Source organism: Dokdonella aquatica (assembly GCF_051987395.1).
Taxonomy (GTDB): Bacteria; Pseudomonadota; Gammaproteobacteria; order Xanthomonadales; family Rhodanobacteraceae; genus Dokdonella.
The window spans coordinates 2,284,271-2,509,996 of sequence record NZ_CP197094.1; the positions used below are offsets into that span (position 1 = coordinate 2,284,271).

Annotated in this window: 206 protein-coding genes, 5 tRNA genes and 1 other RNA gene (2 of these 212 only partly in view); 139 read left to right on the plus strand and 73 right to left on the minus strand. The window is 69.3% G+C overall.

Annotation, left to right across the window (positions count from 1 at the left end):
* Both mtgA and ACQQ2N_RS10035 read right to left on the minus strand, forming a co-directional pair.
* Positions 1-678, minus strand: the 5' portion of a protein-coding gene (gene mtgA, locus ACQQ2N_RS10030) for a monofunctional biosynthetic peptidoglycan transglycosylase (protein ID WP_440225575.1). It extends 36 nt beyond the left edge of the window; only the first 678 of its 714 coding nucleotides appear in the window; its start codon is at positions 676-678; its stop codon lies off the left edge, out of view.
* 99 nt (positions 679-777) lie between these two features.
* The gene (locus ACQQ2N_RS10035; protein ID WP_440225576.1) at positions 778-4,332 is read right to left on the minus strand and encodes a S8 family serine peptidase; all 3,555 of its coding nucleotides are present in this window, start codon (positions 4,330-4,332) and stop codon (positions 778-780) included.
* Positions 4,333-4,574: 242 nt separating this feature from the next.
* Here ACQQ2N_RS10035 and hslO point away from each other — a divergent pair, with 242 nt between their 5' ends.
* The 4 genes from hslO (at position 4,575) to ACQQ2N_RS10055 (ending at position 11,738) form a co-directional block, all read left to right on the plus strand.
* Complete coding sequence (gene hslO / locus ACQQ2N_RS10040) at positions 4,575-5,456, plus strand: Hsp33 family molecular chaperone HslO (protein ID WP_440225577.1); 882 nt, start codon at positions 4,575-4,577, stop codon at positions 5,454-5,456.
* A gap of 168 nt (positions 5,457-5,624) precedes the next feature.
* Positions 5,625-6,632 carry a hypothetical protein gene (locus ACQQ2N_RS10045; RefSeq protein ID WP_440225578.1) on the plus strand — a complete coding sequence of 336 codons (1,008 nt, stop codon included), beginning with the start codon at positions 5,625-5,627 and terminating at the stop codon, positions 6,630-6,632.
* Positions 6,633-7,017: 385 nt separating this feature from the next.
* Positions 7,018-9,795, plus strand: coding sequence for a TonB-dependent receptor domain-containing protein (locus tag ACQQ2N_RS10050; RefSeq protein ID WP_440225579.1), 2,778 nt, complete (start codon positions 7,018-7,020; stop codon positions 9,793-9,795).
* Between the two features lie 128 nt (positions 9,796-9,923).
* On the plus strand, positions 9,924-11,738 hold the full coding sequence (locus ACQQ2N_RS10055) for a tetratricopeptide repeat-containing sulfotransferase family protein (RefSeq protein ID WP_440225580.1): 1,815 nt from the start codon (positions 9,924-9,926) through the stop codon (positions 11,736-11,738).
* Between the two features lie 107 nt (positions 11,739-11,845).
* On the opposite strand, the gene ACQQ2N_RS10060 is transcribed toward ACQQ2N_RS10055, so the two are convergent.
* Positions 11,846-12,475, minus strand: coding sequence for a sulfotransferase family 2 domain-containing protein (locus ACQQ2N_RS10060; protein ID WP_440225581.1), 630 nt, complete (start codon positions 12,473-12,475; stop codon positions 11,846-11,848).
* Between the two features lie 29 nt (positions 12,476-12,504).
* Between ACQQ2N_RS10060 and ACQQ2N_RS10065 the strand changes: the two genes are divergently transcribed.
* Positions 12,505-13,593: an aspartyl/asparaginyl beta-hydroxylase domain-containing protein gene (locus ACQQ2N_RS10065; protein ID WP_440225582.1), complete on the plus strand. Its 1,089-nt coding sequence runs from the start codon at positions 12,505-12,507 to the stop codon at positions 13,591-13,593.
* Positions 13,594-13,611: 18 nt separating this feature from the next.
* Here ACQQ2N_RS10065 and ACQQ2N_RS10070 read toward each other — a convergent pair whose 3' ends face one another.
* Positions 13,612-14,715, minus strand: a complete 1,104-nt coding sequence (locus ACQQ2N_RS10070; protein ID WP_440225583.1) for a PilT/PilU family type 4a pilus ATPase — start codon at positions 14,713-14,715, stop codon at positions 13,612-13,614.
* 113 nt (positions 14,716-14,828) lie between these two features.
* Between ACQQ2N_RS10070 and ACQQ2N_RS10075 the strand changes: the two genes are divergently transcribed.
* The 7 genes from ACQQ2N_RS10075 to ACQQ2N_RS10105 all read left to right on the plus strand — a co-directional run bounded on the left by ACQQ2N_RS10075 (position 14,829) and on the right by ACQQ2N_RS10105 (position 23,394).
* Positions 14,829-15,203: a DUF4398 domain-containing protein gene (locus ACQQ2N_RS10075; RefSeq protein ID WP_440225584.1), complete on the plus strand. Its 375-nt coding sequence runs from the start codon at positions 14,829-14,831 to the stop codon at positions 15,201-15,203.
* Positions 15,200-16,165 carry an OmpA family protein gene (locus tag ACQQ2N_RS10080; RefSeq protein WP_440225585.1) on the plus strand — a complete coding sequence of 322 codons (966 nt, stop codon included), beginning with the start codon at positions 15,200-15,202 and terminating at the stop codon, positions 16,163-16,165. The genes ACQQ2N_RS10075 and ACQQ2N_RS10080 overlap by 4 nt, the downstream gene beginning before the upstream one ends.
* Positions 16,166-16,526: 361 nt before the next feature.
* A complete protein-coding gene (locus tag ACQQ2N_RS10085) occupies positions 16,527-16,757 on the plus strand; it encodes a YdcH family protein (protein WP_440225586.1) in 231 nt (76 codons plus the stop codon).
* Between the two features lie 103 nt (positions 16,758-16,860).
* Entirely contained in the window at positions 16,861-18,231 is a 1,371-nt protein-coding gene (locus ACQQ2N_RS10090) for a pyridoxal-phosphate dependent enzyme (protein WP_440225587.1), read from the plus strand.
* Complete coding sequence (locus ACQQ2N_RS10095; RefSeq protein WP_440225588.1) at positions 18,228-20,159, plus strand: FkbM family methyltransferase; 1,932 nt, start codon at positions 18,228-18,230, stop codon at positions 20,157-20,159. The genes ACQQ2N_RS10090 and ACQQ2N_RS10095 overlap by 4 nt, the downstream gene beginning before the upstream one ends.
* A gap of 416 nt (positions 20,160-20,575) precedes the next feature.
* Complete coding sequence (locus tag ACQQ2N_RS10100; RefSeq protein ID WP_440225589.1) at positions 20,576-22,186, plus strand: FG-GAP repeat domain-containing protein; 1,611 nt, start codon at positions 20,576-20,578, stop codon at positions 22,184-22,186.
* A gap of 41 nt (positions 22,187-22,227) precedes the next feature.
* Positions 22,228-23,394 (plus strand): trans-sulfuration enzyme family protein, encoded by a 1,167-nt coding sequence (locus ACQQ2N_RS10105; protein WP_440225590.1) that lies wholly within the window; start codon positions 22,228-22,230, stop codon positions 23,392-23,394.
* 13 nt (positions 23,395-23,407) lie between these two features.
* Here the strand turns inward: ACQQ2N_RS10105 and ACQQ2N_RS10110 are convergent, their stop codons facing one another.
* Complete coding sequence (locus ACQQ2N_RS10110) at positions 23,408-25,510, minus strand: hypothetical protein (protein WP_440225591.1); 2,103 nt, start codon at positions 25,508-25,510, stop codon at positions 23,408-23,410.
* 117 nt (positions 25,511-25,627) lie between these two features.
* Between ACQQ2N_RS10110 and ACQQ2N_RS10115 the strand changes: the two genes are divergently transcribed.
* From ACQQ2N_RS10115 to ACQQ2N_RS10125, 3 genes are read left to right on the plus strand one after another with little or no spacing between them, the layout of a single operon-like run.
* Complete coding sequence (locus ACQQ2N_RS10115; protein ID WP_440225592.1) at positions 25,628-26,764, plus strand: DegT/DnrJ/EryC1/StrS family aminotransferase; 1,137 nt, start codon at positions 25,628-25,630, stop codon at positions 26,762-26,764.
* Positions 26,739-27,704, plus strand: coding sequence for a glycosyltransferase family 2 protein (locus tag ACQQ2N_RS10120; protein WP_440225738.1), 966 nt, complete (start codon positions 26,739-26,741; stop codon positions 27,702-27,704). Before ACQQ2N_RS10115 ends, ACQQ2N_RS10120 begins: the two co-directional genes overlap by 26 nt.
* Positions 27,701-28,639 (plus strand): WxcM-like domain-containing protein, encoded by a 939-nt coding sequence (locus ACQQ2N_RS10125; protein WP_440225593.1) that lies wholly within the window; start codon positions 27,701-27,703, stop codon positions 28,637-28,639. Before ACQQ2N_RS10120 ends, ACQQ2N_RS10125 begins: the two co-directional genes overlap by 4 nt.
* A gap of 36 nt (positions 28,640-28,675) precedes the next feature.
* On the opposite strand, the gene ACQQ2N_RS10130 is transcribed toward ACQQ2N_RS10125, so the two are convergent.
* Positions 28,676-29,080 carry a GtrA family protein gene (locus tag ACQQ2N_RS10130; protein WP_440225594.1) on the minus strand — a complete coding sequence of 135 codons (405 nt, stop codon included), beginning with the start codon at positions 29,078-29,080 and terminating at the stop codon, positions 28,676-28,678.
* A gap of 170 nt (positions 29,081-29,250) precedes the next feature.
* Positions 29,251-29,571, minus strand: coding sequence for an H-NS histone family protein (locus ACQQ2N_RS10135; protein ID WP_440225595.1), 321 nt, complete (start codon positions 29,569-29,571; stop codon positions 29,251-29,253).
* 308 nt (positions 29,572-29,879) lie between these two features.
* Between ACQQ2N_RS10135 and ACQQ2N_RS10140 the strand changes: the two genes are divergently transcribed.
* Positions 29,880-30,725 (plus strand): hypothetical protein, encoded by an 846-nt coding sequence (locus ACQQ2N_RS10140; RefSeq protein ID WP_440225596.1) that lies wholly within the window; start codon positions 29,880-29,882, stop codon positions 30,723-30,725.
* A 36-nt stretch (positions 30,726-30,761) separates the two neighbouring features.
* On the opposite strand, the gene ACQQ2N_RS10145 is transcribed toward ACQQ2N_RS10140, so the two are convergent.
* Both ACQQ2N_RS10145 and ACQQ2N_RS10150 read right to left on the minus strand, forming a co-directional pair.
* Positions 30,762-32,459 carry a proline--tRNA ligase gene (locus ACQQ2N_RS10145; protein WP_440225597.1) on the minus strand — a complete coding sequence of 566 codons (1,698 nt, stop codon included), beginning with the start codon at positions 32,457-32,459 and terminating at the stop codon, positions 30,762-30,764.
* 65 nt (positions 32,460-32,524) lie between these two features.
* A complete protein-coding gene (locus tag ACQQ2N_RS10150; RefSeq protein ID WP_440225598.1) occupies positions 32,525-32,929 on the minus strand; it encodes a DUF4124 domain-containing protein in 405 nt (134 codons plus the stop codon).
* Between the two features lie 167 nt (positions 32,930-33,096).
* Between ACQQ2N_RS10150 and pssA the strand changes: the two genes are divergently transcribed.
* From pssA to rimI, 9 genes are all read left to right on the plus strand, one after another.
* The gene (pssA, locus tag ACQQ2N_RS10155) at positions 33,097-33,882 is read left to right on the plus strand and encodes a CDP-diacylglycerol--serine O-phosphatidyltransferase (RefSeq protein WP_440225599.1); all 786 of its coding nucleotides are present in this window, start codon (positions 33,097-33,099) and stop codon (positions 33,880-33,882) included.
* On the plus strand, positions 33,879-35,579 hold the full coding sequence (locus ACQQ2N_RS10160; RefSeq protein ID WP_440225600.1) for an ATP-binding SpoIIE family protein phosphatase: 1,701 nt from the start codon (positions 33,879-33,881) through the stop codon (positions 35,577-35,579). The genes pssA and ACQQ2N_RS10160 overlap by 4 nt, the downstream gene beginning before the upstream one ends.
* Positions 35,576-35,929, plus strand: coding sequence for an STAS domain-containing protein (locus ACQQ2N_RS10165; protein WP_440225601.1), 354 nt, complete (start codon positions 35,576-35,578; stop codon positions 35,927-35,929). Before ACQQ2N_RS10160 ends, ACQQ2N_RS10165 begins: the two co-directional genes overlap by 4 nt.
* Positions 35,917-36,714: an MlaE family ABC transporter permease gene (locus ACQQ2N_RS10170; RefSeq protein ID WP_440225602.1), complete on the plus strand. Its 798-nt coding sequence runs from the start codon at positions 35,917-35,919 to the stop codon at positions 36,712-36,714. Before ACQQ2N_RS10165 ends, ACQQ2N_RS10170 begins: the two co-directional genes overlap by 13 nt.
* Complete coding sequence (locus ACQQ2N_RS10175) at positions 36,711-37,520, plus strand: ABC transporter ATP-binding protein (RefSeq protein WP_440225603.1); 810 nt, start codon at positions 36,711-36,713, stop codon at positions 37,518-37,520. The genes ACQQ2N_RS10170 and ACQQ2N_RS10175 overlap by 4 nt, the downstream gene beginning before the upstream one ends.
* Before the next feature lie 73 nt (positions 37,521-37,593).
* Positions 37,594-38,517: an MlaD family protein gene (locus ACQQ2N_RS10180; RefSeq protein WP_440225604.1), complete on the plus strand. Its 924-nt coding sequence runs from the start codon at positions 37,594-37,596 to the stop codon at positions 38,515-38,517.
* Positions 38,517-39,158 carry an ABC-type transport auxiliary lipoprotein family protein gene (locus tag ACQQ2N_RS10185; RefSeq protein WP_440225605.1) on the plus strand — a complete coding sequence of 214 codons (642 nt, stop codon included), beginning with the start codon at positions 38,517-38,519 and terminating at the stop codon, positions 39,156-39,158. Before ACQQ2N_RS10180 ends, ACQQ2N_RS10185 begins: the two co-directional genes overlap by 1 nt.
* Positions 39,148-39,651 (plus strand): hypothetical protein, encoded by a 504-nt coding sequence (locus ACQQ2N_RS10190; protein ID WP_440225606.1) that lies wholly within the window; start codon positions 39,148-39,150, stop codon positions 39,649-39,651. Before ACQQ2N_RS10185 ends, ACQQ2N_RS10190 begins: the two co-directional genes overlap by 11 nt.
* Positions 39,652-39,665: 14 nt before the next feature.
* On the plus strand, positions 39,666-40,142 hold the full coding sequence (gene rimI / locus ACQQ2N_RS10195; RefSeq protein WP_440225607.1) for a ribosomal protein S18-alanine N-acetyltransferase: 477 nt from the start codon (positions 39,666-39,668) through the stop codon (positions 40,140-40,142).
* Positions 40,143-40,175: 33 nt separating this feature from the next.
* Here rimI and ACQQ2N_RS10200 read toward each other — a convergent pair whose 3' ends face one another.
* On the minus strand, positions 40,176-43,022 hold the full coding sequence (locus tag ACQQ2N_RS10200) for a valine--tRNA ligase (protein ID WP_440225608.1): 2,847 nt from the start codon (positions 43,020-43,022) through the stop codon (positions 40,176-40,178).
* 157 nt (positions 43,023-43,179) lie between these two features.
* Here ACQQ2N_RS10200 and upp point away from each other — a divergent pair, with 157 nt between their 5' ends.
* Positions 43,180-43,812, plus strand: coding sequence for a uracil phosphoribosyltransferase (upp, locus tag ACQQ2N_RS10205; protein ID WP_440225609.1), 633 nt, complete (start codon positions 43,180-43,182; stop codon positions 43,810-43,812).
* A 16-nt stretch (positions 43,813-43,828) separates the two neighbouring features.
* Here upp and ACQQ2N_RS10210 read toward each other — a convergent pair whose 3' ends face one another.
* From ACQQ2N_RS10210 to ACQQ2N_RS10220, 3 genes are read right to left on the minus strand one after another with little or no spacing between them, the layout of a single operon-like run.
* Positions 43,829-44,251 (minus strand): DNA polymerase III subunit chi, encoded by a 423-nt coding sequence (locus ACQQ2N_RS10210; protein ID WP_440225610.1) that lies wholly within the window; start codon positions 44,249-44,251, stop codon positions 43,829-43,831.
* Between the two features lie 4 nt (positions 44,252-44,255).
* The gene (locus ACQQ2N_RS10215; RefSeq protein ID WP_440225611.1) at positions 44,256-44,735 is read right to left on the minus strand and encodes a hypothetical protein; all 480 of its coding nucleotides are present in this window, start codon (positions 44,733-44,735) and stop codon (positions 44,256-44,258) included.
* Positions 44,732-46,213 (minus strand): leucyl aminopeptidase, encoded by a 1,482-nt coding sequence (locus tag ACQQ2N_RS10220; protein WP_440225612.1) that lies wholly within the window; start codon positions 46,211-46,213, stop codon positions 44,732-44,734. Before ACQQ2N_RS10220 ends, ACQQ2N_RS10215 begins: the two co-directional genes overlap by 4 nt.
* Before the next feature lie 128 nt (positions 46,214-46,341).
* Here ACQQ2N_RS10220 and lptF point away from each other — a divergent pair, with 128 nt between their 5' ends.
* Entirely contained in the window at positions 46,342-47,463 is a 1,122-nt protein-coding gene (gene lptF / locus ACQQ2N_RS10225; RefSeq protein ID WP_440225613.1) for an LPS export ABC transporter permease LptF, read from the plus strand.
* On the plus strand, positions 47,460-48,560 hold the full coding sequence (gene lptG / locus ACQQ2N_RS10230) for an LPS export ABC transporter permease LptG (protein WP_440225614.1): 1,101 nt from the start codon (positions 47,460-47,462) through the stop codon (positions 48,558-48,560). Before lptF ends, lptG begins: the two co-directional genes overlap by 4 nt.
* A gap of 7 nt (positions 48,561-48,567) precedes the next feature.
* Here lptG and ACQQ2N_RS10235 read toward each other — a convergent pair whose 3' ends face one another.
* Both ACQQ2N_RS10235 and ACQQ2N_RS10240 read right to left on the minus strand, forming a co-directional pair.
* Positions 48,568-52,020, minus strand: a complete 3,453-nt coding sequence (locus tag ACQQ2N_RS10235; protein ID WP_440225615.1) for a S8 family serine peptidase — start codon at positions 52,018-52,020, stop codon at positions 48,568-48,570.
* A gap of 93 nt (positions 52,021-52,113) precedes the next feature.
* Positions 52,114-52,551, minus strand: coding sequence for an RDD family protein (locus tag ACQQ2N_RS10240; protein ID WP_440225616.1), 438 nt, complete (start codon positions 52,549-52,551; stop codon positions 52,114-52,116).
* A gap of 63 nt (positions 52,552-52,614) precedes the next feature.
* Between ACQQ2N_RS10240 and xerD the strand changes: the two genes are divergently transcribed.
* The 27 genes from xerD to ACQQ2N_RS10375 all read left to right on the plus strand — a co-directional run bounded on the left by xerD (position 52,615) and on the right by ACQQ2N_RS10375 (position 82,979).
* Complete coding sequence (gene xerD, locus ACQQ2N_RS10245) at positions 52,615-53,556, plus strand: site-specific tyrosine recombinase XerD (protein ID WP_440225617.1); 942 nt, start codon at positions 52,615-52,617, stop codon at positions 53,554-53,556.
* Between the two features lie 121 nt (positions 53,557-53,677).
* The gene (locus tag ACQQ2N_RS10250; protein ID WP_440225618.1) at positions 53,678-54,421 is read left to right on the plus strand and encodes a DsbC family protein; all 744 of its coding nucleotides are present in this window, start codon (positions 53,678-53,680) and stop codon (positions 54,419-54,421) included.
* A 56-nt stretch (positions 54,422-54,477) separates the two neighbouring features.
* Positions 54,478-55,167 (plus strand): DsbC family protein, encoded by a 690-nt coding sequence (locus ACQQ2N_RS10255; RefSeq protein ID WP_440225619.1) that lies wholly within the window; start codon positions 54,478-54,480, stop codon positions 55,165-55,167.
* Between the two features lie 31 nt (positions 55,168-55,198).
* Positions 55,199-55,951 (plus strand): DsbC family protein, encoded by a 753-nt coding sequence (locus tag ACQQ2N_RS10260; protein ID WP_440225620.1) that lies wholly within the window; start codon positions 55,199-55,201, stop codon positions 55,949-55,951.
* Positions 55,952-56,058: 107 nt separating this feature from the next.
* Positions 56,059-59,925 carry a phosphoribosylformylglycinamidine synthase gene (gene purL / locus ACQQ2N_RS10265; protein WP_440225621.1) on the plus strand — a complete coding sequence of 1,289 codons (3,867 nt, stop codon included), beginning with the start codon at positions 56,059-56,061 and terminating at the stop codon, positions 59,923-59,925.
* Positions 59,925-60,566, plus strand: a complete 642-nt coding sequence (locus ACQQ2N_RS10270) for an exosortase H-associated membrane protein (protein WP_440225622.1) — start codon at positions 59,925-59,927, stop codon at positions 60,564-60,566. Before purL ends, ACQQ2N_RS10270 begins: the two co-directional genes overlap by 1 nt.
* A 3-nt stretch (positions 60,567-60,569) precedes the next feature.
* Entirely contained in the window at positions 60,570-62,312 is a 1,743-nt protein-coding gene (gspE, locus tag ACQQ2N_RS10275) for a type II secretion system ATPase GspE (protein ID WP_440225623.1), read from the plus strand.
* Between the two features lie 37 nt (positions 62,313-62,349).
* Complete coding sequence (locus ACQQ2N_RS10280) at positions 62,350-63,567, plus strand: type II secretion system F family protein (protein ID WP_440225624.1); 1,218 nt, start codon at positions 62,350-62,352, stop codon at positions 63,565-63,567.
* An 11-nt stretch (positions 63,568-63,578) separates the two neighbouring features.
* A complete protein-coding gene (locus tag ACQQ2N_RS10285) occupies positions 63,579-64,001 on the plus strand; it encodes a type II secretion system protein GspG (RefSeq protein ID WP_440225625.1) in 423 nt (140 codons plus the stop codon).
* A 68-nt stretch (positions 64,002-64,069) separates the two neighbouring features.
* Positions 64,070-64,495, plus strand: a complete 426-nt coding sequence (locus ACQQ2N_RS10290) for a type II secretion system protein (protein ID WP_440225626.1) — start codon at positions 64,070-64,072, stop codon at positions 64,493-64,495.
* Entirely contained in the window at positions 64,492-65,007 is a 516-nt protein-coding gene (locus tag ACQQ2N_RS10295) for a pilus assembly FimT family protein (protein WP_440225627.1), read from the plus strand. Before ACQQ2N_RS10290 ends, ACQQ2N_RS10295 begins: the two co-directional genes overlap by 4 nt.
* Positions 65,004-65,645, plus strand: a complete 642-nt coding sequence (locus tag ACQQ2N_RS10300; RefSeq protein WP_440225628.1) for a type IV pilus modification PilV family protein — start codon at positions 65,004-65,006, stop codon at positions 65,643-65,645. Before ACQQ2N_RS10295 ends, ACQQ2N_RS10300 begins: the two co-directional genes overlap by 4 nt.
* Positions 65,642-66,376, plus strand: coding sequence for a prepilin-type N-terminal cleavage/methylation domain-containing protein (locus ACQQ2N_RS10305; protein ID WP_440225629.1), 735 nt, complete (start codon positions 65,642-65,644; stop codon positions 66,374-66,376). Before ACQQ2N_RS10300 ends, ACQQ2N_RS10305 begins: the two co-directional genes overlap by 4 nt.
* A 68-nt stretch (positions 66,377-66,444) precedes the next feature.
* A complete protein-coding gene (locus ACQQ2N_RS10310; protein WP_440225630.1) occupies positions 66,445-67,287 on the plus strand; it encodes a general secretion pathway protein GspK in 843 nt (280 codons plus the stop codon).
* 6 nt (positions 67,288-67,293) lie between these two features.
* Entirely contained in the window at positions 67,294-68,598 is a 1,305-nt protein-coding gene (locus ACQQ2N_RS10315) for a PilN domain-containing protein (RefSeq protein WP_440225631.1), read from the plus strand.
* Positions 68,585-69,193, plus strand: a complete 609-nt coding sequence (gspM, locus tag ACQQ2N_RS10320; RefSeq protein WP_440225632.1) for a type II secretion system protein GspM — start codon at positions 68,585-68,587, stop codon at positions 69,191-69,193. Before ACQQ2N_RS10315 ends, gspM begins: the two co-directional genes overlap by 14 nt.
* Positions 69,193-69,936: a hypothetical protein gene (locus ACQQ2N_RS10325; protein WP_440225633.1), complete on the plus strand. Its 744-nt coding sequence runs from the start codon at positions 69,193-69,195 to the stop codon at positions 69,934-69,936. Before gspM ends, ACQQ2N_RS10325 begins: the two co-directional genes overlap by 1 nt.
* A 13-nt stretch (positions 69,937-69,949) precedes the next feature.
* On the plus strand, positions 69,950-72,280 hold the full coding sequence (gspD, locus tag ACQQ2N_RS10330; RefSeq protein ID WP_440225634.1) for a type II secretion system secretin GspD: 2,331 nt from the start codon (positions 69,950-69,952) through the stop codon (positions 72,278-72,280).
* Between the two features lie 93 nt (positions 72,281-72,373).
* Positions 72,374-72,853: a hypothetical protein gene (locus ACQQ2N_RS10335; protein ID WP_440225635.1), complete on the plus strand. Its 480-nt coding sequence runs from the start codon at positions 72,374-72,376 to the stop codon at positions 72,851-72,853.
* Positions 72,854-73,120: 267 nt separating this feature from the next.
* On the plus strand, positions 73,121-74,752 hold the full coding sequence (locus tag ACQQ2N_RS10340) for a hypothetical protein (protein WP_440225636.1): 1,632 nt from the start codon (positions 73,121-73,123) through the stop codon (positions 74,750-74,752).
* 161 nt (positions 74,753-74,913) lie between these two features.
* The gene (locus ACQQ2N_RS10345) at positions 74,914-76,146 is read left to right on the plus strand and encodes a hypothetical protein (RefSeq protein ID WP_440225637.1); all 1,233 of its coding nucleotides are present in this window, start codon (positions 74,914-74,916) and stop codon (positions 76,144-76,146) included.
* A 146-nt stretch (positions 76,147-76,292) separates the two neighbouring features.
* A complete protein-coding gene (locus ACQQ2N_RS10350; protein WP_440225638.1) occupies positions 76,293-77,282 on the plus strand; it encodes a peptidylprolyl isomerase in 990 nt (329 codons plus the stop codon).
* A 77-nt stretch (positions 77,283-77,359) separates the two neighbouring features.
* A complete protein-coding gene (locus ACQQ2N_RS10355) occupies positions 77,360-78,130 on the plus strand; it encodes an ABC transporter permease (protein WP_440225639.1) in 771 nt (256 codons plus the stop codon).
* Positions 78,127-79,314, plus strand: coding sequence for an ABC transporter ATP-binding protein (locus ACQQ2N_RS10360; RefSeq protein WP_440225640.1), 1,188 nt, complete (start codon positions 78,127-78,129; stop codon positions 79,312-79,314). Before ACQQ2N_RS10355 ends, ACQQ2N_RS10360 begins: the two co-directional genes overlap by 4 nt.
* A complete protein-coding gene (locus tag ACQQ2N_RS10365; RefSeq protein ID WP_440225641.1) occupies positions 79,311-80,201 on the plus strand; it encodes a methyltransferase domain-containing protein in 891 nt (296 codons plus the stop codon). The genes ACQQ2N_RS10360 and ACQQ2N_RS10365 overlap by 4 nt, the downstream gene beginning before the upstream one ends.
* 19 nt (positions 80,202-80,220) lie before the next feature.
* Entirely contained in the window at positions 80,221-82,083 is a 1,863-nt protein-coding gene (locus tag ACQQ2N_RS10370; protein ID WP_440225642.1) for a hypothetical protein, read from the plus strand.
* An 8-nt stretch (positions 82,084-82,091) separates the two neighbouring features.
* Positions 82,092-82,979 carry a glycosyltransferase family 2 protein gene (locus ACQQ2N_RS10375; RefSeq protein WP_440225643.1) on the plus strand — a complete coding sequence of 296 codons (888 nt, stop codon included), beginning with the start codon at positions 82,092-82,094 and terminating at the stop codon, positions 82,977-82,979.
* A 217-nt stretch (positions 82,980-83,196) separates the two neighbouring features.
* On the opposite strand, the gene ACQQ2N_RS10380 is transcribed toward ACQQ2N_RS10375, so the two are convergent.
* From ACQQ2N_RS10380 to ACQQ2N_RS10395, 4 genes are all read right to left on the minus strand, one after another.
* On the minus strand, positions 83,197-83,535 hold the full coding sequence (locus tag ACQQ2N_RS10380) for a DMT family protein (protein WP_440225644.1): 339 nt from the start codon (positions 83,533-83,535) through the stop codon (positions 83,197-83,199).
* Between the two features lie 685 nt (positions 83,536-84,220).
* Positions 84,221-84,547 carry a PilZ domain-containing protein gene (locus tag ACQQ2N_RS10385; RefSeq protein WP_440225645.1) on the minus strand — a complete coding sequence of 109 codons (327 nt, stop codon included), beginning with the start codon at positions 84,545-84,547 and terminating at the stop codon, positions 84,221-84,223.
* 67 nt (positions 84,548-84,614) lie between these two features.
* A complete protein-coding gene (locus ACQQ2N_RS10390; protein ID WP_440225646.1) occupies positions 84,615-87,095 on the minus strand; it encodes an ABC transporter permease in 2,481 nt (826 codons plus the stop codon).
* Positions 87,092-87,781, minus strand: coding sequence for an ABC transporter ATP-binding protein (locus ACQQ2N_RS10395; RefSeq protein ID WP_440225647.1), 690 nt, complete (start codon positions 87,779-87,781; stop codon positions 87,092-87,094). The genes ACQQ2N_RS10390 and ACQQ2N_RS10395 overlap by 4 nt, the downstream gene beginning before the upstream one ends.
* On the opposite strand from ACQQ2N_RS10395, the gene ACQQ2N_RS10400 reads away from it, so the two are divergent.
* The 6 genes from ACQQ2N_RS10400 to ACQQ2N_RS10425 all read left to right on the plus strand — a co-directional run bounded on the left by ACQQ2N_RS10400 (position 87,780) and on the right by ACQQ2N_RS10425 (position 92,094).
* Entirely contained in the window at positions 87,780-88,406 is a 627-nt protein-coding gene (locus ACQQ2N_RS10400) for an arylesterase (protein ID WP_440225648.1), read from the plus strand. The two genes, ACQQ2N_RS10395 and ACQQ2N_RS10400, sit on opposite strands and share 2 nt — an antisense overlap.
* 50 nt (positions 88,407-88,456) lie before the next feature.
* Positions 88,457-89,410, plus strand: coding sequence for an isoaspartyl peptidase/L-asparaginase family protein (locus ACQQ2N_RS10405; protein WP_440225649.1), 954 nt, complete (start codon positions 88,457-88,459; stop codon positions 89,408-89,410).
* 488 nt (positions 89,411-89,898) lie between these two features.
* A complete protein-coding gene (locus ACQQ2N_RS10410; RefSeq protein WP_440225650.1) occupies positions 89,899-90,378 on the plus strand; it encodes a hypothetical protein in 480 nt (159 codons plus the stop codon).
* Positions 90,379-90,411: 33 nt separating this feature from the next.
* The gene (locus ACQQ2N_RS10415; protein ID WP_440225651.1) at positions 90,412-91,263 is read left to right on the plus strand and encodes a hypothetical protein; all 852 of its coding nucleotides are present in this window, start codon (positions 90,412-90,414) and stop codon (positions 91,261-91,263) included.
* A gap of 45 nt (positions 91,264-91,308) precedes the next feature.
* On the plus strand, positions 91,309-91,695 hold the full coding sequence (locus ACQQ2N_RS10420) for a hypothetical protein (RefSeq protein ID WP_440225652.1): 387 nt from the start codon (positions 91,309-91,311) through the stop codon (positions 91,693-91,695).
* A gap of 81 nt (positions 91,696-91,776) precedes the next feature.
* Positions 91,777-92,094: a hypothetical protein gene (locus ACQQ2N_RS10425; protein WP_440225653.1), complete on the plus strand. Its 318-nt coding sequence runs from the start codon at positions 91,777-91,779 to the stop codon at positions 92,092-92,094.
* Between the two features lie 14 nt (positions 92,095-92,108).
* On the opposite strand, the gene ACQQ2N_RS10430 is transcribed toward ACQQ2N_RS10425, so the two are convergent.
* From ACQQ2N_RS10430 to ACQQ2N_RS10505, 16 genes are all read right to left on the minus strand, one after another.
* Positions 92,109-92,891: an MBL fold metallo-hydrolase gene (locus ACQQ2N_RS10430; RefSeq protein ID WP_440225654.1), complete on the minus strand. Its 783-nt coding sequence runs from the start codon at positions 92,889-92,891 to the stop codon at positions 92,109-92,111.
* A gap of 70 nt (positions 92,892-92,961) precedes the next feature.
* Positions 92,962-93,534: a response regulator transcription factor gene (locus tag ACQQ2N_RS10435; protein WP_440225655.1), complete on the minus strand. Its 573-nt coding sequence runs from the start codon at positions 93,532-93,534 to the stop codon at positions 92,962-92,964.
* Positions 93,524-94,828 (minus strand): ATP-binding protein, encoded by a 1,305-nt coding sequence (locus ACQQ2N_RS10440; protein WP_440225656.1) that lies wholly within the window; start codon positions 94,826-94,828, stop codon positions 93,524-93,526. The genes ACQQ2N_RS10435 and ACQQ2N_RS10440 overlap by 11 nt, the downstream gene beginning before the upstream one ends.
* Positions 94,825-95,811, minus strand: coding sequence for an alpha/beta fold hydrolase (locus ACQQ2N_RS10445; RefSeq protein ID WP_440225657.1), 987 nt, complete (start codon positions 95,809-95,811; stop codon positions 94,825-94,827). The genes ACQQ2N_RS10440 and ACQQ2N_RS10445 overlap by 4 nt, the downstream gene beginning before the upstream one ends.
* A 265-nt stretch (positions 95,812-96,076) precedes the next feature.
* The gene (locus ACQQ2N_RS10450) at positions 96,077-96,250 is read right to left on the minus strand and encodes a DUF1328 domain-containing protein (RefSeq protein WP_440225658.1); all 174 of its coding nucleotides are present in this window, start codon (positions 96,248-96,250) and stop codon (positions 96,077-96,079) included.
* Positions 96,251-96,338: 88 nt separating this feature from the next.
* Complete coding sequence (locus ACQQ2N_RS10455; RefSeq protein ID WP_440225659.1) at positions 96,339-96,794, minus strand: PA2169 family four-helix-bundle protein; 456 nt, start codon at positions 96,792-96,794, stop codon at positions 96,339-96,341.
* 181 nt (positions 96,795-96,975) lie between these two features.
* Positions 96,976-98,343, minus strand: a complete 1,368-nt coding sequence (locus tag ACQQ2N_RS10460; RefSeq protein ID WP_440225660.1) for an ATP-binding protein — start codon at positions 98,341-98,343, stop codon at positions 96,976-96,978.
* Position 98,344: 1 nt separating this feature from the next.
* Positions 98,345-99,043: a response regulator transcription factor gene (locus tag ACQQ2N_RS10465; protein ID WP_440225661.1), complete on the minus strand. Its 699-nt coding sequence runs from the start codon at positions 99,041-99,043 to the stop codon at positions 98,345-98,347.
* A gap of 80 nt (positions 99,044-99,123) precedes the next feature.
* Positions 99,124-99,762, minus strand: a complete 639-nt coding sequence (locus ACQQ2N_RS10470; protein WP_440225662.1) for a phosphatase PAP2 family protein — start codon at positions 99,760-99,762, stop codon at positions 99,124-99,126.
* Between the two features lie 50 nt (positions 99,763-99,812).
* On the minus strand, positions 99,813-100,586 hold the full coding sequence (locus tag ACQQ2N_RS10475) for a methyltransferase domain-containing protein (protein ID WP_440225663.1): 774 nt from the start codon (positions 100,584-100,586) through the stop codon (positions 99,813-99,815).
* A gap of 181 nt (positions 100,587-100,767) precedes the next feature.
* On the minus strand, positions 100,768-102,300 hold the full coding sequence (gene amaB / locus ACQQ2N_RS10480; protein ID WP_440225664.1) for an L-piperidine-6-carboxylate dehydrogenase: 1,533 nt from the start codon (positions 102,298-102,300) through the stop codon (positions 100,768-100,770).
* Between the two features lie 106 nt (positions 102,301-102,406).
* Positions 102,407-102,483: transfer RNA gene (locus ACQQ2N_RS10485), tRNA-Arg, on the minus strand.
* A 58-nt stretch (positions 102,484-102,541) separates the two neighbouring features.
* The gene (locus ACQQ2N_RS10490; RefSeq protein ID WP_440225665.1) at positions 102,542-103,528 is read right to left on the minus strand and encodes a DUF3187 family protein; all 987 of its coding nucleotides are present in this window, start codon (positions 103,526-103,528) and stop codon (positions 102,542-102,544) included.
* A 390-nt stretch (positions 103,529-103,918) separates the two neighbouring features.
* On the minus strand, positions 103,919-105,526 hold the full coding sequence (locus ACQQ2N_RS10495) for a carboxyl transferase domain-containing protein (protein ID WP_440225739.1): 1,608 nt from the start codon (positions 105,524-105,526) through the stop codon (positions 103,919-103,921).
* A 167-nt stretch (positions 105,527-105,693) separates the two neighbouring features.
* Positions 105,694-106,176 carry a hypothetical protein gene (locus ACQQ2N_RS10500; protein WP_440225666.1) on the minus strand — a complete coding sequence of 161 codons (483 nt, stop codon included), beginning with the start codon at positions 106,174-106,176 and terminating at the stop codon, positions 105,694-105,696.
* Positions 106,177-106,572: 396 nt separating this feature from the next.
* The gene (locus tag ACQQ2N_RS10505) at positions 106,573-107,745 is read right to left on the minus strand and encodes a thiolase family protein (RefSeq protein ID WP_440225667.1); all 1,173 of its coding nucleotides are present in this window, start codon (positions 107,743-107,745) and stop codon (positions 106,573-106,575) included.
* A gap of 170 nt (positions 107,746-107,915) precedes the next feature.
* On the opposite strand from ACQQ2N_RS10505, the gene ACQQ2N_RS10510 reads away from it, so the two are divergent.
* The 3 genes from ACQQ2N_RS10510 to ACQQ2N_RS10520 all read left to right on the plus strand — a co-directional run bounded on the left by ACQQ2N_RS10510 (position 107,916) and on the right by ACQQ2N_RS10520 (position 111,413).
* Entirely contained in the window at positions 107,916-109,124 is a 1,209-nt protein-coding gene (locus tag ACQQ2N_RS10510; RefSeq protein ID WP_440225668.1) for a choice-of-anchor Q domain-containing protein, read from the plus strand.
* A 27-nt stretch (positions 109,125-109,151) separates the two neighbouring features.
* Complete coding sequence (locus ACQQ2N_RS10515) at positions 109,152-110,405, plus strand: winged helix-turn-helix domain-containing protein (RefSeq protein ID WP_440225669.1); 1,254 nt, start codon at positions 109,152-109,154, stop codon at positions 110,403-110,405.
* Positions 110,406-110,483: 78 nt separating this feature from the next.
* Positions 110,484-111,413, plus strand: coding sequence for an MBL fold metallo-hydrolase (locus ACQQ2N_RS10520; RefSeq protein ID WP_440225670.1), 930 nt, complete (start codon positions 110,484-110,486; stop codon positions 111,411-111,413).
* A 37-nt stretch (positions 111,414-111,450) separates the two neighbouring features.
* Here ACQQ2N_RS10520 and ACQQ2N_RS10525 read toward each other — a convergent pair whose 3' ends face one another.
* From ACQQ2N_RS10525 to ykgO, 3 genes are all read right to left on the minus strand, one after another.
* Positions 111,451-112,488, minus strand: coding sequence for an agmatine deiminase family protein (locus ACQQ2N_RS10525; RefSeq protein ID WP_440225671.1), 1,038 nt, complete (start codon positions 112,486-112,488; stop codon positions 111,451-111,453).
* A 20-nt stretch (positions 112,489-112,508) separates the two neighbouring features.
* A complete protein-coding gene (locus ACQQ2N_RS10530) occupies positions 112,509-112,805 on the minus strand; it encodes a hypothetical protein (protein WP_440225672.1) in 297 nt (98 codons plus the stop codon).
* A 159-nt stretch (positions 112,806-112,964) separates the two neighbouring features.
* Positions 112,965-113,090 carry a type B 50S ribosomal protein L36 gene (ykgO, locus tag ACQQ2N_RS10535; RefSeq protein WP_092410730.1) on the minus strand — a complete coding sequence of 42 codons (126 nt, stop codon included), beginning with the start codon at positions 113,088-113,090 and terminating at the stop codon, positions 112,965-112,967.
* Between the two features lie 176 nt (positions 113,091-113,266).
* On the opposite strand from ykgO, the gene ACQQ2N_RS10540 reads away from it, so the two are divergent.
* The 11 genes from ACQQ2N_RS10540 to ACQQ2N_RS10590 all read left to right on the plus strand — a co-directional run bounded on the left by ACQQ2N_RS10540 (position 113,267) and on the right by ACQQ2N_RS10590 (position 128,537).
* Complete coding sequence (locus ACQQ2N_RS10540; protein ID WP_440225673.1) at positions 113,267-114,835, plus strand: protein adenylyltransferase SelO; 1,569 nt, start codon at positions 113,267-113,269, stop codon at positions 114,833-114,835.
* Positions 114,836-115,310: 475 nt separating this feature from the next.
* On the plus strand, positions 115,311-115,889 hold the full coding sequence (locus ACQQ2N_RS10545; protein ID WP_440225674.1) for a hypothetical protein: 579 nt from the start codon (positions 115,311-115,313) through the stop codon (positions 115,887-115,889).
* Positions 115,890-115,969: 80 nt separating this feature from the next.
* Positions 115,970-117,604, plus strand: coding sequence for a TldD/PmbA family protein (locus tag ACQQ2N_RS10550; protein ID WP_440225675.1), 1,635 nt, complete (start codon positions 115,970-115,972; stop codon positions 117,602-117,604).
* A gap of 156 nt (positions 117,605-117,760) precedes the next feature.
* Positions 117,761-119,395, plus strand: coding sequence for a TldD/PmbA family protein (locus ACQQ2N_RS10555; RefSeq protein ID WP_440225676.1), 1,635 nt, complete (start codon positions 117,761-117,763; stop codon positions 119,393-119,395).
* A gap of 16 nt (positions 119,396-119,411) precedes the next feature.
* Positions 119,412-120,746, plus strand: a complete 1,335-nt coding sequence (locus tag ACQQ2N_RS10560) for a TldD/PmbA family protein (RefSeq protein ID WP_440225677.1) — start codon at positions 119,412-119,414, stop codon at positions 120,744-120,746.
* A gap of 46 nt (positions 120,747-120,792) precedes the next feature.
* Positions 120,793-121,494, plus strand: coding sequence for a DUF4159 domain-containing protein (locus ACQQ2N_RS10565; RefSeq protein WP_440225678.1), 702 nt, complete (start codon positions 120,793-120,795; stop codon positions 121,492-121,494).
* An 88-nt stretch (positions 121,495-121,582) separates the two neighbouring features.
* Positions 121,583-122,578 carry an AAA family ATPase gene (locus ACQQ2N_RS10570; RefSeq protein ID WP_440225679.1) on the plus strand — a complete coding sequence of 332 codons (996 nt, stop codon included), beginning with the start codon at positions 121,583-121,585 and terminating at the stop codon, positions 122,576-122,578.
* A gap of 10 nt (positions 122,579-122,588) precedes the next feature.
* Positions 122,589-123,476, plus strand: a complete 888-nt coding sequence (locus ACQQ2N_RS10575) for a DUF58 domain-containing protein (protein WP_440225680.1) — start codon at positions 122,589-122,591, stop codon at positions 123,474-123,476.
* Complete coding sequence (locus tag ACQQ2N_RS10580; protein ID WP_440225681.1) at positions 123,473-124,630, plus strand: BatA domain-containing protein; 1,158 nt, start codon at positions 123,473-123,475, stop codon at positions 124,628-124,630. The genes ACQQ2N_RS10575 and ACQQ2N_RS10580 overlap by 4 nt, the downstream gene beginning before the upstream one ends.
* Positions 124,627-126,822 (plus strand): DUF4175 family protein, encoded by a 2,196-nt coding sequence (locus ACQQ2N_RS10585; RefSeq protein ID WP_440225682.1) that lies wholly within the window; start codon positions 124,627-124,629, stop codon positions 126,820-126,822. The genes ACQQ2N_RS10580 and ACQQ2N_RS10585 overlap by 4 nt, the downstream gene beginning before the upstream one ends.
* Positions 126,819-128,537 carry a hypothetical protein gene (locus ACQQ2N_RS10590; protein ID WP_440225683.1) on the plus strand — a complete coding sequence of 573 codons (1,719 nt, stop codon included), beginning with the start codon at positions 126,819-126,821 and terminating at the stop codon, positions 128,535-128,537. Before ACQQ2N_RS10585 ends, ACQQ2N_RS10590 begins: the two co-directional genes overlap by 4 nt.
* A 4-nt stretch (positions 128,538-128,541) precedes the next feature.
* Here ACQQ2N_RS10590 and ACQQ2N_RS10595 read toward each other — a convergent pair whose 3' ends face one another.
* The gene (locus ACQQ2N_RS10595; RefSeq protein ID WP_440225685.1) at positions 128,542-129,465 is read right to left on the minus strand and encodes a DMT family transporter; all 924 of its coding nucleotides are present in this window, start codon (positions 129,463-129,465) and stop codon (positions 128,542-128,544) included.
* Between the two features lie 103 nt (positions 129,466-129,568).
* On the opposite strand from ACQQ2N_RS10595, the gene kdsB reads away from it, so the two are divergent.
* The 7 genes from kdsB to ACQQ2N_RS10630 all read left to right on the plus strand — a co-directional run bounded on the left by kdsB (position 129,569) and on the right by ACQQ2N_RS10630 (position 135,132).
* Complete coding sequence (gene kdsB, locus ACQQ2N_RS10600) at positions 129,569-130,345, plus strand: 3-deoxy-manno-octulosonate cytidylyltransferase (RefSeq protein ID WP_440225686.1); 777 nt, start codon at positions 129,569-129,571, stop codon at positions 130,343-130,345.
* A complete protein-coding gene (locus ACQQ2N_RS10605) occupies positions 130,342-130,800 on the plus strand; it encodes a low molecular weight protein-tyrosine-phosphatase (RefSeq protein WP_440225687.1) in 459 nt (152 codons plus the stop codon). Before kdsB ends, ACQQ2N_RS10605 begins: the two co-directional genes overlap by 4 nt.
* Before the next feature lie 58 nt (positions 130,801-130,858).
* Positions 130,859-132,286 (plus strand): thioredoxin-like domain-containing protein, encoded by a 1,428-nt coding sequence (locus ACQQ2N_RS10610; protein ID WP_440225688.1) that lies wholly within the window; start codon positions 130,859-130,861, stop codon positions 132,284-132,286.
* 40 nt (positions 132,287-132,326) lie between these two features.
* Positions 132,327-134,144 carry an excinuclease ABC subunit UvrC gene (uvrC, locus tag ACQQ2N_RS10615; RefSeq protein ID WP_440221558.1) on the plus strand — a complete coding sequence of 606 codons (1,818 nt, stop codon included), beginning with the start codon at positions 132,327-132,329 and terminating at the stop codon, positions 134,142-134,144.
* Between the two features lie 9 nt (positions 134,145-134,153).
* On the plus strand, positions 134,154-134,744 hold the full coding sequence (gene pgsA / locus ACQQ2N_RS10620) for a CDP-diacylglycerol--glycerol-3-phosphate 3-phosphatidyltransferase (RefSeq protein ID WP_440221559.1): 591 nt from the start codon (positions 134,154-134,156) through the stop codon (positions 134,742-134,744).
* Positions 134,745-134,844: 100 nt separating this feature from the next.
* A tRNA-Gly gene (locus ACQQ2N_RS10625) sits at positions 134,845-134,920 on the plus strand.
* A gap of 138 nt (positions 134,921-135,058) precedes the next feature.
* Positions 135,059-135,132, plus strand: a tRNA-Cys gene (locus ACQQ2N_RS10630).
* Between the two features lie 89 nt (positions 135,133-135,221).
* Here the strand turns inward: ACQQ2N_RS10630 and ACQQ2N_RS10635 are convergent.
* Positions 135,222-135,797 (minus strand): hypothetical protein, encoded by a 576-nt coding sequence (locus tag ACQQ2N_RS10635; RefSeq protein ID WP_440221560.1) that lies wholly within the window; start codon positions 135,795-135,797, stop codon positions 135,222-135,224.
* Between the two features lie 394 nt (positions 135,798-136,191).
* Between ACQQ2N_RS10635 and ACQQ2N_RS10640 the strand changes: the two genes are divergently transcribed.
* On the plus strand, positions 136,192-137,268 hold the full coding sequence (locus ACQQ2N_RS10640) for an ROK family protein (protein ID WP_440221561.1): 1,077 nt from the start codon (positions 136,192-136,194) through the stop codon (positions 137,266-137,268).
* Between the two features lie 10 nt (positions 137,269-137,278).
* Here ACQQ2N_RS10640 and ACQQ2N_RS10645 read toward each other — a convergent pair whose 3' ends face one another.
* Together ACQQ2N_RS10645 and ACQQ2N_RS10650 are read right to left on the minus strand one after the other, a co-directional pair.
* A complete protein-coding gene (locus ACQQ2N_RS10645; protein WP_440221562.1) occupies positions 137,279-137,773 on the minus strand; it encodes a low affinity iron permease family protein in 495 nt (164 codons plus the stop codon).
* Positions 137,774-137,928: 155 nt separating this feature from the next.
* A complete protein-coding gene (locus ACQQ2N_RS10650) occupies positions 137,929-138,996 on the minus strand; it encodes a DUF748 domain-containing protein (protein ID WP_440221563.1) in 1,068 nt (355 codons plus the stop codon).
* A gap of 144 nt (positions 138,997-139,140) precedes the next feature.
* On the opposite strand from ACQQ2N_RS10650, the gene ACQQ2N_RS10655 reads away from it, so the two are divergent.
* The 6 genes from ACQQ2N_RS10655 to ACQQ2N_RS10680 all read left to right on the plus strand — a co-directional run bounded on the left by ACQQ2N_RS10655 (position 139,141) and on the right by ACQQ2N_RS10680 (position 144,486).
* A complete protein-coding gene (locus ACQQ2N_RS10655) occupies positions 139,141-139,788 on the plus strand; it encodes a GIY-YIG nuclease family protein (protein ID WP_440221564.1) in 648 nt (215 codons plus the stop codon).
* Between the two features lie 90 nt (positions 139,789-139,878).
* Positions 139,879-140,514 (plus strand): biliverdin-producing heme oxygenase, encoded by a 636-nt coding sequence (locus ACQQ2N_RS10660; protein WP_440221565.1) that lies wholly within the window; start codon positions 139,879-139,881, stop codon positions 140,512-140,514.
* 6 nt (positions 140,515-140,520) lie between these two features.
* Positions 140,521-142,392, plus strand: coding sequence for a GAF domain-containing protein (locus ACQQ2N_RS10665; protein ID WP_440221566.1), 1,872 nt, complete (start codon positions 140,521-140,523; stop codon positions 142,390-142,392).
* A gap of 115 nt (positions 142,393-142,507) precedes the next feature.
* On the plus strand, positions 142,508-142,942 hold the full coding sequence (locus tag ACQQ2N_RS10670) for a hypothetical protein (RefSeq protein ID WP_440221567.1): 435 nt from the start codon (positions 142,508-142,510) through the stop codon (positions 142,940-142,942).
* 76 nt (positions 142,943-143,018) lie between these two features.
* A tRNA-Leu gene (locus tag ACQQ2N_RS10675) sits at positions 143,019-143,105 on the plus strand.
* 67 nt (positions 143,106-143,172) lie between these two features.
* A complete protein-coding gene (locus tag ACQQ2N_RS10680) occupies positions 143,173-144,486 on the plus strand; it encodes a hemolysin family protein (protein ID WP_440221568.1) in 1,314 nt (437 codons plus the stop codon).
* On the opposite strand, the gene ACQQ2N_RS10685 is transcribed toward ACQQ2N_RS10680, so the two are convergent.
* Complete coding sequence (locus tag ACQQ2N_RS10685) at positions 144,477-144,863, minus strand: hypothetical protein (RefSeq protein ID WP_440221569.1); 387 nt, start codon at positions 144,861-144,863, stop codon at positions 144,477-144,479. The two genes, ACQQ2N_RS10680 and ACQQ2N_RS10685, sit on opposite strands and share 10 nt — an antisense overlap.
* 113 nt (positions 144,864-144,976) lie before the next feature.
* Between ACQQ2N_RS10685 and tcdA the strand changes: the two genes are divergently transcribed.
* Positions 144,977-145,768: a tRNA cyclic N6-threonylcarbamoyladenosine(37) synthase TcdA gene (gene tcdA, locus ACQQ2N_RS10690; RefSeq protein ID WP_440221570.1), complete on the plus strand. Its 792-nt coding sequence runs from the start codon at positions 144,977-144,979 to the stop codon at positions 145,766-145,768.
* A 5-nt stretch (positions 145,769-145,773) separates the two neighbouring features.
* On the opposite strand, the gene ACQQ2N_RS10695 is transcribed toward tcdA, so the two are convergent.
* Together ACQQ2N_RS10695 and ACQQ2N_RS10700 are read right to left on the minus strand one after the other, a co-directional pair.
* Complete coding sequence (locus tag ACQQ2N_RS10695) at positions 145,774-146,598, minus strand: TatD family hydrolase (protein ID WP_440221571.1); 825 nt, start codon at positions 146,596-146,598, stop codon at positions 145,774-145,776.
* A 52-nt stretch (positions 146,599-146,650) separates the two neighbouring features.
* Positions 146,651-147,847 (minus strand): magnesium transporter, encoded by a 1,197-nt coding sequence (locus ACQQ2N_RS10700; RefSeq protein WP_440221572.1) that lies wholly within the window; start codon positions 147,845-147,847, stop codon positions 146,651-146,653.
* Between the two features lie 192 nt (positions 147,848-148,039).
* On the opposite strand from ACQQ2N_RS10700, the gene ACQQ2N_RS10705 reads away from it, so the two are divergent.
* A complete protein-coding gene (locus tag ACQQ2N_RS10705; RefSeq protein WP_440221573.1) occupies positions 148,040-148,525 on the plus strand; it encodes a glycine zipper 2TM domain-containing protein in 486 nt (161 codons plus the stop codon).
* A gap of 26 nt (positions 148,526-148,551) precedes the next feature.
* Entirely contained in the window at positions 148,552-148,992 is a 441-nt protein-coding gene (locus ACQQ2N_RS10710; protein WP_440221574.1) for a glycine zipper 2TM domain-containing protein, read from the plus strand.
* Positions 148,993-149,096: 104 nt separating this feature from the next.
* Here the strand turns inward: ACQQ2N_RS10710 and ACQQ2N_RS10715 are convergent, their stop codons facing one another.
* The 4 genes from ACQQ2N_RS10715 to ygfZ all read right to left on the minus strand — a co-directional run bounded on the left by ACQQ2N_RS10715 (position 149,097) and on the right by ygfZ (position 152,497).
* Positions 149,097-149,261 carry a hypothetical protein gene (locus ACQQ2N_RS10715; protein ID WP_440221575.1) on the minus strand — a complete coding sequence of 55 codons (165 nt, stop codon included), beginning with the start codon at positions 149,259-149,261 and terminating at the stop codon, positions 149,097-149,099.
* Between the two features lie 269 nt (positions 149,262-149,530).
* On the minus strand, positions 149,531-149,941 hold the full coding sequence (locus ACQQ2N_RS10720; RefSeq protein ID WP_440221576.1) for a cell wall hydrolase: 411 nt from the start codon (positions 149,939-149,941) through the stop codon (positions 149,531-149,533).
* 801 nt (positions 149,942-150,742) lie between these two features.
* The gene (locus ACQQ2N_RS10725; protein ID WP_440221577.1) at positions 150,743-151,582 is read right to left on the minus strand and encodes a phosphate/phosphite/phosphonate ABC transporter substrate-binding protein; all 840 of its coding nucleotides are present in this window, start codon (positions 151,580-151,582) and stop codon (positions 150,743-150,745) included.
* Between the two features lie 39 nt (positions 151,583-151,621).
* Complete coding sequence (ygfZ, locus tag ACQQ2N_RS10730) at positions 151,622-152,497, minus strand: CAF17-like 4Fe-4S cluster assembly/insertion protein YgfZ (protein ID WP_440221578.1); 876 nt, start codon at positions 152,495-152,497, stop codon at positions 151,622-151,624.
* Positions 152,498-152,598: 101 nt separating this feature from the next.
* Between ygfZ and ACQQ2N_RS10735 the strand changes: the two genes are divergently transcribed.
* From ACQQ2N_RS10735 to ACQQ2N_RS10770, 8 genes are all read left to right on the plus strand, one after another.
* Complete coding sequence (locus ACQQ2N_RS10735; protein ID WP_440221579.1) at positions 152,599-152,772, plus strand: DUF1674 domain-containing protein; 174 nt, start codon at positions 152,599-152,601, stop codon at positions 152,770-152,772.
* Between the two features lie 68 nt (positions 152,773-152,840).
* Positions 152,841-153,236: a succinate dehydrogenase, cytochrome b556 subunit gene (gene sdhC / locus ACQQ2N_RS10740; RefSeq protein ID WP_440221580.1), complete on the plus strand. Its 396-nt coding sequence runs from the start codon at positions 152,841-152,843 to the stop codon at positions 153,234-153,236.
* On the plus strand, positions 153,233-153,625 hold the full coding sequence (gene sdhD / locus ACQQ2N_RS10745; protein WP_440221581.1) for a succinate dehydrogenase, hydrophobic membrane anchor protein: 393 nt from the start codon (positions 153,233-153,235) through the stop codon (positions 153,623-153,625). The genes sdhC and sdhD overlap by 4 nt, the downstream gene beginning before the upstream one ends.
* Positions 153,626-153,628: 3 nt before the next feature.
* A complete protein-coding gene (gene sdhA, locus ACQQ2N_RS10750) occupies positions 153,629-155,422 on the plus strand; it encodes a succinate dehydrogenase flavoprotein subunit (protein ID WP_440221582.1) in 1,794 nt (597 codons plus the stop codon).
* Positions 155,423-155,482: 60 nt separating this feature from the next.
* Entirely contained in the window at positions 155,483-156,271 is a 789-nt protein-coding gene (locus tag ACQQ2N_RS10755; RefSeq protein WP_440221583.1) for a succinate dehydrogenase iron-sulfur subunit, read from the plus strand.
* A gap of 49 nt (positions 156,272-156,320) precedes the next feature.
* The gene (locus ACQQ2N_RS10760) at positions 156,321-156,740 is read left to right on the plus strand and encodes an MAPEG family protein (RefSeq protein WP_440221584.1); all 420 of its coding nucleotides are present in this window, start codon (positions 156,321-156,323) and stop codon (positions 156,738-156,740) included.
* Complete coding sequence (locus tag ACQQ2N_RS10765; RefSeq protein WP_440221585.1) at positions 156,737-156,982, plus strand: succinate dehydrogenase assembly factor 2; 246 nt, start codon at positions 156,737-156,739, stop codon at positions 156,980-156,982. The genes ACQQ2N_RS10760 and ACQQ2N_RS10765 overlap by 4 nt, the downstream gene beginning before the upstream one ends.
* On the plus strand, positions 156,954-157,364 hold the full coding sequence (locus ACQQ2N_RS10770) for a hypothetical protein (protein ID WP_440221586.1): 411 nt from the start codon (positions 156,954-156,956) through the stop codon (positions 157,362-157,364). The genes ACQQ2N_RS10765 and ACQQ2N_RS10770 overlap by 29 nt, the downstream gene beginning before the upstream one ends.
* A 37-nt stretch (positions 157,365-157,401) precedes the next feature.
* Here the strand turns inward: ACQQ2N_RS10770 and ACQQ2N_RS10775 are convergent, their stop codons facing one another.
* From ACQQ2N_RS10775 to ACQQ2N_RS10790, 4 genes are all read right to left on the minus strand, one after another.
* Positions 157,402-157,947 carry a DUF924 family protein gene (locus ACQQ2N_RS10775; protein ID WP_440221587.1) on the minus strand — a complete coding sequence of 182 codons (546 nt, stop codon included), beginning with the start codon at positions 157,945-157,947 and terminating at the stop codon, positions 157,402-157,404.
* 3 nt (positions 157,948-157,950) lie between these two features.
* Positions 157,951-159,783: a monovalent cation:proton antiporter-2 (CPA2) family protein gene (locus tag ACQQ2N_RS10780; RefSeq protein ID WP_440221588.1), complete on the minus strand. Its 1,833-nt coding sequence runs from the start codon at positions 159,781-159,783 to the stop codon at positions 157,951-157,953.
* A gap of 30 nt (positions 159,784-159,813) precedes the next feature.
* Positions 159,814-160,179, minus strand: coding sequence for a DoxX family membrane protein (locus tag ACQQ2N_RS10785; protein WP_440221589.1), 366 nt, complete (start codon positions 160,177-160,179; stop codon positions 159,814-159,816).
* A 200-nt stretch (positions 160,180-160,379) separates the two neighbouring features.
* Positions 160,380-162,818, minus strand: a complete 2,439-nt coding sequence (locus ACQQ2N_RS10790) for a delta-60 repeat domain-containing protein (protein ID WP_440221590.1) — start codon at positions 162,816-162,818, stop codon at positions 160,380-160,382.
* A 178-nt stretch (positions 162,819-162,996) separates the two neighbouring features.
* On the opposite strand from ACQQ2N_RS10790, the gene ACQQ2N_RS10795 reads away from it, so the two are divergent.
* The 17 genes from ACQQ2N_RS10795 (at position 162,997) to ilvN (ending at position 184,101) form a co-directional block, all read left to right on the plus strand.
* Positions 162,997-163,575, plus strand: a complete 579-nt coding sequence (locus ACQQ2N_RS10795) for an ECF-type sigma factor (protein WP_440221591.1) — start codon at positions 162,997-162,999, stop codon at positions 163,573-163,575.
* Between the two features lie 74 nt (positions 163,576-163,649).
* Positions 163,650-166,094, plus strand: a complete 2,445-nt coding sequence (locus ACQQ2N_RS10800; protein ID WP_440221592.1) for a protein kinase domain-containing protein — start codon at positions 163,650-163,652, stop codon at positions 166,092-166,094.
* 117 nt (positions 166,095-166,211) lie between these two features.
* Positions 166,212-167,453: a lipoprotein-releasing ABC transporter permease subunit gene (locus ACQQ2N_RS10805; RefSeq protein WP_440221593.1), complete on the plus strand. Its 1,242-nt coding sequence runs from the start codon at positions 166,212-166,214 to the stop codon at positions 167,451-167,453.
* A gap of 5 nt (positions 167,454-167,458) precedes the next feature.
* Complete coding sequence (lolD, locus tag ACQQ2N_RS10810; protein WP_440221594.1) at positions 167,459-168,172, plus strand: lipoprotein-releasing ABC transporter ATP-binding protein LolD; 714 nt, start codon at positions 167,459-167,461, stop codon at positions 168,170-168,172.
* Positions 168,173-168,192: 20 nt separating this feature from the next.
* Positions 168,193-170,550: a DNA internalization-related competence protein ComEC/Rec2 gene (locus ACQQ2N_RS10815; protein ID WP_440221595.1), complete on the plus strand. Its 2,358-nt coding sequence runs from the start codon at positions 168,193-168,195 to the stop codon at positions 170,548-170,550.
* A gap of 103 nt (positions 170,551-170,653) precedes the next feature.
* Positions 170,654-171,295, plus strand: coding sequence for a MotA/TolQ/ExbB proton channel family protein (locus tag ACQQ2N_RS10820; protein ID WP_440221596.1), 642 nt, complete (start codon positions 170,654-170,656; stop codon positions 171,293-171,295).
* A 9-nt stretch (positions 171,296-171,304) separates the two neighbouring features.
* Positions 171,305-171,736, plus strand: a complete 432-nt coding sequence (locus tag ACQQ2N_RS10825) for an ExbD/TolR family protein (RefSeq protein WP_440221597.1) — start codon at positions 171,305-171,307, stop codon at positions 171,734-171,736.
* A 28-nt stretch (positions 171,737-171,764) separates the two neighbouring features.
* Positions 171,765-173,540, plus strand: a complete 1,776-nt coding sequence (gene msbA / locus ACQQ2N_RS10830) for a lipid A export permease/ATP-binding protein MsbA (RefSeq protein ID WP_440221598.1) — start codon at positions 171,765-171,767, stop codon at positions 173,538-173,540.
* Positions 173,537-174,520 (plus strand): tetraacyldisaccharide 4'-kinase, encoded by a 984-nt coding sequence (gene lpxK, locus ACQQ2N_RS10835; RefSeq protein ID WP_440221599.1) that lies wholly within the window; start codon positions 173,537-173,539, stop codon positions 174,518-174,520. Before msbA ends, lpxK begins: the two co-directional genes overlap by 4 nt.
* Before the next feature lie 448 nt (positions 174,521-174,968).
* On the plus strand, positions 174,969-176,561 hold the full coding sequence (locus ACQQ2N_RS10840; protein WP_440221600.1) for a 2-isopropylmalate synthase: 1,593 nt from the start codon (positions 174,969-174,971) through the stop codon (positions 176,559-176,561).
* Between the two features lie 10 nt (positions 176,562-176,571).
* A complete protein-coding gene (locus tag ACQQ2N_RS10845; protein WP_440221602.1) occupies positions 176,572-177,531 on the plus strand; it encodes a branched-chain amino acid transaminase in 960 nt (319 codons plus the stop codon).
* Entirely contained in the window at positions 177,528-178,937 is a 1,410-nt protein-coding gene (leuC, locus tag ACQQ2N_RS10850) for a 3-isopropylmalate dehydratase large subunit (RefSeq protein WP_440221603.1), read from the plus strand. The genes ACQQ2N_RS10845 and leuC overlap by 4 nt, the downstream gene beginning before the upstream one ends.
* Positions 178,934-179,539 (plus strand): 3-isopropylmalate dehydratase small subunit, encoded by a 606-nt coding sequence (gene leuD / locus ACQQ2N_RS10855; protein ID WP_440221604.1) that lies wholly within the window; start codon positions 178,934-178,936, stop codon positions 179,537-179,539. Before leuC ends, leuD begins: the two co-directional genes overlap by 4 nt.
* The gene (gene leuB, locus ACQQ2N_RS10860) at positions 179,536-180,603 is read left to right on the plus strand and encodes a 3-isopropylmalate dehydrogenase (RefSeq protein ID WP_440221605.1); all 1,068 of its coding nucleotides are present in this window, start codon (positions 179,536-179,538) and stop codon (positions 180,601-180,603) included. The genes leuD and leuB overlap by 4 nt, the downstream gene beginning before the upstream one ends.
* Before the next feature lie 111 nt (positions 180,604-180,714).
* Positions 180,715-181,692, plus strand: coding sequence for a ketol-acid reductoisomerase (gene ilvC, locus ACQQ2N_RS10865; RefSeq protein WP_440221606.1), 978 nt, complete (start codon positions 180,715-180,717; stop codon positions 181,690-181,692).
* A 103-nt stretch (positions 181,693-181,795) separates the two neighbouring features.
* The gene (ilvB, locus tag ACQQ2N_RS10870) at positions 181,796-183,601 is read left to right on the plus strand and encodes a biosynthetic-type acetolactate synthase large subunit (RefSeq protein WP_440225740.1); all 1,806 of its coding nucleotides are present in this window, start codon (positions 181,796-181,798) and stop codon (positions 183,599-183,601) included.
* Positions 183,601-184,101, plus strand: a complete 501-nt coding sequence (gene ilvN / locus ACQQ2N_RS10875) for an acetolactate synthase small subunit (protein WP_440221607.1) — start codon at positions 183,601-183,603, stop codon at positions 184,099-184,101. The genes ilvB and ilvN overlap by 1 nt, the downstream gene beginning before the upstream one ends.
* A 517-nt stretch (positions 184,102-184,618) precedes the next feature.
* Here ilvN and ACQQ2N_RS10880 read toward each other — a convergent pair.
* Positions 184,619-185,365 (minus strand): PDZ domain-containing protein, encoded by a 747-nt coding sequence (locus tag ACQQ2N_RS10880; RefSeq protein WP_440221608.1) that lies wholly within the window; start codon positions 185,363-185,365, stop codon positions 184,619-184,621.
* A gap of 123 nt (positions 185,366-185,488) precedes the next feature.
* A tRNA-Arg gene (locus ACQQ2N_RS10885) sits at positions 185,489-185,565 on the minus strand.
* A 154-nt stretch (positions 185,566-185,719) separates the two neighbouring features.
* Between ACQQ2N_RS10885 and ACQQ2N_RS10890 the strand changes: the two genes are divergently transcribed.
* Positions 185,720-186,529 carry an alpha/beta hydrolase gene (locus ACQQ2N_RS10890; RefSeq protein WP_440221609.1) on the plus strand — a complete coding sequence of 270 codons (810 nt, stop codon included), beginning with the start codon at positions 185,720-185,722 and terminating at the stop codon, positions 186,527-186,529.
* A 17-nt stretch (positions 186,530-186,546) separates the two neighbouring features.
* Here the strand turns inward: ACQQ2N_RS10890 and fur are convergent, their stop codons facing one another.
* Positions 186,547-186,957, minus strand: coding sequence for a ferric iron uptake transcriptional regulator (fur, locus tag ACQQ2N_RS10895; protein ID WP_440221610.1), 411 nt, complete (start codon positions 186,955-186,957; stop codon positions 186,547-186,549).
* 94 nt (positions 186,958-187,051) lie between these two features.
* On the opposite strand from fur, the gene ACQQ2N_RS10900 reads away from it, so the two are divergent.
* Positions 187,052-187,477 carry an outer membrane protein assembly factor BamE gene (locus tag ACQQ2N_RS10900; RefSeq protein ID WP_440221611.1) on the plus strand — a complete coding sequence of 142 codons (426 nt, stop codon included), beginning with the start codon at positions 187,052-187,054 and terminating at the stop codon, positions 187,475-187,477.
* A gap of 2 nt (positions 187,478-187,479) precedes the next feature.
* Here ACQQ2N_RS10900 and ACQQ2N_RS10905 read toward each other — a convergent pair whose 3' ends face one another.
* Both ACQQ2N_RS10905 and ACQQ2N_RS10910 read right to left on the minus strand, forming a co-directional pair.
* A complete protein-coding gene (locus ACQQ2N_RS10905) occupies positions 187,480-187,764 on the minus strand; it encodes an RnfH family protein (RefSeq protein ID WP_440221612.1) in 285 nt (94 codons plus the stop codon).
* Positions 187,757-188,188, minus strand: a complete 432-nt coding sequence (locus tag ACQQ2N_RS10910) for a type II toxin-antitoxin system RatA family toxin (protein ID WP_440221613.1) — start codon at positions 188,186-188,188, stop codon at positions 187,757-187,759. The genes ACQQ2N_RS10905 and ACQQ2N_RS10910 overlap by 8 nt, the downstream gene beginning before the upstream one ends.
* Before the next feature lie 96 nt (positions 188,189-188,284).
* Between ACQQ2N_RS10910 and smpB the strand changes: the two genes are divergently transcribed.
* From smpB to ACQQ2N_RS10980, 14 genes are all read left to right on the plus strand, one after another.
* Positions 188,285-188,776 carry an SsrA-binding protein SmpB gene (gene smpB, locus ACQQ2N_RS10915; protein WP_440225741.1) on the plus strand — a complete coding sequence of 164 codons (492 nt, stop codon included), beginning with the start codon at positions 188,285-188,287 and terminating at the stop codon, positions 188,774-188,776.
* Positions 188,777-188,878: 102 nt separating this feature from the next.
* Positions 188,879-189,233, plus strand: a transfer-messenger RNA (tmRNA) gene (ssrA, locus tag ACQQ2N_RS10920).
* A 440-nt stretch (positions 189,234-189,673) separates the two neighbouring features.
* Positions 189,674-190,147, plus strand: a complete 474-nt coding sequence (locus tag ACQQ2N_RS10925; protein ID WP_440221614.1) for a DUF2127 domain-containing protein — start codon at positions 189,674-189,676, stop codon at positions 190,145-190,147.
* Entirely contained in the window at positions 190,144-191,313 is a 1,170-nt protein-coding gene (locus tag ACQQ2N_RS10930) for a DUF4124 domain-containing protein (RefSeq protein WP_440221615.1), read from the plus strand. Before ACQQ2N_RS10925 ends, ACQQ2N_RS10930 begins: the two co-directional genes overlap by 4 nt.
* Before the next feature lie 146 nt (positions 191,314-191,459).
* Positions 191,460-191,924 (plus strand): 30S ribosomal protein S6, encoded by a 465-nt coding sequence (gene rpsF, locus ACQQ2N_RS10935; protein ID WP_440225742.1) that lies wholly within the window; start codon positions 191,460-191,462, stop codon positions 191,922-191,924.
* Between the two features lie 27 nt (positions 191,925-191,951).
* Complete coding sequence (gene rpsR / locus ACQQ2N_RS10940; RefSeq protein ID WP_440221616.1) at positions 191,952-192,176, plus strand: 30S ribosomal protein S18; 225 nt, start codon at positions 191,952-191,954, stop codon at positions 192,174-192,176.
* Between the two features lie 133 nt (positions 192,177-192,309).
* Positions 192,310-192,762: a 50S ribosomal protein L9 gene (gene rplI, locus ACQQ2N_RS10945; RefSeq protein ID WP_440221617.1), complete on the plus strand. Its 453-nt coding sequence runs from the start codon at positions 192,310-192,312 to the stop codon at positions 192,760-192,762.
* A gap of 181 nt (positions 192,763-192,943) precedes the next feature.
* Positions 192,944-194,335, plus strand: a complete 1,392-nt coding sequence (locus ACQQ2N_RS10950) for a replicative DNA helicase (protein ID WP_440221618.1) — start codon at positions 192,944-192,946, stop codon at positions 194,333-194,335.
* A complete protein-coding gene (gene alr / locus ACQQ2N_RS10955) occupies positions 194,332-195,414 on the plus strand; it encodes an alanine racemase (protein WP_440221619.1) in 1,083 nt (360 codons plus the stop codon). The genes ACQQ2N_RS10950 and alr overlap by 4 nt, the downstream gene beginning before the upstream one ends.
* A 141-nt stretch (positions 195,415-195,555) precedes the next feature.
* Positions 195,556-196,938 (plus strand): DNA repair protein RadA, encoded by a 1,383-nt coding sequence (radA, locus tag ACQQ2N_RS10960; protein WP_440221620.1) that lies wholly within the window; start codon positions 195,556-195,558, stop codon positions 196,936-196,938.
* Positions 196,939-196,960: 22 nt separating this feature from the next.
* A complete protein-coding gene (locus ACQQ2N_RS10965) occupies positions 196,961-198,130 on the plus strand; it encodes an AAA family ATPase (protein ID WP_440221621.1) in 1,170 nt (389 codons plus the stop codon).
* A gap of 520 nt (positions 198,131-198,650) precedes the next feature.
* Entirely contained in the window at positions 198,651-199,076 is a 426-nt protein-coding gene (locus tag ACQQ2N_RS10970; protein ID WP_440221622.1) for a hypothetical protein, read from the plus strand.
* Between the two features lie 199 nt (positions 199,077-199,275).
* A complete protein-coding gene (locus tag ACQQ2N_RS10975; RefSeq protein WP_440221623.1) occupies positions 199,276-199,593 on the plus strand; it encodes a metalloregulator ArsR/SmtB family transcription factor in 318 nt (105 codons plus the stop codon).
* Positions 199,594-199,612: 19 nt separating this feature from the next.
* Positions 199,613-200,002, plus strand: a complete 390-nt coding sequence (locus ACQQ2N_RS10980; protein ID WP_440221624.1) for a VOC family protein — start codon at positions 199,613-199,615, stop codon at positions 200,000-200,002.
* Between the two features lie 55 nt (positions 200,003-200,057).
* On the opposite strand, the gene ACQQ2N_RS10985 is transcribed toward ACQQ2N_RS10980, so the two are convergent.
* Positions 200,058-200,558 carry a YaiI/YqxD family protein gene (locus ACQQ2N_RS10985; RefSeq protein ID WP_440221625.1) on the minus strand — a complete coding sequence of 167 codons (501 nt, stop codon included), beginning with the start codon at positions 200,556-200,558 and terminating at the stop codon, positions 200,058-200,060.
* Between the two features lie 55 nt (positions 200,559-200,613).
* Complete coding sequence (locus ACQQ2N_RS10990) at positions 200,614-201,549, minus strand: DMT family transporter (protein WP_440221626.1); 936 nt, start codon at positions 201,547-201,549, stop codon at positions 200,614-200,616.
* A 145-nt stretch (positions 201,550-201,694) separates the two neighbouring features.
* Here ACQQ2N_RS10990 and ACQQ2N_RS10995 point away from each other — a divergent pair, with 145 nt between their 5' ends.
* From ACQQ2N_RS10995 to ACQQ2N_RS11010, 4 genes are all read left to right on the plus strand, one after another.
* On the plus strand, positions 201,695-202,219 hold the full coding sequence (locus ACQQ2N_RS10995; RefSeq protein WP_440221628.1) for a hypothetical protein: 525 nt from the start codon (positions 201,695-201,697) through the stop codon (positions 202,217-202,219).
* Positions 202,219-204,387, plus strand: coding sequence for a bifunctional 23S rRNA (guanine(2069)-N(7))-methyltransferase RlmK/23S rRNA (guanine(2445)-N(2))-methyltransferase RlmL (gene rlmKL, locus ACQQ2N_RS11000; RefSeq protein ID WP_440221629.1), 2,169 nt, complete (start codon positions 202,219-202,221; stop codon positions 204,385-204,387). Before ACQQ2N_RS10995 ends, rlmKL begins: the two co-directional genes overlap by 1 nt.
* 68 nt (positions 204,388-204,455) lie before the next feature.
* Entirely contained in the window at positions 204,456-204,944 is a 489-nt protein-coding gene (locus tag ACQQ2N_RS11005; RefSeq protein WP_440221630.1) for a hypothetical protein, read from the plus strand.
* A gap of 203 nt (positions 204,945-205,147) precedes the next feature.
* A complete protein-coding gene (locus ACQQ2N_RS11010) occupies positions 205,148-205,807 on the plus strand; it encodes a class I SAM-dependent methyltransferase (RefSeq protein ID WP_440221631.1) in 660 nt (219 codons plus the stop codon).
* Positions 205,808-205,824: 17 nt separating this feature from the next.
* On the opposite strand, the gene ACQQ2N_RS11015 is transcribed toward ACQQ2N_RS11010, so the two are convergent.
* The 13 genes from ACQQ2N_RS11015 to adh form a co-directional block, all read right to left on the minus strand.
* Entirely contained in the window at positions 205,825-208,089 is a 2,265-nt protein-coding gene (locus tag ACQQ2N_RS11015; protein ID WP_440221632.1) for a hypothetical protein, read from the minus strand.
* 99 nt (positions 208,090-208,188) lie between these two features.
* A complete protein-coding gene (locus ACQQ2N_RS11020; RefSeq protein WP_440225743.1) occupies positions 208,189-208,926 on the minus strand; it encodes a queuosine precursor transporter in 738 nt (245 codons plus the stop codon).
* 44 nt (positions 208,927-208,970) lie between these two features.
* Positions 208,971-209,669: a YceH family protein gene (locus ACQQ2N_RS11025; protein ID WP_440221633.1), complete on the minus strand. Its 699-nt coding sequence runs from the start codon at positions 209,667-209,669 to the stop codon at positions 208,971-208,973.
* A complete protein-coding gene (locus ACQQ2N_RS11030) occupies positions 209,666-211,699 on the minus strand; it encodes a prolyl oligopeptidase family serine peptidase (RefSeq protein WP_440221634.1) in 2,034 nt (677 codons plus the stop codon). The genes ACQQ2N_RS11025 and ACQQ2N_RS11030 overlap by 4 nt, the downstream gene beginning before the upstream one ends.
* Positions 211,700-211,793: 94 nt before the next feature.
* Positions 211,794-212,189, minus strand: coding sequence for a DUF779 domain-containing protein (locus ACQQ2N_RS11035; protein WP_440221635.1), 396 nt, complete (start codon positions 212,187-212,189; stop codon positions 211,794-211,796).
* A 51-nt stretch (positions 212,190-212,240) separates the two neighbouring features.
* The gene (locus ACQQ2N_RS11040) at positions 212,241-213,437 is read right to left on the minus strand and encodes a porin (RefSeq protein ID WP_440221636.1); all 1,197 of its coding nucleotides are present in this window, start codon (positions 213,435-213,437) and stop codon (positions 212,241-212,243) included.
* Positions 213,438-213,691: 254 nt separating this feature from the next.
* Positions 213,692-214,135, minus strand: coding sequence for an azurin (gene azu, locus ACQQ2N_RS11045; RefSeq protein WP_440221637.1), 444 nt, complete (start codon positions 214,133-214,135; stop codon positions 213,692-213,694).
* Positions 214,136-214,170: 35 nt separating this feature from the next.
* The gene (locus ACQQ2N_RS11050; protein WP_440221638.1) at positions 214,171-214,740 is read right to left on the minus strand and encodes a pentapeptide repeat-containing protein; all 570 of its coding nucleotides are present in this window, start codon (positions 214,738-214,740) and stop codon (positions 214,171-214,173) included.
* A 68-nt stretch (positions 214,741-214,808) separates the two neighbouring features.
* Positions 214,809-216,665: a methanol/ethanol family PQQ-dependent dehydrogenase gene (locus tag ACQQ2N_RS11055; RefSeq protein ID WP_440221639.1), complete on the minus strand. Its 1,857-nt coding sequence runs from the start codon at positions 216,663-216,665 to the stop codon at positions 214,809-214,811.
* 71 nt (positions 216,666-216,736) lie between these two features.
* Positions 216,737-217,207, minus strand: a complete 471-nt coding sequence (gene pedF, locus ACQQ2N_RS11060; RefSeq protein WP_440221640.1) for a cytochrome c-550 PedF — start codon at positions 217,205-217,207, stop codon at positions 216,737-216,739.
* A 527-nt stretch (positions 217,208-217,734) separates the two neighbouring features.
* Positions 217,735-218,976: a c-type cytochrome gene (locus ACQQ2N_RS11065; RefSeq protein WP_440221641.1), complete on the minus strand. Its 1,242-nt coding sequence runs from the start codon at positions 218,974-218,976 to the stop codon at positions 217,735-217,737.
* Positions 218,977-218,989: 13 nt separating this feature from the next.
* On the minus strand, positions 218,990-220,708 hold the full coding sequence (locus ACQQ2N_RS11070; RefSeq protein ID WP_440221642.1) for a methanol/ethanol family PQQ-dependent dehydrogenase: 1,719 nt from the start codon (positions 220,706-220,708) through the stop codon (positions 218,990-218,992).
* Between the two features lie 172 nt (positions 220,709-220,880).
* Positions 220,881-222,401 (minus strand): aldehyde dehydrogenase, encoded by a 1,521-nt coding sequence (adh, locus tag ACQQ2N_RS11075; protein ID WP_440221643.1) that lies wholly within the window; start codon positions 222,399-222,401, stop codon positions 220,881-220,883.
* Positions 222,402-222,653: 252 nt separating this feature from the next.
* Between adh and ACQQ2N_RS11080 the strand changes: the two genes are divergently transcribed.
* Entirely contained in the window at positions 222,654-224,555 is a 1,902-nt protein-coding gene (locus tag ACQQ2N_RS11080; RefSeq protein ID WP_440221644.1) for a sigma-54-dependent Fis family transcriptional regulator, read from the plus strand.
* A gap of 124 nt (positions 224,556-224,679) precedes the next feature.
* Positions 224,680-225,726: the 5' portion of an NAD(P) transhydrogenase subunit alpha gene (locus tag ACQQ2N_RS11085; RefSeq protein WP_440221645.1), read on the plus strand. 84 nt of this gene lie beyond the right edge of the window; only the first 1,047 of its 1,131 coding nucleotides appear in the window; the start codon lies at positions 224,680-224,682; its stop codon lies beyond the right edge, outside the window.

The window sequence follows — 225,726 nt, forward strand, 5'->3', positions numbered from 1 at the left end:
CACCTGGCGCTGGATCCATGCGGCGCGACGCTGCACGTACGCCGACGGGCGGTCGGCGTGCAGGCGGCGCGGGCTCGGCAGCACGGCGGCGAGCAGCGCGGACTGATGCGCGTCGAGGCGATCGGGTGTGGTGCGGAAGTAGCGCGCACTCGCGGCGCCGACGCCGTACACGCCGTCGCCGAATTCGGCGATGTTGAGGTAGACCTCGACGATGCGGCGCTTCGGCCAGATCGTCTCGATGAGCACCGTGAAGTACGCCTCGAGGCCCTTGCGCACGAAGCTGCGCCCGTTCCACAGGAACAGGTTCTTGGCGACCTGCTGGCTGATCGTGCTGGCGCCGCGGAGGCGGCCGCCGTCCTCGGATTCGGCCAGCGCGGTGCGGATCGCCTCGACGTCGAAGCCGTTGTGGCTAGGGAAGCGCTGGTCCTCGCCCGCGACGACCGAGACCGGCAGGTGCGCGGCGATGCGCTCGAGCGGGACCCAGCGGTAATCGAGGCGGAAATCCTTCTCGCCCGACGTCGTCGCCTCGAGCGCGCGCGCCATCATCACCGCCGAGGTCGGCGGCGGCACGACGCGCAGCGCGGCGACCAGCAGCACGCTGAAGACGACCCAGGCGAGGGCGGCGAACAGCGTCCAGCGGGCGAGGCGGCGGAGCAGGCGAGGGCGTTTGCGCGTCATTCCTTCCCTTCGGGCCGTCGGTCGTGCAGACCCCGGAAACGAAACCGGCGCGGGGGATAACCCCGCGCCGGATCGAAGCCGAGTATCGGCGGGTGACGCTTACTGGCACATGTACTGCGAGGGATCGAAGCCGTCGCGGAACAGGATCGCACTGTTGCTGATGCGGATCTCGTCCAGGAACATGCCCGGATAGTTGAGGCCCGGATCCGACGACAGGCGCCAGCGCACCTTCACGGTCTGGCCCGCGTAGCTCGCGAGGTTGATCGTGAACGGCTTGAACACCGCGACGCCGGTGTCGTTGTTCGCGAACGCGTTCGACGTGGTCGTGGTGACGCCGCTGTAGATGCCCTTGCCGTTGGCGAAGCCGCAGGCGTTGATGACGCCCGTGGTGCCGGTGTTGAACACGGTCGGATAGCCGCCGTCGGGCGGCAGGTCGGTCCACGTCGTGCCGCCGTTCGTCGAGATCTCGGTGACCACGCCGTCCCACTGGAACTCGAGGTTGTACTTCGAGTTGAAGCTCAGGACGCCGTTCGCCGGGATTGTCAGCGCGGGCGTCTCGATGCTCGCGCAGGCCATGTCCGGGTGGTTCGAGAGCTGGCCGCCCGTGTGGTAGCTCAGCGTGCCCTGCGAAGCCGACAGGTTGCTGATGCCCCACGGCTGTTCGGGACGCATGTACGACGCGCCGTCGGCGTTGTCGACGAACGGATCGGGGTTCGGGCCAAGCGCGCTGGTCGGCGTGGCGCCGGCGGAGAGCGACAGCGGCGAATCGTTGCCGAGGTTGTCGGTGGCCTGGAAGCGGTAGTAGTACGTGGTGCCGCCCTGGACCGTCGTGTCGACGTAGCTCGTACCGGTGACGCCGCTCTGGATCAGCGTCGACGTCGCCATGAACGGATCGGTCGAGCGGTAGATCTTGTACGTCGTCGACGTCGCGGACGGGCACGTGTTCGTGCCGGCCTGCCACGACAGGTTCACCGAGCAGCTGTTGTTCGCGGCATTGAGCTGCAGCGAGTTGCGCACGATGTTCGGCTGCAGGGTGCAATCGTCTGCCGAGACGACGTCCACGCAGGTCGAGACCGCGCCTTCGACGTCGCCGGACACGCCGCGGACCTTGTAGGCATACGACCTGCCGCCCTGGCTGCGCGTGTCGACGACCGGCGAGGCGTTGCCGCTGGCGACGAGGCGGAAGTCGCCCGACGCCGCGGCTGCGCACGTGCCGTCCGCACGGTAGAGCTGGAAGCCCTGCGGCGCGGCGGCCGAGGTGAAGCCGACGGCGATGCCCGAGGTGTTGTTGCTCGTGACCGCGACGGCGGTCGGTGCAGCAAACGGCGCCGGATCCGGCAGGCCGAAGCCGCCGGAGGCGACGAGTGCGTAACCCTGCACGTTCGTCTCTGCACGGCCGTTGCCCGGGATCGCAGTGCCCTTCACGCGCAGCGTGTAGCTGCCCGCCGCAGGCGCCGTCAGGCGGACCTGCTCGACCGAGTCGCGGACGTCGGCGTTGCCACCCGTCGTCGAGATGCCGCCCGTGAACACGTTGCCCTTGTAGGTGCCGCCGGGGCCGACGACCTCGAGATCGAGGTTGTTGATCAGCGTCATCGCGACGCCCTCGGAGGCTTCCGGATCGAACCACGCCAGCGTCACGCGCAGTTCGGTACCCGCGGCGACGTTGGCGATCGTGTACTCGTGGGTGTCGCCGGTCTTCAGGCCGGTGGCCTGGGTGCGTTCGAACACGCGCAGGCGGCGCGAGTCGTCACCGCCCGTCATGGTGTTCTTGAACCACAGGTTGCCGTCGATCCATGCACGGCCCCAACCGCTGTTGGCGTTCGGCCAACCGGTGCCGCCGAGCGGGTTCGTGCCGTTGAGCAGGGTCGCCTTCATGACCATGCCGCTCGGGTTGTAGGCATCCGCCGCGGTCTTCTCGCCGCGCGGATAGAAGCCGTCGGCGAAGAACTGGCGCATCAGCGCGGCGTTGCCGCTGAGCACCGGTGCCGCCATCGACGTGCCCGAGTTCGATGCCGGCGTCGTGTAGACCGGCGTGGCGCTGAACGTGGTCGCGTTGCGTGCGCTCTGGATGCTCGTGCCCGGCGTCGCGATGTCCGGCTTGATGCGGCCGTCGGCCGCGGGACCGCGGTTCGAGTAGCCCGCCACCGAGGTGCTGCCGGCGCGGCCGAGCGCTGCGACGGAGAGCACGTTCTTGGCATTGCTGGGCGAGCCGGTCTGCACCGGGCCGGCATCGTCGTTGCCCGCGGACACGACCACGAGGAGGTTCTCGTCGCGCCATGTCACGCTGTCGGCTTCGGCGTCGTTGCCGTTGTAGTTGCCCGCGGTCGAGCCACCCCAGCTGTTGTTGTGGATGCGCGCGCCGCCGGCGTAGGCCTGCGACAGCGTGCCGGCGAAGTCGGTGATGTACACCGCCGTCGCGGCGGTGCCGCCGATGTCCTGCATGAGCAGCTGCGCGTTCGGCGCCATGCCGTCGGCCTGCTCGTGGTTGGCGGCCGTCGGCGTCGACGCGACGTAGGTGCTCGCGCCGAACGTGCCGTGCAGGTCGCCGAGGACCGTGCCGGTGGTGTGCGTGCCGTGACCCGAGGTGTAGTCGTAGTCGACCGGACCGGTGCCGCCCTGGCTCGGCTGCAGCCAGTAGCCGACGATCTTGCGGTTCGGGAACAGCGTGCCGGCATTCGGCAGCACGGGCGGCGGATTCTGCGACAGCGTGATCTCGGTCAGCGGGCCCGTGCCCTTGTCGAGCGTGGTGAAGTTCGCGACCCACGGCGAGGTGCCGGAATCGGCCACGGCGACGATCTGGCCGGTGCCGAAGAGGCCATGGTCGAACAGCGGCGCGGGGCCGCAGACCACGCCGTTGCCGGCACACGTGGTGTTGAGCGAGTTGCCCTGGATCGCGCCGATCGCCGCCGAGTTGTGCGTGTGGGTCGGAATCCACGGCTCGATGAACGACACGCCGTCGATGAGGCTGGCGACATAGAGAAGATGATCGAGGCGGTCACGCGTCACGCCGGCATGCACGTACGGTGCAGCTTCGGCGCGCTGGCTGCGCCCGGTGATGCGCACGTCCGGCACGAGCTTGCGCAGCGCGGCTTCGATGGCCTCCGAGGATTCGCCGCGGAAACCGCGGATGTCGACGATGTCGAGGACGAGGGTCGCGTCGGTCGCGTCCTCGGGCTGCTGCTGGAGCAGCGTGCCGCGCGCGTCGGTCCACAGGCGCGGATCGACCTTGAGTGCCGCGGCGTACGGCTCGGCGGCGCGTGCACCGGAGGCCTGGCGCAGCGCGTCGAGCGACTTGCCGTTGAGGCGCACGTAGAACGCATTGTTCGGGACGTAGCCCACGATCTCCGCACCCTGCGCGAGCAGTGCCTTGCGGCCTGCCTCGACCTGGTCGGGCGTGAACTGCACGATCGCGTAGCCGGCGCTGAGCGACTCGGCGCCACCGGTCACGCCGGCGTCGAGGCGCTGGACGGCCGGGTCGTAGGCGCCGGCGCGCAGCAGGACGAGGTTCGGGTTGGCCGCGGAGACGGCGATCGCCGCAGCATCCTGGCGATGGGCGGACAGGGCGGCGCGCGTGTCGACCGAGGCCGCGTCGGCCTGGGTCAACGCAAGCGCTAGGCCTGCTGCGAGCGCGGTTCGGCGCAGTGACGATGTCATTTGAGTTGGTACTCCCCAGAGGATGATCGAGCGTGGCGGCGATCCCTGCTGCGTTCTTTCCTTGCGTCGTCGAACAGACGGTCGGGACCCTGTCGTGAGGGTCGGGCGGCGCGCGATCCTAACGCCGTTCCTTCGCCGATATCGAGTGACCTTCGGCGCGTCCGGGCAGCGTGCATCGCGTCTTGGCAAATGCCCGGCGTGGCCGCATCTGCCCGGATCGCTTCCTGCCCGCGAGAATCCTCATGCCCGTCGACGTCATGCATCGCTTCCAGCTCGGTGATACGGGCATTCATGGAGTTTTTGTGCAGATGGAATCCAGCTGGGCGGCGATGCGCGCGCACGTCGACTATCCGGAGCCCGTGGCGGGCCTGCTCGGCACCACGGTGGCGGCGGCCGCGCTGTTCACGGGGCTCGTCAAGTTCGAAGGCAAGCTGTCGATCCAGCTGCGCGGAACGGGGGATCTGCGCCTCCTGTTCGCCGAAGCCACGCATGCGGGCACCGTACGCGGGATCGCGCGCTGGGAAGGTGGGCCGCCGCGCTCCCTCGCCGATGCGGGTGACGACGCGCAACTGGCCATCACGATCGAGAACGCGCAGCGCCAGACCCGCCAGCAAGGCCTCGTCGCGGTCGACGGCGAGCATCTGGCTGCCGCGCTCGAACAGTATTTCGAGCGCTCCGAGCAACTGCCCACGCGCATCGTGCTGGCTGCGGGAGGCGGCCGTTGCGCCGGACTCCTGCTGCAGCGTGCGCCTGCCGAGGGTGGTCACGCGGCCAGCGGCGACGCCGACGCATGGAATCGGGCGGGACACCTGCTTTCGACGCTGCGCGACGAGGAACTGCTCGGGCTGTCCGTCGAGACGGTGCTCACGCGCCTGTTCCACGAGGAAGGGGTGCGTCTCCAGGCCGGCCGTGCGCTCGAGTTCGCATGCTCGTGCTCCGCGGAGCGCGTCGCCGGCGTCCTTCGTTCGCTCGGCGAGGAGGAGAGTCGGGCCGCCGCGGGGCCGGAAGGCGTCGTCGAGGTGACCTGCGAGTTCTGCGGGCATGCCTACCGTTTCGATGCCGTCGACGTGGCCGCGATGTTCGCCGGCGACGGCGTCATGTCGGGATCCGGAACCCGCCAATGAAGCCTGAACGAGGCGCGGCCTGTGCGCGCCGTCGCTGTTAGTGAAATGTAAAAGCGCGTATCATCGGCCTCGCGTGCCGCTGCGGGCACAGGGCCGACCGGATCCGGTCGCCGGGAACCCGCGACGCCCGACTGCAGTCATCTGTCCATCCACCCGTTCCGGATCCTCATGTTCGCTCGCGCCGCCACCACGCTGCTCGTCGCGCTGACCCCGCTCCTTGCGGTGGCCGGTCCCGTCGTGCCTACCGTGGGCGAGGCGTCGCCGCATCTCGTCGAGGAGCTGCTCACGGTGCGTGCGTCCGATGCCGCGGGCGTACCGACCCAGGTGGTGCCGTTGTGGGCAAGCCAGGATGGCCGTCTGCTCGCGATCGTCGCGCAGACACACGCGTCCGGTGCTCCCGCGCTGCCGCCGTCTCCGGCGTTCGGCGGCGCTTCCGACCTGCGTGTCATCGACGCGACCGACCTGTTCACGGCCGGTCTGCGCTGGCGCGTCGGGCAGTCGGCGCATGCCGATGTCGTCATCGGCATGCAGGATGTCTCGCCGCGCTTCGGCTCGGCGACGTTCCGCGACGGTGCGGCGTCGACGCTGTTCACCGGAACCCTCGGCTTCGGCATGGCTCTTCCGACCGCGGCCGACGTGGATCTCTCGTTCGGCCTTTCCTGGCTCGGCCGCAGTGGTGGCGAGCAGGTCGCGCCGGTCGTGCTGCCCTCGTTCGAGGGGCACGGCAATCCTGTCGCGCTGCTGTCCTATCCGGGTGCGACCCCGTTCCAGATCGTCGGTGGCAACACGCTCAATGCACGCACGAGCTGGCACCTCGCCGACGGACCGGTGCTCGACCTCACCGCCGGCGTGGGCCGCCTCGAGGTTGCGCCGTGGTACGGCCTCCCCGGGGGCGGACTCGATGCCAGCCAGGCTTCGCTCGGTTTCGGCATCCGCAGCGGCAACGTGCGTGGCAGCATCGTCGGGCATGTCGTGAGCCTCGAGGACCCCGCCCTGCTGGGCGCGCGTCGCTGGGGCGGGCTCGATCTCGGCGTCTCGTGGCGCACGTCGTGGCGCGGCGAGCTCAGCGTCGGTGCGCAGAACCTGTGGTCGTCCCCGGTCGACCTTGCCCCGCGCGAGGCCACCGACTCCGCCCAGGCGCGCATGCCCTACGTGCAGTACCGCCAAGACCTCTGATCCTGCGCGTCGCGGGCGTCGAGCCCGCGTGCCTTCCCTGACTCGCCCCGCGCTTTCCACGGCGTTGCACGCATTCGGTGCAATGGTGCAAGCGCCTGTTTCCCATCGAATTTCCGTCATCCCGCGACGCCTTGTTAAGGCCTCGGAGCGGGATTCCCATAGCGTGAGAATCTTGTTAGTATCGGGTGCACTTTCGACGGCATCTTGCGTCGATACGGCTATTTCCGTGGGAACGGAGTCCCGAATTTTCCCAGTGCGACATTCATCCCGTCCCGAAGTGTGACACCACTCTAAAACGTTGGAGAGCGTAATGAGGCTAACGAACAACGAGCTTCTCAAAGCCGTGCGTTTCGCGTTGTATGCGGGCGCCACCGCAGCTGTCGGTTTGAGTTCCCTCCCGGTCTTCGCTCAGGGCAGCGAAGCGGGCAGCGACAAGCTCGAAACCATCGTCGTCACCGGTTCGCGCATCCGTCGCGTCGACATCGAAAGCGCCAGCCCGGTGTTCTCGATCGACAAGGCCGACATCGAGAAGAGCGGCAAGCTCACCATCGGTGACCTGATCCAGGAATCCCCGTCGATCGCCGGCGCCGCGACCAACCCGTCCGTCAACAACGGCGGCGGCAACGGTGCGTCGACCGTCTCGATCCGTGGCCTCGGCTCGCAGCGCACGCTGCTGCTCGTGAACGGTCGCCGTCTGGCCTACGCCGACGTCAACTCGATTCCGATCAGCCTCGTCGAGCGCATCGACATCCTCAAGGATGGCGCCTCGGCGATCTACGGCTCCGACGCCGTCGCGGGCGTGGTCAACTTCGTCCTGCGCAAGGACTTCCAGGGTATCGAGGCGACTGCCGACTACGGCATCTCGGACGCTGACGACGGCGAGCGCAAGGGCTTCTCGCTGACCCTCGGCCACTCGAGCGACCGCGGCAACCTCATCGTCGGCGCGAACTACAACAAGACCGAGGCGGTCTGGGCGGGCGACCGCAAGTTCTCGTCGCCGGCGCTGTACAACTACTTCGGCACGATCTACACGGGCGGCTCGAGCTACATCCCGACCGGCCGCTTCACGATTCCGCGCACCACCGCCGCGGGTCTCGGCATCAACTGCGCGGGCACCGGCGCGAGCGTGAACGTCATGCGCATCCCGGGTGCCTCCGGCACGTCCGCGGGTGACTTCCGCTGCTACACGGGCAACGACACGTACGACTACTCGCCGTACAACCTCGAGCTCACCCCGCAGGAGCGCGGTGGCCTGTTCGTGACCGGCAACTACCGCATCACGGACAACGTCGAGGCCTACGTCGAAGGCTTCACGAACAAGACCCGCTCGCGCTTCATCATCGCGCCGCTGCCGCTGATCTTCGGCCAGGCCAACGTGATCCTGAGCGCGGACAGCGTCTACAACCCGTTCGGCGTCAACGTCAGCTCGGGCGGCATCCGCATGACCGCCGCGGGCAACCGCGAAGGCGCGTACGAGACCACGGCCGACCAGTTCAGCGGCGGCTTCCGTGGCTCGTTCGGCGACACCTGGCAGTGGGACGCGGGCATCACCTGGGGCCGCACCTCGCAGGACACGAGCAGCAGCGGCTACTACTACGGCGCCGCGCTCGCGCAGGCCGTGGGTCCGTCGTTCATCGACGCTGACGGCGTCGCGCGTTGCGGCACGCCGACCGCGGTGATCTCGGGTTGCACGCCGATCAACTTCTTCGCGCTCGACCCGTCGACGCCGGAAGGCCAGAGCGCGCTCGATGCGCTCAACCAGATCGCCGTCCTCGTCAAGTCGCACTCCTACGCGCTCAACCGCGGCGCGCAGTTCAACCTCACGGGTGAACTGTTCCAGCTGCCGGCCGGCGCGGTCAGCCTCGCCGTCGGTGGCGAGTACCGCAAGGACTACGAGTACTTCGCGCCGGACTTCGTCTCGACGATCACCGACCCGGTGCTCGGCGAGTGCCTCACCTTCACCGACGCCTGCCGTTCGCCGTCGAAGGGCGAGCTCGACGTGCGCGAGTTCTACGCCGAGTTGCTGGTTCCGGTCCTTGCCGACGTCCCGTTCGCGAAGTCGCTGAACCTCACGATCGGCTCGCGTTACTCGGACTACTCCGCGTTCGGTGACACGATCAACTCGAAGATCGGCGTCGAGTGGCGTCCGTTCGACGACCTCATGCTGCGCGGCACGGTCGCCGAGGTGTTCCGTTCGCCGACGATCGGCGACCTCTACGGCGGCATCACGCCGAGCGCCGACACCTACACCGACCCGTGCTCGGGCGCCGGCCTCAACCTCAACAACCCGGCTTGCGCCGGCCTGACGCCGGGCTTCGAGCAGACGACGCAGCAGACGAGCGCGGTCTACGGCTCGAACCCGCTGGTCCAGCCGGAGAAGGGCAAGTCGTTCACGTGGGGTGTGGTGTACGACCCGAGCTGGCTGCCGGGCCTGTCGACCTCGATCGACGTCTGGAAGATCTACCTGACGGACACGATCGGCGTCATCGGCACGCAGACGATCATCGACCAGTGCTACCAGTACGGCCGCTTCTGCGACCTGTTCACGCGTGACGCTGCGGGCGACATCGACTACGTCAACAACAGCCTGCAGAACATCGGCCGCACGGACGTGTCGGGCGTCGACTTCAGCATCAAGTACCGCCTGCCGGAGACCTCGTTCGGCAACTTCCGCGTCGGCCTCGACGCGACGTACTTCAAGCAGTACGACGAGCAGATCATCGCGGGCGACATCACGACGGAATCGCATTACGCCGGTTCGTACTTCGGTTCGTCGGCCGGTGGTCCGGGCAACCTGACCCGCTGGCGCGGTCTCGGCAGCCTGAGCTGGAGCCTCGGTGCGTTCGACGCCAGCTGGCGTGCGCGTTACATCGGTGCGTCGCGCTTCGGCTTCACGGCGACCGCGGGTGACGGCTACACGGTCATCGATCCGTCGAACAACCCGGCGAACAACTCGTTCCGCATGGGCGCGTCGACGTTCCACAACGTGCAGTTCGGCTACAACGCGGAAGCGATCAACACGCGCTTCGAAGTCGGCGTGGACAACGTCGGCAACAAGCAGCCGCCGCAGCTGTGGCAGTTCGGTTTCAACGGCAACACCGACGAGCGTACCTACGACGTCGTGGGCCGTTACTACTGGGCTCGCGTGGGCGTGAAGTTCTGATCCAACGCTCCATCTGAAGGTCCAGGGCCGCGTGGCGAAAGCCACGCGGCCCTTTTTGTTGGGGCTGCCGTTGCCCGTGCGCGCGCCAGCGTCGATACTGACGGGCTTTCCCGCACGGAATTCCCGCGATGCTCCAGACCGCCTACCAGGCCCTCGAGGGCGGCGATGCCGCACGCGCCGAATCGATCGCGCGCAGCGTGCTCGAGCGCGAGCCGCATGCCGAAGGGGCGCTGCTCGTGCTGGCCTTCGCACTCGATGCGCAGCAGCGCACGATCGAGGCCTTGCCGTACTTCGAGCAGCTCACGCGCGAGCACCCGCAGGCCTCGGCGCACTGGAACAACCTCGGCAACGTGCAGCGCTCGCTCGGCAACCAGGCCGGTGCGGAGGAGGCCTTCGGCAAGGCGCTGTCGATCGATCCGCAGGAGGCGAGCGCGCTGTTCAACCTCGGCCTGCTGCGCCTCGACAAGGGCGAGCCCCACGCAGCCCGCGATGTCCTGTTCGGTGCGCTGCGAGCGGTGCCCGACGATGCCATGGTGCGCGCGACGGCCGCGAACGCGACGTTCCTGTGCGGCAACGGCGACGAAGCCGACCGCCTGCTCGCGGACTGGCCGGCATGGGCCGGTCGCGATCCGCTCGCACTGGCCGAGGTCGGCTGGCTGTACGCACGCCTCGGCCAGGCCGTGGATGCGGAACGTGCGCTCGACGCCTCGGCCAATGCAGCCCCCCACCATCCCAAGATCCTCGTCCGCCGCGCCGCATTCCTCGAGCGTTCCAACCGCGTCGACGAGGCACGCAGGCTGCTCGGCCAGGTGCAGCCGCAGGCGGCCGCACTCGAGGGCCTGACCGAAGAGGTCGCGATCGTGCGTGCCGAGATCGCGGCACGCGGCGAGGATCGCGAGGCCGCTCGCCAGCAGTACGAGGCGATCGTCGCCGATCCGGGCGCCGCGCGGCGCCATCCCGAACTGCTCACGGCGATCGCTCGCCTGCACGACAAGGCCGGTGACACCGCGCAGGCCATGGCATGGCTCGACCGTGCGCACGCCGTGCAGGTCGAGGAGGTTCGCCGTTATTCGCCCGAGTGGTTCGAGGACGGTGCGGATCCGCTCGGCATCACGCGCGAGCGCATCGCCCGCGACGACGTCGCGGGCTGGCTGCCGATCGGCGCCCCCACGGCCGAGGAGTCGCCGATCTTCGTGGTCGGGTTCCCGCGTTCGGGTACGACCATGCTCGAGACCATGCTCGACGCGCATCCCGCACTGGCGGGCATGGACGAGCGCACGTTCCTGCAGGATGTCGTGGACCAGGTGCGCGCCGCCGGACTGGATTACCCGCGCGAGGTCGGCCGCATCGACGACGCGCTCGCGCAACGCCTGCGAGCGACGTACTGGAACCTCGTGCGCACGCGCGCGAAGGTCGATCCGTCGCGCCGGCTGGTCGACAAGAACCCGCTCAACATCCTGAGGCTGCCGCTGATCCGTCGCCTGTTCCCGAACGCGAAGATCATCCTCGCACTGCGCCACCCCTGCGACGTCGTGCTGAGCAACTACATGCAGACGTTCCGCACACCGGCCTATGTCGCGCTGACGGCGAGCATCGCATCGACTGCGCGGGGCTACGCGGACACGTTCGACTTCTGGATCGACCAGGCGGCTGCGCTGGCGCCGGACGTGCTCGAGCTGCGCTACGAGGACGTGGTCGACGACATCGACACGCAGTCCAGGCACATCGCGGTGTTCCTCGGCCTGGAGTGGCACGAGGGCATGGTCAACTTCCACGAGCGTGCGAAGGCGCGCGGCTACATCGCGACGCCGAGCTATCACCAGGTTGTCGAGCCGATCAACCGCAAGGGCATCGCGCGCTGGGAGCGCTACCGCGAGCACCTTGCGCCGGCGCTGCCGCATCTGCAGCCCTTCATCGAGCGATGGGGCTACACGACGGATTGAGCCGCTCGCGCGGAGCAGGTCGCGGCAGGTGCGATCCGGGCCGGGCACGTCGCGCGCTTGCGCGGTGCGCCCACGGAACTCGTCGGCGCTGGCTGCAACGCGTGCGGCTAGTCGCCGAAGGTGTAACCGAACAGCTCGAGGTCGCGCGCGTACATGCGCGCGACGTGGTCCTTCAGCTCGTCGTCGTAATACGACGCGTACGGGCCGCGCTTCGATGCATTGACCTGTTCGAGTCGTTCCGCGGGTATGCCCACGCGCGCGCAGATCGCATCGTAGTCGTCCTGCATGCGCTCGACGCGGCCTACCATGTCCATCGCGAGGCTGCCGTCGGCATCGCACAGCATCTCGTGCTGCGGGCGGAACAGGATGTGCTGCAGTGGCGGGCGGTCGCGGATGATGTAGCGCATGAATGCCTGCGGATTCGCCTCGAACTGGCCCGTCTGCCGGCTCATGAACGCGCAGTACGAGATGAATCGGTCGTACGGATTGCGCACGAATGCGAACTTGAAGAATGCGTCGAACAGCGACTCGCCGAGCACCGGCTTGACCTGGGTGACGCCGAGGTGGCCGTGGCCCAGTGCGCGCAGCGCCTCGTACGGGAATTCCTTGCGCACGAACAGGCCGACCTGCTCCATGTCCTCGTCGCCGAGGTGGGGGCGCAGCGCCTGGCGGACCGAGTGCGTACCGGTCTTGGGTACCGCGAAGAACATGAAGCGGTGCTTGTGCGAGATGATCACGTGCGTGACGGAGGCATGCGGAAAGGTGCATGGTGCCGCATTCGGTGCGATGCGGTAAGCGCCGCTTCGCCGCGGCGGGCATGCCGACGCCGGTTGCTACAATGGCGCCTTCCGCTTCCGCCGGCATCGCCATGAAACTGCAGGTTCCCTTCATCCAGCTGCCGCTCGCGTTCGATGCGGGCGTGCTCGCCGACGAGATCGCGCGTCTCGGCGAATCGGCCTGGCGGCCGCACCCGCAGGGTTTCCCCGGCAATTCCGCGATCCCGCTCGTCGCGCGTGACGGCAATCCGCTCAGCGATGCCGTGCAGGGACCGATGCGGCCGACGCCGCAGCTCGAGGCCTGCCCGTACCTCACGCAGGTCATGCACGCGATCGGTGGCGTATGGGGTCGTAGCCGCCTCATGCGGCTGTCGGGCAACGCCGAGGTCACGCCGCACGTCGACATCGATTACTACTGGCGCGAGCACATGCGCGTGCACGTCCCGATCGTCACCCAGCCCGAGGTGCGCTTCCATTGCGGCGATGCCGCCGTGCACATGGCGGCCGGGGAGTGCTGGATCTTCGACACCTGGCGCATGCACAAGGTCATCAACGCGGCCGATCGCGCGCGCATCCATCTCGTCGCCGACACGGTCGGCGGCCCCGCGTTCTGGGATCACCTCGGCCGTGGCCGGACGCCGGGTAGTGCGACCCGGCCGTGGAGCGCGAAGCCCGTGGCGCCGGAGCCCGGGCGCACGCACGGCCTCATGTTCGAGTCCACCAACGTGCCGACCGTGATGACGCCGTGGGAGGTCAAGGAGCACCTCACGTTCGTGCTCGACGATGCGTTGCCGCACGCGGCGCTGGGGCCGATCGGCCAGGTCGTCGGCACCTTCCATCGTCACTGGCGTGCGCTGTGGGCGATCTTCGGCGAGTCCGCCGAGGGCTGGGCCGAGTACCGCGGTGCCGGTGCGGCTTTCCTGGCCGAGATCGAGCGGCTGGGGCAGGGCGTCAGGCTGCGCAACGGCGAGGCGCTCGCGTATGCGATGCGACGCCTCGTGGTGGACGTGTCGGTGAACGACGACAGTACGCTTCAGCAGGCCGACGAGCGCTCGGCGCCGGCACGCGCCGCGATGTGACGGCGCGGCGTGCCGAGGTCAGAAGTGCGCGTTCTCGAAGCCTTCGTCCATCGGTGACTCGCCGCCTTCCGCGAGGCGGATCTTGAGCGCGAGGCCGTCGCGCGAGTCGGCCTTGGCGAGGGCTTCCTCGAGTTCGATCTTGCCGTCCTTGTAGAGCGTGTAGAGCGCCTGGTCGAAGGTCTGCATGCCTTCCTGCAGGCTGCGGTCCATCGCTTCCTTCATCTCGTGGATCTGGCCGCGGCGGATCATGTCGCGGATCAGCGGCGTGTTGAGCAGCACCTCGACCGCCGGCAGGCGGCGCCCGTCCTTGCCCATCACGAGGCGCTGCGAGATGACCGCGCGCAGGTTCAGCGCGAGGTTCATGAGGATGTTGCGGTGCGCGCTCTCGGGGAAGAAGTTGAGGATGCGCTCGAGCGTCTGGTCGGCGTTGTTCGAATGCAGCGTCGCGAGGCAGAGATGGCCGGTCTCGGAGAACGAGATCGCCGCCTCCATCGTCTCGGCATCGCGGATCTCGCCGATGAGGATCACGTCCGGCGCCTCGCGCATCGCGTTCTTGAGCGCCTCGTGGTAGCTGCGCGTGTCGAGGCCGACCTCGCGCTGGTTCACGACCGACTTCTTGTGGCGATACAGGTATTCGATCGGATCCTCGACGGTGAGGATGTGGCCCGAGGTGTTGATGTTGCGGTGGTCGATCATCGCGGCCAGCGTGGTCGACTTGCCCGAGCCCGTCGCGCCGACCACGAGGATGAGCCCGCGCGGCTCCATGATCAGTTCCTTGAACAGCGCGGGCAGGCGCAGCTGTTCGATCGTCGGGATCTCGCTCTTGATCGCGCGGATCACCATGCCGACTTCGCCGCGCTGCTTGAACACGTTGATGCGGAAGCGGCCCGCATCCTTGACCGCGATCGCCATGTTGAGCTCGAGGTCGCGCTCGAACTGCGGCACCTGGCCCTCGTCCATGAGCGAATAGGCGATCTTCTTGACCATGCCGCCGGGAAGGCCGGTGTTGCCGAGCGGATAGAGCTTGCCCTCGACCTTGATGTTCACGGGTGCGCCGGTCGTCAGGAACATGTCCGACGCGCCCTTCTCGGTCATCAGCTTCAGGAAGTAGCCGATATCCATCCGTCATCCCCTTGGTGGCGCGGCCCATGGCGCGCCGATCGTTGCCAATGCGGACCGTGCTTCCCACAATAGGGCGTTGCCTGATCCAGAGCGCGTTTATGACACCAAGCCTCGTGAAAATCCATGCCGTGGTCCTCGTTTCGACGCTGCTGCTCGCGGCCTGCGGACCCACGAAGCCACCGCCGGACGTGCTCGGCGAGGCCACGCGCAAGCTCGCCGAGGCGCGCGCCGGCGAATCGGCGACCTATGCGCCACTGGAAGTGCGCTTCGCCGAAGAGCGCCTCGATGCCGCCTCGTCGGCGATGGCGGGCCGCGACTACGACGTCGCCGCGCGTCTCGCCGCCGAATCGTCCGTCAACAGCGAGCTCGCGATCGTCAAGTCGCGGCTCGGCAAGGCGCGCGAGGATGTCGACACGCTGCGCCAGGACAACGCGCGCCTGCTCGAGGGCCTGCCGGAATCGGCCCGCCCCGCTGGAGGCACGCCATGACCGCGTTCCGCATCCTGGGTCTCGCACTCGCCTGCTTCGCCGTGGTGTCGGCGACCTTGGCCCATGCACGCGACGTCGACCACGAGCGTCTTGCGCGCAGCCTTTCGCAGCTCGAATCCGATCCCAAGCTCGGCGGCTTCGCGCTCGGCGAGGTCACGCGTGCACGCGCCGCGCTGCAGGCGCTCGAGGAGAACAGCAAGCGCAAGCTGAGAGACCACCTGCTCTACGTCGCCGAGCGCCGCGTCGACATCGCATGGGCGGCCGCGCAGGTCGCCGACGTGCAGCGCCAGACCGGCGACCTGCGTCGCGAGCACGACCGCCTGCAGCTCGCGGTCGCGCGGCACGAGGCCGACGTCGCGCGCCGCGAGCTCGAACGCCAGCGCATGCACGACCAGATCCGTGCCGAGGAGACCGAGCGCCTCGCCGAGGCCGCGCGCCTCGCCAGCGAACAGGAAGCCGCCGCTGCGCTCGAGGAGGCCGACCAGGCACGCCGCCTCGCCGCCGCGCAGGCCGAGGAAGCCGCGCTCGCGCGACGCGAGGCCCAGCTCGCGGGCGCGACCGCCGATGCGTTGCGGGCACGCCTGAATCCGCCGCAGGCCACGCGCGGCGATCGCGGCATGCAGATGTCGCTCGATGCGAACGCGTTCGCGACGGGCGGCGCCACGCTCAAGGCCGAGGCGCGGGAATCCATCGCGGTCGTGGTCGCGTTCGTCGATCGTGATCCGTCCGCGCGCATCCTCGTCGAAGGACACACCGACTCGACCGGCAGCACGAGCGCGAACCAGGCGCTTTCGCAGCGTCGTGCCGACGCGGTGCGTGCGGCGCTCGAGAACGCCGGTGTCGACGCGGCCCGCATCACCACGATCGGCGTGGGTTCGGAGCGCCCGGTGGCGTCCAACGACACTGCAGACGGTCGCTCGCGCAACCGCAGGGTCGATATCATTCTCGAGCAGAAACAATGATTTAACTCGGTATTCACGACTGCTCGCCGAGGTTGCGCAAGGCAACCTGAAGGAGTAGCTTCGATGTCCCATGCAGGTCGGCAATGTCGCCGGCCTGGCATGGGATCACGCCGAGCCCATGAGTCCTGTGCACGAGACCGAGGATGCCGCCGCCTCAGCAGCGCTGAGCGGACCGGTGCGGTCGGTGCCTGGCAGTGGCGCCTTCACCCGATCCACGGCCTTCCGGGCCGTGCCGGACTCCAGGCCCCGGCGGCGCATGTCGCGCCACGTCGTTCCACCCCCCGCAGTCCAGCCCGGCGCAGCGTCCCTGCGGCGCTGCGCCGGGCCGTCTGCGCATCCTGCACCGAGAGGAGGTCAGTCGATGTTCGAGCAGCACGAGATCGAAGATGTCGAGTCGTTGATGAGCCGCAACACCGAGTTCCGCCAGCTGGTCCACAAGCACAAGGAGCTCGACAACAAGGTTCGCGACGCGGAACTCGGCGTCCTGCCGATGGACGAGGTCACGCTGCACAACCTCAAGAAACAGAAGCTCTGGGCCAAGGACAAGCTCACCGTGATGTGGGAAAGCCTGCGCGACGGCAAGCCCCACTGATCCGCCGCCGACCGAGCGCCGCTGCCGCCGATCCCGCGCAGCGGCGCCCCGGTCGGGCTGCTCGGGTATCATCGCGGGCCACCCAGGACCCGACGGAGCCCGCATGGCGGTTCACCAGAGCATCCTCGAGCTGATCGGCCAGACGCCCATGGTCAGGGCGCAGCGCCTCGACACCGGGCCCTGCGAGCTCTACCTCAAGCTCGAGTGCGCCAATCCGGGCGGATCGATCAAGGACCGCATCGGCCTCAGCATGATCGAGGCCGCCGAGCGCGCCGGCCGCATCAAGCCCGGCGACACGCTCGTCGAAGGCACCGCCGGCAACACCGGCATCGGCCTCGCCCTCGTCGCGCAGCAGAAGGGCTACCGCCTCATCCTCGTCGTGCCCGACAAGATGAGCCGCGAGAAGATCTTCAACCTCAAGGCCATGGGCGCCGAGGTCGTGCTGACGCGCTCCGATGTGGCCAAGGGCCATCCCGACTATTACCAGGACCTCGCCGAGCGCCTCGCGCGCGAGACACCCGGCGCGTACTTCATCAACCAGTTCGGCAACCCCGACAATCCGCTCGCGCACACGCTGACGACAGGCCCGGAGATCCTCGAACAGATGGACGGCCGCGTCGACGCGATCGTGTTCGGATGCGGCTCGTCGGGCACGATGACCGGCCTGTCGCGCTATTTCGCCGAGAACTCGCCCGATACCGCGTTCGTGCTCGCCGACCCGGTCGGCTCGATCCTCGCGGAGTACATCAACGACGGCGTGCTGTCGGACAAGTCCGCGAGCTGGATGGTCGAAGGCATCGGCGAGGACTTCCTGCCGTCGATCAGCGATTTCTCGCGCGTGAAGAAGGCCTACGCGATCCCTGACAAGGAGAGCTTCCTGACCGCGCGCGAGCTGCTGTCGAAGGAAGGCATCCTCGGCGGTTCGTCGACCGGCACGCTGCTCGCCGCGGCTCTGCGCTACTGCCGCGAACAGACCGAGCCGAAGCGTGTCGTCACACTGGTCTGCGACACGGGCAACAAGTACCTGTCGAAGATGTACAACGACTACTGGATGCTCGACAACGGCTTCCTCGAGCGCGAGCACCACGGCGACCTGCGCGATCTCATCCTGCGCCCGTACTCGCGCCGCGACACCGTCGTCGTGTCGCCGAAGGACCTGCTCGTCACCGCATACAACCGCATGAAGCTCTACGACGTGTCGCAGCTGCCCGTGCTCGAGGGCGATGCGATCGTCGGCATCCTCGACGAGTCCGACGTGCTCATGCACGTCTACGGCGACGAAACGAAGTTCCGCGACACCGTTTCGACCGCGATGGTCAGCCGCCTCGAGAAGCTCGACGTGAAATCGCCGATCGAGGCGCTGCTGCCCGTGTTCGACGCGGGCCACGTCGCGATCGTGACGGACGGCGACGCGTTCCTCGGGCTCATCACGCGCATCGATCTGCTCAATTACCTGCGCAGGCGCGTGGCATGAAGGCATCGCCCCAGGTGGCATCGGCCCCGCTGCTGTCGTCGCAGGCGTGCACGTCCGGCCAGCTCAAGTCGCCGTCGTTCCAGCGCTGGATGGGCGAGATCCACCATGCGCCGATGATCATGCATCGCAAACTGTGGGAGTGGGCCTATATCGCCCAGGCGCTCGAGGAGCGCGGCATGCTGCAACCCGGCAAGAGGGGTTTGGGTTTCGCGGTGGGGCGCGAGCCGCTGGTCGCGCTTTTCGCGTCCAAGGGCTGCGACATCGTCGCGAGCGACCTCGATCCGATCGCCGCGCACGAGGCCGGATGGACCTCGAGCAACGAGCACGCGCACGACGTCAGCGTGCTCAACACGAAAGGGTTGTGCCCGCCCGACGCGTTCGCCGAGCGCGTGTCGTTCCGCGTCGTGGACATGACGGAGATCGCGGACGATCTCGAGGGCTTCGATTTCCTCTGGTCTTCGTGCGCGATCGAGCACGTCGGCAGCCTCGACGCCACGGCCGATGTCGTGTCGCGCATGATGCACTGCCTCAAGCCAGGCGGTGTCGCCGTGCACACGACCGAATACAACATCGGTTCGAACGACGCCACCACGTCACGCGGCCCGACGGTGATCCCGCGTCGTCGTGACCTCGAGGCGCTCCTCGAACGCCTCGAGGCCGAAGGTCATCGCGTCGCACCCCTCGATTTCGACATCGGCAGCGAAGCCGACGACAAGGTCATCCTGCACCCGCCGTACGAGGGATACCCCTGCCTCAAGATATGGCTCGGCGACCATGCCACGACGTCTTTCGGCATCGTCGCCGTCGCAGGCGAAGCGAAGGACCGGGCGTCGACTCCACCGCCCGTCCGCAAGCCGCCGCCGCGCGCGGCCGATCACGCGTGGTTGCGCGGCCTGCGCAACTGGTTCGAGCCGAAGGCATCGGTGCCTGTCGCATCGACGTCGTCGAACGGCGCGTCCGATCCCGAGCGCGACATCGCCCTCGTCTATCGGCTTCTGCTCGGACGAAAGCCCGATGCGGCGGGCCTCGCACACTTCGGCGGTCTGATGCGCAGCGGCGCCGATGCCGAGGCGATCGCCGCGGCGATCATCCAGTCCGACGAATTCAAGAACCGGCACGGCCGGTCGGGCCCCGCAGCCGCATCGCGTGTCCCTGTCGAGATGGGCGGCTACACGCTGGTCGTACCGTCGGGCGACCGCGACATCGGCAGCGCGATCGCAAGGGGCGGCGCCTACGAGCCCCACGTCGATGCCGTGGTACGCGACCAGCTGCGCAAGGGCGACACGTTCCTCGACATCGGCGCGAACATGGGTTACTTCACGATGCTGGCCGCGCATCTGGTCGGGCCGGGTGGCCGCGTCATCGCGGTCGAGCCGCTCGACAAGAACCTGCAGTGTCTCTATGCGGGGCTCGAGGCGAACGCGTTCGAGCATGTCGTCGTTCTTCCCGTGGGGGCCTCGGATCGTGCGCACCTCATCCCGATCATCACCGACGAAGGCACGTCCAACGCGCTCGTGCAGGCCGTGCCGTCTAAGCGACGCCCCTCCCTGTATGCCTACGCACATCCGCTCGACGCGCTGCTGGGAGACGTCGATCGCGTCGATCTTGTGAAGATCGACATCGAGGGACACGAGGTCTTCGCGTTGCGCGGCGCCGAGGCGCTCCTGGCGCGCTGCCGGCCACGCATCCTCACGGAGTTCCATCCCCTCGCGATGCGCGAGAATTCCGGCATCGACGCGCGCGACTACCTCGGCATGATCTTCGCGTATGCCGCTCGCGTGTCGATCGTGACGGTCGACGGGCGCGGCCTCGTGCCTTGCGCGGATGCAGATCGGGTCATGGCAGCGTGGTCGGAGTACGACGCGCGCTTCTCGAACGGCAAGGGAACCTTCCATCTCGATCTCTTCGTCGAGCCTCGTCAATCGTGAGGGTGACATCCGGTTCTGGCAGAACCTGCCGTTCAAACGCAGCTCATCGCACGGCACCGCTCGGTTGCACCAGCGGGGAAGCCAATGTCCGGGGCCGTCTATCTGGTCATGGAAGAGATGCTGCTGAAAGTCCGCTTGCACGATTCCAGACGTCTTCCAGATGACTCGAAGGCTGTTGTTGCAAGTCGTAATCTTGGAATTCGTGTTTCGCGATCGGCGTGCAGGCGCAAAGCATCATTTGGTTAGAGATCAGCCGATCATGCTTCGCTGGACCCTGGAATGAATGGGGTGTGATTTGCCTTCCCCTTCTCTCCGGGATGAACCGCGCGGCAAGACTCTGAACCAGCGTCGGTGATCATGGAAGGAGAGGTTCTCCGGGTGTAGGGTCACCTTCTCATCATGAGACGAGAACGGACATGAATCGACGTGGCCTGATGATGAAGATGTGGATCGCGGTCATGCTGCTGGCTTCGGTGCCTTTGGGGGTGTCGGCAGCGGTGACGCTTCCGTGCCCGACACGCAACCATCCCGGAGTTCCCAACGACCCGCCATGTCAGGCCGGCTTCCCGTCTGCGTTGACAGAACTGGGCAACGATCGGGTCATGTACTCGAGTCCGACGATCGTGGATCTGGACGGCGACGGTCAGCCCGAGATCGTTTTCGGGACCGAGCGCGGAAAGGTCGTGGCCGTCCGGCGCAACGGTGCGCTCATGTGGTCACACTCGACGGGTACAGTTCCCGTGCACAGCAAGGCGGCTGTGGCGGACATCGATGGGGACGGGCAGCTTGAGGTGATCGTTGGCGCAGGTTCCGGTGCCGGCTATGGCGGCGGGATCTATGTCCTGAGTGCGGCAGGACAGAGGAAGTGCTCGTTCACGAATCTCAATCCGGCCAATCCACAGGGCATGTACAGCTCGCCGGCGGTAGGAAGGCTCGATCCTTCCACGCCTGACAAGATGCAGATCGTGGTGGCGAGTTTCGACTTCCGACTGCGCGCGCTGAGACACGACTGCAGTGTCTGGTGGGAGATGGGAGTGTACGAGTACGTCGTGGATACGATCTGGTCGTCACCCTCCATCGTCGATCTCGACAGGAACGGGACGCTGGACATCGTGATCGGGGCCGACAGCAACCTTCATGCCTTTCCAAGCATCACCCTTCCCAATGGCGGCATGCTCCGTGCAATTCACGGCAACGGCTCGGGTGACCTGCCGGGATTCCCGTTGTTGTTCGACGATGTCATCTATTCTTCGCCGGCGATTGGTGATCTCCTGGGCAATGGGCGGCCGGCGATAAGCGTCGGTAGCGGCCGCTGTTGGGATATGCCGAGTTGCGCGGTAGTGCAGCCTGTCACGAAGCAGTTCCTCGCTTACACCGCGACCGGGCAGGCCTTGCCTAACTGGCCTCGACCGACACCTGGAGAAGCTTCACGCACGGCGTCTCCGGCCCTCGCGAAGTTCTCGGGCGTCAATGGGCTTGTTTCCATCATCAATACCATGCGCAACGATGACGTGAACGGCGTAGTGCACGCATTCCGCCCCGATGGTTCGGAGATGCCGGGATGGCCCGTCCAGCCGAACATTCCTGCGGATTGTGCCGGCAACTCGCTTCACTACGGTACGGTGGCTTCCCCGGTGGTGGCGAACCTCCTCGGTGACACCGACCCGGAGATCGTCCTTCCTTCAGCGAACGAGTTCATCATCTGGAACAGGAATGGCCAGCAACTCACGGCACCCACCGGATGCCCAATCCCCGCGGGTAGCCTAAACCTTTCGACCAACAGCGATGGCTTCTACAACTCCGCCGCCATAGCTGATCTTGACGGCAACGGCCGCCTCGAGGTGATCGGCGCGGGCGCCAACAGCAACGTACCGGGGCATTCCGGCACGTTCATCACGGTGTACGCCTGGACATTCCCGAACAGCATCGCCAACCCGCGCTACATGGACTGGCCGATGTTCCGTCGCGATGCCGTCAACAGCGGCGTGCATCGGCCGGAAGTGATCTTCTCCCACGGGTTCGAATAATCTCGCGTCCGGACCCGAATCTACTACTGCAAAGGCAACGCATGAAGACTGCAGCAAGACGCCCGCACGCGCTGGGTACCCGCGCCATTCACGCCGGCCAATCTCCTGATCCTTCCACCGGTGCCATCATGGTGCCGATCTACGCGACCTCGACCTATGTCCAGGAAAGCCCGGGCGTGCACAAGGGCTACGAGTACTCGCGCTCGCAGAACCCTACGCGCATGGCCTACGAGCGCTGCGTGGCCGACCTCGAAGGTGGCCGCCAGGGCTATGCGTTCGCCTCGGGCCTGGCCGCGGCCGCGACCGTGCTCGACCTGCTCGACTCGGGCAGCCACGTCATCGCGATGGACGATCTCTACGGCGGCAGCTATCGCCTGTTCGAGCGCGTGCGCCGCCGTTCGGCCGGCCTCGATTTCACCTTCATCGACCTCAACGACGAGAAGGCGCTCAAGGCCGCGCTCAAGCCCAACACGCGCATGATCTGGGCCGAGACGCCGACCAACCCGATGCTCAAGCTCGTCGATCTCGCGAAGATCGGCGCGTTCGCGCGCAAGCACGGCCTCACCCTCGTCGTCGACAACACGTTCTGCTCGCCGATGCTGCAGCGGCCGCTCGAGCATGGCGCGCACCTCGTGCTGCACTCGGCGACCAAGTACCTCAATGGCCATTCCGACATCGTCGGCGGCATCGTCGTCGCGGGAGAAGATGCCGCGCTCGCCGAGCAGATGGCGTTCCTGCAGAACTCGGTCGGTGCAGTCGCCGGTCCGTTCGATTCGTTCCTCGCGATGCGCGGACTCAAGACGCTGCACCTGCGCATGCGTGCACACTGCGAGGGTGCGCTCGAGATCGCGCGCTGGCTCGAGAAGCATCCCGCGATCGAGCGCGTGATCTATCCGGGGCTCAAGTCGCATCCGCAGCACGCGCTCGCTAAGCGCCAGATGGACGGTTTCGGCGGCATCATCTCGGTCGAGGTCAAGGGTGGCCTGCGCAAGGCGCGCCGCATGCTCGAGCGCTGCGAACTGTTCGCGCTCGCCGAATCGCTCGGCGGCGTCGAGAGCCTCATCGAGCATCCCGCGATCATGACGCACGCTTCCGTGCCGCAGGCCAACCGCAAGCGGCTCGGGATCAGCGACGGCCTGATCCGACTTTCGGTGGGCGTCGAGGACGTTCGGGATCTCCTCAAGGAGCTCGACGAATCGCTGCGTTGACTGGATCGCCCTCTCACTGCGCTGCGGGTATCGCTTGCAAATCGAGATCCCGTATGCGCACAGAGGTCTTCGAGCTTCCAGGCGCTGTGGGCTGAAGCAGCATCTCGGTGATGCCCGGAGGCAGATCGATAGTGGTATGGACGATCTGGTCCTGGCCGGCTGTTAGGATGATGTGCTCCAGTACGGCGTCTCCAGCACTCGCCGCGAGCATGGTCGCAGTGTCGGAGTTCACGACGTAACTGAGCTTGGCCGAGGTGTGCCGTCGGGACGGATTGAGGAGCAGGAATCGCATGGGGGCCTTTCCCGTCGATGTCGCAGACTTGCTCCCGGTCGTGTCCGCCACCCAGGACGACCATCCGCTACCCCTCAAGGCTAGCAATGCCACCTTGGTGCCTGCGATGTTGACGGCTGACAGTCCGTATAGGGCGCAGCTTGCATCGGGGCATTCTAGGATCGGGGCACCAAGAAGTGTCACGAGCGTCGATTCCATGGACGCGCCATGATCTTCGTAGGCCTTGCGCTCGATCATCACGGCATCGAAGCCCGACGCCTTGATGGCCGTAAGGCGCTCATCCAGTGGCATGGACTCGATGTTCTGAAGCCATAGGTCCGATTCCGTCAGCTTCATCGCCCCATAGCTCCAAGCGATGCCCGCCGTGTGCAGATACCAGCGTGACAGCCCATACGCACCTTCCTGGAATGCAGGCGGATGCTCCGGGAACTTCACGTAGGGCATTTGATAGACGCGTGAGCCGGGCGGCAGCACTTCCATGATGCGCTTCCCCATGTCGGCGTCTCGCTCGAACGCCGGTTGGTTCACAGCTGCAAAGGTCGGCCGCCAATAGGGGAGTTGGTCCCAGAGGCCGAAGATGCCCAATCCGACGGTGGTGCAAGCGGTGAGGGTGCGAATCCTCGATGGTGTGCGCAGGTTACGGAACAGATGTTGCACACCGAGCAGGAGTGCGGAAAGCGATACGAATGCGATGACGATACTGATGCGGTTCAGGCCGCGAATCTGTGCTGTGACGAACCACGCGAACAATGTGCCCACTCCGCCTATCGTGGCGAAAAGGAAGGCGACCAGATTGAGCCTGCCGAGGTCCGCGAGCTCTTGAGGCCTGCGGAGCTTGGGGATGAGCAGCGCGATCAGTGAAACGAGCAAGCCGAGAGATGCCAGAAGTCCAATTGCGGCCGTGGCATTCTCGTTGACAAGCGGGGATTGCTGACTGTACTCCGTGGTGACGTTTCTAACTCCGCCGTTCCGGTGTGCGGGTGACGGCAACACGAGTTGCGCAAGTTTGAGGCCATAGATCTCGGATTCCGCAGGCAGGCGAGTGGAGATGTTCGTGTCGTCGGCTCGACTGGATGCGTAGTTCCAGTGTGGAAGGAGTGAGATTCCGACGCCGGCGCAGACCACGGCGGTCATCGCGATGCCCAGAGCCAATGGTCGCAGGGTGGAGCGCTCGATCGTTGAGATCGCCGCTGCAGTGATGATCAGCATGCATCCGAAGAATGCGTAGTAGACGCCTCCGCCCGATGCCAGCAACAGAAGGATGATCGCTGCCGCGACGCGTGGCGCAGTCAGTGTGATGGATGACGACCGCGCCAACGCTGCTGCGAAGGCGACGAAGACGGGCACCGCGAAGTACGAGGCGAGAAAAATGTGCGATGCGCGCAGGAAGTGATAAGGCTGCAGAGAAAAGAGCAGTGCTCCGCACGCAGACAACATCCGTCCGAGTCCCATGCTGCGCATCGCGCAGTACGCCGTCACGGATACCGTGAAGAACGACAGGAGATAGAACATCGTCAGAACGGTGCCGTAGTCGCTCGAAAACCGACCCAGCACCCAGATCAGGGCGAAGTGGCTGGTTTCGACCATGGGATAGGGACCCCATGACAAACCGAACGGTGCACCTGCGTCCGGATTGTCGAAATACCAGCCATTCTCGATGATGCTCTTGAAGATCATCCCGGCGGACAGCGCATCGCCGGTGTATGCCATGGGGATGCCGAGCCGGACGTCCGCATACCCTTGGACAAGCGCCGCCACAAGTACGCACAGCGCGGATACCGATAGCGCGACGCATGCGTCGATGGACAGATCCTTGAGGTTCATCTACGGCTGGCTCCCTTCAACGGCCGATGCTCCCCGATGCCGCTCGGCAAGAGGCCTTGCTATCATTCAGTGCTGTGCGAATCCCCACCGACAGGTCCGAACTCATCGAGGATATCGATGAGCCACCCCTTCAAACCATGGCTGGCGCTTGCGATGCAGACGATCCCACTCAATGACCTCCGCAGGCACAACGCTGGATGTAACGAGGAGTTCATCACGGTGGCTTCGCGCGTGCTCGACAGCGGATGGTACGTGCTCGGCGAGAACGTCGCATCCTTCGAGCGCGAGTTCGCGGCATTCTGCGGCGTCGCTCACGCGGCAGGTGTCGGCAACGGCACCGATGCGCTCGAGCTGGCCTTGCGGGCGCTTGGCGTGCGCGCGGGCGATCACGTCGTGACGGTCGCGAACGCAGGCATGTACACCGCTAGTGCGGTTCGATCCGTCGGTGCCCGGCCTGTTTTCGTGGACATCGACGCGGAATCCCTGTGCGTCGACGTCGACGGGCTCGAAGGCGTGATCGCTGCCGGGCCGGCCGCCATCGTCGTCACGCACCTGTACGGTCGCCTCGCCGAAATCGAGCGCGTTGTCGAGCTGGCGTCGAGCCACGGGATACCGGTGGTCGAGGACTGCGCGCAGGCCCATGGCGCGTCGCGTGGGGGGCGCAAGGCAGGAAGTTTCGGTGACATCGGTTGTTTCAGCTTCTATCCGACCAAGAACCTCGGCGCGCTGGGCGATGGCGGGGCCGTGGTCACGTCCCGTGACGACCTGGCGGACCGGCTGCGGCAACTGCGCCAGTACGGATGGACATCGAAGTATGTCGCGCAGACTCCCGGTGGGAGGAACAGTCGCCTCGACGAACTCCAGGCTGCATTCCTGCGCGTGAAACTGCGTCATCTCGACCAGTGGAATGCAGCGAGGCGCGCGATCGCCAACCGTTACGCAGACGGCATCACGAACGCCCGCGTGTCCGTGCCGGCCCGCATGGAAGCCGATTCGGTAGCGCATCTCTACGTTGTCCGCACCGATGATCGCGATGGCTTGAGGGAGCACCTCAGGCAGGCGGGTGTTTCCAGCGACGTGCATTATCCCGTGCCGGACCATCGCCAGCCCTGCATGCGCGACGACTTCGCGTCGGTGAACCTGCCGAATACCGAGCATGCCTGCGACCACATCCTCACGTTGCCGTGCTTTCCCGAGATGACCAGCGAGGAGGTGCAGAGTGTCGTCGATGCCTGCAACAGCTGGCAGCCCTGATTTCTCGCTGATCATTCCGGTCTACAAGAACGAAGGATCGATCGTTCCCCTGCTCGATGCGCTCGAGCACGTGGCGGGCCGGCTGGATGGACGGTTCGAGGTGGTATTCGTCGTGGATGGCAGCCCCGATCGAAGCTACCCGATGTTGCGCGACGAACTCGCCACGCGGGCATTCGAGTCGCAGCTGTTGCTGCTTTCGAGGAACTTCGGTTCGTTCGCGGCCATTCGTGAAGGCCTCATCCATGCGAAGGGGCGCTTCTACGCCGTCATGGCCGCGGACCTGCAGGAACCCCCCGAGCTCGCGATCGAGTTCTTCGAGGCGCTGGCGACAGGCAAGGCGGACGTCGTGCTCGGTACGCGGGAAGCGCGCGTCGATCCACTGCTCACCCGGCTGGCGTCCGCAGCATTCTGGGGTTTCTACCGACGCGTCGTGCATCCGGATCTCCCCAAGGGGGGCGTCGATGTCTTCGGATGCAACAAGGCCTTCAGGGACAGGCTGATCGCGCTCGACGAGTCGAACAGTTCCCTCGTCGGACAGATCATGTGGCTCGGATTCCGGCGTCTCGAGATCCCCTACGCCCGGCGCGAGCGCCAGCACGGTCGCAGTGCCTGGACGTTCTCGCGCAAGCTGAAATACCTCACGGACAGCATCTATTCCTTCAGCGACCTGCCGATCCGGCTGCTGTTCGGAATCGGTGCGTTCGGCGTCGTCGCCTCGATCGCGCTGGGACTCGTCATCGCGGTTGCGCGATTGTCGGGATGGGTGGAGGTCCCGGGGTACGCTGCGACCTCGTTGATCGTGCTCTTCTTCGCCGCATTGAACCTGCTCGGGTTCGGTATCGTCGGCGCCTACGTGTGGCGCGGCTACGAGAACACCAAGCGTCGTCCCCAGGCCATCGTCCTCGATGCGCATCGATTCGAAGGGAGTCGGGATCCATGAGTGTCTACGTCCATCCGCAGGGCATCTGCGAGAGTACGTCCGTCGGCGACGGAACGAAGGTCTGGGCGTTCGCCCACGTGTTGCCGTCTGCGCGTCTCGGCAACGACTGCAACGTCTGCGACCACGTCTTCATCGAGAATGATGTCGTGATCGGTGATCGCGTGACGATCAAGTGCGGCGTCCAGGTCTGGGACGGCATCACGCTCGAGGACGACGTCTTCGTAGGGCCGAACGTCACGTTCGCGAACGATCCGTTTCCGCGCAGCAAGCGGTATCCGGAAACCTTCTCGAGGACCCGCGTCTGCGAGGGAGCCTCGATCGGCGCGAATGCGACGATCCTGCCGGGTGTCACGATCGGCAGGAGGGCCATGATCGGTGCAGGCGCCGTGGTCGTGCGATCGGTACCCGCCAATGCGATCGTGGTCGGCAATCCTGCCCGCATCACGGGCTACGCGGATCACACCCGCGAGGACCGGATGCCGAGCATTCCCGCGACACGCCTTGCCACGCCCGAGGCGGGGGTCGTCGACACTGCCGTACGTGGCGTGACGCTTCACCGGCTGCCCCTCGTGCGCGACATGCGCGGCGACCTCAGTGTCGGCGAGTTCGAGCGTTCGGTTCCATTCCGCGCGCTGCGCTATTTCATCGTCTTCAACGTGCCGAGCCGCGAGGTCCGCGGCGAGCATGCGCACCGGCGCTGCCACCAGTTCCTCGTCTGCGTGAAAGGGTCTGTCTCGGTCGTGGCGGACGATGGCCGGAAGCGTTGCGAGATCCTGCTCGACAGTCCCGAGCACGGCATCCATCTGCCTCCCCTCACGTGGGGCATCCAGTACAAGTACAGTGACGATGCCGTGCTGATGGTCTTCGCGTCCGAGTACTACGACGCCGAGGAATACATCCGTGACTACGACGAGTTCCTCCGCCTCGTCGGCTGAGTTCGACGCAGCCGACGTGAGTGAGGCGTGCGCCGTCTAGTCGGCGCGTCGCCCGTTCTTCCGCACGAGGACAAGGCGCGTCATGAGAAACGTCAACGGGATGGTCGCCGCGATCACGATCAAGGGTGCGACCTTCTCGTCGATGCCATGCTCGACGAGCACGCGCAGGAGGACGGTTCCCAGCAGGATCTGCACGACGTAGACCAGCGGGAACGCCAGTGCCGCCTTGCGGTCCAGCGGCTGGCGGAACACGAGAAGCGCATTCACGAGATAGCTCGTGACGATGCCGACCAGATAGGCGATCACGTACGCCACTTCGTAGCGCACGGCCATGAGCAACAGCAGGTACACCAGATAGGTGAATCCTGTATTGAGGGCGCCGCCCACAAGGAAGCGCAGGCCCTCGCCGATGATTTGCCTTCGAAACACGGTAGGGATCATCTGTTTATCGCGTTGCCGCAAGGCCTGTGATGGTGGCACGTCGGTGACGGGATGCGAGCACCCGGAGAGGTGTCACGAGGGCTTCGGACGGCGATGCGCGGATCGACAAATGCGACGTACCGGAAATCATTCCGGCACGCCGCCTTCCCCCCGATAATCCCGACGACGGATCAGCCGATCAGGAAATCCTTTTCCTTCTTGCCGGCCGCGAGCGCATCGGCGAACCAGCGCGGGCGCTTGCCGCGACCCGACCAGGTCTGGCTCTTGTCGGCGGGATTGCGGTACTTCGGCTTGACCTTCGCGCGAGCCTTGGCACGGCCCCCCGTTCCGAGCACGTCCTCGACGGTGAAACCTTCCGCCTTGATGAGGGCATGCACCTTCTCGCGCACTTTGACGATCTTTTCGGCGGCCAGGTCGTTCTGGCGCTGCTGGGCGCGGGAAATCAACTCGCCGAGCTGGTTGTGATTGAGATTCTTGATGTCGATGGCCATGCAATGGGTTCCTGTAACGGTGGTCCGATCGGATGTTATTCGGACCCGGATAGCATGACATTGGCGTTGTTTGAAATAAACCCCATTCAAGATCCGTGTTTTATCGGGTTCCGCAGCCCGTATATTCCGGGTATTCGGAATACCTGCCTAATGCGTGGCCCGGCCCACGCCTGCGCCATGGCTTGCCCGTCCTGCCGGTGCCCACTATCGTGTGCGAAGGGGGCCGGGATCCCGACCGGCTGGTGTCATCGGAACCGACGCGCCGGCGTGAGCGCGCGCCGGCACCTTGGGTGGTGGAGGCTTTCACGATGGGTCTGCTCGACGATCTCGAGGGCGAGGCGCAGAAGCGCCGCGCGGACGAGGATGATTCCGCGGCGCGCAAGGCGGCACGCGAAGCCGCTTATCGCACCACGCTCGAGCCGGCGCTCGAGAGCTTCCATGGTTACCTCGGCGAACTCGTCGCCAAGCTCAAGGAGCTGCAGCCGCGTATCGCGATGCGCTACGCCGTGCCCGGTTACGGCGACGTGGTCGGCTATGTCGAACACGAGTACGAGCTGCGCATGGAGCGTCAGGCTTCGGCGCGGAGCGTGTTCCTGACGATGCCGTGCGCGATCGCGAGCCAGGAATGCCCGGCGGTGCAGGTCGAGGGCGCGACGCGCGTCCGCGCCCTGGCCGCGCTGTTCCAGCGCCATCGTCTCGGCGCAATGCTCGCTCCCGCGAAGGATGCCTCGGGCGAGGTCGTGTCGGGCACGTTCAAGGCGCGTGGCAGGATCACGCTCGCGGCGCGTTTCCATGCCGATGCGTCGACCGGGCAGTTCCGCCTCGACTTCAACAACTTCGACGACTTGTCGATGGCCACGAAGCTCGTGCCGCCCGACCAGGTCAACGAGGCGCTGTACGACGAGATCGGGCGCTATCTCATGCGTGAGCCGACCGAACTCATGCGCGAGGCGCTGCCCGACGACTATCGCGCCCAACTGCGCGAGCGCGTGCAACGGCAGGAGATCCGGCGACGCTGGGAAGCGCAGATCGGCGATCGCCAGCAGGCCGAGGTCGCGATGCTCAAGCGCGAGTACGGCATCACGGCGCGCTTCGCGCGACTCGGCGGGGCGATGGACAAGCTGCGCGGCCTCGTGGGCCGCAAGAACCCCTGAAACGGCCCGCCGCGTCGTGCGCGGCGGGCACCTGCATCACGCGAACAACGCGAGCAGCTCGTCGCGCGACAGCGTGCGGTTCTCGCTCTCGCCACGGCGTCGGTACTCGTACGTGCCGGCCGCGAGCCCGCGATCGCCGATGACGATGCGGTGCGGGATGCCGATCAGCTCGGCGTCGGCGAACATCGGGCCCGGGCGCAGGCCGCGGTCGTCGAGCGCGACCTCCACGCCGAGCGTGGCGAGTTCGTCGTACAGCGCCTCGGCGGCGGCACGCACGGGCTCGCTCTGCGCGAGGTTGATCGGGCAGATCACGACGCGCCACGGCGCCATCGCCTCGGGCCACACGATGCCGGCTTCGTCGTGGTTCTGCTCGATCGCCGCGGCGACGATGCGGCTCACGCCGATGCCGTAGCAGCCCATCGACATGACGCGCGCCTTGCCTTGGTCGTCGAGCACGGTCGCGCCGAGTGCCTCGGCGTACTTGGTGCCGAGCTGGAACACGTGGCCGACCTCGATGCCGCGCGCGAGTGCGATCGTGCCTTCTCCGTCCGGCGAGGGATCGCCCTCGACGACCTTGCGCAGGTCGGCGATGCGCGTGACGCGCGCATCGCGCTCCCAGTTGGCGCCGCGCAGGTGCTTGCCGTCGGCGTTCGCGCCGCAGACGAAGTCGGCGAGCACGGCGGCCGAGCGATCGACGATGACCGGGATCGAGTCGGGCAGGCCGACCGGACCGATGAAGCCGGGCTTGCAGCCGAGTGCGCGCACGATCTCGGCTTCGTCGGCGAGCACCGACTCGCCGGGCATCTCGTCCAGGCGCGCGGCCTTGATCTCGTTGACCTCGTGGTCGCCGCGCACGCACAGCGCGACGAGACCGTCGCGCCCGCGCACGAGCAGGGTCTTGATGCACTGCGTGGCATCGACGGCGAGGAAGGCCGTGAGGTCGTCGATCGTCTTTTGGGTCGGTGTGTCGACCGTTTCGAGCGTTGCTGCGGGAGCAGGGCGCGTGACGGCGGGCGCGACGGCCTCGGCTTTTTCGACGTTGGCCGCGAATGCGGAGCCGGTCGAGAAGGCGATCGCGTCCTCGCCCGAGTCGGCGATGACATGGAACTCGTGCGAGGCGCTGCCGCCGATCGCGCCGGTGTCGGCGTCGACCGCGCGGAACGTCAGGCCCAGGCGCGTGAAGATGCGCGAGTAGGCGTCGTACATGTTGCGGTACTCGCTGGCCAGGCACTCCTGCGTCGCGTGGAACGAGTACGCGTCCTTCATGAGGAACTCGCGCGCGCGCATCACGCCGAAGCGCGGGCGGATCTCGTCGCGGAACTTGGTCTGGATCTGGTAGAAGTTGACCGGCAGCTGCTTGTACGACTTGAGCTCGTTGCGCGCGAAATCGGTGACGACTTCCTCGTGCGTCGGGCCGTAGCAGTACAGCGCGTCCTTGCGGTCGCGGATCTTGAGCAGCTGGCCGCCGAACTTCGCCCAGCGGCCGGTCTCCTCCCACAGCTCCTGCGGCTGGATCGACGGCATCAGCAGTTCGATCGCGCCGGCGCGGTTCATCTCCTCGCGCACGATCGTCTCGACGCGGCGCAGGACGCGCAGGCCGAGCGGCGACCACGTGTAGATGCCCGAGGCGAGCTTGCGGATCATGCCCGCACGCAACATGAGCTTGTGGCTCACGATCTCCGCGTCGGCGGGGATTTCCTTGACGGTGGACAGGTGGAAGCGGGACAGGCGCATGGCGGGCGTCGCGATCGGGCGGAACCCGCCATTCTACAGCACCGCCTCGCCATGGGCGGCGCAGGTCACTCGCCGCAGAAGAGCTGGATCTGCTGCTGCGAGCGTGCGAGCCGTTCGCCGTGGGCGGCCTTCGCCTCGGTCGTCGCATCTTCCGCCGGCGCGCGCTGCTGGGTCGCCGTGAGCGTGCTGCGTGCGGTTTCGCAATTGCGCTTGATCTCGTCTTCGGAGTATCCCGCCGCAGCCGCCATCTTCGGGCCGGCCTTGGTCGACGGATCGGGTTGGGCTTCGGGCGTCGGGCTCGTGACACCGGTCCGCACGTTGAGCTTCTTCGCGTCGACGTTGGCCGGCGGCGGCGAATCGGAATAGTGCTTGACGCCGTTGGCGTCGGTCCACGAATACACCTGGGCTGCCATGGCGGCACCCGACCAGACGCCCGCGAGCAGGAGGAGGGAGATGAGACCGGCCTTCATGATGCACTCCGTGGCGCGCCGCGCCGTCGAGATGGGGCCCCTGACCGGGCCACTGGATAGCATTAGTGTACGCGCCTGACAAGACGCCCCCTGAATGCGGCGGCGGCGCGCACGGCGTCCGGGGATCCATCGGGTAAACTCGCCCCATTCCCGCACTGGCCCACGGCATGGACGAACGCCCCACGAACGCGCGCAAACCGCACCGCGGCATCTATCTGCTGCCGAACCTGTTCACGACGGGGGCGATGTTCGCGGGTTTCTACGCGATCATCGCGGCGATCGGCGGGCGCTATACCGAGGCGGCGATCGCCGTGTTCGTGGCCGGCCTGCTCGACGGCCTCGACGGACGCGTCGCGCGCATGACCGGCACGCAGAGCGAGTTCGGCGTGCAGTACGACTCCCTGTCGGATCTCGTCAGCTTCGGCCTCGCTCCGGCGCTGGTCATGTACACGTGGTCGCTGTCGTCGCTGACTGCCTACGGCTCGATGTGGGGCAAGGTCGGCTGGGCCGCCGCGTTCCTGTACGCGGCCTGCGCGGCGCTGCGCCTCGCACGCTTCAACACCCAGGTCGGCGTCGCCGACAAGCGCTACTTCCAGGGTCTGGCCAGTCCCGCCGCGGCGGGACTGTGCATGTCGTTCGTGTGGACGATCGAGAAGTTCGACATGAGCGGCCTCGACGTGCAGTTCGTCACGCCGGTCGTCGCCGTCGTCGCGGGCCTGCTCATGGTCAGCAACGTGCGCTACTTCAGTTTCAAGGCGTGGCCGATGTCGGACCGCGTGCCGTTCTTCTGGATCCCGGTCGCCCTGCTCGTGTTCGTCGCGCTCGCGATCGATCCGCCGCGCGTGCTGTTCGGCGTCATCGGCCTGTACGTGTTGTCGGGGCCGATCATGACGCTGTGGGGGCGTCGTCGCACGCGCGAGCAGCGTGCACAACGCGAGCGCGGCGACGCGTGAACGCCGTGCCGGCCGTGCGTGATGCAGGGGCCGGTGCCAGCGAAGCGCTCGCGCTCGCGTTCCTCGCCGACCTCTCGCAGGCGCTCGCGGTGTCGCTCGACCTGCGCTTGACGCTGACCGAGGCGATCACGCGCATCGCATCGTTCATGCAGGCCGAATCCGCCTCGCTGTTCCTGCTCGACCCGCACGAGCCCGTACTCGAATGCCGGGTCTGCGTCGGACCGGTCGATCTCAAGGGCGTGCGCATCGCGGTCGGGCAGGGCGCGGTCGGCCGCGCGGTCGCCGAGAACGCGAGCATCGTCGTCGACGAGGCCTCGGGCGACCCGCGCTTCGACGCGACCATCGACGCCGCGTCGGGTTTCGACACGCGCAGCGTGCTGTGCGCGCCGCTGTCGACGGCGCGCGGCCCGATCGGTGCGCTCGAGGTCGTCAACAAGCGTGGTGGCGGCAGGTTCTCCGAGCACGAGGCCGGGATCCTGCGCCTGATCGCGGCACCGACGGCCCTGGCGATCAACAACGCGCGCATGGCGCAGGAACTGGTCGAGCAGACGCGCATGCGGCGCGAATTCGACCTCGCACGGCGGCTGCAGAAGTCGCTGCTGCCGCAGCGTCGTCGCGACGGATTCCCGGTGCGTGGCGTCAACCTGCCGGCGAACGAGATCTCGGGCGACTTCTACGACTTCTTCGACCTTCCCGGGCGTCGCGTCGGCTTCGTCATCGGCGACGTGTCGGGCAAGGGCCTCGATGCGGCGCTGCTCATGGTGCGTGCCGCGGCGCTGCTTCGCTGGGTCGGCAAGGATGATCTCGCGCCCGGCCAGTGGCTCGCACGCGTCAACGACGAACTCTGCGAGACGCGTTCGCAGGGGCGCTTCGTCTGCGCGCTGGTCGGCGACTGCGATCGCGACGGCGGGAATGCACGCATCGCCGGTGCGGGCTTTCCGCCTGCACTCCTGCACCGCGACGGCCGATTCGAGGAATTCCACTCCGGAGGCCCGCCGCTCGGCATCCTGCCGGGACAGGTCTACGACGAGCACGTCGTCGAGATCGGTGACGGCGCGCTGTACTGCTTCTCCGACGGCGTCACCGATGTGCGCGACGCGCAGCGCCGCACGATCGGCGCACAAGGCGTGCGCGACCTCGTCGCGATGCATGCGGGCGCCTCACCCGAGCCGCGCCTGCGCGCGCTGCTCGCGGCGCTCAAGCACCTGCGCCTCGTCGACGACACCACCGTGCTGCTGATCGAGCGGCCGCGCGCGCGCGGGCCCGAGATCCTGCTCGAGCGTCGCTTCGCGGCGGATCCCTGCGAGCTGCGCGAGATGCGCTCCGTACTGCGCAGTACGCTCGACGACGCGGGCGTCGACACCGCATTGCGCGATAAACTCGTGCTCGCCGTCGACGAGGCGTGCTGCAACGTGATCCGCCACGCCTACGGGCCGCAGCGCACGGGCGACATCGCGTTGCGCGTGGCCAGCGAAGGGAACGTGCTCGAGTTCCGCCTGCTCGACTCGGCACCGCCGGTCGAACCGGGTTGCGTGTGCCCGAAGCCGCTCGGCGAGGTGCGCGCGGGCGGACTCGGCGTGGCGCTGATCGATTCGGTGATGGACGATTGGCGGATCGCCGCGCTGCCCGAGGGCAGCGGCAACTGCCTGACGATGCGCAAGCGCGTGGCAAGGAACGAGACAGGGGACGACGAGTGAACGGGATCGAGCAGGAAACCACCGACGGACGTGTGCTGATCCACCTGCGTGGCGAGGTCGACCTGTCGTGGTCGCAGCAGGTGCGCAAGGCGGTGCTCGACGCACTCGCCGCGAGTCCGCGCGTCGGTGTCGTGCTGCGCGAGGTCGGTTACATCGACTCGTCGGGCATCGCCGCGCTCGTGGAAGGTTTCCAGAACGCGCGCTCGACCGGGCGTGCGTTCGCGCTCGTCGCGATCAGCGACGCGGTGCGTGCCGTGCTCGAGCTCGCGCGACTGGACCGCGTGTTCCCCATCGTCGCCGACGCCGACGCGATTCCCGAACCCGCCGGCGGCGCGGCTTGGAAGCCCTGAGCGCGCCGCTCGCGCGGCTCGGCCGGGCCACGTTCGCCGTCCTCGGCGGACTCGGCTACGCGGCGCTGCTGCTCGTCGAGTCGCTGTACTACACCTTCGTCGGCTGGCGCCATGGCCAGCCCGTGCGCTGGCGCGCCGTGTTCGAACAGATGCGCCAGGTCGGCGTGGATGCGTTGCCGATCGTCTGCCTGCTCGCGTTCACGGTCGGGCTCATGCTCGGCATCCAGTTCATCGCCGCGCTCGGTGAGTTCGGCGCGCAGTCGCAGGTCGTGCTCGCCGTGGCCAAGTCGGTCACGCGCGAGTTCGGTGCGCTGATCACCGCGATCCTCGTGGCCGGGCGTTCGGGTTCGGCGCTGGCCGCGCGCATCGGTTCGATGACGGTCTCGCAGGAGGTCGATGCGCTCGCCGTGATCGGCATCGAGCCGGTGCGCTATCTGGTCGCGCCCGCGCTCATCGCGATGCTCGTGATGCTGCCTGCGCTCACGATCTTCGCCGATGCGGTCGCGATCTTCGGCGCCGCGCTGTACAGCGCGCCCGCGCTCGACGTGACGCCGACAGCCTACGTGCTGCAGACACTCGCGCTGCTCGAGCCCGGCGATGTCGGCCAGGGTCTCGCCAAGAGCGTCGTGTTCGCGCTGCTGATCACGCTGATCGGCGTGAGCACGGGCTTCTCGGTCACCGGTGGTGCCGAGGGCGTCGGTCGTGCGACGACGCGCGCGGTGGTGCTGTCGATCTGCTGGATCATCTTCGCCGACATGATCTTCAGCTTCTTCCTCAACCGATGACCGACGCCGCCCCGCCACCGCTGATCGAGGTCGAGAAGCTCGAGGCCTGGTACGGTCGCCGGCGCATCCTCAACGGCGTCGACTTCCGCGTCGGTGCGGGCGAGATCCGCGTCATCATGGGCGGCTCGGGCTCGGGCAAGAGCACGTTGCTGCGCCACATGCTCGGCCTCAACCGGCCCGTGTCGGGCAGCGTGCGCCTGTTCGGCACCGACATCGCGCATGCCACGGCGCGCGAGAAGCTCGAGCTGCGCAAGCGCATCGGCGTGTCGTTCCAGGGCGGCGCGCTGCTGACCTCGATGACGGTCGGCGACAACGTCGCGCTGCCGCTGCGCGAGCACACGCGCCTGGATGAACAGACCATCCGCATCATGAGCCGCCTCAAGCTCGAGGTGGTCAACCTCGGCGGCTTCCAGGACCTCATGCCGAGCCAGCTCTCGGGCGGCATGGTCAAGCGTGCCGCGCTCGCGCGCGCGATCGTCATGGACCCGCGCCTGCTGTTCTTCGACGAGCCTTCGGCCGGCCTCGATCCGGTCGTGTCGGCCGAGCTCGACGAGCTCATCCTGCGCCTGCGCGACGCGCTGCGCATGACAATCGTCGTGGTCACCCACGAGCTCGAGAGCGCGTTCAAGATCGCCGACACGATCACCGTGCTCGATCAGGGCGACGTGCTCATGACCGGCACCACGGCGCAGGTGCGCGCAGCCGACAACGAGCGCATCCAGGACCTGCTCAACCGACGTCCGCGCGAGGTGCATGTCGATGCCGATGCCTACCTGCGCCGCCTGACCGGCGAGGAGGCCGCATGAGCCGCATCGCGCGACGACGCGCACGACGCGGCCGGCCGGCTAGAATGGCCGCGTTCCTGCGGACCTTGCCCACGTGAAACGCGATACCGTCAATTACACCCTCGTCGGCGCCGTCGTCGCGCTCGCGCTCGTGCTGCTGCTGGTCGGGCTCGCGCTGATCACCGGGCGCAGCGGCGCGACGGCCGAGTACACGGTGCGCTACCGCAACGTGACCGGGCTGCGCTACGGCGCGCCGGTGTTCTACGAGGGCTACCGCATCGGCCAGGTCGGTGGCCTCGAGCCCGAGCGCGGACCGGAGGGCACGCGCTACCGGGTGACCTTGTCGGTCGACCGCGACTGGACGATTCCCGCGGACAGCGTCGCGCGCCTGCAGTCCAGCGGCCTGCTCGCCGACATGTCGATCGGCATCCGCGAGGGCCGCAGCGCCGACGTGCTCGCCGCCGGCGCCGAGATCGCCGGGGCCGAGAACGCCGACGTGTTCATGGCCGTCGGCGAACTCGCGGGCCAGGTCTCCGAGCTCACGCGCGACAAGCTCACGCCACTCGTCGCGCTGCTCTCGCAGCGCGTGGATTCGATTACGGGCGCGCTCGACGAGAGCACGCCGCAGATCCTCGAACAGGCCAATACGCTGCTCGGCCGCCTCAACGACGCCTCCGGCGCGCTAGACGACCTGCTCAAGCCGCAGAACCGTGCCGCGGTCGCGGGCATCCTCGGCAACGTGCAAGGCCTCAGCGTCGAACTGCGCGAGACGCGCCGCATGCTCGACGAGACCGTCGGCGAGCTGTCGGGCATGGTCAAGGACAACCGAGCCGACGTGCGCAATGCGGTCACCGACCTCGCCACCGTCATGGGCAGCCTGTCCAGCCGCATGGAAGTGATCACGCACCATCTCGAATCGGCCACGCGCAACCTCGACGAGTTCAGCCGCGAGATCCGCCGCAACCCGGGCCAGCTGCTGCGTTCGCCGCAGGGCGACAAGCTCGAGGAGGAACCGTGATGCGCGATGTCGCTCGCATGATGCGTGCCGTGTCCATCGCGGGCCTCGCCCTCGTGCTCGCGGCCTGCGGCGCGACGCCGACCGTGCCCGACCACACCTTCTACCGCATGCCGCGCCCGCAGGAGCTGCCGGTCGCGCAGGCACAGGTGTTCGAGCTGCCGGTCGTGGTCGGCCTGTTCGCGGCCGACGGCCTCTACGCCGACCGTGCACTGGTCTACGCGCTCGATGCCGAAGCCAACGAGTTGCGCCAGTACCACTACCAGCTGTGGACCGATCCGCCCACGCGCGTGCTGCAGCGCCGCCTGCAAGGCATGCTGCGACGCTCGGCGATCGCACCGCTGGTCGTCGACGAGCTCGCCGCGAGCCAGCAGGCGTTCCGCGTCAACGGCGTGATCCTGCGCTTCGAGCGTGTGCCGACCACCGACGGCGGCAGTCTCGCCGCGGTCGTGATCAAGCTGCGCATCGACCGTCCCGACGGCACGCCGTTGGTCGACGAGTTCTACCGCGCCGAAGTGCCGGCCGAAGGGCGTCGTCTCGGCGACACGGTCAACGCGCTCGGCCTCGCGGTCGACCGCATCTTCGCCGAGTTCCACGCCGACCTCGTCGAGGAGCAGCGCAAGGAGGCCGCGCATGTTCGATGACTACGGCCTGCGCCTGCTCGCCGAGATCGGCGTCGATGCCTACGTGCCGCGCGGTTCTGCTGTGCGGGAGTCCGCTGCTGCGTCGCCTGCGCAGGCTTCAGGGGGGCAACGTGCCGGGCCTGCCGCAGCGGTAGCGGAAGCCGCACCGCCCGCCGTCCCCGCGACGCGCGTCGTCGTCGTCTTCGGCTCGGCACCTTCGCCGCGCCTGTCGGCCGACCTGCTGCGCACGCTGCGCGCAGCGCGCCTCGATGCCGCGATCGCCGAGGCCGGCGACCTCGCCGCGCTCGATGCCGCGCGTGCGTGGATCGTGTTCGGCGAGTCGGTCGCACGCGGACTCGGCGCACAACTGCCCGCGCAGCGCCTGCGTGCAGTCGAATGGGTCGTCGCCGCCGAGCCGGCCGACGTCGCGCGCAGTGCCGCGGCCAAGCGCGCGCTGTGGGGCGAGATCAAGCGCCTGACCCGCGTCTTGGGCGCAGGCGCCGTGCGCAGCTGAGCGGGGCAGCGACGATGGCCGCGCAACCCGACACGGTGCCGCTCGCGACGTTCCGCGCGATGCGCGCGGAGGACCTCGACGAGGTCTCGCGCGTCGAACTGCTCGCGTATCCGTTCCCGTGGACCTGGGGCATCTTCCGCGACTGCATGAATGCCGGCTACGAGTGCTGGGTGCTCGTGCGTGCGCAGGCGATCGTCGGCTACGGCGTGCTGTCCGTCGCGGCAGGCGAGGCGCACATCCTCAACCTGTGCATCGCGCCGGGTGCGCAAGGTGGTGGCCTGGGGCGTCGCCTGCTCGCACGCCTCGTCGACCTCGCGCGCTGGCATCGCGCCGAGCGCGTGTTCCTCGAGGTGCGCCCATCCAACGACAAGGCGATCGCGCTGTACGACAGCGCCGGCTTCAACGAGATCGGCCGTCGCCCGAATTACTATCCCGCCAAGCGCGGCCGTGAGGACGCGCTGGTCATGGCGATGGAGCTGCTCGGAAACTGAGGCGGCCAAGCGGGCCGCGTCGTGCCGTGGTCTTCAGCCCGCCGACTGCAGGCGGGCGAGCTGCTCACGCAGCGCGGTAAGCGTCGTCGTGAAGTCGGCCAGGCGCGTGCGCATCTCGTCGACGACCGCGGCCGGTGCGTTGGCGACGAAGGTCTCGCTCGCGAGCTTGCCGTTGCATTTGCCGATCTCGCCCTCGACCCGCTTGATCTCCTTCTCGAGGCGAGCCTTCTCGGCGCCGAGGTCGATGAGGCCGGCGAGCGGGATCAGCACGCGCAGCTCGCCGACGATCGCGGCGGCCGAGGCAGGTTCGTCGTCGCCGGCTTCGAGCCAGCGCTGCGATTCGGTACGTGCGAGGAACGCGACCTGGGCGGCGAAGCGTGCGGTGCGCTCGCGGTCGGCCGGGCCGCCCTTCGCGTAGAGCAGCGGGATCGGCTTGCCTGGCGCGATGTTCATCTCGCTGCGGATGCGGCGCACGCCCGACAGCACCGAACGGAACCATTCGATGTCGGCGATCGCGGCGGCGTCGAGGCCTTCGCCGACATCTGCCGCGACCGGATAGCGCTGCGTCGAGATCGTCTCGCCGGCGATGCCGAGCTTCGGCGCGACCGCGTGCCAGATCTCCTCGGTGATGAACGGCGTGACCGGGTGCAGCGCGCGCAGGATCGCCTCGAGCACGCGCAGCAGGGTCGCGCGCGTCGACGCCGCCGCGGACGCGTCCTCGCCGTTGAGCGCGGGCTTGGCGAGTTCGAGGAACCAGTCGCAGTAGTCGTTCCAGACGAACTCGTACAGCGCCTGCGCGACGAGGTCGAAGCGGTAGGCCGCGAACTGCGCGTGCACCTCGTCGAGCGTCACGGCGAGGCGCGACAGGATCCAGTGCTCGGCCGGCGTGACGGGTGAGGAGCCGGGCGACGCGACCGGCGCGTCGTCGGTGTTCATGAGCACGAAGCGCGCGGCGTTCCAGAGCTTGTTGCAGAAGTTCTTGTAGCCCTCGGCGCGCTTGAGGTCGAAGTTGATCGTGCGGCCGTAGGTCGCGAGCGCCGCGAACGTGAAGCGCACGGCGTCGGCGCCGACCGCGGTGATGCCGTCCGGGTAGTCCTTGCGGATGCGCTTCTCGACCTTCTCGCGCACCTGCGGGATCAGCAGCGAGCCGGTCGACTTGGCCACGAGCGACTCGAGGTCGATGCCGTCGATCAGGTCGAGCGGATCGATCGTGTTGCCCTTGGACTTGGACATCTTCTGGCCTTCGGCGTCGCGCACGATGGCATTGATGTAGACGTCGCGGAACGGCACCTTGCCGGTGAAGTACTGGGTCGCCATGACCATGCGCGCGACCCAGAAGAAGATGATGTCGAAGCCGGTCACGAGCACCGCGCTCGGCACGAACACCTGGTCCTCGGACCAGTCGGCGACGAGATGCCCGTTCTCGAGCGTCGGGCCCGCCGACGGCCAGCCCATCGTCGAGAACGGCCACAGCGCCGACGAGAACCACGTGTCGAGCACGTCGGGATCCTGCACGAGCGCACCGACCGGCGCGACGTCGGCGTTCGCGACCGCGTCGGCCTCGTCCTCGCCGACGAAGATGTTGCCGGCCTCGTCGAACCAGGCCGGGATCTGGTGGCCCCACCAGAGTTGGCGGCTCACGCACCAGTCCTGGATGTTCTCGAGCCACTGGTTGTAGGTGGTCGACCAGTTGTCCGGCACGAAGCGGATGTCGCCGTCGCGCACCGCGGCGAGCGCGGGTTCGGTGATCGCCTTGCGGCCGCCCGGGCCGGGCTTGCCGTCGATGCGCGTATCGCGCGTGAGGTCGAGGAACCACTGGTCGGTCAGCATCGGCTCGATGACCGCGTCGGTGCGCTGGCTCACCGGCACCTGCAGCTTGTGCTTCTTGGTCTCGACGAGCAGGCCGGCGGCCTCGAGGTCGGCGAGGATCTGCTTGCGCGCGGCGAAACGGTCGAGGCCGCGATAGGCCTCGGGGGCGTCGTCGGTGATCTTCGCGTCGAGCGTGAGGATCACGATCGGCGTCAGGCCGTGGCGCGCACCGACCTGCCAGTCGTTGAAATCGTGCGCGGGCGTGATCTTGACGCAGCCGGTGCCGAACTCGCGGTCGACGTAGTCGTCGGCGATGACCGGGATCTCGCGGCCCGTCAGCGGCAGCACGAGCGTCTTGCCGATCAGGTGCGCGTAGCGCTCGTCCTCGGGGTTCACCGCGACCGCGACGTCGCCGAGCATCGTCTCCGGGCGCGTCGTCGCGACGACGAGGCCGTCACCGCCGTCGGTGGTGGGGTAGCGGATCGACCACAGCGAGCCGTCCTTCTCCTGGTTGTCGACTTCGAGGTCCGACACCGCGGTCTGCAGCACCGGATCCCAGTTGACGAGGCGGCGGCCGCGGTAGAGCAGGCCGTCGCGGTACCACTGCACGAACACGCGGCGCACCGCGGCCGACAGGCCCTCGTCCATCGTGAAGCGCTCGCGCGACCAGTCCACCGACGCGCCGAGGCGGCGCATCTGGTTCGTGATCGTCGAGCCGGATTGTTCCTTCCACTCCCAGACGCGGCCGATGAACGCCTCGCGGCCGAGGTCGTGGCGCGACTGGCCCTGCGCGGCGAGCTGGTTCTCGACGATCTTCTGCGTCGCGATGCCGGCGTGGTCGGTGCCGCCCTGCCACAGCGTGCGGAAGCCGCGCATGCGGTGGTAGCGCGTCAGCGCGTCCATGATCGTCTGCTGGAACGCATGGCCCATGTGCAGCGTGCCGGTGACGTTCGGCGGCGGCAGCAGGATGCAGTACGGCGTGCCGTCGCCGGCCGGCTCGAACGTGCCGGCGGCCTCCCAGCGTGCGTACCACTTCGGTTCGATCTGGCCGGGTTCGAAGCTCTTGTCCATGGGCGTGGGGCGCTGCCCGCGCGTGGCGGACACGGTTCTCGAAAAGGGGGCGGCATTGTAGCGTCGCCGCGGTCCGCCCCGCATGCGCGCCGGTGTCGCGTGCGCGGGCAGGACCCGTCGCGCTATCGTGCGGCGTCCTTATCCTTCAGGAGCCCGCATGAGCGCGCAGGTCCACGTCGTCACGCATCCCCTCGTGCAGCACAAGCTCACGCTGCTGCGCCGCAAGGGCACCAGCACGAGCGAGTTCCGTGCGCTGCTCGGCGAGCTGTCGACGCTGATGGCCTACGAGGTCACGCGCGACCTGCCGACCCACGAGGTCGCGATCCAGACGCCGGTAGGCCCGGCCACGGGGCGCCTCGTCGACGGCAAGAAGACCGTGTTCGTGGTGATCCTGCGCGCCGGCATCGGCATCCTCGACGGCATGCTCGCGGTGGTGCCGAGCGCGCGCGTCGGCCACATCGGCCTGCAGCGCGATCCCGAGACGCTGGTCGCCAACGAGTACTACTTCCGCATGCCGCGCGGCATGCGCGAGCGCGACGCGATCGTCGTCGATCCGATGCTCGCGACCGGGCATTCGGCGGTGGCTGCGCTCGACCGTCTCAAGAAGACCGCTCCGCGTTCGATCCGCTTCGTCAGCCTCGTGAGCTGCCCGGAAGGCATCGCCCACCTGCACGCGCACCATCCCGACGTGACGGTCTACACCGCGGCGATCGACGAGGGCCTCAACGACCACGGCTACATCGTGCCGGGCCTCGGCGACGCGGGCGATCGCTACTTCGGCACCAAGTGACGCGCCGCGGCGCGACTCACATGTCGTGCTTGGCGATCTCGTAGCCGCGCCTCTTGTACTCGGTCCAGCGGCGGCGTGATTCCTCGCGTTCGGCCGGATCGGCGGCGACCACCTCGAGCACGCGCTCGTGGCGGCCGAGTGCGCAGTAGTCGCGCAGGTTGATCGCGAGCGGGCGTTCCTCGGCCTCGACATCGGGCGGCACGATGAGCACGGCGGTGACCGCGTCGTCCTCGTCGCCGGCGATCTGGTGAGGGATGAACGCATCCTCGTCGAAATCCCACAGGCGTGCATCGATCGCCTCGGCCTCGTCGAGCGAACGCGCGAGGATCACGGTCGGCTGCTCGGCCGCGAACGCGCGTTTCGCGAGTTCGCAGACCAGCAGCAGCGGATCCTCGGCGAAGCGCGGCTTGGCGATGAGGTAGAAGTCCGCGCGCGGCATCGGCTCAGATTCCCGGGCCGGTGGGCGCAGGCGTGCCGCTGAACGCCATCATGAGGCCGCCACCGACTGCCGAGGCGACCCCGATCGCGACGACGAGGCCCAGGAAGCCGAGGATCGGCGCCTGGCGCGCGCCGGGCTGGCGCGTCTTGTAGAGGTAGTACGGCACGAACACGATCGCGAGCAGGATGATGCCGACGTTGAGCCAGATCGGCCGGCGGATCTCGAGCTGCGCGCTGTCCAGGTGCAGCCAGCGGAAGCCGAGCAGCATCAGCGTGACGTTGGCGATCAGCTGCGTGACCGTGATCGAGGGCTGCTGCGCGAGGTCGGGATTCAGCGCCACATTGAGGATGCTGAACACCAGCGACGCGCCGAGCATCGCCGCGATCGTCGAGGCCTTCTGTCGCTCGATGGCCTCGACCGCAGGGCGCGGCGACGGTGGCGGCGGAGGCGGTGCGGGCGGCAACTGGGGCGTGTCGTCGTTCATGCGCTGCGGTCGATCAGGTACTGCACGAGCAACGGCACCGGGCGGCCCGTCGCGAGGCCCTTGCGGCCCTCGTCCCAGGCGGTGCCGGCGACGTCGAGGTGGGCCCAGCGGTAGCCGTTCGTGAAGCGCGCGAGGAAGCAGCCCGCGGTGATCGCGCCGGCGTACTTGCCGCCGATGTTGGCGACGTCGGCGAAGCCCGAGTCGAGCTGGCCCTGGTAGTCATCCCACAGCGGCAGGCGCCAGGCGCGGTCGTGCGTGGCGTTGCCGGCGGCGAGCAGCTGGTCGGCGAGTTCGTCGTCCTTGGTCATGAGGCCGCTCGCGTGCTTGCCGAGCGCGACCACGCAGGCGCCGGTCAGCGTGGCCGCATCGATGATCACCTGCGGCTCGAACTTCTGCACGTAGGTCAGCGCGTCGCAGAGGATCAGGCGGCCCTCGGCGTCGGTATTGAGCACCTCGATCGTGAGGCCCGACATGCTCGTGAGCACGTCGCTAGGGCGGTAGCTGTTGCCGTCGGGCATGTTCTCGACCGCGGCGACCACGCACACGAGATTGATCGGCAGCCTGAGCTCGACCGCGGCGACGAATGCGCCGAGCACGCCGGCGGCGCCGCACATGTCGAACTTCATCTCCTCCATGCCGGCCGACGGCTTGATCGAGATGCCGCCGGTGTCGAACGTGATGCCCTTGCCGACCAGCGCGTACGGCTTGACGCCGTTGCCGGCGCCGTTCCACTGCAGCACGGCGAGCTTGGGCGGGTTGGCCGAGCCCTGGGCGACGCCGAGCAGCGAGCCCATGCCGAGCGCCTGCATGTCGTCGCGCTCGAGTACCTCGCAGCTCACGCCGTCGTGCGCGTCGGCGAAGGTCTTCGCCTGCGCGGCGATCCACGCCGGGTTGCAGATGTTGGGCGGCAGGTTGCCGAGCTCGCGCGCGAAGCGCACGCCGCCGGCGATCGCATCGGCCTCGACGAGGGCACGGTCCTGTCCGTCGCCCGCGAACGCGATCGACTCCAGGTGCACGGCGCGCGCATTGTCCTTGGGTTTGAACGTGGCCGTGTAGCGGTAGGCCTGCAGGTCGGCGGCGAGCGCGGCGGTGCGCAGCTTCCACGCCGCGTCGCGGCCCGGCACGTCGACTTCGGTCAGCCACGAGGTCGCCGAGGCGACCGGCAAGCCCTTGAGCGCACGCGCCGACTCGTTCGCGGCGCGGTGGAACGCCGCGGCATCGAACTTCTTCGAATCGCCGAGGCCGACCACGAGCACGCGTGCCGCGGTGACGCCGGACAGGTTGAACAGCAGCGTCGTGCTGCCGGCCTTGCCGGTGATGTCGCCGCTTGCGACGAGGCGCTTGATGCCGCCGCCGGTGGCCTCGTCCAGGCGCGCGGCGGCACTCGTCAGCACGCGGTCCTCGTAGAGGCCGACGATGATGCACGGCGAGTCGACGGTCTCGGGGGCGGCCTGGGCGAGGCTGAACTTCAGGGTCATGGACGGTTCCGCAAACGAAGGGAGAATGTCGCGCCGTCGCCGCGTGGCCGTGCCGAGCCGTTAGACTGGGCGGCCGCGCGCGCTGCATCCGCGGCGCGAAACCCGTGATTCTAAGGCATAGTCAACCGGTGCTGCGCATCCTCGACCGCTACCTGCTGCGCGAACTGCTGCTGAGCTTCCTGGCCGTGGGCGTGGTGCTGCTGATGATCAGCATCGGCGAGACCGTCGCCGACGTGCTGGGCCGCGTAGCGCGCGGCAAGCTGCCGGCCGACGTGCTGTTCTCGATGATCGGCCTGCGCGCCGTCGACAGCCTCAATGTGCTGCTGCCGCTGGCCGTGTTCCTCGGCGTGCTGCTCGCCTACGGGCGCCTCTACCGCGACAGCGAGATGGCCGTGCTGAGCGCGTCCGGGCTCGACGTGACCGGCCTGTTGCGGCCGCTGGCGCTGCTCGCGGTGCCGATCGTCATCCTGCTCGGCTGCGTGTCGTTCTGGCTCGCGCCGTCGGCGGTGCGCCTGTCGCAGAGCCTCGTCGAGGAGGCCAACCGTTCGCTGCTGATCGCGGGCCTCGAGGCAGGGCGCTTCGTGTCGCTGCCCGGTCAGGAGGGCGTGATCTACGTCGGCGACATGTCGCCCGACGGCACGCGTTTCGGCCGCATCTTCGTCGAGAACGAACGCCTCGCCGCGGACGGCACGACGCAGATCGACATCGTCACTGCCGAGACCGGCGAGCTCTACCGCGACACCGCGGGCGAGGACCGTTACCTCGTGCTGCGCGACGGCTTCCGCGTCGAGGGGCGCCCGGGCCAGGACGATTTCCGGCTGCTGCGCTTCGCGCGCAACGACCTGCGCCTGCCCGACAACGACGCCGAGGACAACGCGACCTACGGTGCCAAGCGCTCCGCACCGACGCCGGTGCTGTGGGCCAGCGACGATCCCGTGCAGCGTGCCGAACTGCACTGGCGCCTCGCGCCGCCGCTGTCGGCGCTGATCCTCGCGTTGCTGGCGCTGCCGCTGTCACGTTCGAACCCGCGCCAGCCGCGCTACGCGAGCATGATCGTCGCGGTGCTCGGCTACATCGTCTACGCGAATTTCCTCGCCCTCGGCCGCTCCTGGATGATCCAGGGCAAGCTGTCGTTCGCGTTCGGCCTGTGGTGGGTGTACCTGCCCACGCTCGCGATCGCGATCGTGCTGATCCGCCGCGGCCAGACGCTGCGGCGTCCGCGTGCGCGCCTGCGCCGGAGTGCCGCATGAGGCTGCCGCGTTTCCTTCGCGTCGATCGCCTCGTCGCGATGTCGGTGCTCGGCGCGGTCGGGCTGACGTGGTTCGTGCTCGTCGGCTTCGATGCGTTCACGATCTTCGTCGGCCAGCTCAACGACGTCGGCAAGGGCAGCTACACGCTGGCCAAGGCCGCGAGCTACACGTTGCTGACGATGCCGCGCCGGCTCTACGAGATGTTCAGCTATGCGGCGCTGATCGGCGGCCTGCTCGGCCTCGGTGGCCTCGCCGGCACCGGCGAGCTCACCGCACTGCGCGCGGCCGGCATGTCGAAGCTGCGCATCTGTGCCTCGGTGGTGCTGACGCTCGTGGTCCTGACCGCGGGCGTGGTCGTGCTCGGCGAGACGCTCGCGCCCTACGGGGACCAGAAAGCCAAGGAGGTCGCGCTGTCGGCGACCTCGAGCGACGTCACGCTCGCCAAGGGCGGCAGCGTGTGGGCGCGCGACGGCGGCACCGTCATCAACGCCGGCAACGGCCGCACCTACCCGACCGACGACGGCGTCGCGGTCGACCTCAACCGCGTGCGCGTGTTCGAGTTCGATCCGGCAGGGCGACTGACCGTGCTGTCGGTGGCCGAGCGTGCGACCCACACGCGCGGACAGTGGACGCTGTTCGGCGTGCGCCGCACCGTGTTCGGCGAGGATTCCGCGACGAGCACGAAGATGGCCGAGGAGGCCTGGACCTCGACGCTCGATCCCGACCTGCTCGCGCTGAGCATCGTCAAGCTCGACTATCTCGGTTTGCGTGATCTCGCACGCAACATCGCCTACTTCGAGCGCAACGGGCAGGACTCGCGTGCGTTCCGCGAAGCCTACTGGGGGCGCCTGTTCTACCCGCTCAACGTGCTCGTGCTCGCGTTCTGCGCGCTGCCGTTCGCGTTCGGCGCGCTGCGCAGCGGCGGTCTCGCCAAGCGCCTGTTCCTCGGCGTGATCCTCGCGATCGGCTTCTACTTCCTGCAGCGCGCGGTCGTGAACCTCGGCTCGGTGTACGGCTTCTCGCCCGTGGTCGCGAACCTGATCCCGCCCGTGCTGCTCGTCGCGCTCGCGACGGCGTACTTCCGCCGCAACGCCTGACGCCGCCTCAGGGCGCGGCGTCGAAGCCGTCCGCGAACAGGCGATCGGGCGCCTGCGAGCAGCGGTAGCCGTCGCGCAGTTCGACCGCATCGACCCACTGGCCCGAACCCGCGGGGCTCAGGCTTTCGTCGGTGCCGACGCGCCAGCGGAACTGCACGACGTGGCCTGCGAGTGACGCCGGCAACGCGACGCGCACGTGGCGCCAGCCGCCGCTCGAGCCGGTCCATGCGCTGCGGCCGGCGAGCGGATTCGACCAGTCCGGAGAGACCGTGCCCGCATAGCCCCCTTCGAGGAAGGTCGCGCCGCCGGCAAGTACGTCGACGAACGTGCCGCCGTCGACGCGCATCTCGAGCACGGCGCCGTCGAAGCCGTTCTCGAGCGAGAAGCGTTGCCGGAACGTGAGGATCGCCTCGTTCGTGGTGATCGGGAATGTCGGCGAAGCCAGGCGCGCATCGGCGACGGTCGCCGGCGCGACGACGCCGGCGGACTGCGCACCGTCGGCGGCGACGTCGGCCACCGTACGCCACGGGGTGCCGCCCGTTGCGGTGTCGGCGAGCCAGCCCGCCGGCAGCGCCGGCGCCGGCGCTGCCTCGAAACCTTCGTCGAGGACGACCTCGAGGACGCCCGTGCGCAGGACGCGGCTGACCGTGCCGAGCGGCGAACCCGACGACGAGAGCTCCCACGTGGCCGTGATCTCCGCACCGCAGGCGATCGCCGGATCCACGACGAAGGCGTGGTTGCGCATCGCAGCGGCGGCTCCGGGCTGCAGCGTTCCATAGGCCTGCGAAGCAGAGGCCGGGTGTACGCCGCCGCCGGCGCGCAGCGTCGCCGTCGTCGCGGCGGCCGCAAGCGAGCCGATGTTGTCGAGGCCGAGCGCATAGACGACGCGCTCGCCGGGATCGGGCGCCCCGTTGGGCGGCAACGCGGTTTCGGCGACGAGGTCGAGTCCCGCCTCGCGGACGTAGGGCATGTCGGTGGCCGTGGCGTTGTGCACCACGAGTGCGAAATCCTGGTCGATGACGTCGCCGTTGCCGGGTACGCCGTCGGCGACGAGTCCCGCGCCGAGCACGCGCACGGCCATGCGCGTGCCCGCGGCGATCCCTGCGGGCAGGAACACGCTCTCGACGTTGTTGGCGCGATCGGGATCGCCGCCGGTCGACGACACGGCACCGCTGAACACGTTGCCGAAGTAGGTGCGTCCGTCGATGTCGACGACGAGATCGAGGTCGTTGAGCTGCGGAGCGCCGCTGGTCGGCCCCGGTGCGTCGGTCCAGGCGAGGGTGACGCGCACGGGTTCGCCGTCACGTGCGACCGTGGCCGTGAACGCACGCGTGCCGCCCGAGCCGACGAGGCGGTCGGTGGACTCCTGGTCGCGCAGCAGCCGCGGCGTCGAGTCCAGTGCCTTGCCGAGATCGAGCAGGCCCATGCCCTGCCGGTTCGACCAAAGCGAATCGTTCGCACCGGTCCCGGTCAGGTGGCGCGCGCTGTTCATGAGCATCGCCTTGGTCATCGCCGGGCTCGGCGCGGCGCGTCCCTGGTTGAGGAAATGCTGGCGCAGCAGGGCCGCACCTCCGGCCACGGCAGGTGTCGAATGGCTGGTGCCGCTCGAGGCGGTGTACCACTGCTGTTGCAGCGGCCAGTAGAGGCTCGGCGAAGGCCCGCCGCAGACCACGGCGCCAGTGAAGTCCGGTGCCGCGACGCCCGTGGTCCACGGCGACGGCGGCGGAGCGTCCTGCCATACCCCGCCGCTGATGTGCGTGCCTGGCGCGACGAGGTCGGGCTTGTGGCGCCCGCCGATCGCGGGTCCGCGGCTCGAGAAGCCGATGATGTCCTCGGCATGGTTGGCGCCGGCGTCGGTGATCGCGCAGCCGTCGAAACCGCCGAAGGCCTGCACGCCCTCGGACGCGCCCACGGTGAGCACGTTCTTGGCCACGCCGGGCTCGCGCACCGTTTCCGCAGCCGGGCCTGCGTTGCCGGCCGAGAACAGGATGACGAGCTCCTGCAGGCCCGGCAGGTCGTCGGCGGCGTCGCGCACGAGCGCATCGTAGGCCTGCGCGCGCGGCGTGTAGGCGCCGCTGAACGTGTTGCCCCACGAGTTCGTGCTGATGCGCGCGCCGTCGTCCCACGCGGCGCGTTCGAGCGCGGCGACGTCGGGCTCGGTGTAGTCGGGGTCGAAGACCGTCGAAGCACCGAGGCGTACGAAAGGCGCGACGCCCAGGCCGTAGCGGAAGCCTTGTGCATCGGCGTGCGGTGCCGCGTCGAAAGGTGTGCCGCCGGGCACGTAGCCGCCGACGATGTGCGCGTTGAGCGTGCCGTGCCCGTCGACACCGCGACCACCCGACGGTCCCGGCGTGCCGACCACGCGCGAGAACGCGACCCTGCTCGCGAGCGATGCATTGCCGGACGTGTAGAGGGCGAAATGGTTCGGCGCGACGGTGCCGTTGTCGAGGCCGCTGTCGACGACGTTGACGACGAAGCCGCTCGCGTCGAACTGCGCCTGCGCGAAGCCGCGCGCGGCGAGCCAGCCGAGATGGTCGCCGGCGACGGGCATGCCGGCGGACACGAAACCGGTCACGATCCGGTTCTGGCGCTCGTCGTGCGGGCGCGTCGGGCCATCGGGATTGATGGAGACCACGTCGCCGCGGTCGGCCAGCGCGGCGATCGTGCCCGCGCCGGCATCGAGCTGCACGTTCACGTAGCCGGCGCGGCGTCCGACGCGCGGTACGTCGCGGGCACGGCCGCGCAGCCGCTCGAGCGTCGCGGCATTCGCAGCGGCGTCCTCGACGAGCTGCACGACGAGCGGGCCGCCGGCGTCGGCGGCAAGCGACGGATGCACGCGCTGGGCGGCGAGGTAGGGCATCACGGCGCGCACGTGGGCGGCACCCCGCAGCGCCTGCAGGCGTGCGCGCGCTGGCGCGTCGGCCTGCACGAGCCAGGCGTCGCGCTGCAGCGGCGTGACGATGCGGGCGCCCGTCGAGACGAGTTCGGCGTGCCAGGCCGCTCGCATCGGTGCCGCGAACTGCACGAGGTGCAGGCTGCGGCCCGCGGTGACGATCGCCGGAGCCTGCGCGAGGCGCGCGGCATCGGCACTCGAGGTGTCGACGATGCCGGCGTTGAGCATCAGGAGGCGTTGCGCGTCCTCCAGGCGTGCGCCGCGGGCGAGAAGGACGTCGAAGTCGGCGGCATCGACATCGGCGATGCTGAAGGCCTCGTAATCGTGGCGTGCGAGCACGGCGATGTCGTCGAGGATCGCGCGGCGTGCCGCGTCGACGCGCACGACATGGTGCGGCCCGTCGCTGCGGTAGCCGCGCGTGTCCAGCGTGTCGGGGGTCGCGCCCGCGCCGGGCAAGGGTTTCGCGGGCGTGGTGTCCGCGGGTCCGGTCGGGGGCGCGGCCGAAGCGGTGGCGAACACGGCACCGAGCGCGGCGGACAAGGCGATCGGCAGCGGCAGTCGTGGCATGCGGACGCACCTCGCGGGGAATCCGCGAAGCCTAGGCCGCACCGGCCCGCCACGCCAGCCGCGTGCGCCGACGGCGTGACCGGATCGCGCGTTTCAGCGCGGCGGCATGTGCACGAGCGAGGTCGCCGATGCGATGTCGTGCCATGCGCGGCGCTCGCGGTCGACGAGGCACCATGCGAAACCGAGGCCGGCCGCGAGCGTCGAGGCGATCGCGACGCCGAACCGTGCGAGCGCGCGCAGGAACGATGGCGGGCGCCCGTCGCCGCCGACCACGCGCACGCGCCACGCACGCATGCCGATCGTCTGGCCGCCGCGCGACCACGAGATGGCGAAATACAGCGCTGTTGCGGCGAGCAGTGCAGCCTGCAGCACCGCGTGGTAGAGCGGCGGCTGGTGGGCGACGTCGACGTCGCCGTGGAACGCGGCCAGCACGAGCGCGGCGACGAGCATCCACACCGCGACGAGCACGAGAAGGTCGTAGGACGCGGCGGCGAGGCGGCGCCACAGAGAGGCGGGTGGGGTGGCGGACATGATCGTGCGCGATGGCGAATCGCGATAGCCTCGCGGTTCACCCGAGCCGACGCAACCGTTGCGATGCCCCGATCCTCCCCGCGAGCCGCAGCCGACCCCGCCGACCTCGCGCTCGTGGAGCGCTTCCTCGAACGCGCCTGGTCCGAACTCGGACTCGCCGACAACACGCTCGCGAGCTACCGTCGCGACCTCGTCGCGTTCGCCGCGTGGCTGGCGGGGCAGGGCATGCGCCTGGACGCCTGCGATCGCGCCGCCGTGTTCCGCTACCTCTCCGAGCGGACCGCCGCCGGTGGCGTGAAGGGCAAGGGCTACCACGCCCGCTCGAACGCGCGCCTGCTGTCGAGCCTGCGCCAGTTCTACCGCGTGCTGCAGCAGGACGGTCGCATAGCCGAGGATCCGACCCTGCTGGTCGACGCGCCGAAGCTGCCGCGCGGCCTGCCCAAGGCGCTCGCGGAGGGCGAGGTCGAAGCGCTGCTGCGGGCGCCGCCGGAGACACCGCTGGGCCTGCGCGACCGCAGCATGCTCGAGCTCATGTACGCGACCGGCCTGCGCGTCAGCGAGCTCGTCGACCTGCGTGCCGAGCAGGTCAACCTGCGCCAGGGCGTGCTGCGCGTGACCGGCAAGGGTGGCAAGGAGCGCCTCGTGCCGATCGGCGGCGAGGCGCAGCGCTGGCTCGAGCGCTACGTGGCCGAGGCGCGGCCTGCGCTGCTCAAGGGCGGGCGCGCCGATGCCCTGTTCGTCACCGCGCGCCGGGCTGCGATGACGCGGCAGATGTTCTGGACGCTGGTCAAGAAGCATGCGCTCGTGGCCGGCGTCGCCTCGGCACGCATCTCGCCGCACGTGCTGCGCCACTCGTTCGCGACGCACCTGCTCAACCACGGCGCCGACCTGAGGGCGCTGCAGATGCTGCTCGGGCACAGTTCGCTGTCGACGACGCAGATCTACACGCTGGTCGCCAAGGAGGGGCTCAAGCGCCTGCATGCCCTGCATCACCCGCGCGGCTGAACGCCGCGCGGCGCCGCTGCGTGCCCGTCCACCGGCAGGCGTGCGAGAATGGGGACCCCGCACGGAACCAAGTCCGTGTGCCGTGGTCCATCCCGGATCCCGCCCCCCGTCATCCCGCCGCATGCTCCGATTCGCGTCGTTCCTCCTGATCCTGGTCGCCGTCCTTGCCTCGCCGGTGCATGCCGCCGAGGGCGATGCGGCGCGCCGCGCCATCCAGAAGACCGCGCCGATGCTGCCGATCAAGGGTTTCGGCACATCGGCGCTGCCGGGATTCTACGAAGGCATCATCGGCGGCAAGGTCGTCTACGCGACGCCCGACGGCGCCTATGTCGTACGTGGCGCGCAGGTCGAGCGGAGTGCCGATGGCGAGGACCTCACGGATGCGAGCATGGCCGCACGTCGCCTCGAGGTGCTTGCCGGCGTCGGTGCCGACCAGCGCATGAGCTACGCGCCACGTGATCCGAAGTACCGCATCACCGTGTTCACCGATCCGGATTGCCCGTACTGCCGGCGCCTGCACGGGGCGATGGCCGAGTACAACGCGCTCGGCATCGCGATCGACTACGTGTTCTTCCCGCTCAGCATCCATCCCGACGCCGACAAGAAATCCGCATCGATCTGGTGCGCGCCCGACCGGAATGCCGCGTACGACCGCGCGATGGCCGGGCAGTCGGTGGACCGCTTGACGTGTCCGAACCCGGTGTCGGCGACGATGGCCGCAGGCGTGGAGATCGGTGTCAATTCGACGCCGACCGCGATCACGCCCGCAGGTCGGGTCGTCAACTCGACCGTGTTGCTGTCGCCGCGACGCCTGCTGGCCGAACTGCAGCGGGCCGATGCCGCGGAATCCTCCCCGTCGCGCTGAATGGAGCCGTCGCCATGCGTCCCCTCGTGATCCTTGCCTTGTTGTCCGCGAGTTCCATGGCCACCGCCGGAACGCCGGCCGAAACCGTGAATGCGGCGATGGCCCGGCTCGCCCCGCAGGTCAAGGTGGACGTCGCGCAGGAGTCGGCGATCCCGGGCTTCTACGAGGCCATGGTCGGCAACCAGCTCGTCTACGTGAGCAAGGATGGCCGCTTCGTGCTCGACGGCAGCGTGACCGACGTCGAGGCAGGCCTCGACCTTACCGAGGTCGCGCACGCGAAGCAGCGTCGCGCCACGCTCGTGGAGATCGGCGCGGACAAGCGCATCGTGTTCGCGCCCGACAAGCCGAAGTACACCGTCACGGTGTTCACCGACGTCGATTGCCCGTTCTGCCGCCGCTTCCACGACCGGATCGCCGAGTACAACGCGCTCGGCATCGCGGTCGAGTACGTGTTCATGCCACTCGACATCCATCCCGGTGCCGACGTGAAGTCCGAGGCCGTGTGGTGTGCGAGCGATCGCAAGGCCGCGTTCACGGCGGCGATGTCGGGTGCCGACACGGGCAAGGCCACCTGTGCCAATCCGGTCGCCGAAACGACGCGGCTCGCGCGTCGCATGGGCATCAATGGCACGCCGACCACGCTCACCTCCGACGGCACGCGCATCGCGCCCGGTGTGGCGATGTCCCCGCAGCAACTGCTTGCCGAACTGGCCCGGCTGGAAAAGAATCCCGTTTCCGCGCACTGATCCCGCGCCCCGCCCCTCCAAGGATTTTCCGATGAAACGTCTCGTCCTCCTGACCGCACTCGCCGCGCTCGCGGTCGTTCCGATGGCGCACGCCGCCGACAAGGGCGAGGCCGTGGTGCGCGCCGCCGTGCAGAAGCTCGTACCCAACGTCAAGGTCGACACGGTCGAGAAATCGCCGATTGCGGGCTATTACCAGGTCATCGTCGGCAGCCAGCTCGTCTACGTCAGCGAGGACGGCCGCTACGTCATGCAGGGCAACCTGTACGACGCCGAGGCCAAGCTCGACCTCACCGCGGCGCGCCTGTCGCGCGAGCACGTCGCCAAGCTCGACGCCTATCCGGCGTCGCAGCGCATCACGTTCGCTCCGCAGGGCAAGCCGAAGTACAAGATCACGGTGTTCACCGACATCGACTGCGGCTATTGCCGCAAGATGCACGAGCACATCGCCGAGTACAACGCGCGCGGCATCCAGGTCGATTACCTGTTCTTCCCGCGCAGCGGCCCGAACACGCCGTCGTTCGACAAGGCCGTGTCGGTGTGGTGCGCCGCCGACCGCAGGAAGGCCCTGACCGACGCCAAGGCCGGCCAGACGCCGAGCCCGCTCAAGTGCGACAACCCGATCGCGCAGGAGTACCAGCTCGGCATCTCGGTCGGTGTCGACGGCACGCCGGCCGTGTACGCGCCCGACGGCAGCAAGATCGGCGGCTACCTGACGCCGGACCAGCTCGAGGCCCAGCTGCAGCGCCTCGCTTCGTCGGGCACGCCGGCCAAGCCGGGCGCCTGACGCCCCGCCTGCGCCGGGAGGCCTGCTCCCGGCGTTTCGCGGCGCCGCCGCGTTATCGCATCGGCGCTGCATCGGCTATCATGCGCGGCCTTTTCCGACCGCTCGCCATGATCGTCCTCGACGGCCAGCCGGCCCTTTCCGCGTTCCGCATCGACCGCCTCAACGCCGTGCTCGCGCGGCTCGCGCCCGGATGCGCGCTGCGCGCCGCGCGCCACGTCCATCTCGTCGCGCCCGAGGGCGGTGCCACGCCCGACCCGGTGCGACTGCAGCGCATCCTCGAAGCCGAGCCCGGCGAGGCCCGCGCAGCGACGTTCTGGATCGTGCCGCGCCTCGGCACGATCTCGCCGTGGTCGAGCAAGGCCACCGACATCCTGCGTGGTTGCGGCTTTGCGATCGAGCGCGTCGAACGCGGCGTCGCCGTCGAACTCGACGGCGTGCCGGCGCCCGGCTCGGCGGCGTGGACCGCGGTCGCGGCAGCCCTTCACGACCCGATGACGCAATCGGTCATCGCCGCGCGCGAGGCGCTCGACGGCGTGTTCGCGACCGGTGCGGCCGGGCCGCTCGTGCACATCGGGCTCGGTGACGATGCGCAGGCCGCGCTCGCCGCCGCCAACGGCCGCCTCGGTCTCGCGCTCGCCGACGACGAGATCGCCTACCTCGCCGATGCTTATGCGCAACTCGGCCGCGATCCCACCGATGCCGAGCTCATGATGTTCGCGCAGGCGAACTCCGAGCACTGCCGCCACAAGGTCTTCAACGCCGACTTCACGATCGACGGCGAACCGCAGCCGCGTTCGCTGTTCGCGATGATCCGCAACACGCACGCGGTGTCGCCCGCGCACACGCTGTCGGCGTACAAGGACAACGCCGCCGTCATCGAGGGCAGTGTCGCGCAGCGCTTCTTCGCCGATCCGGCGACCGGCGTGTTCGCCGCGCACGAGGAAGCCGTTCCGTACGCGATCAAGGTCGAGACGCACAACCATCCGACCGCGATTTCGCCGTTCCCGGGTGCCGCGACCGGTGCCGGCGGCGAGATCCGCGACGAGGGCGCGACGGGCCGCGGCGGCAAGCCGAAGGCCGGCCTGTGCGGCTTCACGACCTCCCATCTGCGCATCGAGGGCCTGCCGCAGCCGTGGGAGCCCGAGCGCCCGCGCCCGCCGCGCTTCGCGACGCCGTTCGAGATCATGCGTGACGGCCCGATCGGTGCTGCCGCGTTCAACAACGAATTCGGTCGACCCTGCCTCGGCGGTTACTTCCGCACGTTCGAGCAGGCCACCGACGAGAAGGGCCTGCGCCGCGGCTACGACAAGCCGATCATGATTGCAGGCGGGCTCGCCAACCTGCGCCGCGACCACGTCCAGAAGCGTGATCTCGCGCCGGGCGACGCCGTCATCGTGCTCGGCGGCCCGGCCATGCTGATCGGCCTCGGCGGTGGTGCCGCGTCGTCGGTGGCGGCCGGCTCGAGCTCGGCCGAGCTCGACTTCGCCTCGGTGCAGCGCGACAACGCCGAGATGCAGAGGCGCTGCCAGGAAGTGATCGACGCGTGCTGGTCGCTCGGCGACGCCAACCCGTTCGTGTCCGTGCACGACGTCGGCGCCGGCGGCCTGTCCAACGCGATCCCCGAACTGCTCAACGATTCCAGCGTCGGCGGCGTGCTCGATCTCGCGCGCATCCCGAGCGATGACCCGCAGCTCTCGCCGATGCAGCTGTGGTGCAACGAGTCGCAGGAGCGCTACGTGCTCGGTGTGCGCGACGCTGACCTCGCGCGCTTCGAGGCGATCTGCGCGCGCGAGCGCTGCCCGTTCGCGGTCGTCGGCCGGGCCACGGCCGAGCGCAGGCTCGTGCTTTCCGATGCGCGTGATCCTGCGGCGCCCGCGGTGATCGATCTTCCACTCGAGGTGCTGTTCGGCAAGCCGCCGCGCATGCATCGCGACACGCACCGTGTTCCCGCACATCTTTCCGTGATCGCCGATACCGAAGGTGTCGAGCTCGATGAGGCGCTGTTCCGCGTCCTGCGCTTCCCGGCGGTCGGCAGCAAGTCGTTCCTCGTCACGATCGGCGACCGCAGCGTCGGTGGCCTGTGCTCGCGCGACCCGATGGTCGGTCCATGGCAGGTGCCGGTAGCCGATTGCGCGGTCACGCTCGCCGACTTCGCCGGTCATGCCGGCGAGGCGATGGCGATGGGCGAGCGCACGCCGCTCGCGCTGCTCGATGCGGCGGCATCGGCACGCATGGCGGTCGGCGAAGCGCTGACCAACCTCGCCGCGGCACCTGCCGTGCTCGGCGAGGTGCGCCTGTCGGCGAACTGGATGGCCGCGGTCGACCACCCCGGCGAGGACGCCGCGCTGTACGACGCCGTGCGCGCCGTCGGCATGGAGCTGTGCCCGGCGCTCGGCGTGTCGATCCCGGTCGGCAAGGATTCGATGTCGATGCAGGTGCGCTGGACCGACGACGCCGGCGCGAGCCAGCGCGTCGTCGCACCGGTATCGCTGATCGCCACCGCGTTCGTGCGCTGCGAGGACGTGCGCCATGCGTTGACCCCGCAGCTGCTGCTCGACCAAGGCGACACCGAGCTCTGGCTGATCGACCTCGGTGCCGGGCGCAACCGACTCGGTGGCTCGGCGCTGACCCAGGTGTTCCTGCGTGCCGGCGACCTGCCGCCCGACCTCGACGATCCCGCGCGCCTGCGCGGCCTGTTCGAGGCGATCCAGGAAGCGAACGCGGCCGGCCTGCTGCTGGCCTACCACGACCGCGCCGACGGTGGCGCGATCGTCACGCTGATCGAGATGGCGCTGGCCGGCCGTTGCGGCCTCGACATCGACCTCGCGGGCTGGGCCGACCACGCGCTGCGCGCGCTGTTCGCCGAGGAACTCGGCGCGGTCGTGCAGGTGCGCACGCGCGATCGCGAGGCCTTCCTCGCGATCGCGGAGCGCCACGGTCTCGCCGGCATGACCCATCGCGTCGGCGCTCCCGCGGCCAAGCCGCGCATCAAGCTGCATCACGGCAGCGAGCACGTTGCACGCTGGGACTGGGCCGAGCTCATGGAGGCGTGGTCGCAGACCAGCCACGCGATGCAGCGCCTGCGCGACAACCCCGCAAGCGCCGACGCCGAATATGGCTGGCGCTGCGACGCGACCGATCCCGGCATCACGCCGAAGCTCACGTTCGATCCCACGGACGATGTCGCTGCGCCGTTCATCGCGCGCGGCGCGCGCCCACGCATCGCGATCCTGCGCGAGCAGGGCGTCAACGGCCAGATCGAGATGGCGGCGGCGTTCACGCGTTCGGGCTTCGACGCCGTCGACGTGCACATGAGCGACCTCGCCAGCGGCCGCCTTCGCCTGGCCGACTTCAAGGGCCTCGCCGCCTGCGGAGGCTTCAGCTATGGCGACGTGCTCGGCGCAGGGCGTGGCTGGGCCGCGTCGATCCTCTTCAACGGGATGCTGCGCGACCAGTTCGCGGCCTTCTTCGCCGATACCGGCACGTTCTCGCTCGGTGTCTGCAACGGCTGCCAGATGATGGCGCAGCTGCACGAGATCATCCCGGGTGCCGCGCACTGGCCGGTGTTCCGGCGCAATGCCTCCGAGCAGTACGAGGCGCGCCTCGTCACGCTCGAGGTCGTCGAGTCGCCGTCGCTGCTGTTCGCCGGCATGCAGGGCTCGCGCATCCCGGTCGTCGTCGCGCACGGTGAAGGCCGTCCGGTGTTCGAGGGTTCGGCCGACGCACGCGAGGCCGACACCTGCCTGCGCTACGTCGACAACCACGGCCGGCCCACGGAGCGCTTCCCGCTCAATCCGAACGGTTCGCCGGGTGGCGCGACGGGCTTCACGACCACCGACGGCCGCGCCACGATCCTCATGCCGCATCCCGAGCGCGTGCACCGCACCGCGCAGCTGAGCTGGCATCCGCGCGAGTGGGGCGAGGCCTCGCCGTGGTTGCGCATGTTCCGAAACGCGCGGTCCTGGCTAGGCTGATGCGCCTGTCGCCGATCCGCGAGTTCGGGCTCAAGGCGGTGCTGTGGCTGCCGATGGCCTTCTTCCTGTGGTTCGTGCTGTCCTCTCCGCTGGTGTGGCCGGTCATCCAGCTCGCCAAGCTCGCGCTGCTGTCGATCTGGCCCAACCTGTACGCCGAGGTGATCCAGAACGGTCACACGATGGACGTGGTCACGCGCGTGCTCGTGAACCAGGCCGGGCCCGACGGGCGCAGCGGCGTCGGCGAACTCGTGCTGACGCAGAATCCGCTCATCTACGGCTATTCGCTGCCGCTGTTCAGCGGACTCGCGATGGCCACGCCGATCGGTGGCTGGCGGCGTACGCTGCATTTCGCGATCGCGCTGTCCGTGATCTGGCTGACGCAGGCGTTCGGCGTGGTCTGCGAAAGCCTGAAGGTGCTCGGTTTCGACAGCGGCGCGGCCGGCGCCAATGCCGTCACGGCCGCCGGCCTGCAGCCCGACGCGATCGCGCTGGCCTACCAGTTCGGTTACCTGATCCTGCCCGCCGTGGTGCCGATCGCGCTGTGGCTGGGCCTCAACCGCGACTTCATCGAGGCCTTGGTGCATCCTTCCGAGGAACCCGAAGGCGGTTCGGCGGGTCACAAGCTGGACGTGCAGGAGTAGACGATGTCGGCGGTCGCGGAACTGAACCAACTGGAAGGTGCCCTTCTCGCGGACGGCGGGCCGACGCTCGACGAGCGCATCTGCCAGTTCCTCGTCGCAGGCGGACGCCTCAAGGAGACCGACCTCGCGCGTGGCCGCCGCCTCCACGAGGAAGATCCCTCCGGACGCCTGATCGCCTTGCTGACTCGCCTGGGACTGGTGTCCGAGCGCGACATGGCCGAGGCGGTCTCGGAGATCATGAAGCTGCCGCTGGTCGGTGCGAAGGAGTTTCCGGAGGCGCCGCCGCCGAGCATCCAGATCGCGACGCGCTTCCTCAAGCAGCACCACATCGTGCCGATCGCCGAGGGCGAGGGCACCATGCGGCTGCTGATCGCCGATCCGGCCGATCCCTATCCCATCGAGGCCGTCGAGCTCGCGACCGGTCGCAAGGTCGAGCTCGCGGTCGGCCTGCGCCCCGAGATCGACGACCTCATCGAGCGCTTCTACGGCCAGGGCCGCTCGGCGATGGGCACGATCGTCGAGAACCTCAGCGAGGACGCGCGCAGCGAGGACGACATCGAGCACCTGCGCGACCTCGCGTCCGAGGCGCCGGTCATCCGCCTCGTCAACCTCGTGATCCAGCGCGCCGTCGAAGGCCGCGCGTCGGACATCCACATCGAACCGTTCGAGAGCCGCCTCAAGGTGCGCTACCGCATCGACGGCGTGCTGCACGAGGTCGAGTCGCCGCCCGCGGCCTCGACCGCCGCCGTGATCTCGCGCATCAAGATCATGGCCAAGCTCAACATCGCCGAGCGCCGCCTGCCGCAGGACGGCCGCATCATGATCCGCGTGCAGGGCAAGGAACTCGACCTGCGCGTGTCGACCGTGCCGACCTCGCACGGCGAGTCGGTGGTCATGCGTATCCTCGACCGCGAGGCGGTCGTGTTCGATTTCAAGACGCTCGGCTTCACCGACGAGTTCCTGCCCAAGTTCAACAAGGTGCTCGAGCTGCCGCACGGCATCATGCTCGTCACCGGCCCGACCGGCTCGGGCAAGACGACCACGCTCTACACTGCGCTCTCGAAGCTCAACACGCCCGACGTCAAGATCATCACGGTCGAGGATCCGGTCGAGTACCAGATCGAGGGCATCAACCAGATCCAGGCCAAGCCATCGATCGGCCTGGACTTCTCGCACGCGCTGCGTTCGATCGTCCGCCAGGATCCGGACATCATCATGATCGGCGAGATGCGCGACCTGGAGACCGCGAAGATCGCGATCCAGTCCGCACTGACGGGCCATCTCGTGTTGTCGACGCTGCACACGAACAACGCCGCGGGCGGCATCACGCGCCTGCTCGACATGGGCGTGGAGGACTACCTGCTCACGTCTACGGTCAATGGCATCCTCGCCCAGCGCCTGCTGCGCCGGCTCGACCTCGCCGCCGCGGAGCCTTACGAAGCGCTGCCCGAGGTGGTCAGGGAGTTCGGCCTCGAGAAGCTCACGAGCGAGCGCCCGATCCGCCTCTACAAGCCCGTGCCGACGCCGCATTACCCGAGCGGCTACTACGGTCGCACGACGATCATGGAGTTCCTCGTCATGAGCGACGCGATCCGCCGACTCGTCATGCAGCACGCGGGGATGGGCGAGATCGAGGCGCAGGCGCGCGCCGACGGCATGCGCACGATGTACGAGGACGGCCTCGTCAAGGCGCTCGCCGGCCAGACCACGATCGAGGAAATCCTGCGCGTCACGCAGGAGGGCTGATCGTGCCGATGCTTCTTCCGACGAGTGGCCGCGCGCGATGACGCTGTTCTACTACAAGGCCGTCACGCCTGCGGGCGAGGTGCTCGAGGGGCGCATGGACGTCGCCTCGCACGACGACGTCGTCAGCAAGCTGCAGGACGCCGGCAACATCCCGCTCGAGGTGCGTGACGCCGACAGCGCCGACAACGGCGGCCTGCTCGGCATGCTGCGTCGTCGCGCCACGCTCAACGACGCGCAGATCGTGCAGTTCACGCAGCAGCTCGCGACGCTGCTCGGCGCCGGCCAGCCGCTCGACCGCGCGTTGCAGATCCTGCTCGACCTGCCCGAGAGCGAGAAGGCGCGCAGCCTGCTCGAGCGCGTGCGCGACGTCGTGCGCGGCGGTGCGACGCTGTCGGACGCGCTCGAGGCCGAGCGCGACACGTTCTCCAAGCTCTACATCAACATGGTGCGCGCGGGCGAGGCCGGTGGCTCGCTGGAAGACACGCTGCGCCGCCTCGCCGACTACCTCGAGCGCTCGCGCCAGCTCAAGTCGAGCGTCGTCAACGCGCTGATCTACCCGGCGTTCCTGATCGGCATGGTCGTGGTGTCGCTGTTCGTGCTGCTCGTCGTCGTCGTGCCGCAGTTCGAGCAGATGTTCGCCGACATGGACGTCGAGCTGCCGCTGATCACGCGCATCGTCGTCGGCATCGGTTCGACGCTGCAGAATTTCTGGTGGCTCATGCTGATCCTCGTGGTCGGCGGCGTCGCCTGGGGGCGGCGCAAGCTCGCCGATCCGGTCAGCCGGCTCGCGTTCGACGAGCGCCTGCTCAAGTGGCGCATCGTCGGCGACCTCATGCGCAAGATCGAGACCGCGCGCCTGTCGCGCACGCTCGGCACGCTGCTCAAGAACGGCGTGCCGCTGCTCGGCGGCCTCACGATCGCGCGCAACGTCATGGGCAACGCGGCGCTCGCCGAATCGGTCGGCAAGGCCAGCGAGGAGGTCAAGACCGGCAGCGGCCTCGGCTTCGCGCTGACGCAGTCCAAGCGCTTTCCCAAGCTCGCGCTGCAGATGATCAGCGTCGGCGAGGAGTCGGGCGAACTCGACAACATGCTGCTCAAGGTCGCCGACACCTTCGACATCGAGGTACGCAACACCCTCGAGCGCCTGCTCGCCGCGCTCGTGCCGGCGACGACCGTGCTCATGACCGTGGTGGTCGCCATCATCATGATGGCGATCATCCTGCCGATCCTGCAATTGACGAGTTCGATCCAGTGAGGAACCCCACGATGAACACACGTTTTCCGCGTTCCTACCGCGCGCTGCCGCGCAGCGGCGGCTTCACCCTGATGGAGATGATCGCGGTCATCGTCCTGCTCGGCATCGTCATCGCGATCGTCGGCGGCGGCACGATGGACACGTTCGGCGGCGGCAAGTACAAGGCCGGCACGATCGCGGTCAAGAAGCTCGCCAACGCGGTCGAGCAGTACCAGATGAGCGTGGGTTCGTACCCGGGTTCGCTGCAGGATCTGCTCAAGCGCGACGGCCTCGGCCCGTACGCGAAGGAAGCCGATCTCAAGGATCCGTTCGGCAACCCGTTCGTCTACAAGAAGCCCGGCGATGCCGGTCGCGACTTCGACATCGTCTTCCTCGGCAAGGACGGCAAGCCCGGCGGCGACGGCACGAACAAGGACTACGGCAGCTGGGAGTGATGCGGCACTTTCGGCGCGCGCGCGAGGTCTGACGGTGCTCCCCGTCACCCCTCGAAAAGGATCCGCACATGCGCGCGCGTTCCCGTCGTCGTGGTTCCCTGCGTCCGTTCCGTTCCCGCGGCTTCACGCTCATGGAAATGATCGCGGTGATCGTGCTGCTCGGCATCGTCATCGCCATCGTCGGGGGCAACGTGATGGGCTCGTTCGACAAGAGCAAGTACCAGGCCGGCACGATCGCCGCCAAGAAGCTCGGCGACCAGGTCGCGCAGTATGCGATGTCGGCGGGTCGCGCGCCGGCGACGCTGCAGGATCTCCTCAAGCGTGACGGACTCGGTCCGTTCGCGCGCGAAGCGGATCTCAAGGATCCTTACGGACACGCATTCGGGTATCGCTCGCCCGGCCAGGACGGGCGTGACTTCGAGGTCGTGTTCCTCGGCAAGGACGGCAAGCCCGGCGGTGACGGCATGAACCAGGATCACGGACATTGGCAATGAGCACGGTTGACGTGTCTTCGATCGCGCCGCGGTATCCGCGGCGTGCCGTGGCCTCGCCCGCGTTCGCGCGTGTGCGAGGCTTCACGCTGATCGAGACCGTCGCGGTCATCGTGCTCGTCGGCATCGTCGCGACGGTCGCGGCGGTGTCGTTCTCGAGCAGCCTTTCGAGCGCGAAGATCCAGGCCGCGAGCCGCGACCTCGTCGCGGCGCTGCGCTACACGCGTGGCCAGGCGATCGTGAAGCGCGAGCAGAAGGTCCTCGTCCTCGACCTCGAGAAGCGCTCCTACCAGGCGCCGGGCAAGGGCAGCGTCGAGTTGCCGAAGAACATGGTGCTGCGCCTGACCACCGCGCAGCAGGAAATCGTCGGCGACAACGCCGGCGGCATACGCTTCTTTCCCGACGGCAGTTCGACGGGCGGCAACATCGCCGTCGTGATGGGCGAGCGCGAATGGAAGATCAACGTCGGCTGGCTCACCGGCGAGATCACGCTCGACAAGCCGGAGGCGCGGTGACAACGCCTGCCGCCGCCGCTTCGCGTCGCCAGCGCCGCGCGCCGAGCACGCGCGCGCGCGGCTTCACGCTGATCGAGATGATCGCCGCGTTCGTGATCTTCGCGATCGCAGTCGGCTCGCTCATGCAGATCCTGTCGATGTCGATGAACAACGCGCGCCGCTCCGTCGACGAGACGCGCGCCGCGCTGTGGGCGCAGTCGCTGCTCGACGTCGTCGGCATCGGCGAACGCATCGAGGCGGGTTCGTCGAGCGGCGAGTTCGACGATCGCTATCGCTGGCAGCTCGAGATCGAGCCGGTCGATCCGGAGGCGTTCGTGGCGAGCGGCAACGAGGCGATGCTGCAGGCCGCGCATGGCGGCGTCGCAGGCGTCGGCAACAGCAGCGGCGGTGCCTCGCCGATCATGGACATCGCGCAGATGGAGCTTTACCACGTGACCCTCGTCGTGACGTGGGGCGACCCGCGGGCGCGTGGCCACCAGGCCACGTTCACGACGATGCGCGCGGTCATGCCCGATCCTTCCCAGGGCATGACGCTCGGCGGAGGCTCGCGCGGCGGCGCCGGCATGCCGGCGCCTTCGCGTGGCGCCGCGCGCGCGCCGGCGTCCGCAACGACGCGCAGCGGGGGGCGATCGCCGTGACCGCGCCGTTGCGAACCCGGGGTTTCACCCTCATCGAGGTCATGCTCGCGATCCTGTTGCTCGCGGTGCTGCTCGCGGCCGCGTATGGCGGCATCCGCTCGGCGGTCAAGGGCATGGAGGTGGGCGAGGAGCTCATCGACCGCACCAACCGCCTGCGCGTCGCGCAGGAGTTCCTGCGCCACCAGATCAGCCGCGTCCTGCCGTTGCCGTTCGGGCAGGAGCAGGGCACCGGGGCCAATTTCCTGTTCCAGGGCGAGGGCGACCTCATGCGCTTCGTCGCGCCTATGCCGGGCTATCTCTCGCACGGCGGCGCCTATGTGCAGACGCTCGAGCTCACGCGCGACCGTGGCGGCATGAAGCTCATGTTCGGCCATTCGATGCTCAACGGCTTCGACCTGCGCAAGAAGCGCACCGACGATCCGGAGCCGGTCATCCTCATCGACCAGATCGAGAGCGGCCGCTTCGAGTACCGCAAGCTCGACGAGGAAGGCAAGCTCGACAAGTGGTCCGACGACTGGGAGGACCCGAGCATCACGCCGGTGATGGTGCGCATCGTGCTGAAGATGCGTCCCGAGGCGAAGGTGGGCTGGCCCGAGATGCAGGTCCCGCTGCTGCTCGACGCCGGTGCCGCACGCGCCTCGCAACTCGGTCCGAGCTTCAACGACATCCTGCCGCAGGATGCCGCCGATCCCGCGGCGATACGGCGCCTGCAGGGGACGCAGACGAAATGAGGCCCGCTGCATCCATGCGCCGTGCCCGCGGCGTCGCGTTCGTGCTCGTGATGTGGGTCATCGCGATGATGTCGGTGCTGCTCGGCAGCTTCGCGCTGATCGCGCACACCGAAGGCATGCAGTCGCGCCACCTGTTCGACACGACTACCGCGCGTTACGCCGCCGAGGCGGGGCTCAACCTTGCGGTGTTCGGCCTCAGCAAGACCTCGCCCGAAGAGAAATGGATGGCTGATGGCAGGCCGTACACGTTCACGTTCGACGACGCGCAGATCGAGATCTCGATCACCGACGACTCCGGCAAGATCGACATCAACACGGCGGATCCGCTCACGCTGCGCAACCTGCTCATGGGTGCCGGGGTCGAGGAGGACAAGGCCGAGGAACTCGCCGACGCGATCCAGGACTGGCGCGATCCGGACGACCTCCGCTCGACGTTCGGCGCCGAGCTCGACGACTACAAGGCGATCGATCTTCCGTATGGGCCGAGGAACGCTCCGTTCGAGACGTTGTCCGAACTCCAGCAAGTCCTCGGGATGACCTACGACATCTACATGAAGATCGAACCCGCCATCACGATGTACTCGGGTCGAGGCACGCCGAGCGCCGCCTTCGCGCCCCTCGAGGCGCTCATGGCGATGCCCGGCATGACCGAGGAGTACGCACAGCAGCTCATCGCGCAGCGCCAGCAGCTGGCCCCCGGCGAGCTGAACATGGGAGCGTCGGGGCTCGTCCTGCCCGACGGGACACCCCTCATGGCGGACGGCGGGGGGCTGACGTATAGTGTCAAGTCCCGTGCCAAGCTCCCGAATGGGGCGAGCGCCATGCTGGATGCGACGATCCGCATGGGTGGGATGAACTCGGCGGGGCGGCCCTTCGTGGTCCTTCGCTGGCGTGATGGCGAAAATTCCTAGCCTGCCGTGAACGAAGCCCTGGACAGACAACTGGCGCGTCTGCGGACGCGCCTTGCCAAGACCCCCCTGCCGCGCTTCTTCGCGTGGTGGGGCGGCGAGCTGCTGGCCTGCCTTCCCGAGCACTGGCGCAAGCGACTCGCCGGGCGCTCCGAGGCGCTGCTGCTCGAGGTCCGCGAACGCGAGCTCGTCGTGTGGCGCGAGCGTGCCGGCGGTACGGTCGAGTTCGGTCGCATCTCGCTCGACGACGTGCCGGAAGCCCAGCTCGACGCCTTCCGCCGCCTGCGCGCACGCATCGAGAACCCGAACGCGCGCACGGTGCTCGTGATCCCCGGGGCCCGTGCGCTGACGCGTGCGATGACCCTGCCTGCCGCCGCCGAGGACAACCTGCGCCAGGTGCTCGCGTTCGAGATGGATCGGCAGACACCGTTCAAGGCCGACCAGGTCTATTTCGACAGCCGCGTTGCGTCGCGCGATGCCGGCGCGCGCAACATGCGCCTCGAGCTCGTCGTGATGCCGCGCACGAGCCTCGACCCGGAGCTCGCCGCGTTCGCGAACGGCACCGCCGAGCTCGATGCGGTCGACATCTGGAGGGGCGCCCCGGGCGAAGGCCGCCACCACATCAACCTGCTGCCGTCCGAGCGTCGCGCACGCCGCCGCGACATGCGCCTGCCGCTCAACCTGGGCCTCGCGGCCGCCGCGCTGGCGCTGCTCGTGTTCAACATGTCCGAGTCGCTCGCCAACCGCGCCGCCGCCGTCGAGGCGATGAGCGCCGCGGTCGACCAGGCGCGCGCCGCGGCCACCGAGGTCACCGAGCTGCGCAAGACGCTGCAGGATTCGATCGGCGGCGCGAACTTCCTCAGCGACAAGAAGCGCAAGGGGCCGGTCGTGATCGGGCTGCTCAACGATCTGACCCACCGTCTCAAGGACGACACCTACCTCGAGCGCCTGCAGATCGAGAACAACCAGATCCAGATCCAGGGCCAGAGCAAGGAAGCGGCGAATCTCATCAGCGTGCTGGCGTCGTCGCCGTACCTCGGCAGCCCGCGTTTCGAGGGGCAGATCCAGCCGGATCCGCGCACCTCGAAGGATCGTTTCACGATCAGCGCCGATCCGCGCCCGGTCGACATCGGTCACGCCGCCGACACGCCTGCCGCACCGGGTGGCGCCGCCGTCGAGGGTGGCAAGGACGCGGCCGATGCCGCGAAGAAGGATGCGGGCGCGGCGAGCGCCACGGACGACTCCGCGAAGAAGGCCGCCGATCCCGCCGTCGACGCGCGTGCGCAGAAGGAGGCCGCCGATGGCGCTCGCTAAGGCTCCGCGCGACGGGCGACCGCTCGCCGTCATGCTGCTCGCGATCGTGCTGCTGCTCGTGTACGTGCTCGGCGTGCATTGGTGGTTCGTCGCGCCGCACATCGGCTACTTCAATGAAATGGCGGAACTGCGTGAACAGCAGCAGCGCTTCGCGCGCATCGCCGCGGAGCGGCCGCTGATCGAGCAGAAGCTCGCCGAGGTGCGCACCTACGAGCAGGGCAACCAGGCGTTCCTCGCCGATGCCGATGCGAATGCCGCGTCGGCCGGCCTGATCCAGCGCGTCAAGCAGGCCCAGACCGACCACACCGATGCCAAGCGCTGTTCGATCGTCAGCACGCAGTCCTACAGCGGCGGCGAGGAGGAGCTCTACAAGCGCATCACGGTGCAGGTGCGCCTGCGCTGCGACCTCGAGTCGCTCGCCGACATCCTCTACGACCTCGAGAACGGCAAGCCTTACCTGTTCGTCGACCAGATGATGATCTACAAGCAGCAGACCTACGTGCCGCCCGGCGGCAAGGCCGTGGTCGCGCCGCTCGACGTCCGCTTCAACGTGTCCGGCTACCTGCGCGTGCCCGGCAAGGCGGCGGGGGCCTGATGGACGTCCAGCTCGCACGCATGACCACGCTGGGCCTGGCCGGACTATGCGGCCTGCTCGTGCTCGCCGCGCTCGTCCAGCTCGCCGGTTACGGACGCGGCTACGGCTGGCTGCCGCCGGACGAGTCCTCGCCCGAGGCGCTCGCCGGCACGATCGACCGCCAGCCCTTCAGCCTGCCCGCCGCGACGCGCTTCAGCGAGGTCAGCGAACGCCCGCTGTTCAACGACGACCGCAAGCCGACGCCGGTCGCCGATACGGAGGTGGTTGCCGAAGGTCCACCGCCCGTACCGCTCAACGTCACGCTGACCGGCGTGATCGTCGTGCGCAAGACCGACACCCAGCCCGAGCTGCGGGTCGCGATGGTCCGCGATAACGCGCGGAACGAAACGATGAGTCTCAAGGTCGGTATGCCGCTCGATGGCGACCAGTCCGGTTGGACACTGACGCGGCTCGAGCCGCGCGTGGCCGTGTTCACGAACGCTGCGGACGAGACGGCCGAAGTGGAGTTGCAGACCGCGGCGACGCCGCCCGGCAAGCCCATGACGCCGCCGCGTGCACCGCCGTCCGTGCCCGGCACGCCGCCGCCGGCGCCTCCGGGCGCGGTGGCGCCGGACGCCAAGCAGGGCGCAGCCGATACCGATCTCGCCAAGCGCATCGAGGAACGTCGTCGCCAGATGCGCGAGGAAGCCGAGCGCATGCGGGCAGAACGCAGAGGAAACAGTTCCAGTGACCAGAAACAGTGATGGAATGACGCCAGTGCCTTCGAGAGCGCTCCTCGTTTCGCTCGCCACCTGCCTGACCGTGCTCGCGGGATGCTCGAGCGCGCCCACGCGTCCGTCCGAGGACCAGGCCCTGCATGCCGCGCCGCTGACCGCCGACAACTTCGGTGCGAAGACCGCCGTGAGGCCGGACGAACCCTCGAAGCTCGAGGGCATCCGCCTCGACAACGACGAGGACCGGAACATCACGCCGCCGAAGCCCCAGGTCGAGGTCGGCACGGGCAAGTTCTTCGACGAAGCCGCCGCGCGCAAGGCACCGCCCGCCCCGGGTCCGGAAGGACAGGTCGACTTCAACTTCGAGAACAACCCGATCCAGGCCGTCGTCAAGGCGATCCTCGGCGACCTGCTGCAGCAGAACTACACGATCGCGCCGAACGTCGGCGGCAACGTGTCGTTCTCGACCTCCCGGCCGATCCGCGCCGACCAGGCGATGTCGGTGCTCGAGATGCTGCTGTCGTGGACCGGCAACACGCTCGTCTATCGCGACGGCCGCTACACGGTGCTGCAGATCAAGGATGCGCTGCCCGGCAACCTGACGCCGCGCGTCGCGCCGCCCAAGCTCGCACGCGGCTACGAGGTGCGCGTGTTCCCGCTGCGTTACGTGTCGCCGAGCGAGATGGCCAAGCTGCTCAAGCCGTACGCGAAGGCCGACGCGATCATCAACGCCGACACCTCGCGCAGCATGATGGTGCTCGCGGGCACCGCCGCCGAGCTCGAGAACTACCAGCAGACGATCGACATCTTCGACGTCGACTGGCTCAAGGGCATGTCGGTCGGCGTCTTCACGCTGCAGTACACCGAAGTCGGTACGCTGCTTCCCGAACTCGAGAAGGTGTTCGGCGCGACGGGCGAGTCGCCGCTCGCGGGCATGTTCCGCTTCATCCCGATCGAGCGCTCCAACGCGATCATCGCGCTGACGCCGCAGCCGGAATACCTGCGCCAGGCCGAGGAATGGCTGCGTCGCCTCGACCGCGCGGGCGACGAGGCCACGACCCAGCTGTACGTCTACGACGTCAAGAACATCAAGTCGCTCGACCTCGCCGACTATCTCAACGAGATCTTCGTCGGTGGCTCGCGCAGCGGTGGTTCGCGTCGTTCGAGCACCTCGGGCTCGGTGGCGCCGGGCCTGTCGTCGGCGACGATCGGCGGCGGCGGCAGCGGCCGCACGCCGGGTTCGCGCTTCTCGAGCCGCCGCAACGGCGCGGCGTCGATCAACGCGGCTGCCCCGGGGGGCGCGGCGGGTTCGACGCCCACGGCGCCGGCAGCGGGCGGTTCGTCCGGAGGTGCCGAGACCGACATCCGCATCACCGCCGTCGAGGAGAGCAACCAGCTCCTCGTGATGGCCACGCCGGCCGAATGGGAGGCGATGCAGGGCGCGATCCGCCGCCTCGACATCGCCCCGCTGCAGGTCCACATCGAGACCAAGATCCTCGAGGTCGGCCTCACGGGCGACCTGCAGTTCGGCGTGCAATGGTGGTTCGCGGGCGCGCGTGGCAAGGAAGATCCCTACGCGGCGATCGACTACGACGTGCTCAACCGCTCGGACCGCCAGCGCAGCGGCCTCGGCCGTACCGGCCCGGGTGAAAGCGGCACGATGTTCTGGTCGTACGTCAACAGCAAGTTCCAGGTCGCGTTGAGCGCGCTCGAGCAGTCGGGCCAGGCCAAGGTGCTGTCGGCGCCGTCGCTGGTGGTGACCAACAACCAGGAAGCGCAGATCAACGTCGGTACGCAGATCCCGATCCAGACGCAATCGCTTCTCGGCTATTCGATCCCCACGACGGGCTCCTCGACGACGGGATCGACGACATCGGCCTACAACTCGGGGTACGGCACGACGCAGTACATCGACACGGGCGTGATCCTGCAGGTCAAGCCGCGCGTCAATCCGGGTGGCCTCGTCTACCTCGAGGTGTCGCAGGAAGTCAGCAAGCCTGGCGCAACGACCGGCACCAACGTCAACCCGCCGATCAACAAGCGCACGATCGACACGCAGATCGCCGTGCAGAGCGGCGAGACCGTGCTGCTCGGCGGCCTGATCTCCGAGGACGACCGCACGGCCGAGAACGGCGTGCCGCTGCTCAACAAGGTGCCGGTGTTGCGCCGCCTGTTCGGTTCGACGTCCAAGCAGAGCGAGCGTACCGAGCTCATCGTGCTGATCACGCCCGAGGTGATGACGAACACCGAGGAGGCGCGCGAGGTCACCGAGCAGTACCGTCGCCAGTTCCAGAGCCTCGCGCCGATGCGCCAGCAGATGCGCGGCGGCCTCGAGCGCTCGCCGCCTCCTCCGGCCGAGCCGCCTCAGGACTGACCGGGTGCCGGGAACCTTCCGGCACGCGCGGCGTCTGACGACGCCCCGTGCGCGGCGTTCCCGCTGCCCCATCCATTCGATCCAGGAGTTGCCATGACGCTTCCGATGTTCCGCACCACGCTGCTTATCGCCGCCGCGCTCCTGCTCGGTGCCTGTGCCACGGGAGGCGGCACGCGCGCGTCCGGCAAGGCTGCGGCCCCCGAAGTCCGCGCCGTCGAGCGCTGGAACCTGCTGATCGCCAAGCAGGCCGAGAAGGCCTACGACTACCTGACGCCGGGCAAGCGCGCGACCGACCCGCGCGACGACTACGCGCAGCGCATGAACAACCGGCCCGTTCGCTGGGACAAGGTCACGGTGACCGGCAAGGAGTGCGAGACGGCGGATTCCTGCGTGGTCAACCTGCAGCTCGACATCACCGTGCCGATCGGCGGCAGCATGATTCCGTCGCTGAGCTTCGTGAGCGAGAGCTGGATCCGCGATGCCGACGGCGCCTGGTACTTCCTCGGTGCGGCCCAGCCCAAGGAGACCGGAAAAGACTGGGAGGCGACGGACGACGCGTCGCAGGAGCCCTGATCTGCTAGAGTCGGGGGAAGCAAGTGGGGTCAGGGGTGCTCCGAAGAGGCCGGGAAACCGGCGGATCCGGTGTCTCCGCGACCCGCCCCGGGGAGGGGTGCGGAGGGATTGCACCTGTCCAGACCTTGCCGTACGATTGCGGCGCTGTTGCCTAACCTTGCCCTATACAAGGCGCAATAACGCTGCGGAGTGGGGTTAGCCGTAAAGCAAAACCGTAAGCAAAGCCCTGTGGTCAAAATTAGGAGTGTTGCAATGAAAAGAAACAGCTTGACGACTGCCGTCGTCGCTGGTATCGCCGGCACGGTTGGCATCGCTAACCTCGCCACCGCCGTGACGCTGAATCCGGACGGCCTCGGCCAGGTCCTGATCTACCCGTACTACACGGTCAACGTCGCCAAGAACCAGATCGCCGATCCGTCGAACCTGACCACGGCGTTCTCGGTCGTCAACACGACGAACCAGGGCAAGGCCGTCAAGGTCCGCTTCCTGGAAGGCCGCAACAGCCGCGAAGTCCGCGACTTCAACCTGTACCTGTCGCCGTACGACGTGTGGACCGCCACGGTCTTCAAGCTCGCCGACCAGCAGCAGGCCAACCTGACCACGACGGACACGTCGTGCACGGTGCCGCGCATTCTCGGTGCGGCTGATGGCGAGTCGAACGGTGCGATCGGCGTCCTGCCGAACGGCCAGGCGTACGTGAAGTTCTCGAGCGCGCTGTACTCGGCCGACGCGAACTACGGTGCCTCGGGCAGCGCGGGTCGTTCGCTCGCGAACACGCGTGAAGGCCATTTCGAAATCATCGAAATGGGCGTGGTCGGCAACAACCCCGGCCAGTCGGGCGCTCCGGCGCAGAACTCGGTCGCGGCGATCACGCACGTCTCGGCGACGGGCGTTCCGCTGAACTGCCAGAAGGTCCGCAACGCGTGGGCTTCGTACCCGAACGCCGGCTACTGGACCGTCGACAACACCGTCGACCTCGGTCCGGCCACGGGTGGCCTGTTCGGTTCGGCCTCGATCGTCGACGGCGCGAACGGCGTCCTCCTGCCGTACTCGGCCGACGCGGTTGACGGCTTCTACGCCGCCGGCGGCTTCAGCCACACGAACCCGGGCAACACCAGCCCGTCGATCGGCGACGTCGGCTTCCCGTCGGCGACGGCTACGGCGTTCGTGTTCCGCAACGGCCAGGTCGTCACCGCGACCTACGGCACGGCGGCCGGCACGCAGCGCATCGACGCGTTCAGCGCGCTGTTCACGCACGACGCGATCTTCAACGAGTACGTTCTGGGCGGCGGCGCTGCGGCGACGACCGACTGGGCCGTGACGTTCCCGACCAAGGGCTTCTACGTCGACCGTCCGTACCGCCTCGGTGCGACCGGCGTGGCCCGCGCGCCGTTCGTCGAGATCTACAACCAGGGTTCGCGCGTCGAAGTGACGCTGACCCCGTTCGATCGTGAAGAGCAGGGTCCGGGCGCCTGTACGGGTTCGGATTCGCAGAACCCGGCGTGCGACCTCTGCTTCTCGCCTTGCGAGAACCCGGAAGAGCTGGTCCCGGTCCTCCGTTACGAGACGCAGGTCATCTCGTTCCAGTCGACCGCCGACTACGTCGCGGACCGCACCTCGCCGGTCCTCGGTTCGGCTCTCGCCGAGAACGTCGACGTCCGCGCCGACGGCCTCAACGCCGGCTGGATGCGCATCGGCCTGAACCCGGCCACGCAGGTCCACGCTCTGCCGACCTCGGCGGAAGGCGTGACGTTCTTCGGTCTGCCGATCACGGGCTTCGCCGCGACGAACTACGTCAACGCGAACGCTGCTCCGGGCAAGCTGTCGAACTACTCGGGTCTGTGGAAGCACAAGGGTTCGCGTAGCTGCTCCGGCGGCACGACGGGCGCTTGCTCCTGATCGACTCGCGCTAGTGTGATGTTTCAGGGAAAGCCCCGCTTCGGCGGGGCTTTCTTTTTGGGCGTTCGGGGGCTAAGGTACCGACAGTTTTCGGCACCCTCAGGAAGCCCGCGTTCATGAAACTCCCCATTTCAGGAAGAATCCTGCTTTCGGCAGTCTTGATGCTGCCCGTCGTCGCCTTGGCGCAGACGTTTCCCGTGCGCATCGAGCGCGCAGGCAACAACGGTGTCTGCGAAGGCATGACGGCCAATCGCATGTCGGTGGATCCGGCCAGTGGCCGCGTGACGCTTCAGGGCGTCACGGGCATGACCTGCCTGCCCGATGGTGCGGCGGGCCTGAGCACGATCAGCGTGAATGTCCCCACGGGTCCGCATGCGAGCGGCATCACGGGCGTGACCGCGACCGTGCAGGGCATCCCGTCCGGTGCGAACTGCACGCTGCGCGGTGTCGTCAACACGACCGGTTCCGGCATCGTGTCCGGTGCGGGCTGGGCCGATGGCACCACGCTGTGCACGAATTGCGGTACCAGCGCCAATCGCGTCCTCGCGTTCGACAACACGAGCACGACGGCGCAGTGGAAGTTCAAGCTGCAGGTGCAGTGCTCGCTCTCGAGCGGCGGCTATGCGATCCAGTCGCCCGTGATCCAGAGTGCCGAAGTCACCGTGCAGCCCGCAACGGTTGCCGTCGGTGACTGCCCGTATGGCGATCAGGTCCCGACCGACGGACATGATGGCCTGACCATGGCCAAGCGCCAACTCCAGGTCACGACGACCGGACAGCACGCCTACAACGGGGCTGGTCTCAAGGATGGTACGGCCTACATCAACCTGTTTGGCGCTTACGGCGGCGGTGGCGTCATTGGCGGTCGTCTCATTCCGAGCCCTGGTCCGGTTTCGGAGGGCTACGGCCATCCGGGTATTCATGGCAGCCTGTTCGGCTACCGCATCAACCAGGGCGAGTTCCTCGCCCTCAAGTTCCGTGCCCCCCGTGCCGGTGAACCGGCATTCAAGGGACTGCGCAACCAGATCAAGCCGTACAGCACGTCCAGTGTGCCGGGTACCTTGGTGTCGATGGCGGTCGCACCATGCCCGGGCCAGTTCCGGTCGACGCAGATTTCGCCGATTCCGCCGGGATGCATCGTCAATGCCGGACAGGAAGGCGCGTCGCTCGCGACGGTCGTCACGGTCGCGAACGCGCCGTACAACGGTGACCAGTGCCCGATCGAGGCCGGCAAGAGCTACTACCTCAACATCATCGCGGTGAATGCCTCGACGCCCGGCTCGCTCAATCCTGCGAACGCGCAGTCCAACTGGTTGTGCACGACACCGACGGCGGCGTGGTGCAATGCCGACATCCAGCGTACGGTCCTCACGCTCGACCCGGACTACAACTGACGTCAACGCTCCATCAACCGCCGGGCACGTCCGTGCCCGGCGGTTTTCGTTTGTGGCGCCGGAACTCCCGTGCATCCACGAAGTCATACAGTGCCCTTCAAGTGGCGCGCAGCTCGCGCGCCGTTCCCCGTTTCGAGGACTCGATGATGCCTTTCCCGCTGCTTCCCGCGCGTGCGCTCGCCGGCGTGATCGCCATGACGTGCTGTGCCGTGTCGTCCGTTTCGTTCGCCGAGGACAAGCTTCCGCCGGAAACGGTCGTGGCCTCGCGCGGAGACGCGACGGTCACGCTGGCCGATATCGACGCTTCGATGCTGCGCATTCCGCCGCATCAGCGCGCCGACACGATGAACAGCCCGAAGCGCATCGAGGACCTGATCACGCAGATCCTGCTGACCCGCCAGCTTGCCAACGCCGGCATTGCCAAGGGGCTCGACAAGGATCCCGTCGTCAAGCATGCGATGGACATGTCGGCCGAGAACGTGATCGGCGCGCAGACGATCATGGACTTCCGCGAGAAGCTCGATGTGGGCGACGTCGAGAAGCTCGCGCGCGAACGTTACGCGGCGGATCCGTCGGCGTTCGACACGCCTGTTCACGTGACGGTGACCCACATCCTCATCGACACGAAGGCGCGCCCCGACGACGAGGCCAAGGCCCTCGCCACGAGGATCCACGAGCGCGCTGCGACCGAGGACTTCGAGGCGCTCGTCATGGAGTTCTCGGATGATCCGTCCAAGGCTGCCAACAAGGGCAGGATCATCGACGCGAACTCGAACCGCATGGACCGCTACTTCGCCCAGGCCGCCGACCTGCTGCGCAAGCCCGGCGAACTCGCCCCGGTCACGAAGTCGCAGTTCGGCTACCACGTCATCAAGCTGGAAAGCCGTGAGGAGGCTCGCCGTAGGACCTATGACGAGGTCCGCCTCACGCTGGTCGACAACCTGCGCACGGGCCTGAGCGAGCAGAAGGTCAAGGAATACGTCGACCAGCTGCGCAGCGAGACGCTCGATGCGAATCCGGACGCCGTGGCTTCGCTGCGCACGCGCTACATGCCGGCGCCGTTGCTGCCGGACCCCGCCGCTGCCGCGAAGGCGGACGCAAAAGCCGCGAAGAAGGCGCCCGCGAAGGCCAACTGAGGCCTCGCGGTGCGCGCATCGTCGTGAGGCACCGGACGGCGTTACACTAGCCGGCTGACGATGCAACCAGGACGGGCATGAAGGCCGCAAGGCTTGCTGCGCACTTCATCAGGCGCGAACTGCGCGAGCGCTACCGGGGCAGCTTCACGGGCTTCGGATGGGCGCTCGTGCAGCCATTGCTGCAGCTCGCGATCTACGCGTTCGTGTTCGTGCAGATCTTCAAGGCGCGCGTTCCCGGCGCGGATGCGCCCAGCTACGTGCCGTTCCTCGTCGTGGCGATGTGGCCGTGGATCGCGTTCTCCGAGGCGATCCTGCGTTCGACGACGGCCATCCAGGACAACGCCGCGCTGATCGGCAAGGTCGCGCTGCCGCGCGAGCTGCTCGTGCTCGCACCGAGCAGTGCGAGCTTCCTGCTGCACCTCGGTGGCTACATCGCGATCCTCGTAGTGCTCGCGGTCGCGGGGCAGGGCGTGAACCTCGCCATGCTGCCACTCGCGCTTCTCGCCTACGTGCCGCTGTTCGCGCTCGCCTTCGGCATCGCGTTGCTCTGCGCGGGCATCCAGGTATTCGTGCGCGACCTCGTGCAGGCACTCGCGCAGGTGCTCACGCTGCTGATGTTCGCCTCGCCGATCTTCTACGACCGCGCGACGTTGCCCGAGGCGTACCGCCACTGGCTCGACTTCAATCCGTTCACGGTCTACATCGAGACCTTGCGTGCATTGCTGCTCGGCCACGGCGACATCGATCCCGCGCGCATCCTGATCGGGTTGCTCGTCGCCGCGATCGTGCTCGCGACCGGCCTGTTCGTGTTCCGCCGGCTCGATCCGCACTTCGAGGACTTCCTGTGAGCGATGTGCTCGTCCGCGCGCGTGGCCTGGGCAAGGCCTACCCGAAGGCCTTCCGGCATGCCGACCGCCTGCGTGCGCTCGGCCGCCTGCTGGTTGGTCGGCGTGACGTCGACGTCCAGCACGTGGTCCGCGGCGTGGATCTGGAGATCGTGCGCGGCCAGTCCGTCGGCATCATCGGCGAGAACGGCGCGGGCAAGTCGACGCTGCTCAAGCTCATCACCGGGGTGCTGACGCCGACCACGGGATCCGTCGCGGTCGACGGCACGGTCGGCGCGCTGCTCGAGCTCGGCGCGGGGTTCCATCCCGAGTACAGCGGGCGCGACAACATCGCGATGGCCGGTGCGCTGCACGGTCTGGATGCCGACGCGATGCGCGAACGCATGCCGGGCATCGTCGCGTTCGCGGACATCGGCAGCTACATCGACGAACCGGTCAAGCACTACTCGTCGGGCATGGTCGTGCGCCTCGGCTTCGCGGTCATCGCGTCGATGCGCCCGGACCTGCTCATCACCGACGAGGTGCTCGCGGTCGGCGACGAGTCGTTCCAGAAGAAGTGCGTGCGCTGGATGGAGACATACCTCGAAGGCGGCGGCACGCTGCTGCTCGTGTCGCACAGCATGTACCACGTGCAGAAACTCTGCCGTCGCGCGCTGTGGCTCAAGCACGGCGAGGTGGCGGCCCACGGCGACGTCTACGACGTCACCCAGGCCTATCTCGCCTGGCACGAGCGCAAGTCGGGCGACGCCCCGGTCGCGCGTGTGGCCGCAGCAGGGCAGGAGTTCTCGATCGCCTCGATGGCGGTCGACGGCGATGACGGCCAGACTCCGGTCGTCGTGTCGACCGGCGCACGCGTGGACGTGCGCATGCGCCTGCGTTCACGCGACGGCCGGGTGCCGATCGCGATGCTCGGTCTCGCCCGCGCCGACGGCACCGCCGTCTACGGCGTGAGCACCGACATGGACGGCGTCGTGCCGTGTCGCGATGGCGACGGTTTCGTCGCCTGCATCACGCTCGACGACCTCGCCTTGCTGCCGGGCAGCTACACGTTGCGCGCGCACGTGATGGACACCGAGGGCCTGCGACTGTTCGACACCGAGGAGCGCACGCTGACGGTGCGTGGCGAATCGCGCGAGTTCGGCCTCGTGCGCCTGGCGCACCGCTGGCATTCCGTGGAGGACGCATGACCGATCCATCCCCCGCGCTGGCCTTCACCGGCGAGCGCTTCACGCCCGAGTGCGTGCGCGAGATCTGGCACGAGCACTGGCACCGCTACGCGTTCGCGCTGCCGTTCGCGCGCGGACGCCGCGTGCTCGATGCCGCCTGCGGCGAGGGCTACGGCTCGAACCTGCTCGCGACGGTCGCCGCCGACGTGACCGGCGTCGACATCGCCGACGAGGCCGTTGCCCATGCTCGCACGCGCTACGGTGCACGCACGAACCTGCGCTACGTGCAAGGTGACGCGTCCGCGCTCGGCTTCGACGATGCCGGCTTCGACCTCGTCGTCTCGTTCGAGACGCTCGAGCACCTCCACGAGCAGGAGGCGCTGGTGGCAGGCTTCGCGCGCGTGCTCGCGCCGGGCGGGCTGCTGCTGATCTCCTCGCCGGACCGCGCGACGTACAGCGACGTCGCCGGCTTCCGCAACGAGTACCACGTGCGCGAGCTGTACCGCGACGAATTCACGGCACTGCTGGGGCGTCATTTCCCGTACGTGCGCCTCTACGCGCAGAAGCTGCTGTTCCAGTCCGTCATGTGGTCGCTCGACGCGCCTGCGGGCCGTGGCGTGGCGGCCACGGCGTCGCAGGACGGCGCCGAGGTGACCGAGGGGCTGGGTCACGCTCCCCTCTACTACGTGGCGGTGTGCTCGCGCGATCCGCTGCCCGAGGACCTGCCCGGCATGTCGCTTTTCGGCGACCGCGAGGAATCCGTCTACGCGCATTACAATGGCGAGGTACGGCGCAACATGCAGGCCGGCGCCCGCATCCTCGAGCTCGAGGCCGAGGTCGAACGCTTGCGCAACGCGTCCCCCGCCCCCACGCCAGCGCCGTGGTGGCGGCGCCTGCTCGGCGCCTGATGACGACACGATCGAGTCCATGAACAGTACGCCCGATTTCCAGATCAACTACGGCAACCTTCAGTTCGCCGCGCCGGCCGCGCGTCCCACCCAGGATGCGCCCCTCTACGCGGCCGTCGATGCCGTGGTCGCGCCGCTGTCGAGCGAGGAGTTCGCGTTCATCGCGAAGGACTCCGGCGAGCGCCACGTGCTCTCGCACCACGTGTTGCAGTCGATGGACCAGTGCCGCGAGTTCCGCACCCTCGACGAGCACGTCGCGCGCGTCGTATCCGTCGTGCCGGGCCTCAACCAGCCCGACCGCATCCGCAAGGGCCTCGAAGGCCTCGCGCGCAGCGGCCTGCTGATCTCCGACAGCCAGTTCCTCGAAGGCCTTGCGCGTGCGCCGGATGCCGAGCCTCGCGCACTGCATGCGATCTACCTCCGCGCCTGCGACCGCCCGCAGCAGCTCGGCGCGCTGCTTGCCTCGCTCGCCGAGTACGAGCGTCGCTTCCGCGTCGCGCGCCATGTGGTCCTGCTCGACGATTCGCTCGATGCGGCCAACCGCGACCGCAACCGCGACCTGCTGCGCGAGTTCGCGCGCGCCGTCGGCAATCCGGTCAGCTACGTCGGTCCCGCCGAGCGCACGCGCATCCGCGAGCGCCTCGCCAAGGCGGTTCCGGAAGCGAAGTCGACGCTCGAGTGGCTCATCGACCGCGGCCCGCGCACCCGTCGCGGTGGTGGTGGCCGGTCGTGGAACCTCGCGCTGCTGCTCTCCGCGGGACGCCAGTTCGCCTTGCTCGACGAGGATTTCCGCTTCCCGCTGCGTCGCCACGGCGATGCGCAGGACGGCATCGATCCGAACGCCACGCTCGCGGCCTCGGCACGCTTCTTCCGGCGCATGGACGACGCGCTCGCGGCGGGCGAGGAAGACGCGAGCGATCCGTTCGAGCTGCACCTGGAAGCCTGTGGCGAACGCTTCGGCGCGGTCTCCGCACGCCCCGAGTACGGCATCGATCGCGCCAGCCTGCATGGCCTCAACCTCGGCCGACTCGAGCATCTGCGCGGTGATGCGCGCGTGCTCTACACGCTCAACGGCACCTGCGGCAGCTCGGGCACCGAGAGCGCGCTGTGGCTCTACCAGCTCGACGCCGACAGCCGTGCCGAGTTCTGGGCCGACCGCGACGCCTACCTGCGCAACATCGAGGCGCAGAGCCTCTGGTTCGGATGGATGCGCGCCAAGCCCGCGAGCGTCGCGACGTTCACGCCGTTCGCGTTCGACAACCGCGAACTGCTGCCGTGCACGAACCCCGACGGTCGCGGCGAGGATGGTCTCGCCAGCGTGGCCACGCAGTTCTGCCGCCCCGGTTCGCTCGCGCTGCACCTGCCGACCGCGATCGGGCATGTGCAGGAGGCTGCGCGCCGCCGCTCGGACGTCACGATGGCTGCACACACGCCGCGCTTCAACCACTTCCTGCGCGACTACGTTTCGAACCAGACCGGTACCGCCAAGGCCGGTGATCCCGCGCGTCGCCTGGAGCTGCTCGCCGGCATCGTCGGTGACCTCGCCGCCGCCGACGACGCGACGATGATCTCGACGCTCGACGAGTACCTGAGCTTCGTGCGTGCCGACGTCGTCGAACGCCTGCAGCACCAGTTCGAACTGCTCGGTGACGCGCCCGTCTATTGGCAAGCCGACGTGCGCACGATCGTGCAGGCCAACGGCAACGCGTTGCTCAAGCGTTCGCCGCCGCGCCTGGGCGACTGGGCCGAGGACATCGACACGGCCGGCTGCGCGCGCGCAGCGGCCGACGAACTCGGCGACATGGCCGCCGCGTGGCGCCATTGGCCGGCGTTGTGGGCAGCCGCGCGTGAACAGGGCGATCGCCTGACCTCGGGACTCTGAGGCTCCGCATGGCCTCGCCGCATGCGCAAGGCCTGACCAGCGTCGTCATCGTGACCGCCGACAGCGGGCCGCTCGCGTCGGCCTGCGTGGCGCGCGTTCTCGACTCGACGGTGCCCGTCGAGGTGCTCGTCGTCGACAACGCGTCACGCGATGGCGAGCCTGCCCGCATCGCGGCCGCGCACGCGGGCGACGCGCGCGTGCGCGTCGTCGAGAACGGCGCGAACCTCGGTTTCGGCACGGCCTGCAACCGCGGAGCTGCACTCGCACGCGGCGATGCGCTCGTGTTCCTCAATCCGGATGGCCTCGTCGAGCCCGACAGCCTCGCAGGTTTCCGGGCGGCGGCAGCGCACGATCCCGGCATCGGCCTTGCCGGCGCACACGTGCGCGATGCGGCAGGGCGTCCCGAACGTGCGATCCGGCGCCGCGATCCGACCCTGCGGCGCGCGCTCGCGACGCTGTTCGATCGTGAGGGTGACGACGGTGTCGAGATGCCGCCGTTCGCGGGCGGCGATGCACCGGAGCCGGTCGATGCGGTCTCCGGTGCCTGTCTGTTCGTTACGCGTGAAGCCTGGGAGCGCGTCGGCGGTTTCGACGAGGGCTACTTCCTGCACTGCGAGGATCTCGACCTCTGCCGCCGCGTGCGCGACGCAGGGCGCGCCGTCGTGTTCGTGCCCGGCGTGCGTGTGCGGCACGAGCAGGGCAGCTCGAGTCGCAGCCGCCCCGTGTTCGTCGCGCGCCACAAGCATCACGGCATGTGGCGCTGGTTCCGCCGCTTCGATCCGGCTGCACGCAACGTGGTCGTACGCGTCGTGGTCTGGTGCGGCCTGTGGGCGCATTTCGCGCTCGTCGCGCCGCGCCTGTTCCTGCGGGGGATTCGGGCGCGCCGCAGCCGCTGAGTCGCGGGGTCGACGCCTCACGCCGTCGAGGATTCCGTTCCGGAAGGCCGGTCTTTCCGCACAGGCGCATCGGCATGCACGGCCGTCTCCGGCGTATGGATGCGACGGTGCGCGCAATCACGCCATGCCATCCGTGCGTCGGATGGTCTCCGGCGCTTCCGCGAATCGACCGGCGTAAGGACACTGCGTCCGCGCATGGATGCGACGCCTGCGCTACTCACTCGCGGAAGATGAAGAACGCCGCCGCGATCATGAGCCCGAAGCCGACGAGATGGTTCCACTTGAGCGGCGCACCGAGCCATGTCACCGAGAACACCACGAACACCGCGAGCGTGATGATCTCCTGCATCGTCTTGAGCTGCGCGGCGTTGTACACCGTGTAGCCGATGCGGTTGGCCGGCACCTGCAGGCAGTACTCGAAGAACGCGATGCCCCAGCTCACCATGATCACGAGCAGCAGCGGCTTGTTCGTGTACTTGAGGTGCCCGTACCACGCGAACGTCATGAACACGTTCGAACCCACGAGCAGCAGGATCGGGGCGAGGTAGTTCCACATGCGAAGACGCTCCGGCGTCCCGGGGCGGGACGGCTGGCGCGCACGATAGCGCGTGGCGGCCCATGCGGGATGGCGGCGACGGTCCGGTCGGAGGGTGGATGTCGAGGTGGTCGACAGGCCCGGAACCAGGCGATCCCCCTTGCCGTCATTCCGGCGGCTTCCAACAGCCGAATGGAGGGGCAAGACGGAGTCCGATCAAGCGCAGTGGAGGGCCGCTCCATTCGCACCGGAGCCTCCCTTCATCGTCATTCCGGCGGAAGCCGGAGGCGCTTCACAACAGCGCGCAGCGCTGGTCATTCATTCAAGCGTTGCAGCGGGATGTATGCCTTGGCGCTGGATGTGAGGCTTGAGGGGATCCCGGCTTCCGCCAGGATGACGGAAACTCGAGAACATGGCGTCGTGCATCCATAGCGGCGAACGGCCCCCAGCCGACACGCCCTTACCGCCGTCATTCCGGCGGCTCTCAACAGCCGAATGGCTGGTCAAGCCGAATCCATTCAAGCATTGCAGTGGGGCGCAGACCTAGACGCTGAAGGTGACGCTTGAGGGGATGACCATGAAACTGGGCGTGTCGGGACCGTAGGGCGAAACTCGCGAAGCGGATTCCACCATCGGAGTGGCATCGCGCTCAACGGCAGGAGCGCCTGCGGCCGTCCGTCCTACGCGAAGGCGGTGAACCAGCCCCTCACGGATCATCCTTGTCGAGGAACCGCGACTCGTACAGCACCGAGTCGATCGAGGCTTCCTGTCCGGGAAGGAAAGAGAAGCCGAGGTCGTCCTCGCCGTCGCGCACGCAGGTCGCGTCGAGCGCGACGACGGTTTCCTGGTCGAACACGAACCAGATGCGGCAGGCGTCGTCGCCGGCATCGCGCCAGTGGCGCGGGCGGCCGAGCCGCGCGCCGCCTTGCGAAAGGTCGCGCACCTCGCTGAGCCAGCCGTCGCCGCCGCGCGTGATCAGCGCGGCGGAGAAGATCGGCAATCGCGGATGGCGGCGCTTTTCGCTGGTGCTCATCGCAGCCACCTTAGCCGTGCGCCGCGAGGCCGCGCAACCCGGGCGGCCCCGCGGCGTGACGCGGCTCTCAGGTGCCGCGACGCAGCACGAGCATCGGCGGCGTGCGGGCGATGCGGCGCGTACCGGCCAAGCCTGCAAGCATGACGACGATCGCCGACAGGATCGCGACGATCGCGAGCGGTCCGACCGGCGGCAGGTAATCCGGCAGGCGGAACACCGTACGTGCGAGCGCGATGCCGGTGCCGGCCGCGCCGAGCGCCGCGACCAGGCCCGCGAGCAGGCCCAGCGCCGCGAACTCGCCGAGCACCGCGGTCGTGAGCTGGCGGCGGTTCGCGCCGAGCGTGCGCAGCAGCGCGATCTCGAAACGACGCTCGTCGGCGGTCGCGGCGAGCGCGGCGAGCAGCACGAGCAGGCCCGCGGCGAGGCTGAAGCCGAGCACCCAGGTCGCCGCCGACGACACGCGCTCGATGATGTCGCGCACGCGGTCGAGGATCGACTGGATGTCGATCAGCGACAGGTTGGTCATCTCGCGCGACAACGCCGACAACGACGTGCCGGCCGGCACGTGGAAGCTCGCGATGAGGCTGTGCGGAAGCTCCTTCGCATGCTGCGGGTCCAGCATCATGAAGAAGTTGACGCGGAACGAATCCCAGTCGATCTCGCGCACGCTGGCCACGGTGGCCGTGATCTCGGCATCGCCGAAGCGCAGCGTCATCGTGTCGCCGAGCTTGAGCGCGAACATCTCGGCCCAGCTCTTGTCGACCGACAGCTGCGGCGTCGCGTTCTCGGCGCCGTGCCACTGGCCGAGGATCACGCGGTTCGATTCGGGCAGCGCCTCGCTCCACGATACGCGCACCTCGCCCTCGATCCAGTTGCCGGCGCGTTGCTCGTCGGCGTAGTCCGAGGCGCGCGGCGTCTGCCCGTTGATCGCGACGAGCTTGCCGGCCGCGAGCGGCAGCATGCTCACGCGCGTCGCGTGCAGGTCGGTGAGGCGCTTCTCGAAATCGTCGCGTTGCTCGGGCTGCACGTTGAGCACGAAATAGTTCGGCGTGTCGTCAGGCAGGTCGGCGCGCCAGCGGTCGAGCAGCGACGGGCCGATCACGGCGAGCAGGTCGAGCGCGGTCAGGCTCAGCGCGAGCGCGCCGACCTGCACGAGCGTCAGCGCACGGCGGCGCACGAGGTTGGCGAGGCCGAAGCGCAGCGCACCGCGCAGTGTCTTTCCACCCGCACGCAGTACACGCAACAGCAGCAGCGTCATGAGCAGCGTCGCGAGCGCGACACCGATCAGGCCGCCGCCGAGCACGCCGGCCAGGCGCGCCGAACCGCTTTCGACGAGGATCAGCACCGCGCCGACCACGAACGGCAGCAGGTACAGCACGTCGAAACGGCGCGTGCGGCCTTCCATTTCCTGGCGGAACACGCGCATCGGTTCGACGTCGCGCAGGCGCAGCAGCGGCGGCAGCGCGAAGCCGAACAGCACGGCGAGGCCGATCGCGAATGCCGAAGCCGCGGGGCCCCACGGCATCGACGGCGCCTCGCCCGGCAGCATGTCGCGTGCGAACGCGAACGCGGCTTCCTGCATGCCGAGGCCGAGTGCCATGCCGACGAGGCAGGCCGGTACCGCGAGCAGGGCAAGTTCGAGCACGAGCGCAAGCACGATCTCGCGACGGCTCGCGCCGAGGCAGCGCAGCAAGGCCACGTCCTCGGTCTTGCGGCGCGCGAAGCGCTGTGCGGCCAGTGCGACCGCGATGCCCGACAGCAGCGCCGCGAGCAGCGCGGCGAGGCGCAGGAAGCTCTCGCCGCGTTCGAACGAGGTGCGCAGGTTCTGCTGCGCATCCTCGACCGTGCTCACGCGTGCGGCCGGCGGAAGATTCGCGCGCGCCCATTCGGCATAGCGGTTCACCTGTGCCTCGCTGCCGGCGACGAGCACGCGATGGCTCGCGCGGCTGCCGATGCCGAGCAGGCCGCTGGCCTGCGCGTCGTCGAGGTTCATGAGCACGGTCGGCGCGAACTGGAACACCGCGCCGCCGGGTGCGCTGACGATCTCGCCCGCGATCGCGAGGTCGCGTCCGCCGATCTGCAGCGCCTCGCCGACCTTGCGGCCGAGCGCGACGAGCACGGCGCGATCCGCGAACACCTGGCCCGGTGGCGGCGCCTGCGCGGTGAACTCGCGGCCTTGCGCATCGAGCGCGGCGAAGCGGCCGCGCAGCGGGAACGACGCGTCGACCGCGCGCACCTCGCTGAACTGGCTCGCCTCGCCCGCGAACACGACGCTCGAGAACTCGACGATGCGGCTGCTGCGCAGGCCGATGTCGGCGGCCTGCGTCGTGAAGGTGTCGGGCAGGGCGCTGCGCCGCGCGCTGACGCCGAGGTCGCCGCCGAGCAGCTCCGAGGCCGAGGCGAGGATCGCGCGCTCGACGCGGTTGGCCAGCGTGCCGACCGCGGCCAGCGCGGCGACCGCGAGCACGAGCGCGGCGGCCAGCGTCGCGAGTTCGCCGTGGCGGAACTCGCGGCGCAGGCTGCGCGCCGCGAACACGAGCGGCTTCATGCGTCGCCCTCGACGACGCGGCCGTCGCGCAGGCGGATCGTGCGCGCGCAGCGGGCGGCGAGGGTGAGGTCGTGCGTGACCAGCACGAGCGTGGTCGAACGCTCGCGGTTGAGCGCGAACAGCAGGTCGGTGATCGCCGCGCCGGTGCGCTGGTCGAGGTTGCCGGTCGGCTCGTCGGCGAACAGCACCTCGGGCTCGTGCACGAACGCGCGCGCGAGCGCGACACGCTGCTGCTCGCCGCCCGAGAGCTGGTGCGGGTAGTGGTGCAGGCGCTTGTGCAGGCCGACGTCGGCGAGCACGGCCGCGGCGCGCTCGCGCGCATCGTCGCGGCCCTCGAGTTCGAGCGGCAGCATCACGTTCTCCTCGGCGTTGAGCGCCGGGAGCAGGTGGAAGGACTGGAACACGAAGCCGACCAGGCGGCGGCGCAGGCGCGCACGCGCTTCCTCGTCGAGCGTGTCCAGACGCTGGCCCGCCAGCGAGACGCTGCCGCCGCTCGGGCGGTCGAGGCCGGCGAGCAGGCCGAGCAGGGTGGTCTTGCCGGAGCCCGAGGCGCCGACGATCGCGACGCTCGCGCCGCGTTCGACCGTCAGGCCGACGTCCTCGAGGATGACGAGCCTGCCGTCGGGGCCGTCGACGGCTTTGCTAAGCTTGTCGGCCGAGAGGACGATCCTGGAATCGATGGTCATGCTGCGCGCGTTCCTTCTGGCTGTACTGGTGTTCACGGGGATGGCGATGGCGACGCCGCGCGCCGAGGCGGCGGGCGGCAAGGTGCTCGTGCTCGGCGACTCGCTGTCGGCCGCCTACGGCATCCGTGCCGAGGAAGGCTGGGTGAGCCTGCTGCGCAAGCGCCTGGCCGAACAGGATCCCGCACGCGAGGTCGTCAACGCGTCGATCAGCGGCGAGACCACGGCCGGCGGACTCGCGCGCCTGCCGAAGCTGCTCGCGGACCACGCGCCGGCGATCGTGCTCGTCGAGCTCGGTGCCAACGATGCGCTGCGCGGCCTGCCGGTGAGCGCGCCGCGCGAGAACCTCGTGAAGATCCTGACCCTCGTCCGCGACGCCGGCGCGCAGGCGCTGCTGCTCGGCATCGAGATTCCGGTCAACTACGGACCGCAGTACCGCGACGGCCTTCGGGTCATGTATCGCGACTTGGCGACCGAATTCAAGCTGCCGTTCGTCCCGTTCCTGCTCGAAGGCGTCGCCCTCGACGACAGCCTCATGCAGGCCGACGGCCTGCACCCTACCGCCGCGGCGCAGCCGAAAGTGCTCGACCACGTGTGGCCGACCCTCGAGCCGCTGCTGAAACGCTGAGCGCGCGCCTCCTCCCTGCGACATTCCGTCACCCGACCCGCGAGCCCGCGATGACCGCTTCCCGCACCCCGGCGATGCCGCCGATCCTGCTCGTCCACGGTGGCGCGGGCGTCATCCGCGCGACGCTCACGCCCGAGATCGAGGCTGCCGTCGAACACGATCTCGCCCGTGCGCTCGAGGCCGGCCACGCGGTGCTGCGCGACGGCGGCAGCGCGCTCGACGGTGTCGCCGCGGCTGTCGTCGTGCTCGAGGATTCGCCGCACTTCAACGCCGGCCATGGTGCCGTATTCACGCACGAGGGCATCAACGAACTCGATGCCTCGATCATGGACGGCAGCGCGCGCCACGCCGGTGCGGTCGCCGGCGTGCGCCGCATCCGCAATCCGATCCTGCTCGCACGCGCCGTCATGGAGCAGTCGCCGCACGTGATGCTGTTCGGCGAAGGTGCGGAGCGTTTCGCCGAGTCGATCGGCACGCCGTTCGTCGATCCGGCGTGGTTCCACACCGACACGCGCTGGCTGCAGCTGCAGGACGCGATCGCGAAGGAGAGCGCCGGCCGCCAGGCCGAACTCGGCCGCGCGATCCACTACGGCACGGTAGGCGCGGTCGCGCTCGACACGCAGGGCCGCCTCGCCGCCGCAACCTCGACCGGCGGCATGACCAACAAGCGCTGGGGCCGCGTCGGCGATTCGCCGATCATCGGCGCCGGCACCTGGGCCGACGACCGCGTCGCCGTCTCGGCCACCGGCTGGGGCGAATACTTCATCCGCGCCGGCGTTGCCCGCGACATCGCCGCGCGCATGGCCTACGGCGGCGCCACGCTCGCCGAAGCCGCGCACGCCGTCATCGACGACGTGATCCCGGCGCTCGGCGGCGACGGCGGCGTCATCGCGGTCGACCGCGCCGGCAACATCGCGCTGCCGTACAACACCGACGGCATGTACCGCGGATGGATCGACCGCAACGGCCGCGCGCATACGGCGATCCTCGCCGCGAAGGGCTAGACCTCCCGAGGTCGGCGCGGCCCAATCGCTTTCCCTTCTCCTTCCGGGAGAAGAGCCTGCCCCGTACCCCGATACGGGGTGGCCCGAAGGGCCGGATGAGGGTGCGGCGGGATGCGAGGCTGAACCCTTCGTCATGCATCCGACGCGACCGTCCTTCCGCACGTGCAGACGTGACGAGCCCGGGGTCAGGTTCATTTGCCTCGGGACACCGCGAAAGAATGCGATGTCGTTCGATGGCAAATGAACCTGACCCCAGCTTCTGGCTCTCGGTGTCGAATGCAATGATGCGGGGCGTCTCGGTCGGCGCGGCCCGATCGCTTTCCCTTCCCCCTCCGGGGGAAGGTGGCCCGAAGGGCCGGATGAGCGTGCGGCAGAGTGTGACGCCACCCCCTTCGTCACGCATCCGCGCGCGCATACGAGACGAGCCCGGGGTCAGGTTCATTTGCCTTGGGACGATGCACGTCTTCGGAGAATACGTTCGCCGGCAAATGAACCTGACCGCAGTCCTGGGGATGACCCGACGCACCGTCATCACGTCGCGTCGCGCGAGCATGTCGGGGAGCATTCTGCGTGGCTGCAACTGGGGCGCGCAGCCGTGCCGTGCACGCCCGATCACCGGGCTGCTCGATGTGCTCCTCGGCGCTGACGTCCGTTCGAAGTGGCAAGTCGACACGCGCGCGCGACGTGGCGCTATCGGCATCGACACTCTCGACTTCATGGTTCGGCATTCGATCGAGGCCATCGATCACGCAGGACACGCCTCGCCGGTCGGCACTCCATCCGTGGAGGACTTCACGACTCTGCACCGGCGCGGGCCGGTCTCGGGGAGTCGAGATGAAGGCTGTGCAGTTCTTCCCCGTGACGTCCGAGTCTGTAGGAAAACGTCGATTGCGGAGGTGATGGATGGGCGGGAAGATGGACTTGTCAGGATATTCCGCTGCACGTCGCTTTCCCTGGCGTGCGAATGACCGAAGTCATTGCGATCCTTTCGAGGAACATCGATGTCGAGTGCGGTGTGCTTTATCCGGCGATGCCCTTTCACGGCCCTGCTGCTCGGACTGGCGCCGGGATTTCTTTCCGGCTGGCTCGGAATGCACTATGACTCGGAAGGCTTCTGGTCGATCCTGCTCTACCTGTCCTTGATCCTTGTGTTTCCCGTGCGGATTGCTCACGAGGCTCTGTTCTCAAGCGACGTCACGCGTTCGCTCTATGTATCCCGATGGAGCCTTCTCATTCCAGGTTTTGCCATCGCGCTGGCCCTGGATGGTGTGGTTTCCCTGCTGCGGGCGACATGGGGCAAGCGGAAGCGCCCGTCATCGCGCCGCGATGCGGCTTGTTCGAGCAAGACGTCATTGAGAGCGTTGGCGATGTCATGCCTGCTTGTCGCGCACGCCACGCCAGTTCTGGCTTCGGGCTTCGATTACGCGGCATATCGGGAGGCGTCCCTCGCTGCGGTCGGTTCTCGCCTCGATGTTCCGGCCGGCACGACGTGGTGGCTTGATGCAGCCCACTACAGGTTTCATACCGTCGTCGACTTCACGGGACAAGTCCGTGTCGTTCGGGATGAACACCGATTCCTGGTCGAGCGCTGGGCGAAGGCCATGGGACACGGTGATGCCGTCGCCGCGATGTTCACGTCGAAGGAGATCGAGGTGCGGCAGGACGACAAGACGTACTGGGTTCCCGTCCAGAAGCAACTCATCGCAGCGTTTCGTGCAGAGGTTCCTGCGGGCAGCGAGGTCCGCCTCTACCTGATCCTCATCGGTGCCCACGACGGAGCTCCCGTTTTCGGCGTAAACGAGTTCGCCGTTGCGAGGCCATCACATGAGCCACGCGTTCGGAGGGAGGAATAGCGATCCGAACTCTACCCGCCTGCAGTGCAATCGATCCTCCGCAGCGTGGATAATGGCCTGATCCCAGAGGCGATTGGAGCTTTGATGGCCGTGCGTCGCGTGTTGCATGTCTTGCTTGCTTTCGTGCCGGCCGCTGTAGGCGCTTCCACGCAGCCACCGGAGGGTGAAACGCCTCAGGCATGCGTCGTCTTCAGCGATGCGTTCTACAAGTTCGCCCAGATTCGCGATGGCGGATACTCGAGAGATCAGACGCTCGAACTCGTTCGGAAGAGCCGTGACGTGACGTCAGTGCCGGTCGTGCAGGACCTGATGGTGCAGGCGGCGGAATTCGTCTACAGGCATCCCGCGACGAGTCCGGAACAGCTTCGCTCGAGGGTGCAGCAGGAGTGTTCGCTGGATCGGAACGGCAAGGTTGTCTTCAACGGGTTCTGATCGCCCCGTCATGCCCCGAGTGTCGCTGGACGAAGCGATTTCCATCGCGGCCACTTCTGCCCTGCCATGGATATCCCTCGCATGAGCCACTCCCACTCCTTTCTTTCCTGGCCGTTCGATCTGGCGATCAATACGGCCGTCTTCACGACGCGGCAGGCGATGGAAGGGCTGGAGCCCGTTCGCGAGGTCTATCACGATCGCGATGGGGACTGGCAGTTTCTCTGCGGCACCAGCATGGCGACCGAGGATCTCAAGGTGGTTTGCCTCGGTTGCGTGATCGAGGCCGATCCCACGATAGGCGAACTCTCGGAGATGCCGCCGGGGTGGTGTGCGACGCGGCATGGACCTGGCGGCGAGTGGATCCAGGAGCCGTACGCGGACGATGAAGACGAAGACTGACGCGAGGTCGTCGCTCACATCCTCCCCATCCACCCCAGCTCCCGCTCGTCCTCCGCCAGCAGATCCACCCCGCACACGAGCGACTCCACCCAGTCGATGAACCTGCGGATGTTGGCCGCGCCTGCGATCGGCGGGCCGTGCTGGGGGACGATCATGGCGAGGTCGAGCTGGCGGGCGCGGCGGGCCCACCAGCGGCAGGCGCGGTTGGAGGCCATGTAGCGGCGGTGGAAGCCGATCATGGTCTGCTGGTGCACGTCGAAGTCGTCGATCGGCTCGTACGGCACCTCGGCCATCGACGCACCGAGGTCGCCCGAGAACAGGATGCGGCTGATCGGATCGTAGAACTGGAAATTGCCGACGCTGTGCAGGAAATGGCCCGGCACGGCGCGCAGGTAGGAGCGGCCGATCGGGATGTCGCCGCCTTCGTCGGGCAGCAGCACGTAGCGGTCGGCGCCGGTGTCCTTCTGGTAGTGCGGCACGCTGTGCGGGATGAAGCGGCCCCACAGCTTGGAGCACACGATGCGCGCCTTCGTGTACATGAGCCAGCGGTCGACCGAGCCGATGATGTCGGGATCCTGGTGCGAGGCGATGATCCAGGTGAGGTCGCGCGGCTGCACGTACGGTGACATCGCGAGGCTCAGCGGCGTGTAGAGCAGCGCGCCGCCCGGATCGATCAGCGCGGATTCGGCGCCGTCGATGACGAGGAACTGGTTGGCGTGGACGCCGTCATCGCCGCGCACGAGGTCGTGGAAGGCGATGCAGGCGTGATCGCCCTTGCGGAACAGCTCGGTGGGCATGCGCGGTGCAGGCTGCGTGGAAACGGAGCCTGCATTCTGCGGACGCGCGCGAAACGCGCGTTGACGTCGATCAACCGGGCGGGACGTCGCGTCGTGCTTCGCGCACGGGGCGCTTGGCGAGCTTGCGCTGCAGCGTGCGGCGGTGCAGGCCGAGGCGGCGCGCGGCTTCGGAGATGTTGCCGTCGCACTCGGCGAGCACGCGCTGGATGTGTTCCCACTCCAGGCGCTTGAGCGGCGGCGGTGCATCGGGCACGACCGCGGCGTTGACGTGGCTGGCCGATTCGCCGAGCAGCGCCGCGACCACCTGGTCGGCGTCGACCGGCTTGGCGAGGTAGTCGTGCGCGCCGCGCTTGATCGCCTCGACCGCGGTGGCGATCGACGCGTAGCCCGTCAGCAGCAGGATGCGCAGGTCCGGGCGCACCGCGAGCAGGCGCGGGATCAGCGCGAGGCCGCTTTCGCTGCCGAGCTTGAGATCCAGCACGACGTAGCGCGGGCGATGTTCGGCACAGGCGGCGAGGGCCTGGGTCGCGTCGCGCGCGCCGCTGACCTCGAAGCCACGCGCGCCGAGGGCACGCGAGAGCACGTGGACGAAGGTTTCGTCGTCGTCGACGACGAGGATGCGCTCGGTGGATTCAGTGGCCATGGGCGGGATTGTCCAGCGTAGCGAGTGGGAGAAGCAAACACTGCAGGGTACCGCCGCCCTGGGCGCCGGAGGCGACCAGGCTGCCGCCGAAGCGCTCGGCCGTGGCCTTGGCCAGCGCGAGGCCGAGGCCCAGGCCGTGGCCCTTGGTGGTCTGGAAGCGCATGCCGATGCTGCGCTGCACGTTGGCCTGCATGCCGGCGCCGTAGTCGCGCACGCGGAACTTGAGCTGGTCGCCGAGACGGCCCGCGCGCAGCTCGATGCGGTCGCTACCCTGGGCGAGCGAAGCGTCGGCGGCGTTGTTGAGCAGGTTCACGAGCGCGTGGCTGAGCGCCGGGATCACGTGGATCGTCAGCGCCTCGGCATCGTCCTCGCCCGTGTAGCCGACTTCGATCTCGGGTCGCAGCAGGTGGAACGATTCGCGCACGCGGCCGGCGAACTCGCCCACCGTCATCGGCTCGGCGATGCCGGCGAGCTGGTTGCTGCCGACCGCGACGAGGTCGCGCAGGATGTTGCGGCAGCGCTCGGCCTGGCCGGCGAGCAAGGTGATGTCGGCGCTCAGGCGTGCGTCGGCGGCGTGCTCGCGCGCGAGTTCGCCGAGCAGCGTGCGCATCGTCGAAAGTGGCGTGTTGAGCTCGTGCGCGGTGCTCGCCGATTGCGTCGCGATCGCGAGGATGCCCTCGTCGCGCAGCGCGCGCTCGCGCTCGAGGTCGGCCTCGGCCTGCTGCGCGCGCAGCGCACGCGCGAGGCGCGTGATGAAGAAGCCGAGCATCGCCGCGGTGATCGCGAAGCTGATCGCGGCGCCGATCAGGTGCAGCGTATAGCCGCCCGGTTCGCCGATGTCGGCCACGGCCGGCAACGGCACGAACCAGCGCATGAGCACGAGGTAGGCGACCACGGCCAGCGTGGCCACGAACGCGACGGGCCGCACGGTCAGCGCGGTCGCGGCCAGCGTGATGGGCATGACCAGCAGCGAGGCGAACGGGTTGGTCGCGCCGCCGGTCAGGTAGAGCAGGTACGACAGCACGATCGTGTCGACCGTGATGTGCACGACCGGCTCGAGGCGCGTGACCGGCCAGTCCATGCCGAGCCGCCAGAACGCGAACAGCGCGAACAAGGTCAGCACGCCGATGCCCGCGAACAGCGCGCCGAGCGGGATCTCGAGGCCGAGCCCGTACGACACGAACGCGACGGTGAACACCTGCCCCGCGATCGCGCACAGGCGCAGCCAGGCCAGCGTCACGGCGAGCTGGCGCGGGCCATGCGACCAGCTCGATCCGCGCATGAAGACGCTCATCGCGGCGTGTCCCGGCGCAACGCCGCGAACAAGGCGTCGCGGAAGCGCTCGGGAGCCTCGATATGCGGCAGGTGACCGAAGCCGTCGAGCGCGACCAGCGTCGCGCCCGGGATGCGCCCGGCGACATCGCGACCGAGCGCCGGGTAGTCGCCGAGGGCCTTGGCCACGTCGGCCGGCGCGCCGTCACGGCCGATCGCAGTGCGGTCGCGCTCGCCGATGATCAGCGTGGTCGGCACGGCGAGGCGGTGCACGTCGTGGATCACGGGCTGCGTGAACACCATCTCCGAGGTGAGCGCCGCATTCCACGCGTAGGCCCTCCCCTTCGGGCCTTCGTAGACCGCCGCGAGTTCGCGCGCGAGCGCGTCGTAGGCCGGCGTCCACTCGCCGTCGTAGTAGTTCTGCTTCTGGTAGGCGGCGATGCGCGCATAGCCGTTGCCGAGCTCGCCCTTGTAGGCCGCGTCGACGCCACGCCACACGGCGCCCTTGGCCTGCCAGTCCTCGAGGCCGATCGGATTGACCAGCACGAGTCGCGCGACACGATCGGGATGGCGCAACGCGAGCCGCGTCGCGAGCATGCCGCCCATCGAGTGGCCGATCAGGTCGACCTTGCCGGCCACCTTGGCGTGGTCGAGCAGGGCCACCGTGTTGTCGGCGAGCTGGTGCAGCGAGAACTGGTAGCGCTGCGGCATGTCCGATGCGCAGAAGCCGATCTGCTCGGGGACGATGACGCGGAAGCCTTTCGCCGCGAGCGCTTCGGCGGTATCGGCCCAGTAACCCGCGCAGAAGTTCTTGCCGTGCAGCAGCACCGCGGTGCGGCCGTTGGCCTTTCCACTCGGCGCGACGTCGCGCCAAGCCATCTGCATCGTCTGCTGCTGGCTCTCGAAGCTGAAATGCGAGGCTTCGGAAAGCGGTGCCGCGACAGAGGAACCCGCGAGGGCGAGCAGGGACACGAGGGAGAGACGAAATGCAGCGGTGCAGATCATGACGGGCACAAGGCGGCGGCGTTTGGCCGCCCATCATACCGCCGTCCGTGGAATCGCTTTGACGAGGTTCGTTCTGTGCCGGTAGTGCCGGTAATGCCGAGGCATCGCTCTTGAGCCTCTCTCCCTCCGGGAGAGGGGTTGGGGAGAGGGTGCGGGATCGTGACGACTTCCGATCATCGTCGCGATCCCGGGCCCTCTTCCCGCCCTTCGGGCCACCTTCTCCCGCAGGGAGAAGGGACGCTCGCCGTACGTGGGAACGCCTCCATCAGAACGCGAGGCTCACGCCGAGAAAGATGCCGAGCAGCGCAAGCAGCAGAAGCAGCAGGAAGATGCCGAAGATGATCTTGGCGATGCCGGCCGAGGCACCGGCGATGCCCGTGAAGCCGAGACCGCCGGCGATCAGCGAGATGATGGCGAAGATGATGGCGAGCTTGAGCATGACGTGGCCTCGGGCGCGTACAGGGAGAAGTGTCTGATCCCGATATCGGAAAAGCCCGGGCGAGGATGGCCTCGCCCGGGCGGCGCGCTTACGAGTGCGCGGCCTCGATCTGCTTGAGCGCGCGCATGTCGTTGTGGTCGCGCGTCACGGCCGGCAGGTGGCGCTGCGCGATGGCCTGCGTAGCCGGATCGTCCGAGTTCTCGACGACCTTGCGGAACGAGGCGAGGATGCGGTCCTCGAACTCCTCGAGCTGGGCGACGTACTCGGCATCCTGGTCGCTCGCGAGGCTCGTGCGCACCTCGGCGTAGAGCTTGCGCATCGCGCCGACGAACGTGCCGCTCTCGGCCGGCTTCTCGCCGCTCGACGCGACCAGCGCGGCGAGATCGCCCGCGATCGCGGCCTTCGTGCGCGCCATGCGCTGGAACAGCACGGCGAGGTCCGGGCGCACCTTCGTGGCCGACTCCTCGTAGAACGACTTGCCGTCGTTGAGCACCTCGATGAGGTCGTTGAGGCTCGCTGTGTCGGTATGGTTGTGCTTGCTCATGTCGGTCTCCTTGCGTGTCCGGGGGAAGGCTTCGCTCGGTGCTCGTGGCGAAGCGTGTGGACCGATACTGGCACGCAGGAAACGTGATTCGACGGCTTAAGTGGCAGTCATTCAGCGCACGTCCGCAGAGTGTTCAGCGCACGTCGTGGTAAGCGGCACGCGAACCGCGGCGCGACGCGGATCAGACCGCTGCGAGCGGCAGCGTGATGCGCATCGAAAGGCCGCCGCCGTCGGCGTTCGCGGCGACGATCGTGCCGCCGTGGTTGACGATCGCGCGGCGAGCGATCGCGAGGCCGAGCCCGGTGCCGCCGCTCGAGCGCGCGCGTGCCGCATCGGTGCGATAGAACGGTTCGAAGATGCGCACGAGGTCGGCCTCGGCGACGCCGGGGCCGTGATCGCGGATCTCCAGCGACAGCGTGCGTGCCGTCGACTCGTCGACCACGAGGTGTACCTCGATCGGTGCATCACCGGTCGAGTAGGCGAGCGCATTGCGCAGCACGTTCTCGAGTGCACTGTGCAAGGCGTCGCGTGATCCGGAAACGAAAGCCTCGGTGCGTCCGTCGAGCACGATGCGGCGGCCGCTTGGCGCGCCCTCGTAGTCGGCATTCGCGATGACGTCCTCGAGCAGCTCGACGATCGCGATGCGCTCGACCTGGCGCTCTGGGCGCGTGGCGAGGCGCGACAGTTCGATCGCCTGCGCGAGCATCGCCTCGAGGCGATCGGCTTCGCGTTCGATGCGCGCCATCGATTGCGCCACGGTGGCCTCGTCGCCGTCGCGCGCGAGCTCGAGCGCGACGCGCAGGCGCGCGAGCGGCGAGCGCAGTTCGTGCGAGACGTCGCGCACGAGGCGGCGGTTGTTCTCGACGAGGTCGGTGATGCGCGCGGCCATGTTGTCGAACTCTTCGGCCAGAGCGGTGATCTCGGTGCTGCGTCCGAACGGCAGGCGGCCGACGCGCGCGTCGAGGTCGCCCTCGGCGAAGCGGCGCGTGCTCGCACGGATGCGCGCGAGTGGCGCGGCCACGAACCACGCGAGCAGCGCGCTGACCACCGCGCTGACCACCATCGCGACGATCAGGTGCGACCAGAAGCTCACGCCGCGCTTGTAGATGATGCGACCGACCAGCGAGCCTTCCGCGGCCGCGACGAGCACGATCTCGCTGCGATCCTCGCGCAGCGTGGCCGGCATCACGCGCACGCGCTCGCTCGGCATCGCGTTGCCTGCGCGGAATGCCGAGGCGGCCGCGAGCGCGTCGCGCGAGACGCGCTTGCCCAGCGTGTCCTGGTTGTTCGCATCGAGCGCGTAGAACTCGATCGGACCCATGCTGTCGGCGATGCGCAGCGTCTGCTGCAGGCGTTCGGCGCCACCGCGGCGCGCCTCGCGCGCGAGGCGGCCGAGCTGTTCGTCCATCGCAGCCTGCAGGCGCGTGATCTCGAGGCCCGGGATCTTCTGCGACTCGAAGCTGCTCGTGGTCAGCCACGCCAGGGTGATGATGATCGCGGCGTTGGCGAGCCAGAACGCCGCGAAGATGCGCCAGAACAGGCGACGCACGTCAGCTGCCTTCGGACTGGCGGAGCAGGTAGCCGCTGCGGTGGATCGTCGTGATCGGCGAGCTGCCGTCGCCGAGTTCGCCGATCTTGCGGCGCAGGTTGGACACGTGCACGTCGATCGAGCGGTCGTACGGGCCGAGCGGGCGGCCGAGCACGGTCTGCGAGATGCGCTCCTTGCTGACCACCCGGCCGCACTCGCGCATGAGCAGCGTGAGCAGGTCGAACTCGGTCGAGGTCAGCGGGATCGGCTTGCCGTCGACGGTCACGGCGCGCGCGGCGGCCTTGAGCGCAAGGCGCCCGCACTGGATGTCGGTCAGCGCCTCGGCGGCCTCGCCGCGTGCGCGGCGCAGCACGGCACGCAGGCGCGCGGCGAGCTCGCGCGGGTTGCACGGCTTGGGCAGGTAGTCGTCGGCACCGAGCTCGAGGCCGAGGATGCGGTCGATGTCCTCGCCGAGCGCGGTGACCATGAGCACGGGCAGGTTCGATTCGCGGCGCAGCTCGCGCAGCACGTCCAGGCCCGAGCGGCCCGGCAGCATCACGTCGAGCACGATGGCGTCGAACGTGCGGCCGCGCGCGGCGGTGATCGCCGATTCGGCGTCGTGCGCGAGCGTGACCTCGAAGCCCTCGCGGTGCAGGAAGTCGCGCAGCAGGCCGGCGAGTTCGTGGTCATCGTCGGCGAGGAGGATGTGCGGAGCGTTCATGTCACCCGCAACCATGCCGCAAGCGCGCCCGGCGCGCCATGGACTTTGCGCCGGATTGCCCGTCTTTGCAGGCGTTTACATCAGCGCGGGGCCAGCCAGCGGCGCAGGATCACCGACACCAGCAGGCCGGCCAGCGCAGCGACCAGCGCGGAACCGGCCACGTCCGACAGAAAGTGCTTGGACATGTTGATGCGCGCGCAGACCACGAACACCGGGATCGCGAGCAGCACGACGCGCTGCCAGGTCTTCGGCGCGAGCGCCGCGAGCGGCAGGAACAGGCCGAAGTAGAACGCCGAGTGGCCCGACGGGAACGAGCCGCCGCCCATGAACCAGATCGCGTCCCAGTTGCCCGAGGCGAGAACGTTCTCGGGGCGCATGCGGCCGAACGTGGTCTTGCCGAGGATCATCATGCCGATCGTCGCGGCCTGCGTGAGCGCGACCGCGATCAGCGACGGCGGCAGGCGCGACGGCAGCCCTAGCGGACGCTGCAGCAGCAGGCCTAGCACGCCGAGGCCGCCGAGCACGCTGCAGGCGAGCCAGTACCAGACGTGCACGCCGAGCACGGTGTCGAACAGGTCGAGCGGTTCGCGGAAGAACGCCGCATTCTGGTAGCCGCTGCCGGCGACCCAGCGCGTCAGCGGGTAGTCCACGCCGAGCAGGCCTGCGGTCATGAGCACGAGGGCGACGAGACCGGTCCAGAGCAGCAGGCGACGATTCATGGCGGGATCGGGAGGGAAGCGGAGGCGCATCCTAACCGATCGACCCACGCTCAGCGGACGCGCGGATCGCCGACGAACACGCGCGTATCCAGGCGCATCGCGACGCTCCCGTTGACGGCGTGGCGGTCGAACAGGTCGCGTAGGGCCGCGAGCATCGGCGCATGGGCCGGGTGGCCTTCGCGTGGCGCGTGAGAGGACGACAGCAGGCGTCCGCGCAAGGCCTCGAACGTGAGCCGCTGCGGGTGGGCGAGGCGCGTCGCGCCGCGCAGGCCGCCGCCGAACCACGCCTGCATCGCGGCATCGTCGGGATGCGCGGCCGCGACGGCGGCGTGGTCGATGCCGTGGCGCGCGAGGAGTGCCGCGTAGGCGGCCTCGAACGCACCGTGGTCCTCGACGAGCGTGTTCCAGTAGACCGCGACGAGACCGCGCGGCGTCAGCAGGCGCGACCACTCATGCCGCACGGCGTCGCGATCGAACCAGTGGAACGCCTGTGCGCAGGTGACGAGATCGATCGAGGCCCCGGCGAGCGGCGTCGCCTCGGCGGTACCGCCGATCATCGAGAAGTGACGTTCATGCGCCAGTGCGGCAAGCGCAGCCTCGCGCATCGCCGCATTCGGCTCGACACCGGTCACGCGATGCTTGGCATCGAGGAAGGGCTGTGCCGACAAGCCCGTGCCGGCCCCGATGTCGGCGACGTGCCATGTCGCGTCGATGCCGAACGTCGCGTGCAGCCACGGCACTAGCGCACCGGGATAACCTGGCCGCCAGCGCGCGTAGTCGCCGGCGCGATCGGAGAAGCGGCGCGTGGGGTCGAAGTCGGTCATCGAGCGGCAGGACGTGTGTTCTTCCCTTCTCCCTCCGGGAGAAGAGCCTGCCCCGTACTCCGATACGGGGTGGCCCGAAAGGGCCGGATGAGGGTCCGGGCTCGCGCCGATGATGGGGCTCGGTCACGATCCCGCACCCTCTCCCCAACCCCTCTCCCGGAGGGAGAGGGGCTCACATGCGTCACAGATCGAACTTGATGCCCTGCGCGAGCGGCAGCGAGTTCGAGTAGTTGATCGTGTTGGTCTGGCGGCGCATGTAGGCCTTCCACGCGTCCGAACCCGATTCGCGGCCGCCGCCGGTTTCCTTCTCGCCGCCGAACGCACCGCCGATCTCGGCGCCCGAGGTGCCGATGTTGACGTTGGCGATGCCGCAGTCCGAACCGGCCGCCGACAGGAACTGCTCGGCCGACTTGAGGTTCTGCGTGAAGATCGACGACGACAGGCCCTGCGGCACGCCGTTCTGCATGTCGATCGCCTCGTCGAGCGTGTCGTACTTCATCACGTAGAGGATCGGCGCGAACGTCTCGTGCTGGACCACCTCGTCGCTGTTCTTGAGGCCCGTGACGATCGCCGGCAGCACGAAGTTGCCGTCGCGGTCGATGGCGGTGCCGCCGGTCTCGACGGTGCCGCCGCTGGCCTTCGCCTTCTCGATCGAGGCGAGGAACTGCTGCACGGCGGCCTTGCTGTTGAGCGGGCCCATCAGGTTGGCGGCGTCGGTCGGATCGCCGATCTTGCCTTCGACCTGCTGATAGGCCTTCTTGAGCGAGGCGAGCACGGTGTCGTAGATCGACGCGTGCACGATCAGGCGGCGCGTCGTCGTGCAGCGCTGGCCGGCCGTGCCGACCGCGCCGAACACGATGCCCGGGATCGCGAGCTTCAGGTCAGCCGTCTCGTCGAGGATGATCGCGTTGTTGCCGCCGAGCTCGAGCAGGCTGCGGCCCATGCGGCGCGCGACGCGCTCGCCGACCGTGCGGCCGACCGCGGTCGAGCCCGTGAAGCTGATCAGCGGGATGCGCTTATCGTCCACGAACTGCTGGGCGAGCTCGGTGCCGGCGTCGTTGATCAGGAAGAAGATGTCCGGGAAGCCTGCGGACTTGAGCGCCTCGTTGCAGATCTTCATCGATGCGATCGCGGTCAGCGGCGTCTTGTTGGACGGCTTCCAGATGCAGATGTCGCCGCAGATCGCCGCGAGGAACGAGTTCCACGCCCACACCGCGACCGGGAAGTTGAACGCGCTGATGATGCCGACGAGGCCGAGCGGCTGGTACTGCTCGTACATGCGGTGGCCCGGGCGCTCCGAATGCATCGTGTAGCCGTAGAGCATGCGGCTCTGGCCGACCGCGAAGTCGGCGATGTCGATCATCTCCTGCACTTCGCCGTCGCCTTCCGGCTTGGACTTGCCCATCTCGAGCGCGACCAGCGAGCCGAGCGCGTCCTTGTGCTTGCGCAGCGCTTCGCCGCACAGGCGCACGGCTTCGCCGCGGCGCGGCGCCGGCGTCGTGCGCCACACCTTGAACGCGGCCTGCGCACGCGCGATCACGGTCTCGTAGTCGGCCTGGCTGCTCGCGTGGACCTCGCCGATCACGGCGTTCGTGGTCGGGTTCACCGACTGCAGTACGCCGGCATCGGTCGTGGTCGACCACTCGCCGTTGCCGAGGTACGTGCCGGAATTGCTGCTGCCAAGGTCGAGCGCCTTGAGGAGGGTGGACGACATGCGGGGACTCCAGGTTCGGTGGGAGGCGCCGGGCGGATGCGGTACGGCATCGGGGCGGCGCGGAAACCGCCCATTCTAGCGCACGTGGCGAGGGCGGCATGCGGCATGGCGACCCCGGCCCGATTCGAACGGGCGACCTTTCCCTTAGGAGGGGAACGCTCTATCCAGCTGAGCTACGGGGCCATGCGAGCGGGGCGGGATTGTCCCACATCGCCCGCGCGAATCCGAGCCGATGCACGTGTCAGCGGCCGCCGTGCAGGCGCCAGCCGAGCTGCAGCACGACGTCGGTCGTACGCAGGCGCGGCACGTCCTCGGCGAGCGTCATGAAGAACGTGCCGTGGCGGTCGCTTTGGCGCGAGAGGCCGAAGCTGAGCAGGTTGGCCGCGCCGAAGAAGCCGGGCAGGTCGCGGTAGAGCTCGGCGTGGGCGTCGGCCTGGACGATCGCGCGCCAGCGCTCGCCGAGGCGGTAGCCGACCGCAGCGCCCGCGAACGGCACGACCTCGCGGGCGCGGTCCTCGAGCAGCGTGTTGTCGGACTGGTAGAGCACGCCGGCGCGTGCGGCGACGGTCCAGCGTTCGCCGAGCGCTTGCTCGACGAAACCGCTGGCCGAGACGTCGTGGCTGCCGCTGTCGGCGAGTCCGGCGCGGCTGCCCGTGGCGAGCTTGGTACCGAGCGTGAGGCCGACCGTCGTCTCACCGATATTCCAGCGGCGCGTCAGGTCGACGAGGGTCGGGCCGGCGCCCGAGCGGCCGCGCGTGAGCGTGCGCAGCACACGGTCGCCGTCGCGTACCTCGACGAACGGCGCCTGCGTGCCGAGGCGGTCGCGGTCGCCGTTGTCGAAGCCGAAGGCGCGGTGGAAATCCGAGATCGCGCCATCGAGCACGCCGTCGCCGATCGCGACGTGCCCGAGCGAGACGCGCAGGCTCCAGCGCTTGTCGAATGCGCGCGTGAACGCGACGCGCGTTTCGCGGGTTTCCGCATCGAACACGAGCGCGCTGTCGCCATGCTGCTGCGCGAGCTCGGTGTTGGCGACGTGGAACGTCGCATCGAGCTGCCAGCCCGCCGCGGGCGCAGCCGGCGGCAGCGGCAGGCCGGTGGCGAGCGCGAACGGATTCTGGTCGCGCGCCTGCAGCCATTGCGCGTGCGCGGTCGGTGCGAATGCGACGAGACAGACCGCGATCGCAAGCGTCTTTCGCATCGGCAGGGGAGGGCGGGAAGCGGGCGTCATCGATTCGGATTCCGTGGAGGCTCGGTGGAGAGGAGCATGATGGCTTCGAAGCGTTGCGGCATCTGACGTCGGGAATGAGGGGTTCCCGGCGGTGACTCCTGCTCCACCAACCCGGTGCGATCGTCACGTCTTCTGCATCGGGAGAGAAGTCTGTCTTGCCATCGGCGCGACGGTGTACCAGACCCCGGATCAAGGCAGGTACGAGACGCCAGTGTTGCCGCACATGCGTACCCCTCTCCCCCCGGCCCCTCTCCCGCAAGGGGAGAGGGGAGATGCGCTCGACTCCGCGATGCGCGTCGAGAACGGAGGCGTGGCCGGCGGTGCTGGCGGCGGAGCGGTGACTCGTGGCGGTGTCGGGTGCGTCGCTGACGCTGCGCGATATCGCATGCCTCACATGCGGAACACGCCGAAGCGTCCGCGCTCGATCGGCGCATTGAGCGCGGCCGAGATGCCGAGGCCGAGCACGCGTCGCGTGTCGGCGGGATCGATGACGCCGTCGTCCCACAGGCGGGCGCTCGCGTAGTACGGGTGGCCCTGGGCCTCGTACTGGTCGCGGATCGGTGCCTTGAACGCGTTCTCCTCCTCGATGCTCCACGTCTTGCCCGAGGTCTCGAGGCCGTCGCGTCGCACGGTCGCGAGCACGCTCGCGGCCTGTTCGCCCCCCATCACGCTGATGCGCGCGTTCGGCCACATCCACAGGAAGCGTGCGCCGTAGGCGCGGCCGCACATCGCGTAGTTGCCGGCGCCGAAGCTGCCGCCCGTGACCACGGTGAACTTGGGCACGTGCGAGCACGCGACCGCGGTGACCATCTTGGCGCCGTCCTTGGCGATGCCGGCGTTCTCGTACTTGCGGCCGACCATGAACCCCGTGATGTTCTGCAGGAACACGAGCGGGATGTCGCGCTGGTTGCACAGCTCGATGAAGTGCGCGCCCTTGAGCGCGGATTCGGCGAACAGGATGCCGTTGTTGGCGACGATGCCGACCGGGTAGCCGTGGATGTGCGCGAAGCCCGTGACGAGCGTCTTCGCGTAGCGCGCCTTGAACTCGTCGAAATCCGAGCCGTCGACGATGCGCGCGATGATCTCGCGGATGTCGAACGGCATGCGCGTGTCGCGCGGCACGATGCCGTAGAGGTCGCTGGCCGGGTACAGCGGCTCGCGCGGCGTGGCCAGCGCGAGCGGCATGCGCTTGACGCGGTTGAGGTTGCGCACGACGTCGCGTGCGATCGCGAGCGCGTGGGCGTCGTCCTCGGCGAAGTGGTCGGCCACGCCCGACACCGCGGTGTGCACGTCGGCGCCGCCGAGCGATTCGGCATCGACGACTTCGCCGGTCGCGGCCTTCACGAGCGGCGGGCCGCCGAGGAAGATCGTGCCCTGTTCGCGCACGATGATGGTCTCGTCGCTCATCGCGGGCACGTAGGCGCCACCGGCCGTGCACGAGCCCATCACGACGGCGATCTGCGCGATGCCGAGCGAGCTCATGCGCGCCTGGTTGTAGAAGATGCGGCCGAAGTGCTCCTTGTCCGGGAACACCTCGTCCTGCAGCGGCAGGAACGCACCGCCCGAATCGACGAGGTAGACGCAGGGCAGGCGGTTCTCGAGCGCGATCTCCTGCGCGCGCAGGTGCTTCTTGACCGTCATCGGGAAGTAGGTGCCGCCCTTGACGGTCGCGTCGTTGGCGACGACGAGCACTTCCTGGCCGTGCACGCGTCCGATGCCGGTGACGAGGCCCGCGCACGGCGCGGCGTCGTCGTAGAGGCCGTGCGCGGCGAGCGGGGAGAGTTCGAGGAACGGCGAGCCCGGATCGAGCAGTGCGCGGATGCGTTCGCGCGGCAGCAGCTTGCCGCGCTCGGTGTGTTTCGCGCGCGCCTTCTCGCCGCCGCCGAGGGCGACGCGGGCCATCTGCGCATCGAGATCCTCGACCGCCGCACGCAGCTGCGCGGCGTTGGCCTGGAAGGCCGGATCGCGCGGGTCGATGTTGCTGGTGATCGCCGTCATCGTCGCACCCATGGACCATGGAGCCGTGCATCTGAGCACAGCGTCCGATGGCTGGCCAGACTTGCGTGGGCGCGGCATGCGTGGTGCGTGGAATCGCTGCGCTGCAGCGTGGTCGCGACCGTCGAACGAGGCGAGCCGGCCGCGCGAGGCGGCCGGCTCGCGGACGATCAATCCTTCTTGAGTTCCTTGTCGGCCGCTTCCTTGGCGTCCTTCGCGGTTTCCTTGATCTCGTGGCCGACTTCCTTGGCGCCTTCCTTCACTTCGCGGCCGGCGGCCTTGCTCGCCTCCCACGCTTCCTTGGCGCCTTCCTTGATCGCTTCGCCGGTGGCCTGCGCGGCTTCCTTGGTTGCATCGACGGCTTCACCCGCCTTGATCTTCGCGGTCTCGGCGGCGTCGACGGCCGCGTCGCTGGTCTCGGCAGCGGCCTTGCGCGTCTCGTCGGCCGCGTCACCGACGGCTTCCTTGGTCGCTTCGGCCGCGACCTTGGCGGCATCGGCGGCGTCCTGCGCAGCCTTCTGCGTTGCTGCGGCAGCGTCCTGGGCGGTCTTCTGCGCGGATTCGGCGGCCTCGCGGGCCTGCTTGTTGGCGTCGTCGCCGCAGGCGGCGAGGGCGAGCGTGAGCGCAGCGGCGAGCGCGGTACGGATCAACATGGTGGTCCCCTTCGATGGTCGGCGGCACACAGGGCGGGCAGGATGGCCGGCCGCCGTGGCCATCCCGTTCAGGTTGCGATTCTGAACCGCCGGCGCGGGTGCGGGGAAGGGGGCGTCGTCGCGCCGTAAAAGCGTGGGGTCAGGTTCATTTGCCCAGCGCATCGCCCTGGATGGCGCTGTGCTTCGAGGCAAATGAACCTGACCCCAAGTCACCAGCGCTGTGCTTCGAGGCAAATGAACCTGACCCCAAGTCACCAGCGCTGTGCTTCGAGGCAAATGAACCTGACCCCAAGTCACCAGCGCTGTGCTTCGAGGCAAATGAACCTGACCCCAAGTCACCAATGAACCTGACCCCATTTCACCAAGGGGCGGCGTGGCGCCGCCCCGGACGATGGATCAGACCAGCTCGATCGCGATCGCGGTGGCTTCGCCGCCGCCGATGCACAGCGAGGCGACGCCGCGCTTGCCGCCGCGTGCCTTGAGCGCGTGCAGCAGCGTCACGACGAGGCGCGCGCCCGAGGCGCCGATCGGGTGGCCGAGCGCGGTCGCGCCGCCGTTGACGTTGATCTTCTCGTGCGGGATGCCGAGATCCTTGATCGGCGCCATCGCGACGACCGAGAACGCCTCGTTGACCTCGAACAGGTCGACGTCCTCGACCTTCCAGCCGGCCTTGTCGAGCACGTTACGGATCGCGCTGACCGGTGCGGTCGTGAACCACTGCGGCTCCTGCGCGTGCGTGGCGTGCGCGACGATGCGCGCGATCGGCGTGACGCCGAGCTTCTTCGCATGGTCGGCGCTGGTGATGATCGCTGCGGCGGCACCGTCGGAGATGCTCGACGAGCTCGCTGCGGTCACCGTGCCGTCCTTGCGGAACGCGCCCTTGAGGGTCGGGATCTTGGCGATGTCGGACTTGCCGGGCTGCTCGTCGGTCGCGAACTCGACCTCACCCTTGCGCGTGGCGACCTTGACCGGAACGATCTCGTCGGCGAACGCACCCGAGGCGATCGCGGCCTGCGCGCGGCGCACCGACTCGATCGTGTAGGCATCCTGCTCCTCGCGCGTGAAGCCGTACTTGTCGGCCGTGGCTTCGGCGAACACGCCCATCGACTGGCCGTCGTACGGGTTGGTCAGGCCGTCCCAGGCCATGTGGTCGACGAGCTTGGCATCGCCGTAGCGCAGGCCCGGACGTGCCGAGACCATGTGCGGCGCGTTGGTCATCGACTCCATGCCGCCGGCGACGACGACGTCGGCCGAGCCGGCCTTGATGAGGTCGTGGCCGAGCATGATCGCCTTCATGCCGGAGCCGCAGACCTTGTTGATCGTCGTGCAGCCGGTGCCGGTCGGCAGGCCCGCGGCGAGCGCGGCCTGGCGCGCGGGCGCCTGGCCGAGGTTGGCCGGCAGCACGCAGCCCATGATCACCTCGGACACGGCGTCGGCGGCGATGCCGGACTGGTCGAGCGCGGCCTTGATCGCGGCGGCGCCGAGCGTGGGCGTCGGCACGCCCGTGAACTGGCCGAGCATGGAACCGATCGCGGTGCGCTTGGCGCCGACGATGACGATATCGGACATGACGAAAACCTCCGTGGATGCAGTCGAGCACCGGTGCCGAAGCCCCGGCGGGAACCGGCCGATTATCGCACGGCGCCCGCGGCCCGACCGGCCGCGCGCGCTGGACCTTCGTGCACTTGACGTGCGGCCCCGGCGGCCCAAGCATGCGCTCGACGACAGGAGGGGTCGGCATGCGTGGCGTGGTATGGAAAGGCGTGGTGGCGGCCGTGCTGGCCGGGTCCGCGCAGGCGGCGACGATCACGGTCACGACGACCAACGACTCGGTCGCGGCCGATGCGCAGTGCAGCCTGCGCGAGGCGATCACGGCCGCCAACACCGACGCCGCTTTCAACGGCTGCCCGGCAGGCAGTGGCGCCGACATCATCGTGCTGCCGGCCGGCGAGTACCGCCTCACGCGTGCCGGCGCGGACGAGGACGGCAACCTCACGGGCGATCTCGACATCCGCAGCAGCCTGCAGCTGCAAGGCGCCGGTGCCGACCTCACGCGCATCCGTGGCGATCGTGTCGACCGCCTGTTCGACGTGCGCCAGGGCATTCCTGCGGTGCCGGTCGAGGTACGCATCGCCGGCATGACGCTGCGCAACGGCGAAGCCGCGCTCGGCGGCGCGATCCTCGTCGGCAGCGGCGCGGGCCTGCGCGTCGAAGGTGTCTCGATCGTCAACAACATCGCCACGCAAGGCGGCGCGATCGCGGTGCAGGGCGCGCTGTCGGTGTCCGCGGCGGCGTTCCATGCCAACAGCGCGACGCGCGGTGGCGCGCTGTGGTCGGCGGCGGGTTCGTCGGTCGAGCTGCGCAATGTCACGTTCGACGGCAACACGAGCAGCCAGTCCGGATCGGCCGCGGCGTTCGACGGCGACGCCGTGCTCAACAACGTGACGATGAGCCAGAACGTCGCCGACAGCGATTCGGACGACACCGGCGACGGTGCACTCGAGGCCAACGGCACGGTCACGCTGTCGAACACGCTGATCGCGCGCAACCTCGATCTCAGCCTTGGTGGTGCGTCGACCGTGAATCCCGACTGCGCGACCGGTGTGGCCGGCACGCTCGCGTCGACGGGCTACAACCTCGTCGGCACGCTCGGCGAGGCCTGCACGCTGGCGCCGCAGGCGAGCGACCAGACCGGCACGCCGGCTGCGCCGATCAATCCGCGCCTGCAGCCGTTCGCGGTGTACGGCGGCACGGTCGAGGTGTTCCTGCCGCTGGTGACGAGTCCCGCCGTCGAACGTGGCAGTCCCGCCGCGATGGGCGAGCCCGGCGCCTGCGAGCCCGTCGACGCACGCGGCATCGCGCGTCCGCAGGCGAGCCGCTGCGACATCGGCGCGGCCGAACTCGACGACCTCGTGTTCCGCGACGGCTTCGATCCGCCGTTGCCGTGAACCTCGAGCGCTGCGCATGATGCGCGGATGACCTCGACCGACGCCGATCTCCCCGTGCTGCGTGCGATCCAGGCGCGGCGCCTGCACCTCGCCGCGCAAGGCCTGCTCGCCAAGCCGCGTGCGAAGGCGCGCGAGGCCGACGTGCTCGCGGCGATCGAGCGCATGCGCCTGCTGCAGATCGACACGATCCACGTCGTCGCGCGCAGCCCTTACCTCGTGCTGTTCTCGCGCCTCGGCAATTACCGTCCCGAATGGCTCGACGGCCTGCTCGAGCGCGGTGCGATCTTCGAGGTGTGGGCGCACGAGGCCTGCTTCGCGTCGTCGCGCGACCACGCGCTGCATCGTGCCCACCTCGCGCGCGGCGGGCGCGAGGGCCATTGGTCGTATCGCAACGCGCTGCGCACGCAGGCCGCGCACGCCGATGCACTCGCGGCGTTGCTGGTGCGCATCCGCGAACACGGCGCGGTGCGCGCGGCTGACTTCGAATCGGCGCGCCCGCGCGGCGCCTCGGCGTGGTGGGGCTGGAAGGACGAGAAGCGCTGGCTCGAGGCGCTGTTCGCGCTCGGCGAGCTCATGGTCGCGCGCCGCGAGCGCTTCCAGCGCGTCTACGACATCAGCGAACGCGTGCTCGCGCGGCATCCGCCGGCGGTGGCTTTCGACGGTGACGTCGCGCGCACGCTCGTGCTCGACGCGGTGCGCGCGCTCGGTGTCACCCAGGCGCGCTGGATCGCCGACATGCACCGCACGACGCCGCGCGTGCGCGATGCCGACCTCGCGCCGCTGGTCGCCGCGGGCGAGCTCGTGCGCGTCGCGGTCGAGGGCTGGGAGGCGCCGGGCTACGTGCACCGCGACCACGCGGCGCTGCTCGATGCCGCGCGCGCGGGACGCCTGCGCGCGACACATACGACCCTGCTGTCGCCGTTCGATCCGGTCGTCTGGGACCGCGAGCGTGCGCGCACGATGTTCGGCTTCGACTACACGCTCGAGTGCTACGTGCCCGAGCCGAAGCGTCGCTTCGGCTACTTCGTGCTGCCGATCCTGCGCCGCGGCGAGCTGGTCGGTCGCCTCGACGCGAAGGCGCATCGCGGCGACGGCGTGTTCGAGGTCAAGCGCCTGTTCCTCGAGCCCGATGTCGAGCCCGACGCAGCGCTGGCGACCGACATCGCCACCGCGATCCGGGCCGCCGCCGACTGGCACGCGACCCCGCAGGTCACGCTGCGGCGCTGCGATCCGCGCGGCTTTGCAACGCTGCTGCGCACGGCGCTGCGCGACCGGGCCTAGACTTCCGTCGCAGACGTGCGCCCGCGGCGCCATCGTCTGCGATCATCGGGCGGGCCAACGCCGCACCGCGAGAGCCCGATGGATTACGCGCACGACATCACCGCGATCGACACCGATTTCTTCCGCGCCGACTTCGACGCGGCCTACCTCGTGATCAGCGACGGACGTGCCGCCTTCATCGACGTCGGCACGAACTTCTCGGTGCCTGCGTTGCTCGACGCGCTCGCGCGCAAGGGCCTCGGCGTCGGCGCGGTCGACTGGGTCATTCCGACCCACGTGCACCTCGACCACGCCGGCGGCGCCGGCGAGCTCATGCGCCGGCTGCCGAACGCGACGATGCTGATCCACCCGCGCGGCGCACGCCACATGGCCGATCCGGCCAAGCTCGTCGCGGGCGCGTCGGCGGTCTACGGCGAGGACGTCGTGCGCGCGACCTATGGCGACATCGTGCCGGTGCCGGTCGAGCGCATCGTCGAGGCGCACGACGACCAGATCGTGCACGTCGGCTCGCGCGCGCTGCGCTGCCTCGACACGCCGGGCCATGCGCGCCACCACCTGTGCGTCTGGGACGAGCGCAGCCGCTCGTTCTTCACGGGCGACACGTTCGGCCTGTCGTACCGCGAGTTCGATACCGCGAACGGCGCGTTCATCCTGCCGACGACGAGCCCGGTGCAGTTCGATCCCGACGAGCTGCGCGCGTCGATCACGCGCATGCTCGCGTTCGCGCCCGAGGCGATGTTCCTGACCCATTACGGGCGCGTCACCGATGTCGCGCGGCTCGGCGCCGACCTGCTCGCGCAGATCGACGCGATGGTCGCGATCGCGCGCGACGCGGGCACGGCACCCGATCGCCACGCGCGCATCATGGACGGCCTCGCCGCGCTCTACCTCGGTCGCGCCGAGGCACACGGCTGCGCACTGTCGCGCGAGGCGATGCACGCGCTGCTCGCGATGGACATCGAACTCAACGCGCAAGGCCTCGCGATCTGGCTCGACCGCAAGGACTGATGTCGAGGGATGCGCGCCGGGCGGCGCGCAGGCGGGATCAGGACACGAGCACGCCGGCTGGCAGCTGCATCGTCACGCAGTGCAGGCTGCCGTTCTGCCAGATCAGCGGGCGGCAAGGGATCGGCACGATCTCGCGGCCAGGGTGGGCGCGACCGATGATGCGTGCGGCGGCCTCGTCCACGGCATCGCCGTAGGCCGGCACGAGCACGGCGCCGTCGACCATCAGGTAGTTCGCGTACGACGCGGCGAGGCGACGGCCGTCGTCGAGGATCGGCTTGGCCCACGGCAGCGCGTGCAGCGTGTACGGACGGCCGTCGGCGGTGCGCAGCGCGGCGAGTTCGCCGGCCATCGCGGCGAGTTCGGCGTGGTGCGAATCGGTCGGGTCGTCGCAGCCCTGGTAGACGATCGCGTCGTCCGGCGCGAGGCGCGCGAGCGTGTCGATGTGCGCGTCGGTGTCGTCGCCCTCGAGGTAGCCGTGGTCGAGCCACAGCACGCGTTCGGCGGCGAGCGTCGCGCGCAGCGTCGCGGTGATCTCCTCGCGCGACAGCGCGGGGTGGCGCAGGTGCAGGCAGCGCCACGTGGTCAGGATCGTGCCGCGGCCGTCGGATTCGATCGCGCCGCCCTCGAGCGCGAAGTCGATCGCGCGGTGGGTCGCGTCGCCGAACAGGCCGCGCTCGACGAGGCCTTCGACGATCGCGTCGTCGCGGCTCGCCTCGAACTTGCCGCCCCAGCCCGTGAAGCGGAAATCGTTGAGGCGGAATGCGCCGTCACCGGCCAGCGTGATCGGACCCGAATCGCGCAGCCAGGTGTCGTCATAGGCGATCACGACGAAGCGCACCCTGGCGAGATCGGCGCCGTTCGCGTCGAGCAGGCGCGTCGCGCGGTCGCGCAAGGCCTCGTCGGCGACGCAGACGATCGCGGTCGAGAAACGTGCGATCGCGGTCACGAGTGCGACGTAGGTCGTCTCGACCGCTTCGAGGCGGTCGGCCCAGTCGGTGTCGGCGTGCGGCCAGGCGACGAGAACCGCTGCCTGCGGTTCCCATTCCGCGGGCAGGCGGAGCGTGGTGTCGGTCATCGGATTCCGGGAGGGATCGATCAGGCGCCGTCGCGGACGCTGTGGATCACGCGGTTGCGCTCGAAGTAGACGGTGTAGCCGGCGTAGCGCCAGCGGTTGATCTGCGGATGGCGCGGCTTGTTGCCGGCGACCGGCGCGAGCTTCTCGACGGGCGCGCCGAAACGGCGCTCGACCTGGCTCATGTCGAGGCCGCGCTGCGGCACGTCGATCGAGCGCACGACGGTCTTCTCGAGCGTGAGCGTGTCGGCCTGGGCGGCCGGAGCGACACCGAGGATGGCCGCGATGGCGGCAGCACCGAGAACCGACTTGACGTTCATCGCCGAACCTCCTGATTCACATGGGGATGTCGCAGGACCGCCGTTGTATCAGAAGCCCGTGACGAGTTCCATGTCGGCCGTCGCAGGCGCGCACCGGGGCCCTGACGCAGGAAAGGCCGCTTGCGCGGCCTTTCCGACGTGCAACCCGGGCGGCTCAGCTCAGCGCTGGCGGGCCTTGAAACGCGGGTTGCTCTTGCAGATCACGAAGACCTTGCCGCGGCGGCGGACGATCTTGCAGTCGCGATGACGGCTCTTGGCGGACTTGAGCGAAGAAAGCACTTTCATGGGAATGACCTCGGGGCGTATCGGGGCTGCACGGAGCCCGCGAGTATATCCGGCCCATCGGGTTTTGGGAACTCCCCCGCTCCGGGAAGCCTCACGCGGCGCGGTCCGGCCGGCTTGCGTCGGCGTGACGGGGCCCCGATCTTGTGCGGATCCCCGCTGCGGACCGCGAGTGTGCCATGCCGGCCCTGACCTTCGACAATGCCTTCGTGCGCGATCTCCCCGGCGACGCCGAGTCCGGCCCGCGCCGCCGCGAGGTCGTCGGCGCGCTGCATTCGGCGGTCGAGCCGACGCCGGTCGCGCAGCCGCGGCTCGTCGCGCACTCGCCCGAAGTCGCCGCGATGCTCGGCCTCGACGAGGCCTGGATCGCCTCGCCCGCGTTCGCCGAAGTGTTCGCGGGCAATGCGCTGCTGCCCGGCATGCAGGCGAGCGCGGCGAACTACGGTGGCCACCAGTTCGGCCACTGGGCCGGCCAGCTCGGCGACGGCCGCGCGATCTCGCTCGGCGAGGCGATCGGCGTCGACGGCCGCCGCCTCGAGCTGCAGCTCAAGGGGGCGGGGCCGACGCCGTACTCGCGCGGCGCGGACGGACGCGCGGTCATGCGCTCGTCGATCCGCGAATTCCTGTGCAGCGAGGCGATGCACCACCTGGGTATACCGACCACGCGCGCGCTGAGCCTCGTCGCGACCGGCGAGCACGTCGTGCGCGACATGTTCTACGACGGCCGCCCGCAGGCCGAGCCTGGCGCGATCGTCTGCCGTGTCGCGCCGTCGTTCGTGCGCTTCGGCAGCTTCGAGCTGCCCTCGTCGCGCGGTGACACGGCGCTGCTCGCGCGCCTCGTCGACTTCACGATCGCGCGCGATTTCCCGCATCTCGCCGATGTCGAGGCGGACGTGACGGCGCGCCGCTCGCGCTGGTTCGCCGAGGTCTGCGAACGCACCACCGTGCTCGTCGCGCACTGGATGCGCGTCGGCTTCGTGCACGGCGTGCTCAACACCGACAACCTGTCGATCCTCGGCCTCACGATCGACTACGGTCCGTACGGCTGGATCGACGCGTTCGATCCGGACTGGACCCCGAACACGACCGACCGCGAGCGCCGCCGCTACCGTTTCGGCCAGCAGCCGCCGATCGCGTACTGGAACCTCTCGCGCCTCGCCCAGGCGCTCGCGCCGCTGTTCGACGACGTCGCGCCGCTGCAGGCCGGGCTCGCGCAGTTCGTCGCGACCTACGAGGCGCAGGACGCGCGCGATACCGCCGCCAAGCTCGGCCTTGCCGAATGCCGCGACGACGACCTCGAGCGCATGCAGGCGCTGCGCGCGCTGCTGCACGCGGGCGAGGTCGACATGACCTTGTTCTTCCGCGCACTCGGCGAAATCGAGCCGTCCGATGCCACGCCGGCGCATTTCGTCGACGCCTGTTACGACGATGCGCGCCGCGCCTCGATCGAGGCGCCGCTCGCCGACTGGCTGGAGGCCTACGCCGCGCGCCGTGCGGAGGATCCGCTCGACGTGTCCGCGCGTCGCACGCTCATGCGCGCGACCAACCCGCGCTACGTGCTGCGCAACTGGCTCGCCCAGGAGGCGATCGACCGTGCCGCGCAAGGCGACGAATCGGGCATCCACGACCTGCTCGACGTCATGCGCCACCCCTACGACGACCAGCCCGGCCGCGAACGCTTCGCCGCACGTCGCCCGGAATGGGCACGCAACAGGGCGGGGTGCTCGATGTTGTCGTGCAGTTCGTGATAAGGCGTGCCGTCGGGGTTTCGGTTCTGCAACCCAGGCGGCTTTCAACAGCCGAACGGCTGGTCATCCCCTTGAGCGTTGCAACAGGAGGCGTGCTTCGATCGAAAGAGCATCTCACGGAGGAGCACGACGGCTGCTCTCTTCTGTCGCGCTTGAATGGATTCCGGCTTGACCAGCCACTCGGCTGTTGAAAGCCGCCGGAATGACGGCAGTATGAGCGTGGAGGCTAATGGCCGTTCGCCGCGATCGATGCGCGCGCCAAGAATGGGGTCAGGTTCATTTGTCCATGGACGCCGATGGGCATCGTGGCTGCCGACAAGGACAAATGAACCTGACCCCATGTCGGGACCCCGCGCCTGCCCCTGATGCGCGGCATCGTTCCGCTGACTGAAAGATCGCCATGGCGCGCCCGAACATCCCGTTCACGCGCCCTGCGGCAGACTCGCCGCCGCCCCGCATCGCTGACGGACCCGCCATGAAGAAGACGCTCCTGTTCGTCCTGCTCGCGACCGTGACCCTGCCGGGTCTCGCGCACGCCGATCCGGCCGCCGACGTGCGGGCCGCGCTCGGCAAGGTGCTCGACGCGGGCGGGTTCCGCGCGAAGGTGTCGGGGCACCTGTTCGGGCCCGACGTGCCGCCCGTGTCGGGCACGGTCGACGTGCTGTATCCGGACCGCGCGCACGTGCGCAGCGACGGGCTCGAGTTCATCGTCACGCCGGGCGGGGCCTGGATCGCGGCGCTCGGGTACTGGACGCCGACCGATCGCTCCCTGCTGCCGGTCAGCGAGTTCGATCCGCCCGCGATGCGCCGCGCGATTGCGGGTATCCGCGACGTGCGCGAGGAAGGGCCGTCGCCGACCGCGCAATGCGAGGCGCGCGTCTACGCGTTCCGCGCGAGCGGCCAGCTGCCCGGCGCCGAGGCCGACGGCGACGTGCGCCTGTGGGTCTGCGAAGGTCACGGCCGTCCGGCGCGGCTGCGTGCGAAGGACACCTCCGGCGGGCAGGTCGAGGTCGAGTTCGACTGGTCGCGCCGACCGGTGGTCGAGGAGCCCTGACGCCCCCTGCCGTCCTGCACATGCCGGGCGGCATCGGCTGCCCCAGCATCGGCGCTCCCGTCCCGACACGCGAGCGCGCCATGGATCGTCGTACCCTGCTCAAGATGGCCGGCCTCGGGGCCGGCGCGCTGCTGCTGCCGGCCTGGTCGCGGCCGATCCATGCCGAGGAGCTCGTCGCGAAGCTCGACGTCGCGCTCAAGAAGCGTCTCGCCGACACCGCGCTGGCCGCAGCGAAAGAGGGCGGGGCCACGTACTGCGACGTGCGCATCGGCCGCTACCTCAACCAGTACGTCGTCACGCGCGAGGACAAGGTCGAGAACGTCGTCAACACCGAATCGACAGGCGTGGGCATCCGCGTCATCGCGGGCGGTACCTGGGGCTTCGCGGCGACGAATGATCTTTCGGCCGACGCGGTCGCCAAGGCCGCACGCCAGGCGCTCGCGATCGCCAAGGCGAATGCGCGCCTGACCGTCGAACCCGTCCGCCTCGCGCCGGTCAAGGGTGTCGGCGAGGTGTCGTGGTCGACGCCGATCACACGCAACGCGATGGAGGTGCCGGTCAAGGAGAAGGTCGAGCTGCTGCTCGGCGTCAACGCCGGTGCCGTCAACGCGGGCGCCGACTTCATCAACTCGATGCTGTTCCTCGTCAACGAACAGAAGTACTTCGCCTCCTCGGACGGTTCCTACATCGACCAGGACGTGCACCGCGTGTGGGCGCCGATGAGCGTGACCGCGGTCGACAAGACGACCGGCAAGTTCCGCACGCGCGACGGCCTGTCGGCGCCGCTGGGCATGGGCTACGAGTATTTCGACGCGAAGAAGGAGCACCGCCTCGAGCTGCCGGGCGGCGCGGTCGCCTACACTGACTCCTATGACATGGCGGCCGATGCGATCGCCGCGGCGAAGCAGGCGCGCGAGAAGCTCAAGGCGCCGGGCGTGAAGCCGGGCAAGTTCGACCTCGTGCTCGACCCGAGCCACCTCTGGCTGACGATCCACGAATCGGTCGGCCACCCGCTCGAGCTCGACCGCGTGCTCGGCTACGAGGCGAACTTCGCCGGCACGAGCTTCGCGACGCTCGACAAGTGGAAATCGAAGAGCTTCAGGTACGGCAGCGACAAGGTCACGCTGTTCGCCGACAAGACCCAGAAGGGCTCGCTCGGCGCGGTCGGTTACGACGACGAAGGCGTGCGAACGAAGCGCTGGGACCTCGTCAAGGACGGCATCCTCGTCAATTACCAGGCGATCCGCGACCAGGCCCACATCATCGGCGAGGCCGAATCGCAGGGCTGCTGCTACGCCGATTCGTGGTCGAACGTGCAGTTCCAGCGCATGGCCAACGTGTCGCTCGCGGCCGGCAAGGGCGACCTCACGCCGGCCGACATGGTCAAGGACGTCGAGAACGGCATCTACATCATCGGCGACGGTTCGTTCTCGATCGATCAGCAGCGCTACAACGCGCAGTTCGGCGGCCAGCTGTTCTACGAGATCAAGGACGGCAAGATCACGCACATGATCGAGGACGTGGCCTACCAGATCCGCACGCCGGAGTTCTGGAACGCGTGCTCGGCGATCTGCGGCGAGCGCGACTACCGCTTCGGTGGCTCGTTCTTCGACGGCAAGGGCCAGCCGCCGCAGTCCTCGGCGGTCTCGCACGGCTCGAGTACGGCGCGTTTCGACGGCATCAACGTGATCAACACCGCGCGCAGCCTCGGCTGAGGGCCCGCGACCATGCCGTCCGTCACATGGACGGCCCGGTCGCGCTGCCTCACGATGCGTTCACGATCCGTGTTGCGAGCAACCTTCGCGGCCCGTCGCGCATCCTGATGCCGGCGGCCACGTGGGGTCGCGTTCCCCTGCCGAGTGGAGTCCGAGATGGAAAGACGTGATTTTCTGAAGATGACCGGCGTCGGCATGGGAGCACTGCTGCTGCCCGCCTACGGCCGTGTCGTCGCCGCCGAAGTGCTCACGACCAAGCTCGAGGTCGCGCTCAAGAAACGCCTCGCCGACACCGCGCTCGCCGCGGCCAAGGACCTCGGCGCGACCTACTGCGACGTGCGCATCGGCCGCTACCTGCGCCAGTTCATCGTCACGCGCGAGGACAAGGTGCAGAACGTCGTCAACACCGAGTCGACCGGCATCGGCGTGCGCGTCATCGTCGATGGCACCTGGGGCTTCGCGGCGACCAATGACCTGTCCGACGACGCGGTCGCCAAGGCCGCGCGCCAGGCTGCCGCGATCGCCAAGGCCAACGCGCGCCTCACCGTCGAGCCCGTGCGCCTCGCGCCGGCCAAGGGTGTGGGCGAGGTCTCATGGGCCACGCCGATCGTGCGCAACGCGATGGAGGTCCCGGTCAAGGACAAGGTCGAGTTGCTGCTGACCGCCAACGCGGCGGCGATCAAGGCCGGCGCGAGCTTCGTCAACTCGACGATGTTCCAGGTCAACGAGCAGAAGTACTTCGCCTCGTCCGACGGTTCCTACATCGACCAGGACGTGCACCGCCTGTGGGTGCCGCTCAACGTCACCGCGATCGACAAGGCGTCCGGCAAGTTCCGCAGCCGCTCGGGCCTGTCCTCGCCGGTCGGCATGGGCTACGAGTACCTGGACGGCAAGAAGGAACACAAGATCGAGATGATCGGCGGCACGATCGGCTACACCGATTCGTACGACCTCGTCGAGGACGCCGCGATCGCCGCGCGCCACGCGCAGGAGAAGCTCAAGGCGCCGGGCGTGAAGCCGGGCAAGTACGACCTCGTGCTCGATCCGGTCCACCTGTGGCTGACCATCCACGAGTCGGTCGGCCATCCGCTCGAGCTCGACCGCGTACTCGGCTACGAGGCCAACTACGCCGGCACGAGCTTCGCGACGCTCGACAAGTGGAAGTCGAAGAACTTCAAGTACGGCAGCGACAAGGTCACGCTGTTCGCCGACAAGACCCAGAAGGGTTCGCTCGGCGCGGTCGGTTACGACGACGAAGGCATCAAGACCAAGCGCTGGGACCTCGTCAAGGACGGCATCCTCGTCAACTACCAGGCGATCCGCGACCAGGCCCACATCATCGGCGAGACCGAATCGCAGGGCTGCTGCTACGCCGACTCGTGGGACAGCGTGCAGTTCCAGCGCATGGCCAACGTGTCGCTCGCGCCGGGCAAGGCGAAGCTGACGCCGGCCGAGCTCGTCAAGGATGTCGAGAACGGCATCTACATCATCGGCAACGGTTCGTTCTCGATCGACCAGCAGCGCTACAACGCGCAGTTCGGCGGCCAGCTGTTCTTCGAGATCAAGGACGGCAAGGTCACGCAGATGCTCGAGGACGTGGCCTACCAGATCCGCACGCCGGAGTTCTGGAACGCGTGCTCGGCGATCTGCGACGAGCGCGACTACCGCATGGGCGGCTCGTTCTTCGACGGCAAGGGCCAGCCGAGCCAGGTCTCGGCGGTCTCGCACGGCTCGAGCACGGCGCGCTTCAACGGCATCAACGTCATCAATACGGCACGCAGCCTCGGCTGATCACGGGAGCAAGGTCATGAGCATCCATACCGAACAGGAAGCCAAGGCGATCCTGGACAAGGTCATCACGCTGTCGAAGGCCGACGAGTGCACGGCCACGCTGAGCGGCTCGGTGGCGGGCAACATCCGCTACGCGCGCAACGCGGTGTCGACCAGCGGCATCGTCAGCAACGCCGAACTCGGCGTGCAGGTCGCCTTCGGCAAGCGCGTCGGCACCGCGACGATCAACGAGTTCGACGACGCCTCGCTCGAGAAGGTCGTGCGTCGTGCCGAGGAACTCGCGAAGCTGGCGCCGGAGAACCCCGAGTTCCTGCCCGCGATCGGCAAGCAGGAATACACCGCGACCAAGACGTGGTTCGACAAGACCGCGGCGATCACGCCCGAGTACCGCGCCCAGGTCGCCGCCGATTCGATCGAGCCCTGCCGCAAGGACAAGCTCGTCGCCGCAGGTTTCCTTTCCGACAGCGCGCGCTACTCGGCGATCGCCAACAGCAACGGCAACTTCGGCTACCAGAAGAGCACCAACCTCGACTTCACGTGCACGGTGCGCACCGATGACGAGACCGGCTCCGGCTGGGTCGCGCGCAACGTCGCCGACGTCGCGCAGTTCGACGCCAAGAGCGAGATCCAGGTCGCGATGAAGAAGGCGCGCGAGTCGCGCGAGGCCAAGGCGCTCGAGCCCGGCAAGTACACGGTCATCATGGAGCCGGCCGCGACCGCGGGCCTGATCTCGTTCATGATGTTCGGCTTCGATGCGCGCCAGGCCGACGAAGGCCGCAGCTTCCTGTCCAAGAAGGGCGGCGGCAACAAGGTCGGCGAGCAGATGTTCGACCCGCGCGTGACGATCTACGCCGACCCGAACGACGCGAGCTCCGCCGTGCTGCCGTGGGACAACGAAGGCCTGCCGCGCAAGCGCACGCCGATCATCACCAAGGGCAAGGTCGAGTACATGCGCTACTCGCGCTTCTGGGCCAAGGAGAAGGGCAAGACCGCGGACGGTCAGCCCGGCAACCTGATCATGGTCGGCGGCGACAAGTCGACGATGGACCTGGTCAAGTCGACCAAGAAGGGCATCCTCGTCACGCGCACCTGGTATATCCGCATGGTCGATCCGCAGACCGTGCTGCTGACCGGCCTCACGCGCGACGGCACGTTCTACGTCGAGAACGGCGAGATCAAGTACCCGATCAAGAACTTCCGCTTCAACGAGTCGCCCGTGATCATGCTCAACAACATCGAGGAGATCGGCAAGCCGGTGCGCGTCGGCGACGACGAGTCCCCGTTCGTCATGATGATCCCGCCGATGAAGCTGCGCGACTTCACGTTCACCTCGCTGTCGGACGCCGTGTGACCCCGGCGCGGGAGCGGCATCGCCGCTCCCGCACCCGTTACCCGCGATGACGCGCGCCGAGTTCCTCCGCCTGTTCGCCGCCGCGGCCGTCGCCCCGTTGCTGCCGAGGGCCGTGCGTGCGCAGGAGCCGCCGGCCTACGACTTCCGCTTCACGCGGCTCATGTACGAGTCGGGCGATTGGGATGTCGACCAGCGCATGCCGTCCAACCTCATCGACGCGCTGATCCAGTACACGACGCTGCGCGTCGATCCGGTCGAGCAGGTGCTGCCGCTGGCCGATCCGCGCATTCTCGACGCGACGTTCTGCTATCTCTCCGGGCACAAGCTCGTCGAGTTCAATCCCGACGAGCGCCGCCACTTCGAGGCCTACGTGCGCAACGGCGGCTTCGTCTTCGTCGACGACTGCAACCACGACATCGACGGCCTTTTCGCGACTTCGTTCGAGAGCGAGATGGCCTCGATCTTCGGCCGCGACGCGCTGCGCAAGCTGCCGAAGAAGCACGCGATCTACTCGAGCTTCTTCACGTTCGACGGCCCGCCCGCGACCACCTTCGAGCTCAATGGCTGGGGTGACGACCTCGTCCACGACTACCTCAAGGGCATCGAGATCGAAGGCCGCCTCGGCCTGCTCTACAGCAACAAGGACTACGGTTGCGAGTGGGACTACGACTGGCGCAACAAGCGCTTCCTCGCCGAGGACAACACGAAGTTCGCGGTCAACATCGCGATCTACGCGCTCACCCACTGATCCCCGCCGGTCGGCACCATGACATTGTGCAGGTGCACACGCGTGGTGCCGCCGCGATGATGACCCCGCCTCCCGCCGGATCCCGCCCATGAACGAACCGATCACCGAAGCCGCCGTGCAACAGCGCCTCGCGCGCCTCGGCGCACTGCGCGCCGCGATCGCCGAGGTCATCGTCGGCCAGGACGAGGTCGTCGAACAGCTGCTGATCGGCCTGCTCTCGGGCGGCCACTGCCTGCTCGAAGGCGTGCCGGGACTCGGCAAGACGCTGCTCGTGCGCTCGCTCGGCGACGCGCTGTCGCTCGCGTTCCGGCGCATCCAGTTCACGCCGGACCTCATGCCGAGCGATATCCTCGGCACCGAGATCCTCGAGGAGGACCACGGCACCGGCAAGCGCCACTTCACGTTCCAGAAGGGACCCGTGTTCACGAGCCTGCTGCTCGCCGACGAACTCAACCGCACGCCGCCGAAGACCCAGGCCGCGCTGCTCGAGGCGATGCAGGAGCACACGGTCAGCTACGGCGGCACGACCTACGCGCTGCCCGAGCCGTTCTTCGTGCTCGCCACGCAGAACCCGCTCGAACAGGCCGGCACCTATCCCTTGCCCGAGGCGCAGCTCGACCGTTTCCTGCTGCACATCCGCGTCGACTACCCGAGCGAGGCCGAGGAGCGCGCGATCCTCGACCGCACGACCGGCCGCGCGAACCCGCGTGCGACGACCGTCATGGACGGCGCCGAGGTGATCGAGCTGCAGAAGCTCGTGCGCGACGTGCACGTCGGCGACGGCCTGCTCGACTGGATCACGCGCCTCGTGCGCGCGACGCGGCCGCAGACCAGCGCGGTCACCGAGGTGCGCGAATGGGTGCGCTGGGGTGCCGGTCCGCGCGCGGGCCAGTCGCTCGTGCTCGCGGCCAAGGCGCGCGCGCTGCTGCAAGGCCGCCTCGCCGCGACGCGCGAGGACGTGCAGGCGCTCGCCGCGCCGGTGCTGCGCCACCGCCTGCTGCTCTCGTTCGCGGCCGAAGCCGAGCAGCGCAGCACCGACGACGTCGTCGCGGCGCTGCTGCGCGCCTTGCCGCTGCCGGCCTGAGCTCGCGCCGATGCGCCTGCCGGCCGCCCTGCGCGCGCGCCTGCGTGATCTGCGCCTGGCCGTGCGCGGTGCCTCGGGCGCCGGCGGCCTCGGCCTGCACGCGAGCCGCAGCCGCGGCGCCGGCCTCGAGTTCGCGCAGTACCGCGGCTACGAGCCCGGCGACGAGCCGCGCCGCATCGACTGGAAACTGTTCGCGCGTTCGGACCGCTACTTCGTGCGCGAGTCCGAACGCGACAGCCCGCTCACCGCGTGGGTCGTCGTCGACGCGTCGGCGTCGATGGGCCTCGCCGACGTGGCCGATTCCTCGACCACCAAGCTCGACGACGCACGCCTGCTCGCCGCCTGCGTGCTCGAGCTCGCCGTGCGCCAGGGCGAACGCTTCGGCATTGCGCTGCTCGTCTCGCCGGCACCGACGTGGGTCACGCCGGCCGGCGGCACGCGTCAGCGCGACCGCTGCCTGCTCGATCTCGATCGCGCGACGAGCGCAGGTGCGATGCCCGGCGATGCCGCGTTGCGTCCGCTGTGGGAACGCATCGAGCCCGGCGCGCTTGTCGTCGTGCTGTCCGACATGTTCGACGACGCACTCGTCGCGCATCTCGAGCGCCTGTCCGCGGCGCGCCGCGAGGTCGTCGTGATCCAGGTGATCGGCGCCGACGAGCGCGACTTCCCGTTCCGCGGCGGCCACCGTTTCGTCGATCCCGAGGACGGCGCCGAGCTGCGCGTCGATGCTCCTGCCGCGCGCGCCGACTACGTCGCGCGCTTCGCCGCCGCACGCGCCGCACTGGCCGCACGCCTCGCCGCGGCCGGCGTGCGCGTCGACACGCACGTGCTCGGTGAGCCCATCGATGCCGTGCTGCGTCGCCTGTTCGGCAGCGGCCCCGCGGCACGGCGCGCATGAGCCTCGTGCTGCTCGTACCGCTGGCCCTCGCTGCGCTCGCGGCGTGGATCATTCCGATCGTCGTGCACCTCGTGCGGCGTCCCGAGGACACGCCGACACCGTTTGCGGCCCTGCGCTGGATCCACGGACGCACGCGTCCGCGCCGACGCCTGCGCTGGCAGGACCTGCCGCTGCTCGCCACGCGCCTGCTGCTGCTCGCACTCGTCGCGCTGCTGCTCGCGCGTCCCGTGCTCGACGGCGACCCGCGTCTTGCGCGGCCGCAGGTGTTCGTCGCGCCGGGTGTGGAGGTCACCGCCGCGCGTGCCGTGACCGCACCCGAAGGCGCGACATGGTCGTGGCTGGCCGACGGTTTTCCTGTATTCGAAGAGGAGGCTCCCGCAGCCGGATCCGACGTCGCGAGCCTGCTGCGCGAAGCCGATGCCGGACTGCCGGCCGGCACCGCGATGACGGTCGTCGTACCCGCGCAGCTGGATGGACTCGACGGCGGCGCGCTGACGCTGTCGCGTACGGTCGAATGGCACGTCGTCGCCGCGGCCGCTTCGACGACGACCGTGGCTGCCAAGGCGGCGAGCACGAAGCGTCATCTCTCGCTGCGCCGCACGGCGGGCGACAGCCACGGCGCACGCAACGTGCGCGCCGCGGTGACGGCGTGGAACAGCGCCGTGCCCGATGCCGTCATGCTCGACGAGCAGTCGCCCGGCGCACCGATCCCGCCTGCGACCGACGCGCTGGTCTGGCTCGACGGTGCACCCGATGCGGCTGCGAAGGCCTGGATCGAGGCCGGCGGACGCGCGCTGGTCGTCGAACCCGGCGCGACGCAGGGCCGCGTACTCGCCCGCGACGACGACGGTGCGCTCGTGCGCGAGGTCACCGAGGGACGCGGCACGCGTCTCGCGCTCGTGCGCGCGTTCGAGCCGCAGGCGATCCCGCAGCTGCTCGATGCGCACTTCGCGCGCGACCTTCACGATTGGCTGTTCACCACGGCCGGTGCGGTCCCTCGCCGTGGCGATGCGAACGCCGTCGCGCCGACGACAGGTGCCGCGGCGGGGACGCCGTGGCGCCTGCCGCTCGATCCATGGCTCGGCGTCGCGATCGCGGCGCTGTTCCTCGTCGATCGCGTGCTCGCGACGCGCCGCCGCAGGGAGGCCGCATGAGCGCCACGTTGCACGGCAGGCTCGCTGCGTCGCGCCGGCGTCGCGCGGCGATCGTCGTCGCGCTCGGGCTCGCGCCGGTGCTCGCGGTCGCCGCACTCGCCGCACGCCTCGGTGGGTCGACGCCGGCCATGGTCATTGCGCTGCTCGGATTCGTCGCCGTGGTCGCCTGCACGATCGCGGTGTCGCGACGCATCGGCCTCGCCGACATCGTGCGCGCGCTCGACGCCGCGGTGCCGGGGCTCGAGGACAGCAGCGACCTGCTGCTCGCCGAACCGGACGATCTCACTCCGCTCGCGCACCTGCAGCGCGAGCGCGTCGCCGCGAGGCTCGCCGGCGCGCGCGCGGACGTGCGCAAGCCATGGCCCACGAAGGCGCTCGCCGCGACGTGGGGCGTCGCGCTGGTTGCGGTCGTGCTCGCGGCCGCATGGCCCGTGTCGTCGGGCGGATCGGCCGCGACGGTGCAGACACCGTCGCCGGCGGAGGCGATCGAGACCGGACCGACCCGTCTCGTCGCGAGCACGCTCGCGATCGAGCCGCCCGCGTACACGGCGCTGCCCGCGCGCAGCGAGGCCTCGCTCGAGGCGCGTGCGCCGCAGGGTTCTCGGTTGCGCTGGAGCCTGCGCATCGCGCCGATGCCCGACACGGTCGCGCTCGCGTTCCACGACGGCCGGCGCCTCGAACTCGCGCGCGACGGTGACGGCTGGAACGGCGAAACGACGCTCGATGCGTCGACGCTGTACCGCGTCGAGGTCGGCGGCATCGCGCCGCTCGCCGATGCGGCGCTCAATCGTCTCGACGCCGTGCCCGACGAACCACCGCAGGTGCGCGTGATCGAGCCCGAGCGCACGCTCAGCGTGCTCGACCGTGCGCAGCCGATCTGGCGCCTCGTGTTCGAGGCCGGCGACGATTACGGCCTCGCCTCCGCGCGCCTGTCGATCACGCTCGCGCAAGGCAGCGGCGAGCAGGTCACTGTCAAGGAGAGCAGCGTCGTGCTGCGCGGCGAGGGCGATGCGCGCAAGCGTCGCTACACGCATGCGCTCGATCTCACCGCGCTCGGCTTCGCGCAGGGCGACGACCTCATCGTGCGCGTCGCGGTCGCCGACAACCGCGTGCCCGAGCCGAACGTCACGCGCAGCGCGAGCTTCATCCTGCGCTGGCCGCCCGATCTCGGCGCCGAGGCCTCGGGCATCGACGGCATCGTGCAGAAGACGTTGCCGGCCTACTTCCGCAGCCAGCGCCAGATCATCATCGACACCGAAGCGCTGCTCGCCGAACGCGGCACGCTCGACGAGGCGCGCTTCCTCGCGCGCAGCGACGCGATCGGCGTCGACCAGAAGATCCTGCGCCTGCGCTACGGCCAGTTCCTCGGCGAGGAGTTCGAATCGGGTGCGACGCCACCACCGGCCGCCGCGAAGCCCGACGACGAGACGTCGCACGACGGCCACGACCACGACGAGCATGGCGATGAACCGCACGCGCACGAGGAGAGTGAGACCGCCGACGCGTCGCATGCCGGACACGACCACGACCACGGCGCAGCGCCGGGCGCCGAGGCACCGCGCTTCGGCGACGCGGCCGGCGTGATCGCCGAGTACGGCCACACGCACGACCACGCCGAAGCCGCGACGCTGCTCGATCCCGAGACCAAGCGCATCCTCAAGACCGCGCTCGACGCGATGTGGCAGGCCGAGCTGCAGCTGCGCAGCGGCCATCCGCGCGAGGCCCTGCCGCACGAGAACCGCGCGCTCGCGGCGATCAAGCAGGTGCAGCAGGCCACGCGCATCTACCTCGCCCGCGTCGGCCTCGAGCTGCCGCCGGTCGACGAGACGCGCCGCCTCACGGGCGAGCGCGCCGGCGTGCGCGACCGCCGCGCGAGCCTCGCCGCCGCGACACCGTCCGACGCCGTCGTCGCCGAGGTCTACGGCGAGGTCGAGCGCGGTGGCCTGCCCGATACCGCAGCGCTCGAAGTCTGGATGCGTAGCCATCCCGAGCGCGTCGACGACGTGCTCGGCATCGTCGCCGCATTCGACGCCTTGCGCCGCGACACGGCCTGCGCCGACTGCCGCGCACGCGTGCTCGATCGCCTGTGGCCGCTGCTGCGTGCACCGGCACCGGCCGTGCGCCTGCGCGAGACGCCTGATGCGGCGGGACGTGCCTACCTCGACGCGCTCGGTACGGGAGAGCCGCGATGACGCCGGCCCTCGCCATCGGCGCGCTGATCGCGCTCGCGACGCTCGTGGCGTCGTGGCGCACATGGCGCGATGGCCGTACGTGGCGCGTGCCGCGCCTGCTGCTGCAGCCCGTCGTCGCGGTTCTGCTCGCCCTCGTGCTCGTGCCGCCGCGCCTCGCGCACGAGGCGCCACCGCTCGTCGTCGTGACGGCCGCGGCCGATCCCGCGGCGCTCGCCCCGTTGCCCGCGGATGCCGTCGTGGTCGCGATGCCCGAGGCGGGCGAGCCGTCGTCCGTCGCGCGCTTCCCCGATCTCGGCAGCGCGTTGCGCGCGCATCCGGGCACGACGACGTTGCGCGTGCTCGGCGACGGTCTCGCCGCACGCGATGTCGACGCCGCGCGTGGCCTCGCGGTCACGCTCGAACACGGCCTGCCGCCGCGCGGCCTCGTCGAGCTCGATGCGCCGGCACGCGTCGAGGCCGGCGCGGCATGGCGACTGTCCGGGCGCGTCGCCGGCCTCGACGGCGCGCGCATCGAGCTGCGTGACCGCGGCGACGACGTCGTCGGATCGGCGGTCATCGATGCCGAGGGACGTTTCGTCGTGCGCGCACGCGCCAAGGGCGAGGGCCGCGACGTGCTCGCGCTGCTGGTCAAGGGCGAGGCCGATGCGACGCTCGAGCGCGTGCCGGTGCCGCTCGTCGTCGGCGGCGGCGAAGCCGCGCGTGTCGGCGTCGTCGCCGGCGCGCCCGATGCGGAACTCAGGATGCTCGCGCGCTGGGCGCGCGATGCGGGACTCGCATGGTCGAGCCGGCTCGCGCTGAGCCGCGGCATCGCGATGCGTGACGGCGAGGTGCGCCTCGACGCCGAAGGTCTGCGCGCGCTCGACCTGCTCGTGCTCGACGAGCGCAGCTGGGCCGGGCTCGACGCGCCGGCCAAGGCTGCCGTCGGCGAAGCGGTCGACGAAGGGCTCGGCCTGCTGCTGCGCGCGACCGGTCCGCTGCCGGCGCCCGTCGCGCGCGACTGGGCGGCGCTCGGGATCGATCTCGAGAACGCCGCGATCGGACCGGCCGTCACGCTCGATGCGACGATCGGAGGCGAGCCCGTCGTCGCGACGCGCCGGCCGCTGCGCCTGCGTGGCGACACCTCGGTGCCGCTGGTCCTCGCCGCCGATGCGACACCGCTCGCGGCATGGACGGCGCGCGGCCACGGCCGTGTCGGCGCGATCTGGCTGCTCGACAGCCATCGCCTCGCGCTGCGCGGCGATGCGCAAGGCTTCGGCGCGGCCTGGAGCCGCATCGTCGCGACGCTCGCGCGTGCACGCGGCGAGGCCTCGCTGCCGCCGCTCGCGACGGCGCGTGTCGGTGAGCGGCGCGTGCTGTGCGGGCTCGGCGAGGCGCCGCGCGTGACGCCTGCCGATGCCGTGGACGTCGCCGCGACAACGCTCGTGACCGACGCCGATGCGCAAGGCTGCGCGGCGTGGTGGCCGCGCGAGGCGGGCTGGCATGTCGTGCGTGATGCGACGTCGCAGCGCTTCACCTACGTACGCGCGGCGGACGAGGCCCCCGGACTCGCACGCACCGAAGCCGCCGAGCGCACGCAGCGCCTTGCGGCGCACGTCGATACGGCATCGGTCGATCCGCCGCGCCATCCGGCGCCGCGTGGCCCGTTGTTCCTGGCCTGGCTCGCCGCAGCCGCACTGCTGTGGACGCTCGAGCGCCACGCGCGACCACGCACCTGACACCTCAGGCCTGCGGCTCGCCCTTGGCGACGACGGCTTCCTTGCGCTGCTCGCGGGCGACGCGTGCTTCGCGCCGCGCGATGTAGACGCTCGCACCGATCACGATCGTCGCGCCGATCGCCGTGTAGCGGTCGACCGCCTCGTCGAACAGCAGCCATGCGAGTACCGCGACGATGACGAGCTGCAGGTAGCTCAGCGGTGCGAGTGCCGAGGCCTCGGCGAGCTTGAGCGCGCGCGTCCAGAAGTAGTGGCCGCCGGTGCCGCAGGCGCCGGCCATCACGAGCCACGGCCAGGCCTGCAGCGGCGGCCACTGCCACACGAGCAGCGCACCGGGCAGGGTCAGCGGCACCCACAGCAGCGTGGTCAGCAGCACGATGCGGTCGGGCGGCTCGGTGCGCGAGAGGAACTTGATGCTGATCGTGACCATGCCGCTGAGGCCGGCGGCGAGCAGCGCCACCATGCTCGCGTTGCTGAACTCCGCGCTGCCGGGGCGCACGATCACGAGGATGCCGATGAAGCCCGCGATGACGGCGCTCCAGCGGCGCGCGCGCACGACCTCGCCGAGCACGAGCACGGCACCGATCGTCACGAACAGCGGCGTGGAGTAGGACAGCGCGACCGCCTGCGCGAGCGGCAGGTGCACGAGCGCCCAGAACCCGCACAGCATCGACACCATGCCGACGCCGCAGCGCACGACGTAGAAGCCGAAGCGCTGCGTGTGCAGGATGCGCAGGCCGTGCACGTGCAGCAGCGGCAGCGCGAACAGCGCGCCGAACAGGCAGCGGAAGAACGCGATCTCGAACGCGTGCAGGTCGCGCGAGGCGTAGCGGATCGCGATCACCATGAGCGCGAAGAACGACGCGCTCACGACCATCATGAGCGCGGCCCGCGCGGGCAGGGCCGGCACGGGAGCCGTGGGGGCGTTCAAGGGCAGGGCGTCGCGGACATCGGGGGCGCGCATCATACACCCGCCCCTGTCGCGTCCCGCGGGGCTCGTTTAGGCTGGCCGCCTCGTCCCAGGAGTCACGGCCATGTCCGCCGCCCCCGATTTCGTCGTCGCGATCCCGGCCCGCTACGGTTCGCAGCGCCTGCCCGGCAAGCCGCTCATGCCGATCGCGGGCACGCCGATGATCGTGCACGTGGTGCGCCGCGCGCTCGAGGCCGGCGCGCGCGAGGTGATCGTCGCGACCGACGACGCGCGCATCGCCGCGGCGCTCGACGGCAGCGGCGTCGAGGTCGTCATGACGCGTGCCGACCACGCCTCGGGCACCGACCGGCTCGCCGAGGTCGCCGCGCTGCGCGGCTGGAGCGACGACGCGATCGTCGTCAATCTGCAGGGCGACGAACCGCTCGCGCCGGCCAGCGGCATCCTCGAGGTCGCGCGCTGCCTCGCCGCGACGCCCGCGCCGATGGCCACCCTCGCGACGCCGGTCGGCGACGCCCACGAGCTGTTCGATCCGAACGGCGTCAAGGTCGTTCGCCGCGCCGATGGCCTCGCGCTCTATTTCAGCCGCGCGCCGCTGCCGTGGGCGCGCGATGCGTTCGTGCGCGACCGTCACCACCTGCCCGATGGCGTGCCGTTCCTGCGTCACATCGGCATCTATGCCTACCGCGCCGGCTTCCTGCGCACGCTCGCGTCGCTGCCGCGCACGCCGCTCGAGCAGGCCGAGTCGCTCGAGCAGCTGCGTGCGCTCGAACACGGTCATGCGATCGCGGTCGCGCTCGCGCCGGAGCCGTTCCCGGCCGGTGTCGACACGCTCGAGGACCTGGTCCGCGTCGAACGCCTGTTCGCCGAGGCCGGGCAGTGACGCGACTGCTGTTCGTGTGCATGGGCAACATCTGCCGCTCGCCGACGGTCGAGGCGGTCGCACGCGTCGAGTTCGCGAAGGCCGGGCTCGCCATCGACGTCGCCTCGGCCGGCACCGAGGCCTACCATGTCGGTGACGGTGCCGATCCGCGTTCGATCGCGCTGGCCGAGGCGCACGGCTATCCGATGGCGGCGCATCGCGCGCGTCAGGTCGCCGATGCCGATTTCGAGGCTTTCGACCACCTGCTCGTCATGGACGAGGTCAACCTGAGCGCGCTGCTGCGCCGTACGCCGGCGGCGGCGCGCGGGCGCGTCGCACTGTTCCTGCCGTTCGCGGGGCGGGCCGAGCGCGAGCTGCCGGATCCCTACTACGGCGGTCCGGCCGAGTTCCGGCGGGCGCTCGATCTGGCACGCGACGGCGTGTCGGCGCTCGCACGGCGGTTCGGCGGGGCATAATCGGGGCATGCCACAGGCCTCGGGCCGTGTGGTGCAGCACAGGAGGATGGCCACCGCCATGATCGACGCGAGGCGCCCGGCGCCGGAATTTCCGGCAGGACTCGACTGGGTCAACGTCAGCGAGCCGCCGACGCTGTCGGCGTTGCGCGGGCGCGTCGTCCTGCTGTGGTTCTGGAGCTACGACAACGTCAATGCCTGGAACGTGCTGCCCGATCTCGCGTTCCTCGAGAGCCGCTACCACGACGGCGTGACCGTGCTCGGCGTGCATTCGCCGAAGTACCCGCACCAGCACGACAGTGGCGCCGTGCTCAAGGCGGTCAACCGCCTGCAGATCCGCCACGCGACGGCCAGTGACCCGGGTTTCGCGCTCTGGCAGCACTACGGCGTCGACGCGTGGCCGACCGTCGTCGTGATCGATGCCGAAGGCCTCGTCGCGGGCGTCGTGCCGGGCGAGGGCCGCCGGCGCGACCTCGACGACTGGGTCGCCCAGCTCCTCGACGAGGCCGCCGAGCGCGATCTGCGCGAGTACGGCCCGACCACCACCGCGCAGCGCCCCGAGCCGCGCATGACGCTCGCGTTCCCGGGCAAGGTGCTCGCGACCGACACGCTGCTGTACGTGGCCGACAGCGGCCACCATCGCGTGCTCGAATGCACGCACGAGGGCCGCATCCTGCGCCAGTTCGGCTCGGGTGATCCCGGCTTCTGGGACGGGCGCCTCTCCGAATGCGGCCTGCGTGATCCGCAGGGCATGGCGATCCGCGACGACATGCTCTACGTCGCCGACCGTGGCAACCACGCCGTGCGGCGCATCCGCCTGTACGGCGGCGAGGTGGAGACCGTGCTCGGCACCGGCGAGGTCGGACGCCAGCGCCCGCAGGATGCCGACGCGCTCGCGACGCGTGTCGGCACGCCGGGCGACCTCGCGATCATCAACGACAAGCTCTACGTGCTCGTGAGCGGCCAGAACCAGATCTGGCTGCTCGACCTGACCCGCGGCAAGGTCGACGTGTTCGCGGGATCGGGCCGCCTCGCGCTCGAGGACGGCGTCGCGCTCGAGGCGAGCTTCGCCCAGCCGAGCGGCTTCGTGATGTCGGGCCAGCAGCTGGTCGTGGCCGACGCGGCCGCCTCCGCGGTGCGCCTCGTGCGCCTGCTCGACGGACGCGTGACCACGCTGGTCGGCACCGACCTCTACACCTTCGGCGACGCCTCGGGCGGACGTGCCGAGGCGCGCCTGCAGAACCCGCTCGCGGTCGCGATCGACCCGCGCGGCATCGTCTTCATCGCCGACACCTACAACCATCGCATCAAGGCGATGAGCCTCAAGAGCGGCGCCGTGCGCCCGCTCACGATCAATTACCGCTTCATGGAGCCGGGCGGCCTCTCGGTCGGTGCGGGCGCGCTGTGGGTGGCCAACACGAACGCCCACGAGGTCGTGCGCGTGGACCTTGCCAGCGGCGTCGGCCGCCGCATCGGCATCGGCGAGTAGCGCGGGTTCCCGGTTCACGGGCGGCGCGCGACAATGCGGCATGCAGCATGACCCCGCGTTCGACGGCAAGGCGTTCGTCGGCAACCTGACCAGCGCCCCGGGCGTGTACCGCATGTTCGGTGCGTCCGACGAGCTGCTCTACGTCGGCAAGGCCGGCAACCTCAAGAAGCGCGTCGGCAGCTACTTCCTCAAGCCGAGCATGCAGCCGCGCATCGCGGCGATGGTCGCGCAGATCGCGCGCATCGAGACCACGATCACGCGCACCGAGGCCGAGGCGCTGCTGCTCGAGGCGCAGCTGATCAAGACGCTGCGCCCGCGCTACAACATCCTGCTGCGCGACGACAAGAGTTACCCCTACATCCACCTGACCCCCGGCGACTCGCCGCGCCTCGCGTTCCACCGCGGCGCGCGTACGGGCGGTGGCCGCTTCTTCGGTCCGTACCCGAGCGCGCTCGCGGTGCGCGAAACGCTCGGCCTGCTGCAGAAGCTCTTCCGCATCCGCAACTGCGAGGACAGCTACTTCCGCAACCGCTCGCGGCCGTGCCTGCAGCACCAGATCGGCCGCTGCAGCGCGCCGTGCGTCGGGCTCATCGCGCCCGACGACTACCGCGAGAGCGTGCGCCACGCGACGATGTTCCTCGAGGGCAAGAGCAACGCCCTGCTCGAGGAACTCGTCGCGCAGATGGAGAAGGCCAGCGCGCAGCTCGACTTCGAGCGCGCCGCGCTCGTGCGCGACCGCATCGCGCTCGTGCGCAAGGTGCAGGCGCGCCACTACGTGCAGGGCGCCGGGCGTGACATGGACATCGTCGCCTGCGCGATCGCCAACGGCATCGCCTGCGTCAGCGTGATGTTCTTCCGCGACGGCATCTCGCTCGGCTCGCGCGACTTCTTCCCGCGCCTCGGCCTCGATGCCGAAGAGGCGGACGTGATCGGCTCGTTCCTGGGCCAGTACTACCTTGAGCGCCCGGTGCCCGAGGAGGTCATCCTGAGCCACGCGCCCGAGGAGCACGCGCTGCTCGGCGAGGCGCTCGCCGCGCACGCGGGCCATCGCGTCGAGCTCAAGGTGTCGGTGCGCGCCGACCGCGCGCGCTTCCTCGAACTCGCGCTCAAGAACGCCGCCGCCGCGCTCGCCGCGCGCCTGGCGAGCCGGCAGACCCTGCACGCGCGCTTCGAGGCGCTGCGCGAGCTGCTCGGCCTCGACGCGGTGCCGGCACGCATCGAATGCTTCGACATCAGCCACACGATGGGCGAGGCGACGGTCGCCTCGTGCGTCGTGTTCGGTCCCGAAGGCCCCGAAAAGTCGCAGTACCGGCGCTTCAACATCAGCGGCATCACGCCCGGCGACGACTACGCCGCGATGCGCCAGGCGCTCGAGCGGCGCTACCGGCGCGTGCAGTCGGGCGAGGCGCCCAAGCCCGACCTGCTGCTGATCGACGGCGGCACCGGCCAGGTGCGCCAGGCGATCGAGGTGCTCGCCGAACTCGGCATCGAGGGCCTGCGCGTGGTGGGCGTAGCCAAGGGCGAATCGCGCCGCTCCGGCCACGAGAGCCTGATCCTCGGCGACAGCGGCCAGGTCGTGTGGCCCGGCCCCGAATCGCCGGCCTCGCACCTGATCCAGGCCGTGCGCGACGAGGCCCATCGCTTCGCGATCACCGGCCATCGCGGCCGCCGCGAGAAGGCGCGCGAGGCCAGCAGCCTCGAGGACGTGCCTGGCGTCGGTGCCAAGCGGCGTGCCGCGCTGCTGCGCCAGTTCGGCGGCCTCGGCGGCGTCACGCGCGCCGGCGTCGAGGAGCTCATGCAGGTCGACGGCATCAACCGCGAGCTCGCCGAACGCATCTACGCGGCCTTGCACGGGTAGACTGCGGTCATGCGACTGACTTTGCCGACGATCCTCACCCTGTTCCGCATTTTCCTGCTGCCGGTCATCGTGGTGGTGTTCTACCTCCCCGAGCTCCACCCGGCGAGCGCGCGCTGGTCCAACATCGCCGCGGCCGGCGTGTTCATGCTGGCCGCCGCGACCGACTGGCTCGACGGCTGGATCGCGCGCCGCTTCAACATGACCTCGGCGTTCGGCGCGTTCCTCGACCCGGTCGCCGACAAGCTCATGGTCGCGGTCGCGCTGATGCTGCTCGTGCAGCAGAACCCGACGCCGGTCATGGCCGTGACGAGCGCGATCATCGTCGGCCGCGAGATCAGCATCTCGGCGCTGCGCGAGTGGATGGCCGAGATCGGCCAGCGCGCCAAGGTCGGCGTGGCCTGGGTCGGCAAGCTCAAGACCGCGATGCAGGTCGTCGCGATCGTCGTCTGCCTGCACCAGCGCGACGTGCCCGAGCTGCGCCTGTACCGCATCGGCGAAGGCCTGCTCATCGTCGCCGCGGTGCTGACGATCTGGTCCGCGCTCGTCTACGTGCGCGCCGCGTGGCCCGCGATGCGCGACGCCGACAGCGGTAAGGTGTGAGGGTCACGCGCGCCGGGCGAGGCGTCCGCAAAAAAAGATCGCGCGCATCGACGCAGAAGGGTTGACTCCTGCGCACCATTCCGTAAGATGCGCCTCCCACGCGGGAATAGCTCAGTTGGTAGAGCGCAACCTTGCCAAGGTTGAGGTCGAGGGTTCGAGCCCCTTTTCCCGCTCCAATTCGATGGTGAAGACGACGGATCGCCGTTCTTCTCCGCTCCACGGTTCACCGCAGCACGCTGCAGGGGCCGCATCGAAACCTCGGTCCGCCGAGGTTTTGTTTTTTCAGGTGGCGGCTTCGTGCAGGCCACCCCACCGGCCTGGTGGCAGAGTGGTCATGCAGCGGCCTGCAAAGCCGTGTACGCCGGTTCGATTCCGACCCAGGCCTCCAAAACGACGATGACGACGGAACCCGCGCGAGCGGGTTTTTTCATGCCTGTCGTCCGCAGGGGCGCCTGCGGCGTGATGCCGCGAGGCGGGTCAGTCGCGGCGGCGCGAGAGCGGGCGGCCGAGGCGGTCGGTGCCGAAGTCGCCCTGCGTGAGCGCGAGTGTCGTGGCACGTGCGACCGCGGAATCGGCGGCGTCGACGAGCGTCAGCAGCACCTCAAGGGCGTCGGGTTCGCCGAGACGCGCGAATGCCTCGACGCCGCGCATCGCGGTCATGCGCAGTGCGATGCTGTCGAGGTCGTCGCGCGGCGTCGGTGCGCGACGCGCGATGTCGGCGAGTGCGGGCAGGGCCGCGGGATCGGCGAGCACGATCGCGGCTTCGACGAGCCCGCGCTGCAGTGCGGGCTGCTCGTGGCCGAGGTGGCGCAGCGCGTTCGCGATCATGAGGGCCGAGGCGCGCGGATCACGGCGCAGCGCCGCGAGCGCGGCGGCGTCGGCGGCTTCGCCGCGTGGCGTCGTCGTCACGCGCGGCAGCACGAGCCGCGCGATGCCGGGCGGAAGGTCCGTGGCGTGTGGCGGGCGCGTCGCCTGGGCGCGCAGGCGCTGGCGCAGGATGACCACGGTGGCGAGCACGGCGAGCGCCGCGAGGGTCAGGGTGGTCGGCATCATGATGTGTCCCCGGTCGGTCGCGCACGCGTGGTGCGCCGTCGTGAGGCACGTACGGGGAGCTGTGGGGAAACCTGACAACGTCGTGATGATCCGGGAGGAAGGCCTGCGTGCTGGCATGTCTTGGCCCCGGCGGGATTGGATGTTCGTACGATCCCGCACCCTCATCCGGCCCTTCGGGCCACCTTCTCCCGGAGGGAGAAGGGAGAGCCGTGAGGTCGGAGGTAGGCTTTTCTTTCGGAGGGAATAAGGAAAGCCATCGATCTCAGTCGACAGTGGTGCAGGTGGCGCGGGTGGCGCGTGACGGGGCCGGTAGAACAACCCCGCTGACCTGCATTCACCTGCGCTTGCGTCGTCGCGCGCGAGGCTGCGGGCTGGACCTTCCCGGGAGACGCCCATGCCACGTGCGCCACGCAGCCGCATCGAGGTCGATGCCGCGTCGCTGTTGCCGTTTCCGCCGCACGGCGCGTCGCGCCTGCCGTGGGTCGATGTCGTCAACTACAACCTCGAGCTGCGTGACGGGCGCCGCTACGTCGGCGACCGGGCCAGCAAGCGTGCATTCTTCGCGCATCTCGACCATTGGCGCGGGATCGCGCGCGAGCACGGTGGCGATCCGTTCGGCGACACGGCGAGCGAGGCCATCGGGCGAAAGGCGCTGATCGACCACTGGCGTGCGGGAACACCCGAGGCCGCGACGACGATCGAGCTCGCCGTCGACGCGTTCGCGGCCGATCTCGCCGGGGTGGTGCAGCGCTACCTGCGCAAGGCCTGGAAAGGCGTGCGCACGATCGTCGTCGGCGGCGGCTTCCGTCGCGGCGCGCTCGGCGAGCGCGTGATCGCGCAGGCGCGACTGCGGCTCGCCGAGGCCGGTGTCGAGGTGGATCTCGTGCCGATCCGCGACGATCCCGACGAGGCCGGCCTGCTCGGCTCGGCCTATCTGCTGCCGGAATGGGTCATGGCCGGCTGCGGCGCCTTCCTCGCGATCGACATCGGCGGTACCAACGTGCGCTGCGGCATCGTGCGCGTGCGTGCAGGCAAGTCGGGACGCATGGGGCGGCCCGAAGTCGTGCAGGCGAAGCGCTGGCGCCACGATGATGACCACCCGCACCGCGAGGACCTCGTCGCCGAGATCGTCGACATGCTGGGCACGCTCGCGACAGGGAAGAAGGCGCGGGCGCTCGGCCTCGCACCTTTCGTCGGTGTGGGTTGCCCGGGACGCATCCGGCCCGACGGCGGCATCGACCGCGGCACGCAGAACCTGCCCGGCGACTGGTTCCACCTTCGCTTCCATCTGCCCGACAAGCTGCGCACGGGGCTGCCGACGATCGCGGGCCGCGACAGCGTGGTCATGCTGCACAACGATGCGGTCGTGCAGGGCCTCAGCCAGTTGCACTGGCTGCGCGACGAAGACCAGTGGGGCGTGCTGACGATCGGCACCGGCCTCGGCAACGCCCGCTTCGCGCGACGCGCGTGATCGTGCCGATTCAGTGCGTCGTGTCGGGCGGCGGTGCGTGGCGACGCGCGCGCAGGCGCGACTTGCGTGCGTGCACGCGTGTGGCTTCGTCGAGGGAGTGCGTCTCGTCGAGGTCGGCTTCCTTCTCGGCGAGCCGCGCGAGGCGCTCGTAGAAGCGGCGCAGGTTCTCGAGATCCTCCTCGTCGAGCTTCTCGATCGCGAGCATGCGGTTGCTCGCGAGGCGCGACGAGGCGATGAGCTCGTCGAGCTTCATGTGCACGGCGAGGCTGTCCTTGTTCTGCGAGCGCTGGATCAGGAACACCATGAGGAAGGTTACGATCGTCGTGCCCGTGTTGATGACGAGCTGCCAGACCTCGGAAAAGCCCGCGAGCGGCCCGATCGCGGCCCAGGCGAGCACGACGAGCAGGGCGAACGAGAACGCCCACGGCGAGCCCGCGATGCGCGTGGTCGCCGAGGCGAAGCGGTCGAAGACCGAATGATGGCCCTTGAACGAATGGTGTCCCACGCGCGTCTCCCCCGCCTCGCCGATATCCGGCGCGCGTGATTGGACGGCCGCGCTGCCCAGTGCGAGGTGAACGGAGACGACGCCGTGCGCGCGGCGGGTGAGTGCGTTGCCGCGTGTTCACGCGGGTGACGCCGTGAAGCCTCGCCGGGGAAGGATCAATCCTTCCCGTCCTCCGCGCGCCGCGTGGGCAGGTCCTCGAAGTACGGCTTGAACGCCTCGACGAACGCGTTGCGCAGAATGCCGCCGACCGCGTCGAGCGTGCTGATGCGCTTGTCGTCGAGTGTCCCGCTGATCGACACGCGCGTCGCGAACTGATCCTCGGCGTGGTTCTTGAAGATCGTGACGATGCCTTGGGCGAGGGCCTCCCAGGCGATGCGCAGCGGGTTCTTGGCGAGGTCGCGCTTGCCGAACACGCGCAGGTCGTGGAACAGCGGCTTGGCGTAGCCCGAGAGTTTGCCCTCGCTGGCCTCGAGTTCCATGACGAATTCGCCGCGGCCCGATTCGACGTCGAAGCCGCTGTAAGCGCGCATGAGGTCGTTGGCGTGGGTGAGGTCGATGCCGGTCACGCGCACGGCGAGTTCGAACGCGTCGAGGCGGCCGAACGGATCGAAGCGCGCCTCGGCTTCCATGTCGGCGCCGTCGAGCAGATCGCCGCGCGCGACGAGGTGGGCGACGCGTTCGCCGGCCTCGTCGCGCACGTTGGTGAGGTTCTCGATCGTGGCGCGCACCTGCGTCGCGCGCAGGTCCACAGGCGGATCGGAGACGAAGTTGTGGAACACGACGGTGCCGTCGTGGATCTCGACCGCGTCGATGCGCGTCGGCACGAGTTCCTCGAGCTTGTCGCGCCAGTCGACGCCACGGCCGGTCTGGCTGTCGGCGCTCGAGCGTCCGTCGACGAAGTGCACGGTCGGCGACTCGAACACGACGCGCGCGACGATCGCGCCGCGCAGCAGTTCGCCCCACTCGGTCTTCACGCGCATGACCGGCGCGTCGAGCAGCGGTACGCGGACGTCGTCCTTGGCGATGCGCAAGCCGTGCACGCGGTAGGCGCCGCGCCACAGGGCGATGTCGATGTCGTCGATGCGGCCGTGGTAGTCGCCCATGCTGGCGAGGCGTGCGTTGACCGCGTTCGTGACGATCGTCGGCAAGGCGATGCGGAGGCCGACGAGCACGGCCATGGCGACGGCGAGGATGATCAGGAGGCGCCGGCGTCGCGGCGTCACGGACGCCACCCGGGCGGGCAGGCGAGGCCGCGCACGGCGCGGCGGCTGGACTCCATCACGGGCGATCCCCTGGGAACGGCGACAGTCGGCCCGCGCAGCGTAGGCGCTCGCGCATGGCCGCGATCTGAACGGATGCCGCATGGCATGCTCGGGCCGATGGCGACGAGCGATTCGATCCCCGACGAGGATCCGGCACCGTGGCGGCCCGCGACGCGCGGCCGCTGCTACGTCTACGCGTTGCCGGCGCGCGAGGCCGATGTGCTCAAGATCGGCTTCGCGCGCGACCCGCTCGTGCGCATGCGCAGCCTGCATCGCCGTTTCCACGCATGGTTCGCGCTCGAGCGCGGCCTGCTGATCGAGACGCCGCGCGTCGCCGAGGCGCGGGCGATCGAGCGCCATCTGAAGAAGCTGCTGGCCGCCCACGCGACGCCGGCGCCGCTCGAGATCCGCGCCGCCGCGCACGGCCGTACCGAGTGGTACCGCGGCGCGGGCGACGTGGTCGCGCTGGCCTTCGAGGCGATCGCGGCCGAGCGCGCGCTGCCGCGGCACGATCTCGCGGCATGGCTGCGCGGTCGCTGGGCGTCCGAGGTCGTGCTGCACGACTGGGCGGCGGCGATGCTGGCCGCGATCACACAGGCGCGTGCGGCCGGCGACACCGCGGGCACGACGCGACTATCGCGCGCCCTGCGCGGCGTGCTCGAGGCCTTCGAGGCGGTCGATCTCGCGCTCGAAGGACGCGTCGACGAGGCCGTGCTCGCCTGGCACCTTCGGCTATTCGACACGGCCACCTGATACAGGAACAGGTTCAGCGTCGATTTCGCCATCGACCGGCACTCTGCGGTTCGCTTGTGCCCGACCGCGCGCCTCTTGGACATCCGCCTGATGACGTCACTGACCGCCGACACCGCCTTCGACATGCCGGCCCCGCAGGCCGCGTCGTCCCGGTCTCTCGACGATGAGCGCGTCTCGCGGCGGTTGCGCGAAGCGACCCGTGCCGAGCATGCGCGGGCCGAGGCCGCGCCGGTCATGCGCGACCTCTTCTCGAAGGGCCTGGACCAGGCGCGTTACGGCGGGCTGCTGACCGCTCTCTATGCGCTGTACGCGGGCTGGGAAGCCGACCACGCCGAGTTCGTGCGCCGCATCGGCGGACGCCCGGGCTGGATCTACCGTTCTCGAGCGGGCGCGCTCGCGCGCGACCTCGAGGCACTGGGCCTGCCCGTCCCCGCGCGATTCGCATCGCCGGCGCTGCCCTTCGACGGAGCGGCCTGCTGGGGCATGCTCTACGTGATCGAAGGCTCGACGCTCGGCGGCCGCATCATCACGGCGCGCCTGCAGGCGTGCATGCCCGATGTCGACGCGATGCGCTTCTTCTCGCTCGGCGCAAGCGAGCCGGTACGCTGGCCGCGTTTCCAGCGCGTGCTCGACGAGGTGCTCGCCGACGAGCGCTCCGTGACGCGCGCGGTGGCCGGTGCGCGTGCATTCTTCGCGGCGTTCGCCGCCAGCACGGCGGAGGTCTGATCACGCATGGCCGCCGACGATGAACGCATGAGCCTCGACGAGTGCGCGCGGGAACCGATCCACATCCCCGGCGCGATCCAGCCGCACGGCCTGCTCATCGTCATCGACGCCGCGAGCGGTCGCATCACCCAGGCCAGTGACAATGCCGGCGTGATCGCGGGCGTCGCCGCGACCGACCTGATCGGCAAGGACTGGCAGCAGCACGTGCGCACGGCGCGCCATCCGCTCGATGCCGCGCCGAACGACGAGCGCCCGCTGCACCTGGCGTACCTGCCGGTCACGTTTCCGCACAACGCCGAACTCAAGGACATGGTCGGCGCGTGGCATCTCTACGAGCGCCACTGGCTGCTCGAAATCGAGCCCGCGACGAGCCACGACGCGCGTTTCGAGCCGCTCGACGTGCACCCGCTGCTGCGCCAGGTCGAGGCCGAGCGCGAGCTCGCGGCGGTCGCCGACCGTGCCGCGCGCGCGCTGCGCCGGCTGTTCGGCTACGACCGCGTCATGGTCTACCGCTTCGATCGCGACTGGCACGGCGAGGTCATCGCCGAGGCGCTCCAGGAAGGGTTCGAGCCCTACGTCGGCCTGCACTATCCGGCCAGCGACATCCCCGCGCAGGCTCGCGCGCTGTACCTGCGCAACCGCGTGCGCGTGATCGCCGACTGCGGCTACCGCCCCGTGCCGCTCGTGCAGGAGGACGACGAGCCGACCGACCTCAGCGACGTGTCGCTGCGCAGCGTGTCGCCCGTGCACCTCGAATACCTCGGCAACATGGGCGTCAAGGCGACGCTCGTGCTCTCGATCATCGTCAACGAGCGCCTGTGGGGCCTCGTGGCCTGCCACCACTACGCGCCGCTGTTCGCCGACCACGCGATGCGCGACGCCGCCGACCTCATCAGCCGCGCGCTCGCCGCGCGCATCGGCGCGGTCGAGCAGCTCGAGTCGATCTGGCGCGAGAGCCGCCTGCTGTCGATGCGCGAGGACCTCATCAGCCACTTCAACGGTGTCGAGAACCTCACCACCGACGGTCTGCGCGATTTCGCGCCCGAGCTGCTCGAAGCGGTCGAAGCCGATGGCGTCGCGCTGATCGACGAGCGCGTCAGCAGCCGCTACGGCGTGCTGCCGCCGGACGAGGTCCTGCTCGACCTGCGTCGTCGCATCCGCGACGGCGAGGGCACGCTGCTGCGCTCGGACACGCCGGGCGTGATCTATTCCGACGAGGTCGCGAAGGCCTTCCCCGATCTCGATGCGCACACCTCGACGGTCGCCGGCGTGCTCTACATCCCGCTCGATGCGCAGTCGCGCAGCGCGATCCTGTGGACGCGCGTCGAGCAGGTGCGCACGGTGCGCTGGGGCGGCAATCCTTACCTCGCCAAGCTGCAGGTCTACCCGGGCGCGCGCCTGTCGCCGCGGCAGAGCTTCAGCGCGTGGCAGGAGGAGGTGAAAGGCCGCTCGCTGCCGTGGGAGCCGATCCACCTCGAGTCGGCGCGCGCGCTGCGCATCCTCGTCGAGCTGCTCGATCGCCGCCACTACCAGGCCGGCTTCGGCATGCTGCACGCGACGCTGGACAGCCTGCATGCGCCACTCTTCATCATGACGGCGCGGCGCGGCGACATGCCGGCGCCCGAGATCGTGCACGTCAACGACGCGTTCCGCGAACGCACCGGCATCGCCGACCACGCCGCGATCATCCGGCGCTGGGAGCTCGACAGCGAACGCTTCAACAACTGGCTCGGCACCGGTACGTCGTTCCGCGCCGCCTCGGTCGCCGACGGCGAGTCGCGTGATCCACGCTGGGAAATCATCGTTCAGCCGCTGCCTCCCGAAGCCGGTCGCGATCGCTACATCTGCGTGCTCGAGCGCTCGCTGCTCGATCCCTGAGCGCCGCGCCGGCTGCATGAAGGCCGGCTGTCCGGGTTCCCGGAAGGTCCGCGTGGTTCATTTTCGGGCCATCGCGCGGCATGCACTCTCCTTGGGCCAGAGGAGACCACCCGCCGTGAACGACCAGCAGATGTCCGTGCAGGAATGCCTGTCCCGACAGGCCGACCGATGCGCGAACGACGCGCGCAGTGCCCTGTCCGCGCAGCCGCTCGCACGCGGCTACGAGCACTTCGTCGAGCTCGATTTCGCGACGATCCGCGCCGGCGATCCGGCCGCGCGGTGGCTCGACTACTGCCCGGTGTACGCGTTCGCCTACCTCGTGCGGCAGGCCGCCCACGACAGCGAGTCGCTCATCGATGCCGCCGAACAGCAGCGTGCGCTGTGGGAGGCGCTGCGCGGACGGTCCCCGGTGCCGTGGCGAGAGGTGCGCGAGATCGTCGTGGCCGCGTGGCGTTACCTGTCGTCATCGCGCACGTCGCCGACGCGCCACTGGCAGATGCCGTCGCGCCGCCCGCGCATGGGCACGAACGCGGGCAACGTGCAGGTCTGAATCTTCCCGCCGGTCGCTCGGCGCGGACCAGGCGCGCGCTGGCGCGGGCCGGCGTCCTCGGGCATGCTCGACGCTTGCCCGGATGGCGAAACCGGTAGACGCAAGGGACTTAAAATCCCTCGGCCGCGAGGCCATGCGGGTTCGATCCCCGCTCCGGGCACCAACGCGGTGCCCCCTTCCACGCGGCTCGGGCGCCGCGGCATGTCACTGCCGCGCCAGAAGGAACCCCCTTGGAAATCGCCTTGCTCGCCGCCCTGATCCTGTTCAACGGGATCTTCTCGATGTCCGAAATCGCGCTCGTCACCTCGCGTCGCTCGCGCCTGCAGGCGCTGGCCGACAACGGTGATCGGGGTGCGGCATCGGCACTCGCACTCGGCGAGGATCCGACCCGTTTCCTGTCGACCGTGCAGATCGGCATCACCTCGATCGGCATCCTGAGCGGCATCGCCGGCGAAGCCGCGCTGGCCGAGCCGTTGCGCGCCATCCTGACCGGCTACGGCGTGCAGCCCGGTTCCGCCGGGTGGATCGCGACGACCATCGTCGTCGCCACCATCACCTATTTCTCGATCGTCGTCGGCGAGCTCGTGCCGAAACGTTTCGGCCAGACCTATCCCGAGACGGTCGCGCGCACGGTCGCGATGCCGATGTCGGTGCTCGCGATCGTCGCCAAGCCGTTCGTGATGCTGCTGTCGGTATCGACCAAGACCTTGCTGCGCATCCTCGGCATCCGCCAGGACGCCTCGTCCGTGGTGACCGAGGAGGACATCCACGCGATGCTGCGCGAGGGCTCGGAGGCCGGCGTGATCGAACACGACGAGCACGCGATCGTGCGCAACGTGTTCCGTCTCGACGACCGCCAGATCGTCTCGCTCATGGTCCCGCGCATGGACGTGGTCTACCTCGACCTCGATGCGCCCGAGGAGGTCAACCGCGCGATCCTCGAGCGCGGCGAGCACAACCGCCTGCCGGTGGTGCGCGGCGGCCTGCACCTCGTCGTCGGCATCGTCAGTGCACGCCACCTGCTGTCGCGCTCGTTGCGCGGCGAGCCGCTCGACATCGAGGCGCACATGCGTCCGGCCGTGTTCATCCCCGAGAGCCTGACCGGCATGGAGCTGCTGCAGGAGTTCCGCCGCTCGGGCGTCGAGGTGATCTTCGTCGTCGACGAGTACGCCAACGTGCAGGGCATCGTGACCCAGCACGACCTGCTCGAGGCGATCACGGGCGAGTTCACGCCGTCGGCGCCCGAGGACGCGTGGGCGATCCAGCGTGAAGACGGCTCGTGGCTGCTCGACGGCCTGATCCCGCTGCAGGAGTTCAAGGACCGCCTCGACCTGCGCCATCTCCCCGAGGGCGTGCACGGTCGCTACCACACGCTCAACGGCCTCTTCATGCTGCTGCTCGGCCGCATGCCGCACACGACCGACCGCCTCGAGTGGGAAGGCTGGCGCTTCGAGGTCGTCGACATGGACGGCAACCGCATCGACAAGGTGCTCGCCGAGCGCGTGCCGGAACCGGTCGCGGCCGAGGTCGAAGCTCAGCGGTAATCGCGGTGGCAGGCGCTGCAGGCGTTGCCGACGTCGGTCAGCGCCTGGGTCTGGCGCGCGCAGTCGCCCGAAGCGGCGCGCGCCGTGGCCAGCGTCGAGCGCAGGTCGCCGACGTACTGGCGGAACACGCGGTCGACTTCCTCGCCGTGCGGCATCGCGACCTCGATGTCATCCGTCAGCGTGGCGAGCAGGTCGAGCGGTTTCGCGATGCCTTCGCAGCGGTTCGCCGTCGCGTCGCGCGCGAGCTTGAGCTCGTGCTGCATGACCGACATGAGCGCGCGCGGGTAGGGATCGCGCTTGCCGAGGATCGCCGCGGCGGTCGAGGCGAGCAGCGCGCCGGCCATGAGGCCGATGACGAGGCAGACGAGGTAACGCATGGCGATGGCTTCGCGTCCGGGAGGCCGACCATGGTAACGGCAGCGGCGGATCGCGCGGCGTGGCCTGCGGTGCTAGGCTCGCGCGCCCCGCGCCCCTGCACGACCGCCGCACCATGTCAGCTGCCCTTTTCGACGAACGCTTCGCCGGCATCGACCGTCTCTACGGCACGGGCAGCGTCGCGCGGCTCGCCGCCGCGCACGTGTGCATCGTCGGTGTCGGCGGCGTCGGCTCGTGGGTCGTCGAGGCGCTCGCGCGCAGCGGCGTCGGCCGGCTCACGCTGCTCGATGCCGACGACGTCTGCGTCAGCAACACGAACCGTCAGTTGCATGCGCTCGCGGGCCAGTACGGGCGCGCCAAGGTCGAGGTCATGGCCGAGCGTGCGCGCGCGATCAACCCGGCGATCGTGGTCGATGCGCTCGCGGAGTTCCTGACCCCGGCCAACCTGGCCGATCGCCTCGACCGCGGCTACGACCTCGTCATCGACTGCGCCGACGCGTTCCGCGTCAAGGTCGAGACGATCGTCTGGTGCCGGCGCCGCAAGCTGCCGCTGATCACCTGCGGCTCGGCCGGAGGGCGCGTCGATCCGACGCTCGTGCGCGCGCGTGACCTCTCGCGCACCGAGCACGACGCGATGCTCGCGCTCGTGCGCAAGAAGCTGCGCGAGGAGTTCAACTTCCCGCGCGGGCCGAAGCGCTACTTCGGCGTGCAGGCGATCTACTCGCTCGAGAACGTGCGCTACCCGCAGGCCGACGGCAGCGTCTGCGGCGTGCGCCCCGAAGCGGGCGACGCCGGCAAGCTCGACTGCGGCGGCGGCCTCGGTGCGGCCACGCACATCACGGCGACGTTCGCGTTCGTGGCGGTGTCGCGCGCGCTCGAGCGCCTGCTGGCGCCGCCGAAGGCCTGACCGGCTCAAGCCTCGCGCGGCAGCCCGAACACGCGCTCGGCGTTGCGCGTCGTCGCCGCGGCGAGTTCGGCGGCCGGCATGTCGCGCAGCGTCGCGATCACCTCGAGCACCTCGACGAGCCGTGCCGGCTCGTTGCGCGCGCCCTGGTGGCCGCACAGCGGCTGGTCGGGCGAGTCGGTCTCGAGCAGCAGGTGCGCAATCGGCAACGTCGCGACGATGCCGCGCAGGCGCGTCGCGCGCGGGTAGGTCACCGGTCCGCCGATGCCGAGGCAGAAGCCGAGGTCGCACAGGCGCTTCGCCTGTTCGGTGCTGCCCGAGAAGCTGTGCACCACGCCCGACAGGCTGCCCACGCGGCGGATCGCGAGGCCGATCTCGTCGAACGCGCGCCGTGCGTGCAGGATCACCGGCAGGCCGGCGTCGCGCGCGATGCGCAGCTGGCGGTCGAGCAGGCGGCGCTGCACGTCGGCATCGAGGCCTTCGACGTGGAAGTCGAGTCCGCATTCGCCGACCGCGACGGGTTTCTCGTCGGCGATCCAGCGCTCGAGGTCTTCGAGGTGCCGGTCCGCATGCTCGGCGAGGAACAGCGGGTGCAGGCCGTAGGCCGGGAACAGTCCGGCATGCGCCGCGCAGAGGTCGCGCAGCGCAGGCCAGCCCGCCGCCGCGATCGCGGGCACGATCTGGCGCGTGACGCCGGCCTCGCGGGCGCGCGCCAGTGCGGCGTCGCGGTCGTCGTCGAACGCGGAAACGTCGAAGTGCGAATGGGTGTCGACGAGCCTGGGGTGAGGCGGGCGTCCGTCGTCACCGGGTTCGAAGCGTTCCGTCGAGGTCACGATCGTCATCGGCTCGTGCGAGGGAAGGCGAGGGCCATCCGCACTCCTTCCGTCAGCGCACCACGAGCCACGCGGCGAGGCCGAGGAACATCGCGAGACTCACGACGTCAGTGGCCTTGGTAAGGAAGATGCTCGACGCGGTCGCCGGATCCGCGCCGAGGCGACGCAGGATCTGCGGCACACCGGCGCCGACGAGGCCCGCGATCGCGCAGCTCGCGGCCATCGCGGCCCAGGTGATGAACGCGAGTGTCGCCGCGTCGCCGTTGCCCTGGTGGCGCGCGAGCAGGTACATCGCGAGCGCGCCGACGAGGCCCGTGATCGAACCGTTGACGAGGCCGAGCCACGCTTCCTTGAGCGCGAGGAAGAACCCGCGCCCGGGCTTGAGCTCGCCGAACGTCATGCCGCGCAGCGTGACCGCGAGCGCCTGACAGCCGGTGTTGTTGCACTGGTCCGAGAGCACCGGGAGAAACACGGCGAGCAGCACGACCTGGTTGATCGTGTCCTGGAACACGCCGACCACGGCCGCGGTGATGAACGTCGCGAGCAGGTTGAGCTGCAGCCACGGATGGCGGAAGCGCAGGCTGCGCGTCCATGCCGTGCTGATGCGCTCTTCCTTCTCGACGCCGACCATCGCGCCGGCTTGCGCGCTGATCTCGTAGGCCTGCTCCTCGAACAGCACCGAGCCGCGCACGACGCCGAGCAGGCGGCCTTCGGCGTCGGCGACGGGATAGACCGGATAGTGGCGGCGCACGACTTCGCGCATCGCGTCGATCACGTCGGTGTCGGGGCGCAGCATGAACGGGTGCGCGACCATGATCTCGCCGAGCGTCTGTCCCGGTTCGGCGAACGCCATCTCGCGGAACGTGACGACGCCGACGAGCCTGCCGGCGTCATCGACGACGAACACGTAGGTGACGAGCGTGCGCGTCAGGGTCGGGCGCAGCGCGGCGAGCACGTCGGCGACCTTCGCGCCGGCCGTGAACGCCTCGGGTGCAGGCTCCATGAGCCGGCCGACCGAATCCTCGGGCCAGTTGCGATTGGCGATCCAGTGCTCGCTGTCGTCGGCGGCCGAGGCGATGCGCGCGCGGCGCTCGGCGCCGAAGCGGTCGAGCACGGCCGGCGCGCGGCCAGGCCCGAGCGCGGACAGGACGTCGGCGATCTCGCCATCGGGCAGCGCGTCGAGCCGGCGTGCCGCGGCGGCGGCATCCATGTCGCGCAATTCGTCGAGCAGCAGGGAAGGGTCGGGCATCGCGACAGCAGGCCGGATCGAATGCGCGCGATGCTAACCGAAGCCCGGGAACGGTCCCAGCGCCACGCGTGGGGATACGCGAGATGAACGCCCTGAGGGCTGTCTCCGGCAGTTCCGTTCAGATTCATCGCCGCGACGCGATGCTGCCGCCACGTCCGGGCTGCGACCCGGTCTCGTCCGGAGGTATCCGCCATGCGCAAGTCCCTCATCGCTCCCGCACTCCTTGGCGCGCTCGTGCTCGGAGGCTGTGCCACGTCCCCGCACTACGGTTACGACGATCGCGGCTACGACCGCTACGATCGCGGCGTGCGTTACGACCGTCGTGTCTGTTCCAACTGCGGTCAGATCGCGAGCGTCGAGCGCGTGACACTGCGCCAGCCGGGCCAGACCAGCGGCGGTGGCGCCGTGCTCGGCGCGATCATCGGTGGTGTGCTCGGCAACACGGTCGGCAGGGGCGACGGTCGTCGTGCCGCGACCGTCGCAGGCGCGGTGGCCGGCGGATTCGCCGGCAATGCGGTCGAGCGCAACGGCACGCGTGGCTATCGCGAGGACGCCTGGCTCATAACGATCGACATGGACGACGGCCGCTGGGCCGAAGTGACACAGGATTCGAGCGAGGGGCTTCGCCGCGGCGACCGCGTCGCGATCCGTGGCGAACGCGTCTACCTGATCCGCTGATCCATCATCACAGAGAGGACTCCATCATGTTCACCCGCATCGTTTTCGCAGGTCTTCTCACCGCGACGGTCGCCGGCCTCGCGCCCATCAAGGATGTCGAGGCACGCGGTTCGCGTGACCGTTACGGCTGCGACAGCTGCGGCCGCGTCGTGCGCATCGAGTCGATCGGTCGTCGCGACAGCAACGTCGGCGCAGGCGCCGTGATCGGCGCGATCGCAGGCGGCGCGCTCGGCAACAGCGTCGGCAGCGGCGACGGCCGCAAGGCCGCCACGGTCGCGGGCGCGGTCGCCGGTGGCGTGATCGGCCACAACGTGCAGAAGAAGAACCGCCGCAGCAACTATTACTACCGCGTCTACGTGCGCATGGACTACGACGGCCGCACGCGCTCCTATGAGCAGTCCGACGACTACGGCCTGCGTCGCGGCGATCGCGTCATGGTCGATCGCGGCTACGTGACGCCGTACTGACGCATACGTTCCGTGCGTGTGACCGAATGAAGCCGGCAGGGCCAACCTGCCGGCTTTTCTACGCGCGCATCGACTCTGGCTGATGTCTCGCGGGGTGTGTCGCGTTACCGTGCATCGTCGTGCACACGCGCGAAGTTTCTTTTTGCATGATGCGCATGCGTGATCGTCGCTGCCGCTGTGCGCTCCACGACGAGCGCACGGCTGCGCTGCATGGCCATGGCGAGGGCATGCAGCGGGATGGCGGTGTCATGCGCGAACGTTCCGGTCATCGGCGGTGTTGCGCATGCGGGTGAATCGCGGCGTTGCTGCGAACGCATCCCGGTCCGTCTGCATCCCGTCGCGAGCACGAGCGGGCGCCATCGTCGACGCGCTCCATCACGTCGAATGCCTGGCGGCGCGCGGCGCGGCGTCCGCTCCGAGCCGATGTGACTGCATCGTCCCGAGGGAGCTCGCGACGTTCGTTGCAGGCATGAAAAAGCCGGCTTTCGCCGGCTTCGGTGTCTCGTCGGTGGATCGCCGCGGACGATGCCGCGCGATCTCAGTTCACGCGGTAGAAGCTGTGCGCACCGATCGTCGCGACGGCCTGCGCCTTGCCCTTGCTCCAGCTCGGCGAGGCCTTCTCCTCGGCGACGAAATGGTCCGCATCGGGCACCACGAACGTGCGTTGCGCCGTGGGCAGGTCCCACATCTTCATCGTGTGGTCCGCCACGCGCCAGGCCTTTTCCCAGGCCTGCGGGTTGCGCAGCATGTAGTTCTTGTTCGTCGTCGAGACCGCGAACTGTCCGGGTGCGCTGACCACGCTGCACACGTCGTCGCCCCACTTGCCGCTTTCCCTGCGGCGCATCGCCACTTCGGCCACTGCGGCCTGGCCGCGTTCGGTCTCGCTCCTCGCCTCGAGGTAGATCGTCGCGGCGAGGCAGGTGCGCTCGGCGACATCGTGTGGCGCCACGGAGGCGAGCCACAACAACCACGCTAGTTTCATCGAACCGTTTCTCCTCTGACACGCGCGCGGGCCATTGATGGCGATCCACGCGTTCCTCGCCGCGGGCCGGGGCCCGTGGCATGAAAATCATCGGTGGTGGGCATGGAAGGCGGGGTCCGCCAACTTCCATTCCGCATCGTGGCCACCGGCGCGCACGCGCTGCCGAGGTGTCCTGCATTCCGTGCGTCTGCCTGTCGCGGCGGTCGCTGGAAGCTGATGCGTCGTCCCTTCGGCGTTGTTAAAAAGCCGTTTCGGGACACCTCGCGACGCGCGCACGGCTGCGCAGCGGTCTCGAGGCCGGCGGAGCGTACGCGAACCGGAGCACGCTTGTCATCCCCTTGACGCATGGTTCCTGAACGTCGCGTTCAGCGTATGGATGCGCTGCACCATGGATCGTTGCATGTGCAATTCATGTCATGGATTGAGCGTATGGATGTATGGACGTATGGACGTCCGTAATTGAAATGTTCGTACGACGTACTCATCCATGGGGATGGCGGCTTCGCCTGCGGATGCCCCTTGCGCGTGACGTGCGGGCGCGATCGGCATGGAGGCGTCGAGGCGGTTTCGATGGTGCGATCGCGCCATCGCGGCGGGTGGTGCCAGGTCACGCTTGCGGAGGCGTGATGCGCACGCGCGGCGCACGCCATCATCCCGTTCGCGGATCCCGATGCATTGCGCGCGGAGGGGATCCCGCGCCGCGCTCACGCAGCGGCGGATCGTCGATCGGTGTATCCGCCACGCACCGTGCGTGACGGATGCGCGTGCTCAGCGCGTGCCTTCGCGCTTGTACCCGTAGAAGCCCGACAGCACCTCGGAGCTTCCCGTGTAGTCGGCCGCGGCGGCGCCGACGAAACGGCTGATGCCGAGTTCGAGCAGCAGTTCGGCGAGCTCGGGCTGGCTGCCGAGTTCGAGCAGTGCCGTGCGCAATTTCTGCCGTGCCTCTTCGGGCACGCCGGGCGCGGCGAGCACGCCGGCTGCGGCGAATTCGCGCGACGTACGGATCGTCACGAGGTTCGGATACGTGTCCTTGAGCCAGCTCGGAATGATCGCCGCGCTCGCTTCGCCGCCGAACACGATCTGCACGGCGTCACGCCACGAGTTCGCACTCGAGGCGATCGTAGGCGAGCGCACCGGATCCGGGTAGAAGCCTGCGAGCAGGGCATAACCGAGGCTCGGGGCGGGCATCGTCACGACGGTCTTGGACAGCAGTCCGTCGAGACCTGCGCCCTCGAGCTGCGGATCGGCGACGAGCGTGTAACTCGTGTTGCCGGCGACGCGCACGAGCGGCACGTACTTCGCGCGCGTGATGCGGTAGTCGGCGAAATGCGCTTCCTCGAACGCGAAGTCGGTAACGTTCTCGTCGAGCAGCGAGCGCCAGTACGCCGAGTAGTTCGGCGGCGTCACGAGCGTCCAGGTGTCGCCGGTCACCTTGTTCAGGTAGGTCATGAGCGGCGCGTACATCTCGCGCGCCGTCTCGGGCGGATAGATCGGCTCGGCGGTGAAGCGGTACTCGGCGGCGTGGCTGTTGCCTGCGGCGGCGAAGAGCCCCGCGAGGGCGAGCGCCGCCGCGCGGAGCGGCAGCGATGGCATGGCGGTCGTGGGCATGGCGGTGTCTCCCCTGTGCGGCCGCTGATAGCACAAAGCTCAGGGCAAGGCGAGGTTCGGTGCGGCAAACGCACGCCGTTGCGCGACGGCGCCGGTGGCCTCGACGCGCAGCCCCGTGGCATCCGCGAGCGCGTCGGGCAGCACCGCGAGCGCCTCGCTGCCGGTCCCGCTCGCGGCGGCGTGCAGGACGACACCATGCGTGCCGGTGATCCCGGCGTCGATGATCGTCGTGCCGGGGGCGGGCGGGGCGCCGTCGATCACGAGGAGGAACGGATGGCGCTTGTTGCCGCCGCGGAAATGCAGGCGCGCGACGATCTCCTGTCCCGGGTAGCAGCCCTTGTCGTAGCTCACGGCGCCGAGGCGGGCGAGATCGAGCGCGGCCGCGACGAGGGTTCCGGCGGTGGTCCCGTCGATCCAGGGCAGGCCCGCCTGCACATCGGCGAGCGCCCAGCTCGCGGCGGCGTCGACATCCTCGCGCGCCGGCGTGGTCGCGCGGGCGAGCAGGGCGGTGCGGCCGCCCCGACCGGGCAGTGCGATCGCCCAGCCATCCTGTTCCGCGGCGACGATGCCGGCCGGCACGCGAGCCGCTCCGTCATCGAGCAGGGCGAAGTCCTCGATCGGCGCGATCGTGACCTTCGAGCGGAACACGAACCGGCGCAGTTCGGCGGCGAACGCCGCCCCGTCGCCGCGCGGCAGCCACGCGACGAGCCGCTCCGGGGCGAGCTGCATCAGCGCGAACACGGCGCGCGCGCGGCCCTGCGCATCGAGCCAGGCGCTCCATTGCCAGGCCCCCGGGGTGAGCGCCGCGACATCGCTCGTGAACTGCGCGTGCGCGAACGCGACCGCGTCGCGGCCTTCGAGGCCAACGAGCGTCGCGGGGCCCAGATGGGCGGGGGGAGAAAAGGTATCGATCATCGTCAGCATCGTAATGGAGCCGTCAACCCATCATCGTGCACCGCAGCACGGGTTGTCAGTCCGTGCCCCGGGCGTTAAAATTTCCGGCGCTTTCGAGCCTCATGTCCAAGTCGAATCCCGTCATCGAGTCGCCACCCGAAGCTCCGGTTCCCGAAAAGGAACAGGGCGGGGAGGCGCGCGCGCCGGAGCGACCTGGAGAGATCGGCGGCAGGGATGGCCCCGACCCGGTCCGCTACGGCGACTGGGAAAAGAACGGCCGCTGCATCGATTTCTGATCGGCTCTGCGGATTCCCAAGGCCCACCACCAGGACGCCAGCCACGGCGCGAGCACAAGGCCAGCCCCATGTCCCAACCCGTCCGACCCTTGTCACCGCACCTGCAGGTGTACCGCTGGCAGATCCAGATGGTCACCTCGATCCTGCATCGTGGCACCGGCATCATCCTGGCCGTCGGCAGCGTGCTCATCGCCGCCGCCCTGGCCTGCCTCGCCTCCGGCCCCGAGGCCTGGGCCTGCGTGACCGGCCTCGCCGGCTCGTGGTTCGGCCTGCTCGTCCTGTTCGGCTGGACCTGGGCCCTGGCCTACCACTGGATCAACGGCATCCGCCACTTGCTGCAGGACGCCGGGCTCGGCTACTCGATCGCCCAGTTCGTACGCAACGGCTGGATCACGGTGATCGGCAGCCTCGTCATCACCGGCCTCGTCTGGGGCGTGGTCATCGCGCGCGGAGTCTTCGCATGAGCCGCTTCGACCGCTTCCGCACCCCGATCAAGAACGCCCGCGGCCTCGGCTCCGCGAAGGACGGCGTGCACCACTTCATCGTCCAGCGCATCACCGCCGTCGCGCTGCTGTTCCTTGCCATCTACGTCGTCGGCCTCGTCGTGACGCTGGCCGGCGCCGACTACGCGACCGCGCGCGCGGCCGTCGCGCACCCCGCCAACGCGGTGCTGCTGGTCGCCTTCCTGCTCGCGATGTTCTGGCACGCGCAGCTCGGCCTGCAGGTCGTCATCGAGGACTACGTGCACACGCCGTGGCTCGCGATCGCCTCGCAGCTCGCCGTGCGCTTCGCCTGCGTCCTCGCGGCCCTGGCGAGCGTGTTCGCCGTCGTCCGCATCGCCCTGGGAACCTGATCGATGTCCAACGCCTACAAGATCCAGGAACACCAGTACGACATGGTCGTGGTCGGTGCCGGCGGCGCCGGCCTGCGCGCGACGTTCGGCCTCGCCTCGAAGGGCCTCAAGACGGTCTGCCTCACCAAGGTGTTCCCGACCCGCTCGCACACCGTGGCGGCGCAGGGTGGCATCTCGGCCGCGCTCGGCAACATGGGCGAGGACGACTGGCGCTACCACTTCTACGACACGATCAAGGGTTCCGACTGGCTCGGCGACCAGGACGCGATCGAGTACATGTGCAAGGAAGCGCCGGCCGCGATCATCGAGCTCGAGCACTACGGCGTGCCGTTCTCGCGTACCGACGACGGCAAGATCTACCAGCGCCCGTTCGGCGGCATGACCACGAAGTACGGCGAGGGTCCGCCCGCTCAGCGCACCTGCGCCGCGGCCGACCGTACCGGCCACGCGATGCTGCACACGCTCTACCAGCAGTCGCTCGCGCACGAAGCGCGCTTCATGATCGAGTACTTCGCGCTCGACCTGATCTGGGACGACGAGGGCGTCTGCCGCGGCGTGCTCGCGCTCGACATGGCCGAAGGCACGCTGCACCTGTTCCGCGCGCACGGCGTCGTGCTCGCGACGGGCGGCTACGGCCGCGCCTACTTCAGCGCGACCTCCGCGCACACCTGCACCGGCGACGGCGGCGGCCTCGTGCTGCGCTCGGGCCTCGCGCTGCAGGACATGGAATTCGTGCAGTTCCACCCGACCGGCATCTACGGCGCGGGCTGCCTCATCACCGAGGGCGTGCGCGGCGAAGGCGGCATCCTGCGCAATTCGTCGGGCGAGCGCTTCATGGAGCGCTACGCACCGCACTACAAGGATCTCGCCTCGCGCGACGTCGTCAGCCGTTCGATGACGATCGAGATCCGCGAAGGCCGTGGCGTCGGCGAGCACAAGGACCACATCCTGCTCGACCTGACCCACCTCGGCCCCGAGGTCATCCACGAGAAGCTGCCCGGCATCGCCGAGAGCGCGCGCATCTTCGCGGGCGTCGACGTCGCGCGGCAGCCGATCCCGGTGCTGCCGACCGTGCACTACAACATGGGCGGCATCCCGACCAACTACCACGGCGAAGTCGTGCAGAAGGTCGGCGACGATCCCGACCGCGTCGTGCCGGGCCTGTACGCGATCGGCGAAGCCGCCTGCGTGTCGGTTCACGGCGCCAACCGCCTCGGCTCGAACTCGCTGCTCGACCTCGTCGTGTTCGGCCGCGCGGTCGCCAACCGCTGCGAGAAGACGATCCGCCCGGGCGCGCCGCACAAGATCCTGCCGGCCTCGGCCTGCGACAAGGCGCTCGAGAACCTCGACCGCCTGCGCAACGCCAACGGCTCGTCGCCGACCGCCGAGATCCGCCTCAACATGCAGCGCACGATGCAGAACGACGCCGCGGTGTTCCGCACGTCGAAGACGCTGCAGGAAGGCTGCGACAAGATGGCCGGCATCTTCTCGAGCTTCGAGGACGTCAAGGTCAGCGACCGCTCGCTGGTCTGGAACTCCGATCTCATCGAGACCTACGAACTGCAGAACCTGCTCTACAACGCGGTGGCGACGATCACCTCGGCCGAGCAGCGCAAGGAGAGCCGCGGCGCGCACGCGCACGAGGACTACCCGGACCGCGACGACGTGAACTGGCACAAGCACACGCTCGTGACGGTCGACGACAAGGGCAAGCCCGCGTTCGACTTCCGCCCCGTGCACATGACCACGCTGACCGACGACGTGCAGCCCGTGCCGCCCAAGGCGCGCGTCTACTGAGCAGTGTTCCCCGTATCGAGCCATCGCCTCACGGCGTAGCGAACAGAGCGAGAAACGAGCGTGGCAGAGTTCAGCCTCCCGAAAAATTCGAAGATCCAGAAGGGCAAGCACTTCGCGGCCAAGCCCGGCGCGAAGCAGGTGCGCCAGTTCCGGGTCTACCGCTGGAACCCGGACGACGGCGCGAACCCGCGCGTCGACACCTACGACGTCGACCTCGCCACGTGCGGTCCGATGGTTCTCGACGCGCTGATCAAGATCAAGAACGAGATCGACCCGACGCTGACGTTCCGCCGCTCGTGCCGCGAAGGCATCTGCGGTTCGTGCGCGATGAACATCGACGGCACCAACACGCTCGCGTGCACGAAGGCCATCGAGGACTGCGGCAGCGGCAAGGGCGATGTCCCGGTCTACCCGCTGCCGCACATGTCGGTGGTCAAGGACCTCGTGCCCGACCTCACGCACTTCTACGCGCAGTACGCGTCGATCAAGCCGTGGCTGCGTTCGCAGACGCCGGCGCCGCCGAAGGAGCGCCTGCAGTCCAAGGAAGACCGCGCGCGCCTCGACGGTCTCTACGAGTGCATCCTGTGCGCGTGCTGCTCGACGAGCTGCCCGAGCTACTGGTGGAACGGTGATCGTTACCTCGGCCCGGCGATCCTGCTGCAGGCCTACCGCTGGATCGTCGACAGCCGCGACGAGGACACCGGCGAGCGCCTCGACGACCTCGAGGATCCGTTCAAGCTCTACCGCTGCCACACCATCATGAACTGCGCGCGCACCTGTCCGAAGGGCCTCAACCCGGCCAAGGCGATCGCCGAGATCAAGAAGCTCATGATCGAACGCCGCGCCTGAGCGCGGCGTCGTCCCGCGGCGTCCGCCGCGACCTGCAGGGAAGCACGGCATGCCCGCGAACGCCATCCTCGTCCCGCTGCTCGCGATGGTCGCCGTGACCGCGCTCGTCTGGGGCGTGCTCTACAAGCAGCGCCTCGGCGAGATGGGCCGCAAGAGGATCGACCCGCAGCGCCTCGCCACGGCCAGCGACGCCGCGGCGCTGCTCGACGACCGCCGCGCGTCCGACAACTTCCGCAACCTGTTCGAGCTGCCGGTGCTGTTCCACGTCGGCGCGCTCGCCGCGTTCGTGACGAACGCCGTCGACGCCTGGCTGCTCGGCTTCGCCTGGGCGTTCGTCGCGCTGCGTGCCGTGCACAGCCTCGTGCACTGCACGTACAACCGCGTCATGCACCGCTTCATCGCGTATTTCCTCGCGACGCTCGCTTTGTGGGCGTTCTGGATCCGCCTCGGCGTGGCTTGGCTCGCGTGAGCGCGGAGCTGTCCCGCCTGCGCTGGCGCTGCCGTCGCGGCACGCGCGAGCTCGATCAGGTGCTCGGCGGCTGGCTCGACCAGCGCTATCCCACTGCCGACGACGCTGCGCGCGCCGCGTTCGCACGCTTGCTCGACCGCCAGGATCCGGACCTGTGGGACTGGATCGTCGGCCACGGCAGGCCCGACGACGCCGGCGAAGCGGCCGTCATCGATGACATCCGCGCCCGCCATCGCGCTTGAGCTCGCGCCGTCGCGACGCCTCGCGCTCGGCGCGGGCGCGGTCGCCGTGCTCGCCGTCGTCGCGATCGCTGCGAGCGGCATGCCGCCCGTGATCCAGCTGGTTTCGATGCTCGTCGCGACGTCGATCGCGGTCGTGTCGATTCGTCGTCAGCTGCGTCCAGGCTGGACGCGCGTGACCTTCGATCGCAGTGGCTGGCAGCTCGTCGACGTCGCGAGCGACGTCGTGCCGGTCACGTTGCGCGGCCACGCGCGCCTCGGTCCACTCGTGTCGCTGGACTTCGCCGTGCCCGAGCGGCCGCGCTTCCGCTTCGTCGTCGATCGCGCTGCCGTCGATGCGGACGCGTGGCGGCGGCTCGTGCTGGTGCTGGCACGTTCGCCGTAACCGCATCGCCCACGCACGCTGCGATCGGCCTTGCCGCTCAACCCTTGAAGCCACCCTCGGCGAGGAACGCGAGTTCCTCGGGCGTCGGCGTGCGCCCGAGCTCGCGGTGGCGGTGCGGGAAGCGGCCGAAACGCAGGATGATGTCGCGGTGCAGTTCGGCGTAGCCGAGCAGTTCGGCGCCGAGGGGACGGATCAGCTCGACCGCGCGGTGCTGGTCGGCGAGGTCCTCGGAGTGCTCGAACGGCATGTAGACGAACACGCGCAGCTCCTGCGCGATGGCCTGGTCGTGGCCGGCCGCGATCGCACGATCGGCGACGTGCCGAGCGAGCGGATCGGTCGCGTACATGTGCGCGCTGCCGCGGAACGCGTTGCGCGGGAACTGGTCGAGCAGGATCAGCATCGCGAGCGCGCCGTCGGGGCTGTCGAGCCAGGCGTCGCACTCGCGCCGCGCGACCGCGAAATGCGCCGCGAGGAAACGTTCGCGGAAACGTTCGTCGAACGCCTCGTCCTTGCGGAACCAGGCTTCGGGGCCGGCGTCGCGCCAGAACGCGACGCAGTCGGCGGCTTCTCGGGCGTGGTGCATGGGTCAGGTCTCCGTGGCGGGCTGGCGCGTGACCGCGGCCGTTTCCTCGCTGAGCGCGCGTGCCGGGCGCTGCGGCGTCGTGAACGGCGTCGGCTTGGGCTGGTTGCCGAGCATGAGCGGGATGCCCGCGCGCACGTCGCCCGCGGCGACCTCGAGTTCGAAGCGCTCGGCGTCGCGTCGGCGCATCTCGGCCGCGGTCTCGGCGGCCTCGTCCTCGTCGACGCCGAGCGCGCGCAGCGTCGCCTCGCCGAACTTGAGGGCCGACTCGAACGTCTCGCGGATCTGGAACTCGACGCCCGTGGCGACGAGCTTGGCCGCGTGCTCGCGGTCGTAGGCGCGCACGAGCACGCCGGCCTGCGGGAACTCCTCGCGCGCGAGCTCGGCGATCAGGGTCGCGGCGTCCTTGTCGTCGATGCAGACCGCGATGAGGCGTGCGCGGTGCGCGCCGGACGCGTGCAGCACGTCCAGGCGCGTGCCGTCGCCGTAGTAGATCTTGAAGCCGAACTCGCTCGCGCTGCGGATCATCTCGACGTCGGTGTCGATGATCGTGACGTCGCAGCCGCGCGCGAGCAGGCACTGGCACATGACCTGGCCGAAGCGGCCGAAGCCGATCACGAGCACGGTGCCGGACAGGTCCTCGGCCTTGTCAATGCCCTCGAGCGACGGCGCGGGCTTGGGCACGAGGCGGCGCACGAGGATCACGAACAGCGGGGTGAGTGCCATCGACAGCACGACGATCGCGGTGAGGTTGGCGTTGACGGTCGCGTCGATGACGCCGGCCGCGGTCGCCGCCGCGAACAGCACGAACGCGAACTCGCCGCCCTGCGCCATGAGGACGGCACGGTCGAGCGCGTCGGCGTGGTGCGTGCCGAGCACGCGTGCGACGACGTAGATGCACGCCGCCTTCGCGGCCATCAGCGCGAGCACGCCGGCGACGATGACCGGCCAGTTCGCGGCGACCACGGCGAGGTCGAGCGACATGCCGACCGCGATGAAGAACAGACCGAGCAGGATGCCGCGGAACGGTTCGATGTCGGCCTCGAGCTGGTGGCGGAACGTCGACTCCGACAGCAGCACGCCCGCGATGAACGCGCCCATCGCGGCCGACAGGCCGCCGAGCTGCATGAGCAGCGCCGCGCCGAGCACGACGAGCAGCGCCGCGGCGGTCATGACCTCGCGCGCCTTGGCCGCCGCGAGCAGGCGGAACAGCGGGTTGAGCAGCCAGATTCCGGCTGCGATGAGGCCCGCGAGCGCGGCGATGCCGATGCCGATCGAGGCGAGCCGCGAGTCGCCCGGATCGCTCGCGACCACCGGCGACATGAAGCTCACGATCGCGAGCAGCGGCACGATCAGCAAGTCCTCGAACAGCAGGATCGAGACGATCTTCTGCCCGCGCGACATCGCGATATCGCCGCGTTCGGTCAGCAGCTGCATGACGATCGCGGTCGAGGTCAGCACGAAACCGGCCGCGCCGATGAACGCGACCGGCAGCGGATAGCCGAAGGCGAGGCCGACGCCGCTCAGCGCCAAGGTACAGACGCCGATCTGCAGCGCGCCGAGGCCGAAGATCTCGTGCCGCAGCGACCACAGGTGCGAGGGCCGCATCTCCAGGCCGATCACGAACAGGAACATGACCACGCCGAGCTCGGCCGTGTGCAGGATCGCCTGCGGATCGGTGAACAGGCCGATGCCGAACGGGCCGATGATGAGGCCGCCGGCGAGGTAGCCGAGCACCGAGCCGAGGCCGAGGCGCCGGAAGATCGGCACCATGACCACGGCCGCGCCGAGCAGCGTGACCACCTTGACCAGTTCGTTCGCGCCGCCCTCGACCGCCATCAGCTGTCCCCTCGTGTGAAGGGCGCGATGCTAGCGCGTCCGGCGGCCGAGCGCGGCGAGCAGCAGCAGGCCGCCGATCGTGGCGAGGTTCTTGAAGAAGTGCAGCAGCTGCGCATGCTGCGACGCGCCCGAGAAGCGCCAGAACGGATGCGCGAGCACGGCGTCGACGAGCAGCACGGCCGCCATCACGAGCGCGAGCGCGCGGACCTGCCAGCCGACCACGATGAGGGTGCCCGCGATCAGTTCGAACAGGCTCAGCAGCAGCACGCCGTTGGACAGCGAGGTGCCGGCGAGCGGTCCCATCCCTGCCGCCCCGAGGAGACGCTCCGCGCCGAGGACGATGAATACGCTGGCGATCAGCACGCGCGCGAGGACGAGGACGAGCGGATGGGTCATGCGGGCACTCCGGACGGCGCGCCGGACGAGGCGCGTCGTCGATGATGCCAGCTGTGTCCGGGATCGCACACCGTGAAGACTCGATGCGGCGCTCGTCGTCAAGCGCGGCTGCCGTGTCGCGTGTGGCCGCACAGGCGCGGGTAGCACGCATCGTGGCGTGTGCGGCGATGCTCCTCGTCGCCGCACACGCTGTGTCGTCGCTACTCGAAGCCGTTGCGGAACAGGCTGTCGCGGCGCAGGACGCGTACCGTGGTCTCGGCCATGCCGGTCGACGCGTTGAAGATGCCCGATCGCATCGGTGCACGTGCGCGCAGCAGGAATGCCTGGCCGATCGGCGTGTCGACGCCCGTGACGCGCCAGCCGCCATCGATGCGCTCCATCGTCGCCATCGTCGCGAACGAGGTGCCGCCGTTGGTGGAGAACTGCAGCACCGGTTCGGCGGACAGTTCGGGGATCGCGCCGCCGCGTCGCCAGGTCACCGTCGTGCCGTCGAGCGTGATCGCGTCGACGCCCTCGTCGGCCAGGCCGAACCGGGTGAATCCCTTGCCCCCGCCGAAGAACTCGCCGGCCACGAGCAGGCGTCCATCGTCGAACTGTGCGATCGACGTCGCCAGGCTCGCCGGGATCTGGAAATCGTTGTCGATCGAACCGTCGCCACGCATCCGCACGACCTTGGGCAGGCCGCTGGCCGCGCGCAGGTCGCCGGTGACGATGATGTCGCCATTGGCCTGGAGAAGGAGGCCCTGGACCTCGCTGTTGATCTCGAGGGGAGAGGTGAACGTCGGGTCGAGCGTGCCGTCGGCGCGCAGCCGCGCGATGCCTGCACGTGGCTGTCCCGCGACGACTTCGAACACGCCGGCGATGAGGATGCGACCGTCGGGTTGCACGGCGATGGCGTAGACCGGTGCATCCACGTCAACGTTGAACGCGGTGTCGACCTGGCCGTTCGCGAGCAGGCGCGCGAGATGCGGGCGTGCCACGCCGGTCACCCGCGAGAAGTTTCCTCCTATCAGCAGCTTGCGGTCGGCCTGCTCGGCGAGCCCGAGGATCGCGTCGTCGGTCCACGGCACGAACGACCCGTCCACCACGCCGTTGACGCCGAGTCGCGCGATGTTCTCGTGCAACTGGCCGGTGACACGGTCGAAGAAGCCGCCGACGATGTAACGGCCGTCGCGCAGCGGGAGGACGTTGGCGACCTCGCCGGGGGCATCGCAGGCATTGAACGTGGGCGCGAAGCTGCCGTCGTCGCGCAGGCCGACCACGCCGCTGCAGGACACGCCGTTGACCGAGGTGAATACGCCGCCGCCAATCAGGAGATCGTCGCGTGCGGTGACCGAATAGAGTCCGCCCTGGAACGGGGGGGCGAAACCGAAATCGAACGTGCCGTCGGCGAGCAGCTTGGCGAGGCCGATGTTGCCGGCCGTGCCGAGGTTGTCGATGACACCGCCGATCAGCACGCGGTTGTCGGCGCGCACGACCATGCCGGTGACGAGGGAATTGGTATCGAGCGGTCCGCCGAACGTGTCTTCGAGGGCCCCGTCCGGTTCCAGCCGGGCGAGCCGGCTGCGCGGCTTGCCCGCGAACGTGGCGAAACCTCCGCCGACGAGGATGCGGCCGTCGGGTTGCTCGGCGAGCAGCGTCACGTTGTTGCCCGGCTGCGGCGTGAACGTGGTGTCGAGCAGGCCGGTCGCGGTCAGCCGCGCGATGCGTTCGCGTGGCTGACCGTCGAGGGTTGTGAACGCTCCGCCGAGCAGCAGGCGGCCGTCGGCCTGCATGGCCAGCTTGAGCACGGTCGAATTCGCGGATCGCTGGAACGTGTCGAGGCTGCCGTCGGCGCGCAGCCGTGCGAGGTGGTTGCGCGAGGTGCCCGACAGCGTCGTGAAACCGCCGGCGAGGTAGAGCAGACCATCGTGCGTCTCGGCGAAGGCCTCGACCGGGCCGTTCGCATTCGGGTTGAAGCTGCCGTCGAGCGTGCCCTGCACATGCAGGCGGGCGACGCGGTTGCGCGTGATCGTGTTGAGCGAGGTGAAGTTGCCGCCGAGCAGGATCTTGCCGTCCGCCTGCTGGTACAGCTCGAACACGTTGTTGTTGGCCTGGATCAGGAAGCTGAGGTCGATGCTGCCGTCGGCATGCAGGCGTGCGATGTAGTTACGCACCTGGCCGGCGATCTGCGTGAAATTGCCGGCGACGATGTACTTGCCGTCGGCCTGGCGGACCACGTCGTGCACGAACGCGTTGGCGCCCGGATTGAAGGTCGGGTCGAGGCTGCCGTCCGCGAGCAGCCTCGCGAGGCGGTTGCGCGCCGTGGGGCCGATGTGGGTGAAGTCGCCTGCGATCACGATGCGGCCGTCCGGCTGGACGATCATGGCGCGGATCGCGCCGCCGACCACGTTGACCGAGAAGCTCGTGTCGAGGCTGCCGTCGGCGCGCAACCGCGCGATGCGCGCCATCGGCACGCCGCCGATCTGCGTGAAGTCGCCGGCCACGAGCATGCGGCCGTCGGCCTGCCAGGCCACGACGCGAGCTTCCAGGTTGGGATCGGGTTTGAAGCCTCCGTTGGACTGCGCGTGGAGCGTGCCCGCGGCGAGGGCGCAGCAGGCGAGGACGATCAGGGCGAGCGAACGTAACGTGGATGACATGTCGTGGGACTCTCCGCAGGGGCGGCATGCCGGATCCCGTCGATGCCGGGACCGGCCATGCCTGTGCGGTCGGAAACCCGGTCGCGCGGCGTTTCCCGCCAGAGCTGCGACGTGGCGCACGCTCACCCGACGGGTGCCGGTCCGCAGGAACCCTGCGGTATGCCTACAATCGCCGGGCATGGAACCGGTCGCGGACGCCCCGACGAGTGACATCACGCGCCTGCTCGCGCAGGCGCGGGACGGTGACGCGCGTGCGTGGGATCGCGTCGTCGCGCTCGTCTACGACGACCTCAAGCGCATCGCGCGCGGCGTGCTCGGCGGCCGCGGCAGCGCCACGTTCAACCCGACCCTGCTCGTGCACGACTGCTATCTGCGCCTCGCCCGCGCAGGGGCCGACGGCGCGGTCGATCGCGCGCATTTCCTCGCCCTCGCGGCGCGCGCGATGCGCCAGCTCATGATCAACCACGCGCGCGACCGCGCCGCCCTCAAGCGCGGCGCCGGCGCCGACCACGTGGACGTCGACGAGCACGCCGAGGCGATCGCCGGCGAGGCGCGTGACCTCATCGAGCTCGATTCCGCGCTGCTGCGCCTCGAGGCCGACGACGCGACCTGCGCGCGCGTCGTCGAGTGCCGCATCTTCGCGGGCATGTCCGAGCAGGAGACCGCCGACGCGCTCGGCTTGTCGCTGCGCAGCACGCAGCGGGCCTGGTCACAGGCGCGCGAGAAGCTCGCGACGCTGCTCGGCGATGACGCCTGATCCCGTGCCCCGGTTGGCGGATCCCGCCACCACACCGGGTGTCGCCCCGTAGTGGACTTCGAAGGGGACGATCGATGACGCGTGGCGCGCGCGCGCTGCTCGAGCCCGGGGCCTTGCTGTCGGGCGCGCTGTTCCGCGATCTCGTCTCGCGTGGCGGCGTCAGTACCGACGCGCTCGCGCCGGGCACGCGGCTCGGCGCGTTCCGCGTCGTGCGCGAGCTCGGCCGCGGCGGCATGGGCGTGGTCCACCTCGCCGAGCGCGACGACGGCGAGTTCACCCAGCAGGTCGCGCTCAAGTGCCTCGTCGACCGCGACAGCGCCGCGAGCACCGAACTGTTCCTGCGCGAGCGCCAGATCCTCGCCGGGCTGCGCCATCCGAACATCGCGCGCCTGCTCGACGGCGGGCGCGCCGACGACGGCCTGCTGTGGTTCGCGATGGAGTGGGTCGAGGGCGAGCGCATCGACGCGCATTGCGCGCGTGCCGGCCTCGGTTTCGAGGACCGCCTGCGCCTGTGGCTCGGCGTCGCCGAGGCCGTGCAGTTTGCGCACGCGCGCCTGCTCATCCACCGCGACATCAAGCCCGGCAACGTGCTCGTCGACGCCGACGGCCAACCGCGCCTGCTCGATTTCGGCATCGCCGCGCTGCTCGGCGAAGGCGAGGGCACACGCGCGTATTCGCCGGGCCACGCGAGTCCCGAGCAGCGTGCCGGCGGCGAGGTCGGCACGGCCTCGGACCAGTACCAGCTCGGGCGGCTGCTCGCGCGCATGCTGTCGGCGGACGAGGTGTCCGCGGAGCATGCGACCACGAGCGTGCTGCGCAGCACGCTGCACCCGGACCGCAGCGACGATGCGCCATCCGATGCGCCGGCGACCGGGCTCGACATCGCCGACGACGTCGAGCTTTCGGCCACGCGTCGTCGCGAGCTCGAGGCCGTGCTCGCGCGCGCCTGCGCGCAGGATCCCGCGCACCGCTACGGTTCGGTGGCCGAGTTCAAGGGCGACGTGCGACGCCTGCTGGCGCGCCGGCCGGTCGAGGCGCGCCGCGGCGGCTGGCGCTATGCGCTGCTCTGCGCGGTGCGGCGCCGGCCGCGCATGGCCGCGTTCGCGGCGACCGTCGCGGTCGTGATCGTCGCCCTGGTCGCGGGATTCAACATGCGCCTCGCCCACGAGCGCGACGTGGCCCGCACCGAGGCCGCCAAGGTCAAGGCGATCAACGCGTTCGTCAACGAGGACCTGCTCGCCGCCGCCGATCCGTTCGAGGGACACTCGCCCGACGTCACCGTGCGCGAGGCGCTCGACCGCGCGCGCGACCGTCTCGGCGACCGCTTCGGTGACGAGGCCGCAGTGGAAGCGGAGCTGCGCGCGACGCTGGGCTGGAGCTATGCCGGCCTCAGCGAGTACGCGGCGGCGATCACCCAGCTCGAGCGCGCGCTGGAACTGCGCGCACGCCTCGAACCCGCGACCGCGGCCGAGTCGGTGCGCGTGCGCCTCGAGCTCGCCCACAACCTCGTCTCGGCGAGCCGCTACGCCGAGGCCGAGCCGATGCTGCGCGCGCTCATCGACGCCCTCGCGGGCGTACCGGCGCGCGCCGTGGATCGTGCCCATGCCCAGGTTACGCTGGCCGAGCTGCTCGGTTTCGTGGGGCGCAGCGACGATGCGCTCGCCGTGTACGCGGCGGTCGAGGCCGACCTGCAGCGCCTCGGCGAGAGCCATCCGATCGTCCTCTACCGCGACGACGCACGCGCGCAGCTGCTGCTGTCGCTCGGGCGCGCACGCGAGGCCTTGCCGCTGTTCGACGTGCTCGTCGCGCGCAGCACCGCGGCGCTGGGTGCCGACACCCCGCAGACCTGGCGCCTGCGCGAGGGCAGGGCGCGCGCGCTGCGCGACCTCGGCCGCTTCGACGAGGCGATCGAGGCCTTGCGCAGCCTGCATGCCGCGCGCGTCGCGGCGTTCGGCGCGGAGCATCGCGAGACCCTGCGCAACCACAACGAGCTCGCCGTGGCCCTGAGCCGCAGCGGCAACCGCGAGGCCGCGATCGCGATCTGGCGCGAGGATCTCGCCGTGCGCGAGCGCCGGTTCGGCGAGCGCCACCAGGGCACCCTCGTGGCGCGCTACAACCTCGCCAACGAACTCGCTGCGGTGGGTCGGAACCGCGAGGCCGAGCAGGCCTTCCGCGGCGTGCTCGAGGCCGAGCGTGCCTCGCTCGGTCCAGCCGATCCGGGCACGCTGGTGACCCAGATCAGCCTAGCCGAGACGATCGGCCGGCAGGGGCGTGCGCGCGAAGCGCTCGTCCTGCTCGACGACGCACGCGAGACCGGACACACCACGCTCGCCTCGCGTCCCGAGGCCTCGGTGCTCGCCCTCGTGCGCAGCCGCCAGCTGCATGCGCTGGGCCGAACCGGCGAAGCACTGGCCGAGGCACGCACGGCGCTGGCCGGCCTCGAGGGGACGGTCGGCGATGCCCACCGCCGCACCCGCGAGGCGCGTGAGTGGCTGGCCACGTTCCCGGCGGGCGGCTGACGCGGGGGCTTCGGGGCGCGCTCCGCTTGCCGCCGGGGCCCGGCTTCGGGCACTCTGGCCGACTTCCGGTGTCTTCGTCTCGGGCACCGTGCCCGACCCCAGGGATCGCGATCCGGCATGTTCCGACCGCTCGAAGTCTTCATCGGCCTGCGCTACACGCGCGCCAAGCGCCGCAATCATTTCATCTCGTTCATCTCGCTGGTCTCGATCCTTGGCATCGCGGTCGGCGTGACGGCGCTGATCACGGTCATCTCGGTCATGAACGGCTTCGACAAGGAGCTCAAGGACCGCATCCTCGGCATGGTCGCGCACGCGACGATCTCGGGCATCGACGAGTCGGTGCGCGACTGGCCGCACGCGATCGAACGCGCAGGCGCCAACCCGCACGTGCTCGGCGCGGCGCCATACGTCGAGCGCGAGGCGATGCTGCAGGGCGATCGCGTCTCGGGTGCACTCGTGCGCGGCGTCCTGCCGGCCTACGAGCCGCGTGTCTCCGAAGTCGACCGCAAGATGGTGCAGGGCTCGCTCGACGACCTCACGCCCGGCAGCTTCAACCTCGTGATCGGCCGCGAGCTCGCGATGTCGCTCGGCGTCGGCGTCGGCGACTACGCGACCGTCGTCGCGCCCGAGTTCCGCGCCTCCCCGGTCGGCGTGCTGCCGCGCATCAAGCGCTTCAAGGTCAGCGGCATCTTCGAGGTCGGCATGCAGGAGTACGACGGCGGCCTCGCCCTCATGCACATGGAGGATGCGCAGAAGCTCTACCAGCTCGACGGGCCGACCGGCATCCGCCTTCGCCTGGACGACATGTTCCGTGCCTATTCGGTCGCGCGCGAGCTGTCGACACAGCTCGGCCAGTCGTACCGCGTCTCGGACTGGATGCAGGGCCACACCAACTTCTTCAAGGCGATCGCGATGGAGAAGAAGGTCATGTTCCTGATCCTCTCGCTGATCGTCGCGGTGGCGGCCTTCAACCTCGTCTCGACGCTGGTCATGCTGGTCACCGACAAGCAGGCCGACATCGCGATCCTGCGCACGCTCGGGCAGAGTCCGGCCAGCATCATGGGGACGTTCATGGTGCAGGGTGTGCTCGTCGGCACGCTCGGCATCGCGCTCGGCGTCGGCTTCGGGGTGATGCTCGCGCTGAACCTGCCCGCGCTGATCGCGTGGGTCGAGCGCACGTTCGGCATCACGTTCCTGTCGGCCGAGGTCTACTACATCAGCGAGCTGCCGTCGGACCTGCACTGGGACGATGTCGGCCTGATCACGGTCACCGCGTTCGTGTTCTGCATCTTCGCGACGCTGTACCCGGCCTGGCGCGCGGCGCGCACCGAACCGGCCGCCGCGCTGAGGTACGAGTGACCGCCATGACCACGAACGCCCCGAAGCACGGCGACATCGTCCTGCGCGCCGACAAGGTCGCCAAGATCTACGAGGAAGGCAGCCTGCGCACCGACGTGCTGCACGACATCAGCTTCGCCGTGAAGCGCGGCGAGACCGTGTCGATCGTCGGTGCTTCGGGCACCGGCAAGAGCACGCTGCTGCACCTGCTCGGCGGTCTCGACACGGCCACGAGAGGTGAGGTCGAGGTCGAGGGCCGGCCGATGTCGCGCCTGTCCGATGCCGAGCGTGGCCGCGTGCGCAACCGCTCGCTTGGCTTCATCTACCAGTTCCACCATCTGCTGCCCGAGTTCACGGCGCTCGAGAACGTGTGCATGCCGCTGCTGATCCGCGGCACGCCGGTCGCGCAGGCGCGGTCGCTCGCGACCGAGCTGCTCGGCCGCGTCGGCCTCGCCGCGCGCATCGAGCACAAGCCCGGCGAGCTCAGCGGCGGCGAGCGCCAGCGCGCCGCGGTCGCGCGCGCGCTGGTCACGCGCCCGGCCTGCGTGCTCGGCGACGAGCCGACCGGCAACCTCGACGAGAAGAATGCCGCGCAGGTCTACGAGCTCATGCTCGAGCTCAACCGCGAGATCGGCACCGCGCTCGTGCTCGTGACGCACGACCGCGGCCTCGCCGCGCGCATGGATCGCATGCTCGAGCTGCGCGGCGGCGCCCTGCACGAGGTGCCGCGCAGCGGATAGGACGCCGCCGACACGCATCCATGGACGGATCGCCGACACTTCCCCGCTTCACCCGACGCCTGCGTGCGCGCCTTGCGCGGCCGCGCATCGATGCGCCGCGCGCGGCCGCGCTGCTCGCGGGTGCGGTCGCCGTACAGGCCATCGTGCATCCGCTGCCGTCCTGGATCGCGCTGCCGGTCGCACTTGTCGCGTTGCTTGCGCTGTTCGCACGTGGTGGCGATCGCGTCGCGACCTGGTTCGTGCTCGGCCTCGCCTGGACGCTCGTACGCGCCGATGCCGTGCTCGAGGCGCGCCTCGACGACACGCACCACGGTCGCGACATCGTCGTCGAAGGCCGTATCGACGGCCTGCCCGAGGTCGTCGAAGGCAGCACACGCTTCACGTTCGTCGTCGACCGCGCCGAGTTCGATGGAACGCCGCTCGCACTCGCCGGCAACGTGCGCCTGAACTGGTACACGAATGCGCCGCCGCTCGAGCCGTGCACGCGCTGGCGGCTGGTCACGCGGCTGCGGCCGCCGCGCGGCCTCGTCAACCCGGGCGGCCACGATGCGGAGCGCGGCGCCGCGCTGCACGGTCGCGTCGCGGTCGGCTACGTGCGCGACGCGGCGTCCAACGCGAGGCTCGATGCCGGTGCGGGTTTCTGCGTCGACCGCTGGCGCCAGCGCATCGTCGCGGCGATCGACGCACGCCAGCCCGAGGGCGCGATGCGGGCGCTGCTGCGTGCACTTGCAGTCGGCGACCAGTCCGCGATCGCCGAGCCTGACTGGCAGACCTTGCGCGCGACCGGCATCGGCCACCTCATCGCGATCTCGGGCCTGCACGTCGGCATGTTCGCGGCCTTCGGCGCCTGGCTCGCGCGGCGGCTCTGGCGCCTCGTGCCACGCGTGACGCTGCGGCTGCCCGCGCCGCTGCTCGAGGCGCCCGTCGCGATGGCCTGCGCGACCGGCTACGGCCTGCTCGCCGGCATGGGCCTGCCGACGCTGCGGACCCTGCTCATGATCGGCATCGCGCTGCTCGCGCGCTATGCGCGACGCACGACCTCGGTGCCGCAAGGTCTCGCACTGGCCGGCACGGCGATCGTCGCCTGGGATCCGCTCGCGGTGTTGTCGGCCGGGTTCTGGCTGTCGTTCGCGGGTGTCGCGATCCTGCTCGCGATGACCGAACCGGTCGGCGACGAGCGCGCGGCATGGCGCGACATGCCGCGCGTGCAGCTGCTGCTCAGCGCGGCGCTGCTGCCGCTCACGGTGTGGTTCTTCGGCCAGGGTTCGGTGGTCGGGCCGCTCGCGAACCTCGTCGCGGTGCCGTGGATCAGCTTCGTCGTCGTGCCGTGCACGGTCGCGGCGAGCCTGCTGCTCGTGGTGGCGCCGGCGCTCGGCACGCCATTGCTGACGCTGTCGGCATGGCTGCTCGAGCCGCTGTGGTGGCTCATGCGTGCGATGGGCGACTGGCCGTCGGCACAGCTGTACTTCGCGACACCGTCGGCGTGGGCATTCGTGCTCGCGCTGGTCGGCATCGCATGGTGCCTGCTGCCACGTGGCGTGCCGGCCCGCGCGCTGGGCCTGCTGCTCGTGCTGCCGATGCTGTGGCCGGCACGCACGCCGCTGGCCGAGGGTGCGTTCGAGGCCTGGATGCTCGACGTGGGGCAGGGGCTCGCGGTGATCGTGCGCACGCGCGACCACGTGCTCGTCTACGACGCGGGGCCGCGCTACCCGAGCGGCTTCGACACGGGCGAGGCCGTCGTCGTGCCGTCGCTGCGCGCCCTCGGGCTCGTGGCACCCTCGCGTATCCTCATCAGTCACGGCGACAGCGACCATGCCGGCGGCGCGCGGGCGCTGGCGCTCGCGTATCCCGACGCCGTCGTCGCGAGCGGCGAACCCGAGCGCCTCGCGGTACCCGCGCAGCGCTGCGCGGCCGGCGATGCATGGAGCTGGAACGGCGTGCGTTTCCGCGTGATCTGGCCCGATCCCGGTGCGGCGTCGACGAGCAACGACCGCTCCTGCGTGCTCGCGATCGAGGGCGCATACGGCACGCTGCTGTTGACCGGCGACGCCACGGCGCGGGCCGAGGCGACCTTCGCGGCACGCCTCGATGACGCGGCGCGCCCGCGTGTGCTCGCGGTCGGCCATCACGGCAGCCGCACGGCGACCTCGCCGGCGCTGCTCAACACGTTCGCGCCCGACGCCGCGCTCATACCGGTCGGGCACCGCAACCGCTTCGGGCATCCGCACCGCGACGTGATCGCACGGCTCGACGCCCGCGACATCCCGGTGCACGCGACCGCCGCACACGGCCATCTGCACCTGCGTTTCACGGGCGACGGCGGGCCGCTGGTCACGCACGGGCGCGAGCGTCATGCGGCGTGGTGGCGCATGCCCTGAGCGCAGCGGGCGTGACCGATCGCACGCGGCCGCGCTGCGCGCGCTGTTATGATCCGCGGCTGGCGCCACGGCGCATCGAACGTTCCGCGAGGAGTCGCCCCACGTGCTTGAAATCCTGACCGCCGGCGGCTGGGCGCTGGTACCCATCCTGATCACGTCCGCGATCGCCCTCGCGATCATCCTCGAGCGTTACTGGACGCTGCGCCGCAAGGCGGTCAGCCCGCCCGACCTCGCCGACCAGGTGCTGAGCTGGGCGCGCACGCGCAAGCTCGATCCGCAGCACATCGAGACGCTGCGCCACATCGCGCCGCTCGGCGAGATGTTCGCGGCCGCGCTCGACGTGCGCAACCGCCCGCGCGACGTCATCAAGGAGCGCGTCGAGGACACCGGCCGCCATGTCGTCCACCAGCTCGAGCGCTTCCTCAACACGCTCGGCACGATCGCGCTGATCGCCCCGCTGCTCGGCCTGCTCGGCACCGTCATCGGCATGATCCGCATGTTCTTCGCGGTCATGGTCAGCGGCGTCGGCGATCCGCTCAAGATGGCCGGCGGCATCGGCGAGGCGCTGATCTGCACGGCTGCGGGCCTCATCGTCGCGATCCCGGCCTACATCTTCCACCGCTACTTCCGCGCGCGCGTCACCAGCGCGGTCATCGACATGGAGAAGCAGGTCACGCGCCTCATCGACGAGCTCACGGCCGCGGGCGAGACCGCGCCGTCGGCCGCCCCGTCGCGCGGGGCCTGACCGCACGCCATGCGCATCGACGCCGGCCGCCGCGAGGAAGAGCTCGAGATCAACCTGATCCCGTTGATCGACGTGCTGCTGACCCTGCTCATGTTCTTCGTCATGACGACCACGTTCGTGCAGAACGCCGGCATGAAAGTCACGCTGCCCGAGGCTTCGGCCACCGAGCAGACCGACATCCAGCAGCCGATGACCGTGCTCATCGACGCCGAGGGCCGCACGTTCGTCGACAACAACGAGGTGCTGAACCCGTCGATCGACACGCTCAAGGAGGCGATCCTGCGCGTGGCCGGCGACGACCGCTCGCGCGCCGTCGTGCTGCGCGCCGATGCGCTGACCTCGCACCAGCACGTGATCACGGCGATGGATGCGCTCGGCCAGCTCGGCTTCGCGCGACTGAGCCTCGCGACGACGCCGCCGAAGGGAGCCCCCGCGCCGTGACGGCGTGGCGACTCCGCGGAGCAGGGGCATGGCGCTGACCACCGGCGAAGGCGCGTTCGGCACGTACCGGCGCCTGCTCGGCTACACCCTCGTGCACTGGGGCTACGGCACCGCGGCGATCGCCGGCATGGTGTTCGACGCGGCGGTCGCCGCGGCGTTCACGTGGATGATCAAGCCGATGCTCGACAACCTGTTCATCGCGCGCGACGCGTCGTCGATCTTCTGGTTGCCGATCCTCATCGTCGGCTTGTTCGTGGTGCGCGGCGCGGCGACCTTCCTCGCCGACTACGGTCTCGCGCGCATCGGCCGCGACGTCGTCGAGACGCTGCGTGGCCAGGTATTCGCACGCTACCTCGAGCTGCCGGCCTCGCACTTCGACCGCGAGCCCTCGGGCCAGATGATCGCGCGCCTGACCTACACGGTGGAGCAGGTCGCGCAGGCCAGCACCAATGCGGTCAAGGTCGTGATCCTCGACGGCCTCACCGTGATCGGCCTGCTCGGCGTCATGCTGTGGTACAGCGCACACCTCACCCTCATGCTGTTCGTGATGGTGCCGCTGATCGCGGCCGTGGCGTGGTTCGTCGGCCGTCGCTACCGCCGCGTCAGCCGCAAGATCCAGCACTCGGTCGGTTCGGTCACCGGCATCGTCGACGAAGCCGTCGGCGGCCAGCGCGAAGTCAAGATCTACCTCGGCCAGGCCACCGAGCGCGCGCGGTTCATGGCCGTCAACGAGCGCAACCGTCAGCTCAACCTCAAGGTCGCCGCGACCAATGCGCTGTCGACCGCGGTCGTGCAGATCGTCGCCGCGATCGCGCTCGCGCTGGTCATCTACTTCGCGACGCGCCCCGCCATGATCGACGCGATGACGCCGGGCACGTTCATGGCGCTGATCACGGCGATGCTGACGATGCTGCCGTCGCTCAAGCGCCTGACCACGGTGCAGGCGATGATGCAGCGTGGCGTCGCCGCGGCGCAGGATCTGTTCGGCGTGCTCGATGCGCCGACCGAAGCCGACACGGGCACGCTGCGCGTCGAGCGTGCGCGCGGCGACCTCGTGCTCGACGACGTCGTGATGCGTTATCCGGGCAAGGCGACACCGGCGCTGCGCGGCGTCTCGCTGCAGTGCCCGCCCGGCAGCGTGACCGCATTGGTCGGCCGCTCGGGTAGCGGCAAGTCGAGCCTCGCCAGCCTGATCCCGCGCCTGTACGAGGCCGAGTCGGGCGTGATCCGGCTCGACGGCGAGCCGCTCGACGCCTACGCGCTCGACGCGCTGCGCGCGCAGATCGCGTGGGTCGGCCAGCAGGTGGTGCTGTTCAACGACACGATCGCACGCAACATCGCCTACGGCGCGCTCGGCGGTGCCTCGCGCGAGGCGATCGAGGCAGCAGCGCGCGCGGCCAACGCGATGGAATTCATCGAGAAGCTGCCGCAAGGCCTCGACAGCCCGATCGGCGAGGCCGGTGCGCTGCTCTCGGGCGGCCAGCGCCAGCGCATCGCGATCGCGCGCGCGCTGCTCAAGGACGCGCCGCTGCTGATCCTCGACGAGGCCACCAGCGCACTCGACAACGAGTCCGAGCGCCTGATCCAGGACGCGCTGCGCCGGCTCATGCACAACCGCACGACGATCGTGATCGCGCACCGCCTGTCGACGATCGAGCACGCCGACCAGATCGTGGTGCTCGACGACGGACGCATCGTCGAGCGCGGCACGCACGCCTCGCTGCTCGCGCGCGACGGGCATTACGCGGCGCTGCATCGCGTGCAGTTCCGCGAGCACGCGGCGGATTCCGACGCGGGCGCATGAATGCGCAGCGCCTCGAGCGCATCTGGTACGCGGGCGAACCCGCACCGGTCTGGCTGCGCGCACTCGAGCCGGTCTATCGCGTGCTGCGCTCGGCGGCACGGCTGCCGTGGCGGCTCGGCCTGCGGCGTCCCGAGAGGCTTCCCGCGTGTGTCGTCGTGGTCGGCAACGTCGTCGTCGGCGGTACCGGCAAGACGCCGCTCGTCGTCGCACTCGTCGAGGCCTTGCGAGCGCATGGCCGACGGCCCGGCGTGGTCAGTCGCGGCTACGGCGGCTCGGCGCGCGTGCCGATGCTGCTCGGTGAGGCGCCCGATCCGGCTGTCGTGGGCGACGAACCCGCGCTGATCCGCCGACGTACCGGCGTGCCCGTCGCGGTCGGTCGCGACCGCGTCGCTGCGGCAAGACTGCTCGTGGCCGAAGGCGTCGACACGATCGTCGCCGACGATGGCCTGCAGAATCCGTCGCTCGCACGTGACCTCGAGCTCTGCGTCATCGACGGCAGGCGCCGCTTCGGCAACGGCCGCCTGCTGCCGGCGGGACCCTTGCGCGAACCGCTCGCACGCCTCGCGGCGGTCGACTGGCGCATCTGCAACGGCAGCGACGCACACGCCGACGAGGTACCGATGATGCTGCGCGGTGACGTCGCGGTCCCGCTCACGGATCCTGCGCGCGAACTGCTGCTCGCCTCGCTGGCCGGCACGCGCGTGCACGCGGTCGCCGGCATCGGCCATCCCGGGCGCTTCTTCGACGGGCTGCGCGCGCACGGCATCGAGGTGATCCCGCACCCGCTGCCGGACCACCACGCGATGCGCGCCGACGACCTCGCCTTCGGCGACGACCTGCCCGTGCTCATGACCGAGAAGGACGCGGTCAAGTGCGGCGCGTTCGCCGAGCCGCATCACGCGTACGTGCCGGTCGGTGCGGACCTGCCCGCCGGGTTCCTCGAGGCCTTCCTCGCACGCTGCGACGCTGCCCGGCGTTGAGCCGGTTCGCGGCGGTGCGGCGCGATGTCGCGGCACTCAGCCGGCGACTGCTGCGGGCGACGCGGCGCGTCCGGCGGAGCGGCGCCAGCGTCGTGGCGGTCCGGTGTGGCCATCCGGACGTCCATACGTCGATCACGAAAGTTGCTCGCGAAACCATGTCGATGATCGCTTGACAGGTCTTCGAAGCATCGATTAGGTTCGCTTCATGTCGCGACGCAGCAGCCACCACGCAACGACCACGAAGGCCTTCCTGGCCATGCGTGGCAGCGTGCCGGCGCCGATCGCGGGCCTCCTTCTTGTCGTACTTCTTATTACCTGCACAGGTGCGGGCTAAGGGTACGCGTAGGCAGAACGCAGAAGATCCCAAAGACCCCGCACTCGGAAACGAAGGCGGGGTTTTTATTTGTCCGGATGCATCCCCGGACATCCGACCGAATCGGAGCCAGACATGACAAGCGACGTAGTGGCAGGCGAGACCCCGGCATCGGCAGCGAGCGATCGCGTGCTGATCTTCGACACGACCCTGCGCGACGGTGAACAGGCGCCGGGTTTCTCGATGAGCCGCGCGCAGAAACTGCGCATGGCTGCCGCGCTCGCCGACCTCGGCGTCGACATCCTCGAGGCGGGCTTCCCGCACGCGTCACCGGACGATTTTGCGTCGGTGCACGGCATTGCGAAGAGCGTGCGCGGCACGCGCATCTGTGGCCTCGCGCGCTGCCAGTTCGGTGACATCGAGAGCGTCGCGCGTGCGATCGAGCCGGCCGAGAAAGGGCGCATCCACACCTTCCTCGCGACCAGCCCGCTGCATCGCGAGTTCAAGCTGCAGATGAGCAGGCAGCAGGTGATCGACACGGCGATCGCCGGCGTGCGCCGTGCGCGCGAGCTCTGCGACGACGTCGAGTTTTCGGCCGAGGACGCGATCCGCACCGAACCCGAGTTCCTCGCCGAGGTATTCTCGGCCGTGATCGAGGCCGGTGCGCGCACGGTCAACGTGCCCGACACGGTCGGCTACACGACGCCACCCGAGATCGCCGAGCGCTTCGCGTGGTTGCGTGCGAACGTCCGCGGCGCCGAAGGCGTCGTCTTCAGCTCGCATTGCCACGACGACCTCGGCATGGCGGTCGCCAACAGCCTCGCGGCGATCTCGGCAGGCGCACGCCAGGTCGAGTGCACGATCAACGGCATCGGCGAGCGTGCAGGCAATGCCGCGCTCGAGGAGATCGTCATGGCGCTGCGCGTGCGCGGCGAGCGCTTCGGCGGTGCGACCACCGGCATCCGCACGCAGCGCCTGCATGCCGTCGCGCGCCTGCTCGCGCAGACGACCGGCCAGCCGATCCCGCGCAACAAGGCGATCGTCGGCGAGAACGCGTTCGCGCACGAATCCGGCATCCACCAGCACGGCATGCTCAAGCACCGCGGCACCTACGAGATCATGCGTGCCGAGGATGTCGGCGTGGCCAAGAGCCAGCTCGTGCTCGGCAAGCACAGCGGGCGCCACGCGCTGCGGGAGCGTCTGTCCTCGCTCGGACACGTGCTCGACGATGCTGCGCTCGACGACGTCTTCACGCGCTTCAAGCTGCTCGCCGACAAGAAGCGCGAGGTGTTCGACGCCGACCTCGAGGCACTCGCATTGGGCCATGACCCCGAGGCTGCGGGTCCGTGGCGCCTCACCTCGCTGCACGCGACCAGCCATGTCGGCGCGAGCGCATCCGCCTCGGTGCGCCTGGCCCACGACGACGGCCGCGAAGTCAGCGAGGCCGCGATTGGCGACGGCCCGGTCGACGCCGTGCTGCGCGCGGTGTCGCGTGCCGTCGGCCACGAGTTTTCGGTCGCCGAGTTCCAGATCCGCGCGCTCAGCGAGGGCGGGGACGCCCAGGGCCAGGCCGCGATCAGCGTCAACCACGGCGGCCGCGAACTGCGCGGCCAGGCCGTGTCCACCGACATCGTCGAGGCGGCCGCGCTGGCCGTGCTCGAGATCGCCAACCGCGTCGAGCGCATCACGCCGGCGCTTCCCACCGTCAGCACCGCCAACGCCCGCTGAGGATCCACGCATGAGCCACACCTCCCTGATCTGGCACAACGGACGGCTCAAGCCGTGGCAGGAGGCGACCGTGCACGTCAGCGCGCACGCGCTGCACTACGGCTCGTCCGTGTTCGAGGGCGAGCGCGTCTACGCGACGCCGCAGGGACCGTGCTTCTTCCGCCTCGCCGAACACACGCGCCGCCTGTTCGAGTCGGCGAAGATCTACGAGATCGACATCGGCTACAGCGAGGAGGCGATCAGCCAGGCCTGCATCGACGTCGTCGCCGCGAACGGCATGGCCTCGGCCTACGTGCGCCCGATCGTGTTCCGCGGCGCGGGCGGCCTCGGCGTCATGCCGAAGCCGGGTTCGCCGGTCGACGTCTCGATCATGGCGCTCGACTGGGGCGCCTACCTGGGCGACGCACTCGAGCACGGCGCCGACGTCTGCGTGTCGTCGTGGAACCGCCCCGCGCCGAACACGTTCCCGAGCTGGGCCAAGGCCGGCGGCAACTACCTGTCCAGCCAGCTCATCGGGTTCGAGGCCCAGCGCGGCGGCTACGCCGAGGGCATCGCGCTCGGCACCAACGGCCTGCTCAGCGAAGGCGCCGGCGAGAACCTGTTCCTCGTGCGCCGCCGCGTCGTCATGACGCCGACCAGCAGCGCCGGCATCCTCGCCGGCATCACGCGCGACACGGTCATGACGCTCGCGCGCTCGCTCGGCTACGCGGTCGAGGAGCGCGACCTGCCGCGCGAGGCGCTGTACACCTCGGACGAGATCTTCATGACCGGCACCGCCGCGGAGATCACGCCGGTGCGCTCGGTCGACCGCAAGTCGGTCGGCGACGGCCGCCCGGGTCCGGTCACGCGCGCGCTGCAGCAGGCGTTCTTCGGCCTATTCGACGGCCGCACGCCCGACACGCACGGCTGGCTCACGCCGGTGACGTCGGCGCGTGCGACGAGTGCCGACGTCGAGGACATCGCGGCATGAGCGCACGCACCATCATCGACAAGATCTGGGATGCGCACCTCGTGCACGCCGAGACCGCCGACACGCCCGGCATCCTCTACATCGACCTGCACCTGATCCACGAGGTCACGACGCCGCAGGCGTTCACCGAACTGCGCGAGCGCGGCCTGCCGGTGCGTCGTCCCGACCGCGTGCTCGCGACGCTCGACCATTCCACGCCGACGCTGCCGCCGGGCCCCGACGGCAAGCGCCCGTACGCGAGCGCCGATGCCGAGAACCAGGTGCGCCAGCTCGAGGCGAACTGCCGCGAGTTCGGCATCGAACTCAACGGCTGGGACAGCGACCACCGCGGCATCGTGCACGTGATGGGGCCCGAGTACGGCGCGACCCAACCCGGCATGACGATCGTCTGCGGCGACAGCCACACCGCCACGCACGGCGCGTTCGGCGCGCTCGCGTTCGGCATCGGCACGACCGAGGTCGGCCACGTGCTCGCGACGCAGTGCCTGCTGCAGCGCAAGCCCAAGACGTTCGCGATCCATGTCGACGGTCGCCTGCGTCCCGGCGTCGGCGCCAAGGACCTCATCCTGCACGTCATCGGCGTCATCGGCGTCGGCGGCGGCACCGGCCACGTGCTCGAGTACCGCGGCAGCGCGATCGAGGCGTTGTCGATGGAAGAGCGCATGACGGTCTGCAACATGTCGATCGAGGCCGGCGCGCGTGCGGGCCTCATCGCGCCCGATGACACCACGTTCGCGTTCCTCGAAGGCCGCGAGCGCGCACCGAAGGGCGACGACTGGAACCGCGCAATCACGTACTGGCGCTCGCTCGCGAGCGATCCCGGTGCGGTCTACGACAGCGAGGTGCACATCGACGCAGCCGACATCGGCCCGACCATCACCTACGGCACGCATCCGGGCATGGTCACGCCGATCACGGCGGCGATCCCGGCCGCGCGCGACGATCAGGAAGCCAAGGCACTCGCCTATATGCGCTTCACGGGCGGCCAGGCGCTGACCGGCGAAGCCGTCGACGTCGTGTTCGTCGGCAGCTGCACGAACTCGCGCCTGTCCGACCTGCGCGAAGCCGCCGAGGTGTTGCGTGGCCGCCGTGTCGCCGACGGCGTGCGCATGCTCGTCGTGCCGGGCTCGGTGCTTATCAAGCGCGAGGCCGAGGCCGAGGGGCTCGACGCCGTGTTCACCGCGGCCGGTGCCGAATGGCGCGACGCGGGCTGCTCGATGTGTATCGGCATGAACGGCGACATCGCGCGCCCGGGCCAGCTCGTCGTGTCGACCAGCAACCGCAACTTCGAAGGCCGTCAGGGTCCCGGCGTGCGCACCGTGCTGGCCAGTCCGCGCGTGGCCGCGGTCGCCGCGGTCGCGGGCCGCATCGCCGATCCCGACGCATTCCTGGAGCACGCCGCATGAAGCCGCTGACCGAAGTGCGTTCGCGCACGGCCGCGCTGCCGTTCGAGAACATCGACACCGACCGCATCATCCCGGCGCGCTTCCTCACCACGACGCAGCGCGCCGGCCTCGGCCGGCATGCGTTCAACGACTGGCGCTACGCAGCCGACGGTGGCGACAACCCCGAGTTCCCGCTCAACCGGCTCGAGGCGCAGGGCTGCGCGATCGTCGTCGCGGGGCGCAATTTCGGCTGTGGCTCGTCGCGCGAGCATGCGCCGTGGGCACTGCTCGACTACGGCATCCAGGCGGTGATCTCGTCGGAGATCGCCGACATCTTCCGCAGCAACGCGCTCAAGAACGGCCTGCTCGCGATCGTGCTGCCCGAGGCCGAGCACCGCGAGCTGCTCGATCACCCGGGCCAGGAGCTCGTCATCGACGTCGCCGCGCGCACGATCACGCTGGCCGACGGTCGTGCGTTCGCGTTCGCGCTCGACGGTTTCGCACGCCACTGCCTGCTCAACGGCGTCGACCAGCTCGGTTTCCTGCTCGATGCAGGCACGGACATCGACGCCTACGAGCAACGCGCCCAAGACACCCGCTATACCGTGGAGACTGCAGCATGAGAGCACACATCGCCGTCCTTCCGGGCGACGGCATCGGACCCGAAGTCACCGCCGCGGCCGTCGCGGTGCTGCGCGAGGTGCTCGCGCACGGCGGCCACGTCGTCGAGTTCAGCGAACACGCGATCGGCGGCATCGCGATCGACACGACCGGCGAGCCGCTGCCGCAGGCCACGATCGACGGCTGCCTCGGCGCCGACGCGGTGCTGCTCGGTGCGGTCGGCGGCCCGAAATGGTCCGATCCGCAGGCCACAGTGCGGCCCGAGCAAGGCCTGCTCGGCCTGCGCGCCAAGCTCGGCGTCTACGCCAACCTGCGTCCGCTGCGCGTGCATCCGCGCCTCGCCGCGCTGTCGCCGCTCAAGGCCGAGAACCTCGTCGGCGTCGACCTCGTGTTCGTGCGCGAGCTCACCGGCGGTGCCTACTTCGGCCGCAAGTCGCGCGAGGGCGATGTCGCGATCGACGAATGCCGCTACAGCGAGGGCGAGGTCGAGCGCGTCGTCAAGCGCGCCTGCGAGCTCGCGCGTGCGCGCCGCGGCAAGCTGACTTCGGTCGACAAGGCCAACGTGCTCGAGACCTCGCGCCTGTGGCGCGCGACGACCACGCGCGTCGTCGCCGAACAGGAAGGCATCACGCTCGAGCACCAGCTCGTCGATTCGATGGCGATGCTGCTGCTGACGCGTCCGTCGGCCTACGACGTGATCGTCACCGAGAACCTGTTCGGCGACATCCTCACCGACGAGGCCGCCGCGCTGGCGGGTTCGCTCGGCGTGTCGCCGTCGGCCTCGCTCGGCGACGGTCCGCGCGGCCTCTACGAGCCGATCCACGGCTCCGCGCCCGACATCGCGGGGCAGGGTGTCGCCAATCCGATCGGCGCGATCCTCAGCGCGGCGATGCTGCTGCGCCATTCGCTCAACCTCGCCGACGAAGCAGACGCGGTCGAGGCCGCGGTCGACGACGTGCTCGCCCACGCCGAACTGACCCGCGACCTCGGCGGCCGCGCGAGCACGACCGAGGTCACCGACGCCGTCGTCGCGCGCCTCGCCGCGCTTCGCAAGGCGGCCGCGTGAGCGCGTCGCCGGCCCTTTCCTGATCCACGCCCGATACCTGCACTCGTCATCGCCGCGGCGACGCGGCATCCCGACACGATCGTCCAACGTCTTCCAACGGAGAACCGCTGCATGTCCACCGTCACCACCGAAGCCCTCCAGAACGCCCGCATCGCCGTGCTCGGCTACGGCAGCCAAGGCCGTTCGCACGTCCTCAACCTGCGCGACTCCGGCCTCGACGTCGTCGTCGGCCTGCGCGCGGGCGGACCGACCGCCGCCAAGGCGACCGCGGACGGCTTCGAGGTCGTCTCGCCCGAGGAGGCCGTCAAGGGCGCCGACCTCGTCGCCGTGCTGACGCCCGACATGGTGCAGCCGACGCTCTACACCGACGTCATCGCGCCGAACATCAAGCCGGGTGCCGCGCTGCTGTTCGCGCACGGCTTCAACGTGCACTTCAAGACCATCGTGCCGCGCGCCGACATCGACGTGATCCTCGTCGCGCCGAAGGGCCCGGGCCACCTCGTGCGCACCGAGTACGAGATCGGTCGCGGCGTGCCGTGCCTGTACGCAGTGTTCCAGGACGTCAGCGGCAGCGCGGTCGACAAGGCCAAGGCCTACGCGGCCGGCCTCGGTGGCGCGCGCGCGCTGCTCATCGAGACCGATTTCAAGGAAGAGACCGAGACCGACCTGTTCGGCGAGCAGGCCGTGCTGTGCGGCGGTGCGAGCGAGCTCGTGCTCAAGGGCTTCGAGACGCTGGTCGAGGCCGGCTACCGTCCCGAGATCGCGTACTACGAAGTGCTGCACGAGCTGAAGCTCATCGTCGACCTGCTCTATCAGGGCGGCATCACCAAGATGCTCACCTACATCTCCGAGACCGCGCAGTACGGCGACTACGTGAGCGGCCCGCGCATCGTCGACGCGGCCACCAAGGAGCGCATGAAGGCCGTGCTGACCGACATCCAGGACGGCACCTTCGCGAAGAACTGGACGGCCGAGTACAAGGCCGGCCTGCCGAACTACACGAAGTGGAAGCAGGCCGACCTCGACCACCCGATCGAGAAGGTCGGCGCCGAACTGCGCAAGAAGATGACCTGGCTCAACGAGGCCTGATGCGCCACGCCGCGCCCGCCACGACCCTCAGGATCCGACACCCGTGAATGCCCAACTCGAAGCGACTCCCGAACCCGGCGCGCACCCGCTCGCCGGTACCCCGATGACCGGCGCCGACATCGTCGTGCAGGTCCTCGCCGACGAAGGCGTCGGCGTCGTGTTCGGCTACTCGGGTGGCGCGATCCTTCCGGTCTACGACGCGGTGTTCCGCTTCAACCACGAGCATCCCAACGCCGACGGCAGCGAGCCGCTGCCGCTCATCGTGCCGGCCAACGAGCAGGGCGCGGGCTTCATGGCGCAGGGCTACGCGCGCGCCTCGGGCAAGGTCGGCGTCGCGCTCGTGACCTCGGGCCCCGGCGCGACCAACACGGTCACGCCGGTGCGCGACGCGATGGCCGATTCGATCCCTATCGTCGTGATCTGTGGCCAGGTGCCGACCGCGGCGATCGGCACCGACGCGTTCCAGGAAGCGCCGATCAGCAACATCATGGCCTCGTGCGCCAAGCACGTGTTCCTCGTCACCGATGCTGCGCAGCTCGAGGCGACGCTGCGCACGGCGTTCGAGATCGCACGCACGGGCCGGCCCGGGCCGGTGGTCATCGACATCCCGAAGGATGTGCAGAATGCGCCGCTCGTGTTCGCGGGCGAGGGCCAGCTCGCGATCCCTGGCTACCGCGCGCGACTGCGTGCGATCGAGGGCGCCGAGCTCGACGAGGCCGCGTGCGCGCGCTTCGTCGATGCGCTTGCGCAGGCGAAGCGTCCGCTGCTCTACGTCGGTGGCGGCGTCGTCGCGGCCGAGGCGACCGCGGCGCTGCGCGCGTTCGCCCAGGCGCTCGGCATTCCGGTCACGACCACGCTCATGGGCCTCGGCGCGGCCGACACGACCGAGGCGCTGTCGCTGCACATGCTCGGCATGCACGGCACCGCGTTCGCGAACTACGCGGTCGAGGACTGCGACTTCGTGATCGCGGTCGGTGCACGCTTCGACGATCGCGTCGCCGGCGTGCCCTCGCAGTTCGCGGCCGGTGCGCGCTTCATCGCCCACCTCGATGTCGACCCGGCCGAGATCCACAAGGTCAAGCGCGTCGACTGGCACCACCTCGGTGACCTCTCGCGCGCGCTCGACGCGCTGCGCCGGCATGCCGCGGCGCGCGGCTTCGATCCGTCCGGCGACGGCACCTGGTCCGACTGGCACGCGCACCTCGCCGACCTCAAGAACACCTACGCGATGGCTTACGACCGCGCCAACCCGCGCATCCAGCCGTACGCGGTCATCGAGGCCATCAACCGTCTCACGCGCGGCGAGGTGATCGTCTCGACCGGCGTCGGCCAGCACCAGATGTGGGCCGCGCAGTACTTCGACTTCACCCAGCCGCGACGCTGGCTGACCTCGGGCTCGATGGGCACGATGGGCTTCGGCCTGCCGGCCGCGATCGGCGCGCAGTTCGCGCGACGCGACCTGCTCGTCGTCGACATCGACGGCGACGCGAGCATCCGCATGAACCTCGGCGAGCTCGAGACCGTCACGACCTACGGGCTGCCGGTCAAGGTCGTGGTGCTCAACAACTGCGGCGACGGCATGGTGCGGCAGTGGCAGAAGCTGTTCTTCAAGGGGCGCTTCTCGGCGACCGACAAGAGCCTGCACAAGAAGGATTTCATCAAGGCGGCGCAGGCCGACGGCTTCGAGTACGCGGTACGCCTGGATCGCCCCGAGGACGTCGACCGTGTCGTCGCCGAGTTCATCGCGTTCCCGGGACCGGCATTCCTCGAGGTCATGATCGATCCGGATGCCGGCGTCTACCCGATGGTCGGCCCCGGCATGACCTACGGCCAGATGATCACCGGCGACCACATTCCCTCGCGCGCACCCGCGCCGGCCAAGGAAGCCGGCCCCTCGGAGATGTTCTGATGCGCCACATCATCGCGATCCTCATGCAGAACGAGGCCGGCGCGCTCGCGCGCGTGGCCGGCATGTTCTCGGCCCGCGGCTACAACATCGAGTCGCTGACCGTCGCGACCACGCACGACCCGAGCATCTCGCGGCTGACCCTCGTGACGACCGGTGACGACGCGGTCATCGCGCAGATCATCAGCCAGTCGCGCAAGCTCGTCGACGTGCTCGAGATCGCCGACCTGACCAGCCGTGAACACCTCGAGTCGGAGCTGCTCATCGTCAAGGTCGCCTCGACGCCCGAGACGGGCACGCGCATCGCCGATTTCACGCACCGCCGCTACGGCATCACGCTGGACGAGACGCCGTCGACGCGGACGCTGCAGTTCACGGGCCGCGGCGCGCACATCAGCGGCGTGCTCGACGACCTCGCCGCGTTCGCGCCCGTGCTCGAACTCGCGCGCAGCGGCACCGCCGCGCTCGATCGCGGTGATCTCGTGCTCGCGTTGCAGGACTGACGCGGCGGGCGGACGCGGTCGGGCAGGTGCGGAGTGACGCGCGCCGGCGCGTGCGGAATCTGCGTGCGCTTTCCGGAAGCATGAGCTGCCCTCGGTTGCGCAGGACGGATCTTCGTGCGGGCTGGAGGTTGTGCGCCCGCCATGGCGGCGGTCCTGTACGGCGGAATCGCCCGCGCCGATTGCGCTGTGCGGCGTGGCGTCCACGCATGACATCGCCCCTGCAGACAACAACCCCGTCGCCCCGGCGCAGGCCGGGGCCCAGCGCCTTTCGATGCCACTGTGGGCGTTAAGGTCAAAGCCGTGGTGCGGGTTCGTGCGTGCGACGTCGCCGGGACCACGCCACTCGTCCGTCAGGCAGGCACTGGGCCCCGGCCTGCGCCGGGGCGACGTGCCGTGTGGATCGGCACCGCGGTGGGGATCGCGCACGACTCCTCTGCGATGCCCGGAGCGGGCACTGGCAAGAAGGTGTCGACGCGATCCCTGCAGGGTCTGGAGCGGCTGCTTTCGCGAAGCCTCGTCAGGGCGTGCCCGCAGCCGGCATCGCGCCGAGCCGCACGACGCGGTCCATCGTGATGTCGTTGCGGCGGATCGTCAGCGTCACGGGCTTGCCGGCATGCTCGCGCAGCAGTGCCTGGAACTCGCCGCGGTCGTTGAATGCCTGCGCGTTGACCGCGAGCACGTAGTCGCCCGCGAGCAGGTTGGCCTGCGAGGCCGGCGTACCGCCGACGACCGAACCGATCTGCACGCCGCCGGCGACGTCGAGCGTCCCGCGCTCGGTCGCGGTGAGGTTGCGGAACGTCGCTCCGAACAGCAACTTGAAGCGCACGAAGTAGCGCGCCAGATAACGCGGCGCGCCATGGCCGGCATCGCCGTCGACATGCGACGTGTAGACATAGACCTGATCCGCACCGACCTCGCGGCCGATCGCTAGCGCTTTCGCGTGCGCGTCGACGTCGGTCGTGTCGAAGCGCGCCTCGCCGACCAGCACGAGGCTGCGCGACGCGAGCGCGCGCTGGTCCGCGACGAGGTTGCGGCCGTCGATGAACTCGGGCTGCGCGGGCGCCGGTGCGGCGCGCAGCGTGGCGACCACGTCGGGTCCACGTCCGGCGACAGGCTCGAACGTGTGCGGCGCCTCTTCGGGCGCTTCGACGACAACGGGTTCGCCGTCGGGGCCTTGCTCGATCACGACCGAGCGGGTCACGCATCCGCCGAGTGCGAGCGCTGCGAGGAGGAGGGCGAGGTGGAACGGGTTGCGACGATTCATCGCACAAGCATAGCGGCATCGTCCGCATTGCCGGCGCCTGTGGGCGGGTGCGCTTGCGCGTAACGTGACGCCTGAAACGAAACAGGCCGGTGGGCATGCCCACCGGCCTGTTCGTTCTGCATATGGCGCGCCCGGAGAGATTCGAACTCCCGACCACCAAGTTCGTAGCCTGGTACTCTATCCAACTGAGCTACGGGCGCATGAAGCGTTCGCGTTTCGGGCCTTGTCACTGCGTGCTGCAGTGCGCGGGGCCGTCCGGCGAGGGGCGGCATTATTCTGTGCGCGAGCGCATTCGTCAACTGCCGCGTGCAATCGGAGCCCACATTCGTGTCGAGAGCCGTACCTGCGGACCGCATGAAACCCTTGCGCCGGATCCTCGTGTCGATCGTGCGCGTGGCCGCGATTGCCTGGATCGCGGCGTGCGCGTACCTCGGCCTCATGCAGCGCAGCCTCGTCTATCCCGGCACGCGCGCGTGGACCGAGGACATTCCCGCCGACATCGAGCTGCGCAGCGGCAACGAGACCTTGCGCGGCTGGATCGCGAACCCGGGGCACGAGCGCGTACTGCTGTACTTCGGCGGCAACGGCGAGCGCGTGGCCCGGTCGCGCGACGAATTCGCGACGATGCTGCCGGCCGTGACGACCTACCTCGTCGCCTACCGCGGCTACGCGGGCAGTACCGGCTCGCCGAGCGAGGAGGGACTGCGCCGCGACGCGATGGCGCTGTATGACGAGGTGCGCAGGCGCCATCCCGAAGCGCCGATCGCCGTGCTTGGTCGCAGCCTCGGCAGCGGCGTTGCGAGCGATCTCGCCGCGCGTCGCCCGGTCGATCGTCTCGTGCTCGTGACGCCGTTCGACAGTCTCGTCGAGACCGCGGCCGCGCACTTCCCCGTGGTGCCGGTGCGCTGGCTGCTGCGCGACCGCTTCGACTCGGTCGCCAACCTTGCAGGCTACGAAGGGCCCGTGCTCGTGCTGCGCGCCGGGCGCGACGTGGTCGTGCCGCCGACTCGTACCGATCGGCTCGTCGCCTCCCTCGGGACGCGTGCGCAGGTGGTCGCGTTCGAGGATGCCGGGCACGACGGGATCTCGCGCCAGCGCGGCTACGCCGAAGCGATCGCGCGCTTCCTCGAAAAGTCCCAGGTTGCGGGGCACGCCGCGCGCTGAGGCGCGGTGCGCGTGAGTCAGCCCTTCTTGCGCTTGGCGCGCACGTACAGCACGAGGCTGTGTTCCTCGATCACGTAGCCGTGCTTGTCGGCGATCTCGCGCTGCAGGCGCTCGATCTCGTCGCTCGTGAACTCGATGACCTTGCCCGTGTCGACGTCGACCATGTGGTCGTGGTGCTTGCCGCGATCGAGCTCGTAGACGGCCTGGCCGCCCTCGAAATTGTGCTTGAGCACGAGGCCGGCGGCCTCGAACTGGGTCAGCACGCGGTAGACCGTGGCGAGGCCGATGTCGTCCTGGTGCTCGAGCAGCTGGCGGTAGATGTCTTCCGCCGTCAGGTGCTTGCCGTCCAGAGATTCGAGGATCTCGAGGATGCGCATGCGCGGGTGCGTGACCTTGAGTCCCACCTTGCGCAGGTCGGTCGATTCCATCGTGATCCTCCGGGGCGCCGGCACGCGCCATAACGTTTGCAGAAGATCGCCTAGTGTATCATCGCGCGACTTCGCTCCGTCGGATTTCCCCCACATGCTGCGCTGGCTCGTCCTGCTCGCCCTCGTTCCGATGACCGGTTGCGGTCTGCTCTACAAGCTCGATGTCCAGCAGGGCAACCTGTTCGACAAGGAGCAGGTCGACTCGCTCAAGCCCGGCATGAGCAAGCGCCAGGTGCTGCTCGTGATGGGCTCGCCGTCTGTCGTCAGCCCGTTCGACCAGGACCGCTGGGACTACGTCTCGAGCATCCGTCGCGGCCGCGGCTCGATGGAGAGCAAGGATCTCGTGCTGTACTTCGAGAACGAGTCGCTCGCGCGCATCGAGGGTGACTACTTCCCCGAGGATCCCGACACGCTCATCCGTGACGCGCGCAAGTACAAGCGCCAGTACCCGGACGAGAAGCGCGAGGACGAGGACAAGAAGCGCCGTGGCGGCGGCGGTGGCGGCGGCGGTCAGGGCTGATATCAGCCCGTGCGCTTCACGGCCCGGCGTCGCCGGGCTTCCTTCGGATCGACGACGAGCGGGCGGTAGAGCTCGACGCGGTCGCCATCCCCGAGCACGGTGCCGCGGTCACGGCGTTTCGACCAGATGCCGGCCTCGAGCGTATCGACGTCGATGCCGAACGCATCGGCGAGGCCCGACGCGCCGATCGCCTGCTCCAGCGTCGTACCGGCGGGAACCTCGAGCGCACGCAGGAACTGCCGCTGCGGTTCGGCGTAGGCGACCTCGACGCGGATCGTCTCAGCCATCGGTCTGGCGCGCGGCAGTGCAGAAATCGTCGACCATGCGGTCGGCGAGGCTGCGGAAGCCCATGCGCAGCGCCGGTGCGGTGAACGTGCCGGCATAGTCGAAATCGAGGGCGAGCGCGACCTTGCAGCCCTCGTCGCCGAACCCCAGGAACGTCCACTCGCCCTCGAGCGAGCGGAATGGCCCGTCGACGAACGCGAGGTGGATGCGCTCGGGCCGCGTGACCGTGTTGCGCGTCGTGAACGCCTGCGTGATGCCGGCCATGCGCAGGTCGAGCCGCGCGACCAGCGTGTCGCCGTCGCGCTCGAGCACGCGCGCCGCGGAGCACCACCCGAATCGCCTCGGGTATGCTTCGACGTCGTTGACGAGATCGAACATCCGTTCCGCGGTCTGGCGCACGAGGGCGCTGCGGCGAATCTGGATCACGTGATGCTCGCTGTGCGGGGACCGCGCCGGGCGCGCGATGCGTCGATCGAACCACCGCGCGACAAGCGCGGCCACCAGTGGATCAGTGTACCGAAGATGGCCAACAAGAAAGACAAGGACACGACGTCCGGCGGCACGATCGCGCTGAACAAGCGCGCGCGCCACGAGTACCACATCGACGAGCGCTACGAGGCCGGCATCGCGTTGCTCGGCTGGGAGGTCAAGAGCCTGCGCGCCGGTCGCATCAACCTTACCGATGCCTACGCGATCGTGCGCCACGGCGAGATCGTGCTGTTCGGCGCGTCGATCCCGCCGCTGATCTCGGCCTCGACGCACGTCGTCGCCGAGGATCGCCGCACGCGCAAGCTGCTGCTGCATCGTGCCGAGATCGACAAGCTCGTCGGTGCGGTCGAGCGCAAGGGCTACACGATCGTGCCGCTCGCGATGTACTGGAAGAAGAACAAGGTCAAGCTCGAGATCGGCCTCGCGCGCGGCAAGCAGGACCACGACAAGCGCAACGCCGAGAAGGACAAGGACTGGGCCCGCGACAAGCAGCGCGCGATGCGCTCGCACAACCGCGAGGCGTGAGGGGGAGCGTCGGCCGGCGACGCTCGCTGCCGCTTGAATCGCCGCGCCGCGGCCGCATGTTCCTGACCACGATGCGGCACGCGTGCTAGCATCGTCCTCCCCGGGGGTGCCATGGCTTCGACGGGGGTAGTGAGATAGCGTGGTGCATGCCGAGGGGGTGACTTTCCTCGTTAATCCAGTCGCAAACTTCTAGTTGCCAACGACGACAACTACGCTCTCGCCGCTTAAGGCGTAAGCCGGGATCCCACTTGTGCTCGTGCTCGTGGGGGTACCGTCATTATCACGGGATCGCCATCCGGTTGCCGCCTGTCGGCCGGAGGTCAAAACAAGCAGGCTGGTCGACCGGTGCGTTTAGCACGCCGTACTGCCGGAAGACGAGACCCAACGGTGGGCTAAGCATGTAGGACTGGGCGTCAAACGCCTTCGGACGCGGGTTCGACTCCCGCCACCTCCACCATACCGCGAGACGCAAAAGGCCCGCCGACAGGCGGGCCTTTTGCGTCGTGGCGTATCCGTCGTACCTCATGCGCAACTTGTGGACAATGTTGCATGTGGCCGATCGGGGAAGGTTTTTTATGGACGCCCAAATGAAAACGGGCCTGGCAGATGCCAGACCCGTGATCGTTTGTCGCTGGCCATGTCCGTGGCTTGGGGAGTGTTGTCTGCCTGACTGCGGTGCTCACGCACAGCGCAAACGTGGGAGTTGCTCAGGGGAGGGAGGCTCACCAAACGTTGCAGGTGAATTGTGGGCGTGCGTGGCTGAACCTTCGGCAAACACGAACGCGTGAAAAAGGAGCCAAATCATGGGTTTTTTGTGAAGAGGACGCGTGCTCGCCGTGTCGGAAGTCATGACTGCGGCAACACGTCGCGCGCATTTGGAGCGGCTATGCTGGCGCGATGGATGAGGTTGCCGAACCGCGCCTGCTGCGCGCCATTGCCGTGTTCAAGCTCGCCAAGGGTGCCGCGCTCGCGACGTTCGGCGTCGCCGCGTGGAGCGTCGCGGGCGGCGAGGCCTTGCCGCATGCGATGCATGCGCTCGCGGCATCGCCATTGCTCGATGCGCATGTCGGCGCGCGCGCGTTGCTCGACACGATCGCCGCGATGCCGCCGCTGCGCGTACGCGAACTCGGCGCCGTCGCGCTCGTGTACGCGTGCCTGTTCGCGACCGAGGGCGTCGGCCTGTGGCGCGGACGCCGTTGGGCCGAATGGCTGACGGTTGTCGCGACCGCGTCGTTGTTGCCGTTCGAGGTGTGGGCGCTCGTCGAACGCGTCGATGCGCTGCGTATCGCGGCGATCGTGGTCAATCTCGCGATCCTCGCGTGGCTCGTCACGTTGTTGCGTCGTCATGTGCCAAGGCGTGCGCGCGCATGAGGTCCGCCGGGATCGTCGCCGTGGTCGCGTTGCTCGCCGCGCTCGCATGGTGGGGGCAGGCCGCCCTCGTCGACCTTCCGGATGTCGCGTACGAGCCGGAGCGGGCGCCAGCACCCGACGTCGCGGGGCATGCATCGGCGACGACGGGCGCCACGGCTTCCGCGGTGCGCGAGACCTCGGTCGGTGCCGCGCAGGCGCCGCCCGTGACCGCACACGACGTCGACAGCATGGCTGCGTTCGTGCGCCACGCACTGCCCGATCCCGCGCGCTGCCTCGCCGGCACCGGCAGATCCGTGCGCGAGCAGCGCGTCGCCGTGCACCGCTGGGTCGATGCGCGCGGGGTCACGCATTACTCGGATCGTCCGCCGAGCGGCGCGGTGCAGGACTACCACCGCAGCGAGGTCGCGGGCCTGCCGCCCGTGAGCGTGCGTGCGCGCGGGGAAGACACCAACCTGCCGTCCGGCCTCGAGCAGGACGCGGTGGCCGACGCACTCATGGTCGACCGCGTGCTGCGCGAAGGCCTCGGCGTCGACGCCGAGGCCGGACTCGCGCTCGAGATCGTGTTCGTCGCCTCGGCCGAAGCCTATGCGAAGCGCATCGGCCAGCCCGCGCTGGCGGCGTCGGCCGGTGCGTATTCGTCGAAGGAGCGTGCGATCACCGTGCGCCTGCAGCCCGACGAACACGGCAACCGCACTGTCGTGCGCCACGAGATCGCGCACGCGCTGCTGCACGAGCGGGTCGGTCTGCTGCCGGTGGCGATCAACGAAGGCCTCGCGGCCTGGTTCGAGCGCGCGACGACACGCGGCATGGGCGTCGCGATCGACGGCACGCGCGACCGCTCGGCACTGCGCGAGGCCGCGGCGGTCGTCGCGGGTTCCGGTGACGAGGCGCTGGTCGACCTGCTCGCGCGCGAGGGCGAGGCGTTCTACGCGCCGGGACGCGAGGCGCGCTACCTGCACGCCTATGCGCTCGTGGCCGTGCTCATGGCGCGAACGGAGGGGCGCAAGGCGCTGGGCGGGTTGCTGGCTGCGCAGCGCGCCGAATCGTGCCGGCCGGTCGACGCGCCGGCGCTGCTCGAGGGATCCTATCCGGGCGGTCTTGCGGCGCTTGCGCGCGACTGGGCGGCCTGGCTGCGCGATCCGCCGGCATCCCAGCACGTGCTGTGAGCCGTCCCGGGGCGGGGTGGCTTGTCCCAAGCGACTGAATCCCTTACCATCCGCGGCCCTTTTCCGTCTGCGGGAAAGGGATTCTCGCCTCACCGTGCTGCGGGAGGCTGCCCCCGCGCATCGCGCGGACACCCATGAGGTTCAACATCATGCGTCATTATGAAGTCGTGTTCCTGGTCCACCCGGACCAGAGCGAGCAGGTCCCCGCGATGGTCGAGCGCTACAAGTCGCTCGTCGAAGCCGACGGCGGCAAGATCCACCGTCTCGAGGACTGGGGCCGTCGCCAGCTGGCGTTCCCGATCCAGCATCTGGCCAAGGCCCACTATGTCCTGCTCAACATCGAAGCGAGCCAGACGGCCCTCGACGAGCTGGTCTCGGGTTTCCGTTTCAACGACGCCGTCCTGCGTCACCTCGTCGTCAAGCGCGACGACGCCGTGACCGAGATGTCGGCGATCATGAAGAACAAGGACGACAAGGGTGACCGTCGCCGTCGCGACGACGAGGGTGGCCCCGGTTTCGGTGGCGATGATTTCGAAGAGCGCGGCAACCGCGGCGACCGCGGTGATCGTGGCGAGCGCGCTGCGCCGGCCGCGGCCCCGGCCGCCGAGTAATCCGACCCCCTCATTCCGGAGCACACCATGTCCAAGTTCTTCCGCCGCAAGAAGTTCTGCCGCTTCACCGCCGAGGGCGTCACCGAGATCGACTACAAGGATCTCAACACGCTGCGCCAGTACATCACCGAGACCGGCAAGATCGTGCCGAGCCGCATCACCGGCACCAAGGCGCGCTACCAGCGCCAGCTGACGGTGGCCGTGCAGCGCGCGCGCTTCCTCTCGCTGCTGCCGTACAGCGACAGCCACTGACGTACCGGGCCGGCGCCCGTCCGCGGCGCGCCGGCACCGTCACGAAGCGGTCGCGTTTTCCACCTACGTTCGACATTCGGACAGCCACCCGCTGCACCGGCCGTCGGCCCGTGCTAACGAATCGGAGACACCCATGCAACTGATCCTCCTCCAGAAGGTCAAGAACCTCGGCAACCTCGGCGACAAGGTCAACGTCAAGCCGGGCTACGGCCGCAACTACCTCGTGCCGCAGGGCAAGGCCGCTCCGGCGACCGAAGCCAATCTCGCCGAGTTCGAGAAGCGCCGCGCCGAGTACGAGGCCAAGGCCAACCAGCAGCTCGCCGGTGCGGAAGCGCGCAAGGCGCAGTTCGACGGCGCCGAGCCGGTCACGATCAAGGCCAACGCGAGCACCGAAGGCAAGCTGTTCGGCTCGGTCGGCCCGCGTGACATCGCCGACGCGTTCACCGCCGCCGGCATCGCGCTCGACAAGAGCGAAGTCGTGCAGGGCGACGGCCCGATCCGCCACATCGGCGAGTTCGACGTGCGCGTTCACCTGCACGCCGATGTGCAGACGACCGTCAAGGTCGTGGTCGTTCCCGAAGCCTGATCCTCGGCTTCGCGCGACACCGCAACGGGCGCCGCGAGGCGCCCGTTTGCGTTGCGGCGTCCGCACAGGTTATCCACAGCTTGTTCCGCGTTCCGGACCGGGTTGTCCACCGGCTTGTGCGTCGCGTCCGCTGAGACGTGGTCCTAGTATCCCTTTCCCGACTCCGGAAGCCCCTGCGCCGATGTCCGCCGCCTTTCCCGACCGCAAGCCCGCCCCGAGCATCGAGGCGCTGCGCGTGCCGCCGCATTCCGTCGAGGCCGAACAGGCCGTGCTCGGCGGCCTCATGCTCGCGCCGGAATCGTGGGAGCGCGTCGCCGACCGCATCGGCGAGGAGGACTTCTACCGCCGTGACCATCGCCTGATCTTCCGCGCGATCAACGAGCTCAGCGAGAAGGACCAGCCCTGCGACGCGGTCACGCTCGGCGAGTGGTTCGAGTCGCAAGGCCTCGCCGAGCAGGTCGGCGGCATCGACTACGTGATCGAGCTCGCCAACTCGACGCCGAGCGCCGCGAACATCGTCGCCTACGCCGACATCGTGCGCGAGAAATCGGTGCTGCGGCAGCTGATCGACACCGGCACCGAGATCGCCGGCGACGCGTTTCAGCCCGAAGGCCGCAGCAGCCAGGAGCTGCTCGAGACCGCCGAGCAGAAGGTGTTCCGCATCGCCGAGGCCGGCGCGCGCGGTCGCAAGGGCTTCGTGTCGATGCGTTCGGCGGTCAAGGACGCGTTCCAGATCCTGCACCACCGCTACGAGAACCGCGGCCAGGTCACCGGCATCCCGACCGGCTTCACCGACCTCGACGACCTCACCACGGGGCTGCAGCCGTCGGACCTCGTCATCCTCGCGGCGCGCCCGGCCATGGGCAAGACCTCGTTCGCGCTCAACATCGCCGAGAACGCGGCGATGCGCACGAAGAAGGCCGTTGCGGTGTTCTCGATGGAAATGTCGGCCTCGCAGCTCGCGTTCCGCCTGATCTCCTCGCTCGGCATGATCAACCAGCAGCACCTGCGCACGGGCGAACTGGCCGAGGAGGAGTGGCCGCGCGTGACCAATGCGATCACGCTGCTCAGCGAGGCCAAGATCTTCATCGACGACACGCCGGCGCTGTCGCCGGGCGAACTGCGCGCGCGTTCGCGCCGCCTCAAGCGCGAGCACGACCTCGGGCTCATCGTGATCGATTACCTGCAGCTCATGCAGGTGCCCGGGAACAAGGAGAATCGCGCCACCGAAATTTCAGAAATCTCGCGTGGACTGAAGGCCCTCGCCAAGGAGCTCAACGTTCCCGTGATCGCCCTTTCCCAGCTCAACCGCTCGCTCGAGCAACGCACGGACAAGAAGCCCGTGATGTCGGACCTGCGCGAGTCGGGCGCGATCGAGCAGGACGCCGACGTGATCATGTTCATCTACCGCGACGAGTACTACAACCCGGACTCGCCCGAGAAGGGCGTCGCCGAGATCATCATCGGCAAGCAGCGAAGTGGCCCTACCGGCTCGGTGCGCCTGGCCTTCATGGGCCAGTACACCAAGTTCGCCGACCTCGCTCCGGATCGGTACTCGGGCCAGTTCGAGTGAGCCGCGCGACCAGCGCGACGATCCATCTCGGCGCGTTGCGGCACAACCTGCGGCGCCTGCGCGAGCTCGCGCCGGGCGCGAAGCTCATGGCCGTGGTCAAGGCCGACGGTTACGGCCACGGCCTCGAGCGCGTCGCACGTGCGCTCGGCGAGGCCGATGCGTTCGGCGTGGCCTGCATCGCCGACGGCCAGCGCCTGCGCGCGGCCGGCGTCACGCGCCGCATCGTCGTGCTGTCGGGCATCGACGAGCCTGCCGACATCGCCGAGATGCATCGCCTCGACCTCGATTCGGCGATCCACCACGATGCGCAGATCGACTGGCTCGCCGCCGATCGCGACACGCGCCCGCTGCGCGTCTGGCTCAAGCTCGACAGCGGCATGCACCGCCTCGGCTTCGCGCCGTCGCAGGCGCGTGACGCGTACGCGCGCCTGCGCGCGCTGCCCAACGTCGATCCCGCGATCGGCCTCATGACCCATTTCGCGAACTCCGACGTGTTCGACGATCCGCAGACCGCGGCGCAGTTGCGCGTGTTCGAGGACGCCTTCGACGGTGTGCCCGGCGAGCGCGCGCTGTCGAACTCGGCCGCCGTGCTCGGCTGGCCTGCGGCGCGCGGCCAGTGGATCCGACCGGGCGGCCTGCTGTACGGCATCTCGGTCGTCGAGGGCCGCAGCGGCGCCGACGACGGTTTTCGTCCCGCGATGACGCTGTCGTCGAAGCTCGTCGCGATCAACCGCGTCGCGCGCGGCGAGACGGTCGGCTACGCGGGCGCGTGGACCTGCCCCGAGGACATGCCTGTCGGCGTCGCGCAGATCGGCTACGGCGACGGCTATCCGCGCTCCGCCGCCGCCGGCACGCCCGTGCTGGTCGGTGGCGTGCGCGCGCCGATCGTCGGCCGCGTCTCGATGGATCTCATCACGATCGACCTGCGTGGGGTGCCCGCGGCGCGCATCGGCGATCGCGTCGTCCTGTGGGGCGAGGGCCTGCCGGTCGAGGAGGTCGCCGCGCACGCGGGCACGATCGGCTACGAACTCACCTGCGGCATGACGCGACGCGTACGCTTCCTCGAAGACGAACGCTGACGAGGCTTCCCCGCGCGGCCGCCGATGCGGCAGCATCGCGGGATGTCCGGCGTGTCTCGCCGCATGCGACGGCGATGCGCGATCGTGCGCGACGCGCGTCCGGTATCGCCGCGCCACGCACATCGTCGAGGGATTCTCCGCATGGCCAAGGCCAAGACCTCCTACGTCTGCACCGAATGCGGTGCCGAACACTCGAAGTGGCAGGGTCAGTGCGCCGAATGCGGCGTGTGGAACGTGCTCACCGAAATCGTCGTCGAGCCGGCCAAGGCCTCCGCCGCGGCACCGCGCCACGCGGGCTACGCCGGCGCGGTAGACGCCGCGAAGGTCACGCGCCTCGCCAGCGTCGCCGCGACCGCGGAAGCGCGCAGCGAGACCGGCATCGGCGAACTCGACCGCGTGCTCGGCGGCGGCCTCGTCGCGGGCTCGGTGGTGCTGATCGGCGGCGACCCGGGCATCGGCAAGTCGACGCTGCTGCTGCAGATGCTCGGCACGATAGGCCAGCGCATGCGCGGCCTCTACGTGACCGGCGAGGAGAGCCTCGGCCAGGTCGCGGCGCGCGCGCAGCGCCTCGGGCTTCCGCTCGACGGTCTCGAAGGGCTCGCCGAGACCTCGATCGAACGCATCCTCGCCGAGGCCTCGGCGGGCAAGCCCGACGTGCTCATCATCGATTCGATCCAGACCATCTGGACCGAGCTGCTGACGGCGGCGCCCGGCTCGGTGAGCCAAGTGCGCGAGTCGGCGGCGCGCCTCGTGCGTTTCGCCAAGCAGACCGGCACGAGCGTGTTCCTGGTCGGCCATGTCACCAAGGAGGGCGGCATCGCGGGCCCGCGCGTGCTCGAGCACATGGTCGATGCGGTGCTGTATTTCGAGGGCGAGGTCGGCAGCCGCTTCCGCATCCTGCGCGCGTTCAAGAACCGCTTCGGTGCGGTCAACGAACTCGGCGTGTTCGCGATGTCGGAGAAAGGCCTCAAGGAGGTGCCGAACCCGTCGGCGATCTTCCTGTCCGCGCACGCGCAGCCGACGCCGGGCAGCGCGGTCATGGTCACGCGCGAAGGCACGCGCCCGCTGCTCGTCGAGGTGCAGGCGCTCGTCGACGCGTCGGCGCTGCCGAATCCTCGCCGTGTCGCGCTCGGCCTCGAGCAGAACCGCCTCGCGATGCTGCTGGCCGTGCTGCACCGGCACGGCGGCGCGGCCGTGTTCGACCAGGACGTCTTCCTCAACGTGGTCGGTGGCATCCGCGTGCAGGAGACCGCGGCCGACCTCGCCGTGCTGTTCGCGGTGCAGTCGAGCTTCCGCGACCGCGCGCTGCCGGACAAGCTCGTCGCATTCGGCGAAGTCGGACTTTCGGGCGAGATCCGCCCGGTGCCGAACGGCGAGGAGCGCCTGCGCGAGGCCGCGACGCACGGCTTCAGCCTCGCCATCGTGCCGAAGGCTAATGCACCGAAGAAGCCCCGCATCGGCGAGCTCGAGGTGGTCGGCGTCGATCGCCTCGGCGATGCGCTCGCGGCTGCGTTCCAGCGCTGACGCCACGTACGGGAGCGACGCCATGCTCACGACGATCGCGGTCTCCGGGTATCGCTCGCTGCGCGACCTCGTCGTGCCGCTCGGAAGGCTCAACGTGGTCACGGGCGCCAACGGCAGCGGCAAGTCCAGCCTCTACCGTGCGCTGCGCCTGCTCGCCGAGACCGCCCAGGGTGGCGTCGTCGCGGCGCTCGCGCGCGAGGGTGGCTTCGCGTCCGCGCTGTGGGCCGGGCCCGAACAGTTCGGACGCGACGTGATCGCGGGACGGGAGCCGGTGCAAGGCACCCAGCGCGAAGGGCCCGTCGCGCTGCGGCTCGGCTTCGCCGGCGACGACTACGGTTACGCGATCGACCTCGGATTGCCCATTCCCGGCAACCCCGGACGCACGATGTTCGCGCAGGATCCGCAGATCAAGCGCGAGGCCATCTGGAACGGCCCGTTCCTGCGCCAGGCCAACCTGCTCGTCGATCGCCAGGCCGCGATGGCGCGTGCACGTGACGGGCGCTCATGGCGTGTGGTCGCGCAGCACCTCGATCCGTTCGAAAGCCTGTTCACGCAGATCGCCGACCCCGAACGCGCGCCCGAAGTGCTGACCGTGCGCGAGACGATGCGGCGCTGGCGCTTCTACGATCATTTCCGCAGCGACGCCGACGCGCCGGCGCGCCAGCCGCAGGCCGGCACGCGCACGCCGGTGCTCGCGCACGATGGCCGTGACCTCGCTGCGGCGTGGCAGACGATCCGCGAGATCGGAGACCACGAGGCGCTCGCCGAAGCCGTCGACGATGCATTTCCGCGTGGCGTCGTCGACATCGTGGCCGAGTCGGGGCGCTTCATGCTGTGGTTCCGCCAGCATGGTTTGCTGCGCGCGCTGTCCGCCGCCGAACTCTCCGACGGCACCTTGCGCTACCTGCTGTGGATCGCCGCGTTGCTGACGCCACGGCCGCCGCCGCTCATGGTGCTCAACGAGCCCGAGACCAGCCTGCATCCGGACCTGCTGCCGGCGCTCGCGCGCCTGATCCGCGGCGCCGCGCGCGTGAGCCAGGTCTGGGTCGTCACGCACGCGCAGCGCCTCGTCGACGCACTCGAGCTCGACGAGGGCTGCAACACGATCGTGCTCGAGAAGCGCCTTGGCGATACCGCAGTCGCAGGGCAGGGCATGCTCGATGCGCCGGCATGGCACTGGCCGGTGCGCTGAGCGACGCCCACATGGGCGGCTCCATGCCCCCGAGCACGTCGTTCCCCGTCGCCGTCCGGCGGGTCATGGCCCGTCATCGCGGTGAAGCGATCGAAGTCCGGACGCTCGCAGCCGATTCCGCTGTCGCGCGAACTCGGCCAAGCCGTCGCAAGATTCGCTGCATCCATGACGGTGAAGGTGCGGCGGCGTTCATGGTCGGCACTGCGTAGGATCCTCGCGTTGCGGAGTCGCCTGCGGCAGCTCCGGCCTGCGCGTGCCACGCGTTGCACGCCGAGCGGCAACGGCCGATGCGTCACCTCATTCTTGTCATTCCGGCGAAGGCCGGAATCCAGCGTCTTGCGGATGGCGCGACACGGTGTGGTCAGCCGAGCCTCATGCGACGACGGCTCGCCCTCTACGTTGCAGGCCGGGCCATCCTGAACACCCGTTTCGAACCTGTGCAGGGGCGCTTGACCGAAGCGGTGTCTTTGATTAACATTTTAGCTAAATAAGCAATTCGTTCATCATGAAGGAGCGTGTCATGTCGGTGCAGATCGGTTACCTGGTGTACCTCGCCCTGTCGATCGCGATGACGGTGTGGGTGGCGAACACGTTGTCGAAGAACGGCGAGGTGTTCCTCGTCAAATGCTTCGGGCAGGACGAGGTGCTCGCGAAATCGACCAACCACCTGCTCGTGGTCGGGTTCTACCTCGTCAACATCGGCTTCATCGCGCTGCGCCTGGACGGCTGGGACGTCGCGCGTGCCGAGGCGGACCTGATCCCCGTGGTCGGCTCGAAGATCGGCTTGTCGGTGCTCGTGCTCGGCGGCATGCACTTCTTCAACATGCTCATGATCGCGCGCTACGGCCGCACGGTCGCCGGCTGGGCGAGCCGCAACCGGGACGTGCACGGTTTCGACGTCGGCGCGGTGCCGCCGCCGGTTCCCCCGGTTCCGGGCGCGCGGTGATCGAGGACATGGAGCGTAGAGATCGCCACGGAAGGCGGTCGCCACGGGCATCGTCCGCGATGCCCGTGGCGTTGCATCGCCGGAACATCCCCTGCGATGGCGCGCCGCATGATCCGAGCGTTGCACGTCGTCGCGACGCAGGGCACCGCCGTGTGCTGGGCTACAATCGGCGCATGTCCCCCGACCTGCCCGATCCGCGATGAGCACGCAGAAGGTCTTCGATGCGCTCGCGTCGATGCCGCGTCGGCAGATCCTCGCGTTCCTGTCGGAGCAGGAACTCCCGGCCGGCGACATCGCCGCGCGCTTCGAGATGAGCGCGCCGGCCGTGTCGCGCCACCTGTCGGTGCTCGAGAACGCCGGCCTCATCGCGAGCGAGCGGCGCGGGCAGTTCGTCGTCTATCGGCTCATTCCCGACAACCTCGTCAACACGCTGACCCAGTTCGCGTTCGAGATCTGCCCGGTCGCGGGCCCGATCAAGCGCGAAGGCCGCAAGGCGAAGAAGGCCGCGGCGAAGTAGGCATCACCGGAGTCCAGACATGACCCAGCACCTGCACGCGTTCGCGCTCGTCGTGCGCGACTACGACGAGGCGATCGCGTGGTACACGCGCGCGCTCGACTTCACGCTGCTCGAGGACACGCCGATGGGCGACGGCAAGCGCTGGGTGCGCGTCGCGCCGCGCGGCGGCCAGACCTCGCTGCTGCTTGCCAAGGCGACCAGGCCCGAGCAGGAGGCCGCGATTGGCCATCAGGCCGGCGGGCGCGTGTTCCTGTTCCTGCACACCGACGATTTCGCCGCCGACTACGCGCGCATGCTCGCCGAGGGCGTGCACTTCTGCGAGACGCCGCGCCACGAAGCCTACGGCACTGTGGTCGTGTTCGAGGACCTGTACGGCAACCGCTGGGATTTCATCGAGCCGAAGGGCTGAACACGAATCTGCGAAGGGCGTGCGGCGAGACTCGTCCGCGCGCCCGGCGTCGTCGTCACGTCGTCCGCGCGCGTTGTGCGAGCCACGTGTCGAGCGCATTCGCGAACGCCTGGCGGTCGCGCGCATGCAAAGCAGGCGGGCCGCCGGTGGCGATGCCCGCGCCGCGCAACTCGTCCATGAAATTCCGCATCGACAGGCGTTGCGCGATCGTGTCGGCCGTGTAGAGCTCGCCGCGCGGGTTGAGCGCAAGCGCGCCCTTGGCGATCGCGAGCGAGGCGAGCGGGATGTCGGCGGTCACGACGAGATCGCCACGCCCGATGCGGTCGACGATCGCGCTGTCGGCGGCGTCGAGGCCGCCGGCGACCTGCATCGAGCGCACGAAGCGCGACGGCGGCGTGCGGATCCACTGGTTGGCGACGAGGATCGTCTCGACCTGCGCGCGCTCGGCGGCGCGGAACAGGATGTCCTTGATCACGTTCGGGCAGGCATCGGCGTCGACCCAGACGCGCGTGGCGCCGGGCGATGCCGTCCCGGAAGCATCGGTCGGTGTGTTCATGGATGTCGCGTCGCGTGGTCGGAGCGCGGCATCGTCGGCGCGCGCATGCCCGGCGTCAATCGAGGTTCTTCGCCTCGGACGTCGCGAGCAGCTCCGGTGCGCGCACGCGCCTGCGCCGACCGATCAGCGGATGCACGAACACGCCGGCGAGGATGACCACGACGCCGAGGTAGAAGAGCGGCGTGAGCTCGCGCTGCTCGCCGAGCAGCAGCGCGGCGAGCACGATCGCGTAGACCGGCTCGAGGTTGACCGCGAGCTGCGCCGCGAACGCGCTCATGTGGCGCAGCGCGACCAGCGACAGCGCGAACGGCAGCAGCGTGCAGGCCACCGCGAGCACGACGAGCAGCACGGTGTCGCGCGCATCGGGCAGCGCGAGCGGCATCTCGAGCCACGGTGCGAGCGGCGCCAGCAGCGGCGCGAGGGCGAGCAGCGCGACCGCTCCGGCGCCGAGCTCGACCGCGGTGATCGCGAGCGGGTCGGCGTGCTCGACGAAGCGCTTGTTGAGTGATCCGAACACGGCGACCAGCAACGCCGAAACCACGCCCACCGCGATGCCGAGCCGCATGTCGCCCGGCACGCCGCCGACCACGAGCGCGACGCCGGGCAGCACGGCGATGCCGATCGCGAGATCGCCGCGCGAGAACGGGCGTCGCGCGATCCAGGGCTCGACGATCGCCGTGAACACGGTCGCGAGCGCGATGCAGGTCGCCGCGACCGAGGCGTTGGCGAGCTTGATCGAGCCGTAAAAGGTGAGCCAGTGCAGCGCGACGAGCACGCCGATGCCCGCATACGCGCCGATCAGGCGTGGCGGCATCGCGCGCAGGCCGCGCCAGACGCGCGGCACCAGCGCGAGCAGCGCGACCACGAGCAGCATGCGCGACGCCACGAGCGGCAGCGCCGGCAGCGTGATGAGCTTGCCGAGGATGGCGGTGAAGCCCCACAGCAGCACGCAGGCGTGCATCTGCAGGTGGGCGCGCGTGGTGGGCGTCATGGAGGCATCGGGCGAGGCGCGGTGGCGCGCGGCGCGCAGCATGCCAGCGAAGTGCTGCGGCGGCCATCGGCGCGACATCGTGTCCCGCTCCGGTGTGCCGCGACGGTCGGGTGGTAGCATCGCGCGCCGGTCGAGGAGGCGTTCAATGGGTTCCAGCAAGGGCATGGTCGTGCTGTCGCATGGCCTCGAGAGTGGTCCGCAGGCGACCAAGGTCAGCGCACTGGCCGAGATCGCGGCGGCGCTCGGCTGGGACAGCGTGCGTCCGGACTACCGCGACCTCGACGCGACGCGCGACGTCGGCGCGATCGGCTCGCGCACCGCGCGCGCGCTCGAAGCGGCACCCGCGCAAGGGCGCGTCGTGTTCGCGGGCTCGAGCATGGGCGCGTTCGTCTCGGGCCATGCCTCACTCGAACGCCGCTGCGAGGCCTTGTTCCTCATGGCGGTACCGGTCGGCATCCCGGGTTACGCGAAGGTGTTCGACGCCGCGCGCGTGCCGACCGTGCTCGTGCACGGCTGGCGCGACGACGTGTGTCCGGTCGATGGCGCGATCGCATTCGCGCGCGGACGTGGCGACACGCTGCACCTCGTCGACGACGACCATCGCCTCTCCGCGCACGTCGACTATTGCGCCGAGGCATTCCGCGGTCTCCTTCTCGCACTGGAACACTGATGCAGGCCTTCTTCGCGACCTGCCCGAAGGGGCTCGAATACCTGCTGCGCGACGAGCTCGCCGCACTCGGTGCGTCCGACGTGCGCGAGGCACTCGCCGGCGTGCATTTCTCTGGCGACCTTGCCGTCGCCTACCGCGCCTGCCTGTGGTCGCGGCTGGCCAGTCGCGTGCTCATGCCGATCGCGCACTTCGACGCCGCCGATGAGAATGCGCTCTACGACGGCATCGCCGCGGTCGACTGGTCGGTGCACCTGGACGCGGAAGGTTCGCTCGCGGTCGACGCGGTCAGCGTCGCGAGCGCGCTGCGCCACACGCGCTACATGGCCCAGCGCGCCAAGGATGCGGTCGTCGACCAGTTCCGCGACCGCGCAGGCACGCGGCCTTCGGTCGAGCTCGAGCGTCCGTCGATCCGCCTGCACGTGCTCGTGCGCAAGGACCGCGCGACGCTGTCGCTCGACCTCTCGGGCACGCCACTGCACCGTCGCGGCTGGCGCGTGGGGCAGGGCGAGGCACCGCTCAAGGAGAACCTCGCCAGCGCGATGCTGCTGCGCGCGGGCTGGCCGCGGCGTTTCGCCGAAGGTGCCGCGCTCCTCGATCCGATGTGCGGTTCGGGCACGCTGCTCATCGAGGGTGCGCTCATGGCGGCCGATGTCGCGCCGGGCCTGCGACGCGACTACTTCGGTTTCCTCGGCTGGCGCGGCCACGATGCCGCGGCGTGGACGGCCCTGCTCGACGAGGCGCATCGCCGCGCCGACGAAGGGCTGCGTGCGCTGCCGCCCGTGTTCCACGGCTTCGACGCCGATCCGAATGTGCTCGCCGAGGCGCGCCGCAACGTGCAGAACGCGCGCCTGTCGGGCTTCATCCGCCTCGACCGTCGGCCGGTCGAGCAGCTGGCGCGCCCCGAGGGAGTCGACGGGCTGGGCCTCATCATCTGCAATCCGCCATACGGCGAGCGCATCGGCCAGCAGGACCAGCTCGCGCCGACCTACCGCGCGATCGGCACGCGCGCGCGCGAACAGTTCGATGGCTGGAGCATCGCGCTGATCACCTCCGACGAGGCGCTCGCGCGCTCGGTCGGCCTGCGCGCGCACAAGCATTACGCGCTCTACAACGGCGCGCTCGAATGCCGCCTCTACCTGTTCGACGTCGGCGGGGCAGCGGCCCCGCAGCCGGTCGTCGACAAGCCGCTCACGCCCGGCGCCGAGTCGGTCGCGAACCGCATCCGCAAGAACGCGCGCCACCTGCGCAAGCGCCTCGACCGTGAAGGTGTCTCGTGCTGGCGCGCCTACGATGCCGACATTCCCGAGTACGCGGCCGCGGTCGACGTCTTCCGCGGTGTACCCGAAGGCATGCCCGGCGCGTCGCCGGTCACGGCGCTGCACATCCAGGAATACGCGCCGCCCAAGGAGATTCCCGAGCACGTCGCGAGTGCGCGCCTCGGCGAGCTCGTGCGCGCGGCCTGCGTCGCACTGGAGGTGCCGCGCCAGCAGGTTGCCGTGAAGACCCGCTACAGGGGCAAGGGAGGCAGCAAGTACGGCCGCATGGACGCGCGCGGCGAGTTCCTGATCGTCGAGGAAGACGGCCTGCGCCTGCGCGTCAACCTGCACGATTACCTCGACACGGGGCTGTTCCTCGACCACCGCCCGATGCGCGGGCGCCTGCGCGCGGCGGCGCGCGGCACGCGCTTCCTCAACCTGTTCTGCTACACGGGTACCGCGACCGTGCACGCGGCGGCCGGCGGTGCGCGCACGACGACGAGCGTCGACCTCTCGGCGACCTACCTCGAGTGGGCCGCGCGCAACCTCGAGCTCAACGGGTTCTCGGGTGCCGCGCACGCGCTCGTGCAGGCCGACTGCCTGCAGTGGCTCGCCCACGATCGCGGCGAGTACGACCTGATCTTCGTCGACCCGCCGACGTTCTCGAACTCCAAGCGCGCCGACGACTTCGACGTCCAGCGCGAGCACGTGCGCCTGCTCGAACTCTGCGCGGAGCGCCTCGCCTTCGGCGGCACGATCGTGTTCTCGAACAACTTCCGCCGTTTCCGCCTCGACGAGGCCGTCAACGAGCGCTTCGTGGTGCGCGACATCGGCGCCGCGACGATCCCGTTCGACTTCTCGCGCAACGCGCGGATCCACCAGGCCTGGGAGCTTTCCGAGCGCGGTTCCTGAACGGCGATTTCAGTTTGGATTCAGTCGGTCGGCATCACATTGCGGTCGCAATCGCAGGAGGTTCCGCCATGATCCGCACCCGTTTCCGCGCCACCCGCCTGGGCTTCCTCGCCGCACTCGCCGTGCTCGCGATGGCGCTCGCGCCGGCCGCGTTCGCGCGCGGTCACGTCAGCATCGGGCTGTACGGCCCGGGTTACAGCGTCGGCTATTCCGACTGCCGCCATTGCGGTGGCCGCGGCTGGTATCCGGGCGGTCCCTACGGCAACGGCTACTACGGCTATGCGCCGTACCGCACGTCGTACCGCCATTCCGCGCCGTACCCGTATTACGGTTACAGCGGATATACCTCGTACCCGTCGTACTACTACGGTGGCCCTGTGTATCGGGACGACTACCGCCCGGTGGTGACTCGCCGCGTCGTCCATCGCGAGGTGCGCTACTACGATCGTGACGATCGCCGTCCGGCGCGCTACAGCCGCGACACCTACCGCAACGACCGCGACTACGGTCGTGATCGCGATCGTGGCTACTCACGGGCCAGCTACTACCGCGACTGATCCTTAAAATTCCGTTTCAAGCCGCCGGCGACATCCCCCTTCCCCCGTTGCCGGCGGTCTCGGACCCCGTGGCGATTTCCCCTGATCGCCACGGGGTCTTTCTTTGGCGTGTTCCCCACTGGTCGTCCACGTTGCAGCCCGATTACACTCGGCGCGCCCGTGCGGCGATCCCCGCTCCGAGCGGGAGCCCGACGGAATCCAGCATGACCCTGCAAGGCCGGCGTATCCCTTCCCCCTGCGCGAAGCCGAGTGACGACGTCACGTGGACGTTCTTCCGTCAGTGGCTCAAGAACCCGCTCAAGATCGCCGCGCTGTCGCCGTCGAGCCGACGGCTCGCCCGCCGCATGCTCGCGCAGATGCCGCCCGGCACGCGCCGCGTCATCGAGCTCGGTGGCGGCACCGGCGTGTTCACGAAGGCGCTGCTCGACCATGGCATCGCTCAGGACGACCTGCTCGTCGTCGAGCTGAACGCCGAGTTCCACGCGCTGCTGCAGCGACGCTTCCCGGGTGTCCGCGTCGTGCGCGGCGACGCACGCGAGCTCGGCACGATGGTCGAAGAAGAGGGTTTCGCCCGTGCCGGTGAGGTCGACGCGGTCATCAGCGGCCTCGGCATGCTGTCGATGTCGCGCGACCTGCAGCGCGCGATCCTCGATGCGGCGTTCCGCGTGCTCGGCCCGGAAGGCCGTTTCATCCAGTTCACCTACGGGCCGGTCAGCCCGATCTCGCGCGAACTGACCGCCGAGCTCGGTCTGACCGTGCGCCGCGGCGGCATCGCCTGGCGCAACGTGCCGCCGGCATCGGTGTTCGTGTTCTCGCGCAGCCGCACGACGTCGATCAAGGCCATCCGTCCCGCCGTGCGCTGAGCGGCGCGCCTGTCACCTCAATTGTCGATGCGGATCGGGATCGGGTAGTACGCGCCCGACAGCTCGGCCGCATTCCACAGTTCGGCCTCGTTGCCGTAGCTCGGATGGCTGTACAGCCCCGACGGCGTCACCGCCCTCACGAACAGCTCGTAATCGCCGTCCGCGAAGGCACGCGAATCGAACGTGCGCGTGTAGCGGCCCTGCGGCGCGGGCACGTCGCGCGCGGTCTCGATGAACAGCACGCGCTGGCCGGGCCCGCCGGTGCTTCCCTGCGGGCGCAGGAACACTGCGACGCTGGCGATGCCCGCGGTCCCGCCGGTGCTCCAGACCTCGGTGCTCGCGACCGGCACCACGAGCAGCTGCGGCGCCCAGTCGGCGTAGCTGCGATTGCCCGCGACGATCGTGACCGGCACGCTGCCGGACACGAGGATGCGTTCGGCCGGATCGGCACCGATCAGGTGCCGCGCACCGACCGGCGTGTCGCCGATGCGCTCGAAGCGTGCCGGCGGACCGAGTCGCGGCAGGTCGGCGTGCATCGGTTGGTCGTGGATGAGTGCGGGCGGCGTGTACGCGGGCGCGCTGCCGGGCGGGTAGAACACTTCGAGGTGCACGTTGAGCAGGCCCGTGTTCTCGGCGAAGAACCGGAACCGGTTGGTGCCGATCACGAACGGCGAGGGCATGCCGGCGACGAGATCGGCGACCTTGACGCGCACCGTGCTCGGCACATGCCAGGCCAGCAGGTCCGGCACGAGCGGCATGCTGTTGTTGACGCGTGGCGGCAGCGTGAACGTGGCGCCGACGTTCATCGCGACGTGGTCGCCGCTCGCGAGCTGGAACGACGAGTAATCGCCCATCTGGTAGGTGAAGACGAGCCAAGCCTGCGCCGTCGCGCCCGCGGTGACGGGGCGCAGGTCGTCGGGAATCGCGATGTCGAAGGTCGGGAACGTGCCGCTGCCGCGATGCGCCTTCTGGTAGTCGGTGCCGGCCAGCCGCGTCACGTAGTTGTGCACGCGGCGCGGCTCGACGACCGGGCCATCGAAGCCGAAGTTGTCCCAGTGCAGCAGGTAGTAGGGATTGGCATCCTTGGGCGTGTTGTAGCCGAAGCCGACCCACAGCGCCTCGTAGTCGCCGGCCGCGAACACGTCCGGTGCGAACGACGCATCGATGACCTCGCGCCCGTCGATCGACACGGCGATGCCGTCGGTGCCTACACGCACGTCGAACGCGCGCCGCACGTTCGTGACGGCCTGGCGTCCCACCGCTTCCATGTCGACCGACGCGATCGGGCGCGACGCTCCGTCCATGCCGATCAGGCTCACGCTGAAGGTCTGGAACTGCGCCCGCAGGCGCAGCATGCCGGCCGGCAGGCCGGTCGCGCCGGCGCTGTCGAAGAAGTCGGCGTGGCCGGTCACGTCGGTCGCGACCGGATTGAGATCGAGGTACCACACCGAGCGCGGGCTCAGCGGGCTGTCCATGTCGAACACGATGCGGCGTCGTACGCCCTGCTCGATGCGCAGCGGCTTGCGGTAGCGCTGCGAGGTCTGCGAGCGGTCGCCCGTGTTGTCCACGCGCGTGCCCTGCAGCGTATGCGCGTGGTACTGGTCGTTGATGAAGAACAGGTTGAAGCGCGGGTCGGTCGAGGTCACCGTTGCGTTGTTCCACAGCGTCTCGTCGGGCGCGCCCATCGGCAGGTTGAAGTCGTCGAACGAGGTCAGCATGTCGCGCAAGGCCTGCACGCGCGTGCCGTCGCCGCCGTCGAAACGCACGACGCGCGGAAGGCTCGTGATCGCACCGAGCGCGTCGATGCGCTCGACGCGCACCTGGTATGGCATGTCGTTGACCAGCGGCTGCAGCTGCACGCGGCGGTTGCCGGTGACCATCCAGCGCACGACGGGTGACGGCGTGCCCTCCGTGCCGCCATGTTCGGCGAGGCAGCCGTCGCTGGCTTCGGCCTTCGACCGTGGCGCGGCGGCCTCGGTCGTCGCCGCGGGCGTGTCGGGCCACCAGGTCACGAGGAAGCCGGCCGGATCCTGTCCACTGCCGTCCATCGTCCACCACTGGCCCCAGGCGTTCTCGGCGGCGTAGTCCATCTCGATGGTCGCGACGCGGTCGTCGCGCAGCACCGTGACGACCGGTGCCGCTGCGAGCGGATCGAAGCCCGCGCGGAACAGCGTCATCGCATCGGTGGATGCGCTCGCGGCGAGTCCTGCGACGAGCACGGCGACGACGACAAGGCGACGCGACACGGCCGGGAAAGGCGGGCGGGCACGATGCGTGGTCATCGGCGTGATCCGGCGGTGCGGTGCGCGGAGTCTGGGCGCCGTTTCGGCGCCGGACTGCGCAGTGCGTCACGCCGCGACGAACCGCGGCGGACCCGGCGGTCAGCCCGTGGCGGCCTCGCGCTTGAGCGACTCGGCGAGGTCGCGGCCGAGCCAGCGGTCGATGCCGCGGCGCAGCAGGTAGATCAGCGGGATCAGCGCGATCGCCGCGGCGACCTTGTAGGCGTAGTTGACGCTGCCGACCGCGAGCCACAGGTTGGTCGACCAGCGCTGCGGGCCGATCACGAACGCGATATAGAGCACCACGAAGCTGTCGATGAACTGCGACACGAACGTGGACACGGTCGCGCGCAGCCAGATGTGGCGTTCGCCCGTGCGCGTGCGGATCGCGTGGAACACGCGTACGTCGATGAGCTGGCCGACCAGGAACGCCGTGATCGAGCCGGCGATCGTCCACAGGCCCTGGCCGAACACGTAGGCGTAGGCGGCCTGCAGGTCCGGCACGCCCTGGTCGCGCGCGGCGCCGACCCACCAGCCGGCCGGCGCGAGCGCGATCGCCGCGTAGGCGAACAGGAACGCGTAGGCGATCAGCGCGACCGCGAGCCACGACAGGAAGCGCACGCCGCGGCGGCCGTAGAACTCGTTGATGACGTCGGTCATCACGAACACGATCGGCCACAGCAGCGTGCCCGCGGTGAAGTTGAGCGAGCCGGTCTGGCCGAACAGGTTCCACGCGAACGGGTCCACGCCGAGCGTGTCCTCGAGCGCGAAGATCTTCACGCCGATGAACTCGGCGATGATCGCGTTGGCGATGAAGAAGCCGCCCAGCACGAGGAACATGCGCTGCGCGCGCGGAGCCGACGACGGCGGCGCCACGGGCGGGTTCACGCGGTGTCGTCTCCGTCGGAGGGCAGGCGTGCGCGCAGCGCTGCGAGCTCCGCCTGCAAGGCCTCGACGACAGCCTCGAGACGCGCGACGCGCTCGCCGAGACCGCTGCGCGGTTCGGAGGCCGGCTCGTCGCTCGTGCGTGCGGCGATCTCGGCGGCCGATACCGGACCGCAGAGCAGGTGCATGTAGCGCTCCTCGCGCTGCCCGGCACCGCGCCCGATGCAGACCGCGAGCGCGGGCTCGCGCGAGGCGAGACGCTCGAGCACCGTGCGCACTTCGGCGACATCCGGGAAATCGGCGAGTCGCTCGCAGCGCGTGTAGAGCTCGTTGGCGGTCTGCGGGCCGCGCAGCAGCAGCACCGCGAGCAGCGCGCGCTGGCGCGGCGTGGTGCCGTAGACCGCGTCGAAGCGTTGCGCGTAGCGCGAGGCGCGTGCGGTCAGGCTGCCCGTGACGAGGCCCTTGCCCTCGAGTTCGCGCAGCGCATGGCCGACCTCGCCGGTCTCGAAGTCGGTGGTCGGCTCGCGGTTCGACTTCTGGTTGCAGGCCGCGACGACCGCATTGAGCGTGAGCGGGTAGACGTCGGGCGTCGTCGCGTGCTTCTCGACGAGGCTGCCGAGCACGCGTGCCTGGATCACGTCGAGCACGACCGGCGGCGGTGCCGGCGTGGTCGCGGTGTCGTCGGCAGCATCGTTCACGGCGCGGCCTTCTTGCGATGCTTCTCGAACCATGCGGTCGTGTTGAGCACCTGCGCGAGCAGGTTGCTAGGGCGCGCGTTGATCGAATGCGAGGCTCCGGGAATGCGCACGAGGGCGGTGTCGACGCGCTGCAGCTTGAGCGCCTGGTAGAGCTGCTCGGCTTCGGACGCGGGCGTGCGGTGGTCGTCCTCGCCGACGATGAGCATGGTCGGCGTGCGGATCTTGCCGGCGTGGTGGATCGGCGAGCGCTCGAGGTAGTGCTCGGCGTGGTCCCAGGGCAGGCCCGGGAACCAGTAGCGCGAGAACATCGGGTAGAAGTCCGAGGTCAGCACGAAGCTGTACCAGTTGATCACGGGCTTGGCCGACACCGCCGCGCGGAAGCGCTGCGTGTGCGAGACGATCCATGCCGTGAGCACGCCGCCGCCGCTGCCGCCGGTCACGAACAGGTTGTCGGTGTCGATCGCGCCGCGCGCGATCGTCGCGTCGACGACGCTCATGAGGTCGTCGTAGTCCTGGCCCGGATAGGCGTTGCGTATCAGGTTCGCGAACGCACTGCCGTAGCTCGTGCTGCCGCGCGGGTTGGCGTAGACGACGACGTAGCCCGCGGCCGCGTAGAGCTGCAGTTCGGGCGCGAAATGCGGGCCGTACGCCGTGAACGGGCCGCCGTGGATCTCGAGCAGCAGCGGGTACTTCTTCGAGGCGTCGAAACCGGGTGGCGTGATGATCCAGGCCTGCACGTTGCGGCCGTCGGCCGAGGACGGCACGTTGATCTCCTCGACCTTGCCGAGCGTCTTGTGCGCGAGCGCGCCGGCGCTGAGGTCGGTCAGTACCTTCGACGCACCGCCCTTGCCGGCGACGGCGACGTCGGCCGGGCGATACGCGGTGCCTCGCGTGTAGGCGACGCGGCCGTTCGCGGCCGAGAACTCGCCACTCGTGTACGGGCGTCCCATCGAGGTGCCGCCGACGTCGTCGACGATCTTCTGCACGGCGCCGCCCGTCGCGGCGATCCAGCCGAGCTTGCTGACGCCGCGTTCGTCGTACTGCAGCCACAGGCCGCGGTCGCCATCCCACTGCACGTCGTCGATCGTCGAATCGAGGCTCTCGGTGAGCACGCGTGGCGAACGACCGGATACGTCGGCGACGTAGACGCGTGCGTTCTGGTACGGATCGCCGTTGTCGTCGTAGCCGATCCAGGCGAGGCGGCGACCGTCGGGCGACACGCGCGGCGAGCGGTCGGGGCCCTTGCGCTCGGTCAGGCGCGTCATCGTGCCGTCGTCGACGGCGACGCGGTAGAGCTCGCTTTCGGAGAGGTCGTACTCCCAGTCCTCGGCGAGGTTGCCCGACACGATCAGGCCCTTGCCGTCGCGCGTCCACGCGGGTGGCCCGGAAATGTTGGATTTCCCCGAGGTCAGCTGGCGTGCGGCGCCGCCGTCGGACGGCACGACGAACAGCTGCGTGTAGCCCGGATCGACGTAACCCGCGCCGTCGATGCGGTAGATCACGCGGTCGACGACCTTCGGTGCAGGCGCCCATTCGGCGCCCTTCGGCGGTGTAGGCATGCGCGCGAGCGGCGTGTCGGTGGCCGGCACGCGCATCGTGAAGGCGAGCCAGCGCCCGTCGGGCGACCAGCTCAGGCCTTGCGGGGCCTGCGTGAGTTCGCTGATGCGCGCGCTCTGTCCGGAATCCATCCAGCGCACGTGGACCTGTGTCGAACCGTCGACCGTGGCGACATAGGCGAGGCGCGTGCCGTCGGGCGACCAGGCCGGCGAGCTGCCGACGCTCGCGAGCGGGCGATGGTGGCGGCCGTCCGCATCGACGATCCACAGCGACGTGCGCTTGCGGTCCTTCATGATGTCGAACGCGTTGCGCTCGTAGGCCACGTGGCGTCCGTCGGGCGACAGCGTGGGGCCGGTCGCCCACTGCAGGCCGAACACGTCGAGCGGTTCGAACGTGGCGGCGGCGTGCGAGGACGGCGCCGCGGCGAGGACGCCGAACGCGAGGACGAGACGGACGGGCAGGCGCGCGGGCATCGGAACTCCGGCAAGGGGCGGGTGCCGGACATTCTGTCCGCTCGCCCGCGACGCGCCTAGTGGCGGAGGTCGTGGTCGGCGGGGGCTCGCAGGCTCAGACGCGCCCGGCGGCCTGCAGCGCGGCGAACTCGTCGTCGGTGAACAGTCTCGAGCGCACGAGGAAACGCAGGCCTTCGCCGTTCTCGAGCGAGAACATGCCGCCGCGGCCCTCGATCACGTCGATGATGAGCTGGGTGTGCTTCCAGTACTCGAACTGCGACGGGCTGATGTAGAACGGCGCGCCGCCGATCTCGCCGAGCTTCACGTCGCGGTCGCCGACGATGAAGTCGCCGAGCGGATAGCACATCGGCGCGGAGCCGTCGCAGCAGCCACCGGACTGGTGGAACATCAGGTCGCCATGCTTGGCCTCGAGCCGGGCGATCAGGTCGAGCGCGGCCGGCGTCGCGAGGACCTGCTCGACGGCGGGGGATGGTGCGGTGGCGACGGACATGCAACCTCCAGCGGTGGAAAGGTGCCCCGCCGCGGCGGGGCACCGGGTGACTCAGAAGAACACGATACCGCCGAGCGACGCGCCGTTCATGCGCGCCGTGTTGCCGTCGAAGTCCTTCGAGCGCGTCTGGCCGATCTCGGCCACGAGCGTCACGCTCTTGGTCAGGCCGTAGTAGAGGCCGGCCGTCGCGTTGGCGTTGGACTTCACGGCGCCGATGTCCTCGCCGTCGTCGTCGTTCTTGCTGATGCCGTAGTTGAGGCCGAACTTCATCTTTTCACTGGCCTGGAAGGTGCCCTGCACGAGCCAGTTGACCGACTTGAGGTCGCCCTGGTCGCCGTCGGCGAGGATGCCGAGGCCCTTGCCGGCCTGCACGTTGGCGAGCAGCCCGAACGCGCCCGCGCTCACCGACACACCGGCTTCTGCACCGCGCATCGTGAAGCTCTCGAGATCCTCGGACGCACCGGTCGCCGGGTGGAACTTCTGCGCCTTCGCGCCGACCCAGCCCTTGAACGCGCCGCTGCCGAACGAGATCTGGCCCTGCAGCTGCGGTCCCGACTTGCTGACGAAATCGCCGCCGTTGTCGACCGGGCTGAACAGGCCGCCCTTGAAGCCGAAGCCGCTCTCGGTGGTCGGCGACGACCACGTGATCTGGCCGTAGTGGCCGAGGTAGGTGTAGCCCGCGCCGATGTGGCCGAGCGTGACGCGGCCGCGCTGCGTGGCCTGCACCGGCGCACCGGCGCCGATCAGCGTCATGTCGCCGAGGATCGCGCCCGAGCCGAAGATGCCGTAGTCGCGGCCGAGCTTGACCGTGCCCATGCCGTCGTTGCCGACCGTGAAGAACGCCTGGCGCACGTCGACGCCACTGTTGGCGGCGATGCTGCTCGAGGTCGCGGTGTGCGCCATGATGCTGATCTGGCCACCGACATCGTAGTCGCCCTGCGTCGACGAGAACTTCGTCACCAGCGCGTTCGGGAGCAGGCCGTTGCCGATCGTCGTGCGGCTGTCCTCGCCGCCGCAGCCGAGTGCCTGCCCGGCCAGCGCGACGCCGTTGACGGTGTCGCCGCTGCAGTCCACGCCCGTGTAGTAGGCGTTGATGAAGCCGCCGACGTCGATCGTCCAGTCGCCGGCATTGAGTTCCACGGCCGAGGCAGCCTGTGCACCTGCGAGCGCGAGCAGGGCCGTCGCGAGGCGCGCCTGGCGCAGCGTGCGACGGGTACGGCGATCGTTCTTCTTCGAGTTGAATGGCATGATGCTTTCCCTCCCGGTCCGGAATTGGACCTGCGCCTGCAACGCACGCGTTATGCCAGCGTGAATCGTGTTGCGGCGAAACATGCGATCCGTGGCGCCACGGCTGTCCTCGATGCCGGATCGTGTTGCGGGGCAGAAGGATCGTTTCCCGGGTGGAAAATCCCCGGATGTTCATTACTGGAACACCCCCGGCACACGGGTGTCGCAGTTTCGGTCGCGTGACGGCGGCGATGACGCGCCGCCACGCACCCCGTTCAGCCGAAGACGAGCTTGCCCTTCATCGCACCCCAGTGCCCCGGGAACGAGCAGAAGAACGTGTAGTCGCCGCCCGCCACGAGGCCGCTGGTCGCGAAGGTCACCGTGGTCTTCTCGCCACCGCCGACGACCTTGGTGTGCGCGATCACGCGCGCGTCGTCCGTCGGCACGTAGTCGTTCTCGGCACCGGCCTTCATGCCGGCGATCGCGACCGACCGGTAGGCCGGCGTCGCCGTCAGCACCCAGTTGTGGCCCATCGTCTTCGCGTCGATCGTGCCGGTGTGGGTCAGCGTGAGCGTGACCTCGGTGCAGTCGGCCGGCACCTCGAGCGTCGCGGTGTCGAACTGCATCTGGTCGTTGCTCGCGATCGCGAGGTCGCAGCTGCGCGCATGCAGCGACGACGAGGCGAGCAGGGCGAGGACGGAAACGGTGCGCATGAACATGCTGGACTCCTGTAGCGGTCGGAAAGAATGAGGCATCACCAGTCGGTCGGGCATTCGATGCAGCCGTCGAAGAACACTTCCGAGAACACCGCGAAACGGATGCGCGTGCCGCGCATCGAGGCGTCCTGCAGCGTCGACGTGCTGAACTTGGTCTCCTGCGCATCGGCGGCATCGAGCGTCGCGCCGACGAAGCGGCAGCCGATCGCCCATGCCGCCGACAGGTTCGCGGCGGTGAGGTCGGCCTTCGTGAAATCGGACTTCGACATGCGCGCGGCTTCGAAGTCGGCTCCGGTGAGCTGTGCGCGCACGAAGATCGATTGCGCGAGGTAGGCACGCGAGAAATCCGTGCCGCGCGCGATCGCATCGGTGAAGTCGGCGCCGACGAGGTTGGCCGAGCGCAGGTCGGCACGGCTCAGATCCGCGCCACGGAAGATCGCGCCGCGCAGGTCCTTGCCGGCGAGGTTGGCGAAGCGCAGGTCGGCGCCGCTGCAGTCGGCTTGCGGAGCGGGTTCGCAGCCGATCTCGCGTGTGTCGAGCGGTGCTTCGACCGCATGGGCGGCGGACGACGCGAGCAGCAGCACGCTCGCGTGCAGGAGGGTTCGCATGGCAGGTCTCCTCGGAAAAAAGCCCGGCGCCTCGCGGCGCCGGGCAGGTCGTCATCGACGGGCGTGCATCAGCCGCGCTTGGGCAGCTTGAACACCCAGAACGAGCCGCCTTGCGTGACCTGCTTGGTCAGGTCGGCCATGTCGCCGCCCCACAGCGGCACGGCGCCGCCGTAACCCGAGGCGATGCCGATGTACTGGTCGCCTTCCTGCTCCCAGGTGATCGGGATCGAGACGACGCCCGAGCCGGTCTGGAACGACCACAGCTCCTTGCCGTCCTTCGCATCGAAGATCTTCACGTAGCCGTTCGACGTGCCGGTCACGACGAGGCCGCCGGCCGTGGTCAGCGTGCCGGCCCACAGTGGGAAGGTCTCCTTGTGTTCCCAGACGATCTTTCCGGTCTGCGGATCGAGCGCACGCAGTGTGCCGACGTGGTCGTCGTGCAGGCGTTTGATGCGGAAGCCCATGCCGAGGTACGCGGAGCCCGGCTTGTAGGCCAAGTGCTCGGCCCAGTAGTCCATGCCCCAGTGGTTGGCGGCGATGTAGAACAGGCCGGTCTCCGGGTTGTAGCTCATCGGGTTCCAGTTCTTGCCGCCGAGGAACGGCGGCGAGACGAAGACCGACTCGCCCTTGTCGACGCCTTCGGCGGGCTGCTTCGGACGCTGGCCCTCGTTCTCGATCGGACGTCCGGTCTTGAGGTCGAAGCCCTTGGCCCAGGTGATGCCGTCGACGAACGGGTACGCGGCGATCAGCGAGGTCGGCTTGTTCGGGTAGCCGCTGCCGCTGGCGAGCTTGTTCGTGTCGGTCACGAAGAAGAAGCCGTTGCGGTCGGCGTGCGCGCCGGCCTTGATCGTCTTGCCGTTCTTGTCCTTGTAGTCGAACAGCACGATCTCGTTGTTGCCCGAGAAATCCCAGGTGTCGTTCGGCGTGTGCTGGAAGAAGCCCTTGAGCTCGCCCGTGGTCGCGTCGACGTAGGCCTGGCCCGAGGTGAACAGGCTGTCGAACTTCTTCGGATCGCCGCCGACCGGGGTGCGCAGGTTGCCGTTCCACGGCGCCGGGTTGCCCGCGCCGATCACGATCGTGTTGGTCTCGGGGTCGAAGCTCGCGCTCTGCCACGGCGCGCCGCCACCCTGGCTCCACGGCTGCACCTTGCCGGTCGGCGAGGTCTTGTCGTCGGGCCACGACGGCGCCTTCGGATTGCCCGTGTAGGTGCCGGGCTTGCCGTCGCGGCGACCCTGATGGCCTTCGACGAGCGGGCGCGCCCAGACTTCCTCGCCGGTTTCCGGATCACGCGCGAACAGCCAGCCGACCACGCCGAACTCGTCGCCCGAGCTGCCGTGGATCAGCAGCACGCGGCCGCCTTTCTCCTTCACGAGCGTCGGTGCGCCGGTCATCGTGTAGCCGACCTTGTGGTCGCCGAACTTCTTGGTCCAGACCACCTTGCCGGTGTCCTTGTCGAGCGCGACGACGCGCGCGTCGAGCGTGCCGAAGAAGATCGTGTTTCCGTAGATCGCGGCACCGCGGTTGACCACGTCGCAGCACGGGCGGATGTCGTCGGGCAGGCGCTGCTCGTAGGCCCACAGCTGCTTTCCGGTCTTCGCATCGAGCGCGAAGATGCGCGAGTACGACGCGGTCACGTAGATCACGCCGTTGTGCACGAGCGCCTGGGCTTCCTGGCCGCGCTGCTTCTCGCCGCCGAACGAGAAGCTCCATGCCGGATGCAGCGAGGCGACGTTGTCGCGGTTGATCGTCGCGAGCGTCGAATAGCGCTGCGCCTTGAGGCCCATGCCGTAGCTGAGCACGTCGCCGGTGGTGCGGTCGTCGTTGGCGATGTCGTCCCAGCCGACCGTGGGTCCTGGCGCCGCGATGCCGGCGACGCTCGCGGTGGCGAGCGCGGCGGCGACGGCCGTCGTGATGAATCGTTTCATGGATCGAGCCTCCCTCTGTGGATGGTGGTTGCGGCATCCGTCGTCGTCGCGACGGTGGTGGAACACGGGAATCAGTCGGGCTTGCGCGTGTCGATGTAGGCGCGGATCGCCCAGATCGCTTCCTGCGAGAAGATCTCCTTGAACGGCGGCATGTAGACGCGGCCGTCGCGCACACGGCCCTTCTCGACCGTGTCGTGGAAGTACTGGTCCATCTCGGCGATGCAGTCCTTGTCGGGCGCGGTGAAGTCGCCGCAGTCGGCGTTGAGCTTGCGCAGGTCCGGGGCGATGCCGCCCGAGATCGCATCCAGGCCGTGGCAGCGCGCGCAGTTCTGGTTGTAGGCGGACGCACCGATGCGCACGGCCTCCTTGTTGGCCGCGCCTTCGCGGTACGGGTTGCTCGTGTGCGCGGTGTCGCCGAGCGGCGGCAGCGTGTGCGTGTCGACGGCTTGCGGCGCGGTGTCGCCGTGCGCGAGTACGAGGCCTGCGGCGGCGAGCGGGACGAGGGAAAGGAAGCTGGCGATGACGCGATGGCGTGCGGGCATGAGGCATTTCCATGGGCATGGCGGAGAGGTGCCACGCGAGGCGGTCGTGTCGCGCGTCGTGTTCGTCACGCACGCGGCGGGGCAGGGCGCGCGGCGCGATCGAACGCGATGGCGGGCGACGGCGCGTCCTCGCGTGGTTCCGTGACAAGGGCACCGTGCATGCCAAGCGATGCCGCAGCGCACACGGTGTTGCGCTGGATCAGGAATTGTTCCCGGCGCGCGCCGCGAGCGTGCACAGCGTGTCCTCGCGCGGTGCGGACACGCGCGACGTGCAGGCCTGCGGAGGTGATCGTGACGACGCGCGCGCGGACGTCCGTGCGGTCGGAGACTCGGTCCGCAACGGCGCATCACGCGTCACGCGATGATTCGTGTTGCGGTGCGTCAGGCGTGTCGCATCGCGCCGTGCGTGTTGCGATGCGCGCACGCTGGCCGACAACGAAACACCCGCGAGGCGACTGTCGCAATGTGCGACAGCCGCGACGCGGGCGGGAGGGAAGGGGCGCGGCGCCTCGTGCGCCGCGCGGGTGTCACTCGGCGTAGAAGCGCAGCGGTACCTTCGAGGCGCTGATACCGTCGAACGTCATCGTCGCTTCGCCGGCCGGATAGCCGTTGTTGAGCAGGATGTACGCCATGATCTGCACGTACTCGTCGTGGGTGAGGCTGCCCGGTGCCGTGGCCGGCATGTTCTCCGCGACGATCTTGAAGATGTCCTTGAGCTTGTAGTTGTGGCTCGGCGAGGCGAAGAACTTGCCGCGCAGCGCGGGGCCCGCACGCCCGTTGAGATCGGGGGCGTGGCAGAACGCGCACTTGTCGTCGTAGGTCTTCTTGCCGAGTTCGGCCTGCTGTGTCGTGAACAGCTCGGGCGGTCCCTTGCCCTTCTTCGGCTTGGGCTTGGCCTTCGCATCGTCCGCGCAGGCGACCGCTTCGGCATCGGACGCCGCGACACGCGGCGTCGTCGCGGTCGCGGTCGGCGGCGTGCGACGCGCGAACGCGAGACGTGCCGCGCGTGCTTCGACGCCGAGGCCGGCATCGGCATGCGCACCGAGGATGCGCGCGAGTTCGCCGTCACCGCGCAGGCGTTCGACGGCCTTGTCGAACGCATCGACCTGCGCTTCGCCGCGTGTGCCGTACAGCGCGACGAGATCGAAGCGCGCGCCGGGTTCGTCGAGCGGCAGCACGCGCACGTCGGCGTGCTGCGCATCGGCGAGCAGGGGGGCGACCGACGGACGCCACAGCATCACGGCGTCGACCTCGCCCGCATCGAGCGCGGCGAGCGTCTCGGCATCGGTCTCGTAGATCGACCGCACGAGCTGCGGATGGCGGTCGAACCAGAGGTTCGGCGTCGTGTTGAACGCGACGCCGATGCGCGTGCGTGCCGGCAGCGCGTCGAGCTTCGACGACGCCTTCGCGTCGCGCGTGACGAGCACGAAGCCGGTCTTCGCGTAGGGGCGCGTCGCACGCACGCCGCTCGGCAGGCCGTCCTGGCCCGCGATCGGGAAGCCGAGCACGAAGTCGCAGGTCTCGCCGACGAGCTCGAGGTAGTTGCGCAGGCGGTAGCCGCGTTCGCCGCCGGTGCCGTCGTAGTGCTCGACGCGAGCGGTGGTGCCTTCGGCGGTGGCGATCGCATGGGCGAGTTTCGCGTCGAGCGCGGCGGTGGGACTGGCGTCGTCGATGCAGACGCTGATCGGCGCGGCGACCGCACCGCCGCCGTGCGCGAGCACGGCGGCGGCGAGGACGGCGGCGAGACGCGGGAGGATGCGTATCGTCATGCCGTGGCGCTCCTTACAGCGAGAACACGTAGAGGTGGCCGCCCAGCGGGATGTTCTTCACGCGCGGATCCTCGGCCATCTCGCCGCCCCAGATCGGCGACGCGCCGCCCCAGCCGGCCCAGATGCCGACGAACTGCTTGCCGTTGACGCGCCACGTGCTCGGCACGCCGATGATGCCGGAGCTGGTCTGCGGGCTCTTCCACAGCACCTTGCCGGTCTTGGCATCGAACGCGTGCAGGTAGCCGTCGGCGCTGCCCGAGAACAGCAGGCCGCCGGCCGTCGCCAGCATGCCGCTGTTCCACGGCAGCTCGGACGGGAACGTCCAGGCCTGCTTGCCCGTGTTGAGGTCGATCGCCTGCACCGAGCCCCACTGGTTCTTGAAGGCCGGGTCGCGCATCACCTTGAACTGCGCACCGAGGTACGGCAGGCCGGCCTTGTAGCTGACCGGCACGCCCTTGATCGTCATGCACGAGTGCAGTGTCGGCACGTAGGCGTAGTGCGTGTCGGGGCTGACCGCGATCGGCCACCAGTTCTTGCCGCCGAGGAAGCTCGGACAGGTGAACACTTCCTTGTCGATGGTCGGACGCAGCGTGTCGTCGGTGACCGGCTTGCCGTTCTCGAAGCCCTTCACCGAGGTCGCGGTGGTGAACTTCTCGGCGTAGATGAGCTTGCCGTTGGTGCGGTCGATCGCATAGAACCAGCCGTTGCGGCTCGCCGACACGAGCGCCTTGTAGGCCTTGCCGCCGTGGTTGATGTCGGTGAGCACGGGCTCGTTGGTGCCGTCGTAGTCCCAGGTGTCGTTGGGCGTGTACTGGTAGTGCCACTTGATCTTGCCGTCGCCCGGATTGAGGGCGATGACCGAGTCGGTGTAGAGGTTGTCGCCGGGACGCATCGTCGCGAGCCACGGGCCCGGGTTGCCGACGCCCCACAGCAGCGTGTCGGTGTCGGGGTCGTAGCTGCCCGTGAGCCAGGCGGCGCCGCCGCCGTTCTTGTAGGCGCCCTTCGGCCAGGTGTCGCCGCCCGGCTCGTTCGGCGCCGGCACGGTGTGCTGCTTCCACGCCTGCTTGCCGGTCTTCGCGTCGAACGCGGCGACATAGCCGCGCGCGCCGTACTCGCCGCCCGAGACGCCGACCACGACCTTGCCCTTGACCACGAGCGGCGCGAGCGTCATCGCGTAGCCGAGGTCGGGCTTCTCGAGCTTCTTCTTCCAGGCGATCTTGCCGGTCTTCGCGTCGAGCGCGACGAGGTCGTTGTTGAGCGTGGCGATGTAGACCTTGTCCTCGTACAGCGCGACGCCGCGGTTGACGACGTCGCAGCACACGGTCTTGAGGCCCGTGTCGGAAAGGTCGTGCTCGTACTTCCACAGTTCCTTGCCGGTGGTCGCGTCGAGCGCGTAGATCTTGCTGCGCGGCGTGGTCACGTAGAGGTAGTTGCCGTTGACGACCGGCGGCGACTCGTGGCCGACGTCGAGGCCGGTCTTGAGTTCGTAGGCGAGCTTGAGCGAGGCGACGTTGCCGGTGTTGATGTCCTTGAACGGCGCGTAGCCCGTGCTCGCGTAGTCGCGGCGGTACATGAGCCAGCCGTCGTCGCTGCCGGCGGCGACGAGGCGCGCATCGGTCACGGGCGGGTAGTCGGCAGCGTGTGTGGCGCCGGCGGCGAGGCAGGCGAGCACGGCGAGGGAGAGCGAGAGCGCACGCTGGCGTGCGGGCGACGATGGCGAGACGGGCTTCATGGCGGTGTCGTCCTGTTCGAGGGTCGTGGCGGATGGATCGGTCGGGTGGCGCGATTCGGGAAAATTTCCCTGGCTGCAGGCAGCAGGCCTCCTTCGCGGATGCCGGGCATCCACGGGGCGGTCCATGCGGCTCGGGAAATGCGCCGCCCCGGTCGGGGCGGCGCAGGGTCGATCAGAAGAAGCCGAGCTTCTTCGGGCTGTAGCTGACGAGCAGGTTCTTCGTCTGCTGGTAGTGGTCGAGCATCATCTTGTGGTTCTCGCGGCCGATGCCGGACTGCTTGTAGCCGCCGAACGCCGCGTGCGCGGGGTAGGCGTGGTAGCAGTTCGTCCACACGCGGCCGGCCTGGATCGCGCGGCCGAAGCGGTAGGCGCGGTTGCCGTCGCGGCTCCACACGCCGGCGCCGAGGCCGTACAGCGTGTCGTTGGCGATGGCCAGCGCTTCCTCGTCGTCCTTGAACGTCGTCACCGACAGCACCGGTCCGAAGATCTCCTCCTGGAAGATGCGCATCTTGTTGTGGCCCTTGAACACGGTCGGCTTGATGTAATAGCCGCCCGCGAGGTCGCCGGCCTGCTTGTTCTGCTCGCCGCCGATGAGCACCTGCGCGCCTTCCTGCTTGCCGATGTCGATGTAGGACAGGATCTTCTCGAGCTGCTCGTTGGAGGCCTGGGCGCCGACCATCGTGGCGACGTCCAGCGGCGAGCCGAGCGTGATCGCCTCGACGCGCTTGAGCGCCTTCTCGATGAAGCGGTCGTAGATCTTCTCGTGGATCAGGGCGCGGCTCGGGCAGGTGCAGACCTCGCCCTGGTTGAACGCGAACAGCACGAAGCCCTCGATCGCCTTGTCGAGGAAGTCGTCGTCCTCGGCCATGACGTCCTCGAAGAAGATGTTCGGCGACTTGCCGCCGAGCTCGAGCGTCACCGGGATCAGGTTCTGCGAGGCGTACTGCATGATCAGGCGGCCGGTCGTGGTCTCGCCCGTGAACGCGATCTTGGCGATGCGCGGGTTCGAGGCGAGCGGCTTGCCGGCCTCGAGGCCGAAGCCGTTGACGATGTTGAGCACGCCGGCCGGCAGCAGGTCGCCGATGATCTCCGCGAGCACGAGGATGCTGGCCGGAGTCTGCTCGGCGGGCTTGAGCACGACGCAGTTGCCCGCGGCGAGTGCCGGCGCAAGCTTCCACACGGCCATGAGCAGCGGGAAGTTCCACGGGATGATCTGGCCGACGACGCCGAGCGGCTCGTGGAAGTGGTAGGCGACCGTGTCGGCATCGATCTCGCTGATGCCGCCTTCCTGCGCGCGCACGGCGCCGGCGAAGTAGCGGAAGTGGTCGACCGCGAGCGGGATGTCGGCGTTGAGCGTCTCGCGGATCGGCTTGCCGTTGTCCCAGGTCTCGGCGTAGGCGAGCAGCTCGAGGTTCTGCTCGATGCGGTCCGCGATGCGGTTGAGGATGTTGGCGCGCTCGGCGACCGAGGTGCGGCCCCATGCGTCCTTCGCGGCGTGCGCGGCGTCGAGCGCGGCCTCGATGTCGTCCTTGTCCGAACGCGGGATTTCGCCGCAGGTCTGCCCGGTCACGGGCGTGATGTTCTCGAAGTACTTGCCGTTGACGGGCGCGCGCCACTCGCCGCCGATGAAGTTCCCGTAGCGGGCCTTGAACGGGGGACGCTGGGCGAGTTGCTGCTGTTCGAGCTTGGTCATGACGCGGGAACTCCGGTGGAGAGGAATGGCCCCTCCTGTGGAGCATCGGACGTGCCAAGCGCCGCCTCCACGCGCCGATGTTGCGGTGTAGCACAGCGTCCCGCAGAGCCTTTCCGCCGGGTTCGGCATGGATATGCTGTGTTGCAGCAAAAGCCTTGCTGTACCGGCAGTTGCACGCTCCGGAAGGCTGTGCGCAGTATCGGAACACCCTCCCTCGACAGTGTCGCAAAATGCGACACACGGGATTCCGCCATGAACCGCAACCCCCCGAACGCATCGCTGCAGGCTGCGCGCCGGCGCTTCTTCGACAGCGGTGACGCCCCGCGCGGACTCGTGCCCGACACGATCCTCGAGTCGTGGCAGCGTTGCGCCGGCTTCGGCCTCTCGGCCGAGATGCGCCCGCGTGTCGAGCCGATGACGCAGGGTGAGATGAGCGAGCTCACCGACCGCTTCGAGGCGCTGCGGCGCCTGTGCCGGCCCGAGCTCGAGTCGCTGTACGCGGACGCGCGCGGCACCGGCAGCATCGTCACGCTGGCCTCGCCGGATGGCGTCGTGCTCGATGCGCTCGGCAGCGCCGATTTCCTCGACAAGGCCTCGCGCGTCGCGCTGCGGCCCGGCGTCATGTGGAGCGAACGCCACACCGGCACCAACGCGATCGGCACCGCGCTGGTCGAGCGCCGCCCGGTCGAGGTGCGTGGTGCCGAGCACTACTTCGCGCCGCACCGCATCCTGAGCTGCTCGGCCTCGCCGATCATCGATCCGTACGGCCGCCTCGCCGGCGTGCTCGACCTGTCGGGCGAATCGTCGGTGCACCACATGCACGCACTCGGCATGGTGCGCTTCGCGGTCGATCACATCGAGCACCGGCTGTTCGCCGAGACTTCGCGCGAGTGGTCGCTGCTGCTGCGCCTGCATTCGGATCCCGCGCTGCTCGGCACCGCGCGCGAAGGCCTGCTCGCATTCCGCGACCATCGCCTCGTCGCCGCGAACCGCCATGCGCTCGAACTGTTCGGCCTGTCGTGGGACGAACTGGGCCGCCGTCGCTACGACGAACTCATCGCCTCGCCGATGCCGCGCACCGACGCGATGACCTGCCTGCGCGACCACGTCGGCACGACGCTGTACGCGCGCGTCGACCGCGTCGGTGATCTCGTGCCCGCGCGCACCGACCCGGCGCCGCCGTCGCGTCCGCGTGCGGCGGCCGTCGTCGCCGCCGGCGAGCGTGTCACGCCGCGTGCGCCGCGGCCGGCGTTCAATGCGGTCGCGAGCGCACAGCTCGACCGCAGCGTGCGCCTGCTCAACGCGAACGTGCCGATCCTGCTGCAGGGCGAGACCGGGTCGGGCAAGGAGGTTTTCGCGCGCGAACTGCATCGCCGCAGCGCGCGCGCCGGCGGCAAGTTCGTCGCGGTCAATTGCGCGGCGATCCCCGAAGGCCTCATCGAAGCGGAACTGTTCGGCTACGTCGGCGGTGCGTTCACGGGCGCGCGCAAGGAGGGCGCCTCGGGCGTGCTGCGCGAGGCCGACGGCGGCGTGCTGTTCCTGGACGAGATCGGCGACATGCCGGTGTCGCTGCAGAGCCGCCTGCTGCGCGTGCTGCAGGAGTACGAGGTCGCGCCGCTCGGTGGCGGCCGTGCGGTCACGGTCGATTTCGCGGTGATCTGCGCGACGCATTGCGACCTCGACACGGCCGTCGAGGAGAAGCGCTTCCGCGCCGACCTGTTCTTCCGCATCGCGCAGCACGCCGTGCACCTGCCGGCGCTGCGCGACCACGAGGACCGCGCCGGCGTGATCCGCAGCTTCTGGCAGCAGCTCGGCTGCGACGCGACCGGGCTTGCGCTGTCGGATGCGGCGGTCGACTGCCTCGCCGCGGCCTCGTGGCCCGGCAACTTCCGCCAGCTCGTCGGCGTGCTGCGCTCGCTGCAGGTGCTCGGCGAACCCGGCGGCGTCGTCGATGTCGGCGACCTGCCCGAATCGCTGCGCCGTGCGCGTGGTGCAGTGTCAGCGGTCGCGTTCGACGGCGCCGAGCTGTCCGACATCGCGCTCGCGGCGATGGAGAGTGCGCTCAGTGCTTGCAACGGAAACGTTTCGGCGGCGGCCAAGCAGCTCGGCATCAGCCGCAGCACGCTGTACCGGCGCCTGCGCCTGGAGTCGTGACGCAGGCGCGACACGGCGCCGCGGTCGCCGTGTGCACGAATGCGCTGCTTATGCCGCGTTGCCGCTTACCGCACGTGGACAGTTGGGCTAGGATGCCGGTCCGGAACGCCGTGGGGGAGGGACCATGCCGGTTGTCGTAGCCGTACTGCGCGAGACCGCGCCGGGCGAGCGCCGTGTCGCGCTCACACCCGACGTCGCCAAGAAGCTCAAGGCCCGAGGCGCACAGCTCGTCATCGAGCAGGGTGCCGCATCGAGTGCGTATTTTGCCGATGCCACATTCGGCGATGCCGAGATCGTCGCCGATGCCGCCACTGCACTCGCACGCGCCGACGTGCTGTTGCGCGTGCAGCCGCCGACGCTCGACGAGATCGCACAGCTGCGCGAAGGCGCCGTCGTGATCTCGCACCTGCAGCCGCACCTCGCGCCCGAGCGCACGAAGGCACTGCGCGACCGCAAGGTCACCGCGTTCGCGATGGAACTGCTGCCGCGCACGACGCGCGCGCAGGCGATGGACGTGCTGTCCTCGCAGGCCGGCGTGACCGGCTACAAGGCCGTGCTGATCGCCGCCGACGCCGCGCCGAAATTCTTCCCGATGCTGACCACCGCGGCCGGCACGATCCGTCCGAGCAAGGTGCTCATCGTCGGTGCCGGCGTGGCCGGCCTGCAGGCGATCGCGACGGCACGCCGCCTCGGCGCGCAGGTCGAAGGTTTCGATGTGCGACCCGAGACGCGCGAGCAGATCGAATCGCTCGGCGCGAAGTTCCTCGATCTCGGCGTCTCGGCGGCCGGCAGCGGCGGCTATGCGCGCGAGCTCACCGCCGAAGAGCGCGAGCAGCAGCAGAAGGCGCTCGCCGATCATCTCAGGGGCATCGACGTCGTCGTCACGACGGCCGCGGTGCCGGGCCGTCGTGCACCGCGCATCATCAGCGCGGCGATGATCGCGGGCATGAAGCCCGGTGCCGTCATCGTCGACATCGCCGCGGAATCGGGTGGCAACACCGAGCTCAGCGAGGCGGGCCGCACGGTCGTCACCGACAACGGCGTCAGCATCATCGGTACGGTCAACCTGCCGGCGACGACACCGATCCACGCGAGCGAGATGTATTCGCGCAACCTGTACAACTTCCTCGAGCTGTCCCTCGCGGACGGTGCGCTCACGCTCGACTGGGAC

What these genes read in the sequence shown, in the direction of transcription:
- ACQQ2N_RS10785 (WP_440221589.1), bottom strand. Translation starts at nt 160,179, where the DNA reads ATGACCCATCCGCTCGTCCTCGTCCTCGCGCGCGTGCTGATCGCCAGC.
- adh (WP_440221643.1), bottom strand. Translation starts at nt 222,401, where the DNA reads ATGACCAAGCTCGAACAGCAGCAACTCGCCCAGCGTCCCCCGTTCAAG.
- ACQQ2N_RS10500 (WP_440225666.1), bottom strand. Translation starts at nt 106,176, where the DNA reads ATGTTGATCCGTACCGCGCTCGCCGCTGCGCTCACGCTCGCCCTCGCC.
- ACQQ2N_RS10355 (WP_440225639.1), top strand. Translation starts at nt 77,360, where the DNA reads ATGAAGGCCGCAAGGCTTGCTGCGCACTTCATCAGGCGCGAACTGCGC.
- ACQQ2N_RS10770 (WP_440221586.1), top strand. Translation starts at nt 156,954, where the DNA reads ATGACATCCGCGCCCGCCATCGCGCTTGAGCTCGCGCCGTCGCGACGC.
- gspM (WP_440225632.1), top strand. Translation starts at nt 68,585, where the DNA reads ATGGCGCTCGCTAAGGCTCCGCGCGACGGGCGACCGCTCGCCGTCATG.
- ACQQ2N_RS10395 (WP_440225647.1), bottom strand. Translation starts at nt 87,781, where the DNA reads ATGACCATCGATTCCAGGATCGTCCTCTCGGCCGACAAGCTTAGCAAA.
- ACQQ2N_RS10660 (WP_440221565.1), top strand. Translation starts at nt 139,879, where the DNA reads ATGACGTCACTGACCGCCGACACCGCCTTCGACATGCCGGCCCCGCAG.
- ACQQ2N_RS10725 (WP_440221577.1), bottom strand. Translation starts at nt 151,582, where the DNA reads ATGCCCACGACCGCCATGCCATCGCTGCCGCTCCGCGCGGCGGCGCTC.
- ACQQ2N_RS10145 (WP_440225597.1), bottom strand. Translation starts at nt 32,459, where the DNA reads ATGCGCCTGTCCCGCTTCCACCTGTCCACCGTCAAGGAAATCCCCGCC.
- ACQQ2N_RS10545 (WP_440225674.1), top strand. Translation starts at nt 115,311, where the DNA reads ATGAAGAAGACGCTCCTGTTCGTCCTGCTCGCGACCGTGACCCTGCCG.
- ACQQ2N_RS10925 (WP_440221614.1), top strand. Translation starts at nt 189,674, where the DNA reads ATGGATGAGGTTGCCGAACCGCGCCTGCTGCGCGCCATTGCCGTGTTC.
- ACQQ2N_RS10825 (WP_440221597.1), top strand. Translation starts at nt 171,305, where the DNA reads ATGCGCATCGACGCCGGCCGCCGCGAGGAAGAGCTCGAGATCAACCTG.
- ACQQ2N_RS10585 (WP_440225682.1), top strand. Translation starts at nt 124,627, where the DNA reads ATGAGCGCCACGTTGCACGGCAGGCTCGCTGCGTCGCGCCGGCGTCGC.
- ACQQ2N_RS11080 (WP_440221644.1), top strand. Translation starts at nt 222,654, where the DNA reads ATGAACCGCAACCCCCCGAACGCATCGCTGCAGGCTGCGCGCCGGCGC.
- ACQQ2N_RS11040 (WP_440221636.1), bottom strand. Translation starts at nt 213,437, where the DNA reads ATGCCATTCAACTCGAAGAAGAACGATCGCCGTACCCGTCGCACGCTG.
- ACQQ2N_RS10440 (WP_440225656.1), bottom strand. Translation starts at nt 94,828, where the DNA reads ATGAGCGTCTTCATGCGCGGATCGAGCTGGTCGCATGGCCCGCGCCAG.
- ACQQ2N_RS10665 (WP_440221566.1), top strand. Translation starts at nt 140,521, where the DNA reads ATGGCCGCCGACGATGAACGCATGAGCCTCGACGAGTGCGCGCGGGAA.
- ilvB (WP_440225740.1), top strand. Translation starts at nt 181,796, where the DNA reads ATGACCGGCGCCGACATCGTCGTGCAGGTCCTCGCCGACGAAGGCGTC.
- ACQQ2N_RS10685 (WP_440221569.1), bottom strand. Translation starts at nt 144,863, where the DNA reads ATGCGTTACCTCGTCTGCCTCGTCATCGGCCTCATGGCCGGCGCGCTG.
- ACQQ2N_RS10285 (WP_440225625.1), top strand. Translation starts at nt 63,579, where the DNA reads ATGAACACACGTTTTCCGCGTTCCTACCGCGCGCTGCCGCGCAGCGGC.
- rplI (WP_440221617.1), top strand. Translation starts at nt 192,310, where the DNA reads ATGCAACTGATCCTCCTCCAGAAGGTCAAGAACCTCGGCAACCTCGGC.
- ACQQ2N_RS10540 (WP_440225673.1), top strand. Translation starts at nt 113,267, where the DNA reads ATGCCGGCCCTGACCTTCGACAATGCCTTCGTGCGCGATCTCCCCGGC.
- ACQQ2N_RS10815 (WP_440221595.1), top strand. Translation starts at nt 168,193, where the DNA reads ATGGACGGATCGCCGACACTTCCCCGCTTCACCCGACGCCTGCGTGCG.
- ACQQ2N_RS10555 (WP_440225676.1), top strand. Translation starts at nt 117,761, where the DNA reads ATGGAAAGACGTGATTTTCTGAAGATGACCGGCGTCGGCATGGGAGCA.
- ACQQ2N_RS10890 (WP_440221609.1), top strand. Translation starts at nt 185,720, where the DNA reads ATGAAACCCTTGCGCCGGATCCTCGTGTCGATCGTGCGCGTGGCCGCG.
- ACQQ2N_RS11050 (WP_440221638.1), bottom strand. Translation starts at nt 214,740, where the DNA reads ATGCGAACCCTCCTGCACGCGAGCGTGCTGCTGCTCGCGTCGTCCGCC.
- ACQQ2N_RS10490 (WP_440225665.1), bottom strand. Translation starts at nt 103,528, where the DNA reads ATGACGCCCGCTTCCCGCCCTCCCCTGCCGATGCGAAAGACGCTTGCG.
- ACQQ2N_RS10280 (WP_440225624.1), top strand. Translation starts at nt 62,350, where the DNA reads ATGACGCTGTTCTACTACAAGGCCGTCACGCCTGCGGGCGAGGTGCTC.
- ACQQ2N_RS10845 (WP_440221602.1), top strand. Translation starts at nt 176,572, where the DNA reads ATGAGCCACACCTCCCTGATCTGGCACAACGGACGGCTCAAGCCGTGG.
- ACQQ2N_RS10450 (WP_440225658.1), bottom strand. Translation starts at nt 96,250, where the DNA reads ATGCTCAAGCTCGCCATCATCTTCGCCATCATCTCGCTGATCGCCGGC.
- ACQQ2N_RS11015 (WP_440221632.1), bottom strand. Translation starts at nt 208,089, where the DNA reads ATGACCACGCATCGTGCCCGCCCGCCTTTCCCGGCCGTGTCGCGTCGC.
- ACQQ2N_RS10525 (WP_440225671.1), bottom strand. Translation starts at nt 112,488, where the DNA reads ATGACCGACACCACGCTCCGCCTGCCCGCGGAATGGGAACCGCAGGCA.
- ACQQ2N_RS10575 (WP_440225680.1), top strand. Translation starts at nt 122,589, where the DNA reads ATGCGCCTGCCGGCCGCCCTGCGCGCGCGCCTGCGTGATCTGCGCCTG.
- ACQQ2N_RS10035 (WP_440225576.1), bottom strand. Translation starts at nt 4,332, where the DNA reads ATGACATCGTCACTGCGCCGAACCGCGCTCGCAGCAGGCCTAGCGCTT.
- ACQQ2N_RS10110 (WP_440225591.1), bottom strand. Translation starts at nt 25,510, where the DNA reads ATGAACCTCAAGGATCTGTCCATCGACGCATGCGTCGCGCTATCGGTA.
- ACQQ2N_RS10560 (WP_440225677.1), top strand. Translation starts at nt 119,412, where the DNA reads ATGAGCATCCATACCGAACAGGAAGCCAAGGCGATCCTGGACAAGGTC.
- ACQQ2N_RS10735 (WP_440221579.1), top strand. Translation starts at nt 152,599, where the DNA reads ATGTCCAAGTCGAATCCCGTCATCGAGTCGCCACCCGAAGCTCCGGTT.
- ACQQ2N_RS10175 (WP_440225603.1), top strand. Translation starts at nt 36,711, where the DNA reads ATGACCGACGCCGCCCCGCCACCGCTGATCGAGGTCGAGAAGCTCGAG.
- ACQQ2N_RS10290 (WP_440225626.1), top strand. Translation starts at nt 64,070, where the DNA reads ATGCGCGCGCGTTCCCGTCGTCGTGGTTCCCTGCGTCCGTTCCGTTCC.
- ACQQ2N_RS10185 (WP_440225605.1), top strand. Translation starts at nt 38,517, where the DNA reads ATGCGCGATGTCGCTCGCATGATGCGTGCCGTGTCCATCGCGGGCCTC.
- ACQQ2N_RS10405 (WP_440225649.1), top strand. Translation starts at nt 88,457, where the DNA reads ATGACCGCTTCCCGCACCCCGGCGATGCCGCCGATCCTGCTCGTCCAC.
- sdhD (WP_440221581.1), top strand. Translation starts at nt 153,233, where the DNA reads ATGAGCCGCTTCGACCGCTTCCGCACCCCGATCAAGAACGCCCGCGGC.
- ACQQ2N_RS10140 (WP_440225596.1), top strand. Translation starts at nt 29,880, where the DNA reads ATGGGTCTGCTCGACGATCTCGAGGGCGAGGCGCAGAAGCGCCGCGCG.
- ACQQ2N_RS10800 (WP_440221592.1), top strand. Translation starts at nt 163,650, where the DNA reads ATGACGCGTGGCGCGCGCGCGCTGCTCGAGCCCGGGGCCTTGCTGTCG.
- ACQQ2N_RS10430 (WP_440225654.1), bottom strand. Translation starts at nt 92,891, where the DNA reads ATGCCCACCGAGCTGTTCCGCAAGGGCGATCACGCCTGCATCGCCTTC.
- fur (WP_440221610.1), bottom strand. Translation starts at nt 186,957, where the DNA reads ATGGAATCGACCGACCTGCGCAAGGTGGGACTCAAGGTCACGCACCCG.
- ACQQ2N_RS10150 (WP_440225598.1), bottom strand. Translation starts at nt 32,929, where the DNA reads ATGAAGGCCGGTCTCATCTCCCTCCTCCTGCTCGCGGGCGTCTGGTCG.
- ACQQ2N_RS10590 (WP_440225683.1), top strand. Translation starts at nt 126,819, where the DNA reads ATGACGCCGGCCCTCGCCATCGGCGCGCTGATCGCGCTCGCGACGCTC.
- leuD (WP_440221604.1), top strand. Translation starts at nt 178,934, where the DNA reads ATGAAGCCGCTGACCGAAGTGCGTTCGCGCACGGCCGCGCTGCCGTTC.
- ACQQ2N_RS10100 (WP_440225589.1), top strand. Translation starts at nt 20,576, where the DNA reads ATGAATCGACGTGGCCTGATGATGAAGATGTGGATCGCGGTCATGCTG.
- ACQQ2N_RS10805 (WP_440221593.1), top strand. Translation starts at nt 166,212, where the DNA reads ATGTTCCGACCGCTCGAAGTCTTCATCGGCCTGCGCTACACGCGCGCC.
- ACQQ2N_RS10760 (WP_440221584.1), top strand. Translation starts at nt 156,321, where the DNA reads ATGCCCGCGAACGCCATCCTCGTCCCGCTGCTCGCGATGGTCGCCGTG.
- ACQQ2N_RS10295 (WP_440225627.1), top strand. Translation starts at nt 64,492, where the DNA reads ATGAGCACGGTTGACGTGTCTTCGATCGCGCCGCGGTATCCGCGGCGT.
- ACQQ2N_RS11020 (WP_440225743.1), bottom strand. Translation starts at nt 208,926, where the DNA reads ATGTTCCTCGTGCTGGGCGGCTTCTTCATCGCCAACGCGATCATCGCC.
- ACQQ2N_RS10465 (WP_440225661.1), bottom strand. Translation starts at nt 99,043, where the DNA reads ATGAACGCTCCGCACATCCTCCTCGCCGACGATGACCACGAACTCGCC.
- ACQQ2N_RS10415 (WP_440225651.1), top strand. Translation starts at nt 90,412, where the DNA reads ATGTCGAGTGCGGTGTGCTTTATCCGGCGATGCCCTTTCACGGCCCTG.
- ACQQ2N_RS11010 (WP_440221631.1), top strand. Translation starts at nt 205,148, where the DNA reads ATGACCCTGCAAGGCCGGCGTATCCCTTCCCCCTGCGCGAAGCCGAGT.
- ACQQ2N_RS10550 (WP_440225675.1), top strand. Translation starts at nt 115,970, where the DNA reads ATGGATCGTCGTACCCTGCTCAAGATGGCCGGCCTCGGGGCCGGCGCG.
- ACQQ2N_RS10200 (WP_440225608.1), bottom strand. Translation starts at nt 43,022, where the DNA reads ATGGACAAGAGCTTCGAACCCGGCCAGATCGAACCGAAGTGGTACGCA.
- ACQQ2N_RS10505 (WP_440225667.1), bottom strand. Translation starts at nt 107,745, where the DNA reads ATGTCCGATATCGTCATCGTCGGCGCCAAGCGCACCGCGATCGGTTCC.
- ACQQ2N_RS10255 (WP_440225619.1), top strand. Translation starts at nt 54,478, where the DNA reads ATGGCCACCGCCGGAACGCCGGCCGAAACCGTGAATGCGGCGATGGCC.
- ACQQ2N_RS11070 (WP_440221642.1), bottom strand. Translation starts at nt 220,708, where the DNA reads ATGAAGCCCGTCTCGCCATCGTCGCCCGCACGCCAGCGTGCGCTCTCG.
- ACQQ2N_RS11055 (WP_440221639.1), bottom strand. Translation starts at nt 216,665, where the DNA reads ATGAAACGATTCATCACGACGGCCGTCGCCGCCGCGCTCGCCACCGCG.
- ACQQ2N_RS10215 (WP_440225611.1), bottom strand. Translation starts at nt 44,735, where the DNA reads ATGAACGACGACACGCCCCAGTTGCCGCCCGCACCGCCTCCGCCGCCA.
- lptG (WP_440225614.1), top strand. Translation starts at nt 47,460, where the DNA reads ATGAGGCTGCCGCGTTTCCTTCGCGTCGATCGCCTCGTCGCGATGTCG.
- ACQQ2N_RS10795 (WP_440221591.1), top strand. Translation starts at nt 162,997, where the DNA reads ATGGAACCGGTCGCGGACGCCCCGACGAGTGACATCACGCGCCTGCTC.
- ACQQ2N_RS10930 (WP_440221615.1), top strand. Translation starts at nt 190,144, where the DNA reads ATGAGGTCCGCCGGGATCGTCGCCGTGGTCGCGTTGCTCGCCGCGCTC.
- xerD (WP_440225617.1), top strand. Translation starts at nt 52,615, where the DNA reads ATGCCCCGATCCTCCCCGCGAGCCGCAGCCGACCCCGCCGACCTCGCG.
- ACQQ2N_RS10240 (WP_440225616.1), bottom strand. Translation starts at nt 52,551, where the DNA reads ATGTCCGCCACCCCACCCGCCTCTCTGTGGCGCCGCCTCGCCGCCGCG.
- rlmKL (WP_440221629.1), top strand. Translation starts at nt 202,219, where the DNA reads ATGCAGGCCTTCTTCGCGACCTGCCCGAAGGGGCTCGAATACCTGCTG.
- ACQQ2N_RS11030 (WP_440221634.1), bottom strand. Translation starts at nt 211,699, where the DNA reads ATGCCCGCGCGCCTGCCCGTCCGTCTCGTCCTCGCGTTCGGCGTCCTC.
- ACQQ2N_RS10570 (WP_440225679.1), top strand. Translation starts at nt 121,583, where the DNA reads ATGAACGAACCGATCACCGAAGCCGCCGTGCAACAGCGCCTCGCGCGC.
- ACQQ2N_RS11065 (WP_440221641.1), bottom strand. Translation starts at nt 218,976, where the DNA reads ATGACGATACGCATCCTCCCGCGTCTCGCCGCCGTCCTCGCCGCCGCC.
- ACQQ2N_RS10965 (WP_440221621.1), top strand. Translation starts at nt 196,961, where the DNA reads ATGCTCACGACGATCGCGGTCTCCGGGTATCGCTCGCTGCGCGACCTC.
- ACQQ2N_RS10970 (WP_440221622.1), top strand. Translation starts at nt 198,651, where the DNA reads ATGTCGGTGCAGATCGGTTACCTGGTGTACCTCGCCCTGTCGATCGCG.
- ACQQ2N_RS10510 (WP_440225668.1), top strand. Translation starts at nt 107,916, where the DNA reads ATGCGTGGCGTGGTATGGAAAGGCGTGGTGGCGGCCGTGCTGGCCGGG.
- ACQQ2N_RS10985 (WP_440221625.1), bottom strand. Translation starts at nt 200,558, where the DNA reads ATGAACACACCGACCGATGCTTCCGGGACGGCATCGCCCGGCGCCACG.
- ACQQ2N_RS10880 (WP_440221608.1), bottom strand. Translation starts at nt 185,365, where the DNA reads ATGAATCGTCGCAACCCGTTCCACCTCGCCCTCCTCCTCGCAGCGCTC.
- ACQQ2N_RS10565 (WP_440225678.1), top strand. Translation starts at nt 120,793, where the DNA reads ATGACGCGCGCCGAGTTCCTCCGCCTGTTCGCCGCCGCGGCCGTCGCC.
- purL (WP_440225621.1), top strand. Translation starts at nt 56,059, where the DNA reads ATGATCGTCCTCGACGGCCAGCCGGCCCTTTCCGCGTTCCGCATCGAC.
- sdhC (WP_440221580.1), top strand. Translation starts at nt 152,841, where the DNA reads ATGTCCCAACCCGTCCGACCCTTGTCACCGCACCTGCAGGTGTACCGC.
- uvrC (WP_440221558.1), top strand. Translation starts at nt 132,327, where the DNA reads ATGCAGCATGACCCCGCGTTCGACGGCAAGGCGTTCGTCGGCAACCTG.
- ACQQ2N_RS10375 (WP_440225643.1), top strand. Translation starts at nt 82,092, where the DNA reads ATGGCCTCGCCGCATGCGCAAGGCCTGACCAGCGTCGTCATCGTGACC.
- rimI (WP_440225607.1), top strand. Translation starts at nt 39,666, where the DNA reads ATGGCCGCGCAACCCGACACGGTGCCGCTCGCGACGTTCCGCGCGATG.
- ACQQ2N_RS10105 (WP_440225590.1), top strand. Translation starts at nt 22,228, where the DNA reads ATGAAGACTGCAGCAAGACGCCCGCACGCGCTGGGTACCCGCGCCATT.
- ACQQ2N_RS10250 (WP_440225618.1), top strand. Translation starts at nt 53,678, where the DNA reads ATGCTCCGATTCGCGTCGTTCCTCCTGATCCTGGTCGCCGTCCTTGCC.
- ACQQ2N_RS10640 (WP_440221561.1), top strand. Translation starts at nt 136,192, where the DNA reads ATGCCACGTGCGCCACGCAGCCGCATCGAGGTCGATGCCGCGTCGCTG.
- ACQQ2N_RS10235 (WP_440225615.1), bottom strand. Translation starts at nt 52,020, where the DNA reads ATGCCACGACTGCCGCTGCCGATCGCCTTGTCCGCCGCGCTCGGTGCC.
- ACQQ2N_RS10980 (WP_440221624.1), top strand. Translation starts at nt 199,613, where the DNA reads ATGACCCAGCACCTGCACGCGTTCGCGCTCGTCGTGCGCGACTACGAC.
- ACQQ2N_RS10045 (WP_440225578.1), top strand. Translation starts at nt 5,625, where the DNA reads ATGTTCGCTCGCGCCGCCACCACGCTGCTCGTCGCGCTGACCCCGCTC.
- msbA (WP_440221598.1), top strand. Translation starts at nt 171,765, where the DNA reads ATGGCGCTGACCACCGGCGAAGGCGCGTTCGGCACGTACCGGCGCCTG.
- ACQQ2N_RS10990 (WP_440221626.1), bottom strand. Translation starts at nt 201,549, where the DNA reads ATGACGCCCACCACGCGCGCCCACCTGCAGATGCACGCCTGCGTGCTG.
- ACQQ2N_RS10715 (WP_440221575.1), bottom strand. Translation starts at nt 149,261, where the DNA reads ATGACCGGAACGTTCGCGCATGACACCGCCATCCCGCTGCATGCCCTC.
- ACQQ2N_RS11005 (WP_440221630.1), top strand. Translation starts at nt 204,456, where the DNA reads ATGATCCGCACCCGTTTCCGCGCCACCCGCCTGGGCTTCCTCGCCGCA.
- pedF (WP_440221640.1), bottom strand. Translation starts at nt 217,207, where the DNA reads ATGCCCGCACGCCATCGCGTCATCGCCAGCTTCCTTTCCCTCGTCCCG.
- ACQQ2N_RS10705 (WP_440221573.1), top strand. Translation starts at nt 148,040, where the DNA reads ATGCGCAAGTCCCTCATCGCTCCCGCACTCCTTGGCGCGCTCGTGCTC.
- ACQQ2N_RS10475 (WP_440225663.1), bottom strand. Translation starts at nt 100,586, where the DNA reads ATGACCGACTTCGACCCCACGCGCCGCTTCTCCGATCGCGCCGGCGAC.
- tcdA (WP_440221570.1), top strand. Translation starts at nt 144,977, where the DNA reads ATGTCAGCTGCCCTTTTCGACGAACGCTTCGCCGGCATCGACCGTCTC.
- ACQQ2N_RS10190 (WP_440225606.1), top strand. Translation starts at nt 39,148, where the DNA reads ATGTTCGATGACTACGGCCTGCGCCTGCTCGCCGAGATCGGCGTCGAT.
- ACQQ2N_RS10950 (WP_440221618.1), top strand. Translation starts at nt 192,944, where the DNA reads ATGTCCGCCGCCTTTCCCGACCGCAAGCCCGCCCCGAGCATCGAGGCG.
- ACQQ2N_RS10055 (WP_440225580.1), top strand. Translation starts at nt 9,924, where the DNA reads ATGCTCCAGACCGCCTACCAGGCCCTCGAGGGCGGCGATGCCGCACGC.
- gspE (WP_440225623.1), top strand. Translation starts at nt 60,570, where the DNA reads ATGTCGGCGGTCGCGGAACTGAACCAACTGGAAGGTGCCCTTCTCGCG.
- ACQQ2N_RS10710 (WP_440221574.1), top strand. Translation starts at nt 148,552, where the DNA reads ATGTTCACCCGCATCGTTTTCGCAGGTCTTCTCACCGCGACGGTCGCC.
- ACQQ2N_RS10080 (WP_440225585.1), top strand. Translation starts at nt 15,200, where the DNA reads ATGACCGCGTTCCGCATCCTGGGTCTCGCACTCGCCTGCTTCGCCGTG.
- ACQQ2N_RS10495 (WP_440225739.1), bottom strand. Translation starts at nt 105,526, where the DNA reads ATGACGGCGATCACCAGCAACATCGACCCGCGCGATCCGGCCTTCCAG.
- ACQQ2N_RS10840 (WP_440221600.1), top strand. Translation starts at nt 174,969, where the DNA reads ATGACAAGCGACGTAGTGGCAGGCGAGACCCCGGCATCGGCAGCGAGC.
- sdhA (WP_440221582.1), top strand. Translation starts at nt 153,629, where the DNA reads ATGTCCAACGCCTACAAGATCCAGGAACACCAGTACGACATGGTCGTG.
- ACQQ2N_RS10130 (WP_440225594.1), bottom strand. Translation starts at nt 29,080, where the DNA reads ATGATCCCTACCGTGTTTCGAAGGCAAATCATCGGCGAGGGCCTGCGC.
- ACQQ2N_RS10260 (WP_440225620.1), top strand. Translation starts at nt 55,199, where the DNA reads ATGAAACGTCTCGTCCTCCTGACCGCACTCGCCGCGCTCGCGGTCGTT.
- pgsA (WP_440221559.1), top strand. Translation starts at nt 134,154, where the DNA reads ATGCGACTGACTTTGCCGACGATCCTCACCCTGTTCCGCATTTTCCTG.
- ACQQ2N_RS10270 (WP_440225622.1), top strand. Translation starts at nt 59,925, where the DNA reads ATGCGCCTGTCGCCGATCCGCGAGTTCGGGCTCAAGGCGGTGCTGTGG.
- ACQQ2N_RS10445 (WP_440225657.1), bottom strand. Translation starts at nt 95,811, where the DNA reads ATGATCTGCACCGCTGCATTTCGTCTCTCCCTCGTGTCCCTGCTCGCC.
- rpsR (WP_440221616.1), top strand. Translation starts at nt 191,952, where the DNA reads ATGTCCAAGTTCTTCCGCCGCAAGAAGTTCTGCCGCTTCACCGCCGAG.
- ACQQ2N_RS10790 (WP_440221590.1), bottom strand. Translation starts at nt 162,818, where the DNA reads ATGTCATCCACGTTACGTTCGCTCGCCCTGATCGTCCTCGCCTGCTGC.
- ACQQ2N_RS10125 (WP_440225593.1), top strand. Translation starts at nt 27,701, where the DNA reads ATGAGTGTCTACGTCCATCCGCAGGGCATCTGCGAGAGTACGTCCGTC.
- ACQQ2N_RS10115 (WP_440225592.1), top strand. Translation starts at nt 25,628, where the DNA reads ATGAGCCACCCCTTCAAACCATGGCTGGCGCTTGCGATGCAGACGATC.
- ACQQ2N_RS10580 (WP_440225681.1), top strand. Translation starts at nt 123,473, where the DNA reads ATGAGCCTCGTGCTGCTCGTACCGCTGGCCCTCGCTGCGCTCGCGGCG.
- ACQQ2N_RS10365 (WP_440225641.1), top strand. Translation starts at nt 79,311, where the DNA reads ATGACCGATCCATCCCCCGCGCTGGCCTTCACCGGCGAGCGCTTCACG.
- ACQQ2N_RS10085 (WP_440225586.1), top strand. Translation starts at nt 16,527, where the DNA reads ATGTTCGAGCAGCACGAGATCGAAGATGTCGAGTCGTTGATGAGCCGC.
- lolD (WP_440221594.1), top strand. Translation starts at nt 167,459, where the DNA reads ATGACCACGAACGCCCCGAAGCACGGCGACATCGTCCTGCGCGCCGAC.
- ACQQ2N_RS10780 (WP_440221588.1), bottom strand. Translation starts at nt 159,783, where the DNA reads ATGGCGGTCGAGGGCGGCGCGAACGAACTGGTCAAGGTGGTCACGCTG.
- lpxK (WP_440221599.1), top strand. Translation starts at nt 173,537, where the DNA reads ATGAATGCGCAGCGCCTCGAGCGCATCTGGTACGCGGGCGAACCCGCA.
- ACQQ2N_RS10335 (WP_440225635.1), top strand. Translation starts at nt 72,374, where the DNA reads ATGACGCTTCCGATGTTCCGCACCACGCTGCTTATCGCCGCCGCGCTC.
- pssA (WP_440225599.1), top strand. Translation starts at nt 33,097, where the DNA reads ATGGACGAACGCCCCACGAACGCGCGCAAACCGCACCGCGGCATCTAT.
- ACQQ2N_RS10350 (WP_440225638.1), top strand. Translation starts at nt 76,293, where the DNA reads ATGCCTTTCCCGCTGCTTCCCGCGCGTGCGCTCGCCGGCGTGATCGCC.
- smpB (WP_440225741.1), top strand. Translation starts at nt 188,285, where the DNA reads ATGGCCAACAAGAAAGACAAGGACACGACGTCCGGCGGCACGATCGCG.
- ACQQ2N_RS10345 (WP_440225637.1), top strand. Translation starts at nt 74,914, where the DNA reads ATGCTGCCCGTCGTCGCCTTGGCGCAGACGTTTCCCGTGCGCATCGAG.
- ACQQ2N_RS10310 (WP_440225630.1), top strand. Translation starts at nt 66,445, where the DNA reads ATGTCGGTGCTGCTCGGCAGCTTCGCGCTGATCGCGCACACCGAAGGC.
- ACQQ2N_RS10905 (WP_440221612.1), bottom strand. Translation starts at nt 187,764, where the DNA reads ATGGCTGAGACGATCCGCGTCGAGGTCGCCTACGCCGAACCGCAGCGG.
- ACQQ2N_RS10530 (WP_440225672.1), bottom strand. Translation starts at nt 112,805, where the DNA reads ATGAACGTCAAGTCGGTTCTCGGTGCTGCCGCCATCGCGGCCATCCTC.
- ACQQ2N_RS10210 (WP_440225610.1), bottom strand. Translation starts at nt 44,251, where the DNA reads ATGCCGCGCGCGGACTTCTACCTCATCGCCAAGCCGCGCTTCGCCGAG.
- ACQQ2N_RS10090 (WP_440225587.1), top strand. Translation starts at nt 16,861, where the DNA reads ATGGCGGTTCACCAGAGCATCCTCGAGCTGATCGGCCAGACGCCCATG.
- ACQQ2N_RS10120 (WP_440225738.1), top strand. Translation starts at nt 26,739, where the DNA reads ATGCCTGCAACAGCTGGCAGCCCTGATTTCTCGCTGATCATTCCGGTC.
- ACQQ2N_RS10610 (WP_440225688.1), top strand. Translation starts at nt 130,859, where the DNA reads ATGATCGACGCGAGGCGCCCGGCGCCGGAATTTCCGGCAGGACTCGAC.
- ACQQ2N_RS10400 (WP_440225648.1), top strand. Translation starts at nt 87,780, where the DNA reads ATGCTGCGCGCGTTCCTTCTGGCTGTACTGGTGTTCACGGGGATGGCG.
- azu (WP_440221637.1), bottom strand. Translation starts at nt 214,135, where the DNA reads ATGTTCATGCGCACCGTTTCCGTCCTCGCCCTGCTCGCCTCGTCGTCG.
- ACQQ2N_RS10975 (WP_440221623.1), top strand. Translation starts at nt 199,276, where the DNA reads ATGAGCACGCAGAAGGTCTTCGATGCGCTCGCGTCGATGCCGCGTCGG.
- ACQQ2N_RS10220 (WP_440225612.1), bottom strand. Translation starts at nt 46,213, where the DNA reads ATGACCCTGAAGTTCAGCCTCGCCCAGGCCGCCCCCGAGACCGTCGAC.
- upp (WP_440225609.1), top strand. Translation starts at nt 43,180, where the DNA reads ATGAGCGCGCAGGTCCACGTCGTCACGCATCCCCTCGTGCAGCACAAG.
- hslO (WP_440225577.1), top strand. Translation starts at nt 4,575, where the DNA reads ATGCCCGTCGACGTCATGCATCGCTTCCAGCTCGGTGATACGGGCATT.
- ACQQ2N_RS10470 (WP_440225662.1), bottom strand. Translation starts at nt 99,762, where the DNA reads ATGAATCGTCGCCTGCTGCTCTGGACCGGTCTCGTCGCCCTCGTGCTC.
- ACQQ2N_RS10385 (WP_440225645.1), bottom strand. Translation starts at nt 84,547, where the DNA reads ATGAGCACCAGCGAAAAGCGCCGCCATCCGCGATTGCCGATCTTCTCC.
- ACQQ2N_RS10995 (WP_440221628.1), top strand. Translation starts at nt 201,695, where the DNA reads ATGGGTTCCAGCAAGGGCATGGTCGTGCTGTCGCATGGCCTCGAGAGT.
- leuC (WP_440221603.1), top strand. Translation starts at nt 177,528, where the DNA reads ATGAGCGCACGCACCATCATCGACAAGATCTGGGATGCGCACCTCGTG.
- ACQQ2N_RS10455 (WP_440225659.1), bottom strand. Translation starts at nt 96,794, where the DNA reads ATGAGCAAGCACAACCATACCGACACAGCGAGCCTCAACGACCTCATC.
- ACQQ2N_RS10515 (WP_440225669.1), top strand. Translation starts at nt 109,152, where the DNA reads ATGACCTCGACCGACGCCGATCTCCCCGTGCTGCGTGCGATCCAGGCG.
- ACQQ2N_RS10700 (WP_440221572.1), bottom strand. Translation starts at nt 147,847, where the DNA reads ATGCCCGACCCTTCCCTGCTGCTCGACGAATTGCGCGACATGGATGCC.
- ACQQ2N_RS10135 (WP_440225595.1), bottom strand. Translation starts at nt 29,571, where the DNA reads ATGGCCATCGACATCAAGAATCTCAATCACAACCAGCTCGGCGAGTTG.
- radA (WP_440221620.1), top strand. Translation starts at nt 195,556, where the DNA reads ATGGCCAAGGCCAAGACCTCCTACGTCTGCACCGAATGCGGTGCCGAA.
- ACQQ2N_RS10380 (WP_440225644.1), bottom strand. Translation starts at nt 83,535, where the DNA reads ATGTGGAACTACCTCGCCCCGATCCTGCTGCTCGTGGGTTCGAACGTG.
- ACQQ2N_RS10070 (WP_440225583.1), bottom strand. Translation starts at nt 14,715, where the DNA reads ATGGATATCGGCTACTTCCTGAAGCTGATGACCGAGAAGGGCGCGTCG.
- ACQQ2N_RS10325 (WP_440225633.1), top strand. Translation starts at nt 69,193, where the DNA reads ATGGACGTCCAGCTCGCACGCATGACCACGCTGGGCCTGGCCGGACTA.
- ACQQ2N_RS10390 (WP_440225646.1), bottom strand. Translation starts at nt 87,095, where the DNA reads ATGAAGCCGCTCGTGTTCGCGGCGCGCAGCCTGCGCCGCGAGTTCCGC.
- ACQQ2N_RS10065 (WP_440225582.1), top strand. Translation starts at nt 12,505, where the DNA reads ATGGTGCCGCATTCGGTGCGATGCGGTAAGCGCCGCTTCGCCGCGGCG.
- ACQQ2N_RS11035 (WP_440221635.1), bottom strand. Translation starts at nt 212,189, where the DNA reads ATGTCCGTCGCCACCGCACCATCCCCCGCCGTCGAGCAGGTCCTCGCG.
- ilvN (WP_440221607.1), top strand. Translation starts at nt 183,601, where the DNA reads ATGCGCCACATCATCGCGATCCTCATGCAGAACGAGGCCGGCGCGCTC.
- ACQQ2N_RS10370 (WP_440225642.1), top strand. Translation starts at nt 80,221, where the DNA reads ATGAACAGTACGCCCGATTTCCAGATCAACTACGGCAACCTTCAGTTC.
- ACQQ2N_RS10520 (WP_440225670.1), top strand. Translation starts at nt 110,484, where the DNA reads ATGGATTACGCGCACGACATCACCGCGATCGACACCGATTTCTTCCGC.
- ACQQ2N_RS10410 (WP_440225650.1), top strand. Translation starts at nt 89,899, where the DNA reads ATGAACCTGACCGCAGTCCTGGGGATGACCCGACGCACCGTCATCACG.
- ilvC (WP_440221606.1), top strand. Translation starts at nt 180,715, where the DNA reads ATGTCCACCGTCACCACCGAAGCCCTCCAGAACGCCCGCATCGCCGTG.
- ACQQ2N_RS10635 (WP_440221560.1), bottom strand. Translation starts at nt 135,797, where the DNA reads ATGATGCCGACCACCCTGACCCTCGCGGCGCTCGCCGTGCTCGCCACC.
- ACQQ2N_RS10775 (WP_440221587.1), bottom strand. Translation starts at nt 157,947, where the DNA reads ATGCACCACGCCCGAGAAGCCGCCGACTGCGTCGCGTTCTGGCGCGAC.
- ygfZ (WP_440221578.1), bottom strand. Translation starts at nt 152,497, where the DNA reads ATGATCGATACCTTTTCTCCCCCCGCCCATCTGGGCCCCGCGACGCTC.
- kdsB (WP_440225686.1), top strand. Translation starts at nt 129,569, where the DNA reads ATGTCCGCCGCCCCCGATTTCGTCGTCGCGATCCCGGCCCGCTACGGT.
- ACQQ2N_RS10425 (WP_440225653.1), top strand. Translation starts at nt 91,777, where the DNA reads ATGAGCCACTCCCACTCCTTTCTTTCCTGGCCGTTCGATCTGGCGATC.
- ACQQ2N_RS10655 (WP_440221564.1), top strand. Translation starts at nt 139,141, where the DNA reads ATGCTCGGGCCGATGGCGACGAGCGATTCGATCCCCGACGAGGATCCG.
- ACQQ2N_RS10435 (WP_440225655.1), bottom strand. Translation starts at nt 93,534, where the DNA reads ATGGCCACTGAATCCACCGAGCGCATCCTCGTCGTCGACGACGACGAA.
- ACQQ2N_RS10095 (WP_440225588.1), top strand. Translation starts at nt 18,228, where the DNA reads ATGAAGGCATCGCCCCAGGTGGCATCGGCCCCGCTGCTGTCGTCGCAG.
- ykgO (WP_092410730.1), bottom strand. Translation starts at nt 113,090, where the DNA reads ATGAAAGTGCTTTCTTCGCTCAAGTCCGCCAAGAGCCGTCATCGCGAC.
- leuB (WP_440221605.1), top strand. Translation starts at nt 179,536, where the DNA reads ATGAGAGCACACATCGCCGTCCTTCCGGGCGACGGCATCGGACCCGAA.
- amaB (WP_440225664.1), bottom strand. Translation starts at nt 102,300, where the DNA reads ATGTCGTCCACCCTCCTCAAGGCGCTCGACCTTGGCAGCAGCAATTCC.
- ACQQ2N_RS10900 (WP_440221611.1), top strand. Translation starts at nt 187,052, where the DNA reads ATGCTGCGCTGGCTCGTCCTGCTCGCCCTCGTTCCGATGACCGGTTGC.